Below are 229,735 nucleotides of genomic sequence, written 5' to 3'. Positions count from 1 at the left end.
CGACTTTCTCCCTGCCGGCCTCAAACTGGGGCTTGATAAGAGCCACGATCTGCCCTTTCTCTGTCAGATAGTCCCGGATAGGGCCGAGCACCTTTGTGAGGGAGATGAAGGATACATCTATGGAGGAGAAGTCGATGGGCTCCCCCAAATCCTCCGGCTTTACGTAGCGGATGTTTGTCTTTTCCATACAGACCACCCGGTCATCCTGGCGCAGCTTCCAGTCAAGCTGTCCCCGTCCCACATCTATGGCAAACACCTTGACCGCGCCGTTTTGCAGCATGCAGTCTGTGAACCCGCCTGTGGAGGATCCCACATCTGTGCAGACCTTTCCCTCCACGGACACGTCAAAGCACTTCAGAGCCTTCTCCAGCTTCAGTCCCCCTCTGCTGACATAGGGAAGGGTGTGCCCTCTGACCTCAATCTGTACATCCTCCGGGAAGGTTGTGCCGGCCTTGTCCTCCTTCTGTCCGTCCACATACACAATGCCGGACATGATGATGGCCTTGGCCTTCTCTCTGGAACCGGCGAGATTTCTTTTTACAAGCAATACATCCAGACGCTCTTTCATGGCTGTTCTCCTTTCAGATATCCTTTTCTGCCCTTTTGGAGCATGCAAGTATATACGCAGTCACAATGCGCTTCATCATGGAAGGAGCATCCAGAAGGACCTCTCTTCGCAGCACATCCACGCTGCCGTGCTCGATATAGTCGTCCGGCAGGGCCAGATTCAGCACCTTTACCGGAAGTCCCTGAGCGGACACGTACTCTGTCACCTGCTCCCCAAAGCCTCCGCAGAGGACGTTCTCCTCTATGGTGACGATGAGACTGTGGCGCTTTGCCAGCTCCTCGATCATCTCGCTGTCAATGGGCTTGACAAATCTGGCGTTGACCAGACTGCAATTGTACCCGGTCTCCTTGATAAGCCTGCGGGTCTTCAGGGCCTCCTCAAACATGTGGCCCACACTCACGATGGCAATGCTCTCCTCCTCGTAGATGACCTCGCTCTTTCCGTACCGGATGGGGGAGCGGAACTCCTCGCAGCCGTCGTAGGCTGTTCCACGGGGATAGCGGAGCGCGATGGGTCCCTCATAGTCCACAGCAAAGCGCAGCATATCCGCCAGCTCCCAGCGGTTCTTGGGCGACATGACAGTCATATTGGGGATGATGCCCAGATAGGACAGGTCAAAGATCCCCTGGTGAGTCTCCCCGTCGCTGCCCACCAGTCCGGCCCTGTCCACCGCAAAGACAACCGGCAGGTTCTGCAGTCCCACATCGTGTATGATCTGGTCATACCCTCTCTGGAGGAAGGAGGAGTACACGGCAAACACTGGCTTCATCCCCCCTGCCGCCAGACCGGCCGCAAAGGTGACCGCGTGGCCCTCTGCGATGCCCACGTCGAAAAACCGTTTCGGGAAACGGCGCTGGAACTCGGAGAGGCCGGTGCCGTCCGCCATGGCGGCTGTGATGACCGCCACCCTGGGATTTCTCTTGCCGATATCGCAGATCACCTTTGAGAACACATCCGTGTATGTATCCTTCTTCTTTGTGCCAACAGGCTTTCCCGTCTCTATGTCGAAGGGACCTGTCCCATGGAAGCGGGCCGGCTCCTGCTCCGCCGGCTCGTAGCCCTTTCCCTTCTGGGTGAGGACGTGGAGAAGGACAGGCCCCTCCACCTTTTTCGCCTCCCGCAGGGCCCGGCAGAGCATGGCGATGTCATGTCCCGGTATGGGCCCCAGATAGGTGATCCCCATATCCTCAAAGAGCATGCCCGGCACTACCAGCTGCTTGATGCTGTTCTTTGTCCGGCGGATCTGCTCGATGATGGAGTCCCCTGCCACCGGAATTCTGTGGAGGGTGTTGGTGACTCCCTTTTTCAGGCCTGTATAGATGTCCGCTGTCCGCAGACGGGCCAGATAGTCGGACATGCCGCCTACATTCTCCGATATGGACATCTCATTGTCATTTAAGATAATAATAAAATTTGTCTTGATCCGCGCCGCGTTGTTCAGGGCCTCGTAGGCCATGCCGCCGGTCATGGCACCGTCCCCTATAACAGAGAGAACACTGTAGTCCTGCCCCAGAAGATCACGGGCCTGCACGTACCCCAGCCCCGCGGAGATGGAGGTGGAGCTGTGCCCCGTATCAAAGGCGTCGCAGGCGCTCTCCTTCCGCTTCGGGAAGCCGCTCATGCCCCCGTATTTGCGCAGGTCGTCAAAGCCCGCTCTGCGCCCCGTCAGGATCTTATGGGTGTAGGACTGATGCCCCACATCCCAGATCATCTTGTCCTCCGGGAGCTGGAACACTCTGTGCATGGCGATAGTGAGCTCCACCACACCCAGATTGGAGGCCAGATGGCCTCCTGTCATACTGATCTTTTCGATCAGGAACTGCCTGATCTCCGCCGCCAGCTCCTCCAGCTCCTCGGCCCTAAGTTTTTTTACATCATTTTCTCTCTCGATCCGATCTAACAACATACCTGTCGCTCCTTATTTCTCCCGGTGGATCAGCTTCTCGATGAGCCATGCCAGGTAGCCGTTTTCCCCGGGAAGCTCTCCCAGAAGACGGACAGCCTCCATGGACGCTGTCTCCACCAGCCTTCCCGCCTCCTTGAGTCCGACCAGAGTCACGTAGGTGCTCTTCTCATTCTTCTCATCGCTGTGGACCGGCTTTCCCAGCACCTCGCTGGTGCTGGTCACATCCAGGATGTCATCCTGCACCTGGAAGGCAAAGCCCACATTGGAGGCAATCTTCTCCACCTTCTTCACATCTCCATCCGAGGCGCCGGCGAGGATGGCGCCGATCATCATGGAGCTCTCGATAAGCGCCCCTGTCTTCAGCTCATAGATAAAATCCAGCACCTCTCTTGAGACAGCGTGTCCCGTCTCCTTCACATCCACCACCTGGCCGCCGATCATGCCGTGGATGCCCGCCTTTGCGGACAGGACACGGAGGGCTTTTCCTATGAGAAGGGCTTTATCCGGATACTGCTCAAAAGCCGAGGAGGCCGTCTCAAAGGCATAGTTTAAAAGAGCATCACCTGCCAGGATCCCCATGTCCTCCCCGTAGACCACATGGGTGGTCTTCCGCCCTCTCCGGTACTCGTCATTGTCCATAGCCGGCAGGTCGTCGTGGACAAGGGAGTAGGTGTGGATCATCTCCATAGCCGCCATAAAGGGCTCCACCAGCTCTCCCTCTCCGCCAAAGAGACGGTAGGTCTCCTGCATCAGCATGGGCCGGAGCCGCTTGCCGCCCGCCATGAGGCTGTACTCCATGGCCTCCATGATGATCTTCTGCAATCCCTCCTTTGAGGGCAGATACTTTGTGAGCAGGGCCTCTATCTCCTCAACCTTCTGCTCCCGCTCTCGCTCATACTCCATCCTACTGCAACTCATGGGTCTCTCCTTTTTCATCCAGAACCTGTATCTGTTTTTCCACTCTGTCTATCCTGTCGCTGCACGCCTTCAGCATGTCCATTCCCCTGTGGTAGAGCTGAAAGGACTTCTCAAGGGAGGACTCCTCCTCCAGCGCTCCTGTCAACGCCTCCAGCTCCGCAAAGAGCTGCTCCAGCGTCTGCTCTCCTTCCGCGGGCACTGTCTGCTCCTCTATTCTCTCTTCCATGGTGTCCCTCCTTCATCCTGCACATCCTCCGCTCTGGCCCGGATCACACCGTCCGAGACGTAGATGCGCAGCTCCATATCTTTTTCCACCTGGCGGATGCTCTTAACCGCCTCACGTCTGCCGCCGGACTCCCTCTCCACGTAAGAGTAGCCCTGATTCAGCTTTCCGGCGGGGGAGAGCCCCCGCATCTTCTCAATGTAAATGGCAAGCTGGTGTCTCGCCCTCTGCACCTTCTGCTCCATGCTCCGCCTCATGGCATCCTCCAGCTCCACCAGCATCTGCCGTCTCTCCCGCAGCTTGTTGCCGGGGTGGAGATACTGGAGCCTGGCCTCGTATTTCTGAAGCCGCAGGCGGCTCACCTGGAGCACTCTGTCCATCTGCCTGTTCATCTGCAGGGCCGTCTCCTGCAGGCGCTGGTCAAAGAGCCGGATATCCCACACTGCCAGCTCGGCCGCAGCCGAGGGCGTGGGAGCCCGCAGGTCCGCCACATAGTCAGCGATGGTGGTGTCGGTCTCGTGTCCAACCGCGGAGATCACCGGCACAGAGCAGTCAAAGATGGCTCTGGCCACTATCTCCTCGTTGAAGGCCCAGAGATCCTCGATTGAACCGCCGCCTCTGCCAACGATCATCACATCCACACCGGCCTGCTCCAGCATGCGTATTCCTTTTACAATGCTCTCCTTTGCCCCCTCACCCTGCACCTGGGCCGGGTAGAGAATGAGCTGCACGTAGGGATTCCGGCGCCTGCTGATATTCATGATATCCCGCACAGCCGCCCCGGTGGATGCCGTCACTACGCCCACCCGCATGGCAAAGGGCGGGATGGGTTTTTTGTACTCGGGGGCAAACATGCCCATCTCCTCCAGCTCCTTTTTCAGGGCCTGGAATTTCTCGTATAGAACGCCCTCACCGTCCAGCCGGATCTGCCTCGCGTAGAGCTGGTATGTACCTCCACGCTCATACACGCTGACCGAGCCAAAGACGATCACCTGCTGTCCCTCCGTCATACGAAAAGAGAGCCCTCCACGCTGCCCTGCAAACATGACACAGGCAATCGTTCCGGACTCATCCTTCAATGAAAAATATATATGACCCGACGTGTGGTACTTACAGTTTGACACTTCGCCTTTAACGTAAATACGGTTCAGCATGAAATCCTGGGTGAACATATTCCGGATATAGGCATTTACCTGTTTTACTGTATAAACATTTCCCGCCATGATCTGTCAATGCACCTCTCGTCTCAGTCTGCGATCCTGGCCAGAACGCCGTTTATGAAAGAGGGGCTCTCGTCCCCGCCAAACCGCTTGGCAAGCTCCACTGCCTCGTTGATCGCCACAGACACAGGCACGTCATCGTCCCACTTCATCTCATAGACAGCCAGGCGCAGGATCGTAAGATCCACCTTGTTCATCCTGGTGGTCTTCCAGCCTGTCGTGTGCTCACCGATCAGCTTGTCGATCTCCTCCTTGTGCTCAGCGACAGCCTGGGCTTTCTTCTGGATATATTCCCTGTCCTTCTCCTTCGCCTCCTCAAGCTGGTCAAAATACAGCTCCAGCTGCTGGGGCATCTCCTCTTCGGCGTTGAACTCCAGTCCAAACACCAGCTTAAATATATGTTCCCTAGACTCTGATCTCTTCACTTACGCTTCCTCCGGAACATCCACGCCTGCGATGCGGATATTCACGTCCGCAACAGTAAGGCCTGTCATATTTTCGATGGCTGCCTTCACCTTCTCCTGCACCTTCTGGCAGATGTCCATGACATTGTAGCCATACTTCAGGTTCAGCTTCAGGGACACTGTGACAATCCCCTCCAGCACGTCCACCTTCACGCCCTTTGACAGGGACTTCATGCCCAGCTTGCTGATCAGCTCTCTCGTGGCATTGCCGGACATGGACGCCACTCCGTCCACCTCCATGGCCGCAAGGCCGGCGATGATGGCCACCACCTCGTCAGCGATCTTCACCTCGCCGAGATTTTCATCCTCTTTTATTGTATAGGTACTTCTCTCGTCTTTTCCCATAAAAATGCCCTCCATATATGTGTTACAAATTCACATTACATTATTAATATACATTATAACAAATTTATATGCAAATGCCAACACTTTCTCCTGCGAACGAACTCCGTGTCCTATGAGCGGCCGAATTCCGAGAGGACAAGTCCCTCGTTCCGGTCCAGAGTCATGCGGATACTCCATTCGTTGATAAAGAGGAGCAGCGGACGGTCCTTGAGATCCTTGATTTTCTTCATGTCCGAAGTGCCTACAAGGTGATCCAGATCCAGGTCTTCGTTCTCGATCCAGCGGATGTGCTCGTAGGGCAGCGTATCCAGGCGGATTTCCACCTTGTACTCGTTCTCCAGACGGTACTTGAGCACGTCGAATTGCAGGACGCCCACAACGCCCACGATAATCTCCTCCATACCGGTATTGTACTCCTGGAAGATCTGGATGGCTCCCTCCTGGGCAATCTGGCTGATACCCTTGATGAACTGCTTTCTCTTCATGGTGTCCACCTGGCGGACTCTTGCAAAGTGCTCCGGGGCAAAGGTGGGGATGCCCTCAAAGGCAAATTTCTCCGGGGAGGCGGTCAGCGTATCTCCGATGGAGAAAATGCCCGGGTCAAAGACGCCGATGATATCTCCCGCATAGGCGTTCTCAATGATCTTTCTCTCGCTGGCCATCATCTGCTGGGGCTGGGAGAGCCGCACCTTCTTGCCCCCCTGGATGTGATGGACCTCCATGCCGGCGTCAAATTTGCCGGAGCAGATGCGCATGAAGGCGATCCTGTCCCTGTGGGCCTTGTTCATGTTGGCCTGTATCTTGAACACAAAGGCCGAGAAATCCGGCTCCTCCATGGGATCGATGTCCCCCTTGTCAGATTTTCTCGGGAGAGGGGATGAGGTCATATCAAGGAAGTGCTGCAGGAAGGTCTCCACGCCGAAGTTGGTCAGTGCGGAGCCGAAAAATACCGGCGACAGCTCTCCACGGCTGACCAGTTCCTGGTCAAACTCGGCTCCTGCTCCGTCCTGGAGCTCGATCTCCTCCTCCAGCTGTAGTCTCTGGTTGTCATCGATGAGCCAGGTGATCTCCGGGTCATCGATCTTCACCTTTTTGACCTCTCCCTGGGTCGTTCCCTTCTTTGTGTCGGAGAAGAGCTCCACCTCTCTCTCCTTCCTGTCATACACGCCCTTAAAGCTCTTGCCCGAGCCGATGGGCCAGTTGATGGGGCAGGTCGCAATTCCCAGCTCATTCTCGATGTCGTCCAGCAGCTCAAAGGTATCCATGGCCTCCCGGTCCATCTTGTTGATAAAGGTAAAGATGGGGATGTGGCGCATGGTACAGACCTTGAACAGCTTTCTCGTCTGGGCCTCCACACCCTTGGACGCGTCAATCACCATGACGGCGGAGTCCGCCGCCATCAGAGTCCGGTAGGTATCCTCCGAGAAGTCCTGGTGACCCGGTGTATCCAGAATATTGATGCAGTACCCGTCGTACTCAAACTGCAGGACAGAGGATGTGACGGAGATACCTCTCTCCTTCTCGATCTCCATCCAGTCCGACACAGCGTGCTTTGCGGTAGCCTTTCCCTTCACGCTTCCCGCCTGGTTGATGGCTCCCCCGTAGAGCAGGAACTTCTCTGTCAGAGTCGTCTTTCCCGCGTCCGGGTGGGAAATGATGGCAAAGGTGCGGCGCCTTTTGATTTCATCTTTCATCTGTTTTGTCAATTCCGGCATGATATAAGCTCTCCTCTATATTCTAATTTACATCAGATAGTCGTTTTACTCCGAATATACAGTTTACCACAGGTCGTGCCGTCTGTGCAATCGTTATTCATTTTTTCTGCTCTGTAAAAATCACAAGGTTTTAACATCTGCCTCTTTGATCCAATTTTTCCCTTATCACCTTGCTAAAGCTATATGAAAAGGGCGTCCCTCAGTCATTCTCTGACTTTCAGGACGCCCTCCCGTTATCTTCGCATATTAATTTTTACTGTTTCTGCTCAATCGGAATCACCGCATTTTCCGGTTCAACCGGATCACCTACAGTGAGACCCTCGATCTCTTCGTCCGGGCAAACCTCTGTCCAAGCCATATCCATGATTTCATCCACAGTCAGATCCTGATTTTCAATAATTCCAAGTCTCAGGTAATCCTCTGCGATCTCTCTCAGAGACTGCTCTGTAAATGCGTCAGACAGTCCAAAATGAAGGGAATCCCAGAACTTCTGTTGTACTTCCTGATCTCCTGTCATCATGTCCGTGTCATACATGAGCTGTACTGCATCCTCAGAGTTTAAGCGCGCATACTGTCCGGCACGTTTAATAGCCTTTACAATATATTTTGCATGAACCGGATTTTTCTCAAGGAAATCATTGTTCATCGCTGTCACGCAACAAGCCTCATCCTGGAATTCCGGGCTGTATGTAATAGAGCAGATCATACGCATATCATCCGGATAGTTGGCCATCACAAAATAATCAGAAAAAATTGTAGCATCCACTTCGCCATTTTCCATGCTGGCAACAGTTGCTGCATTGTCCTCGACATTCAGGAACTCTACTTCTGTAGTCGGATCTACCCCATACTCATCAAGAAGACGGTAGCAGATATTCTGGTCAGAATTTCCAATTCCATCGTGGATTGCGATCGTTTTGCCTTTCAGATCCTCTACGGACTGAATATCGCTGTCAGCCGGAACATAGATGGACTTGCATCCGATATGTGCGCCGCACACGAATGTCATATTCACTCCATTTGTTACAGGAACAAGCATTGTGGCAATATGGTCAGTTCCCCACATACACTGGCCCGTTCCAACAGTCTCCACTACAGAACTACCCTGCACATAGGTAGCATTGATACCATACTCCTCATAATACCCCAGCTCTTCCGCAAGGTATTTTGCTGATACGCATGCTCCTCCATTAAACAGGTACTTCAGCTCTGTTCCAAAAGCCGGCTCTTTCTGCATTGCTTCCCAGTCTTCCTCTGAAACTGCCTCCGGTCGTTCTGTACTTGCATCCTTTCCACTGCCTTCACTCTTATCAGCGCTGCTCTGTCCGCAGGCTGCAAGTGAAAAAACCATCATTCCGGCAAGTAAAGATGCTGCGATTCTTTTCAATTTCATACTTTCTCTCCTTCTTGTATATTTTATTCTAAAAACCGATCCGGAAATTTCCTTCTCAGTTAAAAGAATCTTGTTTTAAATCCGCTAACTGCGGATCCCCCCATAATGGAGTTTATTTAAGATTTCATTTCTATACTCTACAAACATGGCTGACGATCTGTCTCTGGGATATTTTTCTTTTATAGTTATGTCTGATACAACTCTGCCCGGATTTGAATCCATAACAATCACTCTGCTTCCCATATAGACTGCCTCATCCACATCATGTGTCACCATAATAGCCAGCTGCTCCTTTTCCTGCCATATCCGCAGGATTTCGTCCTGCATATTCATACGCGTGAACGCATCAAGCGCTCCAAGAGGCTCATCCAGAAGCAGAATGTCCGGCTCATTGATCAGGGAGCGGACAAGCGCCACTCTTTGGGCCATTCCACCAGAGAGCTGTCCCGGATAATCATCCCTGAACGACCCTAGTCCGATGACATCGATCATCTTTTCAACTTTGTCTTCATTTCCTTTCAGCTTTCCCTGCATTTTAAGACTGAAAGCTATGTTATCTTTTACGGTAAGCCACGGAAAAAGAGTTGGTTTTTGGAATACCATCCCCCTCTCCGGAGAAGGGCCCTGTATCTCATTGTCATCTACAGTCAGTTTCCCTGTTGTCGGCATGATCAGCCCGGCCACCAGACGCAGTATAGTTGATTTTCCACAGCCTGATGGTCCTACCAGACTAATAAACTCCCCGCTTTTCATTGTCAGATCGATCTCGTTCAGCGCATGAGTTACTTCATCTGTCTCAATTTTCGCGAAACTTTTTGAAACATGATCCAGTTTTAATGTTACTTTTTTTTCTACCATTATTTAACAACTCCATTCTGCCAGCGTAAGACACGACGTTTGATCAAATCAAGAACCTTCGTAACAACTGTAAATATAAAGCAGATCACGAACAATGCCGCAAACATCTTGTCATAGCTTGACCAGGATTTTGCCCAGGTCATATACCATCCAAGACCCGCCTTTACTCCCATCATCTCCGCGATCATGATAGCCGTACAAGCAGAGCTCATCGCCTGTGTCATTCCCTGAAGAATAGATGGCATTGCATGAGGGATCGCCACCCGGAAGACCAGCTGTCTCTCGTTGGCCCCCAGCGTTCTCGCCGCTTCAAAAAAGTCCTTGTCCACATTTGAAATTCCTGTCATAGAAGCGACGGTTACCGCAAACCATGACCCGAGAGCGATAATAAACACAGCTCCGCCGAAAAGGGAAGTCGCTACAACCATGACGATCGGGATCCACGTAGAAGTAGGAATTGGTCCAAGAAATTTAATAACCGGATCAATCCAGTAGCGTACTTTTTTGGAATAGCCGCAGGTAATTCCTGTGATAAGTCCAAGAACCACACCGATAAAATAGCCCAGGAACAGAAGCCGCAGGGTATGTAGGGTTGACTCGATCAAATATCCTTTATCGTTCCACGCCGCATTCAAGATAGAGTTCATACACGGTACAAAAGGCTGTGTCAGAATTCCTGTCTTCAACGTCAGGTAATCATATGCGAGCAGCAGCAAAAAAAGTGCTGAATAAAGCGGTGCCTTGTAACGGACTCTTTCTATGATTGTCTTATCTCCTCGAAGCCTCCGAATCACTCCCACGGCTCCATAGAGAACATACGCAGCAATCAGTACAATGAGAAGTCCAAGATATGTTTTGGGATCATTATTGCTGCTTCCATCCGGAATCAGCTGATATTCCAGAATAGCTGCAATACCGCATATGATTGGCAAAAGACTGATCACAACATCCAGTATCTTCTGCACAAAAGACTTTTCTTTCTCCTCCAGTTCTTTTAACTGTTGCCTGGTCAGATTCTCAAGATGATCCGAATTCGTATTCTTCTTTGAATCCGCTTTCTGGTTTAACGCCATAACGAACACTCCTTATCCCTGCGTTATCTGTTTTGTTATTTTTCTAACACTCAAACGGCTTCATTTTATCATATACATTTCCAAAAATAAAATTGTTAATTTTTATAATTATTTTCATCTATCGACACATTCTATACTAATACAATTTTCCAATAAAAAAGCGCTGATCTGTATTCCAGATCAACGCAATACTTATTTTTTATCCCTCTTCTCCGTCCGCTGCCCCGTAGGAGCTGTGGGGCTCGTAGAGGTTTTCATACTCCGGCGCCACCCTGCCGTCCCAGTAGAAGGTCCGCAGCCCTTTTCCGCTTCTTCCACTCTCCCCTCTTGCCGCCTCTCCATTGACTACAGACGTGCTGGCGGAGACGAGATACTGGCAGCTGCTCCCCTCTGTGGAAACCATATCTACAAGGTTCGCTCCCCCGTAGAGCTTCAGTGTGACTGTGGGCTGGTCGTCGATCACAAGATCCTGCCACATCCTGTTAAAGCTCTCTATCTGGTAAGCTCTATCTTCCTGCACATTGCCTGCGCCGCACACGAGATAGTAGCCGTGGGCCGGTATGGATCCGGCCAGCCCGACTGTCCTCTCTGTCCGCACGCCGTCGCTGTCCACGGTGGAGCCGGCCTCGTCCTCCACGGCCCCCGAGCTGTAGCCCAGTATGTAATCGTCCAGACGAACGGCCTCGTCTCCAGGGTTGTAGAGCTCTACAAAGTCGTTGGAGAAGACTCCCTCCCCGCCTCCGGCTCCGTAGAACTGGGAAATGATCACCTTCCCCTGCTGTCCTGTCTGTTGTCCTGGCTCTGTTTTTTCCACAGCTTCTGCCTCTGCCTGGAAAGCCGTCCTGTTCGCCGGAGCCTGCACAGCTCCCGCTCTCATGCCGTACATGCCGGCCAGACCGGCGGCCACCACTGCGGCGGACAAAAGCTTGATAAACGCATCCCGAAGCGCCCTCTTCTCTCTCCCTGTCATCCTCTCATTCCCTTTCTGCCCCTGGTATCTTTCTTCGTTCTTATCTTAACAGCTCCAGTTCAAATCCATCTTTGCTTTCCGTTAAATCTTTGTAAAGCTACTCCGCTGTGTTGATGGGTGTGATGACGATATTCTGGGCGGCAATCCCGGTTTTTCTTGTAATAATATCCTCGATCTGCGCCCGGTTAGCGTCCGACAGCTCCGAGGCACTGACCACCACGTCCGCGCTGTCCGCCGTCAGGCTGACTACCGCGTCAGTAAATCCCTTGGAGGCCAGCAGGGTTTCGGACGCCGCCTCCTTTTCCGCAAGATCAGTCATCTGGACCATCTGGTTGACAGCGTCCTGCTTCTGCTCATCGCTCAGATTTTGGTTGTCAATGATGGAGAGGAGATCCTCCTTGTTCTTTGCCCGCACCTGCTCTCTTGTCACCTTCGCCTCTGCCACCACCGCGCTGGCATCCCCGCTTGTCAGCACAGCCTCGCCGGGTGTGCCGTCCACACCTCCGTCGTCTGTCTCCCCGTCCGTCCCGGCAGCGTCCCCGTCTACATCCTGGCTCTCAATGTCGTCCGAGCTGGCAGACACGTCCTCCTCGGATATGTCCAGAAGCTCCTGGCTGGCCAGATCCCCGCTCGTCTGAGCCGCGTCGTCCTTCTCCCCGAAGAGCCGCCCCGAGTAGTTCAGATACCCCGCCGCAGCGATCATGACCGCAAGAGCCGCAATGATGATCTGGTTTTTCCTGAATATTTTTTTCACTCTGCTACCTCCTTAATTTTCATTCAGCTTCATCACCTTAATTTTATGCGTGTCTACATTAAATAATGCCTGCACCGCCTCCGTTATGTTCTGCACGGTGACGGGCTGGTCCCCGCCCTGGGCGATCACCACCACCCCCTCCACGGAAGGGGTCAGCTCCTTTGTCACGTAGGGCTCCTGCCCGGCGGAGGTGCCGCTGCCAGGCTCACCGTATACAGTGGTACCGCTGGAGCTGCTCCTTGCTGTGGTGCGTGTTCCCCCCTGGCTGTCCTGCTCTGTCACCGTCTCGCTCTCCTGCTCCTCATCCTTCTCCACTACCTTCTCGGAGGTGGAACGGAGGGTCACCATGACCTTCACCTTCCCCACGCCGGACACCTCTGACAGGGCCTCCTCCAGTCTTTTCTCCATGTACTGCGCATAGTCCTCACCTCCGGAAAGCCCGGTGCCCGCCTCCTGCCCGCCCTGGGACAGGGAGGAGTCCTCCTCCCCGCTTTTGTCTGAGACGGGGAGGGTGATCACCAGCAGCAGCACACCCGCCAGGAGAAGGATCAGCAGCCGATCCTTCCGAAGCCAGGTCCTGGCGCCTCCTGCCGTCAGCTTTCCAAGCCATTCTTTGATTTTTTTACTGTCCAATCCTGATCTCCTCCACACTGATCCTGTTGCCCCCTGTCTCCTCTGCCTCCGACTCTTTAGTATCCGGCTCTTCGGGGCCCGGCTCCGCGCTGTCCGGCTTTCCGCCATTCGCTGGCAGGCCCTCCCCTGACCCGATATCCTCCAGGTAGGCCCCCGCCTCCTGGATCTGCCGCAGCTCCTCCGCGTAGGCAGTGCCCTGGTAGATGGCAGAGAACTCCTGCCCCATGCCCAGCAGCTTCATGACCGGCGTCAGGAGGAGGATGACGAGCAGCAGGCCGGTGAAAAAGCGGATATATTTTTTGTAGGCCTGGCCGGGGATCACATGGCTGAGCACAGCGGAGAACACCATAAAATAAGCGAGGCTCCTGATCCACCCATAGAGCTGCTCCAGCATATCGCACCTCCTTTTCTCACGATTATTACCTGCCTGCTCTCTATCCGCTGTTCGTGGTAGCAGCCACAATGGCCACGGTCAGGAGAAAGAGCATGCCGGCGGTAAAGATGAGCCGCATCAGGAGCTGGCAGGCGTCCGCCATTCCACCGATGCAGCCGATGAGCCGTTTGTCCGACACAGGCTGCAGGACCGCAGCGGCCAGCTTATACATGAGCACCATGAGACCGGCCTGCACAAGGGGCACCATGCAAAGCGCAAAGCAGATGATCACCCCGGCTATGCCAATGCCGTTTTTGACCACCACCGCCGTCCCGAGGATGAGCTCCGCCGTGCCGCCGATGGCGTCTCCCACGCCTGGTATGGCCTCCACGCCCCGGGTCAGCACACTGCGCTTTACGCTGTCTACAGCCGGGGCGATAAGCCCCTGTATAGTGTTCAGTCCGATGACAAGTGCCAGCAGAGTCTTTAGAGTCCAGGACACGATGGTCTCGATCAGCTCGATAAATCTGGACAGATACTCCTCCTGGGACAGATAGTTCAGCACCTTGATCATCATGTACACGTGAAGGGCAGGCAGCAGAAGCTTCACCATAAACACCTCCACCAGCAGGATGACAAAAAGCGCCAGATTGTAGAACGCCGCGGCTGTCATGCTCCCCTTTGCCAGGGAGACAGCGATAAAGTAGACCGGACAGAGGGCCTTCATAAATTCTGTCAGAAGCCCGATCCCGTCCTCCACCCAGGCCGCTGCGCTCTGGAAGGCTCCCAGACAGAGAGCGATCATAAGCATGTAGAGTACATAGAAGCTGATCTCTGATATCTGGCGCGCCTGAAAGACCTCCGCAAAATTGGCAAACACAGCCGCGATCACCGCGATGAGGACCATGTGGATCAGACTCTCCCGGTTTACCTCCAGGGCGTGAAAGAGCTGATCCGATATGAGCCGCCCAAGGAGATCCACCGAGACGGACAGGTCTCCTGTGATGACAGCCCTGACCGTCTCTCCAAAGTCCAGCTTTTCATCCGGGAAGATCTCCTCCAGCGTCTCATTGATCTGATCCAGTTCCAGCTCTTCCTCCAGTATCTCCTCTGCCCGGTCTGTTGTCTGCGTCTGCTCCTTCTCTTCTGTATCCGCCGCCAGGCTCCTGGCCGGAGCAAGGAGACAGCAGGCGAGGAGGCAGCAGACAAGGACAGGCAGAAGGAGGCACAGACGCCGTAATGGCAGGCGGCTTCCCTTTCTTCTGTGGCTCATGACAGAAACTCCCCTATCAGCTCCAGCAGCGAGAACACCACCGGCAGGCCCAGCACGAGAACCGCCAGCTTGGCAAACACTTCGATCTGCTGGGCAATGGTCTGATAGCCTGCATCCCTGCACAGGGCCGAGGAAAATTCAGCCACAAAAGTGATCCCCAGCATTTTCAGCAGCATCTCTATGTAGGCCGGAGCCAGATCAATGTAGGCTGTGATCTCGTCCAGGCGGGCCACCACCGCCGCGATCCTGTCAAGGACAGCAAAAAAGATGAGAAGGCTGATGCCGGCGCAGATATATATCCCGTATTCTGTTTTTCCACCCTTGAACTGGATGGCCAGGAGCGTTCCCGCCACCCCCAGCAGGGCAATCTGTAAAATGTCCATCTTCCATCACCTTGTCTTCCCTCGGCGTCCGCCACGCTGTCAGAGCAGAGGGCTCTACAGCGAAAACAGGCCCTGTATGGCTGCAAACAGATCATAAATGTAGGGCACGATCCAGAACAGTACAAGGAGGAGTCCCGCCAGGCTTGTGAGAAAGGCCTGCTCTTCCCTGCCGCTGTGCTTCAGCACCTGGCTCAGCACAGAGACAAGGATGCCAACTGCCGCAATTTTAAATATCAGATCTACTTCCATCTTCTCCTCCTATATGAGCAGGATTGCCAGCAGGATACCGCCGGACATGCCGAGGACCCTGTAAAGCTTTTTCTGTGTCTGCATGGTCTGCTGCATTTCCTCCATCCGCGTCTCCAGGTGCTCCGCGTACATCTGCAGGTGGGAGATCTGCATCTTCACATCCGCTGTCCCCAGGTAACGCCCCAGGGCGTACAGCCTCCTCTTCTCCCCCTCCTTCAGTGCCAGCCTGGCAAGGTGCTCTCTGGCTGTCTCCTCCCAGATACAGGGCAAAGAGCCCTCCTCCCGCAGGTCCATTTTCTCCTGCATACTGAGGAGCCAGGACCGGTAAGGCTCCTCCTGGTTTGCCGCGATGGCAAGGAAGGCCTCCGATAGAAAGGATCTGGCGTACCGGATCTCCCCCTGGAGCATGTACACGATCCTGCGGATGTCCTGCATCTGCCGGTACTCCTCCTCAAGCGTGTCCGCTGCCCGAAAGCCGAACAGAGAAGCTGTGCCGATGACAAGAAATCCGCCGGCCAGCCGGATCATCCCTCCCTCCTCACGGGCCGCCCGTACTCGTCGTATATGCCCTCTATCTGTCCTCTTCCCTCCAGGACGATGTACCGCTCAAAGCGCTTCTCGTCAATCATTTTTCTGGATACCGGCTTCTTCCTCAGCTCTTCAATGGAGGCGCCGTGCATGGTGGCGATCAGCTTACAGCCGCAGTGCATGGCGTACTCTATAGCGTGCACATCCTCCTGGGCACCTATCTCATCCACAGCGATCACCTGGGGCGCCATGGAGCGGATCAGCATGATCATGCCCTCCGCCTTGGGGCATCCGTCCAGCACGTCTGTGCGTATGCCCAGATGATTTTGGGCCACTCCCCTCCAGCAGCCCGCGATCTCTGACCGCTCGTCCACCACACCCACTGTCATGCCCTTCACAAGCTGGTTCCCGTCGGAAATCTGCCGGACCATGTCCCGCAGAAGGGTCGTCTTTCCGCATCCCGGCGGCGAGAGGATCAGGGTGTGCGCCACCCTGCCGCCCCGGACCACATAGGGCATGATCTTGTCCGCGCACCCTTCTATCTCATGGGAAATGCGGATGTTGACCGAGGAGATATACTTCAGATTTTTCACATGCCCTCCGTCCAGTATGACCTGCCCTGTCATGCCCACTCTGTGTCCTCCCTCTATCGTAATAAATCCCTGCCTCATCTCATCCTCATAGGCGTAGAGGGAGAAGTTGCTCGTGTAATCCACGGCCTCCCTCACATCTCTTGCCGTCACCACATAGGGGTGGCCCCTGCCGGGGATCCTCTCCTCCCCGCGGCACCTGATCAGCAACGGCTGACCGGTACGGAGCTTGATCTCCTGAAGCTCGTCATAATTTGTAACCTCTTTATCCAGCACCTGCCGCACCCTCTCCGGGAGGATGCTCCACACTCTTTCTTTCTGCATCTTTGTCCACCTCTTTAACCCATATATATGTTGTGGACAATCATTTATTCCTGTCAGCTTTCAAAACCCACAATAAAAAGGCATGCCTCAGAGCCCATAAAAGGGAATGAAGCATGCCTTTTTTGCATTGATAGCTTTCTGTATTCTTCTATATCCTGCGCGGTCTGTCTCTACTGCGCCACGTCCTTCATACTGAAGGAGAAGCGTCCCATCTTGTCCTTTCCGAGGCATACGACCTTCACCACATCGCCCAGGGTGAGCACGTCCTCCACCTGCTTGATGTGCTGCTTGGAGATCTTGGAAATGTGTACCATTCCCTCTTTTCCAGGAGCAAACTCAAGGAAAGCGCCAAATTCTTTGATGCTGACAACCTTTCCTTCCAGCACCTGTCCGGCCTCAAAGTCTGTGACGATGATCTCGATAAGGCGTCTCGCCCTCTCCATGGACTCGCTCTCTGTTCCGCAGATGGATACAGAGCCGTCGTCCTCAATATCGATCTTCACGCCGGTCTCCTCGATGATGGCATTGATGGTCTTTCCTCTCTGGCCAACCACATCACCGATCTTCTGGGGATCGATCTGCATCTGGATGATCTTCGGCGCATAGGGGCCCACCTCCGGTCTTGGCTCAGCGATAGTCTTTGCCATCACCTCGTCCAGGATGTAGGTTCTTGCCTTCTTTGTGGCTGCAATGGCCTCCTCGATGATGGGCCTTGTCAGTCCGTGGATCTTAATATCCATCTGGATGGCTGTGATACCCTTGTGTGTACCTGCCACCTTGAAGTCCATATCCCCGAAGAAGTCCTCCAGTCCCTGAATGTCTGTCAGCACCAGGTAATCGTCATCTGTCTCCCCTGTCACCAGGCCTGCGGAGATACCCGCAACTGCGGATTTGATGGGCACGCCCGCCGCCATCAGCGACATGGAGGAGGCGCACACGCTGGCCTGGGATGTGGAACCGTTGGACTCAAATGTCTCGGACACTGTACGGATAGCATAAGGGAACTCGCTCTCGCTGGGAAGTACAGGTATAAGCGCTCTCTCAGCCAGAGCTCCGTGACCGATCTCGCGGCGTCCCGGTCCTCTGGAAGGTCTTGTCTCACCTACAGAGTAGGACGGGAAATTGTAGTGGTGCATATAGCGCTTGGATGTCTCACGCTCGTCCAGCCCGTCCAGGCGCTGCGCCTCAGACAGAGGCGCCAGTGTAGTCACTGTGCAGATCTGTGTCTGTCCTCTCGTAAACATGGCGGAGCCGTGCACTCTCGGGATCAGATCCACCTCTGCGGAGAGGGGACGGATCTGGTCGATGGCCCTTCCGTCCGGGCGCTTGTGATCCTTCAGGATCATCTTGCGCACCGTCTTTTTCTGATACTGGTACACTGCCTCAGACAGCTTCTCCAGATACTCCTCGTTGTCTGCAAAAGCCTCCTCCAGCTTCTCTGTCACCTGGCGGATATTCTCCTCTCTTGTCTGCTTGTCGTCCGTGAAGACTGCCTCCTCCATCTCCTGGGGCGGAACCACCTTCTGGATGTCGTCAAACAGCTCCTGGGGAACGGCAAAGCTCTCATAGGAGTGCTTCGGCTTTCCGCACTCAGCAACGATGGTCTCAATGAAGGCGATGACCTTCTGGTTCAGCTCATGGGCCGCAAAGATGGCCTCGATCATCTTGTCCTCCGGAACCTCGTTTGCTCCGGCCTCGATCATGATCACCTTCTCCTTTGTGGATGCCACGGTGAGGGCCAGGTCGGAAGCCTCTCTCTGGTCTGCGGTTGGGTTGAACACGAACTCGCCGTCCACCAGACCCACCTGCGTGGTGGAGATAGGGCCGTCAAAGGGGATGTCGGAAATACATGTGGCGATGGCAGCTCCCAGCATGGCCGTCAGCTCAGGCGCACAGTCCTGATCCACAGACAGCACCAGGTTCTCCAGCGTTACATCGTTTCTGTAGTCCTTGGGGAAAAGGGGGCGCATAGGCCGGTCGATGACGCGATCTGTGAGGATGGCGTTCTCGGAAGCCTTTCCCTCACGCTTGTTAAATCCGCCCGGAATCTTTCCGACAGCGTACATTCTCTCATTGTACTCAACGCTCAGCGGGAAGAAATCAATGCCCTCCCGGGGTTTCTCAGATGCGGTTGCCGTACAAAGAACCGTCGTGTCGCCATAGTGCATGAGCACAGCGCCGTTGGCCTGCTTGGCCACTCTGTCCACATCGACACGGAGTGTTCTTCCGGCTAATTCCATTTCATACTTCTTATACATGTCATTCTCCTTTTAAAAATAGTATTCAGCCGGGGCAGGCAAAACCGAAACTACTGAAAAACATATTTGCCGGGGCAACTGTGCTTTTCAGTGGTCTCGGAATTTATCCCTGCCCACAATCTAAGTTATTATATCATAGAAATGACTGACAGGCAAGAAAAAGGGACGCCCATTTTGGGTGTCCCTCTGTATCTTGCGATCCGATTATTTTCTCAGACCAAGTCTCTCGATCAGTGCACGGTATCTCTCGATATCTTTCTTTTTCAGATAAGCGAGAAGGCCTCTTCTCTGACCAACCATCTTCAGAAGTCCTCTTCTTGAGTGGTGATCCTTCGGGTTTGCCTTGAAGTGGTCTGTCAGGTCGTTGATCCTGGCTGTCAGGATAGCGATCTGTACCTCCGGAGAACCTGTGTCTCCCTCTCCTCTTCCATACTCAGCGATGATCTGTGCTTTCTGCTCTTTTGAAATCATGTTTCATTTCCTCCTTTTTCTGATACTTGGCCAGGCATTAAGTAATGGTCGGAGTCTTCCTTTTACCGAACGCCGGCTGTTTTTTTACCACTTGCGTAGTATAGCATATGCAGATGGGAAAGTAAACACTTTTTTACTTTAAGTTTCTACTTTGAGCCGGCGAAAAACTCTCTCCCGCAGGCAATATCCATGTCCACATGGCGCTTCATCTCCTCCACGTCCCGAAACCTCTGCTCCGGACGGCGAAAGGCCCTGAGCCTGATCTTCACGCGCTTCCCGTAGGCGTTGCCGCTGTAGTCAAGGAGAAAGCTCTCCACAAGCATCCTGCCGCTGTCCGTCACCGTGGGCTTGACGCCCAGGTTGCCGATGGCGTTGTACCAGCTTCCATCCACCTCCACCTGCTCCAGATAGACGCCGTTAGGAGGGAGGAGCTTCTCCTTTGGCGGCTCCACATTGAAGGTGGGAAAGCCCAGGGTGCGGCCCAGCTGTTTTCCGTGCTCCACCGTCCCCTCCAGCTCGTAGGGATAGCCCAGGAGTGTCTCGGCCAGAGCCATGTCCCCCGCCGCCAGCGCCTCCTTCACAAAGGTGCTGCTGATCTCCCGGTCCTCGTATCGCTCCTTGTCCACCACCTCAAGCTGATAGTCGTAGATATGCTGATAGGCAGCCAGCATGTGCACGTCCCCTCTCTTCTGATAGCCGAAATGAAAATCCGTGCCCACCACCACGTAGGCTGCCTGGAAAAGTCCGGCGATCACATCCCGGATAAAATCCTCCGCGCTCATCTGGCTGAAGCTCTCGGTAAAGGGGCAGCTAACCAGATAGTCCACCTGTCCCTCCAGATGCCTCTTTCTTTCCTCCTGTGTCATCAGCACCTGGTAAGGGCGGTTCAGACGCCGGCACAGGGGCTCCATGTCAAAGGCACATACAATGCTGTTCAGCCCGTCTGCCCTGCCGTATTCTGTTACTTTCTCCACAAGCTTCTGATGTCCCTTGTGCAGGCCGTCAAATTTCCCCAGCGTCACAGCGCTCCTGCCTGCCGCGCTGAAGGTCTCCAGTCCATTTATATACTGCATTGCGATCCCTTCTTTGTCCTCTGTCCTGTCCTGCCTCTATGGGCTGAAGAACATCTTTTCATTTTTGTAAATATGCTTTTTCTGCTGATAGCGGTACAGCGCAATGAACCGGCCCCGGCTGTCGTACACGCGCACCAGCTGACCGTCCTCCCCCTCCAGAAGGCGGAGAGGATTGCCGTTGTATAAAAGAGGCTCCAGGCGCTCTGGCACGTCCAGCCTGGGACAGTCCGCGAACACGCTGTCCACAGGTATGAGATGCTCCTCAAGCGTGCCCTCCTCCCTGTACCTCTCAAGCTCCGAGAGCCTTACGCTGTCCTCTATCCTGAAATGTCCCACTCTGGTGCGCAGAAGCTCCTCCATGCATCCCCCCACGCCCAGCAGCTCCCCGATGTCATCGCAGAGGGTGCGGATGTAGGTTCCCTTGGAGCACTCCACCTCGATCCAGACCCGGGGCAGATCCATCTTCCTGATCTCTATCCTGTGAATCTGTACCTTCCGGGCTTTGCGCTCCACCGTCTTTCCCTCCCGGGCCAGTTCGTAGAGCTTTTTTCCATCTACCTTTAAGGCGGAGTACATGGGAGGCGTCTGCATATAGTCCCCCAGGAAGCTCTCCACCGCTCTTCTGACAGTCTCCTTTGCAAGTCCCGAAGTATCTCTCTCCTCCAGGCAGGCCCCGGATATATCCTGGGTGTCTGTTCTCCGTCCCAGCAGCAGTACTGCCTGATAGGTCTTGCTTTTGTCTGTCAGCACGTCGCACACCTTGGTGGCCTTTCCCAGACAGACGGGAAGGACGCCCTCCGCATCCGGATCCAGCGTCCCTGTATGCCCGACTTTTTTCTGCCCGGCAATGCCTCTCAGCCTTGCCACCACATCGTGGGATGTGTAGCCTTTCTCTTTATAAACATTGAAAATGCCGTCCAACATGCGTTATGCCTCTTCTGTCTTCGTTTCTTCCGGTTCAAGCTGGAGGGCGATCTGCCCTGCCAGGTTGTTGATCACATCGTGGACTGTGCCGGGCATGGTGCAGCCGGCCGCCTTCACGTGGCCGCCGCCTCCAAAGTAGACAGCCACCCTGCTGACATCCACCTTCTCCTTTGACCGGAGGCTGACCTTGTAGACATTTGGCTCCTGCTCATAGAGGAAAATGGCCACCTCCACGCCCTTCGTGATCCGAAGCTGGCTGACGATTCCATCCAGCTCCTTGGGTGTCACACCGTAAAATTTCATCACCGCCTGGGAGACTGAGGAGAAAATGCACTGTCCATGCATAAAGACAATGCTCTCAAGAAGCGCCCGTCCCAGGATCTGGTTCTGGGCATAGCTCTTTTCACAATAGGTCCTCTCTATGATGGATGGCGCATCCACTCCCTTCTCCAGCAGGTCCGCCGCTATGCGGAAGGTCTCCGGCCCTGCGCAGGAATACTGGAACACGCCGGTGTCGTGCACGATCCCTATGTAGAGGGCCTCCGCGATCTCCTTTGTTATCTTTTCTCTGTCCAGGAGATGGAAGACCAGCTCCGAGGTGGAGCTTGCGTCCGGCACGATATAGTTTTCATCCGCAAAGGCCTGGTTGCTGATATGGTGATCCACACAGAAGGTCTGCACCGCGCTCTCGAAGAGAGGGCCGGAGAAGCCCAGCCTCTCCGCATCTCCGCAGTCCAGACAGATAAACAGGTCGTAGGTTTTTCCCGGCTGCACCTGATGGCGGATATCCCCGGTCCCCTTCACAAAGGAGAAATGGGAGGGGATCTCCTCCAGGTACACGTCTGTCTCTATGTCTTTATAGTTGTTTCTCAAATACTGGTAAAGCCCCATGCAGGCGCCGACGCAGTCGCCGTCGGGCCGCACGTGTCCGCCTATTGCAACAGAGGTCTTTCCCTCCAGAAGTTCTGCCAGTTTATTCTGCATCCTCCGCATCTCCTTTTTGATCCATGCCTTTGGTTACGTCTGCTATCTTTTTGGACATATTGACGCCGTACTCAATGGACTGATCCAGAATGAACCGGATCTCCGGCGTGTTTCTCATGTTCAGTGTATGTGCCAGCTCCCTCCGGATATAGCCCTCCGCGCTTTTCAGGCCGGCAATGGTATCAGCCTGGGCCTTCTCGTCTCCCAGCACGCTGATGTAGGCCTTGCAGGTCTTTAAATCCGGGGCCACCTCCACAGCGACGACAGAGGTCCACGGCGCGATCCGCGGATCCTTGATGCCGCCCCTGAGGATGTTGGAGAGTTCCCTTAGCACTTCCGTGTTGACTCTTGTATTCTTAATGCTGTTCTTTCTCATAGATCTCTCTCCTTACTGCGGCAGCCAGACGGGAAGCCTATCTCGGAATCTCAACCATCTTGTAGGCCTCCACCTGGTCTCCCTCTTTAATATCATTGTAATTCTCAAAGACAAAGCCGCACTCGTATCCGGATCTCACCTCTTTGACATCGTCCTTAAATCTCTTTAAGGACGCAAGCTTGCCGTCGTAGATGACAACGCCGTCACGAATGATCCTCGCCTGACAGTCTCTCTCAAATGTTCCGTCCATCACATAGGCTCCGCCGATGGTTCCCACGCCGGATGCCTTGAAGGTCTGACGAATCTCCGCATGTCCCAGCACCTTCTCCTCGAAGACGGGATCCAGCATACCCTTCATGGCTGCCTCCACATCCTCGATGGCATTATAGATCACGCGGTACAGGCGGATATCCACTCCTTCTCTCTCAGCCGTCTCCTTGGCCACAGCATCCGGACGCACGTTAAATCCGATAATGATGGCGTTGGAGGCAGAGGCAAGGCTGACATCCGACTCGTTGATGGCTCCCACTCCTTCGTGGATGACCTTCACAACCACCTCGTCGTTGGACAGCTTCAGGAGGCTCTGCTTCAGGGCCTCCACAGAGCCCTGTACATCAGCCTTCACGACGATGCCCAGCTCTTTCAGATTGCCCTCCTTGATCTGGGTAAACAGATCGTCAAGAGACAGCTTGGATTTTGTCTCCTCCAGAAGCTTCGCCTTGTTCTGTGAAATAAAGGTGTCCGCAAAGCTGCGGGCCTCCTTCTCGTTCTTGCAGCCCACAAGGACCTCCCCCGCGTTGGGGACGTCGTTGAGACCCAGGATCTCCACCGGCATGGAAGGACCGGCCTCCTTGACCCGTCTTCCCTTGTCGTCCATCATGGCTCTCACCTTTCCGAATGAGCTGCCGGCCGCAACCGGATCGCCTACCCGGAGAGTTCCCTTCTGCACGAGTACAGTGGCAACCGGGCCTCTTCCCTTATCCAGCTGCGCCTCGATCACAAGTCCCCTTGCCCGGCGGTTGGGGTTCGCCTTCAGCTCCATCATCTCCGCAGTCAGGATGATCATCTCCATGAGGTCAGAGAGTCCCTCGCCTGTCTTGGCGGACACAGGTACGAACACTGTGCTTCCGCCCCAGTCCTCGGGGATCAGCTCGTGCTCTGCCAGCTCCTGCTTCACCCGGTCAATGTTGGCGCTGGGCTTGTCGATCTTGTTGATGGCAACGATGATCTCGACTCCCGCGGCCTTGGCATGGTTGATGGCCTCCACTGTCTGGGGCATCACGCCGTCGTCCGCAGCCACCACCAGGATGGCGATATCTGTGGAGTTGGCGCCGCGCATACGCATGGCGGTAAACGCCTCATGTCCCGGTGTATCCAGGAATGTGATCTTCTCCCCGTTTACCTCCACCACGTAGGCTCCGATGTGCTGGGTGATACCGCCGGCCTCTCTGTCTGTCACGTTCGTGTGGCGGATGGCATCCAGAAGGGAGGTCTTGCCGTGGTCTACATGACCCATGACGCAGACTACCGGAGGACGCTTCTTCATCTTCTTCTCGTCCTCCTCCTCTTCCTTGAGGAGCTCCTCGATCACGTCCACTACCTCTTCCTTCTCGCAGAGGATGTCAAACTCAAGGGCAATCTCCTCCGCTGTGTCGTAGTCGATCTCCTGGTTTACTGTGACGATCTTGCCCTGCATAAACAGCTTCTTTATGATAACAGACGGAACGACCTTCATCTTGTCTGCCAGTTCCTGGATGGTCAGCACCTCAGGGATGACGATGGACTTGATCTGCTCTTCCTGCTTCTGCTCCTTATGCTGCGGCTTCTGAAGCTGGTTCTTGGACTCCTGCTTCTTGCCCTTGCCCTTTGTCATTCTGTCGTCCTCGTCGCCGCGGTAATCCTTCTTCCTGTAATCGTCCTTGCCCTTTCCCTTTGCTCTCTGGGGCTTCTGTCCCTCCAGGGCAGGCGCGGGGATAGAGGAATTCTTTCTGGGCTGGCGGTCCTTGTTGTCGCCAAAGCGTCCGCCTCTGCTGTCACGGCTGCCCTGTCTGTCGTCTCTTCTCTCTCCCTCAAAGCCTCTGCCGGAGCGCTGTCCCGGCCTTCTGTCGCCTCTCTCGCCGCCGTCACGCCGGTCGTCTCTTCTGTCCTGAGAGGGTCTTCCCTGGGGGCGTCCGTCTCTTCTGTCGCCGCCTCTTGTCCCCTGAGGTCTGTCTGAACGTCCTGCCGGGCGCGCGCCGCCCTGGCTTCTCTCAGCTCCTCCTGCCGGACGTGTTCCTCCCTGGGCTCTCTCCGGTCTGTCGCCCTGTGGACGTCCTTCTGCCCTCTGTCTGTCGCTGTGAGCCCGCTCTGTCTGCGGCCTCTCCGGGCGTCCTGCCGGGCGCGCCCCTCCCTGGGCTCTCTCCGGTCTGTCGCCCTGTGGTCTTGCCCCCGGACGTCCTGCCTGCGGTCTCTCCCCGGGTGCTGCCGGACGCGCGCCGGCTCCCTTCTGTCCCTGAGCCCTTCCCTGGCGCATCAGGTTCTTTCCGTCGCGGCTGTTCTGAGGACGGAAGACATGGACAATGTTCCTCTTCCTGGGAGCCTCTTCCTTCTTTGGAGCCTCCTCCTTCTTCTTTCCAAATGCCTTTCTCAGCATCTGAGTCTCCTCTTCCTCCAGGGAGCTCATATTGCTTTTTACTGTTATATTTTTCTCTGCCAGAAACTCCATCAGCTCCTTGCTGGATCTGTCGAGCTCCTTGGCAAGCTCATACACTCTAATTTTCGACATGCAAATACCTCCTCTATGCAGCATCATTATCTTTCCGTATCCAGATGTTTCATGATCCCTTTTGCAAACCCGGCGTCCAGGACTGCCAGAGATGCCCGGAATTCTTTTCCCATGGCGTGGCCAAGCGTATCCTTATCCGCATAAAAACAGATGGGCACCTTGTAATACTCGCACATATTCCGGAATTTTTTCTTTGTATTATCCGACGCATCCCCGGCGACGATCACAAGCGCGGCTCTTCCTGTCTTTACTTCTTTCTCCGTACAGAACTCTCCGCTTGCCGTCTTTCCCGCCTTGGTCGCCAGTCCGATCATGGACAGGGCTTTACTTTGACTCAATCTCTCTCATCTCCCTTTCCAGCATCTCGTAGACATCCTGCGGGATTGCCTGCTTGAATGACCGCTCCAGCCCCTTCTGCCTGATGGCCTTTGAGAGGCACTCAGAGGAAGGGCAGATATAGGCTCCCCTGCCGTTCTTCTTTCCGGTGGCATCCAGCAGGAACTCTCCTTCCTGGGTCCTGATAATGCGCAGCATCTCTTTTTTACTCTTCATTTCCTGGCACCCCACGCATTTGCGCATGGGAACTTTTTTATTATTGCTCAAATAATCACCTATTCTTCTGTCTCGTGGAATTCTATGTCATCCTGGCCTTCGCTGTACGGCTCATCCTCCTGGTCATAGCCGTCGCCGTACTCCTCATCCTCTTCGCCGTAGCCGTCCTCTTCATAGCCGTAGTCATCGTAGTTCTCACCATAGCTGTCATCGTAAGCCTCATCGTAGCCGTCCTCGTATACTTCCTCCTCGTATACGCCTTCGCCCAGCTCCATGTAGTTCTCCGGGAGCTCGCCGGACTCGATGGCCTGTGTCTCGCTCTTGATATCGATCTTGTAGCCTGTCAGTCGTGCTGCCAGCCTTGCGTTCTGTCCCTCTTTGCCGATGGCCAGGGAGAGCTGATAATCCGGCACGATGACGCTTGCTGTCTTCTCATCGGGATCAGCCATAACAGAGATAACCTTTGCCGGGCTCAGGGCATTCTCGATCAGGATACCCGGGTTTTCATCCCAGTTGATGATGTCGATCTTCTCACCTCTCAGCTCATTGACAATAGCGTTTACTCTGGCTCCGTTCATGCCGACGCAGGCGCCCACCGGATCCACATCCGGATCATTGGACCAGACAGCGATCTTTGTACGGCTTCCCGCCTCACGTGCGATGCTCTTGATCTCCACGATGCCGTCCTTCACCTCGGTAACTTCAGCCTCAAAGAGACGCTTCACCAGCTCAGGATGGGTACGGGACACCAGGATCTTCGGTCCTTTCGTCGTATTCTTAACCTCCACAACGTACAGCTTGATACGCTCTGTGGGCTTGAACACCTCGCCTTTTACCTGCTCGTTCTCTGTCAGCATAGCATCCGCCTTGCCCAGGTTGATGCTGATGTTCTTTCCGACATAGCGCTGCACGATACCGGTCACGATATCTTTCTCTTTTTCAAAATACTGGTCGTAGATCACCTTTCTCTCTTCCTCGCGGATCTTCTGGAGGATCAGGTTCTTGGCGTTCTGCGTTGCGATACGGCAAAAAGATTTGGACTCTACCGGGATCTGGACCACATCGCCCAGCTCATATTTGCTGTCAATATTCTTTGCGTCCTCAAGGCTGATCTCTTCTACCTTGTCTTCCACTTCCTCAACAACCGTCTTCTCCTGGAGAAGTTTGTAATCACAGGTCTCTCTGTCCATGATGACCTTGATGTTGTCTGCCTTTCCAAAATGGTTCTTGCAGGCATTGATGAGAGAATTCTCAATGGCATCCATCAGCGTATCTTTGCTGATATCCTTCTCCTTTTCCAAAATATTCAACGCTTCCAGTAATTCTGTGTTCATGTGTCTTTCCTCCTAAATTAAAAATCGAATGACAGACGAATAAGCGCGATATCGCCTTTCTCAAATGTTTTTAAGCTTCCATCTTCCATTTCTATCGTTACAGTGTCCTTATCATAATCCTTCAGGATCCCGGTGAATTCTTTCCTCTTATCCACCATCCGGTACGTGCGGACATCCACCTCCTGGCCAAGGCTCCTCTTGAAATCCTTCTCCTTTTTCAGCGGGCGTCCAAGTCCCGGCGAGCTGACCTCCAGGATGTAGGCCTCGTCAATAAAGTCCTTCTCGTCCAGTATATCTGACAGCTCTCTGCTGACCATCTCACAGTCATCCACATTGATACCGCCCGGCTTGTCGATATAGGCCCTCAAGTACCAGTTGCCGCCCTCCTTGACATACTCTACGTCCACCAGTTCAAATCCGTTCCTCTCCATAATAGGAAGAAGGATTTCCTCGGTCTTCTGTTCATACGCTTCTCTCTTCGCCAATGTAAAACCTCCTATCGTACCTGTGCGCCTCCCCGGCGCTGATAAAGACATAGATCCAGCGGAAAATATATGAAAAATGGAAAAGCTCCCTATCATATAAAGAAGAGTGAACTTTCGTCCACTCTTCTGCCGCATGCTTATGTAACTGGCATATAGTATAGCACTCCTTTTTCGGGAAATCAAGGGGTTTTACACAGATTTTTCCTAATCATCCCCGGTTTTTCACTCCCTGGGTGTCTCTCTTCCCGATCCGCAGCCGGTTCAGGGCCACTTCCTTCTCCCTGTAGATGGCCTTCGGGTCCTCCCCGTCCTCAAAGAGATAGGCGGCCTCCAGCTCGTCGTTCTTCCGAAGCTTGATGCCCCGGACGCCGACGGCGCCCTTCTTCTTCTCGGAGACCTCCTCCGCGTGGAAACGCAGGAAATAGCCGTCCTTTGTCTGCAGCACCACGTACTGGTTGTCGTTGATCACAGCCACAGCGACAAGGGCATCTCCCTCCTGCAGCTTGGTGGCGGCTATGGTCCGCTTGGACACCTGGAACTCGGTTCCGGCCACCTTCTTGACCATTCCCTGCCTTGTGGCAAAGAAAAGCAAGGCAAAGCGCATCTGCTCCGCGTCGCACATGTAGACGATCTCCTCGGCGGTGCTGTCAAAGTTGCTCATATTGTCTATGGGCTGGCCCTTATCCCGGAATTTTCCGTAGGGCACATCCAGCACCTTCACCTGGTGCATTTTTCCCGTATCTGTAAAGATACAGATTTTTCCTGTGTTGAGGCAGGTCAGGACAAACTTGTTCTCGCTGTCCGCTGCCTCCCGGTTTCTCTCATAAGTGGAGGTGTCCACGCATCTGGCGTAGCCAAAGCGGTCCATAAGGAAGACTACCTCCTGCTCCTCGATCTTCTTCTCCTCAAAGACTGCCTCTTCCCCGTTTTCCACGACGGTTCTGCGGGGCACGGCAAACTCCTTTTTGAAGGCGTCCAGCTCCTGGATGATCACGTCCGCCATGGAGTCGTAATTGTTCAGAATGTCCTCATACCGGGCAATGTTGGCAAGCGTCTCCTCGTGCTCCTTCATAAGGGCATCGATCTCCAGTCCGATGAGCCGGTACAGGCGCATCTGCAAAATAGCGTCCGCCTGCCGCTCCGTAAACCGGAGCATGGAGGCCATCTTTTTCGAGATCTTTGACTTGAACGTGATGTTCTCCGTGATCCCCTGGGTGAGGCAGGCCTTGGCGTCCTGGACATTCCGGCTGCCCCGGAGGATCTCGATGATCAGGTCAATAACATCGCAGGCTTTTATGAGACCTTCCTGGATCTCTTTTTTCTCCAGCTCTTTTGCCAGGAGAGTCTTATATTTTCTGGTGGCCAGCTCAAACTGGAAATCCACGTGGTGTTCGATGATCTTCTTAAGGCCCATGGTCTCCGGGCGCCCGTCCGCCACAGCCAGCATGTTGACGCCGAAGGTGTCTTCCAGTCTGGTCTTCTTGTAGAGCATGTTGGTCAGGTTTTTGACATCCGCGCCCTTCTTCAGCTCAATAACAATGCGGATACCTTCCTTGGAAGACTGGTTGGAGATGTCCACAATATCCCCCGTCTTCTTCGTCTCCACAAGGGCGCACACATCATTGAGGAACTTTCCGATGCCGGCGCCGATCATGGTGTAGGGGATCTCTGTGATGACAAGGCGCTGCTTGCCGCCTTTCATGTCCTCCACTTCCACTTTGCCCCGGATCTTGATCTTGCCCACACCGGTCTCGTAGATATTCAGAAGGTCGTCTTTGTTTACCACGATGCCCCCTGTGGGGAAATCCGGACCTTTCACATATTTCATCAGCTGTCTTGTGCTGATATCATCGTTTTTCATATAGGCTTTCACCGCATCGATGACCTCGCCCAGATTGTGGGGGGGGATGCTGGTAGCCATGCCGACGGCAATTCCCTCCGCCCCATTGACCAGAAGGTTGGGAACACGCACCGGCAGCACTTCCGGCTCTTTCTCCGTCTCATCAAAGTTGGGGACAAAATTGATAACGTCCTTGTCCAGATCCTGGAGGAACGCCATCTGGGTAAATTTGGCAAGTCTTGCCTCAGTGTACCTCATGGCAGCCGCCCCGTCTCCTTCTATGGAGCCAAAGTTGCCGTGGCCGTCCACAAGCACCATGCCCTTCTTGAAGTCCTGGGCCATGACCACCAGGGCCTCGTAGATGGAGCTGTCCCCGTGAGGGTGGTATTTACCCATGGTATCTCCCACGATACGGGCGCATTTTCTGTAGGGCCTGTCCCATCGGATGCCCAGCTCATGCATATCGTAGAGAGTACGTCTCTGGACAGGCTTCAGCCCGTCCCGCACATCCGGGAGAGCCCTGGCAATGATCACGCTCATGGCGTAGTCGATATATGATTTTTTCATCAGATCAGAGTATTCTGTCCGTATGATCTGTTCTTCCGGCATATCTCTTTACTCCCTTCTATATGTCAAGTTCAGCCTCTGTGGCATTGTCGTAGATAAACGCACGCCTCGGCGGAACCTCGTTGCCCATGAGCATCTCTGTCACACTGGAAGCCATGCGGGCGTCCTCGATCTCCACAAGCTTCAGGATGCGGGTCTTAGGGTTCAGCGTTGTCTCCCAGAGCTGCTCCGCGTCCATCTCTCCCAGTCCCTTGTACCTCTGCAAAGTAAAGGGGCCGTCGTGGGTCTTTCTGTATCGCTCCAGCGCCTTGTCATCGTAGAGGTACTCCTCCTCCCCCTTTTTGGGCATAGCCTTGTAGAGGGGCGGCATGGCGATATACACATGTCCCTCGTAGATGAGCTCCGGCATGAAGCGGTAAAAGAGCGTCAGAAGCAGGGTGGAGATATGCGCTCCGTCCACATCCGCATCGGCCATAATAATGATCTTGTCGTATCTCAGCTTGGAAATGTCAAAATCGTTTCCGTACCCTTCCGAAAATCCGCAGCCAAAGGCATTGATCATGGTCTTGATCTCCGCGTTGGCCAGGATCTTGTCAATGCTGGCCTTCTCCACATTCAGGATCTTTCCCCGGATGGGAAGAATGGCCTGGAACATTCTGTCTCTGGCCGTCTTCGCCGAGCCCCCGGCAGAGTCCCCCTCCACGATAAAGATCTCGCATTTGGAGGCGTCCCTGCTCTCACAGTTGGCCAGCTTTCCGTTGCTGTCAAAGGAATATTTCTGCTTTGTGAGAAGGTTCGTCTTTGCCCTCTCCTCCGTCTTCCTGATCTTGGCCGCCTTCTCCGCGCAGGAAAGGACCTTTTTCAGGTTGTCCAGATTTCTGTCAAAATACCGGACGATCTCGTCGCCTGTCACCTTGCTGACTGCCTTGGCGGCATCCGGATTGTCCAGCTTAGTCTTTGTCTGTCCCTCAAATCTTGGATCCGGGTGCTTGATGGAAATGATGGCAGTCATGCCGTTGCGGATATCCGCCCCGGTAAAGTTGGCGTCCTTCTCCTTCAGAATACCCAGCTCTCTGGCATACTGGTTCATAACTGTGGTGAAGGTTGTCTTAAAGCCGGTCAGGTGGGTTCCCCCCTCTGCATTGTAGATGTTATTACAAAATCCCAGCACATTCTCGTGAAATTCATTGACGTACTGGAAGGCCGCCTCCACCTCGATTCCGTCAGCCTCTCCTTTAAAGTAGACCGGCTCGTGGACCGCCTCCTTCTTCTCGTTCAGCTCCCGGATAAATCCAAGGATGCCGTCCGGCTCGTGGTAGGTGATCTTCTCCGGCTCAGCCCCCCGCTTGTCTTCATATATAATAGTAAGGGATGGATTGAGGTAGGCGGTCTCGTGCATACGGCTCTTGACCTCCTCCCCCCGGAATCTGGTCTTCTCAAAGATGGTGTCATCCGGGAGGAAATTCACCTTAGTCCCTGTCCTTTTCGTTTTTCCAATTTTGGGAAGAAGGCCGTCCTCCAGCTCCACCACCGGAATTCCTCTCTCGTAGCGGTCATGGTGGATATAGCCGTCCCTGCTGATCTCCACATCCATATAGGCAGAGAGGGCGTTGACTACCGATGAGCCCACGCCGTGTAGACCGCCGCTTGTCTTGTAGGCGGAGTCGTCAAATTTTCCACCGGCATGGAGAGTCGTGTAGACAAGTCTCGCTGCCGGGACGCCTTTCGCGTGCATACCCACAGGGACGCCGCGCCCGTTGTCGCTGACCGTACAGGATCCGTCCTTCTCCAGTGTGACCCGGATTTCACTGCAGTAGCCGGCCAGATGTTCGTCCACTGAGTTGTCCACGATCTCGTAGATCAGGTGGTTCAGCCCCTTTGTGGAGACGCTTCCTATATACATGCCCGGGCGCTTCCGGACCGCCTCCAGTCCCTCCAGCACAGCAATGCTGTCTGCATCATACGTGTTTTTGTTCGCCATGTTGCTCCTAATCCTTCCTCTCCAATTTCTGGTATTTTTCTACGCACTGTTTCAATATTAGCACAAAATGTAGGGGCTTGCAAACAGAAAAAGGGCGCTTACCCCACCAGCACTGTGTGCAGCAGGTCCGCCAGCACCTCCATGGCGTTTCTCATCTCCTCCACCGTGTTGGTCTGGGCCCCCGCCTCCACAAGGAGGCTCTTGGGCTTAAAGTGCATGTTATAGCGGTATCCTCTCAGGTAGATCCGCCTGGTAAATCCCGGGTACTCATTGTTGGCTGCCACCTGCATCTGCAGAGAGAAAGCCAGGTTATCCTGTATGTACGGATTGGCCAGATAGTCGATCTCCCCGTTGGCTCTGGTCTTACTCAGCCCGTTAAAAAACATGATCTGAGCAGTGGGTTTCCCGTTCACCTCTGTCACCAGATGGGTTCCCTCGTTCACCCCATCTCTGTGCAGGTCGATCACAACCTCAATGCTCGGGTTTTCATCCAATATCTTCTGAAGATCCGGCTTTGCCAGGTCATAGGCAAGGCTCCTGTCCAGCTTCCCGTCTATCAGGTCGTAGACAGCTGTATGGTGCATGGTGGGAATGTGATACGTGTCGTTTAGGAGCGCAGTCAGATAATCCCCGATCCCCACGATGGAGGTGGACGCATCCCCCTCCACCGAATCGGCGAACATCTCCTGGGAGTGCGTGTGGTAGATCAGGATCTTCGGCCCCTCCGTGCTCTGGTCTATCTTCATATTTTTGCTCAGGAGCTCTGCCCCGTTCAGCTCATCCGGCCGGATCATAGTGGTGCTGTCCACTGTGTAAAAATTGCCGATCAGATAGTCAAAGCTGCTCATCTTTTCTATGGAAGTATCAATCGGTGTCCCCGAGGTATGTATGGTCGTCTGGTCAGAGTCGTCTGTGCCGCTGACCAGAGTGCCGTCGGCGCCCACCTCATTTTCATCACTGGCCTGCTGGGACAGGATCATCTGGTAGGTTGCCGCATCCTCCACATCGGTCTCCTCACTCTCCTGCCCATCCACGTAGGTGCCGATGGGGGCCAGAAGACTGATGCCCTTCGCCAGCAGATCCGCTGCGGAGAGCTCCGCCCCGTTCTCTATGTAAAAGGCTCCCGGCAAAAACATTTTCTCCGAGTTCCCCAGAAGGGCCTCCGCCAGATGTCCTCCCACGCTGCCCACAGGACGAAATCCTGCCTGTACTGACCCGTAGGCGGTCAGCAGAAGCAGGATCACCCCGATTCCTATTCTGTTTAATCTCCATCTCTTTCTCAACAGCTCTTCCACCTGCTCGTCTCATATTCTCCGGTCCATTCTGCCGCTTTTACACTATATGAGATTTCCGCCTGCATTATGCGAAAAGCCGGTTCAGTGCCTCTGATATAGTGAAGCTGATCCGCTTGACTGTCTCGTCCACATCCTTCGGCGTCACAAACATGCCGTTCAGGTGCGGGGCAATCAGCTCCTTGACAAGCTCATACTTTTCGGCCGCATTGTACCCCTGGAGAACAACCCCCACGCCCTTCATAGTCTCCGAGCGCTCCATCTGGGCGATCAGGTTTTCCATGGCGTCGCCTACGATCGTGGCGGCGTCCACCACTGTGGGTACACCGATAGCGACGACCGGGACTCCTACCGTCTCCTCTGTGATAGCGCTTCTCTGATTCCCGATCCCTGAGCCCGGACTGATCCCTGTGTCTGAGATCTGCACGGTCCGGTTCAGCCTCCTGGAATTCCTGGCCGCCAGCGCATCGATGGCGATGACCGCGTCCGGCTTTGTCTCTCTCACCACGCCCCTTATGATCTCCACAGTCTCCATCCCGGTCTGTCCCATGACCCCGGGCACAATGGCGCTCAGAAGCCGCACCTGGTCCTTCCCCATGGCATATTTGCCGTACTCCTTCACGATGTGCCTGGTAATGTTCAGATTGTCCGCCACATAAGGCCCCAGCGCATCCGGCGTCACCTGTCGGTTTCCAAGGCCGACCACAAGGACAGAGTAATCCTCTTTCCCCATATCAAGAAGCCGCCTGAGAAAGCGGAGGATCTCCTCCGAGACCTCCCTGTGGTATCCCTCGTCCGGCACTGCCAGCTCCGGGGCCTCCAGGGTAATGTAGGTCCCTACCGGCTTTCCCATCGTCCTGGCTCCGTTTTCCGTCTCGATCCTGACAGTCGTGACTTTGATGTCCCTCTCCTCATCATACTTTTCCTCCAGCACCACCCCGGAAATTTCCACATTGTCCGCCTCAAAGCGCTCCTTCTGTTCCAGGGCCAGGTCTGTTCGGATACTGTACTTCTCGATCATGTCTGATAACCTCACTTCAGTCTTTTGGTTTACCGATAGTTTTTGCAATATTTTCAGAAATATGTATTGACATCCGGGAAACCTTGGCATAAAATACAATAGTATGTTTCGTTAGAACGTCCGTGTCCGGCTCTAACGAACGGTCATCGATTAATTCGAAATAGTTTTAATGGAGGTGGACAAGTTGGCTAACATCAAATCTGCTAAAAAAAGAATTTTAGTAAACGAAACAAAGGCTGCTAGAAATAAGGCAATCAAATCTAAAGTTAAGACCTGCGTAAAGAAAGTTGAGACAGCCGTTGCGCACAAGGATGCCGCTGCTGCTGCAGAAGCTCTGAGAGTTGCTACAATCGAGATCAACAAAGCAGGAAGCAAGGGTGTTTATCACAAGAACACTTGCGCAAGAAAGATTTCCCGTTTAGCAAAAGCTGTTAACGGAATTGCTTAATAATAAAGTGAAGACAAAAAAGACAACCATACCGTCAGTGGTTGTCTTTTTTTGTCCTCAAAAATCTCTCTGAAACCGCTTAGAGAGCCGAGTATCCGTAGCTGTTTACAAAGGCGTCTACCTTCTTCCCAGCCGCACACATGGGGCAGTCGCCGTCAGAGTACTTCTCGTACCCCAGCACTTCTTTCTGGGTAAACACCGCGTTGATGTCCATCCCCGCCACCTTGGAGACAAGGCTGAAAGCGGCGCAGATGCCGTTTACTATCCCGCCATAGTAGAGAACGCTCTCTATGGACTGCATCATAGTTTTTCCCGTTGTGATAAGACCTGCAACGATCAGGATCCTCTGGCCGTCGATCATGCGCTTCGTGTTGTCCCGAAAGATCATCTGGCCGGCCCTGTCTGTCTCCGGTGTGACAACGGAAATATTTTTTCCTGTGTTGATGGAGACGGTTCCGGGCCTGGACAGAATGTCCGCAATAAATGTTCCCACCACTTCCATGCCGTCCAGACACACGATCGTGTCGATCTCGGTGGATGCCAGATAGGGCTCAGCCATCACCTTGGCAGTCTCTCTGGCATTGTTGCACCTGGACTTCATGGTGGACAGGTCAATATATGTATTGACGTGTGAATGTGTGGTAACAAAATGCCCCTTCATGATTTTTACGCGCGCCTTCGGATTTTTCCATGAGCGCAGATCCTCAAAATTCGTATCCATTACACAATTCCTCCCTTCTGCCGCGGGCAGTTTTTTCTTTTTTTCTGCTAGTTCATATTTTAGCACAAATTAGCAAAAAATGGAATGTTGTCAGATATATTTTTGTATAGATTTTGTTCGGTACTCTTTAGTGAAAAAGGCTATCTAAATATACATCCCTGGGAACCGCCAGAAAACGGACAAATAAATCCGTCTCATACCAGGGCGGGAGCAGGAAACGGCCAAAGAGAACAAACAGAAGGACAACAGCCGCCGCAATATACCCGGCCTTCCCTTCCTTCTTCTCTTCTGCCTCTCCCGAAAATTCATAGTATCTGTACTGGTCCGGCGTATATTTTTTCAGCATAGCGCGCAGCCTGTCAAATTGTTCCGGGTCGTTGCCTTTTTCATATGTAAAAACGCGTCCCACCCTCAGTTTCTCTTCTGTCTCGATGACAGGCCCGATATTGTCATACGGATAAAAAATGCCAGTCATCTGATCACAAATCCCCTCTTTGCCAAGACGGTATTCCTTTGCGGCATATTCATCCCGCTTTCTAATTGCCTCATAGAACGAAGGTATGCCGCACAGCCGGAGGAAGGCCCACATCAGACCACGCAGCGCCTGGCTATATCCAGTCAGAGCCAGACCTAACAGAGTGGCAAAGACAGCTAAAATGTGGGAAAAGTCTCCGCTTTCAAAGTAAGAAATCACGACTCCCATCGCGGTTATGGCCACTCCCCCTGCTATGAATGTCTGATCTTCCTTTATCTCCATTTCCCTTGTGAACCGGGCTGTATAGGCCCGAACCGCTTTCTTTGCCTCATCTGTGCGCAGCTTTCCACGGATCTTTGTCCACGTATCGCTGGAAATGGCCGGGATAGAGACTGAGATCTCCTCCACTTTTTCTTCTCCCTCCCGCACATATCTGTCCGGGCAATAGATTTTCGATAGTGTCTCCAGCTTTTCCATGCTCTCAAAGTCCAGATATTTTTTCAGAAATGTCTTTTCTCCCCTGTCCAACAGAATATGAAAAGCATCCCTCTCTTCGAGTATCTCCTTCACACCTTCATACGGGATATCTTTTGCTTCTCCTGTTTTCTTGGAGAAAAGACATATCCCTTCTTCTGAAAATGTCAGTATGCAGTCCTCCTGCTGTGCGCGTTCCATGCATCGGCATATCTTCTCCTGCCTCTTTCTCGCCTTCCGCCTGGCATATAAAAAGCCGACAAGGACGGGGAGAAGAGAAAGGATGAGCGAAAACACAAAATATCTCGCTTTGTAAAAGTAAAGATCTTCTCTGGGTATCTCAAGCCACTGGTCCACGCTCAAAAGAAATGGAACTACCGGGAAAAAAATCATATGGGCAATGTCGACAGGCTTCTTTAAATTTTCACTCTGCTCCCTCAGATTGTCCGGTATCTCACTGTAAATAATTTTGTTCTCCATATAATATATCCCCCTCTTTTTCTCTATGATATAATCAAACCATGAGAAACTCAATACTAGATTTTTTATAAAATATGAGGGGTCAATATGAACAGACAGAAAACACAAAGACATTTAAAGAGGCGCGTCCTCCCCGCCCTGCTCGCCGCTCTTCTCTCCTCCCTGCTCCTCGCCTCCTGTACCACCATTGACAGCGATGTGTCCGGCGAGGAGGAGGTGCTGGACTACGTCCGCTCCGTCTGCCCGGACGAGGAGTTTGAGCTGGTCTCATCAGAGCAGGTGGAGGACCGTCCCAAAAATGTAGAGTACACCTTCCGCTCCAGGGAGCGGGATCTCACATTCACAGCCAACAGCTATCTGAAAAACGTCACGATTGACGGGAGCAGCACAATTCTTTACTCAAAGGAAATCTCCTGCACCTACGTGTCGGAGATCCATGACCTCTATTACGACAGGGCCGTCCGTATCCTGGAGGAGCTTCCCACCTACGACGACGGGTGGATCGGGCTTCTCTCCTTTGACGATCTCGGGCAGGTCGCTGAAGTCATGGCCCGCGCGGGGGATGTTTACCGGGAGGAGCTGGCCTACAATGACGAGGACTTTCTCTGGAACAATCCCCTGACAAGCGTGCACCTGGCCTGGTACCCTTCGCAGGAGGATATGGAAGCCCACCAGAGCTGGATCAACATGGCGGACTTTGGGATCAACGGACTCAGCTCTCAGGAGGAGCTGTACCAGCGGCTTGCCGATGAGTATGCACAGATGTGCGTGGACAACCAGTTGGACGAGTTAGCCGCTATCCCCGAGGAATACACCCGCGGTAAGCACATGACCAGACTGGACTCGATTTATCTGGACGGTAAAAAAATGACCTACAACAGCCAGGAGGACTCCGTCAACCAGTGGTCCCTGATCACGGATCGTTTCTGCTACTGCTGGTACAGCCAGGAGACCGGCTCCTACATGCTTCCATGCGATATCGGATATGTCACCGACTCCGCCAGCGTGCCTCTGATCGTGCGGGAGTATGTCAGTGCCCTGGGCGGCAGCTACTGCCTGGAGCCGGAGGAGGGACTGTGGCTGTCATCCTGGAAGATCGGAGACGACACCTGGCAGATGGAGAGCCAGTTCTCCGATAATGAGATCACGGAATTCAACGTGATGAAAAATGGAGAGCCTCTAAACCTTCCCTTTGTCACCGCAGACGAGGACACGGAGGTGGGTGCCCGCTTCTGCGTCGGCCTGAAGGTCGAGGATTTCGCCGGGCTCTTTGACCTGGACTATCGCATAGACGAAAGCACCAAGCGGATCGACTTCTATTCGTAGGCGCATAACGCATCTAGTCAAGACCACCGGCTTAGCCGGTGGCTTGCTTTGACCCTATAAGGGTCTTTTACCGGCACTGGAGTCTAAAGACTCATCGATTTGGTTCGCCAATCGCAACATCATTTTCTTACTTGAGCCCTAAAGGGCTCTTCTTATCTGTTTTGCTTTACTGGCTCACCCGTGAACGGGTCTATATACTCTTTCAGTGTCATTTGATCATATTCCAGATCTTCCTGTAGCTGATTGGCTATATATTCCTCTATTTTCTTCGCATTTTTCCCTACCGTATCTACGTAGTATCCTCTGCACCAGAAATGTCGGTTCCCATATTTATATTTCAAATTGGCATGCCGCTCGAATATCATTAGTGTACTTTTCCCTTTCAGATACCCTACAAAATACGATACACTCGTGCTTGGCGGAATTTCTACCAGCATATGGACGTGATCTGGACATATCTCTGCTTCTATAATTTTTACGCCTTTCCTCTTGCATAACATACTTAGGATATTGGCTATATCCTGTTTTATTTTTCCATATGCTACTTTTCTTCTATACTTCGGTGCAAAAACTATATGATACTTACAATTCCATCTGGTATGTGATAGACTATTACTATCCATATGGATACCTCCTTTGTTTTTAATGCGGTTGGCGAACCTGCATTAATTATAACATTGGAGGTTTTTCTGTAAGCTGAAGCATCCTTATCCACTTGCATAGCAAGTGGTTTTTTGGTTTTCTAACCCTCCGTTTTTCGGAACCCGAAAAACTCCGGGCCAGAAAACAGGCCCTTGGCCTAACAAAAAAAGGCATCCTCCGGAGCTTCCGCTCCGTAAGATGCCTTTTCTTCATCTCTTTTATATATGTAGGATTTCTGATTAGTTGTTGATCAGCTTGTCCTCGCCGTTCCAGCTGTAAAGCTTTCTGATCTCTTCTCCGACCTTCTCTGACGGATGCTCTGCAGCCAGCTTTCTCATGGCCTTGAAGTGAACCTGACGTCCGGCGTCTGACATATCCAGCAGGAACTCTTTTGCGAAGGAGCCGTCCTGGATATCGGAGAGGATCTTCTTCATAGCCTTCTTTGTATCCTCTGTGATGATCTTCGGTCCTGTGATGTAATCACCGTACTCTGCTGTGTTGGAGATGGAGTATCTCATTCCGGCAAAGCCGCTCTGGTAGATCAGGTCTACGATCAGCTTCATCTCGTGGATACACTCAAAGTATGCGTTTCTCGGATCATATCCTGCCTCGCACAGTGTCTCAAATCCAGCCTGCATCAGAGCGCATACGCCGCCGCAAAGAACAGCCTGCTCACCGAAGAGGTCTGTCTCTGTCTCAACACGGAAGGTTGTCTCCAGAAGTCCGGCTCTTGCTCCGCCGATAGCCAGTCCGTAAGCCAGTGCACGGTCCCAGGCCTTTCCTGTTGCGTCCTGCTCAACAGCGATCAGGCAGGGAGTTCCTTTTCCAGCCTGGTACTCGCTTCTTACTGTGTGGCCCGGAGCCTTCGGAGCGATCATAGTAACATCCACGTTCTTCGGCGGCTTGATGCATCCGAAATGGATGTTGAAGCCGTGTGCGAACATCAGCATGTTGCCCTCTTCCAGGTTCGGCTCGATGTCCTTCTTGTACATATCAGCCTGCTTCTCATCGTTGATCAGGATCATGATCACGTCAGCCTGCTTTGCGGCCTCTGCTGCTGTGTATACCTTAAATCCCTGTGCCTCAGCCTTGGCCCAGGACTTGCTTCCCTCGTAAAGTCCTACGATGACATCGCATCCGGACTCTTTCAGGTTCAGCGCGTGGGCATGTCCCTGGCTTCCGTATCCGATGATTGCGATCTTCTGTCCTTCCAGTGCTGATAAATTACAGTCTTCCTGGTAAAAAATTCTTGCTGCCATTTTTACATTCCTCCTAAAATATAATCTTTATATTGTTAAAGGCTTTAGTCCTTTAGCATGCACATTTTACTTGGCGCCGTCGTCCGGGTTCCATGTCCTCTTCTGTCCGTTCTCGTCAATCACAGTGATGTTCTTGACTCCTCTGGACAGTCCGGTAATTCCGGTTCTCGCCAGCTCCAGTATCTCATAGCCGTCAAGGAGATTTAAGAAAGCCTCCAGCTTGGACTGATTTCCTGTCAGCTCCAGCATCAGGGACTCCTTCTCCACATCCACCACCTTGGCCCGGAAAATATCTGCCACGGAGATGATCTCCGCCCTCTGGGCCGCGTTAGCTCTCACCTTCACCATGATCAGCTCGCGGTAAACGGACTCGCCCTCTTTCAGCACCTTGATCTCAATGACATCCTCCAGCTTGCGTACCTGCTTCTCGATCTGAGAGAGGATCAGCTCGTCGCCACTTGACACGATCGTAATTCTTGTAAAGCGGGGATCAGCGGTCACACCTGCGGTAATGCTGTCAATACTGTAGCCCCGCCGGCTGAAAAGTCCTGAAATTCGACTCAGCACACCCGGCGTGTTGTCAACCAGCAGTGAAAATACCCTATTCATATCTGCACCTCTTTTCATTTGATTTTTTCAAAAACAGAGTGCGTTCTGTTTTTTTATAATAGCAATTCTATATAGTTTTGTCAAGCAGTTTCCAGAAACTTTTATTTTCAGGAAATTTTGCTTCCGTAAATCCTACTTCTGCCCCTCTATTTTCTCGGCCAGCTCTGTCAGATAGACCCACCGTTCCATCTTCTCGTCCAGCTCTGCCTGCGCCTGCTCCTTTTTCTCCATCAGCTCCCCAAGCTTTGCCGAGTTGGTAGCGTTGGCCATAATCTCCCCGTCCAGCTCCTCCAGCTTCTCCTCCAGGGCCGCTATGTCCTCATCAATGGTCTCGTACTCTCTCTGTTCTTTGTAGGAGAATTTGAGCTTTGCGTTCCTGTGCTGCTTCCAGTCCTTCGCCCCGCTTTTATCCTGTGCTTCTGCCTCGCTCTTCTTTCCCGGAGCCTGACTGTGGATCCCGGCGGAAATCTCCTCCCGCCCCTTTGTCTCGATGTAGTCCGTATAGCCTCCCTCATACTGTCTGAGAGCTCCTCCTCCGCAGAACTCAAAGATCCGGTCCGCCACATTGTCCAGGAAATACCGATCATGAGAGACAGTCACTACGATCCCTGTAAAGGCGGACAGGTAGTCCTCCAGGATCGTCATGGTGGGGATGTCCAGGTCGTTGGTGCACTCGTCAAGGACGAGGAAATTGGGGTTTGACTGCAGGATCCCAAGCAGATAAAGGCGCTTCTTCTCTCCGCCGGACAGCTTTCCGACCGGAGAATACTGCATTTCCGGCGTAAAGAGAAAGCGCTCCAGCATCTGGGAGGCGCTTATCCTGCCCTCCTTTGTCTGCACATACTCGCCTATATCCTTCACATAGTCGATGACTCTCTGCTCTGTGTCCATCTGGGGCAGCTCCTGGGAGAAATAAGCTATCCGCACAGTCTCCCCCACTTCCACCTGTCCGCCATCCGGCTCCACCTCCCCGGCAATGATCTTCAGCAGGGTGGATTTTCCGCAGCCGTTGGGCCCCACGATCCCCACCTTCTGATTTTTCAGGAAAATGTAGTCAAAATCCCGGATAATCACATTTTCGCCATAGCTCTTGCTGATGTGGTGCAGCTCCACCGTCTTCCTGCCCATCCTCGTCTCCACCGAATCGATCTGGGCCGTCTCCTTAGCCACAGGGGCCGCCTGGCTCTTGAGCGCCTCCAGCCTCTCCAGCCGCGCTCTCTGCTTGGTGGATCTGGCGCGGCATCCCCTCCTGGCCCACTCCAGTTCCATCCGAAGGACGCTCTTTCTCTTTCTCTCCGAGGCAAGCTCACTCTCCTCCCTGGCCGCCTTCAGCTCAAGGAACTGTGAATAATTCGCCTCGTATCCGTAAATCTTTCCCCAGTCAATTTCCAGAATTCTGTCTGTCACCTTGTCCAGAAAATACCGGTCGTGAGTCACCATCAGAACAGTGCCCCGGAAGGATTTCAGATAGTCCTCCAGCCAGCTGATCATCTCCTGATCCAGGTGGTTGGTGGGCTCGTCCAGAAGCAGCACATCAAAGGAGTCCGCCAGCAGCCTGGCCATGGCGGTCCGCTTCTTCTGCCCGCCGGACAGGGTATCGATGGGGGCTTCCCAGTCCGTGATGCCCAGCTCATTGAGATTGCTCTGCACCTTCCAGTCCATATCCGGATCCCCGCTGAAGGCCCAGGAGGAGACCGTGGCCCCGTCCTCAAACTGAGGCGTCTGTGAGAGGTAGGCCATGCGGATGCCGCTGCGGGTCACGATCTGCCCCTCATCCGGTGTCTCCAGCCCTGCCACAAGGCGCAGGAGGGTGGTCTTTCCAGTCCCGTTGATGCCGATGATCCCCACCTTGTCCCCCTCCTGCACGCCGTAGGAGGCGTCCTCAAAAATCGTCTTGCCGCCAAAAACCTTGCTGATATGTTCAATGTTGATGATATTCATAAGTAAAACCTCTTTTCATTTTCCTTTGCCGCTGGCGAAAACACTTGCGGCAAACCACTGCACATGACGCTATTTTATAGGATTTCTTTTCTCCCGGCAAGTCCATAGGAGCAAAAATGGCCTCTGCAAATGCTGCGAGCAAACTATATGCCTGAATTCTATTGACTGTTCCCCGGGGGCACATGCCATCTCTTGTCATGGTCATCCTGCCCTTTACCTCCGCCATGCGCAGCCGGGCAGAGTTTACCACCTGGAGGCAGCCCACAGACCTGCAGCCACGCCGGCAAGACAGCCCAGGACACTGAGCAGCATATAAGTCACGGCAAGGCCCGGATGCCCCTTCTCCAGGAGCTGCCAGGCCTCCAGTGAGAAGGTGGAAAAGGTCGTAAAACCGCCGCACACTCCCGTCTTCAGGAAGAGCACCAGCCCCTCCGGGGCCTGCCTCCTGGCCGCCATACCGGCGATCACGCCGATGGCCAGGGCCCCCAGCAGATTGGTCGCAAGGGTCAGCACAGGGAAGGTACCCTTGTAGGGCAGAAGGCTGACAGCGTACCGGAGCATGGCTCCCACAGCCCCGCCCAGTCCCACAAAAACAAAGCTCGCAAGCTGCATCTCATTCACCTCTCTCAAAATCATTTCTCTTGTAAAATCATTTTCCGGCAAAGATCATTTCTTCGGGAAACTAAATTTTATCGCGCAGACAAAGGGCAGGACCGTCAAGGCCCTGCCCCTCTCTATGCAAAGTGTATATGGTTCTGTTACATTATGCGTTCTGCGCCTTGCGTGCCGCGCGCTTTTTGCCGTACCAGATAATGAGTGCGACATAAACGGCTGCCGCAATGACACCGATCACATAGGATGCGCCCCACGGTACATTGAAGCCGATCTTGGCGTTTACAATGTATGTAATTGTGACAAAGGCATACCATGCGCCCGGGATCAGAGGCATCCAGACAAATTTTGCTTTTCCGTTCTCAAACATCCATACAGAGATGGCGATGAAGGCGAACAGCGACAGCGTCTGGTTTGACCATGCGAAGTAACGCCACAGGATGTTGAATCCTTCCGCATTGCTCTTTGCAAATACAAGGATGACAGCAACCAGGATGAAGATAACAGCTGCCAGGCCCAGACGTTTTTTCACATTTTTCTGATCAAGGTGAAGGGCATCAGAGATGGCCATACGCAGGGAGCGAAGGGCTGTATCTCCGGATGTGATGGGAAGTACGATGACGCCCAGAAGAGCGATCACGCCGCCCACAGGTCCAAGGATATCCTTGCAGACAACACCGATGGTAGCTGTGGCAAGTGAAGCATCCGCAGCCTGCAGTCCCAGGTTGTAAACGCCCATGGCGCCTGCAGCCCAAACCATAGCGATGAATCCCTCCAGAACCATCATGTTGTAGAATGTCATGCGGCCCTGGCGCTCGCTCTTCATTGTACGGGAGATGATGGCTGTCTGTGTGGAGTGGAATCCAGACAGAATACCACATGCCACCGTGATGAAGAAGATCGGGATAAAGTGGTTTGCACTGAAATAGTCACCGTAGGATACAAGAGCGCCGTTCCAGTTGTCCCAGATGTTGATCAGCGGGTAGCCCTTTGCAAAAAGGCCGACAAATACGCCGAGTGCGGAGAACAGAAGGATTGCTCCGAAGATCGGGTAGATACGTCCGATGATCTTGTCGATGGGGAATACAGTAGCGACCAGGTAGTAAACAAAGATCACACCGTAGATCACCCATGTGGAAACGGAGGTTGCCTTTCCGTCAAAGCCGAACACCTGTGTCGCGGCAATGTCGCCAGGTGTGTAGATAAATACAGCGCCTACCAGAAGAAGCAGCAGACTGCAGAAAATCTGGTAAACAGTGTACACGCCTTTGTTGCTGTATCTGCGGATCATATCCGGCATCTGTGTACCTCCGTCACGCAGACAGATCATACCGGAAAAGTAATCGTGCATAGCGCCGCCGATAATATTTCCGATAGGGATCGTGATAAATGCGATAGGCCCGAAAAGAATTCCCTGGATAGGTCCAAGGATCGGGCCTGTACCTGCAATATTCAGCAGGTTGATCAGACTGTTCTTCCACTCTCTCATGGGAACATAGTCCAGACCGTCCTGTTTTGTGTAGGCAGGAGTCTTCCTGTCATCAGGCCCAAATACATGCTCGCAGAATTTGCCGTACAGCGCAGCGCCGACGAACAGGATCACGAGACCGATAATAAAAGTTGCCATATGTTTCCCTCCTTTTTCTCATTCCATAAACTACACTTTTACGCACTAATTTAGTATAACAGTGCGAATTTTAAAAGTAAAGAAACTTTTTTAATCAATATCTCTTGATCTATTTTAATATTTTTTTCAGTATTCCGACTATTCTTCTCATTTTTTTACCAAAGTGATATAATACACCTGTCAATTTATGAGGAAGCGAGGGATCATTGTGCTGAAATTTTTAGAGGAAGAACAGATCGATCCACAGGTGATCAATGGGATAAAGGAATTCAGGAAAGCCTATGCGCTGGAGACGGAGGCTGCGGAAACGCCCCGCTATTTTTATTATGGAAGGAACGTGTGGGAACAGGCTGCCCAGGCTCTTCTGGCCGGCGAAAACCTGCTCCTGGCGGGGGCCAAAGCCACCGGGAAAAACGTGCTGGCGGAAAATCTGGCTGCCGCCTTCGGGCGGCCGGTATACAACGTCTCCCTCCACATCAATGCCGACGCGGCGTCCATGCTGGGGACAGACACATTTAAAAACGGGGAGGTCACCTTCCGCCCCGGCCCGGTCAGCGAGGCTGCCGCAGGGGGAGGCTTCTGTGTGCTGGATGAGATCAATATGGCCAGGAATGAGGCTCTGGCAGTCCTCCACTCAGTCCTGGACTTCCGCCGCTTTGTCCAGATCCCCGGATATAAAAAAATCCGGATCCACGGCGCCACCCGGTTCATCGCCACTATGAACTACGGCTATGCCGGGACGCGGGAACTGAACGAGGCGCTCTCCTCCCGCTTTATGATCCTTATCATGCCGGAAATCGCAAAGGAGGATCTCTCCCGTCTGCTCACCAGAGAGTTTCCCGCCATGAAGCCTGACTATGTCCGGCAGTTCACCTCTCTTTTCATTGATATAAGGGATAAATGCAGGAGCGGTGAGCTGACGGAAAAGGTACTGGATCTGCGGGGACTCACCGGTGCTCTGCGGATGATGCAGGGAGGGCTGGCCCCTTGTCAGGCTCTGGACATGGGCCTGACAAACAAGACCCCGGACGAGTACGAGCAGTCCCTTGTTCGGGATATCATCGCATCCAGGATTTCCAAAAAGACAGACGCACAGGCCATCTTCCGGCCGTAGCAGAGAGGCGGTATACCAGAACATGCAGGAAAAGAAGCTTCCCCGCCCTCAGAGGCGGGCTCTAAATATCATATGGACTGCCGCCGGCGACTACTCCTTCACCCCTTCCTTCACCGCCTTCTGGCAGGACGGGGAGCCGGACTTTTACATGAACTCCATCATCGGATATGTACACAAGTGGTATGACCCGGACATCATGGGGGAGCTCTTTGACCAGATCAACCGCTCTTTCCTCCGGGAAACGCTGGACGGCCTTCTCTGGGTCGCCCTGGAAAGCTGCGCCTATGAGAGGGAATCAGCCCAGCGGCCTGTGCTGTCCGAAATGCGCCTGCGCCATGCAGAAACATTCTTCGCCCAGGAGCTGTCCCGATCCCGGCAGCAGTGGATGGCCCAGAACAGTCTTGTCTACGCTCTCCAGGCAGCCCGGTGCCGTCTGGTCCTGGGAAAGGAGGCGGGCCTTGTGAACCCCTGGGAGAGGCGACTCTTTGCAGACCTCCAGTACGATGGGGCCATGACAGCGCAGGAGATCAGAGAGCGGACCCTTCAGGTCTTCCGCAGATATTTCCCGATCCTCTCCTCCCCCGGACGTCCCTCTGTCCTGGCCGGCCTTCGCCAAAAGCTCCGCCGCTTCCTTCTTCGCAGACTCCCCTCCCGCCTGGTCCGCACGGACACGCTCCTCATGACCGGCGTCATCCCCGGGGAGGGCCGGGTCGCCGAAGGACGCAGAGGCCTGGATGTGGGCCGCCAGAACCCGGCTGTCCAGAAGGCGGATCTCCTCTATATAGAGGGCTGCTTTGGAAAGCCTCTGTACACGGAGGAGGAATGGCGGCGGATCGAGGATGAGCTGTGCCGGGACGCCCATGCCAGATGCCATCTCTATTTTACAGACGGCCAGCAGGGAGCCGCCCCCTCCCCGGACACCGCGGTGCAGAAGGTTCGGCGGGACGCCGCCGCCCAGATGTACAGGAATAAAGCACATTTCCAGGGCAGATACAGGCTCTACAGGGCCAGCATCACCCGGCTCTCGGAACAGATACGAAGCAGTCTTCTGGTCTATCCCCAGCCCATCCGGGTCCGCAGCCGGTCCGGCGTCCTCTTCCCCTCCCAGATCTGGAGGGGACTCTACCTGGACGATCCACGGGTCTTCATGGACACGCTGGATGAGTCGGAGGCAGACTTCTCTGTGGATCTGATGCTGGACGCCTCCGCCTCACGGCTTCAGAGCCAGGAGATCATCGCGGCCCAGGGCTATGTCATCGCCCGAAGCCTGCAGCTTTGCCGCATACCGGTACAGGTCTTCTCCTTTCTCAGCGTCCGGGGCTACACGGTCCTACAGAGGTTTGTGGACTACAGCCAGACAGATCCGGGACAGGCGGAGCACATCTTCCGGTATTTCGCGGCCGGATGGAACAGGGACGGCCTGGCCCTCCGGGGCGCCGGGCACCTGATGGAGGACTCTCCTGCAAGGAATCGCCTTCTCATCGTCCTCACCGACGCCAGCCCTAACGACGACCGGCGGATCCCCGCCACCCCAGCCGGTTCCTCCAGGAGGCTTGTGAGCCAGGACTACTCCGGTCAGGCCGGCGTGAAGGACACTGCCGCTGAGGTCCGGGCCCTGCGGAAAAAGGATGTATACGTGTGCGGCATCCTGACCGGCGCCGACGGGGACACCAGCGCCGCCCGGGAGATCTTTGGCAATGATTTTGTCCGCATAGAGAAAATGGAGCGCTTCAGCGAGGCCGCCGGGGTGCTCATACAGCAGCAGATACAAAAGCTGACCCTGCGCTAGAGGCCTTTGTCGCCTCGGCAGGGTCAGCTTTTTGCCGTCTGTCTCACTTTATAATCATTGTGTCCTCTATTTCACTTCGATCAGCTCATACTCCCTTGTGCCGATGCCGATCTTCTCCGCATGGGCCAGACAGGTCTCCCACTCGCTCTCCGGCGTGGTGTTGACAAAGTGGTCGTGGTGATCGCAGAAATCGCGCTCGTGCATCCGGTCGTCCAGAAGGCTTCCCGGTATGGGCTGCTGCGCGTTGCAGGCATCCGCGCAGGCCTGGTCCAGGGCCACCGGATCAAAGCTGGCGAACATGCCCACATCCGGCAGGATGGGAAGATCGTTCTCCGCATGGCAGTCACAGTAGGGCGATACATCGATGACCAGGTTGATGTGGAAATTCGGTCTGCCGTCCAGCACCGCCTTGGAGTACTCCGCGATCTTCATATCCAGATCCTTCACCGCGGAGCTGTTCTCGTTGTAGATGGCGTCAAAGTTGCAGGCTCCCAGGCACCGTCCGCAGCCCACGCATTTGTCGTGGTCAATGCTGGCCTTCTTCTCCGGGAAGGAAATAGCGCCGTGGGCGCAGTTCTTTGAACAGACGCGGCAGCCCACACAGTGCTCCCTGTCCACAGTCGGCTTGCCGCTATTGTGCTGCTCCATCTTGCCGGCTCTGCTCCCGCAGCCCATGCCAATGTTCTTGAGGGCTCCGCCGAATCCGGTGGCCTCATGCCCTTTAAAATGGTTGAGGCTGATAAAGATGTCCGCGTCCATAATGGCCCGGCCGATCTTCGCCTCCTTGACCAGCTCTCCTCCCCGCACCGGCACATAGGCCTCATCTGTCCCCTTCAGGCCGTCGGCAATAATAATATGGCAGCCTGTGGATAGGATGTTAAACCCGTTCTCATAGGCTGCGGAAAGGTGCTCCAGCGCATCCTTTCTTCTGCCCACATAGAGTGTGTTGCAGTCTGTCAGGAAGGGACGTCCTCCCAGCTCCTTGATCACGTCTGCCACCGCCTTGGCATAGTTTGGCCGAAGGAAAGACAGATTGCCCGGCTCTCCGAAATGGATCTTGATGGCCGTCATCTTCTTCTCAAAATCAATCTCCCCGATGCCCGCCTTTTTGATCAGCTTCTGCAGCTTCCGGGGAAGGTTGGTTCCAGGCAGAGCCCGGAGGTCAGTAAAATACACTTTTGATTTTTCCATTGCTTTCTCCTCTTTATTCTTTATATTTTTTCTGGATTTCTCTGTATCTTTCCATTACCTGTCTTTTTTCAGTCCCGGCAGAGATAAAAGGAGCACCGCAGCCAGAATGCACAGGATGCCAGCCACATCTATCCCCGCAAACACAACATGCATGATAAGGGCCGATGCCACAGTGGCTGTGACAGGCTCCACAGAGGCCAGCAGGCTGGCCTTTGCCGCCCCGATCATACGCACTCCCTCCATATAGAAGGAGAAGGACAGCACTGTTCCCACAACGATGACCACCGCCAGAGCTCCCACCGCCTCCAGATCCCAGTGCCCGGCCACATGCCAGGGGCGGGTAAAGGCGGACAGCACAATGCCGCCCACCAGCATACCCCAGCCGATGACACAGAAGGTGCCGTACTTTTTCATAAGCTTTGTGGGGAGCAGATTATACACAGCCATCATGACCGCGGACAAAAGCCCCCAGGCCAGAGCCTCCCCGGAAAGGGCCATGGTTCGGACATTTCCGTGGGTGGCCAGAAGAAACGTCCCTCCCAGCGCCAGGATCAGGGCTGCAATCTCAAAGCCCTTCGGGCACCTCCTCATGCGGACAGACTCATACCCCAGGATCAGCACCGGCGCTGTGTACTGCAGCACCGTGGCTGTCCCCGCGTTGGAGAGCTCCACCGCCGTGTAGTAGGAGAGCTGGCAGCCAGCCATCCCGAAGATGGCAAAGAGGACAAGGATAAGAGCGTCCCTTTTGTCTGTCCAGATCTTCCAGAAGGTATTCCTCTGCTTGACAAGCACTGTGGACAGGAGCAGGATGCCCGCGATCACAAGCCGGACGCTGACAAGCCACCTGGCGTTTGTCCCCTTATACTCAAATAAGAACTGTCCAAAGACGCCTGCCAGTCCCCAGAATATCCCTCCAATGAGGGCGATGGACATCCCTCTCATCGCCTCTCTTCTTTCCATATTTGTCATAATACTGAATGCCTCTTCCTATGTTTTTTAGCTGCCTTTGCATTTAAGCAGAAAAAAATCCCATATCCGTCTTTTCTTTCCGGACTGATATGGGATACTCTCAGGATCTGTACCGCATGCCATCTCTAGTGCGCCGCCGTGTAGGGCTTTCTCTTAAACACTTCCCTTGCCTTGGCGTCCACCTTTGATTCCATGCTGTAGTAGGATCTCATCAGATCGGCTTTAATCCTTTTGCGGCTTCTTCTCTCTTTTCTCATCTTCCACATCCTCACTGTCCTAAAATGTTGATATAGAAAGATTAACATACAATTGTCACAAAAGGATTAAGCCTTTGTCAAATCCAGGTAAAGCCTCTGCTATCGTACCCTTACTGTACTGTTTTCCCGTAAAAGATCAGTCCCACCACACCGGGGCCCGCGTGGGTGCCGATGCTTGGGCTCACATCATTGATCACGATATTGTCAAAGCCCAGCTCCGCCACCTGCTCCTTCACAGCCCTGGCGTCCTCCAGGCAGTCTCCGTGCACGATGGCTACAGGCCTGTCCTTGCCGAAGCGCTCCGTGTCAAGGGACTGCTCCATCTTTGTCACCAGAGTCTTCAGGGCTTTCTTCCTGCCCCGCACCGTACCGTCAGACTTCAGCTCCCCGGAGGCCGTCACCGTAAGAAGGGGCTTGATGTTGATCATGCTGCCCACCACAGCCGTCGTCTTGGAGACCCGTCCGCCTCTCTGGAGATGGTGAAGATCGTCCACCGTGAAATACACATTTATATGGTCTCTCTCCTCTGTCAGCGTATCATAGATCTCCTCCATGGATCGCCCTTCCTCTTTGAGCTGCGCCGCCCGCATGACGGATACCCCTTCGCCCAGGGAGGCGTTGAGGGAGTCAAATACAAGGATCCTTCTGCCCGGGAAGTCCTCCATCAGGTCCCTGGCCGCCACCTGCACGTTCTGGCAGCTGCCGCTGAGGGCGCTGGAAAAAGCGATGTGAAGAATATCCTTTCTCTGTTTTAATATAGCCGTAAACTTTTCACGGATCACCTCCGGATTGTTTGCCATGGATTTGGGAAGCTCTCCCTTCCTCATGGTCTCATAAAATTCTGACGGCTCCATCTTGATCTCATCCCCGTATACAGTGTCCCCGAACATGTAGTACTGGGGGATAACGGGAATTTTGTACTGCTCCAGAAATTCTTCCGGGACATCCGAGTTGGAGTCTGTTGTGATCACAAAATCTGCCATGCCAAAAACCTCCTTGTAAAATACCGCTTTGCCCATTATATCGCATTGCGGAGGAATTTACCAGTGATTTGATTTTCTTCTTTGCAATTCGCCCGTTTAGTGATAAAGTAGTATGGTAGTTTGCTGTGCGGCCTGCCCGCGCAGTGGAAAAAGGTAAATCTATATAGTACATAGGAGGAAATTATGTCTGGTTCAAATTCATCTGTCAAGAAAACACACGCGTCTGTTTTTGAACTGAACGGTGTGCCGTCCTTCGGGCAGGCTCTGCCCCTGGCTCTGCAGCATGTAGTCGCCATGATCGTGGGATGCGTCACGCCGTCCATCATTGTTGCAGGTGTGGCCGGGATCAACGACAGCGACAGGGTCATTCTCATACAGGCCGCTCTGTTCTGCTCCGCTATCAGCACACTGCTCCAGCTTTTCCCGTTTATTAAATTTGGAAATTTCCAGCTCGGAAGCGCCCTGCCTGTCATCATGGGCATCAGCTTTGCCTACGTGCCCAGCATGCAGGCTATTGCAGGCACCTACGACATCGCCACCATTCTGGGCGCACAGGTGGTAGGCGGCGTTGTCGCCATCATTGTGGGCTTCTGCATAAGGAAGATCCGCATCCTGTTCCCGCCCCTTGTGACAGGGACCGTCGTCTTCACTATCGGCCTTTCTCTGTACCCCACTGCTGTCAACTATATGGCGGGCGGTACCTCCAGCGATGCCTACGGCTCCTGGCAGAACTGGCTTGTAGCCTTTTTTACGCTGGCTGTTGTGACAGGCCTCAATCACTTTGCCAAAGGCTTCCTTAAGCTGGCCTCCATCCTGATCGGTATTGTGGCCGGCTATATTCTGGCTATCCCCTTTGGCCTTGTGGATCTGTCCGGTGTCCAGTCCGCCGGGCTCTTCCAGCTTCCGCAGCCGCTGCACTTTTCCATGAGCTTTGAGCCCTCCGCCTGCATAGCCATCGGACTTCTGTTCGCCATCAACTCCATTCAGGCCATCGGAGACTTCTCCGCCACAACATCCGGCAGCATGAACCGGATGCCTGAGAACAAGGAGCTGCAGGGAGGCATTGTCATGTACGGCATCAGCAACATCCTCTGCGCCTTCCTGGGAGGACTTCCCACAGCCACCTACAGCCAGAACGTGGGTATTGTGACCACTACAAAGGTCATCAACCGCTGCGTGCTGGGACTGGCCGCCATCATCCTGATGATCGCCGGCTTTGTGCCCAAGTTCTCCGGTCTTCTGACCACCATTCCCCAGTGTGTGCTGGGCGGCGCCACCATATCTGTGTTCGCCTCCATCGCCATGACCGGCATCAAGCTCATCTTCCAGCAGGAGATGAACTTCCGGAACACCTCCATTGTGGGACTTTCCGTGGCTCTCGGCATGGGAATTACCCAGGCCTCCGGCTCACTGGCCGCCTTCCCCGAGTGGGTGACTACCGTATTTGGAAGCTCACCGGTTGTTGTTGCCACACTGATGGCCATTCTTCTGAACGTCATACTCCCAAAGGAGGAGAAAAAAGAAGAAGGGACAAAATAAGAAAAAATCCGAGTGAACTGTAAGAAGGAGAATGCCTTGTGGCATCCTCCTTTTTTATTCTTGACTTTTCCTTTCCATATAATTATAATTCTAACTATTTGAATTCTAATATTTTATCCATAGTATCCGCCTGCAGTGCGATGCTGCCTGTGCGTACAGCATGGACGCTGCCGGCGATGCACAAAAGGAGGAACATTCCCATGTATGCTCAGAAGCTTTCTTTCCACTATCTCAGCATGTCCGTCCACGCCATGTTTCACAGGCGTCTCCTGGACAGCCTGAAGTGCCGTCAGCTCACAGCCGGCCAGCCCAAGGTACTGGACTATCTCCAGGACCACAACGGGGCCACCCAGAAAGAAATCGCGGCGGCCTGCCACATAGAGCCCGGATCTCTGACCGCCGTTCTGAACCGGATGGAACAGAAAAATATGATCCAGCGCAGGATGCTTGACGGCAACCGGCGTTCTCTCCATGTCTTTTTAACCCCCTCCGGCCGAAGAGACCAGGAGGCAGTCAGGGACGCCTTTCTGCGCCTGGAGGAACAGGCTTTTCAGGGCATAGCAGAAGAGGATCGGGAGGTATTCATGAGAATTTTCCAGAGAATCTACGATAATCTTTCAGAAGGAGGCAGATAAAATTTGGAAAAATTAAAACGCTATATCTTATTTTTTATCGGACTTTTTATCAATGCATTCGGGGTGAGCCTGATCACAAAGGCGGATCTTGGCACCTCTCCTATTTCTTCCATCCCCTATGTGCTTAGTCTGCACTTCCCCATGACACTGGGAACCTTCACTGTCATATTCAGCCTGTTTCTCATTGCGCTGCAGCTTATATCATGTCACGAGAGGGACTGACTGAGGAGAAGGCACGCCAGAAAATCCGTCAGACAGACCAGCACCGGGCGGAGTACTATCACTACTACACCCGGCGTCCCTGGGGATCTGCCCCCAACTACCACCTCTGTCTGGACACCCGGATGGGAGAGGCTTTCATCCAGGATACTGTCATAAAGGCGGCCCACACGCTTGGCCAGAGCTGAGAGCGCCGGCTGCCCTCAAACAGGAGCACATTTAATCTGCTATTCTTACTCGATATTTTCATCGTCCAGTCTGTGGAAGTCACGGTTGTTCCCAAATACGTGAATCAGGGGAATGACCTTGATAAAGCAGTCGTAGCTTCCCTCCTTGATAAACTCCCGGAGCTGCACGTACTCCCTGGAATTGCACACGCAGCTCATCTGGACCTTGGACTCCTTTGAGTAGCCTCCCATGGCGTCGTGGTAGATGGTCACACTTTTGTGTATAGTGTTGATGACGAAATCCTCGATCTTCTCCATATTCTTCCCGATCATCTGCACGTCGTACAGCTTTGGTCCCAGGTTAAACACCACATAGTTCATACTGTTCACATAGATGAGCTGTCCCGCAAAGGCGTAGGCCAGCTGATCCAGGCTGAAGGCCAGGGTCATGAAAAGAAGGATGATGACCTCCTCAAAGGAGTAGATCTTCTTCAGCTCCGTGGACTTCCAGATGGTCTTCTTCAATATCTTTGCCACCGTGTCATCCCCGCCATAGGAAAATCCGATCCGGTAGGGAATACCGATCCCCACGCCGTAGAGGACTCCAAACGCCGCCAGGGCGATGAGCTTCTCCTCAAAGATGATCTGCACATCCACAAAGCTCAGCACCCACAGAACCATGGGGTAAAGGATAGAGAGGATGACGATATTGGACGCATCCTTTCTCCCCAGCGTTAGCCATGTGATGATCAAAATGACAATGGTGATGGCATAGTAGATCAGCGCGTAATTGATCCCTGTGAAATGCTCAATGGTCATGGAAATACCTGTGATTCCCGGCGCTGCCAGACCGTTGGGAATCATGATCCAGTTGGTCGCGATGCTGCAGCACAGACAGCCAAGGATCAGAAGAAACGCTTTAAAAACCGGTGATTTTTTCATAGTGCTCTGTGCAGGACCCCCGCATCCCGCTTTCCTCCTCATCCGTAATGATATACCTTTCTTCCATGTTATTCTGAACGTCCCTCTTTGTCAAGATGAGCTCTTTTCCATTTCTTGATCTTTTCCAGTCTGTCTCTCACCTGGCTCTCCTGCCCCTCCCCTGTGGGCTGGTAGTAGACGGTTCCCCTCATGGACTCGGGGAAACACTCCATGGCGGTCAGCTTCTCCTCACTGTCATGGGCGTACTCGTAGCCCTTTCCGTAATCCAGCTCCCTCATAAGAGCTGTGGGCGCGTTGCGAAGCTGCAGAGGAACCGGCTCAGCCTTTCCTGTCCGCACATCTCTTTTGCAGGCCTCGCAGGCCGTGTAGAGAGCGTTGGACTTGGGGGCCATAGCCAGATAGACCACTGCGTGAGTCAGATGCACATCGCACTCCGGCATTCCCAGAAAATGGCAGGCCTGGTAGGCGGCCACCGCCACCTGAAGAGCCTGGCTGTCCGCCATCCCCACATCCTCGCTGGCAAAGCGGATCAGTCTCCTCGCAATGTACAGAGGATTTTCCCCTCCCTCCAGCATCCGGCACATCCAGTAGATGGCCGCGTCCGGGTCGCTGTTCCGCATGGACTTGTGGAGAGCTGAGATCATGTTGTAGTGCTCCTCCCCTGTCTTGTCGTAGAGAAGGGACTTTCTGCTGATGCACTGCTCCATCCCCTCCCGGGTGACCAGGATGCCGTCCTCCTTTATCTCCCCGTTGAGAACCGCCATCTCCAGGGTGTTCAGCGCCGTCCTTGCATCGCCTCCGGCGAAGGCGGCGATGGCCTGGAGCTGCTCTTTTGTGATCTGCACGTTCTGTCCCCCAAAGCCTCTGGGATTTGTCAGGGCATTCTCGAGGAGGCGGAGCAGATCCCTCTCCTCCAGCGCTTTCAGGACAAAGACACGACATCTGGACAGGAGCGCGGCATTGATCTCAAAGGAAGGATTTTCCGTGGTAGCCCCAATGAGGATGATGCTGCCCTTCTCTACATAGGGCAGGAAGGCGTCCTGCTGGGCCTTGTTGAACCTGTGGATCTCGTCCACAAAGAGCAGGGTTCTTCTGCCCGCCCTGCGGCTCATCTCCGCCGCCTCCATCACCGAGCGTATCTCCCTGATCCCGCTGGTGACCGCGCTGAAATTGATAAACTCCGCATTGGTCCGCCCGGCGATGATACTGGCCAGGGTCGTCTTTCCCACACCCGGAGGTCCCCAGAAGATCATGGAGGAGATCTGATCCCTCTCTATGATCTGCCGGAGCATCTTCCCTTGTCCCAGCAGATGCTCCTGCCCCACAAAATCATCCAGCGTGTCCGGCCGCAGCCGGTTGGCCAGAGGAGTCATCTCCTCCCTCTGGTCAAACAATGTCATCTGTTCCATATGATAAATCGTCACCTCGTTTGTCTCTCATCTGCTATCTCGATACTCCACCATGTCTATCATAGCAAACATGTGTTCGCTTTGCAACTGCCTTTTTCTCCTCTCCTTCCGATGTGGCATTTTCCGGCAGGCAGCATAGGATAAAGTAACAACTCTCTGTCTTCTCAAGGTGAGCTTATCATGAACAGTACGCCATCCTATACATTTCCCTCCTCCCAGTCAGGCTCCCTGGCGGATCTTGCTCCGGGAATGGAAGGACGCATCCTGGGCTTCCGGGAGGGCTGCCGTCTGCGCCTTCGCCTGCTGGATCTGGGCTTTGTGCCCGGAACCCTGGTAAAATGCACGGGCAAAAGTCCTCTGGGAGACCCCTGCGCCTACCTGGTCCGCCGGACGGTCATTGCCCTGCGCAAAGCGGACGCCTCCCAGGTGAACATAGCATGGGAAGCTCCGTCCTCTGTCTCTGAAACCAGCAATGATCAACAAGGGGGAAACAGCAATTGAATCAGGAAAAGAAATGGACGATAAAGACAATCGCTCTTGCAGGAAATCCCAATGTGGGGAAAAGCACGCTCTTTAACGCTCTGACCGGCCTGCGCCAGCACACGGGCAACTGGCCCGGAAAGACGGTAGAGCTGGCCCGGGGCACAGTTCGCCACAAAGGCGTCCTCTATCAGATCACTGACCTTCCCGGATGCTATTCTCTTTTGTCCCACTCCCAGGAGGAGGAGATCGCGCGGGACTTTCTTCTCAGCCAGACCCCCGACCTGGTTGTGGCGGTCTGCGACGCCTGCTGCCTGGAGCGAGGCCTTCTCCTCGCCCTGCAGCTTTTGTCTCTGTCTGACCATGTGATCCTCTGCGTCAACCTCATGGACGAGGCCGCAAGGAGAGGGATACATATCCGGACTGATATTCTATCCACCCTTCTCGGCATCCCGGTGGCCGCCTGCTCTGCCAGAAGCCGTGGAGGGACAGCTCCTCTTCTCCGGGCTCTGGAGCAGTCATCCCAAAGCCCCGGCGGTAAGAGCAATCTTTCCGCCGCCCAAAAGCCTCCGGCACAGTCCGCCGACCTTGTCCGCCGCGCGGAAGAGATCTGCCGCCAGGCCGTGACCTTCGACAGTGCTGCCTGCGACAGAAGGGACCGGAAGCTGGACGCTCTGTTCACCGGGAGGATCACCGGATTTCCCATCCTCTTCCTCCTCCTTCTGTTCCTTTTCTGGATCACTGTCAGCGGCGCCTCCGTCCCCTCTGCCCTGCTGTCCGGCTGCCTTTCCTCCCTGGAGGGCAGACTCCTGTCAGCGGCGCAGAGCCTGGGGATTCCCTCCGCCCTGTACGAGCCGGCCATCTGCGGCGTCTACAGGGTCTCCTCCTGGGTGGTCTCCGTGATGCTGCCTCCCATGGCCATCTTTTTCCCCCTCTTCACCCTGCTGGAGGACAGCGGCTACCTGCCCAGGATCGCCTTCAACCTGGATCGGTGCTTTCAGAAATGCCGCACCTGCGGGAAGCAGGCTCTGACCATGTGCATGAGTCTTGGCTGTAGCGCGGTGGGCGTCACAGGCTGCCGCATTATCGACTCTCCGAGGGAGAAGCTGATCGCAGTCCTGACCTCCTGCCTGATCCCCTGCAACGGAAAGTTTCCCGCCCTCCTGACACTGATCACCCTGTTCGCCGCAGGCGGGCGCAGAGGCCCTGCCGCCTCCCTTCTGACCGCCTTCTGTCTGGCCGGCACTCTTTTGTTCTGCACAGGGGCAGCCCTCTTTGCCTCCTTTCTTCTGTCCAGGACGCTCCTTAGAGGCATGCCCTCCTCCTTCACTCTGGAGCTTCCGCCCTACCGGAGGCCTAAAGTCGGTCAGGTGATCCTTCGCTCCATGCTCGACAGAACCCTCTTTGTACTTGGCCGGGCTCTCACCGTAGCGGCTCCGGCCGGACTCCTCATCTGGGCTCTGGCAAATGTGCGGACGGGGGATGTCTCCCTCCTGGCCCGCCTGGTCGCCCTCCTGGATCCCCTGGCCCGGATTTTTGGACTGGATGGGACAATTCTCACAGCCTTTATCCTGAGTCTTCCGGCAAACGAGATCCTGATCCCCCTCATGCTCATGATCTATATGGGAAACAGCTCCCTGCTGGACATCGCAGACCCTCAGATCATTTTCTCCGTATTTGCCGAAAACGGCTGGACTTGGCAGACCGCTCTTTGCACGGCCCTCTTCCTCCTCATGCACTGGCCCTGCGCCGCCACCTGCCTGACCATACACAAAGAGACAGGCAGCCTGAAATGGACGCTGGCGGCCGTCCTTCTGCCTACCGGGATGGGGCTTCTGGCCTGCCTTCTGTGCCGCCTGCTCTTTGACTGCCTGCCATATCCTATATGATCCGGAACTCCTTCCGCCTTCCCCGACAGAACCTGTGCCGGCAAAAGGAAGCCCGGGAAGGGCGCTCTCCAAAGATGCGCTCCTCTCCCGGGCATTTTCTGTTCCTATACTGTTCTCCCTGCTATGCTGCCGCAGGAAATCTATTACCGCACAAAATTAGTGAACTGGCTGGCTTCCTTCTCCGGCAGGCCGTACTCCTTTTTGCCGAGGGCGATGCTCTTCATGAGGAAGGACATGTTCCTGGCCAGAGTGCGCATAGTCTGCAGCCCCTCCGGATCCTGGGCTGCCTCACCGGGCACCTGCCCGTGGACGCTGTTCCAGTACTGGCTGGAGGCCACCGGCATGCCGCAGATAGTGAAATACTTGTTCAGCTCGTCAAAGGTGGCTGACAGGCCGCCTCTTCTTGCCACTACCACACTGGCTCCCACCTTCATGGTCTTGTCAAAGTGGGTGCTGTAGAACAGGCGGTCCAGAAAGGCGACAAGCGTGGCGTTGGCTGACGCGTAATACACGGGGCTTCCCACCACGAGGCCGTCACATTCCTCAAATTTGGATGCCGCCGCATTGACTTCATCGTCAAAGACACACTTGCCCTTGTCGCCGCAGGAGCCGCAGGCAATGCAGCCCCTGATATCTTTATTCCCGATATGGAGGATCTCTGTCCCGATGCCCTCCCCGTCAAAAATCTTCTTCATCTCCTCCAGGGCCGCAGCCGTATTTCCCTTTGCGTGGGGGCTGCCGTTGATCAATAAAACCTTCATGTCTCATTTTCCTCCTCTGTCTTAATCTGCGTTGCTGGCCGCAATCTTTACCCGGCTCCACAGATCGCTGATAATCTTCTTTGTGTGCTCATTGTAGACAAACACCTCATCATTTTCATTGTCCGTCCTGGGGATGTAGGCGTTGATGCCCTCAAAATCCCCGCCCTCGCCGGACAGCACATCCATGACCTCCTGGTTGGCGGATGTGTACCCAACATAGCTGGAGTTGTCGTAGGCGCCGTCATAGTCGCTGGCAAAATTGATGAAAGCGTGGGCCAGCTCCGGGTTCTTGGCGTTCTTCGGGATGACCATGGCGTCGGACCAGAGGTTCGTGCCGCTCTCCGGCATGAAATACCCCATATCCTCATTCTCCGCCATGACGTAGGTGGCGTCCCCCGAGTAGATCAGTCCCAGCGCCTTGCGCCCCTGAGCCATATTGTCGATGATCTCGTCTGTGACGATCTCTGTATCCATGGTCTCCACACACCGCACAAGCCAGTCGTAGGCCTCCTGCAGCTCTGATTCGTTCTCCGTGTTCATGGAGTAGCCCAGAGCCTTGAGGGCCATCATAAAGGAGTCCCTCTCGGAATCATACAGGTACACATCTCCCTTGTATTTCTCGTCCAGGAAAATGTTGTATCCCTCTTGTTCCAGATCTTCGATGTCTACCTTTGTCTTGTCGTACACGATCCCCACCGTGCCCCAGAAATAGGGGACAGAGTAGTCGTTGTTCGGGTCGTAGGGCAGTCCCAGAACCGCGTCGGAGAGCTTGTCGAAGCAGTCCAGCTTGGATTTGTCCAGCTTCTGCAGATATCCTTCCTGGATCAGGCGCTGGATCATATAGTCGCTGGGCACCAGCAGATCGTAGGACTCTCCGTTTGCCACCTTGATGTACATCTGCTCGTTGGAGTCAAAGTTCTCCATGACAACTGTGGCTCCGGTCTCCTCCTCAAAGTCGCCGATGATGTTCTCACCGGTGTACTCTCCCCAGTTGTAGATGTGCAGTGTCTGCCCCTCAAAGGGCCGGTCTGTCCCGGCTCCCCCTCCTGCCCGGAAGGCAAAGAGGCCGATGACAAGAGCGCAGCATACAGCCACAGCGGGCACAAACCTCCTGCGCCTTCCCATCTCCGCCTTCCTGCTCCTTTTGGCCGCCAGGACAGGAGCTACATTGATGACCACGAGCACGATGGTGATGATCACCACCACCAGGGTGGACACGGCGTTGATGCTGGGGTTGACTCGCTTGCTCATGGTGTAGACCACGATACTTAAGTTCTTCACGCCCCGCCCTGTCACAAAATAGGAAATGATAAAATCATCCACCGACATGGTGAAGGCGATGAGCGCTCCCGATACAATACCGGGCGTGATCTGGGGCACGATCACCTTTGTCAGCGCCCGGAAGGGGGTGGCCCCCAGATCCATGGCCGCGTCCGCCAGGTTGGGATCCAGGGACCGGATCTTCGGCATGACGGACAGCATGACGTAGGGGATACAGAAGGCGATGTGTGCCAGCAGCATGGTCATATAGCCCTTCTCCACGTTAAAGGTGATGAAGAGGAGCATAAAGCCGATGGCTGTCACGATCTCCGGGTTCATCATGGGCAGATTGTTTACCTGCTCCATGATATTCCGCACGATCTTCTTTGAGCTGGAAAGTCCGATGGCTGCCACTGTTCCCACCACTGTGGAGATCAGCGTGGCAATGATGGCAACGCTGAAGGTGGTATAGAGGGCTGTCATCATATCGCTGGACTCCAGCATGTGCTGATACCAGCGCAGGGAAAAGCCTGTAAAGCTGGTCAGCGATTTTCCCTCATTGAAGGAAAAAACAATCATATAGAGAATGGGGAGATAGAAAAACGCGATCATCACGATCATCAGGATCTTCCCAAAGGGGCGTCGGTTCTTTTTCATGCTCTCTCCCCCTTTCCTCCCTGGTTGTGGAGCTCAATCTTGCGCACCGCCATCATAAGCAGCATCATGATCACCGCCATGATCATGGAGATGGCGCTTCCGAAGTTCCACTCACCGACTGTGATAAACTGGTTCTCGATCATATTTCCGATGAGGAAATACTGCCCGCCGCCCAGCAGCTTCGGGATAAAGAAGGAGCTGACCGCCGGCAGGAACACCAGTGTGATGCCGTTGATGACGCCCGGCAGGGACAGCGGCAGCGTCACCCGCCCGAAGGTCTGCACCGGGCTGGCTCCCAGGTCCGCGCTGGCCTCCAGGAGGGAGTGATCCATCTTGGACAGGGAGGTCTGGATCTGCAGGATCATAAAGGGCAGGAAATTGTAGACCATGCCCAGCAGAACAGACCCTTCTGTATAGAGGAGCTCCACGTCCCCGAGACCGAACAGGCCGAGTATTCTCTGGATGATGCCCCCCTCGCTGAGAAGTCCGATCCAGGCGTAGGTCCTCACCAGCATGTTGATCCACATGGGAATGGTAATGCACAGGATCAGTATATTCTGCACCTTCTCCCGGCTCCTGGCGATAAAGTACGCCACAGGGTAGCCCAGGATCAGGCAGATGATGGTGGTCTTCACAGCGATCACAAGGGAGCGCCACAGGATCAGCAGGAAATCCGGATCCGTGAAGAACTTCACATAGTGTTCCAGTGTAAAGGAAAAGGATATGATGCTGTTTCCCGGCTCCATAAAGGAGTACATGGCGATCAGCGCCATGGGGAGCACCAGCATCAGCGCGGCCCACACGATGTAGGGCACTGCCAGTGTTGAAAATCTTTTCATCTAAAATACCTCCCTGGACATGACATGGATATCCTCCGGGAAGAAGGTGAGTCCCACCTGCTGTCCCTCCTGGGTGTAGTCTGTGGTGTGGATCTTGAACTCCCGGCCTGTGGTGGAGAAGGTGATCCGGTAGACGCCCTCCTTCACGTTTTCCGGCTCGAAATCGTAATCTACGCCAAGATCCACAGACTCGTCCTCGTTGCTCAGCTTCCATCCCTGGGCGCCGGCCCATGTCTTCAGATCCGTGTCCAGAGCCTGGGACTCTGTGATCTCATCCACAGTCTTGAAGAAATTGAAGGCCATAACGCCCTCATTTGCCTTCTCGTTCTTGACAAAGGGCTGGTCCACCACATAGATGGTCTTCTCGATACTGGTGCCGCCTGATGTGGTAAAGGTGACGGGATATTTCCCTTCCTCCTTTTCCAGGCTGTACTCCACCTTCGCGATGGAGATGTACTCATCTGTCTCGGGATCCCAGGCCTGGGCGTTGGACAGGGCGATAATCTCCTTGTCGTCCAGCTCCTCCACATCGTCGATATCCACATAGAAATCGTTGGCGCTGATCATCTCTTTTCCGTCCTCGCTCTTCACATCCTGGTTCCTTATGACGCGCATGTTGACCGTCACGCTTGTGCCGGGCACAGTCTCCACCATGATCTCATAGTGAACGCCCTTAAAGAGCACGCTTAAGACCTCCCCGGTCATCTTGCCGTCCTTCACATCCACTATGTCGATATCCTCCGGCCGGATGACCACGTCCACAGGCTCATTTTCCTTAAATCCAAAATCCACACAGTCAAAGGTGATGTCGTCAAACCGCACCCTGTAATCCTCCACCATAACCGCCGGGATGATGTTGCTCTCCCCGATAAAATTGGCCACATACCGGTTGGCGGGCTCATTGTAGATATCCTGGGGACTTCCCACCTGCTGGATCTCGCCGTTCTTCATGACCACGATCTTGTCGGACATGGTCAGCGCCTCCTCCTGGTCGTGGGTGACAAAGATGAAAGTGATCCCTACCTCCTGCTGGATCCTCTTCAGCTCGTACTGCATTTCCTTTCGAAGCTTTAAGTCCAGGGCGGCCAGAGGCTCATCCAGAAGGAGCACCTTTGGCTCGTTGACGAGAGCCCTTGCAATGGCTACCCTCTGCTGCTGCCCGCCGGACAGGAGGGTGGTATTCTTGTCCTCAAAGCCCTCCAGGCCGATAAGCTTTAACATCTTCATCACCTTCTGATCAATGACGTCCTTGCTCATCTTCTTGATCTTCAGCCCGAAAGCGATATTTTCGTACACGCTCAGGTGGGGAAAAAGAGCGTATTTCTGGAACACTGTGTTCAGCTCCCGCTCATAGGGCGGCTTCTTGCTGATTTCCTCCCCGTCGAAGATGACAGACCCCTCGTCCGCGTCCAGAAATCCTCCCAGGATTCGCAGCAGGGTGGTCTTTCCGCAGCCGCTTGGTCCGAGCAGAGTGACAAACTCATTTTCATATATATCCAGATTGATCCCCTTCAGTACGATCTGCCCGTCGAAATTTTTCACAATGCCTCGGAACTCTATCAGTTTTTTCTCTTCCATCTCACTTCTCCTTCCTGTAAGAACATGCTAGAACATGGGCGGCGTCGTGATCCAGAGCACTCTGGCATCACTGCTGCCGTGGTTGTACAGATAGTGGCTTGTGGTCCCGTCTAGGTAAAAGGTCTCCTTTGCCTTCACCTTGTACTTCTTGCTCCCCTGTACAATGGTCACGCTTCCCTTGAGCACATATCCGAATTCCTGGCCCTGGTATGCGGACATGATCTGGCTCTTTTTGCGCGGGTGCAGCGTCAGGATGATCGGTTCCATCTGGTTCTTCTGGGCATTGGGGACGATCCACTCGATGGTGCAGTCCTCCCGCTCGTCCACAAAGAAATCCTCCACGGGAAAGACGATCTGCTTTTCCTCCTCCTCCCGGAAAAATTCAGACAGACTGCTGCCCAGGGCTTCCAGGATGTCCTCCAGCGTCGCAATACTGGGGGTTGTCAGGTTCCTCTCCACCTGAGACAAAAAGCCCTTTGTCAGCTCGCTCCTGGAGGCCAGATCCCCCAGAGTCAGGTCGTTCTGCAGCCGCAGCTCCTTTAGCTTCTTTCCGATATCCACACCGCACCTCCTGTTTTCTAATACTATACTTTTCGTTAAAAATTAATGAACCTCCTCTATTATACATAGCTATGGCAGAAATGCAATAGCTTTTGACAAATTTTTATCTTTTCTGCCTGCCGTCCTTCTTGTCCGCTTGACGCCCCTGCCTCACAGAGCTAGAATAAAAGGGCAGCCAGACCGCGGAATCCACGCTTATCGCGCGGATCCTGAGCGGTCTTTGACACAGACAAGGAAAGGAAGAAACGACCATGAAAGCCTTTGAAAGACTCTTAAAATATGTAGTCATCCCCACACCAAGCGATGAGGGCAGCGGCACATCCCCCTCAAGCGCCTGCCAGTTTGACCTGGCAAACATCCTGACAGAGGAGATGACGGCCCTTGGCATCCAGGACGTGCGCCTGGATGAGCACTGCTACGTATACGGCCGCATCCCCGCCACACCGGGATATGAGAGCTGCCCGAAGCTTGGGTTCATCGCCCACATGGACACGGTCAGCGACTACTGCAGCGCTCCCATCCGTCCCGTCCTCCACGAGAACTACGATGGGAGGGATCTGCCCCTGGGCACAAGCGGACGCACGCTTACTGTAAAAAATTTCCCTCACCTGCCGGACCTGGCGGGGCGCACTCTCATCACCTCGGACGGAAATACGGTGCTGGGTGTGGACGACAAGGCCGGGATCGCTGAAATCCTCACCATGGCAGAGCGTCTGCGGGATGAAAGCATCCCCCACGGCTCCATCTCTATCGCTTTCACCCCTGATGAGGAGATCGGCACGGGAGCCTCCCATTTTGACGTGGAAGGCTTTGGGGCGGACTACGCCTACACTCTGGACGGGGACACAGAAGGGGAGATCCAGTACGAGAACTTTAACGCCTGCAAAGCCGACTTTGAGATCACCGGATTTGCGGTCCACCCCGGCTCCTCCAAGGACACCATGATCAACGCCTCCCTGGTGGCCATGGAGATCAACCAGCTTCTGCCCGGCATGGAGACTCCCAGGGGCACGGAGGATTACGAGGGCTTCTACCACCTCACGGGCATGTCCGGGGACGTGGCCTCCGCCCGGCTCCACTACATTGTCCGGGATCACGACGAGCACCTCTTCGAGGCGAAAAAGCAAACCCTCCGGCTGATTGAAAAAGACCTGAACGAGAAGTGGGGTCCGGGCACAGTCAGGCTCACCATCACGGACCAGTACAAGAACATGGCAGGCGTCATCGCGGACTGTATGCACCTCATTGAGAACGCCAGGAAGGCCTGCCAGCTTGCGGGAGTCACGCCCCGGATCCTGCCCATCCGGGGCGGCACGGACGGGTGCCAGCTCAGCTTCATGGGGCTGCCCTGCCCCAACCTGGGAACCGGCGGCCACGCCTACCACGGTCCCTACGAGCACACCACCGTGGAGGGCATGGACCAGGCCGTGGCCGTACTCACGGAGCTGGTGAAGCTGTATGGGCAGATGCGGTAGCTTTGAGAGTGTAAAGTCAAACGTCACATATATATACTCTTCCACACGCAAAACGAAAACCCCGGAGGTGTGCTAGACCTCCGGGGTTTTCCTGGCTCATTATTAATCATTTCCTACAATCTGCAGGTCTTTTGGATATTTGGTCAACACTTCGCATCCATCCTCTGTCACGATGACAAGATCCTCTATCCTTACACCAACATCATCCTTTAAGTAGATACCTGGCTCAATAGAGAAGCACATTCCCGGCTCAGCGATGAGATCGCATGAAGCGCTTGCTTCCGGCGGCTCATGGACGGTCATGCCAACGCCATGACCTGTACGCGTGAGGAATTTATCTCCATATCCGGCATCAGATATGACTTTCCTGGCAGCCGCATCAATGTCAGACATTTTCACACCCGGCTTTACAAAATCTATTGCAGCCTGCTGGGCCTTCTTGACAATTTCGTATACCTTCCTGTGTTCTTCTGTGACAGATTTATAAAATACGGTTCTTGTCATATCGCACCAGTAATTATTGATCGGAGCCCACAGATCAAACAGAACGGCATCGCCTTCCTTTAACGTTTCTCCTGCCACTGCTCCGTGATGCGGCTCAGCCGCATTTTTCCCGTAGCATACATATTGAAGCTGCATGTCCTGCACAGCACCATGCTCTTCAAAGAACTCCTCGATCATGTCGGAAAGCTGTTTTTCATCTAAGGCGGGATCAATATGGTTGATGGCAAACTCAACAGCCATATCATTTACATGAGCGGCCTGCCTCAGAAGCTCTCTCTCCTTCTCGTCCTTCCTGGCCTTGCACCAGTCTACACAATCTGACCCAATTACAGGGATGAGGTCGTCTCTTTCCTGCAGAACAGAAATCGTATGTTTCGAGGCCCAGTTTTTATCAAATCCAACCTTTCCCGGCTCCAGTTCCTTCGCTATAAGCGCATACGGATTTTCCCCGTCCGCATAGTAATGCATTGTCATTCCGTCCATCGGATCAAAGCAGAACAGGTTATTCATAAAAGCATGGATTTCCCCATTGTCCTTGATCAAAATGGCTCCGCATCTTTCCATAGGATTTACGAAGCGCCCGGTCAGATAGAAAATAGACGGATCATCACCCACCAGGATCTGTTTTAATCCTACTGTTTTCATGTTGCTGATTACGTTCTGTACTCTCTGTTGATCTAACATTTTTCTTTCCTCCAATCCTTTCCAGATACAAGACGTTCAAAAGTTACTTATTTTTGTCTTCTTTTCTCAGCCGTGCAAGCTCAGCTCTACGCTCCTTTGTACATGCTCTGAAAATGAGACAGGCGATAAATCCAATAGCGAGAAGTACCAAAAAGCCGCCAAACATGTAACGGTATCCAAGCACACCGTCAAATGTAGAAAGGCACCATCCATTAAACAGAGGCATCACACTTTCAGCGCCATAGCCAAGCGGCGTTATGATAAATGTTGCCGCGCCCATCGTCTCAACCGGATAGCTTCCTTCCTCCATAACGGCATAATGCAGAGCCTGAGCTGAATACATGGACATACACAAAATGGCAATAAACAAAATCAGCAGCCACATAAAATTCATGGACTGGGGCATCAGCATCAGACCGGCCACACCAACCATCATCAGTGCTATATCTGCCAGCATCATGGCGGACAATCCTTTTCGGTCCGCTATCTGGCCGCCAATCCAACAGCCCGCAAATCGAAATCCATTTGCCGCATATCCCATAATACCTGCCAAAGCTGCTGACATACCGAAGGCCGCTGTACAGTAAGGCACAACATATGTATAGCTTATAATAACACCGTATGTAGCAAACATGATGATGACCAGCATCCAGGTTGTAGGCATTTTAAGCGCATGAAGCACTTCCCGTCCAAAGTTGGATTTTTTCTCGCCTTTCTCCTTTGTAAAGTCAGGCAGTCTGTTCCTGAGTGCGAAATAGCAGATAATACCTACGATAATAGCCTCTAAATCATAAAATATGATAAGTCCGGTCATACCTGCATGATCACCTACCACGCGGCAGGCCGCAGTAAAAGCTGCCATGATCACAATACCGGATGCAAAGTTTAAAATACCACGCCCCATGTCAAACAGAGCATATCCCCTTGCCTGCTCTTCCGGCCGGCTTAAGCTTCGCAGAACCTTCATAAGGGGATTCCAGAAGGTCAGTATTGTCGTGATTCCCCATATTGCGTAAACAGCTACATGTACAGGAAATGGCGGTTTTAAAAGAAGAATTAATCCAGCTACTCCTGTTACGATCAGAGATCCAGGGACAACAATCTTCAGCGGAGCCCGGTCTGCCACCCAGCCTCCTAAACAGTATCCCACGATTGCCAATGCTCCATATGCGCTTCCCAGCATACCCATCTGCATATCATTAATACCAAAGTATGCTAAATATGCGTCATAATAGTAGCTGCGAAAATATGGCAAAAGATAAACACTCATTCCTGCCAGAGCAATCAACAGAATGATAATTCTGTTTTTCTTATATCCTGCCTGGGTGTTCTGCTCCATATCACATTCCTCCTTCTCTCGTATCTTGCTTTCCTTTTCTGTGTTGCGATTCCTCTTTACATATCTGCAGGTATACTTTTTAAAAGGATGTTTTAAAGATCTTTGTTATATTATAAACAAACTTTTATCCCTTTTCTATTCATCAGAATTCTCCTCAAAATCCACTTTATTTATTATTTTTTTCTCTAAACGAAATTTTTTATTGTTTTTGTCTATTAAAATTTAAAATAAACCTATTTTTTAATTATTTTCACTTTCATAAGCATTTTAAATCAATCTTTGTTGTGTTTTTATCAATTAACAGATAAAATAATAAAAACACATCAATGTTCCAGCAAAACCAGATATTATTGTTGAAAAGGGGGATTTTTGTGTTAGTAAGTCAGAAAATTGGAGAAAGAATTAAATTTTTCCGCAGGCAGCGTCATCTTTCGTTAGAAGAATTTTCCAAGCTTATATTAAAAAGTCCTTCCACATTATCCAAATATGAATCCGGAAAAATTGTATTAGATATAGAAACTCTTTTTGAAATAGCAGACGCTTTGAACATAACAGTAAACCAGCTTGTGGATTTCGACAGGTCAGCAGCTCCGACGAATACCAATTTTCTTTCAGCAGGCAATTTCTTTCAGCAGTCGGATCTCTTTTATATGTATTCCTATTTCGGAGTGGACAAAAAATTTTATGTATGTGCTCTGAAAATTGTAAAGGACAAATATGAAACAGAAAAAACCAGTGACAAAATCATTTTATATTACGATATTGAAAGCACAAAAAACTATTCGAAATCAGCTTTCATTTACTATGGCAGTATAAACTATTATGATTCACATGTCACAATGCGACTGGATAATCCCCACAATGTTTCGGATCAGATCTATATTTATGCGAAATCTCCCTTTCATACCCATGGGACATCCAATGGACTTTTATTGGGACTTTCCGAGTCGCTCCGCAGTCCCACCTCTTTTAAGGTTATCTTTTCCTTAAGTCCCTTAAAAGAAGATTCCAAGCTGAAAAGTGAACTGACCATCTCCACCAAAGACATTCTTTCAGAAATCCGGCGCACCAATTGTCTGCTGATATATTGATCGAATATGGTTGAGGTATGCTGAAAGAGGAAATAATAAAATGGGCGGCTGACAAATGAACCCCCGGCAACTATCCGGGGGTTCTCTCCAATCATTTTCTTCCTTAAGCCTCCAGGGCGCTCTTCCGCCCGGCCGCCTTCTCTCCTGTCAGGGTCTTCGCTCTAACAGGCTCGCCGTTCTCCCCCTCAAAATCTCTGCCCCATCCTGTGATGACAGAAAAAAGAAGGACGAGAAACAGCATCATGCTGTAGAACATGCTGCCTCCCACCTGTGTGACGGTGAGGGGCGCCGCTATGTCGTAGCCCTCTGTCAGGGAGGTGCCTATGAAGACAAACACGCTCAGGAAGGGCACATTCAGCACAATGGCATTGGCAAAGCCGTCCAGCAGGTTGGCCCGGCGGTATGGATGAAGCCCGGCCCGCTTGCCGATCTCATTCTGGATCTTTCCAAAGGTCGCCATGGATGCGCTGGTCACCCCGCCGAAGATCAGAGTGGTGACGGAGATGCCAAGCATCATGGCCACCTCCGCACCTCTTGCGCTCTTTCCGAGGCGGCTCGACAGGATTGTCTCCGCGATCCGGTCCAGGACGCCTGCCGCTGTGAGCACACCCATGATGCCGTACACGGAGAGCACCAGAACTACCGTAGCCATCATACCGCTGATGCCGTCTGTCAGAAATCCTGCCGGGGCCCCGTCCTGAATGGAGATCACGTCACCAAAGGTGAGAAGTCTGAATGCCAGGCCGATCACTGTGCCCAGAAGGATGCCGGCTGTGATGGCCTTGTAAATGTTTCTCGTCTTCACCGCGAGCACCAGCATCACCGCCACAGGTATGAGCATGATCAGGGTGGACGGGTTCATATTTCCGGCCAATATCTCCTCCCCTCCTGTCCCTGCTGTTCCGCCTCCGCCAAAGGCCCAGAACAGAGCGAAGGACAGAGTGGCTGCCACAAGGGAATATTTCAGGCGGGTGGACACGCATCCTCCCACATCCGCGGTTCCCGGCCGGTTCCTGTACTCCTGGGTTCCGGCTGAGATGATGGTGGTATCCGAGATAGGCGCCAGATTATCGCCGAAGATGGCGCCGCCCACAATGGCTCCGGCCAGCACTGGTGCATTGCTTCCCAGCAGGATGCCTGCCGGGTAAAAGATAGGGAAGCAGGTAAACATGGTTCCCAGGGAGGATCCTGTGGCCGTGGCTATGACACAGACGGCAAAAAAGGTAAATGCCGTAAAGAGCCCGCCGCTAACATGAAAGTAGTCTGCCAGCCATACAAAGCCGGAAGAAATATCAGCGGCCTTGATCATAGAAGCGAACATGCCGATGATCAGAAGAAGGATGCCGATGGACACCGCCTCCTTCGCTCCCTCGTAGACCGCCTCCCAGAAACGGTCATACTGTCCTTTCTTAACAAACACAGCGCCCACGAGAAGCCCCACAAAGGCTCCCATGGCAAGCGCGTACATCTCAAACGCCTTAAAGACGACAAAGTACAGGATACAGAAAAAGAGGAAGATCGCCACCGGCAGAAAAGCCATGCCCCATCCGCCGCGAAATTCCAGTCTTTCCCTTGTCTGCGTGTTTCTCTGCTGCTCCATGATAATACCTCCTGTTCCTATGATCTGTATGTCTGTGTGTATCTCTCTCCTACTCTTCCTCGCTTAAGTTCATCCACATGATGCTCCTGTACTTGGAGCCCACGGTCCTCTCCTGCTGGAAGGGCTCCCCCTCTACTGTAGGGTACTGCTCAAGGAAGCTCCGGATCCTCTGTATATCTTCCCCGGAGAGTTCAAAAGAAAAGATCCGCATATTGTCTTCCACGTGGCGGCTGTTCCTGACGCCAATGATGGCTGCTCCCACACCCTCCTGGCTCAAAATGTACCGGGACGCCACCTGGGATATGCCTACACCGTATTTCTCCGCGATATCCTTCAGTATGAGAAGAAGCTGCTGGTAGCCGTCCCAGCCAAGGGAGTCCTCGATGACCTGCATATATTTCACCTGGGACCTTGTCTCCGGCTCCTCCATCTTCTTCCCGATCCATCTCTCTGCCAGGAATCCGCCGGACAGGGTTCCGTAGCAGAGCATAGGAATGTGATGCTGCTTCAGGTAATCCAGATATCCCTTCTCCGGCCTTCTGTCAAACACGGAGTATTGGGTCTGGCTTGTAACTACCGGAATTCCCGCGTCCACCAGCTCTGCCAGGTGGGCTGTATCGAAATTGGTGACGCTGATATTGCGGATCTTTCCCTTCTCCTTCAGCCTGCACAGATACCCGGCTGTCTCCACGCATCCCGGCACATCGTAATCCCACCAGTGGAACTGCACCATGTCCAGCACGTCCCGGTTCAGTCTTCTAAGGCTCCTGTCAATGATCTTCTCCGTGTACTGGAAATCCACTTTGTCCAGCATATCCAGATCCGGTACGTATTTTGTGTGGATCTGGATGTCTGCCGGGGAGACGCCTCTGCCATTTTTCAGCTCCAGCACGAATTTTCCCAGGAACTCCTCCACCCCTGTGTAGATATCGCCGCAGTCAAAGGTAGTAAATCCTCTCTCCGCCAGCATGTGGAAGGCCCGCATCACGTCGTCAAAATCCAGATCATTCTTGATGCTGTGTCCCTCCGACAGCTGCCAGCACCCGTTGATCACTCTGCTTATCTTATAGCCTTCTGTAAGTTCGATCTTCTCTGTCATAGTCTGTCTTCTCCTTTTTCTGTCTTTTCATTTTCTTCCCTGTAGAGAGGTTCCACTGTACACGCGCCGTGGCTGAATTTCCGTTTCCCGATACGGGTAATCTTAAATCTTGCCCCGCAGTTCGGGTCCGGACAGGCGATGACGCTGTCCGAGAGCATCCAGTCATTCTGATCCAGCACCCGCTGCTTTGCGGGAAGCAGGGGGAGCAGCGCGCTCAGGGCGTACATGGAAAAGGAATTGTTTTCCGGAAAGACAAGATTTTCTCCGATCACCAGAAAATAGTCTCCCTCCCTGTGGCTGCACACCATGGGCTTCTCCGACCCGACCACTTCCACCTTCAGGTCATAAAGCATAAAGCTGTCATCCATTTTCTCACCTCCAGACTGTCTTTCCCTGCATCCGGCTGACAGATTTCCTGCAAAAGTAAAGCCCGAAGGACTTTCCTGTAAAATAAAAAAACCTGTCCCTGAAAATACTTCAAGGACAGGTAAAAACCTGCGGTACCACCCTGTTTGACATATCCCATAGATATGCCCACTCTGCCGGAATGCCATCACATCCCTGGCCCTCTAACGCTGGCCTTGCGTCTCGGCTACTCGGAAGCTCTTCCTTTCACATCGCCCTCCGGGGCCCACTTACTGCCACTGACATCTCTTCGGCTTCCACCATCCCGAATTCGCTGCAGACCGTTTGGCAATACAACTTCCCCGTCTCCGGTTTATGGTAGTTAGTATAGCACCGGACACACTTGTCTGTCAATTTATTTTTTTATCAACTGTTTTTCATCAGCTTTACCAGCCTGCTTGTGCCCAGCCGGTCAGCCCCCAGCTCCAGGAACCTCTCCGCATCCTCAAAGGAGCGGATGCCCCCGGCCGCCTTGACCTTCACTCCTTCTCCCACATGCTTTCTCAGGAGCTCCACGTCCGCAAAGGTGGCTCCGCCGCTGGAAAATCCGGTGGATGTCTTGATGTACTCCGCACCGGCTCTTGTGACGATGTCACACATGGCGATCTTCTCCTCCTCTGTGAGGAGGCAGGTCTCGATAATGACCTTCAGGATCCTTCCCTGGCATGCCTCGTGCACCCTGCGGATCTCCTCCTCGATCTCATCGTATCTCTTATCTTTGAGGGCCCCCACATGGATCACCATATCGATCTCCGACGCTCCGTTGGCGACAGCGTCCCGGGCCTCATAAGCCTTGGCCTGCGCGGTGCTGTATCCGTTGGGGAAGCCGATCACCGTACAGATGGGAAGCCTCCCTTCCACATAATCTGCCGCCCGCTTTACATAGGCCGCCGGGATACAGGCGGAGGCGGTCCTGTAGGCGACCGCGTCGTCCAGTATCTGCCGTATATCCTCCCAGGCAGCGTCCTGGGCCAGCAGCGTGTGGTCTACATGGCTTAATATTTCCATCCTGTCCATTCTCTTTTTCGTCCTCTCTTTCTACTAATCCTTCTTCTCCAGATTGCCTGGCCCAAAGCCCCGGGGCAGCAGATCCTTCAGCTTATACACCTGATAGTCCTCCGCTCCCCTGGCCAGTATGATCTCAAATTCCTCCGGGGAGCAGAACTCCATCATGACCTGCCTGCACACCCCGCAGGGAGCCGTGTAGTCTGTCGGCACGCCGTCCATGCCTCCCACAATGCAGATAGCCCGGAAGTGGCGCTCTCCCTCGCTGACTGCCTTGAAAAAAGCGGTTCTCTCCCCGCAGTTGGTGGGGGTGTAGGCGGCGTTTTCAATGTTGCATCCTGTGTAGATCCTTCCCTCCTTGGTTAGAAGAGCCGCCCCCACTTTAAAGTGAGAGTAGGGTGCGTAGGCCTTCTCAAGCTGAACCATAGCCGCGCTGATCAGCTCCTGTATCTGTCCTTTATCCATTTGCTTTTTATCCACCTGTCCTCTTTCTGTCACTTTTTCTCCTCCCTGCCGGCCTGTCGCCCGGCCCGGATCATCCTGCGCAGAGCCTCCACAGCAGTCCGTACAGCTGTGTCTGTGTCGTGGACCACCGGATTTTCCAGCCCGGCCTTTGCCCGCTCCTGGTTAGCCATGACAAGAAAGCAGGAGCCCACCCTGACGCGGAGCGCGCTGGCCACCACAAAGAGAGCCGCCGACTCCATCTCCGAGGCCAGGCAGCCCAGGCGCTTCCAGGCCTCCCACTTGTTCAGAAGCTCATAGCTGACCGGCTTTGTCTCCGGCGCGTGCTGGCCGAAAAAGGAGTCCTTGCACTGCACCACGCCCACATGGCAGGGATACCCAAGCTCCTCCGCCGACTCTATAAGCGCGTTGGTGATCCCTATGTCCGCCACCGCCGGGAACTCAATGGGAGCGTACTCTCTGCTGGTTCCCTCCATCCGGATGGCGCCGCTGGCGATCACAATGTCCCCGCTCTTCACATCAAGCTGCATGCCGCCGCAGGTGCCCACTCTGATAAATGTGTCCGCCCCTGCCATAACCAGCTCCTCCATGGCGATAGACGCCGACGGGCCGCCGATGCCGGTGGAGGTAACGCTCACCTTCTCCCCCTCCAGATAACCGGTGTAGGTCACATACTCCCTGCTGTCCGCGATCAGCTTCGGACTGTCAAAATATTTCGCGATCTTTTCGCACCGCTTGGGATCCCCGGGGAGGATCACATATCGTCCCACATCCCCCTCTCCCACCTGGGTGTGATACTGCTTCTGTGCGTTTTCCGAGTAATTAATCATTGCTTTCACCTCTTTCTGTGTTATAATTTTACATCATAGGTCGAGGTGCTGTCAGTATCTTTTTGAAAGAGTTGAAGCCTGATATCCATTTTCCCCAGGGAGGCGGTGTAAATGAAAGCAAAGAAAAAACGACTGCTGTGTCTTTTGGCTGTGGTCATCCTGCTGTTTCTGCTTATTTTCTGGTTAAACCCAACTGTATTTGCCAGGGACGGCCTGCTGACACGGCTTCCTGTGGACGACTATCTGGTCCAGTGGGACGCGGGCTCCACCAGGCGCCATGACGCTGATATTGACACTCTCTGGCTCTTCTGCATCAGCTCCGGGGATGTGTCCGTTCAAAGAGAAGAAATGTATGAGGGATACGATGTGGAGGTAGAACAGGTCATGCCCTTCCTGTACAGGTGGAAGCGCACGTTCAATGACACTGTCTTCCGGGTCACTGTGGGAGACCGGAAATACTATTTTACCATCGTCTCTGCCTAACAAAAAAACTCTGTGCAGATCCGATGTTTTTCATCTGCACAGAGTTTTCTTTCCAGCTGCCGCCCGCTCTATGACGGCTCGATCCCTTCCACTTCAAATCTGGTAAGCCACGGGTACTCTATGTAATTCACGGCTATTTCCTCCGAGGTCTTCACCCCTTCCGCGGGGTAATACACATTACCGACCTCGCTCTCTGCGGCCACATAGCCCTTCGCCTCCATGGCCTCCCTGTCCTCTCGGGTAAAACTTACCACGATCTCCTTATACGGAGGCGCGCATCAGCTGGTGTACTCCTCCACGCCAAGCACAAGGTCGCTCCAGCCCAGCCTTTCCATATATGCCCTGGCCTGGTCATTCAGCTTTACCATCATTCCGGATCACGCTCCCTTTTTAATAGTATGAGCCAAAGCCCGAACCGAAGCCTGAGCCAAGGCCGCTCATAGCGCTTCCAATCATAGAAGTCAGCATGTCAGCTGCCATCAGGTAGAAAATGACATACAGAACAAGCGCTGAGATCACCTTCACGATAAAAAACGCGTACACTCTTCTGTCATCGTCCCCCTGCGCAACCGACCGGTAAGCCCCGTACTGGACATAGGGCAGGATCAGACCGCCGAACGCAAGGACAAAGGCGGAGCCGGTGAGGAAAAACGGAGCCAGCAGGCCTGCCACGATGGCGATAATCCCGTCGTAGAGCGCCCGGCTTCCCACCACGCAGAACATGGCGTTTATGTTGGTGCTGCCCTTAAACATGCCGGCGAACGCATTCAGGAGCACAGCCTCCAAGGCGTCAATTCCCACGGTTAAAAGGAGAGTGAGTATGATCAGCTTAAAATAAGGCATCTGTATCATACCGTTAGAGATTCCGGAAATCCTGGATGCCGCGATCAGGACAATGATCAGGATGATCAGCGCCTTCAGGCCGATCAGCTCCAGACCCACCAGCGGGGAGTTGCCCGCGGCTATCCTTCTTGTCTCTGTCACTGGGCGCTTCAGGATGGGAAGAACCTCCCGGAACATGTTCCTGGCTCCCGCCATGGCCTGGGCTCCCATCTGCTTCATCTGCTGGCTGTTCATGCCCGCCCACTGGGACTGCTGGCCGCCGTTCATGCCCTGTCCGTACTGCTGATTACTGTTCATGCCCTGGTTATACTGCTGGTAATTCGCTCCCTGGTATTGCTGCTGCCCGCCTGCCGCCTGATTTTGCTGCTGGCCGCCCTGATAATTTGTGTAGGGTGCGCTCTGCTGGCCGCCGTTCATGCCCTGATTATACTGCTGACTGCCGCTCTGCTGCTGGCTCCCTGCTCCGGGAGCAGCCGTGCTCTGGCTCTGTGCAGTATTCTGGTTCTGCTGCGTGCAGTTGCAGACCTCGCCTTCTTCCAGTCTTCTTCCGCATTGTGTACAAAATCTTGCCATTTCTTCGTCCCCTTCCTTCTCATTTCTGATAGTTTTATTGTAGTAAGATTGTCGGATCTTGTCAATCTTCGGCCTAAAAGTATTCAGTCACAGAAGACGTACCTGGCCAGGCGCTCAAAGGCCTCCTGCACTCTGGAAAAAGGCAGCGCCAGATTGATACGGACATGGCAAGGGCCATGGAACATGCGGCCGTCCTGAAGCCCTACGCCCACATCCCAGGCCGCCCGCTCCACATCCTCGATCGTTTTCCCGTGCTCCCGGCACCACTTTGTACAGTCCACAAAAAGCATGTAGGTGCCTTCCGGGCGGCTGACCTCCAGGCCCTCCAGCCGGTCCTTGATAAACCGGCAGGCATAGTCCACATTTCCGGTGATGACCTGGCGCAGCTCATCCACCCACTCGCGGCCTTCCTGCCTGTAAGCGCCGATGAGGGCGTGCATGGACAGTACGTTCATACTGTTGTAGTGACTGAGGGAAGACTCCTTTGCGATCCGGTCTCTGATATATGGATTATAAATAATGTGATAGCTCCCGATCAGGCCGGCCAGATTAAAGGTCTTGGACGGCGCGTAAAAGGCGGCGGTGCGCATCTTCGCATCCTCCGACACGCTCTGTGTGGGAATGTGCCTGTGTCCCTCCAGGATAATGTCTGACCAGATCTCATCCGAGACGACCATGACGTCGTATTTCCTGTAGAGCTCCATGGCCTTCTCGATCTCCCAGCGCTCCCACACGCGGCCGCATGGATTGTGGGGAGAGCAGAAAATGGCCGCGTGGATTTTATGTTCCGAAAGCTTTCTCTCCATGTCCTCAAAATCCATCCGCCAGACATTCTTCTCGTCCTTAACCAGCGGGGAAAGGACTATGTTGTAGCCATTGTCTGTCAGGCAGCCGGTAAAGCCAATGTAGGTGGGAGAATGGAGGAGTACATTGTCTCCCCTGGAGCAGAACGCGTTTATGGCGCTGACCACGCCGCCAAGCACGCCGTTTTCATAGCCGATACAGGCAGGCACAAGATCCGTGACACCGTTTCTGTCTCTGTGCCACCGGATCACTGAGTCATAGTAGGCGTCACTGGGGGCAAAATACCCGAAGGCCGGATGCTTCGCCCGCTCTGTAATCGCCTCCACAACAGTGGGGACAGTCGCGAAATTCATATCCGCCACCCACATAGGGATAAAGTCGAATCCCTCCTTCGGCGGCGTGGGGGCCATGGGATTGGCACCCAGGGCATCGACGGCCAGGGCGTCCTTCCCCGACCGGTCCATGATGGAAGTAAAATCGTATTTCATAAATCTTCTCCTTTGCTGCGTCAGTTTTTCTGTGTATCTATTCTGCCTGCGGTATCAGGTGATCTTCCGTCCAAGCTTCGTCCTTCGCAGCAGCCAGACGCACAGGAAGGATACGGCTGTGATACTCGCCACAAGCGCCGGCACCGCGATCCAGGCGGACAGATCGTAGGGCTCCATATGCTTTTTGTAATTGTCCAGGAACAGGATATGGATGAGATAGATCCCAAAGGAGCACCCGCAGAAGAGATCTATGACCCTTTTTGCCCTCTCACCGGGCCGCAGGCTTCCACCTCTCAGCCTGAGCATAACGAGGAAAAACATGGCAGAGGCCAGCACGATAAAGGGCATGCCATAGGTAAGGGCTCCCTCGTAGTGATCCCCCTGTACCACCGTCGCGGCCAGCGTGATGCCAAAGGAGGCGGCAAGACTCGCAGCGCATACCGCTGCTGCCGCCCTCTGGCTGAGGCGAATGCGGGCCCTGTACTTATAGAGATAGTAGCCCGCGTACAGGTAATAGACATAGACCCGGTCCCCGATCAGAGGCGGGTCGTAGTAAAATTCGCCGTGCATCAGCCAAAGCAGGTAATTGGCAATGACCGTCCCTGTAGTCACTACAAAAAAGGCTTTCTCCAGCTTTACGCTGAAGTTCCTGCACATCACCTGCAGGAACGGGAGGACCAGGTAAATGGGTATCATGGCATACAGATACCACAGATGCGCCTCCACAGGCTCATAGAGGATCGTCCGCAGGTCAAAATCTGACTTCATGTAAAAGGTATTCCACAGATAGTAGACCAGACTCCACACCACCAGCACGGTAAAAAACCGGATCAGTCTCTTCACATGCTTCTCAAGAGGCTCATCCCTCCCCATGAGCAGCGCCCCGGTGATCATGAAAAAGCAGGGCACGCTCACTCTGGCCGCCGTGTCCACCACAAGCGAAAAGAGGTATTCACTGTCCGGGATCTCCCCGTAGCCGCGGCAGAAATAATTGCTCACATGTATGGCGATCACCAGGACAAAGGACACCATGCGTATCAGTTCCAGGTTATAATTCTTTTCTCTCATCAGGTTCCCTTTCTATGACCGGTCAGTCAAGAATTTTCGTCAGGTCAGTGGCTGGCTTCCGGTAAGTGGCGGGATCAGTTTCCTCAAACTGTTCCAGAAATCCAATGACCTGGTTTGTCAGATAGGTGGGGGTGGACGCCCCCGAGGAGACAGCGGCCTTTCTCTTCCCTCTCAAAAGCTCCACATCCAGATCCTCCAGGCTCTCTATCATGTAGACCTCCCGTTTCTCCCGGGCGATGGCGGCCAGCTTCTGGGTGTTATTGGAGTGGGGATCCCCCACGATAAACACGATATCCACATCCTCGTCCATATTTTTGATGGCCTCCTGCCGGATCTTGGTGGCTGTACATGTCTCCTTCTCGACGAGTACGTAAGGCAGCAGCTTTTCCGCATATTCGCATAGCTCCTGCACATCGTACAGGGACATGGTAGTCTGGTTTGTGATGACGTAGGACCTGCCCGGATCTATGCCATCAAGGTCAGATTTGCTGGTAATAAGGTGGACCCTTTCCGCGTCGATAGAGACAGCCCCCTCCGCCTCCGGGTGCCCTGCCTTTCCAAAATATAATACCTCAAAGCCCTCTTGCAGCCTCGTCTTGATCACATTATGGGTCTTGATCACATCCAGGCAGGAGGCGTCGATGACGTGGAGTCCCTTGCCGCGAGCTTTTTCAAACACCTGATCGCTGGCCCCGTGGGCCGTGATGATCACAGTCCCCTCATCAATCTCATCCAGAAGCTCCAGACGTGTCTTCCCCGGATGATCAATGGTCTCAATGCCCATCTCCTTCAGGGCATCCACAATGTACTGGTTATGGACGATCATGCCCAGGATGACGATGGGCTTCTTTTCGTCCTTTGCCTTTTTTGCCATCTCTATTGCACGCACAACGCCCTTGCAGTATCCCCTGGGGGTTATCGCTTTGACCTGCATCTTTCTTCTCTCCTGTTCACTCTCATAAATTCTTCTGATATTTTGCCGGATTTTATGCCGACGCTTACAGTGTATCATACTCCGGCGCAAGTTCATACAGTTTTCTTATAACCAGATAAATATGCAGACATAAAAAGCTCCCCACATGGCAGCTCCGGATTTTCCGGTGTCCGCCATATGGGGAGCAATTCATTTCAAAGGCTGATTAGAATTTGCCAGCCTTCTTTGCCTCTTCGATGGAAACGGCAACTGCGACAGTCATACCAACCATCGGGTTGTTTCCTGCGCCGATGAGACCCATCATCTCTACGTGAGCCGGTACGGATGAGGATCCTGCGAACTGAGCGTCAGAGTGCATACGTCCCATTGTGTCTGTCATACCGTAGGAAGCCGGTCCTGCAGCCATGTTGTCCGGGTGGAGTGTACGTCCTGTACCGCCGCCGGATGCAACGGAGAAGTATTTCTTTCCTGCCTCAACACACTCTTTCTTGTAGGTTCCTGCAACCGGATGCTGGAAACGTGTCGGGTTTGTGGAGTTACCTGTGATGGAAACGTCTACGCCCTCTTTCCACATGATGGCAACACCCTCGCGCACATCGTTTGCGCCGTAGCAGTTAACCTTGGAGCGAAGTCCGTCAGAGTAGGCAATCCTCTGCACTTCCTTCAGCTCGCCTGTGAAGTAGTCGTACTCTGTCTGTACGTATGTGAAACCGTTAATTCTGGAAATGATCTTTGCAGCGTCCTTTCCAAGTCCGTTCAGGATAACGCGGAGCGGTTTCTTGCGGACTTTGTTCGCTTTCTCAGCGATACCGATGGCTCCCTCTGCTGCTGCGAAGGACTCGTGTCCTGCCAGGAAGCAGAAGCAGTCTGTTGTCTCCTCAAGGAGCATCTTGCCAAGGTTGCCGTGTCCAAGACCTACTTTACGCTGGTCAGCAACAGATCCCGGAATACAGAAAGCCTGCAGGCCCTCTCCGATTGCCGCGGCAGCGTCTGCAGCTGTCTCGCACCCCTTCTTGATAGCGATGGCTGCACCTGTGATGTAAGCCCAGCATGCATTTTCAAAGCAGATCGGCTGAATGCCTTTGATCTGGTTGTATACGTCCAGTCCGGCATCTTTTGTGATCTTCTCAGCTTCTTCCAGTGAAGCAATGCCGTAGCTGTTTAACACTTCATTGATTTTATCAATTCTTCTTTCATATGATTCAAATAAAGCCATTTATGTATCCTCCTGAATTATTACCTTTATTCTTTGCGATAACCTGCGATTACTCTTTGCGGGGATCGATGATCTTCACAGCGTCATCTACCCGGCCGTACTGACCTTTGGCTTTCTCCCAGGCGTCGTTCGGTGTATCGCCGTTTTTGATAAAGTCTGTCAGCTTTCCAAGGTTTACGAACTGGTATCCGATGATCTCATCGTTCTCGTCAAGAGCGATACCTGTTACATATCCCTCAGCCATCTCAAGGTAACGGGGACCTTTGGCTAATGTACCATACATGGTTCCAACCTGTGAACGGAGTCCTTTTCCGAGGTCTTCCAGACCAGCGCCGATGGCAAGTCCGTTCTCGGAGAACGCGCTCTGTGTTCTTCCGTAAACGATCTGAAGGAAGAGCTCTCTCATGGCTGTGTTGATAGCGTCACAGACAAGGTCTGTATTCAGAGCCTCGAGGATTGTCTTTCCCGGCAGGATCTCGGAAGCCATAGCTGCGGAGTGCGTCATTCCGGAGCATCCCAGTGTCTCTACGAGAGCCTCCTGGATGATACCGTCCTTTACGTTCAGAGTCAGCTTACATGCTCCCTGCTGAGGTGCGCACCAGCCTACGCCGTGTGTAAAACCGGAGATGTCCTTGATCTCTTTAGCCTGTACCCATTTTGCTTCTTCCGGGATCGGAGCCGGTCCGTGATTTGCACCCTGAGCTACCGGACACATCATTTCTACTTCATGTGAATAAATCATTTTAAAACTCCTTTCGATATGCGTACATGCCCTTGGCTGCATGTACGGAATTTTTGCAGGGTCGTTAGATATTTAACCCATACCTAAAATTATTCTCTCATAATTTTCGACATTCGTCAATCTGGTTTCAGTATTTTTTCTGCCGGTCCATCTACTGATCCAGCTTGATGCCCGCGAGGGCGTCCGCAAAGGCCGTGTTGACAGGCTCGTTCTTCTGCCTGTCCAGATATTTCCGGACATCCCGCTTGCTGACGCCTGCCCCCTCCTTCTTCCTTCGCTCCTTGAAGGCGGACAGCTTTTCCTTGTAGCCGCAGGAGCAGACAAACACCTGCCCCTCCCCCTGGCCCTTCAGCATCATCTTCTTGTGGCAAACCGGGCACCGGGCGTTGGAGGTGCGGGCGATGGTCTCCCGGTGGCCGCACTCTCTGTCCTGGCACACCAGCAGCTCCGCGTTCTTCCCCTTCACCCGCAGCATCCGCTTGCCGCAGACCGGGCACTTCGTGTTGGTCAGGTTATCGTGGCGGAAGGTGCCGGTGCCGGTCCAGATCTCCTCCGTGACAGCCTGGGCGTAATCCCGGATATCCCGCATGAAGGCGCTTCTCTTCAGCTTTCCATCAGCGATGCGTGAAAGCTTCATCTCCCAGTCAGCAGTCAGCTCCGGTTTTTTCAGGTCTGCGGGAACCAGCTCCAGGAGCTGCTTTGCCTTGGAGGTGAGATAGATCTCATTTCCTCTCTTCTCAAGGAGGAAGCTTCCAAAGAGCTTGTCCATGATATCCGCCCGGGTAGCCACAGTCCCAAGCCCGCCGGTCTCTCCCAGTGTCTTTGCCGCCTGCTTGTCGTGGCTCTCCATGTAGGCTGCCGGGTTCTCCATGGCCGACAGGAGGGTTCCCTCGTTAAATCGGGCAGGGGGCTTTGTCTTTCCCTCTGTGACGGCAAGATGAACGCCTTCGATCCTATCCCCCTTCTCCAGTCTGGGGAGGGACTGGCTCTTTACGTCCTCGTCCTCCTCCCTCTCCTCTTCCTCGTCCGCGCCGTAGACCTCTCTCCAGCCTTCCTTCAGCATACGCCTTCCCTTTGCGTAGAAACTCTCCTCTCCCAGGGCTGCTGTCAGCTGGATCTCCTCGTACTCCGCCGGCGGATAGAGGACAGACAGGAAGCGTCTCACCACCAGGTCGTAGATCTTTCTCTCCTCGTTTGTCATGTGGGTCAGCTCCACATACTGCTCTGTGGGGATGATGGCGTGGTGATCCGACACCTTTTTGTCATTGACAAAGGCGGCCTTCGGGCTCACTGCCGTGCGCATCACCTTTGCCGCCAGCTTCCGGTAGGGGCCCACAGCGCAGGCCTCCAGCCGATCCTTTATAGTGGGGACGATATCGCTGCTGATATACCGTGAGTCGGTCCTTGGGTAGGTCAGCACCTTGTGGTTCTCGTAGAGCCGCTGCATGATATTCAGTGTCTCCTTGGGCGAAAAGCCGAACCGTTTGTAGGCGTCCTTCTGGAGCTCTGTCAGGTCGTAGAGAAGGGGCGCGCAGGTCTTTTTCCGGGCGGCCTTCACCTCCCGCACTTCCGCCTCCCGGCCCTCCAGGGCTCTCCTGAGTCCCTGGATCCTTTCTCTGTCAAAGGTTCTTGTACTCCCCGATTTCCCATCCTTCCATATAAGGGTAATGCCCTTTGCGGACGCCCGCAGCCCATAGTAGGTCCGGGGGACAAAGCCGCGTATCTGTTCCTCCCTCTTGGCCACAATGGCCAGTGTGGGGGTCTGTACCCTGCCGCAGGAGAGCTGGGCGTTGTACCTGCAGGTCAGTGCTCTCGTGGCGTTGATGCCCACAAGCCAGTCCGCCTCCGCCCGGCAGAGGGCCGCGTCGTAGAGGGGATCGTAGTCGTGCCCGTTCCTCAAGCGGGCAAAGCCCTCCCGGATAGCTTTGTCCGTGACGGAAGAGATCCAGAGCCTCTTGATGGGCTTTTTGTTTCCCGCCTTGACAAGGATCAGCCGGGCCACCAGCTCCCCCTCCCGTCCGGCGTCTGTGGCTATGATGATCTCACCTACGTCCTTCCTGTGTATCTGGGCCTTCACAGCCTGATACTGCTTCTGGCTCTGGCGGATCACCTCCAGCTTGAACTCCTTTGGCATCAGGGGAAGATCCTCCAGCTTCCACGCCTTGTATTTGGGGTCATAGTCCTCCGGATCCGCCAGGGTCACAAGGTGCCCCAGCCCCCAGGTGACGATATACTGTCCGCCCTCGATGGCACCGGAAATATTTTTCCCGCACTTCAGGACTCTGGCTATGTCCCGGGCCACCGACGGCTTTTCTGCGATAACCAATGCTTTCATCTGTCAGTCCTCTCCTTTACTGAACAAGCGCCCAGAAGCCGCTGTCAGAGGCAAAGGGCCCTATCTCGTCAAAGTCAAAGGGTGCTGTCACCCAGGCATACCCTCTGTCGTCCTGGCTGTCCGCCGGATAGCGGAAGGAAAGGCCGATCTCCAGCCCGTCCTCATCCACGAAGAATTCCGGTGTGTAGACGCCGTCCTTTGTGTCTCCGCCGAGGACAGCCTTCATGTCCTCCGCGCTCAGCTCCGAGAGGAAGGTGTCGTCGTCCGCCTCGTCCCGCATAACCTGCGCCCACTGGCCGACAAAGCTGTCGTCCAGATTGACAATATCCTTCACCTCATAGAGGGTTCCATCCTGGAGGTTCACGTTCACGCACCGGAGGGCCACGTGATAGTCGTTCTCACTGCCCTCGTAGCTGTAATCCTGGAATACCACGCTTAAGAGCGACCGGCTCTGGTAGGTGACCTTGTACTCCACAAAGCTTGCCAGCACCGGATACTCCTCCCCCAGCACCTTCTCTTTCATCTCGTCAGAGGGAGACAGGTACAGCTTATCCACAGAGTCCAGGGCGCAGTCCTGGAGAGCGGTGTTCACCTTCTCCTGTACCTCCGCGTCCAGGCCGTCCACCTGGGGATAGTAGACCTCAAACTGAATGGTAGTGCTGCCCGTATTGTCCGCTGTGTAAATGTAGTTGTCCTCCGTCACATCGTAGCCACAGTCCTCATCCACATACTCCGGGATGGCGTCAATGCCGGACTCCTCCTGACCGTCCTCAGCCTGTCCGTAGCCGCCCTGTCCGTAGCCGCCGTAGAATTCATCATACCAGTCCTCAATGGAGGAGCCGTCATCTCCCCACTGGCTACCGTCCTGCATATACTCGTCCACGCCGTTCTCGGCCACGTAGCGCAGCTCCCTCGAGATGGCAGCTCCCGCCACCACAGCGAGAACAAGGCAGGCTGCGCCCACGCCTGCGGCAATGTAGACTCCCTTTCCCCTCTTTTTCTTCAGGGGAACAGAGGCTGCCCACATCTCCATGGGGATATAGCGCATCCCGCCTGCGTTCTGCTCCGGCGCTGTGTCATGCATACCCATGTGGCGGTAGGCGTCCACCGCTCCCGGGGAAGCATTGACCGTAAACTTCGACACCCGGTAAGTCTGAACCGCAAAGGAGCACATCTCCAGCAGGATAGCCTTCCCGATCCCGCTGTGCTGGTACTCCCGCCTCACAAAGAGGAGGGCGATATGTCCGGTGGGCAGAATCCCTCCCACGCCCAGCAGCTGGCTTCCCTCAAAGGCGCCAAAGAGGGCAAGCCCCTCTGTCTGCATCTTCCTCTCTATATTCGGATATCTGATAAAGTCCTGAAAAGAAGCCACTCCCTCCGGTGTGTACAGAGGCGCCACATCCTGGGCAAACACGTCCCACACAAGGTGGAGGGCATCCAGCATCTCCTGTCTCTCCAGTCTGCGTATATTCATAGGATCTTCCTCCTTTTTCTATGGTATCTATGCCTTGTCCTCTGTCCTGAGCAGTTCCTCCCGGAGCAGGGTCAGCGCTCTGACAACAGCATAGTCTCTGTTCTTGCTGCGGTTCCCGGTAAAGCGGAATTCCTCCACCCGGGTCTTTCCCCTGACACAGCACCCGACATACACAAGGCCCACCGGTTTCCCCGGCGTTCCCCCGTCCGGTCCGGCAATGCCGGTGACAGAGAGAGCCGCGTCCGCGCCTGCCTGGCGGGCCGCTCCCCGGGCCATCTGCTCCGCTGTCTCAGGGCTTACCGCCCCCACGCTCTCCAGAGTGCTGTGTTCCACGCCAAGGAGCTTTTCCTTGGCCTCATTGGAGTAGGTGATATATCCCTCTTTGTACACATTGGAGGCCCCTGGCACGTTCATGATCCTGCCTGCCAGCAGGCCCCCGGTACAGGACTCGGCTGTTGTGACTGTCATCTGTCTCTCCCGGAGCATGCCTACAACTGCCTCCTCCAAAGTAACCTCCTCGTCCATGGTGTAGATGTAGTCTCCGAACCGCTTCTCAAGCTCCGCCAGCATGGGCTCCATCAGCCTCCTGGCGGACTCCTCGTCCGCCGCCTTGGCAGTCACCCGGAAATGCACCTCCCCGGTCTTGGCGTAGGGTGCAAGGGTGGGGTTGCTCTGCTCATCCATCAGATCCGCCACCATGGTCTCCGCCTGGCTCTCTCCGATGGAGCAGATCTTCACCATCTTCGAATAAATGCCCTCCGGCTGCAGCCTGTTCAGATAGGGGGCGATATCCCTCTCAAACATGGGTTTGATCTCACCCGGAGGTCCCGGCAGAAGGATGGCCGTCTTTCCCTTTTCCTTATCCTCCAGGATGATGCCCGGGGCTGTGCCGTTGTGGTTGTCCACCACGATGGCTCCCTCCGGGACGAGGGCCTGCTTCCAGTTGTTGGCCGTAATCTCCCGGCCCTGGGCCCTCCGCTTGTCAAAGTAGGCCTGGATGCGCTCTTTGGAGTGGGCGTCCTCATAGAGTTCCCTTCCAAATACCTTTGCTGTCACTTCCTTAGTCAGGTCATCCTTGGTGGGGCCAAGGCCGCCGCTTAAGATGACGATGTCGGACCTTGAGAGGGCCAGCCGGATGGCGTCCTCCAGCCGCTCCTCATTATCCCCCACCACGCTCTGGTGGTAGCAGGAAAGCCCCAGCAGGGCAATTTTCTCCGCCAGGTAGGCGGCGTTTGTGTTCACGATGTTTCCGAGAAGTATTTCCGTACCGACAGAAATCAGCTCCACTGTCATCCTACATTCCTCCCTTTGTCAGCACTTCTACATTTTTCGCAATATAATCGATCAGTGATACCACTGTCAGTATCAGGGCGATCCAGATAAGCACAGTACCCACTGTATCAAATACGCCGCCCAGGTCAGCGATCAGCACGATCACCATGAACATCTGGGACACGGTCTTGAATTTTCCCCAGTAGCTGGCCGCGATAACGATGCCGCTGTCGGCCGCCACCAGCCGGAACCCGCTGATGATGAACTCCCGCGCGATGATGACGATGACCACCCAGGCCGGCAGCTTGCCCGCCGGAATGAGACAGATCATGGCAGAGCACACAAGCAGCTTATCCGCCAAAGGGTCCATAAATTTACCGAAGTTAGTCACCAGGTTCCGGGCTCTGGCAATCTTGCCGTCCAGCATGTCTGTCAGGCTTGCCAGGCAGAAAAGGACGAGGGCGATCCATTTGCCGGCGTCCCCCGCGAAATCCGTGAGCATGAAAAACACAAAAAATGGTACCATGATTACCCGCAGTACGGTCAGTTTATTTGGCAAATTCATCTTACATTAACTCTCCTATCAAATCGTATTCTGCTGCCCCTGTGACTTTCACTCTGGCAAAATCGCCGGACATCAGTTCCTCATCTGTATTTACGAAAATGAGACCGTCCACATTCGGGGCGTCCTTGTAGGTCCTGCCCACGTAGGCGTTCTCGTCGGCCACCTTTCCCTCGATCATGACCAGCACCTCCCGGCCGATCATATCCTCAGCCAGGTCAAAGGCGATCTCCTGCTGGAGCTCCATCAGCTCCGCCTGCCGGTCCTCCTTTACTTCCTCCGGGATCTGATCCTCCATCTCGGCCGCCGGTGTCCCCTCCTCCGGGGAGTAGGTGAAGACGCCCAGCCTGTCGAATTCCATCTGGTCCACAAAGTCCATCAGCTCCTCGTGCTGCTCCTTTGTCTCCCCGGGAAATCCGGTGATTAGAGTGGTGCGGATGGCAATATCCGGTATCTCCCGTCTCAGCTTCCCGATGATCTCCTCTAAGTCCTCTCTCGATGTGCGCCGTCCCATTCTGCCAAGGATCTCCGTGCTGGCGTGCTGGATAGGCAGATCCAGGTAGTGACAGATCTTGGGCTCCTCCTTCATGACCTGGATAAGGTTATCATCAATCTCCTCCGGGTAGCAGTAGAGGATGCGGATCCACCGTATGCCGCTGATCTTACACAGCTCCCTGAGCAGCCGGTGAAGGGATTTCTCCCCGTACAGGTCCACCCCGTAGATGGTGGTCTCCTGGGCCACCAGGATCAACTCCTTCACGCCGTCCTCCGCCAGGGCCTGCGCCTCCTTCACAAGGCGCTCCATAGGCACGCTGCGGTAATTGCCCCGTATCTTCGGGATAATGCAGTAGGTGCAGTGCTTGTCGCATCCTTCCGCGATCTTCAGGTAGGCGAAATGTCCGCCTGTGGTCACAAGACGTTTCGTCTCAGGCAGGGGCAGGGCGTCGATATCCCCTATCCTGACGCCGCTTTTTCCCTCCAGGGCCTCCTGGATGGCGTCCACTATTTTGTCGTAGGATGTGGTGCCCAGCACCTCGTCCACCTCGGGTATCTCCTCCAGGATCTCATTTTGGTATCTCTGGGCCAGACAGCCGGTGACGATGAGGGCCTTTAAGGTCCCGGTCTTCTTGTACTCCGCCATTTCCAGGATAGTCTGGATGCTCTCCTCCTTGGCGTCATGGATAAAGCAGCAGGTGTTGATAACGATGACGTCTGCCTGTGTCTCATCGTCCGTCATCTGGTAGCCCCTGTCCGCCAGCAGGCCGATCATGACCTCCGAGTCCACCAGGTTCTTGTCGCACCCCAGCGATATAAAAAGCACATTCATAGCTTTATCTCCTTTCAGTCAGAAAGGCAGATACCTTGTAAAAGCATCTGCCTTATCATTTTCGTCCGCTTATTCTTCAGAGTCCTCTGCGATGATCGTGATCTTGCCGCTGTTCAGTTCATCGATGGCAATGGAGAGCGGCTTCTCGCCGTCCTTTGTCTTTACCAGAGGCACATCGCCGTCAATGAGCTGTCTGGCTCTCTTGGCTGTCGCCATGACGATGGAATACCGGCTGTTGACGACCTTTGTCTCGCCCTCCTCCACGTCTTTGTTCACTACTTTCATCAGATCCGTGTATGATGGATGCAGCATATTCCTATTCTCCTTTCAAATCCTCTTTCATATGTTCAATAAATGCCTGACTGCGCGTACTTCTTGCGTGCTCCGCTGAAATGACGCCGTGGACCTTATCCACACACTCCTCCAGCCGGTCCCTCTCGTTGAGAATGATGTAGTCGTAGGCTTCCATGAAGCCGGACTCCCTGGCCGCTGTCCTCATTCTCTCCTCAACCACCTCAGGAGCTTCCGTCCCTCTGTCCGTGAGCCTTCTCTTCAGCTCACCCGCGCTGGGCGGTGTGATGAAAATAAGGAGGGCATCCGGGAACCTTTCCTTGATCTTCAGGGCCCCCTGAACCTCGATCTCCAGGATCACATCCTTTCCCTGGGAGAGCTGCTCCTGCACGTACGCCTTAGGCGTGCCATAGTAATTATTCACGTACATAGCATACTCTATCAGTTCGTCTTTCGCAATCATTTTTTCAAATTCTTCCCTTGTTTTGAAAAAATATTCCCTGCCGTTCTCCTCCCCCTCTCTGGGAGCTCTCGTGGTGGCTGAGATGGAAAGGGCGTAATTGTCGTACTTTGTCAGAAGCCTTTTCAGCACAGTTCCCTTTCCCGCCCCGGAGAAACCGGATATGACGGTCAGAATTCCTTTTTGCTCGTTCATGCTCATGTCCCCGCTCTTCTATCTTTTTTCTATATTTATATTTCTACTCTATGTTCTGTATCTGCTCTCTTACCTTCTCGATCTCTGTCTTCAGGTCAATGCCCCTGTTGGAGACCTCCAGGTCGTTCGCCTTGGAGAGGATGGTGTTCGCCTCCCTGTTCATCTCCTGGGCGATAAAGTCCAGCTTTCTTCCTATACCGGCCTCATCGGACAGAAGCACGTCCTTCATGTGGCTGATGTGGCTTTTCAGCCTCACCACTTCCTCGTCCGTGCAGATCTTGTCCGCAAAGATGACTACCTCCGCGGCGATGCGGCTGTCGTCAATCTGGGTGTCGGCAAGGAGCTCCCTCACCTTCTCCTCCAGCTTTTCCCTGTACTCGGCAATGATCTTAGGAGATCTCACTTCGATAAATTCCACCAGCTCCGCCATGCCGTCCAGCTTGTCAATGATATCTCTGCGGAGATTTTCGCCCTCCAGGGTCCGGGTCTCCACAAACTGGGAGATAGCGCCCTCCATAGCCTTCTTCAGGCAGTTCCATATCTCCTCCTCGTCCAGCGCCTGCTCCTCCATGGTAAGGACCTCCGGATACCGGGAGAGAGTGGATACACGGACATCATTTTCCAGACCAAACTGCTCCTCCATCTCCCTGAGGCTCTCCATGTACTCTTTTGCCAGTGAGGCGTTGTATTTCAGCACCGCCTGCCCCTCGGACAGATCCTCATAGGTAATGAAAATATCCACCTTGCCCCTGGATACGGACTGCTTCAAAAGACTGCGGATGGATGTCTCAAAAAAATTCAGCTTCTTCGGCATGCGGATGTTGACATCCAGATAGCGGTGGTTCACACCCTTCATCTCCACTGTGAATTTCCGCTCTCCGTCTGAGAGCTCACATCTGCCGAAGCCTGTCATACTCTTTATCATTTTGGCAACCTCGTTTTCGCTTTTTCATACTGCATTATTATAATTCATTTCCCCTCCCCCGTCAACTTTCCAAAACTCCCTTTCTGTGGTATACTGTGAACACTTGGCACTGTGAACACTTGAGACAGAAAGGACTGTAATCTATATGGCTTTTGACGGAATTACCATAGCAGCTGTGACGAAAGAATTGAAGGAGACCCTGGAGGGCGGGCGCATCAGCAAGATCGCCCAGCCCGAGGCGGACGAGCTGCTCCTGACGGTCAAGACTGCGGCCGGTCAGAGGCGGCTGTGCATCTGTGCCAGCGCCTCCCTTCCTCTTATATATCTCACTGATGAAAACAAGACGAGCCCCATGCAGGCCCCGGGCTTTTGCATGCTGCTGCGCAAGCACATCGGCAGCGGGCGCATCATATCCATCAGCCAGCCGAAGATGGAGCGCATCATCCGCTTCGAGATCGAGCACTTGGACGAGATGGGGGACCTGTGCAGCAAGACTCTCATTGTGGAACTGATGGGGAAGCACAGCAACATCATCTTCTGCGATGACAGCGACCGCATCATCGACAGCATTAAGCATATATCCGCCCAGACAAGCTCTGTCCGGGAGGTGCTGCCGGGCCGGGACTACTTCATCCCGGACACCATGCACAAGCTGGATCCCCTGACCGTGGCCCAGGAGGACTTCATCACCGCTCTCAGGACAAAGGGCGGCCCCCTCTCCAAGGCCCTGTACACCAGCTTCACCGGCATCAGCCCGGTGGTGGCTGAGGAGATCTGTTATCTGGCAGCCCTGGAGTCCCGAATGACGGCCGAGGATCTCTCCGGGGACATGCTGGTCCATCTGTACCGGCAATTCAGCTACTACATTGAGCAGGTGAGCCTGGGCGACTTCTCCCCGGCCATCTACTATGAGGGCAGGGAGCCAAAGGAGTTTTCCGCGCTGCCCTTAAGCCATTTCTCCAACTACAGGAGAGAGGAATTCCCCTCTATCTCCCAGGTGATCCGCACCTACTACTCCTCCCGGGAGTCCCTGACCCGCATCCGGCAGAAGTCCGCGGACCTGCGGCACGTAGTCCAGACTGCTCTGGAGAGGAACCGGAAGAAATACGACCTGCAGTCCAGACAGTTAAGGGACACAGAAGGCCGGGACAAATTCAAGGTCTACGGGGAGCTGATCAACACCTACGGCTACGGACTGGAGCCGGGCGCGAAGCAGCTTGCCGCCCTCAACTACTACACCAACGAGGAGGTCACCATCCCTCTGGATGAGCACATGACTCCCGCCGAGAACGCCCAGCGCTATTTTGCAAAATACAACAAGCAGAAGCGCACCTTTGAGGCATTAAGCCAGCTCATCGAGGAGACCCGGGAGGACATCGAGTACCTGGAGTCCATCAGCAATGCCCTGGACATCGCCCGGGCCGAGGAGGACCTGGTCCAGATCAAGGAGGAGCTGACCCAGACAGGCTACATCCGCCGCCGGAGTACCAAACAGAAGGTGCGCATCACAAGCCGCCCCTTCCACTACATCTCCAGCGATGGCTACCATATCTATGTAGGGAAGAACAATCTCCAGAACGAGGAGCTGACCTTCCACTTCGCCTCGGGAAATGACTGGTGGTTCCACGCCAAGAAGGTGCCCGGCTCCCACGTCATCGTGAAATCCGGCGGGGAGGAGCTGCCGGACCGCACCTTTGAGGAGGCCGGTCGGCTGGCCGCCTACTACTCAAAGAGCCGGGGAGGCGACAAGGTGGAGGTGGATTATATAGAGAAGAAGCACGTGAAAAAGCCCGGCGGCGGAAAGCCCGGCTTTGTCATCTACCACACCAACTACTCTCTTGTCATCGACTCGGATATCAGCGGAATTGAAGAAGTAAAATAGCGACAGAATAAAAAGAGGAAGAACCGATAAGGCTCCTCCTCTTTTCTGCTTTCTGTCTATTCCGTTTGTCTACTCCATCCCAAGCAGGTAGTCGATAAACTGCTGAGCTGTCCGGCCGGACATGCCGCCGTGGTTCAGCTCCCAGCGGTTGGCTTCCAGAAGAAGCTGCTCCTCGTCCATCTCGATGCCGTTTCTCTTTGCCAGCTGACGGACGATCTCCTGGAACTCCTTCTTGGCCGGCTTTCCAAAGTAGATGGTGACGCCAAATCTTGCCACCAGAGATAGCTTCTCCTGCACCGTGTCGTTTGTGTGCAGCTCCTCGTCCATCTCTTCCTTATCCCGGAAGGTCTCCCGGATGAGATGCCGGCGGTTGGAGGTAGCGTAGATGAGTACGTTGTCCGGCTTTTTCTCCAGCCCGCCCTCGATGACTGCCTTCAGATATTTATACTCGATCTCGAACTCCTCAAAGGAGAGGTCGTCCATGTAAATGATAAACTTGTAGTTCCGGTTCTTGATCTGGGCGATGACGTCATTGAGGTCCTGGAACTGGTGCTTGTACACCTCGATCATCCGCAGTCCCTGGTCGTAGTATTTGTTGAGGATAGCCTTGATGGAGGAGGATTTCCCGGTTCCCGCATCCCCGAAGAGGAGGCAGTTGTTGGCCCGGCGGCCCTTCACAAAGGCCTCCGTATTGTCGATCAGCTTTTTCTTGGCGCTCTCATAGCCCACCAGCTCGTCCAGCTGCACGTGGGCGATCTTTGTAATGGGTACAATGTGCACGCCCTCCTCGTCGTGAGCTACCCGGAAGGCCTTGTGAAGCCCCAGCTTGCCCACGCCGAACTCCTTGTAGAACTGGGTCACAGAGGCCTTGAACTCCTCCGCCCCCTGCGTCTGTCCCAGACTCCTTGCCAGGGCGCAGATCCGGTCACGGATGCGGCCGTTGAACACGCTGCCGTGGGTGCCTGACCCGGTGTAAGTGAGGATCATGGAGACGCAGTCCACGCCGAGGCCTGCCTCCATGGCTGAGAAGTCGTAGTCAAACAGCTCCTTGAAGATTTCAAAATCGTGGAGCGCCACCTTGTTGATGCTTCCGCCTGTCTCCCCCACGATCTCGCAGGAGGTGCTGTAGGCGTTCTCGTCGTTTGCCAGAAGGAAGGTCAGGTAGTCGTGCCAGAGATTTCCCTCAAAGCCGTGATCCACGCACAGCTCCAGTATGCTTCCCGTACACTCAAAGAGAAGGCTTTTGAGGTCCTCCTGGTTGTAGTACTCATTGTCGTAGTTTTCCATCAGGAACGTCATGTCGTTCAGGATCTGCTCCTGCTCCAGATTTTTATAGATGATCAGCTCGTGTATTCTCATATCGTTTCTCCCTCCGCATCAATAATTTCCGAGTATCTTCAGGCTCTTGGACTCCTCCCGCAGGCCCCGGATGGCGTTCTTCACCGCGCCCTCTCCCATGTTTCCCTCAAAGTCCACAAAGAACCGGTACTCCCATGTCCGTCCCTCCACCGGGCGGGACTCGATCTTGGACATGTTCAGGTTGTTGTAGGTAAAATGTGCCAGCAGATGGTAGAGGGAACCGCTGGAGTGATCCACCTCAAAGCAGATGCTGATCTTTTTGGCATCCTTTAAGAAAATCTTCTGGTTGGTCACAATGATGAACCGGGTGGAGTTGTTGTCATTGTAGTTGATCTTCCGGTCCAGTATCTTCAGCCCGTAAATCTGAGCCGCATGCTCACTGCAGATGGCCGCCTGGGTGATATCTCCGTCCTCCAGCACTTTTTTCGCCGCCACTGCCGTGTTGGGGGCGCTGATCCTCTGCCACCCAGGCTGGTCGTCCAGGTATTTGGAGCTCTGCATCAGCGCCTGAGGGTGCGAGTAGACCGTCTTGATCGTGTCGAGAGTCGCCCCCTCCACGCTGGCCAGGGCGTGGTCGATGGGAAGGATGATCTCCCCTACGATGTAGTTTTCAAATTCCACCAGCAGGTCGTAGACCTCGCTCACCACTCCGGCGGAAGAATTCTCAATGGGAAGAACCGCAAAGTCCGCCGAGCCCTCCTCGATGGCCTCCATGGCATCCCGGAAGGTCTGCACGTGGAAGCTGTTCACATCCTTTCCAAAGTAGGCGAACATGGCGGCCTGGGAGTAGGCTCCGTCCGTCCCCTGGAAGACGATCCTGGAGTGTTCATAGTCCAGCTTGTCCACGCCGATAAAGGGCAGTCTCCCCAGGGCTCCCTTCTTTGTCAGCATCTGGTACTGCATCTTGCGGCTCTGGGACATGAGCTGCTCAAAGAGCTCTGTCAGTCCCAGCCGCAGGAATTCATCGTCCACATTCCGGGTGATCCTGGCAAGCTGATCCTTCTCCCTCTTCTTGTCAAACACTTTTTTTCCCGCATCTATCTTGATATCGCCGATCTTCTCGCACACCTGCACCCGGCTTTTATACAGCTCCGCGATCTGGCTGTCGATCTGCGCCAGATGCTCTCTTAATTCCTCTAATTCTGCCATTTTTCTGTCTCCTTTTGTACACATACTAAAAGGTATTATAATACAACTCCCCGCCAAAATCCATGTCAGACATTGAAAATCTTTGGTATTTATTATATGATGTAGGTACGGTTGATTGATCTAAAAAGGAGGACGAACAGTATGAACACCATGGATTGTATTTTCAGCAGAAGAAGTATCCGCAAATTCAAGCCGGATCCTGTAGGACATGAGCTTCTGGAGTCAGTGATCCAGGCGGCATCCTATTCTCCTTCCTGGAAAAACAGTCAGATTACACGCTATATCGCTATCGAATACACTTCTATTCTCACGAAAATTGCCGATGATTTCACCCCGTCATTCAACAGTCATATTATCCGCCAGGCACCGCTTCTCCTTGCCGTCACCTTTGTGAAGGGACGCAGCGGCTTTGAACGTGACGGCTCCTTCTCCACAAAGAAGGAAGACCGCTGGCAGATGTTCGATGTGGGAGCTGCCTGCCAGACTCTCTGTCTGGCCGCCCATGAGAAGGGCCTTGGCACAGTGATCATGGGCATTTTTGACGAGGACGGCATAGGAGAGCTTCTCGGCATCCCCGCTGACCGTGAGCTTGGGGCACTGATCGCGGTAGGGTATCCGGACGTCGAGCCCGAGGCGCCGAAGCGAAAGAGCGTGGACGAGCTGCTGACTTACCGTTAATTTTCACAGTGCCTGCAAGAGAAGGCACACGAACACGAAGGAGGTTTTTATGAGACATTTAATGAGTCCACTTGATTTTTCAGTGGAAGAGCTGGATAAATTGCTGGACCTGGCAGAGGATATTGAGGCAAACCCGAAAAAGTACGCCCACGCCTGCGAGGGGAAAAAGCTGGCCACACTGTTCTACGAGCCAAGCACGAGAACGCGTTTAAGCCACGAGGCTGCCATGCTGAACTTAGGAGGCAGCATCATGGGATTTTCCTCCGCTGACTCCAGCTCCGCCGCAAAGGGCGAGAGCGTGTCAGACACTATCCGCACCATCTCCTGCTACGCGGACATCTGCGCTATGCGCCATCCCAAGGAGGGCGCTCCCATGGTAGCCTGCCAGCACTCCTCCATCCCGGTCATCAACGCCGGAGACGGAGGACATCAGCACCCCACCCAGACCCTGACAGACCTGATGACCATCCGGTCTTTAAAGGGACACTTAGGCAATATGACTATCGGCCTGTGCGGAGACCTGAAATTCGGCCGCACGGTCCACTCGCTGATCCACGCGCTGGTGCGCTATCCGGGCATGAAGTTTGTGCTGATCTCACCGGAGGAGCTGAGACTTCCCGGCTACATCCGCCACGATGTGCTGGAGAAAAATCAGGTTCCCTACGAGGAGGTCGTCCGCCTGGAGGAGGCTCTTCCAAATCTGGATCTTCTCTACATGACCCGCGTGCAGAAGGAGCGCTTCTTCAACGAGGAGGACTATGTGCGCATGAAGGATTTCTACATCCTGGACGCAAAGAAAATGAAGCTGGCAAAGGATGACATGTACGTGCTCCATCCGCTGCCCCGTGTCAACGAGATCTCCACGGAGGTGGACGACGACCCGAGAGCCGCCTATTTCAAGCAGATGCAGTACGGCGTGTACGTGCGCATGGCTCTCATTTTGACACTGCTGGAAATTGAAGTGTAGGAGGAGGAAGCATGGTTAAGAATACATTGAATGTTGGACGCATTTCCGAGGGCTTTGTTCTGGACCACATACAGGCCGGCCGCAGCATGGATATCTACAAATATCTCCACCTGGACCAGCTGGACTGCTGCGTGGCCATCATCAAGAACGCCAAGAGCAGCAAGATGGGGAAAAAGGACATCATGAAGATCGAGTGCCCCATCGACTTTATGAATCTGGATATTCTCGGCTTTATTGACCACAACATCACTATCAACATCATCAAGGATGAGCAGATCATCGAGAAGAAAGCTCTCCATCTGCCCAAGAAGATCAAAAATGTCATCAAGTGCAAGAACCCCAGGTGCATCACCTCCATCGAGCAGGAGCTGGATCACGTATTCGTCCTGACCGACCCGGAGAATGAGATCTACCGGTGCATGTACTGTGAAGAAAAATATGAGAGAAGGCCCAAATAGGAAAGCCTTCAGACAGCCCTGGACAAAACAGGGACAGATATGGCACAAGCCGCATCTGTCCCTGTTTTTCTCTTCCTATTTTCCTGCGTCTTCAGGAATTGCTTTTCCCTCTGAAGTGCTCCATCATGACGGGAAAATACTCCTTGCTGTACTCTCCCAGCGAGTAGTCCCCCTTCCCAAGGCACCACTCGGTCACAAGCGCTCTCTCGCACATGGCGTAGTATTTCACGACTGTGCGGATAGGCACATCCGCGCGGATTTCTCCCTTCTTCTGTCCCTCCTCCACGATCCCGGAGATCAGCTTGTAGTATTTCCGGTTCTCATTTAAAAGCTGGCTTTCCCCCTGTGCCACCAGCTGGGTGGAATAGAGAGAGGCCAGAAGCTCCATGCTGATGTTTTCCTCCATCATGGCATGGACCTCCCTGTTCAGATACAGGAGCTTCTCAAAGCAGTCTGTCCCGGGCTCCAGCTTCCTTTCCAGATCCCCGTAGTAGTCGTCCAGCATTTCCGCCAGCGTGTTCAGCAGCTCGTCCTTTGCGCTGAAATAGTAGTAAAAGGAGCCCTTGGATGTCCCGGATTTCTCAATAATGTCATCTACAGTCGTCCGGCCAAAGCCCTTGTCGCGGAACAGCTCCCAGGCAGCCGAGATGATCCTGCTCTTCACACTTCTCTTTTCTTCTGTCTTCTCCATAGCTTTGTCACCTATTTCATTCATTATTATATACTTTTCTATTTTAGCACAAAAAAAGGCGGAGGAAAACGAAAACCTCCGCCCTGCTGCCGTGAGCTTCCACAGACACTGCTCTTACAGACTTTTAGATATCTCCTCACATTTTTTCATAGCCTCGATGATGGCGCTCCTAAAGCCCTTCTCCTCCAACACGCGGACCGCCTCGATGGTCGTCCCGGCCGGTGAGCACACCATATCCTTCAGCTCACCCGGATGCTTGCCAGTCTCGAGCACCATCTTCGCGCTTCCCAGCACAGCCTGCGCCGCGAATTTGTAAGCCTGGCTTCTGGGAATTCCGCCGGATACGGCCGCGTCCGCCATGGCCTCGATCATCACGAACACATAGGCCGGTGAACTTCCGCTGACCGCCACGACGGCGTCCATCATTTGCTCTGGGATCAGCTCCGCCTTGCCAAATCCGTTCAGGATGGAGAGTGCCTTCTCCATATCCTCATCTGTCACATAGGCGTTTTTGCAGGCTCCTGTCATGCCCTCTCCCACCATGGCCGGCGTGTTCGGCATGGTGCGCACGATCTTCACCGGCTTCTGGAACTGATCCGCCAGCCAGGACAGCGTCTTTCCGGGCGCAATGGTGATGATCAGGTGGCTGTCCGTCACATCGTCTCTGATCCCCGCGATCACGTCCGCATAAAACTGGGGCTTTACAGAGAGAATAACGACCTCGGCGTTTTTCACGACCTCATTGTTGTCCGCAGTCACCCGGATACCGTATTTCTCTTTTACTCTCTCACGCCCTGGCGCAAATGGATCCGCGCCGATGATCTCCTCCGGGGAAGCGATGTGATTTTCAATAATCCCTCCCATCATAGCGGTAGCCATATTTCCTGTCCCGATAAATCCAAGTTTCATCCTTATATCCTCCTCTTGTTTGTATACATTATTTAAATTTGTATACAATTTTGTTTATAATATACCATCCCCTATTCCCTCTGTCAAGGAAAAGAGCTATTGCCTGTCGCTTTTTTTCACGTTATAATTTGTATACAAATGATCTTAATACAAGGAGTTGGATTTTCATGCCGCAGAAAGAAAAGAGTGTCTCTCTTGCCGACCAGGCCTATGAGACGATCAAGACGAATATACTGAATATGACCTACCCGCCGGGCATGACTCTGACGGAGAGCCGGCTGGCCCGGGATCTGGGCATGAGCCGCAGTCCCGTCCGCACAGCCATCCGGATGCTGCAGACAGAGGGGCTCATCGTCACAGACTACTATAAATCCATGACAGTAAAAGAAATCACAGAAAAAGACATCCGGGAGATCTACCAGCTCCGGGAGCTTCTGGAGGGAGCCGCCTTCCGGCTCATCTTTACCTCCGGCAGAAATGAGGAGTACTCCTTCCGCATCGAGGAAAAGGTGGTGCGCATGTGTGCCGCCGCCTCCGACATCTACGCCTGGGAGGTGGCCGACACAGCCATGCATATGGAAATCGTCAGCGTGCTGGAAAACAGCCGGGTTGACAGGATATACGAGAACAATCTGTCAGAGCTGATCCGCATGGGCCAGTTCTCTGTCAGGAACGGCATGGACATTGACCGCACCAATGAAAACCTGAAAAAGATGGTGGAGCTTATGCGCGCCGGCGATTATGAAAATGCCTACGCCATCCTCAGGGACGACCACTTTACTACCGGCATGGACTGCGCGCTGATGAAGCAGGATACCGCAGAGCCCGGAGAATAGATTTCCCTAGTTCATGACCGCTTCTATGTCCTCTGTCGTCCTTGGAATGTCACGGGACAGATTTTCACATCCATCCTCTGTCACCAGGCAGTTGTCCTCCAGTCGGAAGCCGATGCCCCACTCCTCGTGATAGATGCCCACGTCAATGCAGAATACCATTCCGGGCGCAACCTCATCCGGCTGCTTCACTACATCGTGGACATCAAACCCGATATGGTGGGCTCCTCCGTGCCACATGTAGGTTCCTATCCTTGTACTCTTTCTTCTCCCGGATCTCTCCGAAGGCAAACGTCCCGGTCAGCGTTACCTCTCTGTTGCCCATCCCGGGCAGAGGTCTGGTCACCTTCCCTGAACTGGTGAGAAATCTCTCCTCCCCGGAGCTCCATCGGATATCCGATCCCTGCGCTCCCTTATCCGGCAGCGTCAGGTCAGACTCCACAGTCTTTAAGTTTCCCAGGTATAAGGTCTCCATATCCTTTTCCACAATCTGTCTGTCCCGGCTCATCTCTCTCAACTGCATCCTTCTCCTGTAGCCGGCCATTTCAGGCCGTTATCCTTAGCGCAAGGCCACCGCTATTGTGGCGCAATTTCCAGCGTGTTCAAGCGATTATCTCAAAAATACACGCCGACTTTTTTATAAAACAAAAAAGGCAAGTTGGTCTGATTTATTTCAGACTTCCTTGCCTTAGTTTGATAATATAGCAGAATATCAAATTTTGTCAATGTCAATTCGACTCTTAATTAAAGGACTGCTCCGTGCGGTTGATGATCTCGTCCTGCAGAGGCTTATCCAGATTGCGGAAGAAATCGCTGTATCCCGCCACCCGGACGATCAGGTCTTTATAGTCCTCCGGATGCTTCTGGGCATTGATGAGGGTCTGGCGGTCCACCACGTTAAACTGGATGTGATGTCCGTCCATGGCGAAGTAGGACCGGATCAGGCTGGCCATATTGTTCAGGCCCTCCTCGCCGGCCACCACGTCAGGCGTAAACTTCTGGTTCAGAAGCGTGCCCGCGGTCGCCAGATGATCCATCTTGGAGCAGGATTTGATCACAGCTGTGGGGCCGTTGGTGTCTGCGGATTTCTCCGGAGAAATGCCCTCTGATACAGGCTTGTGGGCCTTTCTGCCATTGGGTGTTGCCAGGATCACATCCCCAAAGTACACATGGCAGGTTGTGGGCAGCATATCTACGCCGTACTTTCCGCCCTTCATGTTCGGGCGGCCTGTGATGGTGCTCCTGTAGAGCTCAAACACATCCTGCATGATGCTGTCCGCGTAGTCGTCATCATTGCCGTATTTCGGAGTCCTGTCATGAACCATGCGGTAAATGGCGTCATAGCCCTCATAGTCGTGCTCCATGGCCTCAATGAGCTCCTCCATGGTAAAGTTTTTCTTGTCGTAGACATTGTATTTTACAGCTGCGATACAGTCGGTGACTGTGCCGATTCCCACGCCCTGGATGTAGTTTGTGTTGTATCTGGCGCCGCCTGCATTGTAGTCCTTCGCGTTGGAGATGCAGTCGTTTGTCACAACAGACAGACAGGGGGCCGGCATCTCCTTGGCGTACAGCTCCTCAATCACATTGTTGCCTCGTATCTTTACGTCCACGATATACTCCAGCTGCTTCTTGAAGGCATCCCAGAGCTCGTCGTAGGTCTTGAAATCCCTGGCATAGCCCAGCTTCAGACCGATCTGCTTTCCGCTGTACTGGTCAAAGCCGTTGAACAGCGTGAGCTGGAACACCTTGGGAATATTCAGGTATCCGGTCAGGATGTAGGCTTCGCTTCCCCAGGCACCTGTCTCCACGCACCCCGAGGAGCCGCCCCTTCTGGCGTCCTCCAGCTTCTTGCCGGCATTGACAAGCTCCATAATCTGGGCCTCCGTGTTGTAGAAGGCGGGCTGTCCCCAGCCCTTCCTTGAAATCTCGCAGGCTCTCTTCAGGAATTTGGCGGGCGTCTTCTTGCTGATAGTCACATTGGAGTTGGGCTGCACCAGCTTCATCTCGTCCATGCAGTCCAGGATCAGATAGCTGACATTATTGACTCCATTGCGGCCGTCAGGCGTCACGCCGCCAGTGTTGATATTGGCAAAATCCGTGTAGGTAGCGCTCTCCTTCAGCGTGATACCCACCTTTACAGGCGCCGGCTGGTTGTAGAATTTCACCCACAGGCACTCCAGAAGCTCGAGGGCCTTCTCATCGTCCAGGATGCCTGCCTCCACGTCCCTCTCATAGTACGGGTACAGGTGCTGATCCAGTCTTCCAGGGCTGAAAGCGTCCCATGGATTCAGCTCTGTTGTGACCGCGAGGTGCGTGAACCAGTAGAGCTGGATTGCCTGCCAGTAGGTCTGGGGCCTGTGGGCAGGAACTACCTCCAGGTTGGCAGCGATCTGGAGCAGCTCAGCCTTCCTGGTCTCATCCTCCTCCTTCTGCGCCATCTCAAGAGCCAGGCTGTGGTAGCGCTCACCCAGGATGATGACAGCGTCGCAGGCAATGTCCATGGCCTTGAGCTCCTCACATTTGTCGACAGCGTCCGGATCGTTCATGTAGTCCAGGGCATCCATGGTCTTTTTAATCTTCTCTTTGTACTCCATATAGCCGGTGGTGAACACCTGCTCTCCGCCGCAGGTATGTCCCGGGCCTCTCTGCTCCATAAATTCCGTGAACATGCCAGCCTCGTAGCAGTCATGCCACTCCGGGGTCATCCTGGAGAGGAGCTTTTCTCTCATGCTGCGCCCTGTCCAGTAGGGGATGATCTCCTCTCGCTGGAGCTTGCGGTCCTCCTCTGTCGTCTTGAAGGACACGAGCTCCCTCTCGCTCATGACGATCATATCCTCCTCGCTGTGGCAGCACAGCTCCGGAAATGTGGGGGATGCCTGGGGATCCTTTCCCTTTTCCCCGACGATCAGCTCCCCGTCTCCAAGGTACAGCGTCTTTTTGGAGAAATACTCCTTCAGCGTCATGGCTCGCATAACCGGAATGGAATATTTCCCGTCATTTTCCTTGTAGAAATCTGTCTCGATCTTCGCCCTCTCAAGATCGATGTGAACCGGTGTGTTCACGCTGATCTCCCTGAGCTTCTGGATCCTTTCGTTCATGCCACGCAATTTTGCCATCCTTTTACCCTCCTATTTTGGTGTTTTTAAAACCTGCGTCTGCAAAGAGCGCTGCCAGCGCTTCCATCTCTTCTCTGTCTGGCGCGTGCAGATCTGTGCCTTTATATTCCATATCCAGCTTTCTGTACTTTCCGCTTCCCGTATCGTGGTAGGGCAGCAGATTGATCTGTGCCGGATGGATATCGTGTTCCTGGAGAAACGCAATGGTCTCCTTCATATTCCGCTCGTTCCCATTGACCTCCTTCACCGTGGGAATTCGTATGTAAATCCTCGCCCCGTCCCGCGCAAGGCGGACCAGGTTGTCAAGAATCAGCCTGTTGTCAGTTCCGATATATTTTTTATGGAGCTCCGGATCCATCACCTTCACATCGTAGAGGAAGGTGTCCACATAGGGGAGGATTTCCTGAAATCTCTCGTAGGGCACATAGCCGCAGGTATCTATGGTGAGGGACACATCCTGCTTCTTCAGCTCTTTTGCCGCCGCAAGGATAAAGTCCATATCCATGGCCATGACCTCTCCGCCGGAAAAGGTCACCCCGCCGCCGGACTCCTCGTAAAACATCTGATCCTTCATCAGCTCTCCTACCAGATCTTTGACTGAATACTCCTGCCCCACGATCTCCCGGATCCCTGCCGGGCAGAAATTCACACATTTCCCGCAGAGTGTACAGGCTTCCGCTTCCAGGACAGGCTGCCCTTCCTCCATATGTACCGCACCTGCCGGACAGACGGCCTGACAGGTGCCGCACCCTGTGCATTTTTCCCTGTCTACCTGCATTTCCTTTTCAAATCTCTGGGTCTCCGGGTTATGGCACCACTCGCATTTCAGCGGACACCCCTTGAAAAAAACTGTCGTCCGTATCCCGTCGCCGTCGTGGATGGAAAACTTCTGTATGTTTGTTATATTTTTCATCGCACTCTCCTGTACATGTTTCTGCTGTATAAACCATCGTTTGAACTTTAGTCTAATCGTTGTTATAACTATATCTCATCGTTATAATTTTGTCAATCGTCATCTTTACTATAATCCGCCCCCGATTTTTGTGAAATTTGTATCATAATATATTGTGTGTTATCAACAAAAAAAGACTGCAAACGCAGTCTTTTTTCTCATAGTCGTACACATTTATACACCAGTTATATGAATTCCAGACGTAATACTTTTTAAAAGTGTTACGTCTGGAATTAACAATTGTCGTAATTGTGTAAAACCAGGCATAACGATAAGCCGGGTTATGTCGTTGGGTGATCATCTATCTAGGCCTGCCGTCACCGGCAGGCTCAAGCGACCAACCTGAGACGCGGCGGGCCGCCGCATTGTCTCGTTCCGGTCTTGCTTCGGATGGGGTTTACATGTGCCCCTCCTGTTACCAGGAGGGCGGTAGTCTCTTACACTGCCCTTCCACCCTTACCGGGAAGATCCCGGCGGTACATTTCTGTTGCACTGGCCTTGGAGTTGCCTCCACCGGACGTTATCCGGCATCCTGCCCTGTGAAGCCCGGACTTTCCTCACCTGCTGCCTTTCGGCATATGCAGCCGCGATCACCTGTTATACCTGGTCTCACGAATTTCGATTTTATCACAATTATGAATTTCTGGCAAGCCCCGTATCCTCGATCAGGTCCTTCCCGTCCGCCGCTGTAGTGGCCAGGGTATCGCACCTCTCGTTCTGGGGATGGCCGTCGTGGCCCTTCACCCAGATGAACCGGACCTGGTGAGGCTCTTTTGCCTTCAAAAGCCGCTGCCAGAGGTCCACATTCTTCACCGGCTCATTCTTGCCCCTCTTCCAGCCCTTTTTCAGCCAGCCGCCGATCCAGTTCTGATTAAAGGCATCCACCACATACTTGGAGTCTGAGTAGAGCTCCACACTGCAGGGCCTGTTCAGCGCCTCCAGCGCGGCGATCACCGCCATCAGCTCCATCCGGTTGTTGGTGGTCTTCTTGTATCCCTGGGACAGCTCCCTCGTGTGGAGCTGCCCCTTTGTGTCCACATATTCAAGGACGGCCCCATAGCCTCCCGGTCCGTCCGGATTGCCCCTTGCCGCCCCGTCTGTGTATATCCTTACCTGCATAAATTTTTAAGCTCCCGTGTCAGATTTTGTCAAATGTAAAGACCTGGCCCTCCCCTGTGATGTGGGCCACTCTGTCTCTGTAGCCGACTGACGTTTTCTCCTCCATCAGCCGTTCGTACAGACCGTACTGTCCCTGCATGTGCATAGGGAACACGATATCTGTATCCGTATGGCGCATAAACCAGTCCAGTCCCCAGTAATACTCCTTCCCAAGCCTTGGGTCCAGGGGGACAAAGGCGGCGTCAATGTGCAGCCCCTCCAGCTTTCCGATCTCCTTCTGATAGGCCTTCTTCATAAGCTGGTTGTACCTGTCGGTCTCCTCCTCCCAGTGCCACCAGTTCAGATCCCCCGCGTGATAGATAGTCCGTCCCTCAGTCTCCACCACAAAGGCCACGCCCTCATCTGTAGACCGCAGGGTCTCCACAAGAAATGTGCCCTCTCCGTCTCCAATCCGCAGCCTCTCTCCTGATCCCACGAAATGTATCTTCTCCTTTGGAGCGGAGGACGGCACTGCCTCCTTCACATCACCGGACAGGATGTAGGTGATGCGGGGAAACTCTTTCGCCCACTGGAAAATGGATCTCTGAAAGTGATCGTAATGCCTGTGGCTTACGAAGACGTACACATCCCTGTCACTTTCAAAAGAGGGAAGCTCTCCCTTGTAGTAATCAAAAATCAGAACCTTGTCCGCCAGCTCCACCGCGAACCCGCTGTGCTGGATGTATGTGATCTTCATCATATACGCTCTACTCCCTGGGCGCCTTCTGGATCACTTCCACCGCATGGGTGATCTCCGGCAGAAGATATTCCAGGCACTGCTTGACTGCTCCCGCCTTTCCAGGAAGATTGACAATAAGAACGTCCCCTCTGATGCCGGCGGCGCTCCTGTTGAGCATGGATCTTTTTGTCAGCTTCATGGTGTACGCCCGCATGGCCTCGGGTATGCCAAGGACCGGTCTCTCCACCACGTCCATGGTGGCCTCCGGCGTGCAGTCTCCGGCATTGCAGCCTGCCCCGCCTGTCGTAAGGATCAGGTCTGTCAGATGTCCGTCAGCCATTCTCTGCATGACAGTGGAGAGGACCGTCCTGTCACAGGGCAGAGCCTTCTGGAACACGATGGTGTGTCCAGCCTGCTCAATCAGCTTTCTGATCACTTTTCCTGCAGTGTCTTCCTCTTTTTCTCTGTAAACTGCCGTATTTGCTGTTATAATCGCAACTCTCATCTTGTACCTCCATAAAACCATTCTTTCGTACACAGGCTTCCCTTGATACGGCGAAAGCCCTGCCTGTATCTTCCTATTTGATGCGCTCGCCGATGCCGGCTGTCACCCGGTATACTCTGTCAGCCATGTCCGCCAGATAGCAGCCGACCCGGCCAACCTGCTCTCGCAGGATCCGATCCTCCGCCTTCTCCGGCACCATGCCGCAGCCCATTTCACTCATAATAATAACAACTTCCGGGTTCATTTGCAACATGGCCTCCGTCTGTTCCACAGGATCCTTTCCCTCCTTCACGTATTTCTCCACAGAAAACTGATAGGCAGGCATAAGGATCCGCTCCGGAAACTGTTCCTTCGCAAAGGCCACCTTCCCCTGACAGCTTCCTCCTGTAATAAAGATCACGTCTTACCACCACCCCTTCTTTTCATCATTCTGCTTTCTCCAGATAGGGATGCCGTAGACAACCTCCACAAAGAGATCCGCCTCCTTTGCCAGCGTCAGGTTGATCTGGCCGAGACATTCCATAAATTTCCTCTGCTCATCTGTCCCCGGCACGTCGGAAAACACCTGATTTGTCACAACGATCAGATTGTCCGTCTGCTCTCCCAGCGCGTGTATCTCAGAGAGGATCTCCTCCACGATCTGCTGCTGGGGAAGAACCTCCCCCTGGTATGTCCTGATCTTTTCCGTCAGAGTCTCCGCCACGCAGTCCAGCACGATGGTGGACTGCCCCTTATCCATTTTCCCCGCAAATTCCTGCGCGATCCAGGACTTTCCGCTTGCGCTTCCGCCTGTGATCAGCAAAAACATACTACTCCACCTCTTTTATTCACTCTGATTTACCGCTTCTTAACAACCTCTCCCTGCTTTTTGTAAATGCTCCCCGCCGGGACAAAGCCTCTCACAGAGGACAGGGGATAGATGTTGCTGTGGCTTCCCACCACGCTGCCCGGGTTGAGGACAGTGCCGCAGCCGACCTCCACCTCATCGCCCAGCATGGCGCCAAATTTCTTGAGGCCAGTCTCGATGTTCCCCTCCGGGGTCTTCACCACCACCAGCTTCTTGTCGGATTTTACATTGGAGGTGATGGAGCCAGCTCCCATGTGGGCCTTGTATCCGAGGATGGAGTCTCCCACATAATTGTAGTGGGGCACCTGCACCTTATTGAAAAGGATCACATTCTTGAGCTCTGTGGAATTCCCCACAACAGCCCCCTCGCCCACGATGGCATTGCCGCGGATAAAGGCGCAGTGGCGCACCTCGGCGTTCTTGCCGATGATGGCCGGCCCGTGGATGTAGGCAGACTCAAACACCACCGCAGACTTTGCGATCCACACGTCCTCGCCCACCTTGTCATACTCGTCCTCAGGCAGACTCCTTCCAAGCTCCAGGATAAAGTCCTTGATCCTTGGCAGCACCTCCCAGGGGTAGGTAGCTCCCTCGAAAATATCCTTTGCGATTGTCTCATCCAGTGTGTAAAGCTCTTTGATGGTCAGTTCTTTCATTTCTTCTTCGCTCCATTTCCGCCTTCCGGCTTTTTATTTTTTGTTTTATAATATGCGGCTGCCTTGTCGTAGCAGCTCCTCAGCTGATATTGGTTGCCCAGCCCAAGGACTCCGTCTGTCCTTGTGCGGATAAAATGCTCCAGCTTCTCCATGTACTCATCTGACGTGATCTCGCCCTCCGCCACATAGTTCAGCCCCTTCTCCCAGCTGGCTGTCAGCTCAGGGTTGAGAAGGGAGCGGATGGAGTGGTCCACCACATCGTAGATCATCTCCCCCTGGAGGGTAGGCGTCACGATCTGGGTCTTCTTGTTCAGGGCCAGGTACTTATTGTTAAACAGCTTTTTCAGTATCTCGCCCCTGGTGGCGCTGGTGCCGATGCCGCAGCTCTTGATCTGCTCCCGCAGCTCCTCGTCCTCGATGAGCTGTCCGGCGTTTTCCATGGCCAGGATAAGGGATCCGGAATTGTACCTCTTGGGCGGGGAGGTCTTCCCCTCCTTGATATCCAGTGATGAGACCTGGAGTGTCATGCCCTTTTTCAGGCCCTTCACCACCTCAAAGAGAGCGGCCGGATCCTCCTTCCCGGAGTCAGCGCCGGCTGGCGCCTCACCGTCTGTCTCCTCCTGCTTTCCCTTTGTCTGTCCCGCTTTCTGCCCTGGAATTCCCGTCACCTTCAGGTAGCCCTCCTCGGCCAGCACACGGAAGCTGGAAAAAAACTGCTCCTCCTTCATGCCTGTGACAATGGACACCTTCTGGTACACAGCCGCGGGATAGAAAATGCTTAAAAATCTGCGCACAATTATATCATACACCGATTTCGCTGTATGCGCCACACCATTCAGCGCCGAGAGCCCCTGCCCGGTGGGAATGATGGCGTAGTGATCCGTGATCTGCTTGTCATTGACATACCTTGTCTTTGCCAGCCCCTTGTGGGATCCCATGGCCGCAATCTCATTTAAAAAGGGCACCGCCGGACCGTATTTCATCAGCCCGTTGAGATTTTTGCTGATCTCCTTTGCCACGGCTGTAGAGAGCACCCTGGCGTCTGTCCTGGGGTAGGTGACCAGCTTCTTCTCGTACAGCTCCTGGACGATACGAAGCGTCTCGTCCGGGCTGATCTTGAACCTTTTGGAGCACTCGTTCTGCAGCTCCGCCAGATTGTAGAGGAGGGGCGGGTTCTTTTTCTCCTTTTTCTTCTCAATGGACAGGATTTTGCAGCTCTGTCCGCCGCCCTCGCTGCCAAGATAGTCGATCAGCTCCTGTGCCTTCTCCTTCTCTTTAAAGCCGTTCTCCTTGTAGAGACAGGGGGAGGCGAAATACCGGGATCCCTCCGCTGCGCGCCACTCTCCCTCAAAAGAGGCCGCCCCGCTCTTCTCCTTGTCCGTCGGAGCGTCCTTCTCCCCAAAGCTGTCTGCCTGGATCGTGCTGACCACCCGGTAGAAGGGGGTCTCCACAAACTCCCGGATCTCCCGCTCCCGGCGCACCACCATGCCCTGGACGCAGGTCATGACCCGCCCGACGGATATGACAGTATATTTTGTCTTTAGATAATTGGAAATACTGTTTCCATACTTTAGTGTAAGGAGCCGGGAAAAATTGATCCCCATCAGGTAGTCCTCCTTGGCCCGCAGGTAGGCGGAGGAGGAAAGGTTGTCGTAAGCGGACAGATCCTTCGCCTCCCGGATCCCCCGCAGGATCTCCTCCTCGGTCTGGGAGTCGATCCACACTCTGCGGCGCTTTTTCCCCTTCACGCCGGCCATCTGCTCCACAAGTCGGTAGATGTACTCTCCCTCACGTCCGGAGTCGGTGCACACGTAAATGGTATCCACGTCCTCCCGGTTCAGAAGGGAGGAAACGATGCGGTACTGCTTTGCCACCCCGGGAATGACCTCGTACTTGAACTCCTCCGGTAAAAACGGCAGAGTCGCCAGACTCCACCGCTTATATTTTTCATCATAGGCCTCCGGATAGCTCATAGTCACCAGATGCCCCACACACCAGGTCACTACCGCGTCATCTGACTCCAGATAACCGTCATGCCTTCCGGTGCGGAGGTGAAGCGCCCTGGCAAACTCCTGGGCAACACTCGGTTTTTCCGCAATATATAATGATTTTCCCATAAATGCTGTCTTATCTCCTGTCCTGTTTCTTAAAAAGTCCGGCAAACCTCTCCCGCAGCCCTCTCCTTTTCCGGGGAGTGCCGGCGCTCCTGGCAGCGTGCACAGCCTCCTTCATAAAGCGCTCCTGAGAGTTCACCGCATGCTCTGTGATGGCTTTTTTCTTGTAGGTTCCGTCGCTCTGCAGCACCCGGGCCTTCACATTGTCCTCCAGCATCACATCCACATAGTAGCTGATCTGGCGCCGCACCGTATCGTCCAGCACGGGGCAGGCCACCTCCACCCTCTTCTCCGTGTTGCGGGTCATCATGTCGGCGGAGCCTATGTATATCTTCTGATCCGCCCCTGTTCCAAAGCAGAAGATCCTGGGATGCTCCAGATATCTTCCCACAATGCTTGTCACCGTCAGATTGTCTGTGTAGCCTGGAACTCCCGCAAGGATGCAGCAGATTCCCCGGACGATAAGATCGATCCTCACTCCGGCCTGGGACGCCTCGGCTACCTTGGCGATAAAATCTACATCTGTCAGGGAGTTCATCTTCATGATGATGCGCCCCCTGGCGCCTTTCCTGATCTCCCCGTCCATGAGCTGCAGAACCTTTGGCTTGAGAGAGGTGGGGGACACGATCAGATGCCGGTACATGCCATCCAGATTGCCAATGGACATATTCTGGAAGAAGAGGGCCGCGTCCTCTCCGATCTCACGGTTGGCTGTCATCAGTGACAGGTCCGTGTACATGGCGGCCGTCTTTTCATTGTAATTTCCCGTTCCGATCTGGGTGATATACTGGATCTCATTTCTGTGCCGGTAGGTGATCAGGCAGATCTTGGAGTGTACCTTGTAGCCTTCAAAGCCGTAGAGAACACGGCACCCCGCCTCCTCCAGACGCTCGGACCAGTCGATGTTGTTCTGCTCGTCAAACCGGGCCCGCAGCTCAATGAGCACAGTTACCTCCTTGCCGTTCTCAGCGGCGGCACACAGGTACTCCACCAGTCTCGCCTTCTTCGCGAGCCGGTAAATGGTGATCTTGACAGTCATGACAGAGGGGTCGTAGGCCGCCTCCTTGATGAGCTGCAGGAAGGGCTCCATACTCTCATAGGGGTAAAAAAGCAGGATATCATGCTTTCGGATCTGCCGCATCATGCTCCCCTCCTCCACCTGCCGCCCCGGCTGCGGGGAGAAGGGAGGATAGATCAGGGATCGCTTCATGGAGTCCGGCAGATTGCCGCTGATGGCAAACATGTAGTCCAGCTTCATGGGCATCTTTGTGCGAAAAATCTGTTTTTTAGTGATATTGAATTTCTCGCAGAAATATTTTTCCATATCAGGCTGCAGCTTTTCCGCAATCTCCAGACGGACTACAGCCATACGGCGGCGCTTGTGGAGAGTCTGCCTCATCAGATAGCGAAGGTCGTCCGTGACCTCCAGGGACTCGTCATCCGGCGCGATATCCGCGTTTCTTGTGACGCAGATATAGTTTCTCTCGGACACTTCATAGCGGCCAAACACCAGCTCCAGGTGCTCCATGATGACCTTCTCCATCCGGATATAGCGGATGTCATGTCCCGGCAGATAGAGGATGTCAGACACAAAGTTTGGCACCGGCACAATCCCCATCATGCCGCGGCCGTCCTTCTTCAGCATGGCCGTCACGTAGAGCTCCTTGTTGAGAAGATGGGGGAAAGGATGGCCCGCATCCACGATCTGGGGCGAGAGGATGGGGAGCACCTGCTCCTTAAAATATTTTTTTACATATTTCTTCTCACTCTGCTCCAGCTCCTTGTAGTCCAGCCCGCACACACCGTAAGGATGGAGCTGCTTTTTGATCTCCGCATAGGTCTTATCCCGCTCCTTGTAGAGAGGGGCCACCGCCTCGTAGATCTTATCCAGCTGCTGTGCCGGCGTCATGCCGGATCTGGCATCCACTGTCCTCGGATCCGTGGCAGCCATATCGAACAGGCTTCCCACCCGGATCATGAAAAACTCGTCCAGATTGCTGGTAAAGATGGCCACGAACTTCATTCTCTCCAGCAGCGGGACAGACGGATCCTGTGCCTCCTCCAGCACCCGCTGATTGAACTTCAGCCAGGACAGCTCCCTGTTCTGGGTATATTTTAAAATATCCTTCTTCATCTTTTCCCCGCTTCTCCTTTCCGGTCACCGGATCTCTTTTTATAAAGATTATACATGTAAAACGGAAATATATCCAGTATTCTTTTTCGCTGCCCGGCCCACCCGGTTCCTCCTGTCAGTCCCCGGTCCTGTCCGCCTCACACCCCGCAGCCAGGAGCCGGAAATGATTTTTTCTGTAATCCAGTATCCCCTCCCGCTTCATTTTCCCCAGCTCCCTGGACAGCGCGCTTCTGTCAACAGAGAGAAAATCGGCCAGCTCCTGCCTGTTAAATGGAATGTCGAACTGGCTGCCCCCTGCCCGACGGGCCTGGGCTGAGAGATAGGCCTCCACCTTCTCCCGGATCCCTCTCCCGGACAGATACTCTGTCTTGTGGGACATAAACCAGGTCTTCTCCGCCAGAATATGGACCAGATTGACTGCCAGCCTTGCGTAGATCCCTCTCATCGCCTCATCCCCCCTGGCTTTCCCGTTCAGTCTTCTTCCTTCCGGTCTTCTTTCCAGCACCGGCTCCAGATCCAGGAGAAGCACCTTTGTATTTGTCTGAGCCGTCACATTGATATTGAGGGTCCGGTCCTTCCGGCAGGCGTAGACCTCCCCGAATACCTCCCCGGCTTCCACCACGGCCAGGATGCTCCTGTTGCCCCAAAAATCCTCTCTCTCCAGGGAAAGACTGCCCTCCAGCACAATCCCCATGCGGTTCAGCCGATCCCCCTGGCGGTAAAGAACCTGCCCTTTTTCAAAGCGCTCCTCCACCGCGGCCAGAGACTGGAGTAGCACTCCCATCTCCTTTGGACAGATGCCGGCAAAAAAAGGCAGATTTACCAGCATACTTATATATTTTTCCATTTCTCCTCATTTCTGTTGCATTTGCAACTGACTATTTTATTCCATTATACTATACTGCTTGTGTAAAGCAAGAGTACAGACCACACATGCAAGGAGGATTATACATGATACGAAGAATCATACACATTGATGAAGAAAAATGCAACGGCTGCGGACTCTGCGCCAGGGCCTGCCACGAGGGGGCCATTGAGATGGTAGACGGAAAAGCGCGGCTCATGAGGGACGACTACTGCGATGGCCTCGGAGACTGCCTGCCGGCCTGTCCCACAGGTGCCATCTCCTTCACTGAGCGTGAGGCGGCGGCCTATGATGAGGCTGCTGTGAAAAAGCATCTCGCAAAGCGGGGTGAAAATCCGGATCCAGCGCACAGCGGGCCTCACGGCAGTCCCGGGGCTGGCTGTCCGGGCAGCATGTCCCGCAGGCTGCACCCCAAAGAGAGCGCTCCCACCCCCTCTGGCACAGCGAATGCTCAGCCAGGTGCCGCGTCTCAGCCCTCCCAGCTTCGCCAGTGGCCGGTGCAGATCAAGCTGGCTCCTGTCAGCGCCCCCTATTTCAACGGCGCCCGGCTTCTCATCGCCGCCGACTGCACTGCCTACGCCTACGCCGGCTTCCATCAGGATTTTATCCGTGGCAGGATCACCCTGATCGGCTGTCCCAAGCTGGACGGAGTGGACTACACGGAGAAGCTGACCGAGATCATCTCCAAAAACGATATCCGGGATCTGACCATTGTCCGCATGGAGGTGCCCTGCTGCGGAGGCATTGAGCACGCGGCGACAGAAGCGCTGAAGGCCAGCGGGAAATTCATTCCCTGGCAGGTGGTCACCATCTCCACGGACGGAAGGATACTGGAATAGAGAACATCCAGGAAGCAGACAAATTCATTGACCACATCCCCCAGACAAAATGCCCTCCCTGCGGTATGGCTCATACCTGCCGCAGGAGGGCATTTTTTGTTTTTTCTATTCTCTTCTACTTTTATCCTCTTTTATTTTGCCTGGATATATCCCTTAGCCGTCAGGGCCTCGGCGCAGAGCACAGCTCCTCCCGCCGCTCCCCGGACTGTGTTGTGAGACAGGCCGATGAATTTGTAGTCGTAGATGCTGTCCTCTCTCAGACGGCCAATGGAGACACCCATACCATTCTCGTAGTTTACATCCAGAGTTACCTGGGGACGGTTCTCCTCCTCCAGATACTGGATAAACTGCTTCGGCGCGCTGGGAAGCTCCGCCTCCTGTGGGAATCCCTTAAATGTCACCAGCTTCTCGATCAGCTCCTCCTTGGAGGGCTTTTTCTCAAAATTGATGAACACAGCCGCTGTGTGGCCGTTGAGAACCGGCACGCGCACACACTGGCAGGTGATCTTCGGGGAATCTGCCATAACGATCTGGCCGTTCTCCACCTTGCCGAGAACACGCAGGGGCTCCTTCTCGCTCTTCTCCTCCTCGCCGCCGATGTAGGGGATGATATTGCCCTCCATCTCCGGCCAGTCCTTAAAGGTCTTTCCAGCTCCGGAGATAGCCTGGTATGTAGTCACCACCAGCTCCTTGGGTCCGAATTCCTTCCAGGCAGCCAGGCAGGGGGCATAGCTCTGGATGGAGCAGTTCGGCTTCACAGCGATGAAGCCTCTCTGCGTTCCAAGACGCTTTTTCTGATCTTTGATGACCCCAAAATGCTCCGCATTGATCTCCGGCACGACCATGGGCACGTCCGGCGTCCAGCGGTGGGCGCTGTTGTTGGAGACAACCGGGGTCTCTGTCTTTGCGTAGGCCTCCTCGATGGCCTTGATCTCCTCCTTTGTCATGTCCACTGCGCTGAACACGAAATCCACTGTGGAGGCCACCTTCTCCACCTCGTTTACGTTGAGGACTACCAGCTTTTTCACTGCCTCCGGCATGGGAGTATCCATCTTCCAGCGGCCTCCCACCGCCTCCTCGTAGGTCTTGCCCGCTGACCTGGGGCTTGCCGCCACTGTCACTACCTCAAACCAGGGATGGTTCTCCAGAAGAGCGATAAAACGCTGTCCCACCATGCCTGTCGCACCTAAAATACCAACTCTCAGTTTTTTCTCCATTTTTCTGTTCTCCTTTTTCCTTTTATGATTATGAGTACTCCCGCATATATTTCTTATATATGCCGATCACTTCTTCCATAGCCTTCTTACCTGGGGCTCCAGTAGTCACCCGCTTGTTGACACAGGTGTCAATGCTGATGGCGTCGTAGATGTCCTCCTGGAACACAGGGGAGATCTCCCTGTACTCCTCCAGCGTCATGTCGTCCAGGGCAATGCCCTTGTCGATACAGTAGAGCACCAGCTGTCCCACAATACCGTGGGCATCCCGGAAGGGCACTCCCTTGCCCACCAGATAGTCTGCCGCGTCTGTGGCATTAGTAAATCCGTGCCGTGCGCTGGCCTCCATACGGTCCTTGTTGAACCGGATGGTCCGAAGCATGCCTGTGAAAAGAGAGATACACCCCTTTGCTGTGTCGATGGCGTCGAAGGCCGGCTCCTTGTCCTCCTGCATATCTTTGTTGTACGCCAGCGGAATTCCCTTCATGGACGTAAGAAGGGACATGAGAGCGCCGTATACCCGCCCTGTCTTGCCCCGGACAAGCTCCGCAATGTCCGGATTTTTCTTCTGAGGCATAATACTGCTGCCCGTACTGTAGGCGTCGTCCAGCTCCACAAACTGATATTCATTGGAGTTCCAGATGATGATCTCCTCGGAGAAACGGCTCAGGTGCATCATCACCGTAGCCAGGGCTGCCAGCAGCTCAATAAGGTAATCCCGGTCTGACACGCCGTCCATGCTGTTCAGCGTGGGGCCGTCAAATCCAAGGAGCTTTGCCGTGTAATCCCGGTCCAGGGGATAGGTTGTCCCGGCCAGGGCGCCTGATCCCAGAGGGCAGGTGTTCATCCTGTGGTAAATGTCATGCATTCTCTCATGGTCCCTTTTGAACATCTCAAAGTAGGCCCCCATGTGATGGGCCAGAGTGATGGGCTGTGCCTTCTGCAGATGGGTAAATCCGGGCATGATAGTCTCCGTGTGCTCCTCCATGATATTCAGGATGGCAAACAGTAGCTCCTTTAAAAGATTGTCGATGAGGTGCACCTCATCTCTCGTGTAGAGCTTCATGTCCAGCGCCACCTGGTCATTCCTGCTCCTGCCAGTGTGCAGCTTCTTTCCCGGCTCTCCGATCCTCTCTGTGAGCACCGCCTCCACAAAGCTGTGAATGTCCTCATATTTATCCGAGATTTCCAGTCTTCCCTTCTCTATGTCATCCAGGATACCCTCCAGACCTTCCACGATCTTCTCCTTGTCCGCGTCTGTCAGTATTCCCTGCTTTGCAAGCATCATTACATGAGCAATGCTTCCTCTTATATCCTGGGCGTACAGCCTTTTGTCAAAGGAAATAGAGGCATTGAAATTATATACGAGCTGATCCGTCTCCTTGGTGAAGCGTCCGCCCCATAACTGTGCCATTTTCGATCCCCTTTCTTTCGTATAAATTTGTATAAATATTTATAAAATGTTATATATACGCTATAGTTTAGCATACTTCTACCGAAAAACACAACTAAATCTGTTGGTTTCTGCGTTTTTGGGCCTCTCTTAGGGAAAATTCGCACCCGCAGTAATCCTGTCTGTACAGTCCGTATTCCTTCGAGAGCTCTGTAGAGCGCTTGTACCCGTTCTTTTTCTTGAAGTCCGAGAGGAGATATTTCACTCCATACTCCTCCCCCAGACGCTCTCCGATCTCATTCAGCTTTGCCGCGTTTTTCATGGGGCTGATGCTGAGGGTGGTGGTGAAATAGTCAAAGCCTCCCTCCCTGGCCATCCGGGCCGACTCCCGAAGCCGCAGCTCATAGCACCGCATGCACCGTTCGCCACCCTCTTTTACATGCTCCAGTCCTCTGGCCATCTCGTAAAACTTTTCTTTATCGTAGCATCCCGCCAGGAAGGCCACCGGATGCTCTGTCTCCATCTCGCTGATCAGCGTCTGCTGTTCCAGTATCCGCTTCGTATACTCACTCTCAGGGAAAATATTGGGATTGTAGTAGAACACAGTGATCTCAAAATATCTGCTCAGATACTCCAGCACATAGCTGCTGCAGGGAGCGCAGCAGCTGTGGAGAAGAAGGGCAGGCACCCGCTTCTCCTCCTGGAGCCTTCCAAGGAGCTGGTCCAGCTCTCTCTGATAATTGACAGCCATCCCGCTACCTCACTTCCGCAGCTCTGTCCAGGAAGGAGCGGATCACACCACAGGACTGGTGAAATCTTTCCGCCTCATCCGCTGTAAGCTCCACTTTCACTATCTCCTCCACGCCGTTCTTTCCGATCACGCAGGGGACGCCTGCCGCCACATTTTCCTCGCCGTACTCCCCTTCCAGGGCCACGGAAACCGGCCAGATCAGCTTCTGGTCATGGAAAATGGCTTTCACCAGCTTGGAGGCCACGGCCGCTATGCCAAACTCTGTGCAGCCCTTACCTTCCACCTCAGCAAAGCCCTCCCATTTGATATCCTTTTCCATCTGCTCCAGATCGATCTTCCCGATGGTGTCCGGCCTCTCCTCTCTCAGCTCGAAAAAGGATTTCCCGTTCAGCGTCACCCTTGAGTACACAGGCACATGGGAGTCCCCGTGCTCGCCCATGCAGAAGCCCTGGATGGACTGGGTGCTGTAGCCTGTGGCCTGGGAAATATATTTATAGAGTCGGAATGTATCCAGACTGGTCCCTGTGGAGAAGGCCCTGGTCCTGTCAAATCCAACAGCCCTTCTTATATATTCGCAGATCACATCCGCCGGGTTGGAGATGCTGATAAAAAATCCGTGAAAGCCGCTCTTCTTAATACCTGGGATGATATCCTGTATCATGCGGACAGAGTCGTCCAGCATGTCCAGTCTTGTCTCTCCCGGACGGCGGCTGCGCCCGGCGGCCATAATCATGACATCCGCGTCTGCCGCGTCCGCATAGTCTCCCGCATAGACCTTTACCGCATTTCCAAGCCCAGCGGCCGCGTCGCTGATATCCTTGGCCTGGCCCTCTGCCTTGGCCCTGTCTATATCAATAAGAACAATCTCATCCGCCTCCCCTGTATATACCAGGCTGAGCGCGCAGTGGGAGCCCACATGTCCCGCTCCGATGATTACGATCTTTTTCCCTTTTTGCACATTATCTGTATGCATGCTGTCTGCCTCCTCATCTTACGAATTCATCTATTGCCGGTAACTAGTATATGGCATTTTCACACCATATGCAAGCACCCTTTAAGATACGGGGCATAAACTAATATATACTCACTGTGCTTCAGGAATTTATATCGGGAGGTTCTCATGGAAGAAATTTTAGAGCTGAAACATATTTACTATTCCTATCATACTATGGATGGAGAGACCTCTGCACTCTCAGATATCTCATTTGGAATGAAGGAGGGAGAATTTGTTGCCATCGTAGGTCCCTCCGGCTGCGGCAAATCCACCCTGCTGTCACTCATCTGCGGGCTGCTCACACCGGAGAAGGGACGGATTCGGGTGCGCGGAAAGGAACTCAGGGAGAGCACCACCAATATCGGCTACATGCTGCAGCACGACCAGCTCTTTGAGTGGCGGACAATCTACAATAATGTCATCCTGGGCCTGGAGGTACAGCACATGCTGACCACCAAGTCCCGGCAGAAGGCCCACGAGCTCCTGGACACCTACGGCCTGTCCCAGTTCGAGAACGCCAGGCCCTCCCAGCTCTCCGGCGGCATGCGCCAACGGGCGGCTCTTGTCCGGACCTTGGTGCTGGAGCCGGATATTCTGCTCCTCGACGAGCCCTTCTCTGCTCTCGACTACCAGACAAGGCTCCGGGTCAGCGATGACATAGGACAGATCATCCGCAAAGAAAAAAAGACAGCCATCCTGGTGACTCACGACCTGTCTGAGGCCGTGTCGCTGGCTGACCGGGTCATCATCCTGAGCCCGAGACCCGCCACCATCCGGCAGACGCTGCCTCTTATCTTTGACCTTGAAAACGATACACCCCTGAACCGCCGGGCCGCCCCGGAGTTCAAGACCTATTTCAATCTAATCTGGAAGGAACTGAACAGCAATGAATGAACTATCTGCAGCTCAGCTGCACTATCTGAACCGTCAAAAAAAGCACCGCCTGACCGTAATCCTGTCCAGGCTCGCGATCCTCATCGGCTTCTTCTGCCTGTGGGAGCTCTGCGCAGACAAAGGGGTCATTGACTCCTTCATCTTCAGCAGCCCTTCAAAGATCGCCGTCTGCTTTCTGGAAATGGCACGGGACGGCAGTATCTTCCTCCACATCGGGGTGACTCTGTACGAGACTATCGTCAGCTTTCTTCTGGTCATTGCCATCAGTGTTCTGATGGCAGTTGCCCTGTGGCTATGCCCGAAGCTCTCGGAGATACTGGACCCCTACATGGTGGTGCTGAACAGCCTGCCAAAATCCGCCCTGGCCCCTCTCCTCATTGTCTGGCTGGGAGCCACCACTACTACCATCATTGTGGCCGGCATGTCCGTGGCCATCTTCGGCAGCATCCTGAACCTGTACACAGCCTTCCGCACCGTGGAGCCGGAGAAGATCAAACTGATCTATACCCTCCGCGGCACCCGGCTCCAGGCCCTCACAAAGGCGGTCATCCCCAGTTCCATCCCCGCTCTCATCAGCACAATGAAGGTGAACATCGGGCTCTGCCTGGTAGGGGTCATCATCGGGGAATTCCTGGCTGCAAGGCAGGGACTTGGGTATCTCATCATCTACGCCAGCCAGACGTTCAAGCTCGACTGGCTCCTGATGTCCATCGTGCTCCTGTGCCTCATGGCCATGCTCCTCTACGCTGTCATCAATCTTCTCGAGCGGCTCTACCGCAGGCGGATGTTTGACGGCAGTTCCCGGCGGGAGTAGACAGCAAAAAAGCAGCCGCGTCCGAAAACGCAGGCTGCCTTACATATCCATTATTTCCTCTGATCTCTATTCTGCTGTGGGCAGCTTGTTCAGCTGCTCTACGATGGCGTCCAGCCCCTCATCGCTGAAGGGATACCTGTAGGTGGTCTTCTCCTCCTTCGTGGCGTCATAGCAGAAGGGCCCCTTCCAGACTGTCAGGAGGAATTCATCCTTTTCATCTCCGAACACCTTCTCGATCCGGTAGTTCAGCTTTCCCTTGCTGCCGTTGAATTTGGACTTTTTATAAAAGGCAAGAGGAAAGATCATCTGTCTTGTAACCGGCATAGCCGTCCCTCCCTTTCCTTATATCTTCCTAGATCTCAAAGGTCTCCATATCGTCCGGCACGTACAGGCTGCCGTGGTAAAATTCTTTTCCCTCGTTTGTGTAGAGCTCTTTTCTCCTGGCAATATTCTTGTCCTCTGTGTGGTAGAGGATCAGGTTCGGAATCTGAAGCTCCTCAGCTGTCTGACAGGCCTCCTTCACTGTGCTGTGGTGCTTTTCATAGGGGCCGAACTCGTCCGCCTCGCTGTACAGGCAGAAGGCCTCGTGCATGAGCCAGTCGCTGCCCTTCACAAACTCGTAGTCCTTCTCATTGTAGGGCTCGTCTCCCGCACAGGTAAACTTCACGCCGCCCGGCAGCATGATCGTAAACCCATACTGCTTCGCCTTTGTGGAGTAGATGTCGAAAAATGTCACCGGACAGCCTATGATCTCCCTCGTCTCACCATGCTCCACGGGGATGAGCTGGATGCGCTCCCCGATGTGCTTTGTCACCTTTTTCTGGATGGTGAGGTCTGTGATGGTCTTGATCACCGGGATCAGATCAGCATGACAGTAAATCCGCAGATCTCCCTCGTATTTTCCCTTGTTCATATTCTGTCCGATCATACGCACAAGCCAGATCAGCCCAAGAAGATGGTCAATATGCTCGTGTGTGATAAAGATGTCGTGAATGTCCTTCAGTGGGATCCCCGCATCCTTCAGTCTCTTTAAAATCTGGTTTCCGCCGCCTGCGTCCACCAGGAAATGTCTGTCTCCGTCTGAAAATGCAAAGCATGTGTTGTAGACTTCCGTAACTGCCGCATTTCCGGTTCCAAGTATCGTAAGTTTCATATTCCTTTTCTCCTTCCTGAAATCCTGCCCTACTATTCTAACATATTCTTCCTTATTTTTTCATTAATTTCATTGACTTTTTTCATTTTGAAAGCTATATAGAAAGTAAGAGCAGAAAAATGCCCATATAAAAAGAAAGTGAGTGAGTGCCGATGGACATTAAGGTTACGGAGGATATTTCCTCAGAGTATGTGGAGATCGTCAGAGATATTCTGGAGGACGAGGAGTTTCGAAAGCTGTCGGGATATATCCAGCACCTGAAGACGACACGGCTGATCCACAGCCTGAACGTATCTTACATTTCCTGGAAAATGGCCAGGAGGCTTGGATGTGACGAGCGGGTGGCCGCAAGGGCCGGTCTCCTCCATGATTTCTTTCTCTATAAATTCAGCGATCCCAAACCGGTCAAGGAATTCCAGGCATTTTACCACCCGAAGGTGGCCGCAAGAAACAGCCAGGAACGGTTTGAGATCTCTGAGAAGGAACGTCTGGCGATCCTGTCACACATGTTCCCGCTGGGCCCCCTTCCCACGAGCAGGGAGGCGTGGATCATTAGCTGCGCAGACAAATTCTGCGCCACTGCCGAGCTGTGCTGTCTTCCTGTAGGGTTTGCCAGGGAGGGCCGCATTGTAGTGGGTCCGGCATAAAAAGCAAAATATAAAACGAAAAGGAGGAGCCCAAAAGGTTCCTCCTTCTCTATAAAAGCCGGAAATCAGACTCGAACTGACGACCCCTTCATTACGAGTGAAGTGCTCTACCGACTGAGCTATTCCGGCTTAGCAGCTTTTTGCGAAAGCCACAACTAATATTATATCGTATTTCCGCCGAAATGCAAGAAGTTTTTTCACTATTTTCCGCACAAATTCCCCGCTCTTTTCCGCGGTTCCTCTACTCCCCCTCAAAACGGATATCCACCACGCAGATCTCCGCCTTTGTCCCCACCCGCATATTGGGGCCAAAGAGCCCCGCGCCGGAGGTGACGATGCTGTGCATCTGATCCTTCTTCAGATAGCCGCAGGGATTTTCCCACAGAAACTTCATGACAATGTTGCCGGGAAACATCTGTCCATCGTGGGTGTGCCCGCCCAGATCCACATCAACACCTGCGTCCGCCAGCTCCTGGAGCTCCTTTGGCTCGTGATCCAGCACAAGGACGGGCTTAGTCAGATCCATGTCAGCCGTGATCTCCTCCGGCGTCTTCCGGACTGTGATCCCTCTCCCCGGCTTCCCAGCGTCCGCCCTGCCAAAGAGATAGAAGCTGTCGTCGATGAGCACGCCCTCATCCTGGAGAAGAGTGATACCCGCCTTCTCAAGAAAATCATCCATCCTGGGATCGCTCTCTTTTTTCCCGCCCTTGCCGCCAAAGGTAAAGCCGGCCAGTATCTTCTCCTGTATATCGTGGTTCCCGTAGCAGGCGTAGACGCCGTACCTGGAGGAGATGCCGCCGAGGATCTCCTCCAGCCTGTCCGGGTCATCCAGGGCCTCGTACTCATTGTCAAAGATATCCCCTGCAATGACCACCAGGTCGGGATTTTCCCGGTTGATCTTCTCCACCATGTCCTCCATCTGCCTGCAGCCGATATTGTAGCCCAGATGCAGGTCCGCTGTCAGCACCACCTTCAGCTCCTCCAGCTCTCCTGCCCTCTTGTCCACAGACACCTGGTAGTCCGTGGTGTGGATGATCCTGGCGTTCACTGCGCCCCACACAGACAGGGCCGCAATGAGGAGAAGGGCCGCGCCTCCCGCGGCCGACCGCCTTCCCCGGTCCGGGGCCGGGGCCGAGACATGCGCTTTTCCTTCCATATTCTCTTCCGCCGGCTGCTTTCCTCTCCTCCGGCGGCGCCCCGCAAGCCAGGCAAAGAGACGGATCAGCTCCACTGCGGCCAGCACAAGGACTGTGTACAAAAGCACGCCCAGCCAGTAGTTGCCCACGGACTTAAAGAACCGCTGGGCACCTCCTGCCGGCAGGAGAAATCCCACCAGCAGGGAGGTGGCAAAGAACAGATACACAATACCTGCGCCAATGCGCGCCGGCAGCCTTTTAAAGCCGCCGCAGCACGCTGTGAGCCACTGTATCAGCCTCCAGAAAATATAAGCATTTACAAGTATGTATAGGGGGGATAAATATACTGCGAGCACGCTGCTTTCTCCTCATAATCTGTAATTCCTTTTCCGCTGTTTGGATACTGAGCCGAGTAGATATTGTCTACCGCAAACCCTGTCAGAAGCATCAGGCACAGGGGGATCAGGATCCAGGAGCGTATGCGCTGGATCTGGTTGTCAAGCAGAGGCGCCAGCATGTATACGATAGCTATGCCTCCTATGCCGAACACGAGCAGTCCCTCCGCGCAGATCCTCCCGTTCAGGTTCAGAAAATATCCACTGTAATCCCACCATCTCTCCCCGTCGTGAAGAATCTCGAGGACGAGGGAGGTCGTATACTCCACACAGCCACAGAGGACGACAATGCCGACGAACTCCAGCACCGGGCGTTTTCTCAGCCTGTTGAGCAGCATCAAAATCAGCACGCCGCCGGCTCCGTAGATGGGAAGCCAGGGCCCGTGTAGCACACCTCTGTTGACAAATTCGCCGTCCGTCACCAGATGGAGGCTGACCTCCCAGGTCCACCCGATCACGGAGAAGATAAAGAATAGAAGGATAATGGACCAGATGGAATAATGCCTGAGATAATGGATCGTCTCGATCCTCTTTCTCTTCTCCACCTCCGGGACTGCGGAAAGCCTGCTGGGATACGCCTTCCTGTCCACGGCATCCTTCAAAAGCTCCATCTTTACCAGACGGGCCTGCATCTGCTCGTACTCTTTTTCCTTCTTTGAGTTGGTGAGCAGCACGCCCAGGTAATCCGCGAAAAATTTCCTCACGCCGGACAGCTTCAGGACATCCTTTGGCCCCCGGATCAGTGCGGAGATGACATCCTCGTAGGCAAGATAGATCAGCTCATCTTCCGGCATCTCATACAGATAGGTGTCATTCAGAAGCTCACTGCCCTTCATATGAGCCTTCTTTGCCTCTGCCCGAATGTCGGCGTAGTACTCACTGAAGGCAGCAGCCCTGTAGGGATTGGAATACAGCACCTCTGTAAGTCCCAGTGTAACAACGCCCAAAAGAAGCCAGGGGAAAAAGGACACTTCAAACACAAAGCACTCCCACTTGCGCCCCTTCATCAGCCTGCGGGACAGATTGATGGCCTCTCTGGGAGAGATATCCGGATTTTCCGCAGCGATGTAGGGGACGAGATAATAGGAAAAATATTTGATGACTCCTCCCACGATGGTCAGGCTCCAGAGCATCTGGTACAGAGAGACAAGGAACATGGTACAGCTCACCTTGGTCCATTTCTTCACCCGCAGAAGAAACAGCATCCGCTGAAAAGGAACCTTCTCGTAAATACGCCCCTCCAGAAATACTCTCCTTGAGATCACCTTGAATATATTTACAAAGAAAAACCACATGGAGAAAAGGACGGCCGTCCCCAGAAGGATAAGGATCAATATGGCAAGATTTTCTGAGCCTGTCAGGGAGTGGAGAGCTGCCAGCATACTGACCACGATAGAGCCCGACGTCACATTGTTCACAAGGCCGGCGAGTACACCTCTTGTTCTCCCCAAGGCCGGGTTTCCGCTTTTAGACTCTTCAATCTCCTCCGCCTTGATCTCCTCGGACAAGGTCCTGCCATCCTCCTCGTCCCCCTCCAGAAGATCGAACATCACGTCCGCAAAGCCCTCGTTAATCCCTGACGGGCTCTCCAGACGGGTCTCTGTCTCGTAATAGCCCGCAGACGGCGTTACGTCCAGCGCATCCAGGGAGGAGGCAAACTCCGATCCTGTATAGGCTGCGATCAGGCAAATCGCCACATACATGATATAATGTCTTTTCAGGGCTCTTCTGGCCCTTCGCTTCATCTCTTTTCTCGTTGGCATCTTCTTCCCCCTCTTCTTTTGCGGCCTCTTCGTCAGCGATTTTCAGCGGCCATCTCCTTTACTCTTTTCCGGCGCTGTGCACAGTGATCTGGGTGTAGGGGATATTGATTCCCTCCTCGTCAAAGGTCAGCTTAATGTCCTCCAGCAGCTTCCACCTTACAGGCCAGTAATCTTCCATTCTGGTCCAGGCCCGGATCCCAAGGACCACGCTGCTCGTGCCAAGGGAGTCCACAAAGACGGATGTCTCCATGTCCCTCAGTATACCGGGCGTACTTTTCAGCATGTCCTCCAGTATCCCCTTTGCTTTCCGCAGATCTGACTCATAGGAAATGTCGATCCGCAGGTCAAGCTGCCGCTCATCCTTGGCGGTCACGTTGGTGAGACTGTTGTTGGTCAGCATCCCGTTGGGGATCACAATGGTCTTGTTGTCCACCGTGGTCAGTTTTGTGTGGAACAGCTGGATCTCCTTGACAGTCCCCTCATTTTTATTGTTGTCCTCTATAATATAGTCACCCACAGCAAAGGGCTTCAGTGTCAGGATCAGAACCCCGCCCGCAAAGTTGGAGATCACATCCTGCAGCGCCAGGCTGACGGCTACACCGGCGGCTGCCAGGATCGCCGTGATGGAGGAAAGGTTGACTCCAAAGCTGGTCACCACAAGGATGACCAGCACTGTATACAGGCCGTACTTGATGATGGAGTCCGTAAACTGACTCACTCCCGTGTCCGCGTTGGAGCGGGCAAAGGCCTTTGCCGTCAGCCTGCGGACAGCCCCTATGATATATTTCCCGACAATGAGCAAAATGACCGCAAAGAGGATCTTGAACCCAAATCCGATCATATCCGGGATATGGTCCTCTATAAACTGAAGCAGCAAATTGACATTCTCCACTGTCTCCTGGGTTGTCTCAGCTATCTCGTCTGTATTCACAGATATTTTCCTCCTTATGATGTAAACAGGTCTACTTCTTCAGATCTATTCCTTCAGAGCCAGAAACGCGCTCAGGTTTCCTCTGTTCCAGCCGGTCACTCTGTGGGAAAACAGAAGACCGGGATTACAGCAGGTGCAGAGGTTGGTCACGGCAATGTGCTCCGGCAGAAGGCCTGCCCTCAGAAGATTGAGCTCATTGGCCCTCCAGAGGTCAAGCTGGTATTTGCCCTTCTTCCTCTGCTCCTCCTTCTGGTAAAACAGCTCTTCCCACTCCTCTGCTGGATAACTCTCCCTGAACTGGCTGACCACATCCTCGCTGACCTCGTAGCAGTCCTGACAGATGGAGGGGCCTACGGCGGCAATGATATCCTCCGGCCGGCTCCCGAACACCTCCCCCATCATTCCCACGGTCACGCCGGCCATGTCGCCGACAGTCCCTCTCCAGCCGGAGTGGGAAAGCCCCACGGCTTTTCTGACCGGATCCACAAAATAGAGGGGGACACAGTCCGCATAGAAGGTGACCAGGCACAGCCCCGGTGTCCGGGTGATCATGCCGTCCGTCTCCGGCAGGCTTTTCCCCGCATCCTCCCCGGTAACAAGAGCCGCATTGGTTGTGTGGGTCTGGCAGGTGTAGACCATCTTCTCCGGGTCCACACCGACGGCGGAGGCGATCCTCCTTCGGTTCTCCTCCACAGCCGCCGGGGCGTCTCCTCTGTGGGTGCTGATATTCATGGAAGCGCAGCCGCCCTGGCTGACTCCCCCCAGCCTGGTGGAAAATCCCTGGTTCACGATCCCCGTCTGCTCCAGAAGAGGAAAGGAGAGATAGGGGACACCGTCCTTTTCCCTCTCGTCAAATATGTGCCTCTCATCTTTGTATTTTAACCCAATTCCCATGTCTTCACTCCTCATAGTCAAAGGCGCCCTTGATCAGCGTAATCCTCTCCGACGCGCCGTCAATGCCCACCACATCAAAGCGGCAGGAGGCGCCTGTCAGATGATGCTCCATCAGATAAAAGAGGGCGCACCTTGAGATGGTCCTCTGCTTTCCGGGCGTCACGGCCTCGACAGCCCAGCCCTTGCCTGCTGTCTTCCTGTATTTCACCTCGCAGAAGACAAGAAAAGAGCCGTCCCGGGCCACGATGTCGATCTCTCCCGCCCGGCATCTGTAATTGTACTGCAGGATCTCATAGCCCTGCCTTTCCAGATAGGCTCCCGCCTTCCTCTCATAGACCGCTCCGGTCTGCCTTCTGTTGTCCTGCTTCTGTCCTGATATCTGTCCTGTCATCCGCCTTCTGCCGGCATGCCTGCTCCCATATTGTCCTCACGTCAGCCTGTCGTCTCCGTCACTGCACAAAGTGCTGGATAAATGTCCTCCTGTGTATGGGTGTGGGGCCGAGAGCCTTCAGCGCCTCAATGTGGCTCTTCGTGCCATACCCCTTGTTGGAGGCAAAGTCGTACTCCGGAAAAACCTGGTCGTACTCCCGCATCAGCCTGTCCCTGGTGACCTTGGCGATGATGCTGGCCGCCGCGATGGAGACGCTCTTGGCATCTCCCTTGACGATAGGCACCTGCTGAATGTCTATTCCCGGTATGGTGACTGCGTCGTTCAACAGAATATCCGGCCGCATCTCCAGCTGTCCCACTGCCAGGCGCATGGCCTCGTAGGTTGCCTGGAGGATATTGATCTCATCGATCTGCTCCGGTCCCACAATCCCCACGCCCACGGCCAGGGCCCGCTCCGTGATCTCATCGTAGAGTAGCTCACGCTTTTTCTCCGACAGCTTCTTGGAGTCATTTACATACAAAATCTGCTCATCCTTCGGAAGGATGACAGCTCCCGCCACCACCGGACCTGCCAGAGGGCCACGGCCGGCCTCGTCGATGCCGCAGATGGCGCCGCAGGCAGCATACTCCCTCTCGTACACGCTCATGGCCTCCAGCCGGGCCAGCTCCTTTTTCAGCCTCTCTTCCTGTCTTCTCTTCTTTTCTTCTTCCCGTTTATTCATGCCTGATAAATCCTATCTTGTCAAATGGATAGATGCGCACCCAGGCCCGGCCCAGAAGGTCGCTCCTTTTGAGCACCCCAACGCTGGGATCACGGCTGTCAGAGCTGTGGTTCCGGTTATCTCCCAGCACAAAGTACTCGTCATCTCCCAGGGTGATGGGCTGATCCGCAAGCTGTCCGCTCTCCATAGGCTCCGCCCCGTAGATATCGCTCTCCAGCAGCTCCCCGTTGATATAGACATAGCCGCCGATGACCTGGATCGTCTCGCCGGGCATGCCGATGATCCTCTTGATATAGTAGGTATCCTCCTCGTATTTATACGGGAATACAATGATATCGTATCTCTGAGGATCCCGGAACCGGTAGGAGATCTTATCCACGATCAGATTGTCGCCGTTGCTCAGGGTGGGCTCCATGGACTGTCCGCTGACCATGGTCCTCTGTCCCACATAGGTGATGATCAGATAGCTCAGCCCTATAATGATCAGTATATATACAAGCCATCCCAGGAGCTCCCGGAATATGCCGTGTTCTTTCTCTCGTCTGCGTCTTGCCATTTTCTATTCATCCTGCCTTCTTTTTACTATCAAATAAAATTCTATCATATCTGATCCGGATATTCCAGTGTCAGCCTGCCCAGCCTGCCGTCCCGAAAATCATCCAGGAGCAGGGCGGACGCCTTCTCCAGATCCAGCTCGTTCCCCCGCACAAGGCAGTGGCGGCTCCTTGCTATCCCCTCCAGGACAGCATAGGCCTCCCCCTCCTCGCTGGTCTCGTACTTCTCCGCCAGGACGCCGGGGTAATGCCGCTGCATGAACTTCACAAACTCCGCGGCAAGCTCTGTTCTCTGCAGGAGCTCATCCTTGATAGAACCGATAAAGGCCAGCTTCATTCCCACAGACTGATCCTCGAACTTCGGCCAGAGGATACCCGGGGTATCCAGAAGCTCCACATTCCTGTTGAGCCGTATCCACTGCTTTCCCTTTGTCACGCCGGGCTTGTTTCCCGTCTTGGCGCAGGCCTTCCCGGCCAGGGCGTTGATAAAGGTGGATTTGCCCACATTGGGAATGCCCACCACCATGGCGCGCACCGGCCTGTTCAGGATTCCTCTCTTCCGGTCTCTCTCGATCTTCTCCTTGCAGGCCTCCTGGATGACAGCATGGATGCTCTTTACCCCGCCTCCCTTTTTGGAGTTGACCTTGACACAGGAAAAGCCCTTTGCCTGGAAATACTCCATCCAGGCGTCATTCCACTTTTCCTCCGCCAGGTCCGCCTTGTTCAGAAGGATCAGTCTGGCTTTGTTCTTCCCCAGATCGTCGATATCCGGGTTCCGGCTGCTCACCGGGATCCGGGCGTCTGTCAGCTCGATCACCAGATCGATCAGCTTTATATTTTCCTGCATCATCCGCTTGGCCTTTGTCATATGGCCGGGATACCACTGAAAATGCATGTGTTTCCTCCTTATTAATTAAAAACAATGATTGAAAACGTGTGCTCTGAAAAATTGTGTCCTCAGGAGCGCACAAACCCAAAGTTCTCCCAGGGCGAGATGACAAACCAGGCCTTCCCATATATATAGGAACGCTTCACATTGCCCACATCCGCCATGCGGCTGTCCTCGCTGTTCTCCCGGTCGTCTCCCAGTACAAAGAACTCATTTCCCTCCAGCTCGATCTCCTCCGCCGCAATGCCGGGATCCGTGATCTCGCTGACTCCGTAGTCCTCCTCAAGCTTCTCTCCGTCAATGTAGATCTCGCCCTCCAGGATCTGCACCTTCTCGCCGGGGAGCCCAATGATCCGCTTGATATAGTAGTGGGAATTCTCATTTCCCTTTGGCTTAAAGACAATAATGTCTCCCCTTTTGGGCGCTGTGGCATCATATACGATCCGGTTTACAAGCGCTATGTCCCCGTTGTTCAGGATCGGGTTCATGGAATCTCCCACCACGGCCACTCTCTGCCCGAAATACCACACGAAGACAAAGGCAAACAGGCACACAATGGCAATCTTGCCCGCCCACACAGCCACCGGCCTGAGCATCTCTATGCGAAATTTATTTCTTCTGCGCCGTCTTCTTCTGAATTTTAATCCTCTCATAATTCTTTTCCTGTCAGAATTCCCTGTATAGCATAAAAGGGACAAGATACTGTATGTATTTGTCCCTTCCTCTTTGTTTTCTTATTTTACTAATTCTTTTACCTTGGCTGCTTTTCCTACGCGGTCTCTTAAGTAGTTCAGTTTTGCGCGTCTCACTTTACCTCTGCGGACAACCTCAACCTTCTCTACGTTAGGAGAATGGAGCGGCCATGTCTTCTCAACACCTACTCCGTTGGAATTCTTTCTCACAGTAAATGTTGCTCTTGTGCTTCCACCCTGTTTTTTCAGGACTGTTCCCTCAAAAACCTGGATTCTTTCACGGTTTCCCTCTTTGATCTTTCCGTAAACCTTTACGGTGTCGCCTACTCTGAACTCAGGCGCGTTCTCTTTGAGCTGCTCAGCTTCAATGTTCTTAATGATATCGTTCATTGTGTGACCTCCTTGTTATTCGGACGTTCTTAATACATTTCTCTATTCCCGCCTCAGCGCGGAAGCGTATCAGAGGACCATCTCTATCTTCTCACAACGCATTTTATCATAGCATATGCACAGAAGAATTGCAAGGAAAATTTCCGCTGTTTCACACTCTTTTACTCAGAACGGGCCGTAGCCGATACCGTAAGCGATCATGATCAGGATAAAGGCGCTCACAATAAACGACAGATAAATCTTCCAGCAGAACCTGATCCAGGAGCCGTAGTCCACGCCGCACATGGACAGCTGGACAAGGGAGCTCCCCGGCCAGAAGCTGTTGGTGATGCCATCGCCGTACTGGTAGGTGAGCACAAGCACCTGCTGGTTGATGTGCAGGATCTTTCCAAGGGGCTGAAGGATCGGCATGATGATGACCGCCTTTCCGCTTCCCGATACGACCAGGAAGTTAAACAGGGTCACAAACACAAATACGATCAGCAGCGCCAGGATCGCGCTCTTGTTCTGCAGGAATTCCGCCATGGCGTGCACGATGGTGTCCATAATGCAGGCCTGGTTCATGAGCACGACTACAGACTGGGCCAGGCCCACGGCGAAGGCCGCCGCGAAGACTCTGGTAGCTCCTTTGCAGAAGAGCTGGCAGGCCTCGCTTGGGCTGAACCGGAAGATGGCAGTCAGCACAATGCCGAACATCACATACAGGGCCGCAATCTGGGCAAAGGACCATCCCAGCCTGATGCAGCCGTAGCCCTGAATGACAATGACAATAAGAAATGCCAGAAGTCCAAGCACTCTCCTGCCCGTCATCTCCTCTGTGTGGGCCACCTGCTCTTCCGCCTTCTGATTCATGTACTCTTCACTCACAATGCTTTTTGCCGGATCCTTCCGTATTTTCCGGCAGTAATTGTAGAGTCCCACAAGGCCGATCAGATAAAATACCGCCAGGCCCACCGCCCGGTAGCCGATTCCGGAAAACATGGGAAGTCCTACGATCTGCTGGGAGACACCGGTGGTAAACATGTTCATGAGCCCGGAGGTAAATCCCACTGTGCTCCCCACGATGGCCAGCCCGGTGCCTACGATCCTGTCATATCCCAGGGCAAACCCGATGCTCACTGCCAGCGGGTAAAAGGGGTAGGCGGCCTCCCCGTAGCCCAGGACGCCGAAAATGACAAAGATCGTGTAGAAAATCCATACAACAGAGAATTCCCTGCCCTTTGTCCGTTTCAGGATAGCGCCGATCCCGGCTCCGAAGGCTCCGCTGACCTCCAGAAGATAGATCACGCCGGAGCTGATGAACAGAGTACCCATGATAGTGGCTCCGTTGACAAAGCCGTTGTACACCGCCTCAAAATAGTTCATAAATGTGATGGGATTTTCATTTTCCACGTACTGGAATGTGTCCGGATCCACCACTGATATGCCCGTTGCCTCGTCTGTGATCCGCTCGTAGCTTCCGCTTGGGATGATGTAGGACAGCGCCACCACGAACAACATGATGAGCAGCAGGATGATAAATACATGGGGCATATGGAACCCTTTGCTCCTGGATGTTTTCTTGTCCATTTTCTTCACTCTCTTTCTCTTTATGATGATACTTCTCTATGATGATATTCGCTTTTTACGCCCTGGAGGCCGGCTTTCTACCCCTGCAGGTCCAGCCATGAGATGGCTGTGTAGGCGTGAAGGGCAGCTCCCAGAGGGAGCACATCCTCGTCCAGCACCATGTGGGGATTGTGTAGGGGCGCGTTTCCCGGCTGTCCGGCCCCGATAAAGGCGAACATGCCCGGCACCTCCTTTGTAATGTATCCAAAGTCCTCCGTCCCGGTCATGGGCGGGATCTGACTGACATTCTCTCTTCCAAGGATCTCCTCCGCGAAGGGGACAAGCTCCCTGCACAGCTTCTCGTCGCTGTAGGTGCAGGGCGTATGGAACACAGTCATGTCATAGTCCCCTCTCCAGGCCTTCACATAGTGATCAATGAGCTCCGGGATGCGCTTTGTCAGATGCTCTGCCGCCTGTACATCCAGGGTCCGCACGCCGATGTGAAGCTCTGCCTCGTCGGGGATGATGTTGACGGCTGTTCCTCCCTTCGCCACGCCGCAGGTCAGGGCCACTGTAGCCGCCGGATCTGCCTCCCTTGTGGCCAGTAGATTGACAGCCTGGTAGATCTGGTTCATGATCATCAGCGGGTCAATACACAGCTGTGGCTGGGAGCTGTGTCCGCCGCTGCCCTTGATCTTCACGATAAAGGTGTCCAGGGAAGCGGAGTTGACGCCCACCGCATACCCCAGCTCTCCGGTCTTAGTGACAGACTGGACGTGAATGCCAAAGGCGGCGTCGACCTTCGGATTTTCCAGAAGGCCGTTCTCCACCAGGACTCTTGCCCCGGCTCCTGTCTCCTCGCCGGGCTGGAATACCAGCTTGACCGTGCCTTTTAAAGAGTCCTCCCTCTCCTTCAGGATCTGGGCCGCCCCCAGGAGCATGGCAACGTGGCTGTCGTGGCCGCACATGTGCCCCCAGCCGTTCTCAGACTTAAAATCCAGATCATTGTCCTCCCGTATGGGGAGGGCATCCATGTCCGCCCGCAGCAGAATACAGGGGCTTCCGTGTCCGATGACAGCTGTGATCCCCACTGCTCTCTCCATCCGGGGAAATCCCGCCTCCACAAAATCCTTTGTCACCTTCTCCGGGAGATCCCCGCCGCAGTTCTTCCACGGTATTCCCATCTCATCCAGGCGTCTCCTGATGTAGTCCGCTGTCCCTGGCAGATCCATCCCGATCTCCGGTATCTGATGGAGATGCCTCCTGTCTGCTGTGATCTGCCCGCGAAGCTCCTCTGCTCTCTTTTTAATCTCGGCCGCTGTTGTGCCCATGATCCTCTCTCACCCGTCTTTCCTGAGATCAATGACGTAAGCGTAACAGCGCCGGATGTCCACAAAAAAAGAAAAGAGTCCCTCTGACGGAACTCTTCGAACCGACAACTGCCCATAACACTCCATTGCGCATTGTCTCAATATGATGTAATAGTTGTTTATATTATATAATTGCAATTATAATAGCATTTTCCACTGCCTTTCGCAACTATTTTTCGGAATTTTCCCGCAATTGCTTAGATTTTCCTCAAGTGTTCCCTTAAGCTCTCTCATCTCCAGAAATCTCTTTCTTCTCCAGGATCCCCTCCGCCAGCCGTCTCTCCGCTTCCGTCAGCTCCGCCTTCGCAAGGAGATCCGGACGCCTCATAGCCGTGCGGATGACAGACTGCTCCCGCCGCCACTTCTCGATATTGGCGTGGTGTCCGGACAGAAGGATGGGAGGCACCTGCTTGTCATGCCACACCTCCGGGCGGGAATACTGGGGATACTCCAGAAGATTGTCCTGGAAGCTCTCGAATTCCGCGGACACGTCATTGTGGAGGACTCCCGGCACAAGGCGGGAGATAGTGTCCACCATGACCATGGCGGGCAGCTCCCCGCCGGTGAGCACGTAATCCCCGATGGAGACGTAGTCTGTCACGATCTCCTCCAGCACCCTCTCATCGATGCCCTCATAGTGGCCGCAGAGGAGCACCAGGTCCTCCTCCCGGGCCAGCTCCTGGGCCATCTCCTGATTGAAGGTCTGCCCCTGGGGGGAGAGATAAATGACCCTTGTCTTTGCGCCGCCCTGCGCAGCGCAGGGCCGGCCGTCCTGGCCTCCTTCGCTTTCCGCCCTGCGCCTCTCGATCTGTTCCTCAATGGCCCTGTAGGCCAGGTACACCGGCTCCGCCTGCATCAGCATGCCGGCGCCTCCGCCGTAGGGATAGTCGTCCACGCTGTTGTGTTTGTTGAAGGCATAGTCCCGGATGTTGACAGCCTCTATGGAGAGAAGGCCGTTTGCGATGGCCCGGCCTGTAATGCTGGTGCCAAGGCCGGACATCACCATGTCCGGGAAAAGCGTCATAATATGAAAGTGCATCATGGCAGAAGTCCCTCCATCAGATGAATGTACATTTCATTTTTTTCTGTGTCAACGCTGAGGATGCACTGGCGGATAGCCGGGATGAGAACCTCCCCGTGGCGGTCAGAGTCGATGATGTACACGTCGTTGGCCCCGGTCTCCAGCACGTCCTTAAGAACGCCGAAGTGCTCCGCCGGCTCGTCGGTGTAGACGTCCATGCCGATCATATCGCCGATATAGTACTCGTCCTCCCCCAGGGGAGAGGCGTCCTCCCTGTCGATCATGAGACTTTTTCCCTTGTATTTTTCTATGTCGTTTATGTTATCGATCCCCTTGAATTTCAGGATGGCGAACTGTTTGAAAAATTTCACATGTTCGATCTCCAGAGGGATCTGTTCCTTTCCTGTGTCAAGATATACTTTTTTCAGCTCTCTGAAATACTGTGCGTCGTCTGTGGTGGGGAACACCTTCACCTCGCCCCGGATACCGTGGGTGGAGGTGATGACACCTGCCTGCAGTTGTTTTTCCATTTTCCTTCTCCTGTTTTTTCCTCTCGTCGATAGCTAAAATTATAAGTTAAATCAAAGCGGGTTCAGGAAGGTCCCGACAAACTGTCTTTTTCGTCCCTTCCCGGACCCGCTTGTTTTCTTAGCCAGCGATATCTACTACCACTTTCTTATCTTCTTTTGAGGCTGCTGCTTTCACGACAGCGCGGATTGCCTTGGCGATACGCCCCTGCTTGCCGATGACCTTTCCCATATCTGAGTCAGCCACCTTCACTTCCACAACGGTTGTACGGCCTTCTTCCTTCTCTGTCACAACAACGCTCTCGGGATCATCTACAAGTGCCTTGACGATGACTTCCACTAGTTCCTTCATACTGCGCACCTCCCGGAATTATTTTTCAATGCCTGCTGCCTTGAAAATCTTTCCTACTACCTCTGTAGGCTGTGCGCCATTGTTCAGCCATCTCTTTGCGGCCTCCTCGTCTACCTTGAAGACGCTGGGATCCTGATTCGGATCGTAAGTGCCGATTTCCTCGATGAACCTGCCATCTCTTGGGGATCTGGAGTCAGCTACAACAATTCTATAGAAAGGAGCCTTCTTCTGTCCCATTCTCTTTAATCTGATCTTTACTGCCATTTTGTTTCACCTCCACATATTTATTAATCTATATGGCACATGCGCTGTCCGCGCACATGCTGGTTAAAAAGGTAATCTGAATTTTCCCTTTTTACCACCTTTTCCAATCATCTTCATCATCTTCTTCATCTCGTTAAACTGCTTGACCATGCGGTTCACCTCGCTGATGTCCACACCCGCGCCTTTTGCGATGCGGTGCTTCCTTGAAGGATTCAGAAGATCCGGATCCCGGCGCTCCTGGGGAGTCATGGAATAGATCATGGCCTCCATCCGCGCCATCTTTTTCTCGGCCTCCTCGGCCTGGCTGTCATCTAACTGCATGCCCTTTTTCCCTCCAAGGCCGCCCATGGCGCCCATGCCGGGAAGCATGCTCATGATACCGGAGAGCCCGCCCATCTTTTTCATCTGCTTCGTGCTCTCCAGGAAGTCGTCGAAATCGAACTGGTTCTTTTTCATCTTGCGGGTCATCTCTTTGGCCTTCTCCTCGTCGATCTCAGCGCCCGCCTTCTCGATGAGGGTCAGCACGTCACCCATGCCAAGGATACGGGAGGCCATGCGGTCCGGATAGAACTGCTCCAGATCTGACAGCTTCTCTCCCATACCTACGTAGAGGATCGGCTTGCCGGTCACTGCCTTGACGGACAGGGCCGCACCGCCTCTCGTGTCGCCGTCCAGCTTTGTGACGATGACACCGTCGATGCCGATCTTCTGGTTGAATTCCTCCGCCACATTCACCGCGTCCTGTCCGGTCATGGCGTCAATCACCAGGATCGTCTGGTGTACCTCCACAGTTTCCTTAATCTCCTGGAGCTCTGCCATCATGTCCTCATCAATGTGAAGACGGCCCGCCGTATCCAGGATCACAAGATTGTTGCCATTCTTGCGGGCGTGCTCCAAAGCCGCCCGGGCGATATCCGCCGGTCTGTGGCTGTCACCCATGGAAAAAACTTCCACTCCCTGCTTCTCCCCGTTCACCTGGAGCTGTTTGATCGCTGCCGGGCGGTATACGTCACAGGCCACAAGAAGGGGCTTTTTCCCTTTTAATTTATATTTTCCCGCCAGCTTTGCGGTGGTGGTTGTCTTACCTGCACCCTGAAGGCCTGCCATCATAATGACTGTGATGGCACTTCCGGGCTGGAGCTTGATCTCTGTGGTCTCAGATCCCATGAGAGCGATGAGCTCCTCGTTGACAATCTTGATGACCATCTGCCCCGGGTTCAGTCCGTTCATCACATCCTGCCCGATAGCTCTCTCCTGCACGTTCTTAATGAAGCCTTTCACGACCTTGAAGTTGACATCAGCGGCCAGGAGAGCCCGCTTGATCTCCTTCATCGCCTCTTTGACATCGTCCTCTGTCAGCCGTCCCTTGCTCCGCAGGTTCCTGAACACATTCTGAAGTTTTTCTGTCAGACTGTCAAAAGCCATTCTCCAACTCCTCTTTGCTGCTCTATTACAAACTACAATTCGTCTATGATCTCTCTTGCTATCTCTCTGATCTCCCGGGCCAGCTGGCTGTTGTCCTCCGGATCATACCGGTCAAGCACCTGGCCTATCCGGTGTACCTTCTCCCTGACGGCAAGGAATTTCTCCACCAGATGAAGCTTGTCTTCATACCCCTGGAGCGTCCTGTCGCAGCGCTTTACCAGATCGTGGACTCCCTGTCTGCTGATCCCCGCCGCCTGGGCGATCTCGCCAAGGGACAGATCCTCCAGCACGGACTGCTCGTAGATCTCTTTCTGGTGACTGGTCAGAAGCTCTCCGTAAAAATCATATAGCAATGTCTGCTTAAAAAAATCATCCATCTCAAATCACCTGTGTTATCATATACCAAAGCTTTTCCGCTGTCAAGCATTTTTTCTTGACACTCTCTAAAATTTCTTTTTTCTGAAGTGAAAAGTTTATTTCCACTTTGAAGGAGGTAAAGTGGATTTTAGTCTTTCACTCATTTCCACTTCCCCAAACATGGCATTTAGTCTTACACTTTTCATGTTAGGCAGTCGCCGGAAAGGCTGGTGTCTATTATGAAGACTCAAAACTCTTTTTCTCATTTAACTTTAGAGGAACGGCGGATCATTCTCGCCGGCATTACGAACGGCTCCACAAAAACCGCCATCGCCCAGACCATCGGCAAGGATAAGTCTACTGTTGGCAAAGAGATCAAACTTCACAGAACTCTTACCCACAAGTGTAAGATGCCTTTGGAATGCAATCATTATAAAAAGTGTGTTTATGGCCGCCAGTGTACCCCTGACTGCCCAGACTACTTTCCTTTCCATTGCTCAAGACGCGACCGCTCCCCTGGCGCCTGCAACGGCTGCTCCAACTGGTCCCGCTGCCGTTTTGATAAATACCAGTACCGTCCGGAGGAGGCACATATGGATTACCGCACCACCCTGGTCGACTCCCGGGAAGGTGTTGACCTTACAGTACAGGAGGCAAAACAGATGGCCGCTGTTATTGCTCCGCTCCTGAAACAGGGGCACTCCCCCTATCAGATCGTTACCAACCATCCGGAACTCGGTATTTCCGAAAAAACGCTTTACAACTATATCGAAAACGATGTTTTCCACGAAATTGCCGGCATCACCGCCCTGGATCTGCGGCGGCAGGTGTCTCGCAGGCTGCTGAAGAAAAAGGCAAAAACTTATAAAAAACGCGTCGACAGAAAGTATCTTGAAGGCAGGACCTACAAAGAGTATCAATCCTATCTCTCCGAGCATCCCGAGGTCTTTGTCACCCAAATGGACACGGTCTACAATGACGAGACAAGCGGGCCTTTCCTTCAGACATTTAAATTTGTGAGGGCCGGTATCCTTCTCGCTTTATACCGTGACGAGAAAACCGCTACTTCCATGAAAGAAGGCATTGACATACTGGAATCCATTCTTGGCGCGGAGCTGTTCCGCAAATATGTCCATGTCCTGCTGACCGATCGCGGAACGGAGTTTTCTGCCGCCGAAGCTATGGAGACATCCTCCGACAGCACAAGACGGACAAGGGTATTTTACTGCGATCCTATGCAGTCTGGGCAAAAAGGAACACTGGAGAATAAACATATAGAACTCCGTTACATCCTTCCAAAAGGAACGGATCTGAGGGAACTCGGGCTGACCGGCCAGTCCAATCTGAATTTGGTACTCAGCCACATAAACTCCTCCCCTTGCGAGCTGCTTGGCAATAAAAGTCCGTTGGAACTGACAGAATTTATGTATCAGGATCTGTATGAAAAACTGCTGGCTTTCGGCATCCATCCGATTGAAAAGGATCAGATCATTTTAAAGCCATACTTGCTCAAGCAGAGAAACAAGTAAGGAAAACTATCTAATCAAAAAACAACAGGCGGCTGTCAAAGAAAGTAAATACCATCCACAGCAAGTGGAATTTAGTCCTACAGCCTTAAAAACACCGACTAAAGTCCGCTTTTTTGTCATGTCCAAAAATCCCTTTCTTTTCCAAGCAACCTGTTGTTTGCTTTATTTAGTGTAACACTTATTCCTACTTAATAAAACAGAAAAAGCAGCAATCACTCATTTTTGTAAGAGTAATTGCCACTTTTCTTTTCCCGTTTTTCAAAGTGGAAATAAACTTTTCACTTCAGTAAAATTTCTTTTTCACACATCCCGGAGCAAAGCATATGATGTACTGTAAACAAAATATGTTGGAGGCAATCAAATGAGCGATTTATCATCGAACTGCGGATGCGGATGTGACTCCGGTGTACGTTCCGGCTGTGGATGCGGAAGTGGATTTGGAGGAAACAGCTGTCTGTGGATCATCCTTCTTCTGTGCTGCTGCGGCGGCTTCGGACGGGGCGGCGGCGACTACGGATGTGGCTGCGGAAACGACAGCTGCCTGTGGATCATCCTTCTCCTGTGCTGCTGCGGCGGTTTCGGAGGAAACGGCTGCTGCTAACAGCAAATGATACGGCTGCGTCCGATGGATATGTGCGTCTGTCGGGCGCAGCCTCCTTTTGCGCTGTCATATTTATCCCTTTTCATCCATATATATAGTTACAACGCTTCAGACAGGTGGGCTGTATGGATAAACGGACGCCTCTTCCCATGACTCCCTTTGACACTCTCACATCCTCCGGGGAACTGCAGATGCTGAAGCTCCTGCTGCCCTATACCCCTCCTGCCGCGCAGAGGATGCTCGCCTTTTTCATCCGGTTCACAGAGCTTCAGAATACGATCCGCTACTTCGGCATTTTCTCCCGGGGTCCGGAGCGGAAGGAGTTCCAGAGCACGCCTCCCTCCTTCACGGAGATGCTGGAGGAGCTGAAGCCCTATATGGGGGAAAATGAAGGAGCCGTGGACAGTATCCTCTCCGCCATGAGTATGATGGAGATGATGAAGGACATGGATCTGTCCGGCATGGGTTTCCCGGACATGTCAGGGGCGGATCCGGGGGGCACGGGAGATATCCTGAATATGATGAACCTTTTCCAGGGCACGCCCCGGGAGGACGATGTCCGGGAGGATGGCGGACGGGAAGACAGATGCCGCGAGGGCACAGAAGAGGGCAGCGATGATAACAGAAAAGGAGTGAACGACAATGGCACAGGATTGGATGAATCACCCGGCGATGGAACATATTGACCCTGTCAAGCTGGAGCTCATCAAAACAGCGGCGGCGCAGACCTCCGGAAAGAGCGGAAACACGCTGGCGGCCGCCATGATGGCACTCATCTCCTCCGCAAACAGGAAGGGGATCCGCTTCTCCCCCGAGGAGACCTCCCTCATTCTTGAAATTTTAAAGGAGGGCCGCTCCGACGAGGAGAAGAAACAGATCGACAGCATGGTCACTCTTGTCATGTCTCAGATAAACCGCCGAAAAAAATAAGGCCGGCGTCTGAGAGGTTTTGCCCCTCTGCCGGCACAGACATATAAATATAAATGATCAATATGGGACGGGAATGTGGGTTACAGCCTATAGTGCTTCCGCATCTCCCGCCTTTTTTCCGCGTTCTTCCACTCTTCCTTCTCTTCCTCTGTCTCCAGCTCCAGGCGGGGCACTCTGGTCGGATGGTCATTTTCGTCCAGAGCCACCATGGTGAAATAGGCTCTGTTGATCAGCGTCCTGTTCCGGTCCAGATCCTCCACGCAGGAATCCACCTTCACCTCCATGGATGTATTTCCCACGTAGGTCACCTTGCCGGTGATCACGATCACATCCTTCTGGTAGGCGCCCCGCAGAAAGCTTAAATTGTCCACGGAGGCAGTGATCACATTTTTCCTTGTGTGGCGCTTGGCCACAAGGCCTGCCAGCTCGTCCATCCACTGCATGAGCACGCCTCCGAAGAGACGCCCCGCCGCATTCAGATGGTTGGGCCGCACCATGTGCACTGTCTCTGAGATAGACTCTGATACTTTTCTGCTCTCTGTCATTTTGCAATCTCTCCTGTCTGTCATTTGTTTGTTCACTGGACAGTATATCAGATAATCTGCTATACTAAAACTGGTTTTAAATGTTTTTTGTGATTTCAGGTTATATGAGGAGGAAGACCATGCGCAATATCAAGCTTACTATAGAATATGACGGCAGCCGCTACCAGGGCTGGGTCCGTCTCGGAAAAAACGAGTCCACAAACACCATCTCCAACAAGATCCTGGAGGTCATCCGGAAGATGACAGGTGAGGATGTGGAGCTCTTCTGCGGAGCCCGCACGGAGGTAGGCGTCCACGCCTACGGCCAGACAGCCAGCTTCAAGACGAACACGGACATGAAGGACTATGAGATCCAGCACTATCTGAACCGGTATCTGCCCATGGATATCGCCATCATATCCGTGGAGGACATGCCCGAGCGCTTCCACGCCCAGCTGAACGCAAAGTCAAAGATCTTCATCTACCGGGCTACCATCAGCGATGTGCCCAGCGTGTTTGATTTCAAGTACACCTTCCACTGCTTCCGCCGGCCGGATATGGACGCCATGAAGGAGGCCGCGCAGCTTCTCCTCGGGAGGCACGACTTTAAAAATTTCTCCACCGTAAAGCACAACAAGTCCACGGAGAGGGAGATGTACCGGATCGACATCTACGACGACGGGGAGGAGATGCAGATTTCCATGCACGCCGACGATTTCCTGCACAACATGCAGCGGGCCATCGTGGGCACTCTCCTGGACATCGGACTTGGCACGAGAAAGCCGGAGGTCATCACCGCCATCTTTGCCGGAGAGCAGGCCGCCAGCGCCCCCTGCGATCCCAAGGGAATGTACCTGCAGGAGGTTCTCTACGAGTAAAAGAAGAAGACATCAGGAAAGGGAAGCCCCACGGCTTCCCTCTTTCTTTTCCTCACGTCTGGTTTTTCAGTATATAAGATTCGCAAACAGCACGATAAACGGTATGGCGATCAGCGTCCTCTCGAGGAAGATGGCAAAAAGCTTCCAGAAGCCCAGGGGCACCTCGCTCTTGATGACCACGGTTCCCACCTCGGTCAGGTAAATGATCTGCACAAGGGACAGGACGCCGATGATAAATTTTGTCTTTACCGCCACCTCGGTTCCCGCAATGAGCAGAGCCGGAATAAACATATCCGTGAAGCCCACCAGCGTTGCCGGCGCCACAGCAAAGGCATCCTCCACTCCAAAGAGCTGCAGATACAGGCCCATAGGATAGGAAATCCAGTCAAAGAAGGGCGTGTAGGTGGCGATAGCCAGGGCGATGACACCCCAGGAGGCCACAATAGGGATCAGATCGAACAGCGTTCCCATCATAACCTCCAGCCCGCTTGTCAGCACAGTGTCCAGATGGAATTCTCCCGCTCTCTTGCAGCTTGACTCCAGGGCAAATCTCCATATTCCCTTCTCCTCCGGCCGATCCTCGGCCACCTGCCGTCCCGTCACCTCCCGATAGGTGTCCGGTATGGTGCGGATAGGCGGGATGCGCACGATGATCACTGCCAGGATGATGCCGATGAGGCAGATACACAGATAAAAGACGGGAAAAATGGAATCCAGCCCGATGGTATTTGCCACCATAAGGCAGAAGGGAACGGACACAAGGGAGAAGTTGGTCATGATATAGCCGGCTTCTCTTTTTGTGTAAAATCCCTTCATGTACTGCTCCCTCGTCAGGATGACAGCCGCATTGGCTGCCCCGAACCAGGAGGCGATCAGGTCCACGGACGCCCGCCCCGGCACATGGAACAGGGGGCGCACCACAGGCCGGGCGATCACCCCGAGGAACTCCATGATCCCGCAGTCTGTGAGGAAGGGGAGCACAAAGCTGAAGGCGATCAGGATGCAGAACAAGGTCCCGCAGAGGTCTATGATGGTTCCGCCCGTGTCTGCTGAGACCACGATTTCCGGCCCCATTCCCGTCAGCACCATAACTCCAGCCACAGCCCCGATGATCTTGGACACCAGATAGAGGGGCGTGGTACAGAAGGCTTTGCTCAGATACCGGTTCTTCCGGATAAAATCCGGCTTTGCGAAAAAGTCATAGGTACTGAGCACCGCCGACACCACGAGGAGAGTCACCACGATATAGATGAGACTTCCCCCAAAGAGGGCCTGAAGCCACATTTTCACAAAGTCCAGGAGGGTGGTAAAGGAGGTCTCGTAGGGGATGGGCACCAGGAACATGAGCACGCCGAAGGCTGACCCAAAAATAAATTTTAACAGGTTTTTCTTATTAATATAGGTACTTTCCACTGTTTTTTCTACCGCGTTCTCCATTATCCTTCCAGCTCCTCCACTTCTCTCATAGCCTCAAAAATCATATCCTCCGTCACCGGGTAGGGAATGTGCTCCATGTCCGGGCCGGTCACTGTCTCCCTGAGGACATCCCGCAGATACTCTCTGTCCAGGGGCACCTCCATCTCCCGCAGGGTGGAGGGGATCCCCAGCTCTTTCATAAAGCCTTTCACCTCTCTCATTCTATCCCAGTCCTTGTCCACCGCAAGCTGCACAAGGACACCGTAGGCCACTACATCGCCGTGGAGGTACTTCTCCTCAAAGCCTGGAAGGAGCACGAGTCCGTAGTATACGGAGTGGGCGATGGCGCAGTTGTAGTCGTCCAGCACCATCAGGGACACCATCCCTGTGCTGACAATATTGGCCAGAACCGCCTGCTGCAGGGCAAAGGAGGGCTCATGCCGCCTGCAGTCCACCAAAGCCTGCACGCCATGCTCCAGAAGGGGGCCGTAGCACAGGTTGCTGATCTCCCGGCCCAGAGCGGAGCTGTGATCCAGATGGTCGCCCCTTGCCGCAAAGTGACATTCAAAGAATTTTCCCATGGTGTCGCCCATGCCAGCCCGCAGATACTCGCAAGGGGCATCCGCGATCACCCGGGTATTGATAAAGCAATGTCTTGCAGGCTTGTCGTAAAAGTAAAAGCTGTCAAAATTTCCGTCCTCCCGGTACACAACGGACAGGGCTGTGGTGGCCGCACAGGTGGCTGCAATCGTCGGGAAGGTGAAGACAGGAAGGCCCGCCCTCTCTGCGGCGCCCTTGGCCGTGTCCAGCGCCTTTCCTCCGCCCATGCCAAAGATCATATCAGCCCCCAGCTCCTTCGCCCGCTGTGCCCAGCGGTCAATGGTCCGGTAGGTACAGTCCGCCCCGAACTCCACAGACTCCAGAACGACAAGTCCGCTCCCCTCCAGGGCCTTGCCGAGAAGCCCTTCCGCGGCGTCCATGGCCCTCCTGCCGCCGATCAGGAAAATCCTCTTTCCAAAAGGGAGACACACCTGGGGCACCTGTCCGTAGGCGTCCTCACCGATCGTATAATTTGCAAAAAATACTGAATAAGCTTTCATCATAACAACTCCTGTAATTTACTGAGACGGTTAATGGCTTCGTCTATGGTTTCTTTTTCCCTGGCAAAATGCAGCCGGATCAGATGGTTCACTTCCTCCTTGAAGAAGCTGGAGCCAGGCACAGCCGCCACACCGATATGTTTTATCATCCACTCGCAGAACTCCAGATCCGTATAGCCCGCAAATTTGGGCAGGTCCAGGAATTTCTGTATGTCGATCAGGACAAAATAGGTTCCCTGGGGGACATTGTGGGACAGGCCGATCCTGTCCAGCCCGGCCAGGAAATAATCCCTCTTCTGGGTGTAGAGCTCTTTCAGCTCCTCATAGTAGGAATCCGGGAAGTTCAGCCCCACCACAGCTGCCTCCTGGAGGGGAGCCGCCGCTCCCACGGTAAGGAAGTCGTGAACCTTCTTGGCCGCCTCCACCACCTCCGCAGGCCCGATGAGATAGCCCAGGCGCCATCCGGTGATGGAGTAGGTCTTGGACAGGGAGTTGCAGGTGATGGTGTGATCGTACATGCCCGGCAGGGAGGCCATGCAGGTGTGGCGGTATGGCTCATATACCATGTGCTCGTACACCTCGTCCGTCACCACAAAGGCGTCGTACTTTACGGCCAGCTCGCCGATGGCCGTCAGCTCTTCCCTGGAGAACACTTTCCCGCAGGGATTGGAGGGATTGCAGACAATGATGGCCTTTGCCCCCTCCTGAAAGCCCTTCTCCACGAGGGCAATGTCGAAGGTGTACTCCGGCGGCACCAGAGGGATGTAGATGGGATCTGCCCCTGATAAAATAGCGTCCGCCCCATAATTTTCATAGAAAGGCGAGAACACCATGACCTTGTCCCCCGGATTGCAGATGGTCATCATGGCGCACATCATAGCCTCCGTCCCCCCGCAGGTCACCACGATCTCCGTCTCCGGGTCAATGGTCCGGCCGATGGCCTTCCCCTGCTTTCTGGCCAGGGCCTGACGGAAATTCTCCGCCCCGAAGGTGATGGAATACTGATGGGGGCCTGCATAGGCCGCCCTGGCCAGGGCGTCCATGATCTCCTTTGGCGGATCGAAATCTGGAAATCCCTGGGATAAATTAATAGCTCCGTACTCATCGCTGATCCGGGTCATCCTGCGGATCACCGAATCGGTAAATGTGCCCACTCTCTCGCTTAATTTTGGCATAATGCATCTTCTCCTCATCTATTTTAAATTGACTGACTTGTCTATCCCGCTTATAATAAAGTATAACGTTACGGTATAGTCAAGGAGAATGTGTATAATTATGCAAAAATTAGATATTCCATGCATAAAAACCGGTGAATTCGCCGCCCTGTGCGGCACCAACAAGCGGACCCTCTTTCACTACGACGAGATCGGCCTTTTCTCTCCCGCTCTCACAGATGAAAAAGGATACCGCTATTACAGCGAAAACCAGTGCGATGTCTTTTTCACCATCACCTGCCTGAAAGAGCTGGGCATGCCTCTTAAGAAGATCAAGGACTACATAGACAACCGCAGCCCGGACAGCTTAGAAAGACTTCTGCTCACACAGCAGGAAAAGGTGGAGGCAGAGTTGGCTCAGCTCCGGCGCATCCGCACCGTCATTGAGACAAAGCTCTCCCTTGTCAGACAGGCCAGAGACTTTCAGGATGTACAATGTCTCTCCCCTGTTCTCCTGGAAGAGCAGACAAAAAAAGAACTGCTGGTACTCAGCAGTCCTCTGTATACATCTGACCATGACAAAATCTTCTCCGTGCTCTGCAGCCACATCGGCCTGTGCAGCCGTGAACATCTCAACTGCGGCCACCCCTACGGCGCCATGCTCCCCACCCCGGCTCTGCAGGAGGGAGACTATGAGACTTATGCATATTTTTTCACCAAGACTTCTTTCTCCGTGGACGCACTCCCGCCGGACACACAGGTACACATCAAGCCGGCCGGCAGCTATGCCGCCATCTACCTGCGGGGCGACTACTACCGTTCCGAGGAAGCCTGCCGCCGGCTTCTTGCCTTTGCAGGGGAAAATGGCCTGTCTCCTGGCAGTTTTGTCTACAAGGAAGCCGTGCTGGATGAGCTCTCGGCAGATGAGGAACACTATCTCACAAGAATTTCTCTATTCTGCGGCAAGAAAGGCAGTAAAAAACCGCTGTGAGGGCAGATCTGTCTCTGCCGCACAGCGGTTCACTCTTTACACATATATCAGCCGTACATCCGACTTTTCTGCTTTTTTCCGGTCTTCTGCGCTCAGCCTGCCTGTAGTGATCACAGCCGTATAATCCGCCAGATGGTTGACTTTTGTCACGGCCTGTTTTCCGAATTTGGATTCATCCACTACCAGATACGCCTTCCGGCATCTCTGGAGAGCTTTCCTCTTCAGGAAAGCCTTATCCACTGTAGGAGTGAAGACCTCCAGCTCCTCGTTGATGGACGCGGCTCCGAAAAAGCCTATGTCAAACCGGAAATCCTCCAGCATCTGAGTCGCATAATATCCAAGCATGCTTCCGGTACTTTTCTGTACCATTCCGCCGCACAGCAGCAGCTCAGCCTGGCTGTTTTTCAGAAGCCCGGCAATCTCCAGGTCATTTGTCATGACCATGATGTCCGGCACGTTCTGGATCGCCTTGGCAATCTCGTAGGTAGTAGTCCCGGCGTCCAGATAGATGTTATCCCCCGCCGAGACAAGGGGCACGCACCTGGCTGCCAGCTTTACCTTCTCATGCTTGTGGCTGGTACTTTTGTCTGCATAGGTCACCTCCTGCTTTGCCACCGCACCTCCATGGCATCGCTCAAGTATATTGTCCTCCTGCAGTTTTTCCAGATCTCTTCTTATTGTCATAGTGCTGACCTGCAGATCATGCGCCAGATCATCCACCTGGACGCTTCCCTGCTCCCTGATCAGCTCCACGATCCTTGCCTGCCTCTCTGCTGCCAGCATACAAATCACCTCTTACGGATTATTGTACACGATTACATGAAAATACTCAATATGAGAACTTCAACAATACCAATGGCCCACGCGATGGTGGATGTCACTGACCACACCTGCAGCTGGTCCTTTGCCTCCTTCACACCCAGCGTTCTGTTTACAACCCAGAAATAGCTGTCGTTGAAGTAGCTGAAGAACAGAGAGCCCACGCAGCATGCGATAGCGCCCAGAGTGGGGTTCACGCCTGATGCGATGATGATGGGCGCGGAGATACTCGCGGCTGTTGTCATGGCCACTGTTCCGGAGCCCTGGATGAAACGCATCAGGGTGGCGATGATCAGAGGAAGCACGATGATCGGGATGGCTGTCTGGGCAAGGCCCTCTGCCATGTATGTGCCAAGTCCGGAGTCCTTGATGATCTGGCCGAGAGCTCCGCCTCCACCTGTTACAAGCATGATGATACCGGCCGACTCCATACCCTTTTCCATCTCTGTCAGAGCTGTATGTCTGTCAAGCCCTCTTCCAAGGGTGAAGATGGACAGGAGCAGTCCCAGGCCTACCGCGATGATGGGCTGGCCAAGGAAGATCAGCACTTCCATGATACCTGTTGTCTGTCCCACAGCTGTAGCTACTGTGTTGATGAGAATGAGGATGATGGGCAGGAACAGAGGAGCAAAGGACTCAAATGTTCCCGGCATCTTCTCGTCTCCCATGTGGAAAGCGTTCTCATAATCCGGCTCCTGGTAGGGCATTTCGACTACTTCACCGTCCTCGTTGGGGATGCGGTAGAATTTCTTTGCCAGAACCTTCTTTGCATAAACCACACAGCCGATTGCCATTGGAATGGCAAGAACCAGTGTCAGCAGAATAAATGTACCTACGTCGATCCCGAAGATACCGCACACACCCAGAGGTCCGGGTGTAGGCGGAACAAGGGAGTGGGTGATGACAAGTCCGGCGGCCAGAGCAGCTCCCAGACCGATCACAGATTTCTTTGTTGCTCTGGAAATAGCCTTGGCGATCGGTGAAAGAACCACAAATCCAGAGTCGCAGAAAATAGGGATGGATACAAGGAAACCAGTCAGGCACAGGGCCTCCTCCTCTCTCTTCTTTCCAAAGAGCTTTAAGAAGGTGTAGGCCATCCGCTTGGCCGCACCGGTCACCTCAAAGATCTGTCCCATCATAACGCCGAAACCGATGATGATACCGATACTTCCAAGAGTGCTTCCAAAGCCTCCCGTGATAGAATTGACAATCCCCAGCGTGGTCCCGTCCTCCAGTGTGATATTGGACAGGGGCATCCCCCCTACAACGCCCACGATAACGGTACATACGATCAGCGCCAGAAACGCCTGAACCTTTGTCTTCAGTACAAGAAAAATAAGAACAATAATACCTACAGCAAGACCAAGCAACATTCTGTTGCCGTCCAGTCCTCCTATCATACAAATCCCTCCTTTAGATTATACATCTTGTTATTTTGTAAAATGAGGTGCGTATTTCGCGGCCAGCCGAATGGCTTCGATCATGCTCACAGCACTCACCTTTCCGGTGCCCGCTATATCAAATGCAGTGCCGTGGTCCACAGATGTCCTGAGGATAGGCATCCCATTTGTAATCGCAATGGTTTTCTCAAAATCCAGCGTCTTTGTGGCAATATGTCCCTGGTCGTGATACAGGGAGAGGACACTGTTGTACTTTCCAATGGCCGCCTGGTGGAATACGGAGTCAGCGCCGATGGGTCCTGCCACATCGTATCCCATCTTCTTCAGCTCCTCGATGGCGGGGATAATCTCCTCCACCTCCTCCCAGCCGAAGAGACCGTGCTCCCCGCTGTGAGGATTCAGGCCCGCAATGGCCATGGTTCCCTCCTTCACCCCGAGACGTTTCAGGGCCTCCGTGCATCTGACTACATAGTCCACGATTCGATCCTTCTTGATCATGTCCAGCATCTGGCGAAGAGACACATGCCTTGTCAGGAAGAATACCCGCATGCCGTTTGTCTCGAACATAGTCAGAGGATCCTCTGTACCTGTAAGGGCTCCAAAGATCTCCGTGTGTCCGATAAAATGGATATCACCCGCCTTCAGGGCCTCCTTGTTGATAGGTGTGGTGGATACCGCGTCCACTTCCCCGGCGTTCGCCAGCTCAATACTCTTTGCAATGTAGTCATAGGCAGCCTTCCCACACATGCCGCTGACCTTGCCGAACTCGAAGACATCCATATTCACATTGTCCAGGTCGATCAGGTTCATGATCCCCTTCTCATACTGCCCCTCCGAGGGCTTCTGAATGACGCGGATCTCCAGGTCCGCGCCCACGATGCGGATGGCGTTCTCCATGCATTTTTTGTCTCCCACAATGACGCAGTCCGCCACCTCTGTGACCGCCTCGGATGCCAGCGATTTCGCCACGATCTCCGGCCCAACGCCGGCCGGATCGCCCATGGTCACTGCAATAAGTGGTTTACTCATAATCTCATCCTCCCTTTTTCTTTCTACTGTGTATCTGAATAATAGTGTGTTTTGTATTATGTATTTTTAGATATACAGCTTCTCTTTCAGGTACGTGATGCATCTGTTGATAGCATCGTTCTGTCCCTGGCTGCCGCCCTTTGTGATAATATGAACTCCCTCGAACTCGCCCTTTAAGAACTGTCCGTAGGCGGCAAGAGGAAGCACCTCGTCCATCAGGCTTAAGCCCGCCGTGTCAAACCGCGCGCACACAGCCACTGTGATGTCCCCTCCGCTTGTGTACAGTCCTCTGAACTCAGGCTCTGCCTTAAAGATCCGGTAAGTGATCTCCGCGAAGCCGGAATTGATGCGGCCGGTCACCTCGTCCATGGAGCAGTTGTACTTCTCCATGTAGGGCTTAAAATCAATGCGGTTTTCCGGATAGATGCCGTCGCCGGTCACTGTAGAAACCACATTCAGCTTACATTCCCTAAGGATTTCCTCCGTCACCCGGCTGATCTCCTTCTCCCGCCTCTCATCGTCCTCGAGAAGCTCCTTTGTGTTCACAAACACATTGTGGGTCCTCTGGGAGAGCCACAGCTCCTCCATCTGGTTTCTCGTGTTTGGATGCACGCTTCCAACCACCGCAAGGATACGGCTCTTTTCCTTCTTCTCAGAGGGGGTGATCAGCTTTCTGGCAAGAGTAGCTGTGAAGACGCCCGGGTCAACGGCCACTACCTTCATTTTGCTTGTGATCACCGCGTCCGCGATGAGATCCAGATCTTCCTGGGTCACGCAGTCAACGGTAAGGATCCTGCATCCTTCCGCCACATGCTTTTTCATCAGGTCTGCCAGATAATGCTTACCGTGCATCAGATCCTTCATCAGGATGGAAGCCACCTTGTACTTGCTCTGCTGTTCAAAGAGCACCGCGTCCTCCGATATAGTGACCGGCGTCTTCGGGTCGATGGCGATGTCCGTTTTATGCAGCGGCAGTCCGTTCACAAGCATATAGCCTCCGATCACAATACGCCCCGATGAGGGAAAGCAGGGAGCCACAACCGCCACGTAATCCTCACCCAGGCAGTCCAGCATGGCATCTGTCTCGCTTCCCAGATTTCCCCGCAGGGTGCTGTCAATCCTCTTGGAGTAGACCTTGACATCATCGTTTTTCAGCAGAGTGCAGACATTGTGCACACGGTTGTAGGCGATTTCCGGGTCAACCCCACGGCTGTCCGTGGGATAGAGAACACAGTCACAATCCTTCAGGGTACTGAGCTCAATCCGCTCCGTATTCATGACCGTGTAGGCCGTGTAATTCATCTTCTTCAGAAGTACACCCGTGGCGTTCGCCCCTGTCAGGTCGTCTGCGATTACTACACATTGAGGCATATCTCATTCCTCCTTCACGCTCCATTGTGTTCGTTTATGTTTGTATTGTACTTCTTATGTTTGTTTTTGTCAATTTAATCTAATTTTTATCAATCTTTTTGTATATCATGTATAAAATGCATGTTTATTTTTGTTTATTTTTACGTTTGTTTTCGTTGTATTTCTCGCACAATGAAAAGGCCGGCCTAAAGGCCGGTCCTTTCCACTGTTTTCTGTGTTATTTATTTGTCAGATCATCTTCCCCTTATCAGGATCTCCGCCGCCTCTCTGAGGGTATCCGCCTCCCCCACATTGCCAGGAAAAATCACATAGGGAATACCGGGAAATCTGCTCTCCTCCCCTGTCTGCCACACAGGGATACCGGGACAGATCTGTCCCAGCACATTAGCCCGCTTTACCGCCAGCGCCTTTGTACCCACATCACTGGAGGTGATGCCGCCCTTGGCAATGACAAAGGCCGGAGTCACAGACAGCCTTCCCACCAGAGACTGGACCGCATCAGAGATCCGCACAGAGAGCCGCAGCTCATCCTCCCTGTCCCCTGTGTCCGCTGTGATGAGGGCTCTTGTAGTGTAGCAGCACACGGTCCTGCCGCTTTTTATGCACGCCTCTTCTTTCTCAAGGCAGCGCTGCACCTCCGCTTCAAAGGCCGCGGCATCCTTCACCAAGGTGGCGTCAAGCTCAATGAACTCAATCTCCTTCAGCTCTTTTAGCGCCTCCAGCTGACGGGTAGTCTTTTCCGTATGGGAGCCCACCACAATGATACCGCCGTTTTCCGTCTCCTTCACCACCATCTGCTCTCTCGTGAGAAGAGGCTGGCTTGTGACGCCTCCCATGACCTTGACAATGGCTGCCGCTGTGCGCAGCATGAAGACCTTCCCCTTTCTCATAGCCCGGTAGAGAGCCACGCAAAATACCTTTACATCCGCATAGTCCACCGCATTGACAACGATCTTGTTAAAATCCTTTACAGCGAGCAGCTGCCCTTCTATCTTATCTATATCCATATTATGGATATCTTCCAGAGAAATACAGGTTACATCCTCTTTCCTGTAGGCGCCCTTTGTCTTTTCCTCTACATACTCCGGCATTGTAGCCGCCGTGTACCCAAAGGTTTTATCCTTCGCAAACTCCGTCTCGTTGGCCGGCACCAGCTCATCGCCGTATTTCACATAGTGCACATTGCCAATGGTAAACCTTCCCCCCTCCTTAAAGAAAGGACAGAGCACCTCCCCGTCGATCACCTTGCCGGTATTCTTTTCATAATCCGCCTTTAAAAGCTCCGTCTCCAGAGGATAGTGTCCCCGCAGGGTGCTGTCGCTGCGGCTAATAAATATGTATTCCTTCCCCGTCTCCTTGGCCACCTCGTCTACCACTGCCGCAATCTCATGGTGAGCCTTCGTCGTCTGCTCTTCCGTAAAGCCCCGGGAGTTGGTAAGCACGTAAAAGAGATTGTTCCTCTCCTCAAATCCCGCCCGGATACTGTCTCTGTCCCATCCTGTATAGACAGAAATGTCGTGGACAGTCTGTACTCCGGTGGGATCATCGTCCAGAACCACGAGCTTTTTATTGCTGGCCGCGATCTCCTCCCCCAGAAGTCTGTCTATATACTCTTCATCTATTTTTTTGTAAGAAGTCAAAATATCAGCGCTGATGGACATACTGTTCCCCTCCTAATCTACTTTTTTCACTTCCACGTCAGCCAGCTTCTCAAAATACTGTACAATACCGCAGTGGTCGTCCTCCATGTGGCCATGAATCTTCAGGGTCTGCAGGATCTCGTAGAGCTGGGCCGTATAGGGGATGGGAACGTCGATGGCGTGGGCTGTGTTGACCACATTCTTGATGTCCTTGTGGTTGATACGAATAGGTCCTCCTGGTTTAAAATTGCGCTCCACGATCATGGGAATCTTGGCGTCAAGCACCGCACTGCCTGCCAGGCCGCCCCGGATGGCCTCGTAGACCTTCACCGGATCCGCCCCGGCCTTGACGGCCATGACAAAGGCCTCGGACACGACAGCGATAGTATTATTTACAATGATCTGATTGGCCAGCTTTGTGACGCTGCCGCTTCCCGCCTCGCCAATATGAAGAGCAGATGAGCCCATAATATCAAAATAAGGCTTCAGGGCCTCAAAGTCCTTCTCCTCACCTCCTGCCATGATAGCCAGTGTCCCGGCCACAGCCCCCGGCTCTCCTCCGGACACAGGGGCGTCTACAAAGCCTACCCCCTTGCTCTTCAGTCTCTCATAGCACTCCTTTGACTCTACAGGTGTGACAGAGCTCATGTCACACACGATGCTCCCCTCTTTGATGGTGGAGGCCACGCCGCCCTCATCGAAGAGGATAGACTTTGTGATGTCCCCATTTGGCACGATGATGAATACGGTACCGCACTCTTCTCCGATCTGGGCATAGCTGGCCGCCTTTGCCCCGGCCGCGACCACATCTGCCACAGCCTCCTGGTTGAGGTCTGTCACCAACAGCTCCACGCCCGCCTTCAGAAGATTCTTTGCCATAGGTCTTCCCATAATTCCAAGTCCGATAAATCCTGCTTTCATACTTCATTCTCTCCTTTGCGTTTGTTTTTGACTGTTTTGCACAAATAATCCTGTTTTATATGTGCTTACTTGTTGTTTTTTGTTCTTTCTAACTACACTTTACTACATACCGGTATACCGGTCAATCCCTAAAATTTCTTTCTCCGTTTATGCCAATTTTCCCCTTTCAAATTTGGGCAGAATTCCCATAAACACTGGATTTTTACGTTATTTTATTAACGCTCTGCTCCGCCCGCTTCACTCATACAAAAAGTGGATTTTTCACAGGTTTCTATTGGATTTTATACAGGAAACAGTGTACAATAGAACTAGATTTTTTTAGAATTTTTATCTATCTTTGACAAAACACAGACAAATATAAAAGGAGCCCCGCGCCATGATGACATTAAACGAACAGGCCTATGAGCATTTAAAGAAAATGATCACAGAGGATCAGCTCTCCTACCAGGAGATCTACTCCGAGACCAAGCTCTCCCGGGAGCTGGGCATCTCCCGCACCCCCTTTCGGGACGCCATCCACAGGCTGGTGCAGGAGGGCTACATTGACATCATCCCCAGCAAGGGATTCCGCCTCCACCAGCTCACAAAGAAGGACGTGGTGGAGACCTTCCAGGTGCGCTCCGCCCTGGAGACCTACTGTGCCATGGAGATCACCCGGGCCTACACATCCAGAAGGGCAAAGCGGCTCTTCCGGGAGCTTCATTTCAATATGGAGGAAATGAAAGAAATCCTGGAGACCACGCAGTCTATCCAGGATTTCTGTACCTATGATTTTCAGTTTCATGTAGAGATCGTCCGCTATCTGGAAAACAGACAGTTTTCCGACATCTTTGACACCTTCATGTACCGGATGCAGCGGCTGGCCCTGATGTCCCTCTCCCACCCGGGCCGGATGGAGGACACCTACCGGGAGCATCTCGCCATCCTTGAGACCATGGAGGCCGGGGACACGGCCCACATCTACGACATCACGCTGCGCCACATGGATGTGCCAAGAGGCATCAATCTGGAGGACCTCTAGTCCTCCTCCTTCTCCATCAGAGTCTCCCTCCTGTGAGATCTTCTTTCAATTTCTCTGTCCTCATCTTCTTCACCGAGTCCTGGTTCACCCGCTCCCTCAGCGCCGCCATCCAGGGGATGTCCCTTGTCTCCTTCTCCCCGTAGGTGAGCTGCAGCTCATACTCCAGGGGCAGCCAGGTTGAGAGGTCCGCCTCGTTGTGCTGGATCAGGGCCTCCAGCTTGTCCATGGCGTTCACAAGCCGGGCCTCTGGCGTCTTCTTCTCGCGAACCTCCCGGAATATGTCCCTCATCTCCTCCTGCCGGGGCCGGGGCAGAAGGCGGGCGATCTCCTCCTGCGCCTCTTCTTCTGTCTTTTCATCCTCTCCTGTCTTTTCAAAGGCGGGAATATCTCCTGTGACCGCCTCTCCCATATCGTGGAAGAGAGCCAGCTCCATGACCCGGTTCATATCAAGCCCCGGGAACTCATCCCTCACAAGCCAGGCAAATACCAGCAGGCGGTACACATGCTCCGCCACGCTCTCATGGCGCCCGCTGCTTGTCCAGGAATGTCGGGTATTGCATTTCAGCTTCTCCGCCACCCCCAGAAAGGTAAGTAATGTATCGTGATCCATCATTTCATCCTGTCCTTTTACTCTAGCCCTCCAGTATCTTTACGTAGAAGGTCCTGTTTCTTGGTCCGTCAAAGTCGCAGAAATAGAGATCCTGCCAGATTCCCAGGATCAGCTCTCCGCCGCTTAGGATCATGGTCTGGGAAGGGCCAAAGAGGGTCGTCTTCATGTGGGCGTGGGAGTTGCCCTCCGCGTGGCGGTAGTAATCCGCCTTCGTGGGAAAGGCCTTCTCAAAGCCCTGGAGCATGTCCCGGACTACATCCGGATCCGCGTTTTCGTTGATGGTAAACCCGGCTGTCGTATGGGGCGAGAAGACTACCACGATGCCGTCCTTTGCGCCGCTCCTTTCAATGTCCTCCCTCACCATGTCCGTCACCTTGGTCATCTGCTGGGCGCCCCTTGTGGAAATGTGATGTTCAAACAAATGCATACCTTTTGTCCTCCTTCTATTTTTCCAGAAATCTCATGAGCTCGTCGTACTCTTTTCTCATCAGTCTGTAGCCATGCTCATAGAAATGCATCAGTGTGTCATAGTCCTTCTCCAGCCTGGATACCGTTGGGATGAGCGGCCGCAGGACAAAGATCTTCCCCTCTGACTCAAGCTGTTCTATGCGCTTCATGGTCCTGTTGTACACAATGCTCCTGTTCACAATGCTGCGGATCAGGTTCGGGTACTTTTTGTAGGCTCTCCTGTAGAGCTGTACTGTAGCCCTTGAGGGCATCTTTTTGCGGTAGCCTGGATTTCTCGTCAGCACGACGATGGATTTGCCGTTTCCAATCTCCATGGCCCTCTCTATGGGAATGGAATCCGCAAGTCCGCCGTCCAGATAGGGAATCCCATCCACATTGACCATGGGGCAGATCAGAGGCATGCTGCAGGACGCCCGGCAGATCTTCATGAGCCGCTGCCTGTCCGAGTCCTCAGTCATGTACTCCGCCCTGCCTGTCACACAGTTGGTCGTGACGATCTCGCACTCTATATCTGAAGAAAAATACGTGTCGTAGTCAAAGGGGAAAATTTCATTGGGATACCGGTCAAAGACCATGTCCATATCCATCAGGCTTTTCTCTTTGATAAATTTTCGGAAGCCGTAGTAATAATTATATTCCTTCTCCTTGTGAATCATGCAGTCTCTCGTCCTTCCGGGCTGCTTTGACACATAATCCACCGCGTTGCAGCATCCCGCAGAGACGCCGATGACATAGGATGTATAGAAATCCTTTTCCATCAGATAGTCCAGAGCCCCCGAGGTAAACACGCCTCTGGTCGCTCCGCCTTCCAGTACCAGTGTTGCTTTAACCATATCGTCTGCCTCCTTTTCAACCTATATTATAAACGCATTTTCCACAGATGAAAACCCTCCTTTTCTCCTTGCCATTTCCTCCTTTTTTTGCTAAGATAGGCTTTGTATGCAATGAAACCTTGAAAAGAGATTGATAGGAGAAAGATTACTATGATCAGTACAAGTAATGTGACACTGCGTGTCGGCAAAAAGGCTTTGTTTGAAGATGTAAATATCAAATTCACAGAGGGGAACTGCTACGGCCTAATCGGGGCCAACGGGGCGGGAAAATCCACCTTCCTTAAGATCCTCTCCGGACAGCTTGAGCCCACCAGCGGCGAGGTCATCATCACCCCCGGGGAGCGGCTCTCCTTCCTGCAGCAGGATCATTTCAAATATGACGAGTTTCCTGTCCTTGATACCGTCATCATGGGAAACGCAAGACTCTATGAGATCATGAAGGAAAAGGAGGTTCTCTACGCAAAGGAGGATTTCACGGACGAGGATGGCATCAAGGCCAGTGAGCTGGAGGCTGAGTTCGCCACGATGAACGGCTGGGAGGCTGAGTCCGACGCCGCCTCTCTCTTAAACGGCCTCGGCATTGACACAGACATGCACTACAGGATGATGAAGGATTTAAACGGTCCCGAGAAGGTGAAGGTCCTTCTGGCTCAGGCCCTCTTCGGGAACCCGGACATCCTGCTCCTGGACGAGCCCACCAACCACCTGGATCTGGACGCCATTGCCTGGCTGGAGGAGTTCCTCATCGGCTTTGACAACACAGTCATCGTGGTGTCCCACGACCGCTACTTCCTCAACAAGGTCTGCACTCAGATCGCGGACATTGACTACGGAAAGATCAAGCTCTACGCCGGAAACTATGACTTCTGGTATGAGTCCAGCCAGCTTCTCATCCGCCAGATGAAGGAGGCCAACAAGAAGAAGGAGGAGAAGATCAAGGAGCTGCAGGAGTTCATCTCCCGCTTCAGCGCCAACGCCTCCAAGTCCAAGCAGGCCACCTCAAGAAAGAGAGCCCTGGAGAAGATCCAGCTGGACGACATCCAGCCCTCCAGCAGGAAGTATCCCTACATTGATTTCCGCCCCAACCGGGAAATCGGAAATGAGGTGCTCACTGTGGATGGCCTCTCCAAGACCATCGACGGAGAAAAAGTGCTGGACAACATCTCCTTCACACTGAACAGGGAGGACAAGGTGGCATTTGTGGGCGGCAACGAGCTGGCAAAGACCACCCTCTTCCAGATTCTCATGGGCGAGATGGAGCCGGACGAGGGCACTTACAAATGGGGCGTCACCACTACACAGGCCTATTTCCCCCTGGACTACGGCAGTGAATTTGACAATGACTACACCATCGTGGAGTGGCTCACCCAGTACTCCGAGGAGAAGGATGCCACCTACGTGCGGGGCTTCCTGGGCCGCATGCTCTTCTCCGGGGACGACGGTGTCAAGCGGGTGAAGGTGCTCTCCGGAGGCGAGAAGGTGCGCTGCCTTCTCTCCAAGATGATGATCTCCGGTGCAAATGTTCTTCTCATGAACGAGCCCACCAACCACCTGGACATGGAATCCATCACAGCCCTCAACAACGGAATGATCAAGTTCCCGGGCGTGATCCTTTTCTCATCCAGGGACCATCAGATCGTGCAGACAACGGCAAACCGCATCATGGAGATCGTTCCCGGCGGAAAGCTGATCGACAAGATCACCACCTACGACGAGTATCTGGAGAGCGACGAGATGGCCAGAAAGCGCCAGACCTACACGGTCGCGGAGGGCGAGGACAACTAGAGCATACAGACTGGATAAAGTATATACACTATACAGACCATACGTATCCGCAAAATGTACGGACGAAAAAGAGAAGGCACATCCGCCTTCTCTTTTTTTCTGTCTTTTCCTATTTACTAAAATTTCCTATTTATTAAAATCCGTGTAGGTCTCCCCGGCCTTCATGTTGATGCCTCTGGCCTGGGCCATCTCGGAGACCGTCACAAGCTGGTACCCCTCATCCACCAGTCTGGGGATCAGCTGCAGGGCCGCATCCACTGTGGTGCTGTGTATGTCGTGCATAAGCACAATGTCCCCGTCGTCCGCGTTCTGGAGCACAGAGTTGATGACGGTCTGTGTATCCCCCTTCCAGTCCAGGGTATCCACATTCCAGAGAATCATGGGCATGCCCACGTTCTTCTTCACCGAGTCGTTGACAGCTCCGTAGGGCGGCCTCACCAGGGTCGCGCCCTCTCCGCAGGCTCCCTTGATCAGATCGTTTGTATCACCGATCTGCTTTCGGATGTCCGCTTCGCTGATCTTGGTCAGCTCCGGATGGTTGTAGGAGTGGTTGCCCAGCTCACAGTCCGCCTCCAGTATCCTCTTGACCGTGTCCTCACGTCCCGGAATATTGACTCCCTGCAGGAAAAAGGTAGCGTGGGCATCGTATTTCTCCAGAAACTCCAAAAGCTCTCCGGTCCGCTCCCCCGGCCCGTCGTCAAAGGTGAGGGCCATCATGGGCTTGTCAGGATCGATACTGCTCTTCCGGGACTTCAGCTTCCCATCATCCCCGAAAACGCAGTCCAGTGTGCCGATCCTCTTTTTCCCTGTGACCATCTCCCCCTCCTGGGTGAAATAGTAGGTGGCTCCGTCCAGGTCAAACCAGCCGGCCGCCGCCTTCCCGTCCGACTGCAGATAGGCGCGGCTCTCCCCCTTGTCCAGCCACCTGTCGGTCTGCATGACTCCATCCTTGTCAAAATGGTAGTAGGTGACACCGATCTCCTGCCATCCGGTCACCTTCACGCCGTCCTCTCCGAAATAGTAGGTCTTTCCCTTCACATTCACGAAATCATTCTGGACATAGGTGTCGTCCCACCTTTTGAATTTGTCTCCGTCCCACTGTCCCACCTGGTTGAGGACAGTAAAGCTGCCGTCCTCCGTAAGGATAGAGATCTTCTTTTTCCACTCTCCCTTATCCCCCAGCTTCTTTGCCAGCTCCTTGTCCAGCTCTATATGGACAGGGTATTTTCCCTCTGTCGCGCCATCGCTGTCGCAGAGCAGCTGGTAATGCTGTCCCGACCTCAGCTCCTCCACCAGATTCCAGGCCGTGTAGCCGGTCTCTTTGTCCAGCACTTTTTTCTTCAGCTTTTCCTCTTTCTTATCACAGGCCACCTTCGCCTGGAGATCCGGCATCTGCTCCCCCTGCTTGATGGACGCGGATTGCACCTCTATTGTAATGTCCGTCCTCGACACCCTGGCCGCCGCCGCGGCAGTCACTGCTCCTGCGGCCAGGATAAGGAGGATAGTCAGGGCTCCGATCATTCTCCTTCTCCTGAGCCTGTGGACGAGCCATCTCTTCCTGGCGTTCATGGAACGGATATTTCTGCTTCTCTTTGACATATGTACCTCTTCTCCGGCATGTTTCTCTTTTGTTGTTATTTGCCGAAAAATATATAAAATTACTATATATTGTAGAGGATAACACCATATAGGGTACACTGCAATAAAAGTGACAAAGATGTAATATTAATTATCTTTCATGTAACAGTTTGTTAATAAAAAGGGGGTTCTGAATTAATTCAGAACCCTTACTCTTAAAACGCCCTCTATATTCCGCAGATCGTTTTCCACATTTGCGGGAATATCTGAGTCAATATCAATCATCGTATAGGCGTAGGCACCCTTGCTCTTATTGGAAAGATCGGCGATATTCATGTTGTCGGCCGCCAGAATCTTCGTAAACTGTCCCAGCATGTTGGGCTTATTGTAGTGCAGGAGCACAATGCGCCTGTTGTCCCCCGGCATGCCCATGTCGCAGTCCGGATAATTGACAGAGTTTTTGATATTCCCGTACTCCAGATAATCCATCAGCTGGCGCACAGCCATCTTCGCACAGTTGTCCTCCGACTCCTCTGTGGAAGCCCCCAGATGAGGAATCACGATGGCTCCCTTCACCCCGGCGATCACCGGTGTCGGGAAGTCAGACACATAGTGTTTCACCTGGCCGCTCTCCAGAGCGTCGATCATGTCCTCCTCGTTGACCAGCACATCCCGGGCGAAATTCAGAACAACCACGCCCTTTTTCATAAGTCCGATGGCGTTCTTGTCGATCATTCCTTTGTTGTTCGCTGTGGCGGGCACATGGACTGTAATGTAGTCGCAGTTCTTGTAGAGCTCATCCACTGTCTTGGCGTGATGGATGTTTCTGGACAGCCTCCAGGCCGCGTCCACGGAGACATAGGGATCAAAGCCAAAGACCTCCATGCCCAGATGGATGCCCGCGTTGGCCACCAGACCGCCGATGGCTCCCAGGCCGATGACGCCCAGCTTCTTGCCCTCCAGCTCACAGCCGGCGAAGGCCTTCTTTGCCTTCTCTGTGTCCTTGGCAATATTGCCGTCCTCCTCGTTTTCCTGGACCCAGTTGATGCCCCCTATGATATCTCTGGATGCCAGGAGCATGCCGGCGATGACCAGCTCCTTCACGCCGTTGGCATTGGCTCCCGGTGTGTTGAACACAACAATGCCCTCCTCCGCGCACCGCTCCAGAGGGATATTGTTGACACCCGCACCAGCCCGGGCGATAGCCTTCAGCTCCTGAGAAAACTCCATTTCGTGCATGCCGGCGCTGCGGACAAGCAGTGCGTCTGCTTTTTTAGGATCACTAACAGGTACGTATTTTTCAGTCATAGCGTCTATTCCCACCTGGGAAATAGGATTGAGGCAGTAATAATGATACATGATTATAAGTTCTCCTTTTCAAATTGTGCCATAAAGTCTACCAGTGCCTGCACGCCTTCATAGGGCATTGCGTTGTAAATGCTTGCTCTCATGCCGCCCACAGTGCGGTGTCCCTTCAGGTTCTCAAGCCCCGCCTTCTTCGCCTCAGCGACGAATTTCGCGTCAAGCTCTTCATCCCCTGTCACAAAGGGCACATTCATGAGGGAGCGGTCCTCTTTGCGGACAGTTCCCTTGAACAGACGGCTCTGATCCAGAAAATCATAGAGAAGAGCAGCCTTCTTTTCGTTCCTCTCCTTCATCGCCGCAAGGCCGCCCTGGGCCTTCAGCCACTTGAACACCTTGCCGCAAATGTAGATGCCGTAGGCGGGCGGCGTATTGTAGAGAGACCCTGCATCCGCATGGGTCTTGTACTTCAGCATGGTGGGTGTGCCGGGGAGCACATCGTCTGTGATGAGATCCTCCCGGATGATGACGATGACCACGCCGGCAGGCCCGATGTTCTTCTGCACGCCGCCGTAGATAACGCCGTACTTTGTCACATCCACAGGCTCGGAGAGGAAGCAGGAGGATACATCAGCCACCAGCGTCTTCCCCTTTGTGTTTGGGAGCGTCTTGAACTTCGTGCCGTAAATGGTGTTGTTCTCACATATGTACACATAGTCCGCATCCGGGGAGACGGGCAGATCCGAGCAGTCCGGGATATAGGAAAATGTCTTGTCTTCCGACGAGGCGATCTTGTTCACCTTCCCGTATTTCTGCGCCTCCTGGTACGCCTTTTTTGCCCACTGGCCGGTGACAATGTAGTCCGCCACCCTGTTTTTCATCAAATTCATGGGGATCATGGCAAACTGCTGGGACGCTCCCCCCTGCAGGAAGAGAACTTTGTAATTGTCCGGTATCTGCATCAGCTCCCGGATGTCGGCTTCCGCTTCCTCAATAATCCCGGCAAATGCCTTTGAGCGGTGACTCATTTCCATCACGGACATGCCCGTTCCCCTGTAATCTAACATCTCGTCTGCTGCTTCTCTGAGGACTTCTTCCGGCAGCACGGCCGGTCCTGCTGAAAAATTGTACACTCTGCTCATTGTTGATCCCTCCGATTTCTTTTTTATTTTCTAATTCCAGTTTCCTGATTCTAGTCAGCTTTTTTCATATCGGCCTCGTCAAAGGCGTCCCGGAGCGCCGCGCCGGGAGCCACCATAGGCCATACCTTCTCATCCTTGTCGATCTGGCAGTCAATGAGCACCGGTCTTCCAAGAGTCAGAGCCTCGGCAAACGCCTTCTGGAACTCTTCTCTCGTCTGCGCCCTGTAGCCCACAGCTCCCATGGCCTCCGCCAGCTTGACAAAATCCACCGCGTCGTTTAAGACGGTCTGGGAATATCTCTGCCCGTAGAACAGATCCTGCCACTGGCGCACCATGCCGAGCACATGGTTGTTGATGACCACCTCGATAACAGGCACGCTGTTTCTGGCTGCCGTGGCAATCTCATTCATATTCATACGCAGGCAGCCGTCCCCGGCAATATTGACCACCGTCTTGTCCGGGCGCCCCATCTTTGCTCCGATGGACGCTCCCAGGCCGTAGCCCATAGTCCCCAGGCCTCCGGATGTCAGGAAGGTGCGGGGCTCTGTGAACTGATAGAACTGAGCTGCCCACATCTGGTGCTGTCCCACCTCTGTCACTATGATAGCGTCGCCCTTTGTCTGGCGGTAGATCTCCTCCACCACCCAGGGACCGGACAGACCCTCCTCCGGATAGACGAGAGGATATTTCTCTTTATAGCTCTGGATCTTCTCCTTCCACTGGCTGTGATCCTGCTGCTCAAGCTGACTGTTGATCTTCTCAAGGATCACCTTCAGGTCGCCGATCACACCCTCTGTGATAAGCACATTTTTGTTCATCTCCGCCGCGTCAATGTCAAACTGAAGGATTTCCGCATTTTTCGCGAATTCGTTTACATTGCCGGTAACCCGGTCGCTGAAGCGGGCGCCGGCCACGATCAGCAAGTCACACTCGTCCACGCCGTAGTCTGACGCCTTTGTGCCGTGCATGCCCACCATACCCGTGTAGAGCTCATCCGTCTCCGGAAATGCGCCGTGTCCCATCAGGGTGTCCGCCACCGGGGCGTCCACCTTCCTGGCAAACTTATATAATTCCTCTGACGCATCCGACAGGATAGCTCCGCCGCCCACACAGATAAAGGGACGTTTTGATCTGCGGATCATGGCAAGTGCCGTCTCCAGATCCTTCTCGTCTATATCCTGGGAGGGCACTACCTCTGCGGCCGGCTTGGGCGTGTACTCTGTCACTGCCCCTGTGATATCCTTGGGGATATCGATGAGCACCGGACCGGGACGGCCCTTCTTCGCGATGACAAAGGACTTGCGGATGGTGTCCGCCAGCTGGGTAATATCCTTTACAATATAGTTGTGTTTCGTGATGGGCATGGTGATGCCCGCTATATCGATCTCCTGGAAGCTGTCCTTCCCCAGGAGAGACACGCCCACATTGCAGGTGATGGCCACGATCGGGATAGAATCCATGTAGGCTGTGGCGATCCCTGTCACCAGGTTAGTTGCCCCCGGGCCGCTTGTGGCAAAGCAGACGCCCACCTTGCCTGTGGCCCTGGCATATCCGTCCGCCGCGTGAGCGGCTCCCTGCTCGTGGGAGGTAAGGATATGCCTGATTTCATTACTATGCTTATACAGCTCATCATATACGTTGAGGATGGCGCCGCCCGGGTATCCGAACACAGTGTCCACGCCCTGCTCCTTCAAACATTCCACTACAATCTCTGCACCTGTTAACTGCATAAATCTATCTTCCTCTTTCTTCTGATTTCCTCTGATTGTTCCATCCTTTTGGCTGTCCGCTTACTGCTGGCTGTTCTTCGGAACCTCCAGGACAGCTCCCCTGTTGCCGGATGTGACCATGGCAGCGTATCTCGCAAGATAGCCTGTGGTGATCCTGGGCTCTCTGGGCTGCCAGTTGGCCTTTCTCTGGGCCAGCACATCGTCCGGCACGTCCAGCTCAATGGTCAGCGCCGGGATGTTGATCTTGATGATGTCTCCCTCTTCCACGAGAGCGATGGGACCGCCCACTGCCGCCTCCGGTGACACATGACCGATGGATGCGCCCCTGGAAGCTCCGCTGAAGCGTCCGTCTGTTATGAGGGCCACGCTGGAGCCAAGTCCCATGCCCGCAATGGCGGAGGTGGGGTTAAGCATCTCCGGCATGCCGGGGCCGCCTTTTGGTCCCACGTAGCGGATGACAACAACGTCTCCCTCCTTGATGTCGCCGCCCTTGATGGCCGCGATAGCGTCCTCCTCACAGTCGAACACTCTGGCAGGTCCCTCGTGCACCAGCATCTCGTCCACTACCGCGGAGCGCTTTACTACGCTGCCGTCGGGCGCCAGGTTGCCCTTGAGCACAGCCAGGCCGCCTGTCTGGCTGTAGGGATTGTCGATGGGGCGGATAACCTCCGGATTTTTGTTCACTGCGCCTGCGATATTCTCTCCCAGCGTCTTTCCTGTGACGGTCAGACAGTCGGTGTGGAGAAGGTTCTTCTTGTTCAGCTCAGCCATGACAGCGTACACGCCGCCCGCCTCGTTGAGATCCTCTATGTAGGTGGGGCCTGCCGGCGCCAGGTGGCACAGGTTAGGAGTGCGCTCGCTGATGCCGTTGGCGAAATCAATCTCAAAGTCCATGCCGATCTCGTGGGCAATGGCCGGAAGATGCAGCATGCTGTTGGTGGAGCATCCCAGAGCCATGTCAACAGTCAGGGCATTTAAGATGGCATCCTTAGTGATGATGTCCCTCGGACAGATGTTCTTGCGCACAAGCTCCATGACCTGCATGCCGGCATGCTTTGCCAGACGGATACGCTCAGAGTACACCGCCGGAATGGTGCCGTTTCCGCGAAGTCCCATGCCAAGCACCTCGGTCAGACAGTTCATGCTGTTGGCCGTGTACATACCGGAGCAGGAACCGCAGGTGGGGCAGGTCTTGTTTTCATACTCCAGAAGGCCCTCGTCGTCCAGAAGGCCCGCCGCGTTGGCTCCAACAGCCTCAAACATGCTGGAGAGACTGGTCTTTTTGCCCTGTACCCGGCCTGCCATCATAGGGCCTCCGCTGACAAAGATGGTGGGGATGTTGATTCTTGCGGCAGCCATCAGAAGTCCCGGCACGTTCTTGTCACAGTTTGGCACCATGACCAGTCCGTCGAACTGATGGGCCATGGCCATGGCCTCGGTGGAGTCCGCGATCAGATCCCTTGTCACCAGGGAGTATTTCATGCCGATATGGCCCATGGCAATGCCGTCACAGACCGCAATGGCCGGAAATACGATGGGCGTTCCGCCTGCCATGGCAACTCCCATTTTTACAGCCTCCACAATCTTGTCCAGGTTCATATGCCCCGGCACGATTTCATTGTGGGAGCTGACGATACCGATCAGCGGACGATCCAGCTCCTCCTTTGTCAGTCCCAGCGCGTTAAATAAGGAACGGTGGGGCGCCTGCTGTGCCCCTTTCTTTACATTGTCACTTCTCATATTGTTCTACCTCCATCTGCAATTCTGTATATATTACGCGATATGCCCTGCGATCAGGTCGCCCATCTTCTCTGTGCCCACCTGATTCTTGCCCTCGGACATGATGTCAATGGTCCGCCAGCCTTCTCTCAGTACCTCGGCCACTGCCTTTTCTATGGCGTCCGCCTCCGCGTCCAGGTCAAAGCTGAACCGGAGCATCATGGCCGCCGACAGGATCGTGGCGATGGGATTGGCAATTCCCTTGCCCGCAATGTCAGGCGCGGATCCGCCGCTTGGCTCATACAGGCCGAATTTTGTCTCATTGAGACTGGCGCTGGCCAGCATACCGATGGAACCTGTCACCATGCTTGCCTCGTCAGAAAGGATATCTCCGAACATGTTCTCTGTCAGGATAACATCAAACTGCTTTGGATCCTTCACAAGCTGCATGGCACAGTTGTCAACGAGCATATGCTCCAGTGTCACCTCCGGGTAATCCCCGGCGACCTTCTCCACAACCTTTCTCCACAGTCTGGAGGAGTCCAGCACATTCGCCTTGTCCACGCTTGTCACCTTTCTGCGGCGCTTCATGGCTATGTCAAAGGCCCTCTTCGCGATCCGGCGGATCTCGTTCTCATTATACGTGAGGGAGTCGTAGGCTGTCATTACTCCATTTTCTTCCACCGTCTTCCTCTCTCCAAAATAGAGGCCGCCTGTCAGCTCACGCATGATCATCATGTCAAAGCCGCCCTCTGTGATCTCCTCCTTCAGCGGGCAGGCGCCCTTCAGCTCCTCGTAGAGAACAGCGGGTCTTAAATTTGCAAAAAGGTTTAACGCCTTCCGGATCTTCAGAAGGCCTGCCTCCGGCCTCTTGTCCGGCTCCAGCTGATACCAGGGAGAGGTCTTGGCATCCCCTCCGATGGATCCCATAAGCACTGCGTCGCAGTCCTTCGCTCTCCGGATCGTGTCGTCTGTCAGCGGTACACCGTGTACATCAATGGACGCGCCTCCCATCAGCAGCTGGTCGTAATCCATTGTATGTCCATACACTTCTCCTACTTTATCCAACACCTTCATGGCCTCTGTGACGATCTCCGGGCCAATGCCGTCCCCTTTGATAACTCCGATCTTGAGGTTCATATGCTCCATCCTTTCTATGTACAACAAATTTCGCTATTTCATAATAATATCGCATTTTTATCGGTGTTTCAACCCTTTACCCTGTAAAAGCGCAAAAAAATAGAGTGTCCTCTGTTTTTCACAGGGCAATCAAAAAGGATACCACCGCCTGAGCAGGTGATATCCTGATCTTGTAAAATCTCTACTTTCTGGTCTTTTTCAAAACCACAGCTACAGCAATGACTGCTACTGCGGCAACCGCAAGCACGATCCAGAGTATGGGAGCAGAAGTATCTCCTGTTCTCGGAGCTGCTTCTGTCTGGCTGCTGTTAGCGCCTCCCGAAGCGCTGCCACTATTCTGGCCATTCTGATCATTTATCTTCGCTGGAGCTGTATTGGTTAAAGTTGTACCGGTTGAACCTGATGTGCTTCCCGCGTCTCCTGTCGTACCGGATCCGCCAGATGTAGCTGAGGGGTCTGATGGATCCGGATCACCGGTCACCGCCGGGTCCGTCACATTCGGCTCTTCCGTAGTCCCCGGCTCATCCGTAACACCTGGTTCTTCAGAATTTTCTGGCTCGTCTGTGACTTCAGGCTCATCGCCCTCCGGCGTCTGTCCGCCGGAAGCATCGTTCCCTGCGCTTTCCTCATCCAGCGCTATGACAAACGGTGAGAGGCTGTCCACCTCCACTGTCACCGTTCCGTCCTGAGCGGTCGCTACATAACGTTCAATGTATGTAACGTCATCCGCCTTAGGATAATGAAGAATCAGAATACTTTGTCCGTTATACTGCTCATCCACAGCAAAGGTAACCTGTATCTTACTTCCATCCTTTACCGCTCCGTCCAAAGAGAGCTCATATACTCCGAGGATCGTCTTTCCGGCCGCTTCCTTTACAAGGGCCTGGTATTCCTCCGAATCACTGCCAATGGGTGTGACTGTAAGACTGGTGTTCTCAGCAAACTCGCCATTTACACCGATGCCTGACGTTTCATCCTTCAGATCCGCAGATGCATATTCCTCACTGCCTCCGGCTCCATCCGGCGCCGACGGCTCCTCGCTCTCTTTTGGCACAACAGTGACTGCGGCCTGGCCGATCTGAGAGCCATCCGCAGCTGACTGGGCCTTTACGGTAAGCTGCCCGGCCGTCTCGTCCTCTCCCACAGTCAGCCTGCCGTTCTCGTCGATGACCGTCTGGCCGCTGGAGGCTCCCTCTACGGACCATGTCACAGACTGGGACGGATCTCCTGTTCCCTGCACAGACACGCCAAAGGTCTTTGCGTCTCCAGGATACAGACTGATCTCAGAGGGATTGATCAGCACGCCTGTCACGGTCACTTTTGCGTTTACCTGTATGGACTGGGAAACAGTCCTGGTCACATCGCCGCTTGTGTAGGAGATCTCCACGGCTGTCACATCGGTTGTGAGGGGATCTGTCCGATAGCTGACTTCACCGGTCACATCGGTAACAGAGCCGTCACTCCAGTTTGCCTGCACTGTCATCCCTGTGGGGTCAAAGGTCTCTCCCTCCGTGTAGACTGTCTTCTGCGGTGCCGCCGCGATAGATATGGAGTCCAGCGTCGCGGGCACTGGTTCGGGTTCAGGTTCTGGCTGTGGCTCGGGTTCCGGCTCTGATACCGCCGTTCCCTGATTTACGATCTGCACATAGTCCGAGGAAATGTAGGCGTACATCGCGTCAAAGCTGTAGGCCCCGCTTCCCCTCACGACAGAGGTTCTGCCGCTGTCCAGCACCCCATCGCTCTGGATCCTGTAAAATCCGTTTTCCAGCGTACTGTCTTTGATCAGGACAGAGTAATTCGAGGCCGAGCCCGTACTGTAGAGGACTGTAGATGATGTGCTGCTTGCATTTCTCACATTCACAGTCTGGTGGCTGGAGGCCAGCGTATCCTTCACACCTATAGTGTACTGGCCGTAATCCTGACTGCCCTGGGCCGCGTCAAGGGCGTAGGCCACATTGGCCGCCTTCTCACCCCAGTAGGGATCTGAGGCGTATTTCACATTGATGCCGCTGGCCTTGTTTCCAAGGAAGCCGCCGTTATACCTGCCGTCCTTTGGATAGAGATATCCTCTGGACATCCATCCGTTCGCGAAGTCGTTGATGCATGCCTCCGCGCTCGCAAAGGTATTCGCGCTTGTCCCCGGAGAGCTGTCAATAGCATTCAGGCCAAAAAGATTGTTCTTGCTCAGGGCAATACTGCTTTTCCCCCATGCGCTCTCGTTGGCCGCAACCCCAGTCATGAGGAGGGCATTTACACCGTATGTATTCTGACTGTCAATAAAGGCGCTTCCCTTATTCGCCATCAGTGATCCTGCCCCTGCTTTGCTGTTGATCATGGCGCTCAGGGTATCCGCGCTGTAGGATGTGGCGCTCCTGAGAGGCAGATACTGATAATAGTTGTAATACGGATCACTGGGATTAACAGAATTTGCACGGGTATTATTCTGGTAATCAGTGATCATCACTGCATAGTCTGTGTAAAAATAATGTCCGTCGTAGCTGTAGTATTTGGTCCCCGCACTCAGATAGGACGGGGCAGGACCATTATCCAGCTTTGTCCTGTAGCCGGGTGTGGCCATAGTGTACACAATGCCGTGGAGAAGCCTTCCATTTTCCACCTCATAGCCGCTCACCACAGCGGCCTGGGACAAGTCAATGACCTCCACCTCCGATGCGTTGACCCAGCCGATCACGCCGGACATCATAAACTTCACTTTTCCTCCGCTGGTCCCAAGATACGCGGCGTCAGCGCCGTAGTCTCCGTTTGTGTAGCCGAGGGCTCCTGTGCCGTCCTCCGTATACTCTGTGACCGCATTGTCCTTTGTGTTAAAGTTCACCACCTTGACTGATGACACTGCCATCCGGGCTGACCTTGCATATGTAGAAATGCTGGCTGAAGACGTCTCATCTCCATCTGTCATGCTCCCGTCAGAGTCACCCACCTCAGTGATATTTCCATTTTCATCCATAGCCGTGACACTTTCTGTACGATATGGATTCTCATCCTGCAATTCCGGATACGTTTCCCCTCCCTGCGTATCCTCTTCTGCCTTGCTCTCCATGGCTGGAAGCCCCGTGAGCACCATGCACATGAAAAGCAATAGTATCAGCAATTTGATTTTTTTCATTAGTTTGATTTCCTCCTTCCCCTTGATTAATTATTTATATTAACTGATACAGACTAACCGTAACACAAATTTCTCTTTTCTGCAAGTTTTAACCTTTTTTTACATTTTTTCGCAAATAAAAAAGAGCCGGTCACAGAAACCAGCTCTCCTGAAATCATATGATTCTCTTACTCCGCATCCGCCTTCTCTACCTGCGCGATAGCTGCCTTCTGCATGGGAATACGGCAGTTCTTGTTGCTTCCAAACTCCACGATCACGTCATCGTCTGTGATGTCGATGATCACTCCGTAGAAACCGCTTGTCGTGAGCACTGTATCGCCCACCTCCATGTCGGCGATCATGGCTGCCACTCTCTTCTGCTCCTTCTTCTGAGGACGCATCAAAATGAACCAGAAAGCGCCGATAATCACAGCATATAAAAGGATCAGTCCGATAGGACTGTTCAAAAAGCTGCCTGCTGCCAAAGTATACATAAACATTTCCTCCTAAATTACTCACTTTTTGACACTATTGTTATCATACACAATATCCGGGGTTTCATCAAGAGTTTTTTTCCGGTATATTGCTTTTTTATCACGATTTTCCGCCCTGCAGGCCCTCTAATGTCTTCTTTTTGTACTCCTTAAAGCGGCCCTCCTCGATGGCCTGGCGGATCTCCTCCATCAGATGATTGTAAAAGTACAGGTTGTGGAGCACACAGAGCCTCATCCCGAGCATCTCCTTTGCCTTCAGGAGGTGGCGGATATAGGCCCGGGAATACCTACGGCACGCCGGACACTGGCACCCCTCCTCGATGGGGCGCTCATCCAGCTCATATTTCGCATTGAAGAGATTTCTCTTTCCCTGCTTTGTGTATACGTGTCCGTGGCGCCCGTTCCTGCTGGGGTAAACACAGTCGAAAAAGTCCACGCCCCGGTCTACCGCCTCCAGAATGTTGGCAGGCGTTCCCACACCCATAAGATAGATGGGCTTTTCCTGGGGAAGATGGGGCACAACCGCGTCCAGTATGCGGTACATCTCCTCGTGGGATTCGCCCACGGCGAGGCCGCCCACAGCGTAGCCGTCCAGATCCATGTCAGCAATCTCCTTTGCGTGGCTGATGCGGATATCCTCGTAAACGCCCCCCTGATTGATGCCAAAGAGCATTTGGTGACGGTTGATGGTGTCGGTCAGACTGTTCAGCCTGTCCATTTCCCTCTTACAGCGCTCCAGCCATCTGGTGGTACGGGCCACGGATCTCTCCATGTACTCCCTGTCCGCCACGCTGGAGGGACACTCATCAAAGGCCATGGCAATGGTGGAAGCAAGATTGGACTGGATCTGCATGCTCTCCTCAGGCCCCATGAAAATCTTTTTCCCATCTATGTGAGAGTTGAAATACACTCCCTCCTCCTTGATCCTGCGCAGGCCCGCCAGGGAAAACACCTGGAAGCCGCCCGAGTCTGTGAGAATGGGCTTCTCCCAGGACATGAATTTGTGCAGTCCGCCCAGTTTCCTGATGATCTGGTCTCCCGGTCTCACATGCAGGTGATAGGTGTTGGACAGCTCCACCTGTGTGCCAATCCGCTCCAGATCCTCTGTGGACACGGCTCCCTTGATCGCTGCCGCCGTTCCTACATTCATAAATACAGGGGTCTCTATGACCCCATGTACTGTGTGGAGCCGGCCTCTCCGGGCCGCCCCGTCTCTTTTTAAAAGCTCATACATTCCGAAAATTCCTTATCTATCCTTAATAATGGCATACAACCGGGGTTCCGGCCTGGATGTTGTCATATACCGTTCCGGCCACTGACGGGGGAAGGTTCACACATCCGTGGGATCCACCGCCCTGGTAAATGCTCCCTCCAAAGGAGGAACGCCAGTTGGCGTCATGGAGTCCGATTCCGCCGTTAAATGGCATCCAGTATGTGACAGGTGACTCCCACTCATATGTCCCGTCCGCCTTCTTCGGCCCTCTCAGAGTCGTGTTCATCTGCTTGTAGGCGATAGAGTAGACTCCCTGGGGTGTGCCGTTGCCCTCAGCCGGGTTGCCTGTAACGCAGTCCGTCTCCACCACGCACTGTCCATTCACATAAACCCACACGTGCTGGTTGGTCAGATCGATCTCCACGTAGCTGCTTCCGTAATCATTTCCCTCGTGGGAGGCGGCCCGCCTTGCGTACTGGGGCTCTCGCGTCACAGTCTCCGCGTTCTGGATATTGGCCGTAAGGGCATTGTACTCTGCCTCCTGGTCAATCTGCCAGCCGTATGTCCCGCCGGACACCTCCACTGTATTTCCCAGACTTGTGACTATTGTCCTTGTCTTCCCGTAGGTGTCGTATTTGTTCGCCAACTCCTGGATGTAGCTGCGCACCGCGTCCTGGTTAAAGGTCACATTCATACTGTCGTCCACAGTCACCCACTGGGAGATGACGGATGAATCCACCACCTCTGTGTATGGATTGAAATCATAGGTGATATTCGCTCCCAGATAGCTGTTCATGGCGTCCCTGGCAGCCGCCACCTCCGGAGAGTCAGCGGTGAAGGCGGGCATCACATAGCAGTCCTCCGCCTCCATATCCAGAGTGGACTGAAATCCGCTTATAGCTGTATTGACCGTCTCTGTAAACTTCTCTGTGTCGATCTGTGAGCCGATCACCTCGTCCTGGATCACAAACTCTGTATCCTGGAATACAGGACGGGCCGACTGGGGAGCTGTCTGCTCCTCGGGCTGCATGCACTTCAGGCCCGCGATCACTTCATTTAGCTTGTCTTTATCGTATTCCACTCCCACAGAAGCCGTAATCTCCGGATGGTTCCAGAGAGCCGTGATCCACAGAAGGGGATTTTGCTTTTTCAAAAGGGTAGTGACCTCGTCTCCCTCTACATAGGTAAGGTCTATGTCGTCCCCATCGATGCTCTCTGAACCACCGTCGATCTCCTTCAGTGTGAGCTCATAGTCCTTGACCTGCTCCTCCATATAGCTCTCCACTGCCCCGGCAGCCTGAGCGGAAAACTCTGTGCCGTTGATCCTTGTGTAGAAAAAGAAGTGTCTGGTAAAGAACAGAGCCACGCCCAGATAGGCAAGCACCAGCACACCCAGGATGACCAGAAGGACGATCAACACCTTCTTTTTTCCTCTTTTCTTTCCGTCTGTCTTTTCCTCGGGCTCCAGTTCATCCTCATCGCTCATAAACGCGTCGTCTTCGTCATCTTCTCTGTCATAAAACTCCTCATTGTCATCCAGGCGGATCACGCCGTCATCGCCGTCAAAGGGATCCTCCTCCCCCTCGCTGAGCTCCTCCTCCAGCTCCTGGAGAGAGTCTGTATCCGGCTCCTCCGACTCCTCTCCCGCCTGGACGTCCTCCGCAGCGGAGTCCTGCAGGCCATCATAGATCTCTTTCATCGTCTCTTCGAGAATTTCTTCTGAGGAGCGCTCAATATCCTCCCGGCTGTTTTCTTTCTTGCTCATACAAATCTGCTCCCTGTCTCTATATTTATACTTATAGCTACACTTTTACACAATACGTAGTAATTATAGTGTCCCGGCTTTCTCTTGTCAACAATCCGCCTCTTGTTTATAATAAATCTTAATATATCTTAACAGGATTTAACAAACAATTTACAAAATAAAGGAGCGATGCATCATGGCAGGTTCTACACTTGGAACACTTTTCACCGTCACCACCTGGGGCGAGTCCCACGGTCCGGCCCTGGGCGCCGTCGTGGACGGATGCCCGGCAGGGCTTCCACTCTGCGAGGAGGACATACAGCGCTACCTGGACCGCAGGAAGCCGGGACAGGGAAAATTTACCACAGCAAGGAGAGAGGGGGACCGGGCACAGATCCTCTCCGGCGTATTTGATGGAAAGACCACCGGCACCCCCATTTCCATCCTGATTAAAAATGAAGATCAGAGATCCCGGGATTACAGCTCTATCAAAGATTGCTGCAGGCCCGGCCACGCAGATTACACCTTTGACCGCAAATACGGCATCCGGGACTACCGGGGAGGCGGCCGCTCCTCCGGCCGGGAGACAGCCGGGCGGGTAGCCGCTGGCGCCGTGGCGGCAAAGCTGCTGGCCGAGCTTGGCATCCATTTTACGGCCTACACAAAAGCCATCGGAGATATCAGCATCCCCGATGGCGCATATGATTTCAGTCAGATCACAGAAAATCCTCTTTATATGCCCTCCCGATCCCACGCTGAGGAGGCCGCCGCTTTTCTGGAGGACTGTATCAGAAGGCAGGACTCCGCCGGCGGCGTTGTAGAGTGCAGGATCGACGGCCTGCCCGCGGGCATCGGCGAGCCTGTCTTCCACAAGCTGGACGCCGCCCTGGCTGGAGCCGTCATGTCCATCGGCGCTGTCAAGGGCGTGGAAATAGGCGACGGCTTTGGAGCGGCCCGCTCCTTTGGGAGCAGGAACAACGATCCCTTCTACGCGGACGAAAGCGGCGTACACAAGCGTACAAACCACGCAGGGGGCACTCTGGGCGGCATCAGCGACGGCAGCGCCGTCATCCTGCGGGCCGCCGTCAAGCCCACACCCTCCATCTCCCGGGAGCAGGACACCGTGGACAGGGAAGGAAACAATCTGAAGATCTCTATCCAGGGCCGACACGACCCGGTCATCGTCCCCCGGGCTGTTGTGGTGGTGGAGGCCATGGCCGCCCTCACTGTGGCTGACCTCCTCATGATCCGCATGAGCTCCCGTCTCTCTGACATAAAAGCTTTCTACAGCGGCCGCTAGAAGCGGCCCTGACTACACCCGGAAGCATCCTCCGCCGATAAACTCCCGCAGCAGGGAGTTGGCCGGCACGAGGGTGCTTTCAATTCCCACAAAATAGTCCAGGAATTTCAGCAGTCTCTTCGCCTCCAGATATTCCCGGCAGTCCCTCTCAATTCCGAAGAGCAGGGGCTCCACATACTGCTTCAGCACAGCCAGCTCATAGATCAGAGCCGAGTTGAACATGACGTCCGCCTCCTCCTGGTAGGGGAAAATGTTCTTCTCCTCCCCTCTTCTCACAGAGGGCCACATAGCTATGGTTCTCCTGGCCGAGGAGCCTCTGGTCCTGGCATCCCTGACAAGCCGGCGGATCAGGCGGCCGTCCGTGGTGGGGATCCGGTTGTGCTCATCTATGTTGAGCTGGGTCAGAGCGCTGATGTAGATCCGGAATTTATTCTCGTCGGGCAGGGAGAGGGTCAGCTTGGGATTCAGGCAGTGAATCCCCTCGATCACAAGCACATCCTCAGCTCCCAGCTTTTTCGGCTTTCCCCCGAATTCCTTGTGCCCGGTCTTGAAATTGAAGGTGGGCAGGACAACCTCCTCCCCATCCAGGAGGCGCCTCATCTGGTCGTTGAAGAGGTCTGTGTCCACCGCCTCCAGGCACTCAAAGTCAAAATCCCCGTTTTCATCCCTTGGGTTCTCCTCCCTCTCCACAAAATAGTTGTCCACAGAGATGGGATGGGGTACCATGCCGGCGGCCCGCAGCTGAATGGACAGGCGGTGGGAAAAGGTAGTCTTCCCCGATGAGGAGGGGCCGGCGATGAGGACAAATTTGGCCTCCCTCCGGCCGGCGATCTTCTCCGCGATCTGAGCGATCTTCTTCTCCTGGAGAGCCTCCTGCACCAGCACCATATCCCGCATATCGCCGCCCTTTGTGATCCGGTCGTTGAGAGAGCCCACGGTCTCGATCCCCTGCATATCCCCCCATTTTGTGGACTCCTTCATGACCTGAAAGAGCTTGCTCTTGGGGGCAAAGGGAGCCAGGCTGCGAGGCTCCCTTCTGGAGGGCATCTGGATGACAAAGCCCTCATCGTAGAGATAGAGGGCAAAATATCGCAGATAGCCGGCCGACGGCACCATATAGCCGTAATAATAGTCCTCAAACTCATTCATGCTGTAGATGTTGACCTTGGAGACGCGGCGGTACTCAAAAAGGCGCTCCTTGTCGTGCATGCCATGTCTGCGGAACAGGGCCACAGCCTCATCCGTATGTATGGTCCTTTTGCGCACCGGCATGTCCTCCTCCACCATGGAGCGCATCCTCCCCTCCACTTGGTCCAGGAAGGACCGGGTCAGGGGGAAATCCGCATCCATGGTACAGTAATATCCATCCCCCATAGAGTAGTGGATCCTCACCTTCCGTATCCCCTCGTGGTGGGCGGCGTCGTAGATGGCCTTGACCAGCATGAGACACATGCTCCTCTTGTAGGTGCTGTGTCCGATCTCGTCCCCTGTGGTCTCAAAGACAAGACTGCAGTCCCCCTGCAGTGTCTTGTGGAGCTCCTGCAGCTTCCCGTCCACAAAGACCAGCACGATATCATTCTCATGGTTCTTCTGGAAATCCCCGGCGATCACCCTGTAGGGCGTGCCCTCCGGATACTCCCTTGTCTCTCCATCCGCCTCGATCCGATACATCTTCCGCTCCATGACAAACCTCCTGTATGCTCCGTTTTACGTCAGCGCCCTGCCGTCACACGATCTGGAAGGGATGGCGCACCGGCGCGGCCTTCACCTCCACGCCCTTCAGCCTCTCTTCCAGATACGCTTTTACATCCTCTATAAAAATGTGCTCGATCCCGTAATGCCCGGCATCAATGATGGCCAGGCCCTGGGCCACCGCGTCAATACCTGTGTGGTGGTCGATATCCCCTGTGATGAGCACATCCGCCCGCTTGTCAAGCGCCGCCTTCACCATGCTTTTCCCGGATCCCGGGGAGATAGCGATCCTGGATACCATCTGTTCCATATCCCCGAACACCTTCACAGCCCCCAGGTGGAATCGGTCCTTCACAGACCAGCACACCTCACTGAGCGGCACCGGGCTGGCCAGATCCGCCACTCTGCCGATCCCCTCCGGCTGCTCCCCCTCTCTTGTCACCTCCAGCACCTCCGGATTCTTCAGCTCCATCTTCTTTCCCGACAGCTCAGCCATCCCCAGCACATCGTAGTTGGTGTGCATGGCGTAGTAGGAAATGTCGTTCCGCACCAGCTTCAGGATGCGGGCCCCGATAAAGTCCAGATTGTTGATTCTCTTCAGGCCGGAGAAGATCATGGGGTGATGGGTCACAAGCATGTCGGCCCCCCACTGCACCGCATCCTCGATGGCCGCGTCATCCGCATCCAGAGCCACATAAATGCGCTTCACTTCCTTGTCATCTCTCCCCACAAGGAGTCCCACATTGTCCCAGTCCATGGCATAGTCGGCCGGGTAGGCCTCCTCGATCACATCCATCACATCTTTGCAAAGCATTGTCTCACTGCTCCTTTCCTTCATACACGTCCAGCGCCTCCCGGATCTCCTCCAGCTCTCTGTCTACTTCTTTTTCCCGCAGAAGGGCTCCCGGCGTCCCCGCCTTCTCCAGGCGTAGGAGGATCTCCTCCCGGATACGGCGCTCCCGCAGAAGATAATCCCGCAGTACCGGGTGCCGGCGGGCAAGGAGATCTCTGCCGTAGAGAAGCTCCACCCTGGACCAGGGCCGTGTCTCCGGCCGTCCTTCCTCTGCGTGAACCGCCTTCATCATGGGATAGTACTTCCCGTCCTCCTCCACCATCTCCTCCCGGATGACTGTATAGTCATGGCTCTCCAGATAGGCCCGGACCCGCTCGATCCCGGACTGGGGCTGGAGGATAAATTCCTTCACAGAAGCGGTAACGGAAGGGCTTGCCTCCAGAATATGTATCACCAGTCCTCCGCCCATGCCCGCTGCGATGATTGTATGCACCTCTCCGGGCTTTAATGCGGAAAATCCGTCCGACAGCCGCAGCTCGATCCTGTCTGACAGCCCCTCCGCCAGGATATGCTTCCTGGCCCTCTCAAGGGGCCCCTCATTGACATCCATGGCGATCAGCCTTACAGAGGGATCTCTTTTGGCCAGCCAGATAGGAATATATCCGTGATCCGTGCCAATATCCGCGACAGAGGCGCCCTCTGTCACAAGACCTGCCACGGCAGATAGTCTCTTTGATAGTTCCATAGGCGCCTCTTTCTTAATCCAGATAATCTCTCAGTTTTCTGCTGCGGCTGGGATGCCGGAGCTTCCGGAGCGCCTTCGCCTCGATCTGGCGGATACGCTCTCTTGTTACGTCGAACTCCTTGCCCACTTCTTCCAGAGTGCGGGCACGGCCGTCGTTCATGCCAAAGCGCAGGCGGAGCACCTTCTGCTCCCTGTCTGTCAGGGTGTCCAGCACTTCGTCCAGCTGCTCCTTGAGGAGGGTAGCCGCAGCCGCCTCCGCGGGAACCGGCACATTGTCGTCCTGGATGAAGTCGCCCAGGTGGCTGTCCTCCTCCTCACCGATGGGAGTCTCCAGGGACACCGGCTCCTGGGAGATCTTCAGGATCTCACGGACTCTGTCCACAGGCATGTCCAGCTCCTCCGCAATCTCCTCCGGGGTGGGCTCACGTCCCAGCTCCTGGAGAAGCTGTCTGGAGACGCGGATCAGCTTGTTGATGGTCTCCACCATATGCACGGGGATACGGATAGTCCTGGCCTGGTCTGCGATAGCCCGGGTGATGGCCTGCCGGATCCACCATGTGGCGTAGGTACTAAACTTAAATCCCTTCTCGTAATCAAATTTCTCCACCGCCTTGATAAGGCCTAGGTTTCCCTCCTGGATCAGATCCAGGAAGAGCATGCCTCTGCCCACATAGCGCTTGGCAATGCTCACAACAAGACGCAGGTTGGCCTCTGCCAGACGTTTCTTGGCGTCCTCGTCGCCCTCCGCCATCCTCTTGGCCAGCTCCACTTCCTCCTCAGCGGACAGAAGGGGCACCTTTCCAATCTCCTTCAGGTACATGCGCACCGGATCCTCGATGCTGACGCCGTCGGGGACAGACAGGTCGATCTTCTCCATGTCCACCTCGTCCTCGTCTGTCAGCATGAGATCCGCGTCGTCCGGGCCCTCGTCGTCATCATCCATCCGGAGCACATCGATGTTGTTCGCCTCCAGATATTCAAAGACCTTGTCCATCTGGTCGGAGTTCAGCTCCATGTCAGCAAAGAAATCGTTGATCTCTGTGATCTCCAGCACATTTTTCTTCTTTCTGGCAAGGGCCTTCAGGTCATTCAGCTTCTCCGTAAATTTTACCATGTTCTCGTCCATGCAGTGTCCATCCTCTCATTGCTTGTTTTATATTTTATCCCTAATTAATAGAAATATGCAGTTTGTCCGGGGCCTGCAGCGCCCGCTTTTCCTCCATCAGCCTCTGGAGTCCGGCAATGTCTGTGGGGGCCAGCCGCCGGGCCGCCTCCTCTATGCTGTTCTCCTTCACACGGAGGATCGTCTCCCGGAGCGCCTTCTCCTGCTCCTTGACAGTGGGAAGCTCGCGGATCCTCGTGTTGAAGAGCTCCGCCACCCGCCGGTGTTCCTCCTCGTCTGTAAAGAAGTTGATGATCCGGGCCGGATTGACATCCCCCTCCTCATACTGTTCGTACAGCTTCTCCGCCACAGTGCGCAGCAGATCCTCTGTAAAGTCGGCAGGGGAGATATATTTTTTGATCTGGCGGAAGATGTCCTCCCCCTCCAGCATCCAGGTGAGGAGGATCTTCTGGGATTTCAGGTGTCGGTCCTCCTTCTCCTTTTCCCGGTCACCGCTTGTCCTGGGGCGGGCGGCTGGCTTTGCCAGTCCTCCCTCCACCGCCATGCGGGTCACCAGTTTGCGCAGATCCTGGCTGCTGACCGAGTAGGCCTTCGCCACAGCGTCTATGTAGTTTCCCCTCTCGATCTCCTCGTCAAAGGTGTTCAGCCGCCGGGCCGCCTCCTTCAGGAACTCAGTCTTTCCCTCCGGGCTTGCCATGTCGTAGTCCTTCTCCAGCATTTCCAGGTCAAACATAAAGCTGTTCCTGGCGCCCCGGATCCTCTCCTCAAAGGCCTCCGCCCCCAGGTTCTTGATAAATTCGTCTGGGTCCTTGTAGGGATCCATCCGGATCACCCTGGCGGTGATGCCCGCGGCCCGCAGGATCGGCGCGGCCCGCAGGGCTGCCTTCGTCCCCGCCTCATCGCTGTCGTAGGTGAGGTAGACCTCCTTCACATACCGCTTGATAAGGGAGGCGTGCCCCGACGTCAGGGCCGTCCCCAGGGAGGCCACCGCGTTGGTAAATCCCGCCTGATGCAGGGAGATCACATCCATATACCCCTCGCACAGGAGAAAATAGGGCTTCCTTGAAGTCCGGGCCCTGTGCAGGCCGTACAGATTGCGGCTCTTGTCAAAGACAACTGTCTCCGGAGAATTCAGATACTTGGGCTTGGCGTCGCCCATCACCCGGCCCCCAAAGCCGATAACACGGCTGTTGGCATCCATGATGGGAAACATGACCCTGTTCCAGAATTTATCATAGGGGCCATGCTTCTCGTCGATGGAGATGAGCCCCGCCTGGGACAGGATTTCGTCACTGTATCCCTTTGTCTTCAGGTACCGGTACAGGTCATCGCTGTACTTGTTGGCATAGCCCAGGCCGAAAGCCAGGATCGTCTCATCGCTGAGCTCTCTGTTTTTCAGATAGTCGTAGGCCGTCTTCCCCTGAGGGGCCTTGAGCTGGGCGTAAAAATATTTGGCCGCCAGCTTATTGATCTCCAGGATCCTGGCCCGCAGGTCCGCCTTCTGCTTTGCCGCCTTGGAGTACTCCTCCTCCGGAAGCTGGACCCCTGCCCGCTCCGCGAGGAACTTCAGTGCCTCCACAAAGGAATAGTTCTCGTACTCCATCAGGAAGGTAAACACGTTGCCTCCCACCCCGCAGCCGAAGCAATAGTACATCTGCTTATCGCGGCTCACTGAAAAAGAAGGAGATTTTTCGTTATGGAAAGGGCAGAGACCAAAATAGGAGCTGCCCTTTTTCTGTAATTTTATGTAGCTTGATATCACATCCACAATGTCATTTCTCGATCTGACTTCCTCGATCACTTCGTCCGGATAATACATCAGCTGTCGTCATCCTCTTCTCTGCTTTTTTTATGGCTTTAAAATTGCCTACATTTATAATATTCGACAAAACTTCTTCATTTCCTTTAATTTTTCCATGATTCCGGGATAAAAAATTCCTGAAACTTTTTCACCGCGTAGGAGTCTGTCATGCCTGCTATGTAATCGCACACCACCCTCTCCTTCGTGTCCCTGCCCTCATCGATCATATCCAGATACTGACGGGGGATAAACTCCATATGATCCAGATACCAGCCATACAGGCTCTGGATCATGCCGATGGCCTTTGTCTCCTCCCCCTTTGCCACCGGGTTCTGGTACACATTCTCAAAGAGGAACCTGCGCAGTCCCATGGTGGCTGTCCGGATGTGTTCCGACATGATGATCTCCGGCCGGTCCATACTGTGGGTCACCACATCGTGGATCATGGTGTTCAGCCGCATCCGGGTAGTGTGCCCCAGCACGTCCGTGAATTCCGGGGGCAGATCCTCTTCCGTCAGGATACCGCCCCGGATGGCATCGTCGATATCATGGTTGATGTAGGCGATCTTGTCTGAGAGACGGACAATCTGCCCCTCCAGCGTGTGGGGCCTGCCGCTGGACTTGTGGTTCCGGATACCGTCCACCACCTCCCAGGTGAGATTGAGCCCTCTGCCCTGCTTCTCCAGGATCTCCACCACCCGGACGCTCTGCTCATTGTGCCGGAACCCTTCCGGGCACACCTGGTCAAGAGCCCTCTCACCGGCGTGGCCGAAGGGGGTGTGCCCCAGGTCGTGGCCCAGGGCAATGGCCTCCACCAGATCCTCGTTGAGACGGAGGGCCTTGGCAATGGTCCTGGCGTTCTGGGACACCTCCAGGGTGTGGGTCAGCCTGGTACGGTAGTGATCACCCTTGGGCAGAAGAAACACCTGGGTCTTCTGTTTCAGTCTTCGAAAGGACTTGCAGTGGAGGATCCGATCCCTGTCTCTCTGGAATACAGGCCGGATGTCGCACTGGGGCTCCGGTCTCTTTCTCCCTCTGGATCTGCTGCTCAGGGTGGCGTAGGGACTTAAATTGGCTTCCTCCCTGGCCTCCATCTCCTCCCGGATGTTCATGCTCTCTTCCCTCCCGTCTTGATCCTCTCCTCAATGGCCTCCACCACCGTGCGCAGGACCTTCAGTCTGGCGTAGTATTTGTCGTTGCCCTCCACCACGATCCATGGTGCGTTGGCCGTGGAGGTGCGGATCAGCATCTCGTTGACAGCCACCTCATAATGATCCCACTTCTCCCGGTTCCGCCAGTCCTCCTCCGTGATCTTCCACTGCTTCTCCGGGTTTTCCTGCCTCTCCCTGAAGCGCCGTTCCTGCTCGTCCTTGTCGATCTGCATCCAGAATTTCAGCACAATCACGCCCTCCCTTGTCAGGGTCCTCTCCATGTCATTGATCTCCCGGTAGGCTCTGCGCCACTCACTCTTCGTGCAGAAGCCCTCGATCCTCTCCACCATGACGCGGCCGTACCAGGTCCTGTCAAAGATAGTGATGTGACCGGCCTTCGGCATATCCTTCCAGAACCGCCAGAGGTAGTGGTACTGCCTCTCCACCGCGTTGGGAGACGCGGTGGGGTGCACCACGTAACCCCGCGGATCCATCTTGGCTGTGAGTCGCTTGATAGCGCCTCCCTTTCCGCCCGCGTCCCAGCCCTCGAAGCCCAGGACAACCGGAATTCTCCGTCTGTACAGCTCCCCGTGGAGTTCCCGGATACGGTTCTGCAGTACCTTCAGCTCCCTCTCATACTCCTCCCGTCCGCAGGACAGACTGAGATCCACCTTGCCCAGGATCGACTCCATCAGCTCCTTCGTCTCCGCTGCGTCCGTGCCGGCCCTGTCGTCCGCCAGCGAGCCCTCCACCTTTTCGATCTGCCTGGCGAGCATCTCCTCCACGATGGAATAGATTTTCACAGTGGCAAATCGCCGGTCCACTGCCTCCACAATATGCCAGGGCGCCTTCTCCGTGTCCGTGCGGGCCAGCATCTCCTCGTTCATCTCCTGGTATTTGTCAAATTTCTCGTTTCTCCTCAAATCCCCTTTTGTCACCCGCCAGGCGGTGTCCCTGGAGGCAAGAAGCCTGTCAAATCTCTTCTTCTGCTCCTTTTTATCAATGGCCAGGAAAAGCTTTATGATCACCATGCCGTCCTCTGTCAGCTGATCCTCAAAGGACAGGATAGACTCATAGGCGTCCGCCAGTTCCGGCTTTTTCACCTTTTTGTCAAACCGATCCTTGAGAACCCTCGTGTACCAGCTCGTGTCATAGATGGCGATGCGTCCCTTTTCCGGCAGCTTTGTCCAGAATCGCCAGAGGAAGGGATGGAGCTTCTCCTCCTCTGTCTCACTCTTCACCGCATACACACGGAAGCCCCGCGGGTCCAGGGCCTGTATCAGCTTTCCGATCTGCAGCCCCTTACCGGCAGCTCCAAATCCCTCAAAGGCGATCATAACAGGGATATTCAGCTCCTTGCACCTGCGCTGCAGCTTGCCAAGGCTCTTCTCCAAATGCTCCATCTTCTCTTTGTACTCTTCTTTTCCCATCTTCTTCGTGAGATCCAGCTTTTCTAACATAACGCGCCTCCCTCCTATTTTTTTCAGAATATTTTCTTTTATTATACATCATTCTCCTATATTTAACAGACAAAATGCAAAAAGATTGCAAAACAAACACAAAAAGCCCGTACAGACTCTCATCTGTATGGGCAAAATATAGCTTCAGGTGTATGTCCGGGTTTTTATTTTGATTTTGTCTCTTCCCTGTCCCCTTTCTCCGCGCTCCCCGCAAGGGCGGCATAGATCTGGTCTACGTCATAGTCCGGGGCAAACCGGCGGGCCGTCTCACAGATGAGGCTGACCCTCTCCTCCTTGTCAGTATAATACAGTTTCTTCCCTCCGTGCAACTTTTACATAAATTTTTCATCATTTCCAGGTAATCCGGCAGATATGCCCGATACGTCAGATATGAATGGGAACCGCTTTTTGAATGATGCGGTTCAAGAAATGTCCCTTCAAGCTAGAAGGTATCCTAAGTTTACATCGTATTATGGCTTTTGTCAACCTTTTCCCCTGGCTGCCTGTAAAGGCCGGAAAACCATACTATCTCACTTGAAAATGCGCCCCGCGGATATCCGCAGGGCGCATTGTTATAAATTATCTGTTGTATTTTTTCTTTCGTCCATTTTACTATAAGCGGGTTGTTTTTCAATATTTTTTCAGGCCCGCTCGTACACCTTCTCGCCGTCAATATAGGTGGCCAGTATCTTGCTCTCCCGCAGCTCCTCCGGATCCGCGAGGGAAAAGAGATCCCGGTCCGGAATGATGAAGTCCGCCAGCATCCCTTCCCGGATCCTTCCCTTGAGGTCTTCCTCTCCAGAGGCGTAAGCGCCCTCCACGGTGTAGGACCGCACCGCCTCATAGACGGACATTCGCTCCTCGGGCCGGTAGGCGGGCCGCTCCTCCCCTGTCAGACCCCGGCGGGTCACAGCCGTGTAAATGTTGGGCAGAGGCTCACAGGACTCCACCGGGCAGTCCGTGCCAAAGGATACGTGGACTCCCTTGTCCGCCAGCGTCTTCCAGGCGTAGGAGGTGTCTGCCATGTCCCCGGTCCTCTGCCTCACGATGTGCATGTCGTAATCAATGAAGATGGGCTGCACAAGAGCCATGACGTCCTGCTTCCTGAAACGATCCAGAAGCTCCCCGTCCGTGATCTGCACATGGACGACCCCATCCCGGAATGACTCTTCCGGCTTTCTGTTTTTCTTATCCCTCTCCAGAGCGTCCAGCACCATCTCGATGGTTCGATCCCCAATGGCATGAACCAGCACGGGATAGCCCAGGTCGTGGGCTGTCTTCACCAGCTCATCCAGCTGTTCCTCCGTGAAGATAGTAAGGCCGCAGGTGGAGGGATCGTCTGCGTAGGGACGGCGCAGCCCCGCTGTCCTTGCTCCCAGGGAGCCGTCGCCCAGCAGCTTGATTCCTGTCACCCGCAGATGATGGTCCCCCCCGCCGTACCGGAAGCCATCCTCGTAGTACTTTCGTATCAGCTCCGGTCTCTGGCGCAGGCTCTGCTGGCAGATGCGGATCTTCAGCTCTCCCCTCTCCAGCAGATCCCGGTAGACCGAGAAGAGCAGGTGATAATCCTCATCAGGCATAAAACCGATGTCGTCCGTGTGTATGGTGGCAAGCCCGTAGGACAGGGCCTCCTCCTGCCCCTTCAGGATAATATCCTCCAGGATCTCCCGGTTCAGGATGTGAACCTGGCTTCTGATACGGTCCAGCACCTTTTCCCGGAAGATACCCAGAGGCTCTCCCGCCTCGTCTGTGAGGGCGAATTCCCCCAGCTCCTGCACCTTCTCCTTTGTCAGCCCCAGGAGCCGCATGCCGGCAGAGCTTAAGACGCCCACATGCTCACACACCCGCAGAGCGATGACCGGCCGGTCTCCCACTGCCGCATCCAGATCCTTCGCCGTAGGGAACCGCTTCTCCCCTTTGGTGAAATAGTCCTGGTTCCAGCCTGTGGCCTCCAGCCAGGCGTTTTCATCCGTCCTGGCATCCGGTCCGCAGGATCCCCGCTGGCCGATGCTGTCGCGGAGGCACTGCTGTATCATCTCTATGCTGTCACAGCCGTTTAAGTCCACATTGATGAAATGCTTGGAAAATCCCACAAAGTGCATGTGGGAGTCCTGGAAGGCAGGGAGCACGCTCCTCCCGGAAAGATCTGTGAACGTCACACTCTCCCCCTCCGACTCCAGCCGCCGGGCGTATTCCTGCGCTTCCTCCCGGCTACCCACAAAGGTGAACACCCCGTCCCGGACAGCAAATGCCTCGGCCTTCGGCCTGTCCTCATCCATGGTTGTCACAGCCGCGTTCGTAAATATCTCTGTCATTCTTTACCGCTTCCCTTCCAAAGAGACACATTGTTCGATCAGCTTCCTAAAAATACCAAGCTGCTCCTTGTTTCCGCAGGATGCCATCATCTCCGGGTGCCACTGCACGCCCATGACAAACTGGCCCTCCTCCATGTACTCCGCAGCCTCCACGATGCCGTCAGATGCCGTGGCCGTCACTGTCAGCCTGGGGGACACATCCTTGACAGCCTGGTGGTGCCAGGAGTTGACAAACGTCCCGTCCGGAAGGAGCCCGGCAAGGACACTGTCCTCCTTGATCCGGATCCTGTGGGTACCCTGGTAGCGCTCCGTATTCTGGGTATGCTTGATGCAGTGCTCCCTCTGAGAGGGGATGTCCTGGTAAAGCGTCCCGCCAAAGCAGATATTGATGATCTGCAGGCCCTTACAGATGCCAAGTACAGGCTTTTTCTCCTCCAGAGCGGCTTTAAAGAGCTCCATATCGTAGACATCGATCTCCCGCATGGAGTATCCCTGGCCCTGGATGCCCTCCTCTCCGTAGAGAATGGGATCCACATCCGCCCCTCCTGACAGGACGATCCCGTCGCAGAGCCGGGCATGAGAACGAATCACCTCCGGATCATCGCTGACCGGCAGGAGCAGGGGGATCCCCCCTGCCCGCTCCACGCTGGAGGTGTAGTCCGTGTGTATGTACTGCCGCAGGTTCCCTGTAAAGACTCCGTCATTTTCGATGGGAGTTAAATTTCCCGATATTCCGATCACCGGCCTACGCATGTTCCTTCTCCTCCTCGCCATATTTCTTTCTAAAGTAAAGATAGAAAAAGATGCCAACTACCGGGACGATCAGTCCGGTCAGGGCAGTCACCGGATCCTCCATCAGGTTGTTCACCATCAGCCCCACAAAGAGGATGACTGTGATGACAACAGATACCGGATAGAGCCATACCTTGTAGGGCCGCTCCAGATCCGGATATTTTCTCCTGTAGACAAACACCGCTGTCACCGCCAGACAGTTGAACAGCATGCCGCAGAATACCACAAGTGAGGTGAGCTGATCCAGATTCCGCAGGCATACAAGGATGATGGAAATGATCATCTGAGAGATCAGGCTGGCTGCCGGAACGCCGTTTTTGTTCAGTGTGCCCAGCTTTTTGAAGAAGATCTTCTCAGCGGACATGGCATAGTAAATACGTGAGAAAGCCAGGACCATGCCGTTTAAGCAGTTGAACATGGCCAGCAGCATACCGATAAGAACGATGATCTTTCCGGCAACACCAAAGAGTCTCTCCGCCACTGTGGTTCCCAGATACAGGCTGCCGCTCTCGATCATGCTCTTCGCCTCGTCCAGGGGGATCACCCGCAGCAGCGAGTAGTTGAACAGGGCATAGAAAATGGCAACGCCGCCGATTCCCAGGATAATGGCAAGAGGCAGGTTTCTCTTGACGTTCTTGATCTCCTCCGCCACTGCGTTCAGGTTGGTCCAGCCCTCATAAGCCCAGAGAGAGGCCACTGTGGCAAAGGCGATCATGCCAAAGACAGAGCCCGCTGTCAGCGGTGATCCGTCCGGGGCCGAGGCCGGCACCGGATTTAAGTCCGGCGTCTGGTTGCCCAGCACAAGAGCTCCAATCATGATGATAAAAATGGGGAGCAGCTTGGCCACCATGAAAAATGTCTGCAGGTTGGACGCCCCCTTTACCCCTCTCAGGTTGAAGAGCGTCAAAAGCACAATCAACGCGATGGCGATCAGCTTAATATGAAGCTGGGTAAGCCCCGGGATAAAGTCCACGAGAGCTGTCGGGATGGCCACCGCGATGGCTGCGATGGAGCCGGAGCTGGCCAGGATCCACTGGGTAAACCCGTACATAAATCCAAGTACCGGGTGGTAGGCCTTGCTCAGATATACAAGCTGCCCTCCCGCCTTCGGGTCAGAGGCTCCCAGCTCCGCAAAGCACAGGCCGCCCAGCAGGGACACAAGGCCGCCCAGCAGCCAGCAGATCAGGGCCAGTCCCAGACTGTAGTTAGAGCGCTGGAGCACATAGGATCCCAGGTAGAAAATACCGGAGCCGATCATAATGCCGCAGATGACGCTCATACCGCCGAACAGGCCGATCTCCTTCTTAAATTCTCCGTTTCCGGATTTTTTCTGTTTCATAATCTTTCATTCCTCCAATAACCAGAATTTGTATCGTACATGCAGACTGATCACGCAAACAGGGGGATCAGTTCCTTTTTCAGCACGTCCACCATTCCCAGATCGGACATTTTTACCTTGGGAATGACAGGAAGGGCCAGTGTTACAATTCGCAGGAGCGGATTCTCAAGCCCTGTAAGCCCCAGCTCCCTGTTAGCCTCCTTCATGGCCTGGCTGTCCTTTGCCAGCTCCGCGGCGTCTTTCAGGGAAATAAGCCCTGCCAGGGGCAGCTCAAGCACATGGAGCAGACGTCCGTCCTTGACCGCACTCATACCGCCTCCGCACTGGATCAGCGCCTTTGCCGCTGCCAATGCATTTGCCGCGCTGTCGTAGACAACGGTCAGGTTGTGGCTGTCATGGGACACTGTGGATGCCAGGGCGCCGCAGGTCGTCCCAAAGCCCTTCACAATACCTAAGCCGATGGTGTCATGGCCTTTATGCCTGTTTACCACAGCCACGAATTTGAGATCCTCTCCCTCCAGGCATACATACCCGTCCTTCACCGGCAGCTGGGCTGTGGTCAGCTCTGTGGAGGAGAGATGGATATCCGGGTACTCCATCACATTGACTGTCACCGTTCCGTTTTCCACCGGAGCCTTGATCCGGAAATCCTCCTCCGTCAGCTCTCTCACATACATGGTGTTAACCTTTTCCAGAGGATACTCTCTATCCTCGATGGGCACAGACATCTGTCCCATCTCGGCCACCAGCTTTCCGCCGAAAAATACATAGTCCGGCTTCAGCTCCCTTAAATCGCTCACAATGAGCATGTCCGCCACATATCCCGGGGCAATGGCTCCCAGGTTCTCAAGGTGGATCTCTCTTGCCGTGTTAAAGGTGGCGCTCTTGATGGCTGTCACCGGGTCCATGCCGCTTCGGATGGCCGTTCTGACCACATCGTTCATGTGGCCCACGTGCAGGATGTCATCCGCCTCCCTGTCGTCTGTACAGAGACAGAAATGGTCAAAGAACCGGACGCCTTTCACGCCCTCCCAGATCTCCTCCACATTTTTCGTGATAGAGGACTCTCTGGCGTCCACAAACATACCGCTGCGAAGCTTCTCCAGCGCCTCATAGCGCTCCCTGGACTCATGGCAGGTATTGGGGCCGCCGCAGAGGTAAGCTGACAGCATCCTTCCGGAGACAGAAGGGGCGTGTCCCTGCAGGTACAGTCCTTTTTTGTCCATCACGTCAATAATGTCCATCATCCGGTCTTCCCCGTGTATCACGGCCAGGAAATCCATCACCTCAGCCAGGCCGATAACCCGGTCCATGGAGGACAGCTCCTCGATCTGTCCGGCAAAAAATTCCGCTCCAGCATTCTCCAGTCCCGGCACCGCCGGCACGCAGCTGGGAATATCGATGAGCTGCCGCATAGGCAGGTCATCTCCCGCCTCGTGCATGTAGCGCACTCCCTCCATGCCGCACACATTAGCGATCTCGTGGGGGTCTGTGACAACTGTAGTCGTCCCGTGAGGGATCACCCCTTTGGCAAAATTCCTGGGAGTCATCATCGAGCTCTCAATGTGCTCGTGGGCGTCGATAAAGCCGGGAATCAGATACCTTCCTCCCCCGTCCACCACTTCTTTTGCCTTGTCCAGCTCCGTCCCGGGATTTTTGTATTCCACATGGGCGATCATCCCGTCATAGACAAATACATCCGCAGGATAAATTTCCCCTGTGATCACATTGACAAGCTGCACATTGGTGATGGCCAGATCGCTGTCGATCTCGCCAAGGGCTGCACGGAGCAGCTCCTTTTTATTTTTCGGTTGAATTTTCATCATATACCGCCTTTCTGCAGACTACCGGTCTGCCGCTCTTCCTTATGAGAGGAAATACAGGATCAGTGGGATGCACAGGACATAGAGAAATGGATGTACCTCCTTCCATCTGCCCGTCAGCAGCTTGATCACTCCGTGAGCGATAATGCCGGCAGAAATACCGCCTGCAATGGATCCTGTGAAGATCGTGAACATGATCATGACAAAGGGGCCAAATGCCTCTGTAAAATCAGAGAAGTCGATATTCTGGATGCCCTGGATCATGAGGAAGCCGACAAAGATGAGGGCCGGTCCTGTGGCCGCGTTGGGGATCATCAGCACAAGGGGTGACAGGAACACCATCAGAGCAAAAATGATAGCTGTGATCACACTGGCAAAGCCTGTGCGTCCGCCCGCCTCCACTCCGGCGCTGGACTCCACAAAGGTGGTCACTACCGTGTTACCTGTACATGCTCCCACGCAGGTTCCAATGGCATCCACGAGGAAGGGCTTCTGGATATTCGGCAGGTTTCCATTCTCATCCAGCATACCTGCCTTAGCTCCCACACCGAGAACCGTTCCCAGGGTGGAGAAGAAGTCTCCGCAGAAGGACACAAAGATCAGCGGGATAGCGGAGAAGGAGAGCACCTCCTTAAAGTCAAAGGCAAACATCAGATTGCCAAGCCCGTCAAAATCCGGCACCTTTGCCAGCGTCTCCGGAACCGTCGTCACTCCGAGAGGAATGCCCAGCACCGTGACCGCCACAATTCCGATGAGGATGGCCCCTGTTACCTTGCGTGCTGTCAGCACCGCGATCAGTATCAGACCGAAAATGGCCAGGTACACAGAGGGCTGTTTGAAATCACCCTGGCTGATGCCATCCACAAATGTGCCGATCCCACTGTTCTTAAATCCAAGATAGGCGATATAAAATCCAATGGCCGTGCTGATGGCAATCTTCAGGTTTTTGGGGATTGTCTTTACAATGAGATCCCGCACACCGAACACGGTGAGCAGCACAAAGATCGCTCCTGAAATCAGGATCAGTGACATGATGCCGCCGAAGGAAATAGCCCCCGCGATCAGCATAGCGCCGAACATGGCATTATTTCCCATCCCGGTGGAAAGGGCAAATGGCATATTGGCATAGAGCGCCATAAAAAGCGTGATGACAGCGCTGACAAGAGCGCAGGTGACAAGGATGGCCTCCTTGGTGATCATCACCCCGTTGGTGTCAATGACATAGTCGGCATCCCCCACCATAAGGCTCGGCTGTACGACCAGAATGTACGCCATCGTCATAAATGTAGTGATACCAGCTATTGTCTCCACTTTGAAGCTTGTTCCCCGCTCCTGAAAGCGAAAGAAGCTGCTGATTTTTTCTTTCATTAGTTACCTCCTCTTACTCTTCTTTTCTGTGATACTATATTTTATCCTCCCTGAGGGCCGCTCATACCGGCTCTGTCCGAAGGCTAAAACCATTTCTTTATCCCTTACAGGTATTCTTTACAGGCTGCTGTCTCCCTTATCATCTCCATGAGCACCTGGGCTCCTGCCCCGCAGTCCTCCGGCAGAGTGTACTCCTCCTTCCGGTGGGAGTATCCTCCCTGGGATGGCACAAAGATCATGCTGACAGGACAAAGTCCTCCAAAATTCATGCTGTCGTGGCCCGCGCCGCTCATGAGCCGGCACCGGGAATAGCTGTTTCTGTCACAGATCTCCTCCATCCTCTTTTTCAGCTCTTCATCGCAGACTGTTCCGGGCAGCGACTGATCCAGCACTCTTGTGATCCTGACATGCTCCTGTTCTTCCAGAGTCGCCTCAAAGCGCTCCATCTCTCCCATGACATCCCGTATATCCTCATCACGGACACTGCGGATGTCCAGGGAAAAACGAGCTTCCCCGCAGATAATGTTGCAGGTCCCGGGACGCACCTCTATGCGCCCCACTGTAGCCACGCAGTCCTTCCTCGCCCTGGCCAGCTCTGTCACCCGCAGGATCCATCTGCTCATGGCCGGGACCGGATCTGACCGCCCGCTCATGGGCGTGGCTCCCGCGTGGGCGCTGCTCCCGGCAATGGTCACTGTGTACCGCTCCAGTCCCGCAATTCCCTCCACAACGCCGATCTGGCAGTCCCCCTTTTCCAGAACCTGCCCCTGCTCGATGTGAAGCTCCAGCATGGCTTTTATCTGATCCACCCTGCAGGCATCCAGTTCTTCCGGGGAAAGCCCGTAGGATCTCATAGCGTCGCGCAGGGAGACGCCGTCCCCATCTTCAGACGCCAGCCCCTCTGGCAGTACCTTCCCGCAGATAGCCTTGCTCCCGATCATGCCGTAGCCAAACCGGTTGCCCTCCTCGTCCTTAAAGCCCACCACCCACACAGGGCAGCCTGGCACATATCCGCCTTCTCTCAGCGTCTGCACTGCCTCGATAGCTCCCAGCAGTCCCAGGCACCCGTCAAATTTTCCTCCCTGCAGAACTGTATCGTAGTGAGAGCCGGTGATCACCGGCTCTCTGCTCTCAGCCGGGGTGTCCGGCATCCATCTGCCGATCAGGTTGCCCGCCGCGTCTGTCTCCACGGAAAGCCCCGCCTCCTCCATATAGCGGCGTATCAGCTCCTCCGCGGCCCGGTCCTGAGCGGTAAAGGGAAATCTGGTGACGCTCCCGTCCCCGTTTCTCCCAATCCTGCCAAGCTCCATTATGTGGTTCCACAATCTCTGTGTATTGATCTTCATAAGCCCTCTGATAGTATGATTTAATATTATTTGAATTTTACAAACTTTTTCAAAATTAGCCACATTATACCACGATTACCCTGCCTGGTAAACCTTAAAATCCTCAAATCGGTCTCTCGGATCAATATCCCTGCTTAAAATCTTCCGCCGCATTTCGGGCAGAATGTAAAGTCTTCCTCTGTCGTATAGCCGCAGTTCGGACAGCGCTTTACCCGTCCTGACTGCCATCCTCCGGAGACCGGCTCCAGATCCTCCTGCCTGATCTCCAGCTCTTCCCCTCTTGCGATCCGCCTGCCCACCTCCGGATCCAGCCTGTACACAGTGCCGCAGCAGCTTGTCTGCACAAAGTACTGCTTGTTCCACTTAAAGCAGGGAATAAAGAACAAAGACAGGGCCGTGTATGTCATGTACACCATATATCTCCCGTATCTGCCGCACCTGCTGCAGATGACCATCTGGTTGAACTTCAGATCCTTTCGCCCACTGGTGATACCTATGATAAAAAACATGCTCTCACGTTCCTTCCTTATTATAATCAGATATAAACAAACCAGCTTTCATTATAGCGGAAAAACGCGCTTTGTACAGCTCTTTTTCCCCGTTGATGTCAAAAATGAAAAAAGGAGCTCCCGCTCTCCCCGGGAACTCCTCTCTGGAAATGAAAAAAGCCTTGAAAACTCAAGGCTTCTTACTTAATGCGGAAGATGGGACTTGAACCCACACGACACGAATGTCACAAGATCCTTAGTCTTGCTCGTCTGCCAGTTCCGACACTTCCGCATGACTGCTTTATTTCGCTGTCCGAAAAGTATAATACTACAGGCCAGCCTGAATGTCAACAGTTATTTTAAATTTTTTTCTATTTTTTATACAGTATATATATTATATACATTATATGTATTATGCGCATTTGGAAATCCTTCGAAAATTCCCGCCCCTTGTGGGCGGAAATCTCCGGATTTCACTTAAAAATCACTTCAAACACTCTGCTTTAGCGAGCGCCTTATTACGCAATGCTCTTCTTTGCAGTCTCAGCCAGGGAAGCGAAGCCTTCCTTGTCGTTTACTGCCATCTCAGCGAGCATCTTTCTGTTAATGTCAATGTTGGCAGCCTTCAGGCCGTGCATGAACTTGCTGTAGGAAAGTCCGTTCATTCTTGCAGCAGCGTTGATACGTGCGATCCAGAGCTGACGCATCTGGCGCTTGCGCTGCTTTCTTCCTGCGTATGCAGATGTGAGAGCTCTCATGACAGACTGCTTTGCAACTCTGTACTGTTTGGAGCGCGCTCCTCTGTATCCTTTCGCCAGCTTTAATGTTCTGTTATGTTTCTTCTTAGCGTTTAATCCGCCTTTAATTCTTGCCATGTCCTAATTCCTCCTTCAATCTTTTCCCAATCCTACAGATATGGTAATACTTTCTTCATATTCTTTACGTTGGTTGCGTCTGTGATTGTAGCCTGTCTGAGATTTCTTTTTCTCTTTGTAGACTTCTTGGTTAAGATATGGCTCTTATAAGCTTTGTTTCTTTTCAGCTTTCCTGTACCTGTCTTTTTGAAGCGCTTTGCAGCAGCTCTATTTGTTTTAATTTTTGGCATGATGTTTTCCTCCTTAAAGATAAATAGTATTTTTAACGTTTTTCAGTTAAAACCATGCTCATATTTCTTCCTTCGAGTTTGGCCGGCTTTTCCACAACCGCCACGTCCGCAAGCATCTGCGCCACATCGTCCAGGATGTGCTTGCTCTGCTGCACGTGAGCCATCTCTCTTCCGCGGAAACGGAGCGTAACCTTCACTTTATTTCCCTTGGTGAGGAATTTCTTTGCATTGTTCACCTTGGTGTTCAGGTCGTTGGTGTCAATATTTGGTGAAAGACGCACTTCCTTCACTTCAACCGTTTTCTGTTTTTTTCTGGCTTCCTTCTCTTTTCTTGCCAGCTCATATTTGTACTTGCCGTAGTCAATGATCTTGCATACCGGCGGCTGAGCTTTGGGAGCAATTTTGACCAGATCCAGCTGCGCCTCCTCTGCCAGCTTCATAGCTTCACGGGCAGACATAATTCCGAGCTGTTCTCCAGCCTCGCTGATCACACGTACTTCCCTGTCTCTGATCTGTTCGTTAATCATTAAATCGCTAATTGTAGTGCACCTCCATCATAAAAAAATAAGTGAATAGTCCAGACTACCCACTTAACCTATTGCACAATACACCTGACATGGTATATAATGTCTCAATATCAACCAATAGTCACCTGATCGTGCTATGGTGAGAGCGGATACTCTGCTTTGTTTTACACCTTACGCATCAATTAATTTATCACACATTCTGATCCATGTCAACACTTTTCTTTTTTCTATCCTATTTTCCTTGCTAAATATCTCTTCTTTCATTATAATAGTCCTTACATATGTCTGAGATCGTCCGGGTGCAGGTGCGCACACCGCTGTGCGCCAAAGGCAGGCGGAGATCCGGGATGCATGTGTGGACTACTGATTGAAAAATTTGAGGAGGTTTCTACAAATGAATAAGAGAAGCAGCTTTTCCGGCAAGCTGGGCTTTGTGCTGGCTGCCGCCGGATCAGCGGTGGGACTGGGAAATATCTGGCGTTTTCCCTATCTTGCCGCCCAGTACGGAGGAGGCACCTTCCTCCTGATCTACCTTGTGATCGCAGTGACCTTTGGTTTTTCCCTAATGATCGCTGAGGTGGCCATCGGAAGAAAGACAGGCCTTTCCGCCATCGGCGCGTTTAAGTCGCTGGACTCCCGTTTTGGATTCCTGGGAATCCTGGCATCCGCCGTCCCCATCATCATCCTTCCCTATTACTCTGTGATCGGGGGATGGGTCATCAAATACTTTGCGGTCTTTCTCACCGGCGGCGGCTCCGCCTCCGCGGCAGACGATTATTTTACGAATTTCGTCGGGAGTACTTTTGAACCCCTGGGCTGGTTCCTGCTCTTTCTGGGAGCAACGGCAGTCATCGTTCTTCTTGGAGTGGAGAAGGGAATTGAGAAGGTGAGCAAATTCGCCATGCCCATCCTTGTCCTCCTGGCTGTGGTCATCTCCATATACTGCCTGACCCTGGACGGCGCCATGGACGGACTTGCCTATTATGTGCAGCCCCACATGGATGACTTTTCTGTAAAGACAGTCCTCTCCGCCATGGGCCAGCTCTTCTACTCCATGTCCCTGGCCATGGGTATCATGGTGACGTACGGCTCTTACATGCGCAAGGACACCAACCTGGAGAGCTCTGTGCGCCAGATCGAGGTGTTTGACACAGTCATCGCCTTCCTGGCCGGTCTCATGATCATTCCGGCTGTGTTCGTGTTCTCCGGCGGAGACCCGAAGATCCTTCAGAGCGGACCGAGCCTTATGTTCGTGATCCTGCCTAAGGTATTTGCCAGCATGCCCATGGGCGGGGCCATCGGAGCGGCCTTTTTCCTGCTGGTGATCTTTGCGGCCCTGACATCCTCCATCTCGCTGATGGAGACTATCGTTTCCATCTTCCGGGACAAGTTCCACTGGAGCCGTAAAAATGCCTGCATCTTTGTGACTGTCCTGTCCCTGGTGATGGGAGTTCCGTCCTCCCTTGGATTTGGTCCCTTAGGCTTCATCACCTGGGCCAACATGACCATTCTGGACATCATGGACTTTGTCAGCAACAGTGTACTCATGCCCATCGTGGCCTTCTTCACCTGCATCTTCGTGGGCTTCTTTGTAGGCCCGAAGGTGATCGCTGACGAGGTAAAGATAACCAACGGAAAATTTGTGGGCGAAAAGCTGTTCACAGTCATGATCAAGTGGATCACCCCTGTTTTCCTTGTGCTGATCCTCGCCAGCTCCGTGGCCAATTCCATGGGATGGTTCAAACTTTAATATCTAATATGAGAAAGGTGATGTATAAGACATGTCGATCGAGAAGGTAAGATCCTACTTCCGCCAGTGGCCTGGCATGGAGGAACGAATTCTGGAGTTTCCCGTATCCAGCGCCACTGTGGCCGAAGCCGCCAAAGCGGTTGGCACTGAGGAGAGACGGATTGCGAAAACTCTCTCCTTTATGCTGGATGAAGGCCCCATCCTTGTGGTGGCGGCCGGAGACGCCAAGATAGACAACAAAAAATTCAAGGGCACCTTTCACAAGAAGGCTTCCATGCTGAAGGTGGACGAGCTGCCAGAGCTGGTGGGACATCCTGTGGGCGGTGTGTGCCCCTTCGGGATCCGGGAGGGAGTAAAGGTCTATCTGGATCAGTCGCTTCGGCGCTTTCCCACCGTCTTTCCCGCCTGCGGCAGCGCCAACAGCGCTATTGAGCTGACCATTCCGGAGCTGGAGACGTACTCCCGCTTTGCAGAGTGGGTGGATGTGTGCAGGATACCGGAATAAGAAATATTGGAATAAAAAGCGCTATGATAAAGATGCCAAAATAAAAGGAGCAGCCCTGCCATCAATGAGTTCAGATGGCAGGGCTGTTCCTTTGGCTTCCGTTCTATTTTGCTATTCGACAATCCAGCTCTCAACGTCCGATGCGCCCGCGTATTTCTCCAGATATTCCTTCCCGTACTCCAGCGCCTTCTCCAGATCGCCGCCAGGTGAGAAAGAGTAGATCAGGGTCAGCACCTCCTGCGCCTCCTCCGTGATCATGGCCCGCTCGGAGTCGCTTGTGGAGCTTCCGATGGCTCCCGCCTCATCCACCAGCACCGGCAGGTGTTCGATATTGACCTGATCCTTTCCGATGCCCTTGTAGGTCTCTCCCTCCCGCCCGATGCGGAAGGTGAGCTCCTCCCCGATGTGAGCTGTGTCATAGGAGCCCACGGAAAATCCGGACTGTATGGAGATCAGGTTGTTCACATCCACCACTGTGTTGACCTGGTAGAGCCCCTTCCCCTGTCCGATCCTGCGGATCAGAGCCTCGGAGGACACCCGGTAGCGGCTGGGATCCTTTCCGAAGGCCCGGTAGGCTGCCCGGGACTCCCTGATGTTCGGGATCTCCGTCACCCCATAGTCAAAGATGTCGTCCTTTGCCTTCTTAAAAATATCTTTTTTGAGATAGGCCCACAGCTCCTCGTTTTTCGCTTCCACCTTCACCTTGTACTGCAGGCAGCCCACTCTCGTGTCCGGCCACTTGTCCTTCATCTCCCCATCAATCACCAGATGCTTTCCCATGCCCTTTCGTCTCCTTTTCCTGTCTTGTACCTAGCGCTTATTTCCCATGCAGAACACAGCCACAACACCGGGGCCGGTATGGCTTCCGATGACTGTGCCGATGTTGTTGATCAGTATATTGTCGATGCCCATCTTCTCCCGCACAAGGCTGGCCACATACTCGGCGTCCTCTATGCAGTCCCCGTGTGTGATCATGATGATATCATTGTCCCAGCCTTTGGACTGCTCCACCGCCATGTCCACGATCTTGTTCAGGGATTTCTTCCTTCCCCGCTCTTTTCCGATGACCTGCAGCTTACCCTCGTTGTCCATGTGGATGATAGGCTTGATCTTCACCATAGTGCCCACCACGGCTGTAGCCTTTGAGATACGCCCGCCTCTGTGGAGATGGTTCAGGTCGTCCACCGTCACATCATGGCAGATATGCAGCTTGTTCTCCTCCACCCAGGCCGCCGTCTCCTCAATGGTCTTTCCCGCCGCCTTCTGCTGAAGTGCCTTGTAGAGGAGAAGTCCCTCGCCCAGGCACGCGCACAGAGTGTCAATGACAATAACCTTTGCCTCCGGGTACTCCTCCCGGAGTTCCTCACCCGCGATCTTCATGCTGTTGCAGGTGCCGGAGAGTCCGGATGAGAAGGCCAGGTGCAGCACGTCCTTTCCTTCCTTTAAAAAGGGCTCCAGAGCCGCCTTCGCCTCCTCCGGGTTAACCTGGGAGGTGACAGACATTTTCCCCTCTCTCAGCTTGGCAAAAAATTCTTTGGCGGTCAGGCCGCTCATATCCTCATAGGTCTGTCCGTCCATTGTATATCTCAGAGGAACGACCGGAACATTCCTCTCCTCCAGCCATTCCTTTGGCAGATCCACTGTACTGTTCACAGTGATCACATAATCCCTCATTCTTCCATACCTCCTATACATTGGTTCTGTTGCACTAATCATACCATTTTTTATACAGTAAGGCAAAGCCTTTTGACGGCTCATGCATATTTCACCCTGTTTTGGGCAGATTAAGCTTATCAACACAATGTATCAGTACGGATATGGAGGGATCGATTTATGCCGGATACGAGAATAGTGACTGCGTCTGTGAAAGAAAATGTGGCGTACATGAACCAGATACTGCCTGTAAAGGACAGCTTTGACCTGGTGCAAAGGGATCTGGTCATCGGGGAGCGGGAGGCCTCCTTTTTCTTCATCGACGGATTTATGAAGGACGAGGTCATGTTGAAGATCATGGACTCCTTCCTCAGCGTTGCGAAGGAGGATATGCCGGGGAGCGCCACCGGCTTTGCCAGGCAGTGCCTCCCCTACGTGGAGGTGGACACCATCAGCGACTTTGACCAGGTCCTTCGGAACCTCCTCTCCGGCACCACCTGCCTTTTCATAGACGGCTACGAGGCCTGCCTTGTCATCGACTGCAGAACCTACCCCGCCAGAAGCGTGGGGGAGCCGGAGAAGGACAAGTCACTGCGAGGCTCCAGGGACGGCTTTGTGGAGACCATTGTGTTCAACACAGCTCTCATCCGCCGCCGGATCAGGGATCCCCATCTGGTCATGCAGATGATGGAGATTGGGGACATCTCAAGGACAGACGTGGCTCTGTGCTACATGTCGGACCGGGCCGATGAGTCTCTCCTTAAAAATGTGGAAAAAAGGCTCCAGTCCATCCACACCGGAGATCTGCGGATGAACCAGCAGAGCCTGGCGGAGGAGCTCTTCAAGAGAAAATGGTTCAATCCCTTTCCCAAATTCAAATTCACAGAGCGGCCGGATACGGCAGCGGCCTGCCTCCTGGAGGGGAAGGTGGTGATCCTGGTGGACAACTCCCCCTCCGCCATGATCCTGCCCACCTCCATCCTGGATATCATCGAGGAGGCCAACGACTATTATTTTCCCACCCTGACCCAGATTTACCTGAAATTTTCCAGAGGGCTCATCACCTTCCTGACCGTCTTCCTGACGCCGGTCTTTCTTCTCTTCATGCAGAACCTAAACTGGCTGCCGGAGGTTTTCCGCTTTGTGGCCATCCGGGACACGGTAAACATCCCTCTTGTGTTCCAGCTTCTCATGCTGGAGCTGGCCATTGACGGGCTGCGGCTGGCGGCCCTGAACACCCCCAGTATGCTGAGCACCCCCTTGAGCGTCATCGCCGGCATTGTCATGGGCGAATTCTCCGTCCAGTCCGGCTGGTTCAACTCGGAGGTCATGCTGTACATGGCCTTTGTGGCTGTGGCCAACTATACCCAGCCCAATTTTGAGCTGGGCTACGCGCTGAAGTTCATGAGGCTTTTGCTCCTCATCCTGACCGCCCTCTTCAACTGGGTGGGCTTTGCAGCGGGCTGCGTCATTGTCATCTGCAGCATCTGCTTTAACAAGACCCTCTCCGGCCGGAGCTACCTGAACATCAAACTAAACTGACCTGCAAAACCAAACAGGCCCGGGACAGACTGAACTGCCCCGGGCCGCCGGCCTTTAATTGGTACTTCCAAAGCCTCCGTTGCGGATGCCCTCCGCCTCGTCGTCCACTGTGATACCGTACTCCACAAAGATCCCCTGCATAAAACCTGTGCCCGCAGGGATCTCCACTGTCTTCCCCTCGTTGGTGTCGTTGGTGAGCTTGGCAAAAATGTGCCCCTCATTGTCAGAGTAGTAGTAATCGCTGTCAATGATGCCCACCGTATTATTGAGCTGAAGGCGGTACTTGAAGCCAAGCCCGCTCCTGGGATAGCATTTGAGCACCCACTCCTCCTCCATCTTTGCCCGGACGCCGGTGGGGATCTTCACCGTCTCCCCCGGCCCGAGGGTAACGTCCGCGGGGGCGAAGAAATCATAACCGGCAGAGCCCTTTGTGGCCCTTCTCGGCAGACGGATACTCTCGTAGATTTCCCGGAGCTTCTCCTTTGAAGTCTCGCCGAAGGTGTCTGTCCACCCCTCCTCAAACTGTGTAATGCTTACCTTCTCAAATTTCGCAATCCTCTTAGCCATGTAATACAACCTCTCCTGTCTTTAATGTCTTCTGCACATCGATCACCTGCTGGTTGGTGCTTCCCTTCCAGTGCAGCGTGCTGTCCTTCTCATCCTCACGGAAGGGCCCGTCCACCAGCACGTCCACATACCGGATCACCTCCAGATCCCGCACCTCGTCCCAGGTGCTGCCTGTGTAGAGCCAGATGGTCTTGTCCGGGAAATCACTCCTGATCTGTCGGGCCAGCTCCGTCACCCCCTGCATGTTGGCAGGGTGGAGAGGATCGCCGCCGGAGAAGGTGATGCCGCTCACATAGTCCTTCTCAAGCTCCTCATAGATCTCCTGCCGGGCCGCCTCGTCAAAGGGCAGTCCCCCTTCCGGGTCCCAAGTCACCGGGTTGTGGCACCCGGGGCAGGCGTGGGCGCATCCTGCCACCCACAGGACCACCCGCAGGCCGTCTCCGTTGAGCATATCATCCTTTGTTATGTTGTGGTATCTCATGTCTTACATGCTCTTCCTTTCCGCGATCTCCGCCATCTTGGCCTCGTTGAGGCGGGTGTCCCCCTTGACCCTGGAGTAGGACAGATACCCGTTCATGCGGTCAATCTTTGTCAGATTTTTGCTGCCGCACACAGGGCACACATCCATGGACAGCTCCTCGTGTCCGCAGTCATCACAGTAGGCCAGGGACAGGTTGACGCCCTCGTAGTAGCCCTTGGCCATGGCCCGGCGCACCAGGGAACGGATGGCTTCTTTATTGTAGTTGACCGGATATTTGACATACTGGATCTTGCCGCCGTTGCTCAGATCCCAGAAGCGCCCCTCCAGATCCTGCTTCTGTATGGGGGTGATGTCCTCCGTCACATGGCAGTGGAAGCTGTTGCTGACGTACTCCCGGTCTGATACATTCTCTATGATACCATATTTTTTCCGGAACTGCTGCACCTGAACGCCGCATAAATTCTCCGCCGGCGTCCCGTAAATAGCGTAAAGCCGCCCGTCCTCCTTCTTGAACTCGTTCACTCTGTCGTTGATGTACTGGAGGGTCTCCAGGGCGAACTGACCATCCTCCACAAGAGATTTCTTGTTGTGGAGCTGCTGCAGCTCGTTCAGGGCCGTGATGCCAAAGGAGGCAGTAGCGGACTTAAGAAGGGGCTTGATCTTGTCATAAAGTCCCAGATGGCCGCCGTAGAAGCCGCCCTCGCAGTACGCCAGGGGGTTGGTGGAGGCCTTCATCTCTCCCAAGTAGTCGTAGGTGCGCAGGTGGAGCTGACGGATCAGGTTCAGATAGTAGTCCAGCACCTCATGGAAATCTCTGCTCTCCTGCTTTGCCTTCGCGTAGATCATGGGGAGATGGAGGCTGATGGCTCCGATGTTAAATCTTCCCACAAATACCGGCTGGTCGTTTTCATCTGCCGGCTCCATGCCTCCCCGCTCATACCAGGGGGACAGGAAGGCCCGGCAGCCCATGGGGCTTACGACCTTTCCATATTTTTTGTACATGCTGGCCACGTAGCCGTCCCCTGTCAGGCTGAGCCAGTCCGGGTACATGGTCCTGGAGGAGCAGTCGATGCCCGCCTCGAACACGTCCTCCATCACGCCGCCCGGTCCGTGGAGCTTCTCGTCGTAGAGGAAGACGATCTTGGGAAAGAGGACCGGCTTTTTGTGCCCTTCCTTCCCCTGTCCTTTTTTGCGCACCTCCAGCATTTTCATAGTCACAAGCTTGCCGTACCTGCTGGGGACCGTGCCGGCTGTCACCGTGATAAAGGGGTAGTCCCCCCGGCTGGAGGAGACGGAGTTGAACTTGTACTCCCAGCCCTGGAAGCCCTGCTCCATCTCCTTCTCCAGATCCGCCCAGGCCACCTTCTGAACCGTCTCCTCGTCCAGACCTAAATCCCGATACTTCTGGATCAGCCTTTTGTGGGATTTCTCCGCAAAGGGCTCCAGTATGTCGTCCACGCTGGGGACGGTGAAGCCGCCGTACTGCTGGCTGGCCGCGCTAAGGACAATGTCCCCGATGACGTCAAAGGCGGTGTCCAGCGTCTTGGGCTCATTGTACCACAGGTTTCCCATCTCAAAGCCCCCAGTGAGCACAGACTTCACGTCAAAAAGACAGCAGTTCATCGTGTCCCTCCTGGCGGACATGTCGTGGATGTAGATGTAGCCGTCCCGGATGGCCTGGATCTCCTCCACAGTGAGGAAGAACTTCTTGTACAGCTCCTTGTTCAGCTCATTGAAGATGAGGCTCCTCTTGGTAGACACAAGGGCACTGTCCGTGTTGCTGTTCTCCTTGTCCCCGATGTACATGATGGACTGGCTCTTCTTGTAAACGTCATCCAGCATCTGGACAAAATCCTGCTTGTAGTTCCGGTAATCCCGGTAGCTCTTCGCGACCACAGGGTTCACCTTCTCAAGAGCTCCCTCCACCACGTTGTGCATCTGGGCGATGGGAACCTCCGTGATGTCCAGGTCGTCCACCTTCTCCTCCACAAAGCGGCAGATGAACTTCAGCTCCTCGTCTGTAAACCTGATCAGCGCCCGGTACGCGGACTTGTTGACAGCCACAACCACCTTCTGCACATTGAATGTCTCCTTTGTGCCGTCCTTTTTCACTACCTTCACGTTGTCTCTTCTCATAATATGCCTCTCCTCGTATGTCTATATTTAGTGTTTTATTTTTATCTCACTCACTATATCCTGTGAAAAATGCATTATCTATATTACCATCCCCCCTCTACCCGCGTCAATCAGAACCGCCCGAAAATATTTCACAAAAAAAGAGCCCCGCCGGGCTCTTATTTTTGTATACTTATATGAGACTCTTTTTCAGTTTCCACACTCAATACTGATCTCATTGAAGAGCTTCAAAATCTCATCCACGGAGACCTTCTCCTTCTCCTTCTCCTCCCTCTTTTTGTCCAGGACAATCCCTCCCTGGTGCATCATGAGGAGCCGGTCCCCGTACTCTATGGCGTACCGCAGATTGTGGGTGACCATGATGGTAGTCAGCTTTTTCTCCTTCACGATCCTGTCGGTCAGCTCCATGATCAGCTCCGCCGTCTTCGGATCCAGAGCCGCCGTGTGCTCATCCAGGATCAGGAATTCAATGGGCGTCATGGTGGACATGAGAAGAGCCATGGCCTGGCGCTGCCCTCCCGAGAGGGATCCCACCTTGATATCCAGCTTATCCTCAAGACCGAGGCCCAGCTGGGCGAGAAGCTCTCTGTAATAGGAAATCCGCCCCCTGTTGGTCCCCCTTCCGAAGCCGTAGACCTTGCCCTTGTTGTCCGCCAGGGACATATTTTCCAGAATGGTCATGGAGGGACAGGTACCCATGGCCGGGTTCTGGTAGACCCGCCCGATCCGGCGGTTCCGGCGGAATTCCTTCTCCTTCGTGATATCTGTTCCGTTGATGTAGATCCGCCCCGCCTCCACCGGGATGCTGCCGCAGATAATGTTCAGCATGGAGGTCTTCCCGGAGCCGTTGCTGCCCACCACAGAGACGAACTCCCCGTCCTCCACGGTCAGATCAAAATTCTGAAACAGGCACATCTCATTGACAGTGCCGGGGTTATAGTATTTATGAATTCCTTTGAGTTCCAGCATCTGTCTTCACCTTCTTTCTTCTCTCCATGCTGATGATCAAAATGACGAGGAACAGCACCGCCGTGATCAGCTTCATAGCCTGGGGCTGGAAATTGCGGATGGCCACAGCCACACAGGCCTTGTAGATCACGGAGCCGATGAGCACCGTCGTGGTGGCCTGCATGATGGTGATCCTCCTGAAAAGGCTTGTGCCGATGATCACGCTGGCAAGTCCGATGACGATGGCGCCGGTTCCCATGGATATTTCAAACACTCTCTCCTCCTGACAGAACGCGCTGCCCGCCAGGGACACAAGGCCGTTGGCGATGGCCAGGCCCACGATCTTCACATTCCCCTGATCCTTGGCAAGGGAGGTGACCAGCACCGGATTGTCCCCCACTGCCCGCAGAAGGTAGCCGGATTTTGTCTTCAGGTACAGATCCAGCAGCACCTTGGCGATGACTGTCAGAATGAAAATGATAATAAGAGTCGTATAGCTCCTGAGGGCCTCCGGTACGATCCTGTCAAGCCACTCATTTTTAAAGATGCTCTCCTGGGAAAAGAGGGGCACGTTGGCCGTGCCCGCTATATAGAGGTTGATAGTCCACAGGGCAGTCATCATGATGATACCTGACAGCAGGTCTCTCACCTTCCCCTTCACGTGGATCAAGCCCGTGCAGATCCCGGCCAGAGCCCCCGCGGCAAAGGATGCCAGCAGGCTCAGGTAGGGATTGACGCCGTTTGTGATGAGGAGGGCCGTCACCGCCCCACCCAGGGGAAAGCTGCCGTCCACCGTCAGATCCGGGAAATCCAGGATTTTGTATGTGATGTATACGCCCAGGGCCAGGATCCCGTAGATCAGCCCCTGCTCCAGTATTGTTACGATAAAGTCCATGAAAACTGCCTCACCTTCTGATTTACATTTTCTTCAGCTCAAAGCTGCCGGACGGATCACTCGGCAGATGAGTCTGAGATCTCGTCAAAGCTCTCCACCGCGCTCTGCGTCAGCTCATCCGGCACTGTGATGCCGAGATTTTCCGCCACCTTCATGTTTACATAGAAACCGGGCTCTGAGATGGTCTCATAAGGCATCTCGGGGGCCTGCGCCTCTCCCTTGAGGATCTTCGCGGCCATCTCGCCGGTCTGCTCCCCTAACGCCACATAGTCAAGTCCCTCCGCTGCCAGGCATCCGATCCGCACCTGCTCGATCTCGCTTCCGAATACCGGGATGCCCTTCTCATTTGCCTTCTCCAGGATCGTCGGAAGGGAAGCCACCACCGTATTGTCCGTCAGGTTGGTGATACAGTCCACCTTGCTGATCAGATCGTCAGCTGCCAGGGAGATGTCCGCCGTTGTGCTGATGCCGCTCTCCACGATCTCAAAACCGTAGTCGCCCGCCAGCTCTTTGTAGGTCTCAAGGGCAGAGATGGAGTTGGCCTCGCTGGTGGTGTACATGATGCCCACTTTCTCAGCGTCCGGAAGGATCTGGCGGATCATCTCCAGCTGCTCCTTGATGGGAAGCTCGTCAGAGGTCCCGGTCACATTGCCCACCGGATTGCCGTCCTCGTCCGCCAGCTCTGCCGCCACCGGATCGGTCACCGCCGTATAGACCACCGGGATGTCTGTATCCATAGCCGCGTTGTAGGCGCTCTGGGCAGTAGGTGTGGCGATGGCGCAGATCAGATCCACCTTGTCAGACACGAAGGCGTCTGAGATCTGGCTGGCCGTTCCCATGTCGGCCGCCGCGTTCTGGTACTCCACTGTCAGATTTTCTCCCTCGACAATGCCCTCGTTCTCCAATCCCTGGAGGAAGCCCTCCCTGCAGTTGTCCAGGGAGCCGTGCTCCGCGAACTGGGAAATACCGATGGTGTAGCTGTCCTCCCCTGACCCTGAGGAGTCGGAGGAGCCTGAGGAGCCTGAGCACCCTGCTGCCATCGCTGTTGTCATTGCCGCTGTCAATAATACTGCCATCACTTTTCTTTTCATCATTGTTCTGTTCTCCTTTACTCTTGTTCTTTTTTGCTGCTGTACAGGAGAGAAAATCCGTGGAGCGGGTATCCCGCTGTAAAAGTCTTTACTGCGCCGGTCTGTCCGGTGTAATAAAAAACCGTCCCAAACCCAAAGGCTTGAGACGGTAATAAAATCTACTTTATTATCGCGGTACCACTCAAATTGACAAATGTCCACTTTCTCATGTACTAACATACACTCCTGATTGATAACGGGTTCGGTTCCCGACAAGCCATACTCGCCATTTCCGGTTTTCAAGCCGCCCTCGAAAGTCCATTCAACTATCCGCTCCGTATGGCAATTCCACCGCCTGCCACTCTCTTTGACATCGCTGTGATAATCTACTCCTCTTTCTCATCGGTTTATGGATTATTTATTTCATGCTCATTACTTTACTCTGACAAAGCAGATTTGTCAAGAGATTTTTTTAATTTTATGAAAATATGCCGCTGTTCCGCATCAGTCGTCAATAACCGGCACCGGCTCGTCGGACCAGGCGTCCAGATCGTTTATGTACTTCTTCGTCTCCTTTGCGATCACATTGGACAGAAGGAGAACTGCGATCAGGTTGGGCACGGCCATCAGCGCGTTCAGGATGTCGGCAAGAGCCCACACAACGTCCAGAGCCACGATAGGCGCGATGGCTGCCACTACCACGTAGAGAATACGGTAGCCGATCAGCACCTTCCTGCCTGCGAAGTACTCAACCGCGCGCTCACCGTAGTAAGCCCAGCCAAGAACTGTGGAGTAGGCGAAGCAGATGATGCCCAGGGTCAGGATCACAGGTCCCAGGTAGGGGATCTGCTGGAAGGCCAGTGTTGTCAGAACGCCGCCGTCAGAGATCTCATCCGCATTGATGCTTGGGTTTTTCATAACAGTCGTCACGATCACGAGACCGGACATGAGACATACGACAACTGTATCCCAGAATGTACCTGTGGAGGATACAAGCGCCTGGCGCACCGGGTTTCTCGTCTGAGCCGCCGCTGCCGCGATCGGTGCGGAGCCCATACCGGACTCATTGGAGAAAAGACCTCTCGCAATACCAAATCTCATAGCTGCCATGATACCGGTTCCCACAAGTCCGCCTGCCGCCGCGCCGGGTGTGAAGGCCAGGGTGCAGATGGTCTTGATAGCCGGAATGATGAAATCATGGTTGATGCCAAGGATGATGAGACATCCAAGCACATAGAAGATGGCCATGAAGGGCACCAGCTTCTCACACACGTTGGCGATGGACTTGATGCCGCCGAAGATAACGATGGCTGTCAGCACTGCGATCACGATACCCACGATCCAGCCGGGAACTCCCACGTTCTCCTCCACAATGTTGGCAATGGCGTTCACCTGTGTGGCGCAGCCGATACCAAAGGAGGCAAAGCCTGCGAAAACGGCGAATATCATTCCCAGGATCTTGCCCAGGGGCTGCCATTTCAGTCCTCTGGAGAGGGCGTACATGGCGCCGCCCTGCATACGGCCGTCCTTTGTCTTCACGCGGTATTTCACAGCGATCAGTGACTCGGAGTACTTTGTGGCAATTCCGAACACGCCGGAGAGCCAGCACCAGAGCACGGCTCCGGGGCCTCCCAGGGCGATAGCCGTTCCCACACCTACGATATTACCGGTTCCGATAGTCGCCGCCAGGGCGGTGGTCAGAGCGCCAAAGCTGGACACCTCCCCTTCCGCGTCCGGATCCTTGGTGACTGAAAGCTTGATACCCTTGCTGATAGATTTCCACTGGATAAATCCTGTGCGGAATGTGAGGAAAATGTGTGTTCCAAAGAGCAGGATGATCAGCCACCAGCCCCAGATCACGTCGTCGATCGCATAGATTGCATTACTGATTGTTTCTAACATAAAATGCCCCCTTTTCCTTTCTTCTCTGTGATTTTCCTTTAGTAAACAGTAGCATAACAATACACAAAGAACCTTGCTCCTCTTCATGTTCGTTTATAACAGTCTATCAGAATTTTCTGATAATTGCAAGACCTGTTATAAATATAACACATAAATCAAAACACTTATAGGAGTAATATATATTCTTCTGGTCATATACATCCTGTTTAACTAAAAAAGGGCATGGGCAAAGACTTTTTTAGACATCTTTGCCCAAACCCTTTTATGCATGGGTGAATTATACGCCGGAAAGCAGAGCTCTGTCAAGAGACAAGCCCAAACAATTTTCAGACTTTGGTCACATTTCCTACACATTCTCACTCTAAAATGGGGAAGAAAATCGTAATCTAAAGGAGGTATCGCTTTGATCGAAGTCAGAAATCTGGTGAAGTACTACGGCTCGCATATGGCTGTAGACCATCTGAATTTCACCATCCAGAAAGGACAGATCTACGGATTTCTGGGGCCAAACGGCGCCGGAAAATCCACCACTATGAACATTATGACGGGCTATCTGGGGGCCACGGAGGGGCAGGTGCTCATCAACGGACATGATATCCTCACAGAGCCCTACAAGGCAAAGCGGGATATCGGCTATCTGCCGGAGCAGCCGCCTCTCTACGTGGATATGACCGTTCTGGAGTACCTGAAATTTGTAGCTACCCTGAAGCTTATCGACAAAAGCATAAAAAGCGCCCAGCTGGACCAGGTCATCAGTCTGGTCCGCCTTGGTCCTGTCAAAAACAGACTCATCAAAAACCTCTCCAAGGGCTACCGGCAGAGAGTGGGACTGGCAGGCGCTCTCATCGGCTTTCCGGAGATCATCATCCTGGATGAGCCCACCGTTGGCCTGGATCCCCAGCAGATCATCGAGATCCGCCAGCTTATCCGGAATCTGTCCAAGGAGCACACGGTCATCTTGAGCTCCCATATCCTGTCCGAGGTGCGGGAGGTCTGCGACCACATCATGATCATCTACCAGGGAAAGCTGGTGGCCAGCGACACGCCGGAAAATCTGGAGCAGAAGATGCAGGGAAACGAGACCATAGAGCTCCTCGTCAAGGGAAGTCCGGAGGAGACAGAGGCTGTCATCCGCTCTCTTCCCTCCCTCCTCTCCTCAGAGGTGGAACAGTCTGAGGAGGCGGGCTGCACAAAGGCTCTTCTCACAGTGAAGGGCCGCGCCGATATCCGGGAGGATATTTTCTGGGCGTTCAGCCGGAATAAGCTTCCCCTGCTGCGCCTGGCCAACACACGGACCACACTGGAGGACATTTTCCTGGAGCTCACCTCTGAGAGTAAAGAACATATGACAGATGAGGGAAAGGAGGCTCTGAAAGATGAGAGCAATTTATAAAAGAGAGCTGGACTCCTATTTCCACTCTATGATCGGTTACGTGTTTATCGCCTTTTTCCTGGCCTTTACGGGAGTGTATTTTATGGCCTACAACCTGAATTACGGGTATCCCATTTTTTCCTACGTGCTCAGCTCCCTGGTGTTTATCCTGCTGATCGCCATCCCGGTGCTCACCATGAAGAGCTTCTCCGAGGACAGAAAGAGCAGGACCGATCAGCTGCTTCTGACGGCTCCGGTCTCACTGGGACAGATTGTCATGGGAAAATATCTGGCCATGGTGACAGTCTACCTCATCCCGAACCTGGTATTCTGTCTCTATCCCCTTGTGATCAAGCTGCAGGGAAACGCCTATCTGCTGACAGACTACTGCGGCATACTGGTGTTCTTCCTGATGGGGTGCGTCTACATATCCATCGGCATGTTCCTCTCTTCTCTCACTGAGAGCCAGATCATCGCCGCCATCTCATCCTTCGGCGTGCTCCTGATCCTCTACCTGTGGGACGGGATTTTGGGCTTTCTGCCCTCCTCTGCCCTGCTGAACCTTGTTATCCTGCTGGTGCTCCTCACCCTTGTCAGCGTTCTTGTCTGGCATATAACGGGGAACCCTGTCATGGCCGGCATCCTGGAGGTCGTTTTCCTTGCCGCCGGCATCATCGTCTACGCGGTAAATTCCAGCGTGTACGAGAGCCTGCTGTCAGACGTGCTGGGGCGGCTGGACCTGACGGCTCCTCTGACGGACGTGGTGTCCAGCAGCCTGCTGGATACGGGCAGTATCATCTTATACCTTTCTGTCATCGGACTGTTCATCTTCCTGACTATGCAGTCTATACAGAAAAGGCGCTGGAGTTAGGAGGGACATAGGCATGACAGATAAGATCAGAAATTCATTTAAAAGCATCGCATCAAAGCAGGGAAGCTACAGCGTTGGCCTGACAGCCCTTGTCATCGCCATCGTGGTGGTCATCAACCTCATTGTGGGACAGCTTCCCAGCCAGATCCAGCAGATCGACATCAGCACAAACAACATATACGAGATTACAGACACGAGCCGGGAGCTGCTGGACGGCCTGGACAAGGACGTCACCTTTACTGTGCTGGCCGACAAGAGCAGCACAGACGAGCGCATCAGGAATTTTATCGACAGATACAGCGCCCTCTCCAGCCACATCACTGTGGAGTGGATCGATCCGGTGCTGCACCCCGCGGCCCTCTCCACCTATGAGGCGGACTCAGACACCATCGTGGTCTCCTGTGCTGACACAGGCCGCAGCACCACCGTGGCCTTCACCGACATCATCACCTACGATCAGATGTCCTACTACACCACCGGAAGCGCCACAGAGTCGGAGTTTGACGGGGAGGGACAGCTCTCCAGCGCCGTCAACTACGTGACAACAGACGTGACGAAGAAGGTGTACTACACCTCCGGCCACGGGGAGAGCTCCCTGTCCTCCTCCATCACGGACCTGATGAGCAAGTCCTCCCTCACCCTGACCGAGCTGAACCTGATGATGGCCTCCTCCATCCCGGAGGACTGCGACCTTCTCCTCATGGACGCGCCGGTCAATGACCTGTCAGAGGATGAGATCACCATGCTCAGCGACTATATGGAGGGCGGCGGCCATCTCTTTGTCATCCTGGGCAGCGATGTCAGCGAGACGCCCGCCCTGGCCTCCTTCCTGGAGACCTACGGGCTCACCTCAGCCGGCGGCTACATTGCGGACACCCAGAGGAGCTACCAGGGGAACTACTACTACATCTTCCCGGAGCTCTCCGTGTGCGGCGACATGGCAAATGAGCTCCAGTCAAAGATGGTTCTTCTCATCAACGCCAATGGGCTGGTAGAGGGGACTCCGGCGCGGGATACCATCACCCTGACCCCCTTCATGACCACCTCCTCCAGCGGCTACGCGGTGACAGAGGATGGCCAGTCCACCCAGGGAACCTACGTGCTGGGAGCCACAGCCACGGAGAACGACAGCCGGCTCACGGTCATCAGCTCAGAGTCCATGATCGACGAGACCATCACGAGCCAGTTTACGAACATCGAGAACCTGACTCTGTTCATGAACGCGGTGACTGCAAACTTTGACGACATTGAGAACCTGTCCATTGAGCCCAAGAGCCTGCAGATCGAGTACAACACCATGCAGTACACAGGGCTCATCGGCCTGGCGGCCATCATCGGCATCCCCGTCATCTTCCTGCTGTACGGCCTGCGCCAGTGGATGAAACGTCGGAAAGCGTAAGGAGGGATATTGGATATGGATATAAAAAAACACCGCACACTGTTTTTGCTTGGAGGTATTTTCATCGTGCTTGTCCTGATCTACCTGGCTCTCTCCTCCCACCAGCGGGGCGCAGACGAATCGGACGCCGGGGAGGGCTCCCAGATCCAGGTCTGCGACCTGGGGGATCTGTCCTCCTTCCAGTTCACGGACCAGTCCACCGGCACAGGCATGAGCTTTGTGAAGGAGGACGGCACCTGGTACGTGGCTGATGACCGGGATATTCCTCTGGCCCAGACCTACATCGACGCCATGGAAAACACCTACGCGTCTCTGACTGCCACCAGACAGATCGACGACCCGGACTCCCTGTCTGACTACGGCCTTGAGAGCCCGTCCTACACAGTCCAGGCCACAGATACAGAAGGGAACACCACCACCTTTTCCATCGGGGACGCGGCAAAGGAGGACTACTATCTGACTGTGGACGGCGCCCAGTCGCCTGTGTACACAGTCAGCAGCTCGGCTGTATCCGTCCTCCAGTACGACATGGACACTCTGGTGAAAAAGGACACCATGCCCTCCATCGGAAGCGGCAACCTTCTGACAGCGGAGATCACGGAGAACGGGCAGACCACCACCTACTCCTCTGACGACGAGGAGCAGAGCGACACCATCTCCACTATCGCCGGCGGATACGGGGCCATGGCCCTCACCGACCTGGCCAGCTATCACGCCACCGCGGAGGAGCTGACTTCCTTCGGTCTGGACGAGGCGTCCCGGACCACGGTGAAGCTGACCTACCAGGAGTCCTCCGGCAGCTCCGACTCTGACTCTGGCGACGACTCCGGGGACAGCGACAGCCTGACCTACACCCTCTACCTGGGCAGCGACTCGGGAGACGGCACCAGGTACGTGCAGGTACAGGACTCTGACCTGGTGTACCTGGTGAGCAGCGATGTGCTGAACAACCTGCTTGGCACAGGGAACAGCACAGAGGAGTAATTTCTCACCCGCCGCGGGCTGAAGCCACAAATTCCAACATTTTGCATTTGCAAAGAGCGGGCCGTATCCGGGAGCTTTTCCCGGGCGCGGCCCGCTCTTTTTTGCTGTCTTTTGTTCCTGCCTGTTTTCTATTTTTTCAGGATGAGGGCCACAAAGACCAGGTCCTCTGTCCCTGTGTTCTTCACCCCATGGCCGTCCCCGTCCTTGCAGAAGGTCACGTCTCCCGCCTCGATGGGAACCGCCTTGCCGTTGTCATCGTACATGCCGCTGCCGCTGATCACGTAGTAGGTCTCTGTCTCCCCGTGGTGCTCGTGGTGGCCCAGCTCACAGCCCGGCTTTATGGTCACGCGGCTGAACATCTTGCAGTGCTCTCCCAGCTCCTCCCCTGTGATGAGAGCCTCCTTCATGATAAATCCCGCGCCGCCGTTGACGTGCTCTACTTTGACAGTCTCTCTCTCTGATGCTTTTGTCATAGTGACATTCCTCCTTTGATCTGATCTGCCACTATTTTATCACACTGTCTCACTCATTGACAATCTTATAATATTCTCTGGCCGTGACGGCAAAGACAGCCACATAGAAGAGGGCGAACACCAGCACCGTGGCCGCCGTGCAGGCCAGGAACAGGGGCGTGTTGACAAGGCCCAGCATGGCCAACAGCTTGTCGATGACATTGAAGGCCACCGCAATGTGAACCACAGCCATCACAAGGGGCAGGAAGAACACCATCAGCACCTGGCTGCGTATGGAACGCCTGACCTCCCGTTTTCCCATGCCCACCTTCTGCATGATCTGGTACCGCTCCCTGTCGTCGTAGCCCTCGGAAATCTGCTTGTAGTAGATGATGAGCACTGTGGCCACCAGGAACATGATGCCCAGGTAGAGACCGATGAAGAAGAGGCTTCCGTACAGGGCAAAGAAATTTTCCCGGCTCAGCTCCCTGTTCTCGCACACCGCCCCGGGCACCTCCTGTCCGATCCGGTCCGCAATGCTCTGCACCGCCGCCAGGCAGTCATCCTGGCTTCCGCCCATGTCAAAGTAGGTGGAGTACTGGAGAGCGCCGTTCACCACGCCCATGTCCAGTATGGACTGTTCATCCGGCATGATCAGATACCAGCCGGTGACCACCCGGGCCACGCTCTTGTCCTCCAGCCGGAAATCCTTCAGCTCCTTCACCACCTTCAGCTCTTTCCCGTTGACTGTGATGGTGTCCCGGCCGTAGCTGCCCTCGTCGGTGACGAAGAGGATGACCTCGTCCGGGGCGAGCTCCGTGGGGTCTCCCTGGACCTTCTGGTAGTCCTCCAGAGGGATAAAATACATCTCCTGTATATCCTCCACCGTGTAGTCCACAGTCTGGCTGTTGGTAAAGGCTGTGTCGCTCTGCCGGAGCACGGCGGTGGCGCCGTACCTGTAGGACATGCCGTCCTCCTTCTCCACATGGCGGGCAGAGAGCTCCTCCTCCACGATCCGGTCTATGGACGAAATGGTCGCCGGATCGGAGGCGTCCGCCGTGGTGATGCAGTAATCGTAGGGGAACCGCTGGTCCAGTATGTCCTCCATCCCCGCGTAAAGGCTCACCGTGCTGGAGATGAGCACCAGCACGATGGTGCTCAGGATGCAGATATTGGCAAGCCCCGCCGCGTTCTGCTTCATCCGGTAGATCATGCCCGACACCGCTGTGAAATGATTTGCCTTGTAGTAGAAATTTTTCTTTTTCCTGAGCGCCTTCAGGACAGCGATGCTGCCCGCGATGAAGAGACAGTAGGTGCCTATGATAACAAGGACGACTGCCACGATAAAGGTGTCGATGGCGTCAATGGGCCGCTCCGTAGTGATCGCCAGATAGTATCCCACTCCCATTGCCAGCACGCCGACAAGAGCAAGGAGCCACTTGGTCCTGGGCTCCCTCTCCCCCACATTGCCGCCCCGCAGGAGTTCCACCGGATTGGCCAGCTTTACCTGAAAAAGGTTGTAGAGCCATGTCAGGAAAAAGATAAAGGTAAAGAGGACCGCCGTGTAGAGGATGGAGGGCAGGGAGATATGGAAGCGTATGCCCACATCATACTGCAGGATGCGCAGGAGGAGAAGATGCATCAGCTTCCCGAAGACCATGCCTCCCAGTATCCCCAGCACCAGGCTGACAGCCCATATGATCAGCGTCTCTACGGTAAGCATCCTGCCGATGTGTCCCTTCCCCATGCCCAGGATATTGTAGACCGCGATCTCCTTCTTCCTCCTCCTGATGAGAAAGCTGTTTGTGTAGAAGAGGAAAATGAGGGAGAACAGGGCCATCACCGGTATGGTGAGGGTGAGGACCGTCGTCACATTCCTGTTGCCGATGCTGTCGTTCCTGGCCAGAGTATCCATCATGTAGTACATCATGACCGTGAGCACGGCCGTCAGCATGAAGGGAACATAGGTCTTCCCGTTGTTCTTTATATTGGTAACCGCCAGCTTTGCGTAGATCCTGCTGCTCACCTCTTCTCACCTCCCGTAGCCAGAACGGTCAGTGTGTCCGAAATCTTCTGGTAGAGCTGCTCGTTTGTCAGGCTGCCTCTGTAGAGCTGGTGGAACACCTCCCCATCCTTGATGAACAGGACCCGCCCCGCCGTGCTGGCCGCTTTCACACTGTGGGTCACCATGAGGATAGTCTGGCCGTCCCTGTTGATCTGCATGAACATTCCCAGCAGCTCGTCTGCAGACCGGGAATCCAGGGCGCCGGTGGGCTCATCTGCCAGGATAAGCTGGGGCTTTGTGATGAGTGCTCTTGCCACCGCGGCCCTCTGCTTCTGTCCTCCCGACACCTCGTAGGGAAATTTGCCAAGGATTTCCCGGATACCCAGCTTTTGCGCTATGGGCTGGAGGCGGCGGTCCATCTCCTCATACTTCTTTCCCGACAGGACCAGGGGCAGGAAAATGTTGTCCCTCAGGGAAAAGGTATCCAGCAGATTGAAGTCCTGAAAGACAAAACCCAGGTTCTGCCTGCGGAAGGCCGCCATCTCCTTTTCCTTCACCTTTCCGATATCATTTCCCTTCAGATAGACTCTCCCGGCGGTCGGCTGGTCCAGCGCCGCCAGGATGTTGAGGAGGGTGGTCTTGCCTGAGCCGGACTCACCCATGATCGCCACATACTCGCCGGGTTCAACAGAGAAGCTCACATTTCGCAGCGCCTCCACCTGGCTGCCGCCAAACCGGGTCGTATATATTTTCTTTACATTTTTCACTTCCAGTAATGCCATGAAAATAACCTGCCTTTCTCTTCGTATGTTCTGTAGACATTATACCGAAGGAAAGGCAGGCTATCCATTTTTTCATATTACATTTCCGGGTCTGTACCTTACATTTTTGTCACACAGCGGCTGTCTCCCTAAAGCCGGCTCACTCCCTCCAGAGCCACCACTGTCTCCATGATGAGGAAGAGGAGCATCCAGAAAGTGGTGAAAGCCCACAGCCAGTACCTCCTGGGCGGGCGGTTCCGCCGCCACCAGGAGACGATCTTCTCTCTCTCCTTCACAAGGATGACGCAGGCCGCCAGGAAGAAAAATCCCGGCACGCCGTACTCCAGCACCGCCCCGGCCGTCTTCGGGAGAGCCCCCGCCAGCCGCCCCAGGAGGTCGCTGAACACCAGATTGTTGAGAACATGGATCAGGATGGACCACCCTATGGAGTACTCCACCGCCACATATCCGAAGACTAGCCCCGCTCCCACCGCGAAGGTGCCCTGCAGGAAATTCCCGTGCATGGCGCCAAAGAGGACAGCGGACAGGACGATTGCAAACCCTTTGCCCCCTCCCAGCAGCCTTCTCAATACAAATCCCCTGAATACAAGCTCCTCCGCCACAGGCCCTATCAGGGAGGCGTAGAGGAACATGGGCAGGTCGCCGCTCACTGCCGATGCACTCTCAGCCGCGTTCTTAAGAGTCAGTCCAAAGGGATTGAGGACCAGTTCTGCCAGGAGAGCTGCCACAGTAAAGATTGTCTGGCAGGCCATAAAAACGCAAAATATCCGGATAAAATTTCCGGCCTCCATCTTTCGGCTGCTCCGGAATGCCTCCCTCACAAGACCTGTCCTGCGGCTGGCTATGGCCAGGAAGAGAAGTCCTCCGCACACGCCCGCGATGCTCAGTATCCCCAGGAAAGAGCCCATGTTCTGCCCAAAGGCCCCCACCGCCCGGTCTGCCGCCTGCTCTGACCCGGCTCCGGCCATGATGGCGATGGTCCTGATAGCGACAGCTCCGAACATGACGGCTACCATGATCAGATTGTAGAAAAAAATATAGCCCGCTGTGCGGTTTGTCATTTTCCGTACCTGTTTTTTCATCTCTCTTTGTTACCTCCTTGTACCCCTACTATAGCCCCCAGACAAAAAGAGCACACATCCTCTGTTGCGAATGGTGCTCTTTTTGTTGTGAAAGGTGTAAAGGAGCTGCGGGCCCGTCAGTCCCTCTGTCAGTCCTTCTGTCCTTTTATCTTTCTCATATGCTCCTTGATCTGCCTCTCATATCCCATGTCCCCGGGCTCATAGAACCGGGTGCCCTGTATCTCGTCAGGCAGGTACTGCTGCTCCACATAATGGTCCGGGTAATCGTGGGCGTACTTGTAGCCTGTGCCGCGGCCCAGGTCCTTCGCCCCCCTGTAGTGGGCGTCCTGAAGATGCGCAGGCACGGTGGTCTTGCAGCGCCCCACATTCTCCATGGCGGCAAAAATGGCGTTCACCGCCGAGTTGCTCTTGGGGGCCGTGGCCACGTAGAGCGCTGCCTGGGACAGGATGATCTGGGCCTCCGGCATCCCCACCCGCTCCACCGCCTGGGCGGCGGAGACCGCCACGGTGAGAGCCATAGGGTCCGCGTTTCCCACATCCTCCGAAGCGCATATCATGATCCTGCGGGCGATAAACTTGATATCCTCCCCCGCGTAGAGCATTTTGGCCAGATAGTACACGGCCGCATCCGGGTCCGACCCTCTCATGCTCTTGATAAAGGCGGAGATGGTGTCGTAGTGATTGTCCCCGGTCTTGTCGTAGCGGACCACCCGCTTCTGGATGCACTCGGAGGCCACCTCCAGAGTCAGGTGGATCTTTCCGTCAGCGGACCGCTCTGTGGTCAGCACGCCCAGCTCCACCGCGTTCAGGGCGTTCCTTGCGTCCCCGCCCGCCACGTCCGCCAGGAATTCCAGAGCGTCCTCATCGATCACCGCGTCATAGCTGCCCATCCCCTTCTCTTTGTCGTAGACCGCCCGGTTGATGAGGGTCTTCACATCCTCCTTGCTCAGGGGATAGAGTTCAAAGATGCTGGACCTGGAGATGAGAGCCCCGTTTACCTCGAAATAGGGGTTCTCCGTGGTGGCCCCGATGAGGGTGATGGTTCCGTCCTCCACAAAAGGAAGGAGATAGTCCTGCTGCCCCTTGTTGAACCTGTGTATCTCATCCACAAAGAGGATGGTCCGGCGGCCGTACATTCCGCGGCGCTCCTTCGCCTGGCGGACCACCTCCTCCATGTCTTTCTTTCCCGCCACTGTGGCGTTGATCTGGGTGAACTCCGCCTTCGTGGTGTGGGCGATGACCTTGGCAAGGGTAGTCTTCCCGGTTCCCGGCGGGCCGTAGAAAATGAGGGAGCCCAGCTTGTCCGCCTTGATGGCCCGGTAGAGGAGCTTGTCCTTCCCGATGATGTGCTGCTGGCCCACCACCTCCTCCAGCGTCTCCGGCCGCAGCCTGGAGGCCAGGGGAGACTCCCTGTCCATATTCTGTTCTCTTGCGTACTCAAATAGATCCATATCTGTTCTGCCACCTTTCCAGCCTAAAGTCCTGCTATATCCCGCACCACTTCCCCCGCGATGAGAAGGCCTGCCACAGGGGGCGTAAAGGAGATGCTTCCCGGCAGGCTCCTCCTTTGTCCCTTGTCCTCCCCCGTGTCCCGTCCTGATACGTCCACAGGCTTTTCTTTGGAGTAGAGCACCTTCACATGCTCGATCCCCCGCTTTTTCAGCTCTCTTCGCATCACCTTGCAGAGGGGGCACACGGAGGTCCGGCTTATATCTTCAATCTCAAAGAGCTCCGGGTGGAGCTTGTTTCCTGTCCCCATGCAGCTGATGACGGGGATCCGCTCCCTGTCCGCCCTCTCGATCACCGCCAGCTTTGCCGTCACCGTGTCAATGGCGTCCACGATGTAGTCCGGCCTCTCCGCAAAAAGCGGGTCTGTATTGTCCGCCAGGACAAAGGTCTCAAAGGTCTGTACCTCCGTCTCAGGGCAGATATCCTGTATCCGCTCCCGCATCACCTCCGTCTTGTACCGGCCCACCGTGCTGTGGCAGGCGATGGACTGGCGGTTGATGTTGGTCATGGACACCCTGTCATTGTCCACCAGGATGAGGCGCCCCACCCCGGCCCTTGCCAGAGCCTCGATGCAGTGGGAGCCCACGCCTCCCACCCCCAGCACCATGACCGAGGAGCTTCGTATTTTCTGCAGCTTCTCCTCCCCTATGAGGAGCGCTGTCCTTGCAAATTCATCTGCTGTATATTCCTGTTCTCTGAATTCTGTCATCCTCTTTGCCTTTTCTTTCTGCTTTTTTCCCTGCTTTTCAGCGCTGCCTTCACTGAAACGCCGATTTTCATATCGCCGCGCATTCCTGCGGTCCATGCCTCACGCCCTGCAGCGGCGCGCCCCTCAGGGCAGCACCAGCTCATCTGCCGTCACGAACGCAAATCCTTCGTCCCGGAGGATATCCACGATGCGCAGCGCCGCCTCCACGGAAGACTCGTAGCAGTCGTGCAGTAAAATGATATCACCATCCTCCGCCTCCGTCACTACCTTTTCTACGATCTGGTCCGTATTTTCCGTGGTCCAGTCCAGCGGATCCACCGTCCACAGGACCGGCAGTACCTGCAGCTCCTCCTCCAGCCTCTCGTCCCAGACGCCAAAGGGCGGGCGCACATAGTCTGTGTGCTTTCCCGTGATAAGGTAGATGACTTTGTCTGTATCCCCTATTTCCCGGCGCAGATGCTCCTCATCCTCCAGATCCAGCTGGACGTGGTGATAGGTGTGGTTCCCGATGAGATGTCCCTCCCGGTCCATCCGCTCCACGATTTCCGGGTACTGCACCGCGTACATGCCAATAAGGAAAAAGGTGGCCCGCACATTCCGCTCCTTCAGTCCGTCCAGCAGCTTTGGCGTCCAGTCGGGGCTGGGGCCGTCGTCAAAGGTGAGCGCCACCTGCCGGGACTTTTCGTCCTCCTGCGCCTCAGCCTTGCTGCCCGCATCGGTCTCCGCCGTCCTGCCTCCTGCACCGGTCTCCACTGTCCCGCCGCCTGTGCCGGTCTCCCGGACCGGCGCCTCTGTCTTCGCTGTCATTTTGCCGGCCCCGGCCTGCTCTCTGAAGGAGCCGGCCAGGACCGGCAGGAGCAGGGCGCAGGCATACAGAAGGAACACGGCCCTCTTCCCTGGAAGCTTCATCTTTCCTCTCCCCCTGGGGCTTTTCTTCATATATATGAGAGAGGCACCCGGGACATTCGGAGGCAGCAACCTTTTACGCCCTGTTTTCCGCCGGAAGGAAGAGGAGGATTTCCAGGCGGTAGATCCGCTCCCCCTGCCCGCCATCCGGCGGCTCCAGGATTTCCCGCCGGAGAGTGCCCTGGTATTTCCTTGCCGCCCACTCCATATTGAGAAGGCCGAAGCCGTGCTCCTCCCCGTCTTCTTTTTCCGTATGCCCCAGGGGTATGTCCGCCCTGGCATTTCCTGCCGGATTTTCAAACACAAGGCTGAGCATCTGCCCCTGCTGCCGGATGCGGACCCGGACCCACCCGCCGTGAGGCTGGGCCTCCAGGGCATTGTCCAGTGCATTGGCAAAGAGGGCGCAGATGTCCGCGGCGTCTACCGGCAAGGGGGACGGCAGCCGGCCGTCCAGCCGTATCTCTATGCCTCTTTGGACTGCCAGCATATTTTTTTCATTCAGGATGGCATCCCCGATATCGTTTCCGCAGTGGAGGGAGGTGTCCGCCATCTCCAGGCGCCCCTCCAGCTCCCCGATATAGCCGGAGAGACCGCTGTAGTTCCCCCTGTCGGCCAGCTCCCGGATGCACAGCAGGTGATTGCGGATATCGTGGCGGAACATGCGGAGCCTTGTGTCACTCTCCCTGCGCGCCTGGAAATGCTTCAGCTCCGCCCTCAGGTAGGACCGGTTCAGGTCTGCCATGTACTGGTAGTAGGACCGCCTGTTTCCCTGCTGTACGAGTGCGGTCACAGACACCTCCAGGAGCACGGCCGCCACGCTGGCAAGGAGGGTAAAGCCCCTGGCCGCCTCCTCTGAGACTGGCAGCTCCTCTCCCCCCGCGATCATCACTCCAATGGCCAGGAGAAAAAGGCCTGTGCCGTGGAGGAGGTTCCGCTCCCACCTTCCCAGCCTTCTGTGGGCTGCCTCCGCCCGAAAGCGGCGCCGGGCTTCTCTGCTCTTCCAGAGAGCCAGAAGCAGGAGCCCCCAGATGAGAAGATCTAAAAGCAGCTCCGAATTTCCCATATCGCTCACCCTGACCCCGGTCAGCACGTAGGGGATACCGAAGAGGAGGGAAGCCGGCGCGATGAGAAATCCCGTCACCGGGAGAAAGAGGAAAAATCCCCTGAGCCTGTGCCTGTCCCTCACCGCCGATGTGTAGCCCCCGAAGACAGCGAGGGGCCAGAAGACCGCCAGGTCCCCGTCTGTCCCCACTGTCAGGAAGAGCGCTGTCTGGCCGAAAAGGAAAATGCCCCAGAAGAGAGCCCATTTTCTCCTGGTGTTAAAGACCGGCTCCAGATAAATATAGCGGGAAATCAGGATGAGAACTATGAGGATCTCCGCCGCTCCCGCCAGGCTGTATAAGATTTTTCCTGTTTCTGCTGCCATCTTCCTACTCCTTTTCAGATATATACCGGGAGAGAGCCTGGACAAAAGCAGCCCGCTTCCCCCGGCTCACCGGCAGCCGGGTCCCATCTGACAGGGTCACCTCCCGCCCGTCAAAGGCGGACACATGCCGCAGTCCCACCAGGTAGCTCCTGTGGATCTGGAAAAAATCCAGGGGCGGCAGTCCTTCCGCCTGTTCCTTAAGCTTCTTCCGGAGCAGGCAGTGTCTCCCGCCTGTCATGTACAGGGTGAGATACACGTTCTCACTTCGGAAATACAGGATTTCTACAAGAGGGATAAAAAGCTCTCTCCCGTCCGCCTTCACCTGTATCCTCCTGTTCCGCCTTTCCCTCTCCTCCACAGCCCGCAGCGCCCCAAAGAGGGACGATTCCTCCACTGGCTTGGCAAGAAAACGGAAGGCCTCCACCTCGTACCCTTTCATGGCGTACTCTGTGTGGCTGGTGAGGAGGATGACAGGGATGGCGTCATTTACGTCTCTCACCGCCCGGGCCGCCTCCAGCCCGTCCATCCCCGGCATCTCGATATCCAGGAAGACCAGGGACCAGCAGAAGGGCTCTCTCTCCACAGCCCGCACAAGGGCCTCCCCGGAGGAAAAGGCGTCGATCCGCAGGTCCAGGCTGCGGTAGTATCTCTCCAGCTTCTCCCGGAGCATCTCCAGGAAAAGAGGCTCGTCGTCACATACTGATATCCGCATCTTTTTCCTCCTCCATATCCTGAAGCAATTCTCCGGTATCCGGAAGCGCTTTCCCCGTATCCAGGACCACTTCCCCGCTGTGGATGGCCCGCAGCTGCTCCCCCATGATATCCTTCATCACGTCAAAGGCCCTCTGTCCCGTGCAGTGGCCTGTGAAGCAGAGAATACCCGTCTCCTTAAGAAGCCGGGCCGTCTCCCTGATATGTTCCAGATCCGCCTCCTCATACCTGTCCTTCTTCATGTGGAAACCGCTGACCAGCACATCCGGCCACTCTCCAAAAATCTCCCGGTATCTGTCCAGTATGTTCAGCACCCCGCTGTGGGCGCAGCCCGAGAGCAGCACGTGAAAATCTCCCTCACTTACCACAAGGCACTGTTCGTGGCAAAAATCGTCCTGGACATACACCGCCCCGGCCTTCCGCTTCAGCGCCCGGTTGCCCTCCGGCCACATCCTGCGTCCCTCTATGCCGGAAAAGAGGAACAGCTCCCCGTCGATCCGGTGGTCTCCCTGGAGGAACACGCACTGGGGCAGCCCCAGGATGCAGGGCTCCAGCCCGATGTACTTTTCACCCTCCGGCTTCAGGTGGTAAAAGCTCCCTCCCGCGCTTTGCTGCATATAAATCCTTGTCCCCGGATATTTCTTTGCGAAAGCGGGTATCCCGCCGCCGTGGTCATAGTGGCCGTGACTTAAGATCACCGCGTCCACCCCTCCCAGGTCAATTCCCAGAAGGTCGGCATTTGCAAGAAATCCATCACTTGCCCCTGTGTCCATGAGCACCTTATGTCTCTCCGTCTCTATGTAAAAGCTCAGTCCGTGCTCACAGCGGCAGCCGGGCTGGCCTTCTGTGTTCTCTATCAGGTTTACGATCCTCATCTGTCCTCTTCCTTTTATATATCTGTTTTCCTGTCCTTGTCCGGGCTTGACTCAGCGGGGAAGACACAGCCGTATCCCCTTCGCCGCTCCGCCGCGTCCGTTGGATGGAAGGATGATATCCGCCTTCTCCCTCAGCTCCGGCACGGCGTTCCCCATGGCCATCTTAAGGCCTGCCGCCCGGAACATGGGCAGGTCGTTCTCCCCGTCGCCTATGCAGGCCGTCTCTTCTTTCTTTATCCCCAGCCTTTCCGCCAGGGCGGCCAGAGCCATCCCCTTGGACGTCTTCTCGGAGAACACCTCCACGTATATGGACGTGCTGGCCCAGGTCAGACCCCGGGTCCTCTTAAGCAGCTTTTCAAGCCGTTCCCGCACGCCGGGACGCAGAAAATAAAACTGGATCTCCTCCACCCCGTACCTGGATCTTGCAATGGTCCTCTCCAAGCTCTTTACACGGTACACGCCCCTGGCGTCCTTCCCGTATATCAGCCTGCCCAGAAGGACAAGAAGCCGCCCCTGTATCAGGTATTCATGGTGGAGGTGGGCCGTGATGCCGGCTCCTGTCCTCCGGCAGTCCCGGAGAAGTCCCAGGGCCGTCTCCTTTGGGATCATAGACCGGAACAGGTCCTTTCCGGTCCGGCAGTCTGTCACTACGGCCCCGTTGGAGCTGATGACATACCGGTAAATGTCTCTCTCCCCCGCCAGCCGGTGAGGTAGGCAGTGAAGGTTCCTGCCTGTCGTGGGCACCACAGTGATACCCGCCCGGGCCGCTTCCCGCAAGGCTTCCACTGTCTCCCGGGACATGCGGCTCCTTCCATCCAGGCAGGTGCCGTCCATGTCCACAGCCAGGAGTTTGATCCTGTGTCTTTTCTCTTGTGTCTTATCCATCTTATCACTCTCCTTGCCGTATGGATGAAAAAGGCTTTACCTCAGGCTGCTCTTCCCGATGCTCTCCTATATTTTTTGCCATCCACACCATGTGGTACCACCTGTGGAATTTGTAACCGCAGCTCGGGAATCGCCCCACAGTCCGAAATCCCATGCGCTGATGGAACAGGATACTGTCCCCGTTCAGGTACGGGTCTTCCCCCTCCGGGCAGGCGATGCAGGCGTAGAGATCCGTAATGCCCTGCATCCGCAGGATTTCCTCCAGGGCCTCGTACAGCTTCCTCCCAAGCCCCTGTCTCCTTCTGTCCCTCCGCAGATAAATGGACGTCTCCGCCGCCCAGTCGTAGGCCCGCCTCTCGTGAAAGGGAGAGGCGTAGGCATAGCCCAGGATTTCTCCTTCTGACTCTGCAAGCAGGTACGGATACCGCTCCCTTATGCGGCGGATGCGCTCTTCGAACTCCTCCACAGAGGGCACCTCATACTCAAAACTGACAGCTGTGTGCTCCACATAGGGCGCGTAGATATCCAGCAGCGCCTCCGCGTCCTCCTCACAGGCAGTGCGAAGGCGGATAGGTTCCGTGTGTTCTATTGACATGCTCTATTTCCTCCATCTGTAAATAAGCAGGGAAGCAAGGATCAGCACAGCCCCCGCCGCCGAGACAGCAACCGGCAGCATTGGCTCCACCCTCCAGGCCACAAAGACTGCCGGGGGCCCGTCCGCCCCTGCAATGATCTTCAGGGCGCTCTGCTGGGAAGTCCACCAGAGGATACCCCAAATGAGCATGGCAGCGCCGATCAGCATCACGATGGCCAGCAGGATAACGCGCCGGACTGCCTGGCGTCTCTGCACGGCCGCCAGCCTGACTGTCTCCGCCACTGTCTGTTCTGTCTCCTCTCCCGTCATTTTGTCCGGGAAGGTCTTCTCTCCTCTCAGAATGTCCAGGACTGTGACCCCAAGCTGCCCGGCCAGCGGCTCAAGAAGCGTGATGTCCGGGTAGCCCACGCCCCGCTCCCAGCGGCTGACAGCCTTGTCCGTCACCTGGAGCTTTGCTGCCAGCTCCGCCTGGGTCATATTTTTCCCCTTCCGCATTTCCGCGATAAAGCTTCCTGTCCTTTTTACGTCCATTTCATCCCCTCCTTCTAAAGAGAGTATATTCTAAGAGAATGGCTTTGTCAGCCTGTGTATGATCTATTTTCCGGATACACAGCCCGACGGTTCGTTTACCTGCTTTTCCCCGGTCCCTCTCCTCCCTCTCTCTGCGAGGGCAGCATAGATTTCGTCCACATCATAGTCCGGGGCAAACCGGCGGGCTGTCTCGCAGATGAGGCTTACCTTCTCCTCCGGCTCTCCCAGTTCCCCGAAATCTTCTATGATAGCAGAAATGGGCTTATCCTTTTTTAGTTTCGCACAGATCCAGGAGATAAGCTTTGTCTCCTCTCCCTGCTCCTTCGACTCCTGCAGCTCGTCTGCAAACAGCTCTCTCAATGCCTCGCACATTTCCTTCTCCTCCTTCATCCTGTCCCAGTTGGCTCGCACGATCAGATCCATGGCCGCCTGGTACCACTTTGAATGTCTGTGCCGCTCATATCTCTCCATCAGGTCCTGCAGCTCGCGGCCCTCCTTCAGGTTCCCCCTCAGGTGCTGCAGCCAGTAATTGTCTCTCTCCGACAGCTCCCTTGTCACCAGGAGCTGCATCGCAAGGGCGTCTCCCTCAAGATAGTAAATCCCGTCACCCTGCCTGCTGACCTTCATCCCTCTTGCCTTCTTCAGATGCCCCAGCAGCTTCCTGGGGTAGCGCATGCACACGAATGTCAGGGTGATCTCCTCCGGGTCCACCTCCATCACCCGGTCCGTGTCCGACTGATACAGGCAGGCGTAGGCGTACACCTTGTAGAAATCATTGATGCTCAGATAGTCCTCCGGGGATTTGTACTCAATGATATTGTAGCTCTTGAATATCCTTCCGATATTCTTCTCCAGCCGGATGCCAGGACAGTCTTCTCTTCTCCTGCTCCATCCCTCTCCTCCTTGTCAGTATAATACAGTTTCTTCCCCACGCGCAACTTTTACATAAATTTTTCATCATTTCCGGGTGATCCGGCAGATATGCCCGATACGTCAGATATGAATGGGAACCGCTTTTTGAATGATGCGGTTCAAGAAATGTCTTCTCAAAAAAGAAGGTACTCCAAGTTTACATCAGCTTATATCTTCTGTCAACCAGGAGTACCCTTTGATCTATTATTTATTTCCTACACGATAATTCCCACCATGAGGCAGGCGAGCAGCATGTCATCCACAGAGCTCATGTACCTGATCATCCTCCCCATTTCGAGGCTTTGAGGGTCCTTCTTCTGCTCCTTTAATCTGGCTTTCAGGTCCTTTCTCTCGAATTTGGAGAAATACTGGTCCAGGTTCTTCGAGCTCTTCAAGATCCACAGGAGGGCTCCGTCCTCAGGGGACATATCACCGCCGTCCCTGGCCGCCTCCCGCAGCCTCTCTGCCAGCGCGGTCCTGGCGCTCTTCTGCGGGATGTACACCGTCCTATTGCCCAGCATGCCGCCCTTTTCTTCCCTTACGGACTGATCCCCCAAAAGGGACGCCCCTGTGTCTGCTATGAACTGCCCCATCCTGCTGATATCATAGGTAAGAAAATCGCTTATCATTTTCAGAGCAGTGCGGGGCTTCTTCTTCAGATACTCGTACAGGACTGTCAGATGCTCAAGGCTGTCCGGCAGCTCCCGCTCCACCTTGATGGTCTTCCCGTCCATGCTCACCACCTCATTCATGAGGAGGTCCATAAATCCTGCAGCCACAAGAGCGGCGTTGCCCTCCTCCCTGTGCATGGCCGGCATGCAGCCAATGTCTGTCACCGCCAGAATGTAGTACTCCTGTGCAATTCCTCTTCTTTCCATCTCATTTTCCTCCGAAATATTTCTTGCTGACCAATCAATCAAATATATCTTCGGAGTCATACACCCAGGAGCCATATGAAAAACAGGCTGACAGCCAGGGCAAGGACACCTGTCCCAACCGCCAGAAGGATCTTCTGGTAGATACGCTTCCCCTCTTCCTTCGCCTTCTCGATCTCGTCCAGGGTGGTCCCCTCCACAAAAGCTACGATTTCCTTGTAGCTCTGGATATCGTACCGGGCCTTTCTCTTTTCCACCTGGGCCGCCGCATAGATGCCCGCCAGCAGGATGACGATCCATATTCCCATTCCCACATAGGACAGAAAGTGGACAAGAGGAATAGGGGTGACGCCGATGAGAAGGAGGAGGAAACCAAAAATGTTTCCAAGGCGATTAAATTCTTTCCTCTCATCGTCGCTCATGTTCATCCTCTGCTTCATCGTCTCCACGTCTCCTTTGACTAATTGATCCAGAGAGATTTCAAATGTGTCGCAGAGGAGCATCAGACTGTTTATATCCGGATAGCTCTTGTCATTCTCCCAGTTTGAGATGGTCTGCCTCGAGACATAGACCTTCTCCGCCAGGGCATCCTGTGACAGGGACCGTTCCTTCCGGTATTTTTTAATCTGATTTCCAAGCTCCATTTTTTCTCCCTGCGCTTTCACTATAGTCAAAAAGAGAGGATCTGTCTGTCAAAAGTCTTTGACATGCCCTGTTTTACGGGGATTTCCCGCTGTCAAAGCCCTTTTGCGGCCGACAGTTCCTTCATTTGCTCTCCCATTATAGCAAACCTGGTATCCTGTGAAAAGCGATATCTTATCTTTTCTCCCTGACAGCAAAGAACGCGATCAGCAGAAGCACTGCCGCTCCCACTGCCATCCAGAAAAAGGACATGTTCATGCCGTGCATCATGGCGTTGTCCCCGTAGCTTTCCGCTGAGGACGCCGCCACCATGGTCATGATCCCCACAAAGACCGCCGAGCCGATAGAGCCCGCGATGGTCCGAAGGGAGGTGAGAAGGGAGGAGGCGTCCGCCATCTTTGTGGGGTGCACGTTGCTGGTCCCCCAGGTGAGGAGGGGCATCATCAGGCTTCCGATGGAAATGTTGCGGATCACATTCAGCGCTGCAGCGATCCACAGAGGCGTTTCCATAGAAAGGAAAAACATGCCCATGTTGCTGATGACAAGAGCGGCGGCCCCTGCCACAAAAATCTTCTTTATCCCAATCTCATCGTACAGCTTCCCGGCAAAGGGGCTGACAAGGGCCGTGGCCAGGGAGCCGGGAAGGGTCACAAGACCGGACACCACCGCCGAGTAGCCCATGACGCTCTGGACATAGAGGGGCATCATAACGGAGGAGCCCATCATCACAAGGTAGAGGACCATGCTGGAGATGACGCTTACTGCGTAATTCCGGTTGACCAGTATCTTCACATCCAGGAAAGGCTTCTCCAGCCTGCACTGGCGGGTCACAAAGAAGACGCAGACCACGGCTCCGAGAAGAAGCGGAACCCCTACCTCTATGCTGAGAATGCCAAAGGTGCTCAGGTTCCCGATACCCAGGGTCACGCCGCCAAAGGCCACGATGCTCTCCACAAAGGAGACCACGTCAAATTTCTTGTCCTGCAGCTCCAGGACATCCTCAAACACGATACAGGATATGATAAAGGACAGTATCATGATGACCAGCGACACGTAGAAGATGGACTTCCACCCAAAGGCATCGATCATAAGCCCCGCGATGGTGGGCGCCACGACAGGAGCGGCCGTGGTGGCCAGCCCGTATGTCCCCATCATGGTCCCCCGCTTCTTTATGGGATAAATGGTCATGATGACCACCTGGGCGGCTGTCATCAGCACGCCGTTGCCGCAGGCCTGCAGGACACGCCCCACCATCATCAGGGCAAAATCCCCCGCAAATATGCTGACCAGAAGTCCTGCGATAAATGCGCCTATTCCCGTCAGATACAGCCTTTTTGTCGGGAAACGGGTGATGAGGAAGGCAGTCAGGGGCATGATCATACCCATGACCAGGGAGTAGCTGCTGGTGATCCACTGGCCCACCGATGTGCTGATCCCGAAATACTCCACCACGCCCGGCAGAGCGGTTGTCATTGCCGTGGAGAGGACAGAGGAGGAAATGCCTGATACCACCAGGCACAGAAAGATCATTGCCCTCTGTCCATCCTTTATTTCTCGTTTTTTATGTTCATTTTCCATGATGTACCTCCATTCTATGCCATACCTTCTGATTGATGTTGTCGGACATGTGCCGCAGCGCCTGCTCTACAGCCTCCAGCTCCTCCGGGGCCATCCCCTGGCTGACAGTCTCGTAGAAATCCTGATGGATCTGACGGATCCTTCTGGCCGCCGGGACCGCCTTGTCGGTGAGATACAGATGCTTCACCCGGCGGTCCTGCTCATCGCCGCTGACTCTTATATATCCAACCTCCGTCAGCTTCTTGATGATCTTGGTCAGGGTCGCCTTGTCCACCCGGAACCGCTCTGCCATCTCCTGGGACGTGGCCCCGGGATGCTCCCGGAGATATTCCACATAGAACTGCTGGCCCCAGCCTATCTCATACCCGGACAGCCCCCGGTCATAGTACATCTTCATCAGCCTGTCGAAGATGGACACCCAGCGGCCTATTTCCGGGAAATCTCTCTCTTTCATAGGAAAGCCTCCTTGTCTTGCTTGTTCTGCTCCGATGAAGGACTATATCACATTTTAGTAGCGTACGCAACTATTTTTTT

The 229,735-nt window shown here is 54.2% G+C and carries 222 protein-coding genes, 2 tRNA genes, 1 other RNA gene and 1 pseudogene (1 of these 226 cut by a window edge); 38 read left to right on the top strand and 188 right to left on the bottom strand.

Annotated elements, in window-relative coordinates:
- From NI21_RS0107180 to gpr, 35 genes are all read right to left on the bottom strand, one after another.
- Positions 1-568: the 5' portion of a TlyA family RNA methyltransferase gene (locus NI21_RS0107180; RefSeq protein WP_033125542.1), read on the bottom strand. It extends 242 nt beyond the left edge of the window; only the first 568 of its 810 coding nucleotides appear in the window; its start codon is at positions 566-568; its stop codon lies beyond the left edge, outside the window.
- 13 nt (positions 569-581) lie between these two features.
- Positions 582-2,474, bottom strand: a complete 1,893-nt coding sequence (gene dxs / locus NI21_RS0107175; protein WP_033125541.1) for a 1-deoxy-D-xylulose-5-phosphate synthase — start codon at positions 2,472-2,474, stop codon at positions 582-584.
- A gap of 12 nt (positions 2,475-2,486) precedes the next feature.
- Positions 2,487-3,377 (bottom strand): polyprenyl synthetase family protein, encoded by an 891-nt coding sequence (locus tag NI21_RS0107170; RefSeq protein ID WP_033125540.1) that lies wholly within the window; start codon positions 3,375-3,377, stop codon positions 2,487-2,489.
- 1 nt (position 3,378) lies between these two features.
- Positions 3,379-3,618, bottom strand: a complete 240-nt coding sequence (gene xseB, locus NI21_RS0107165) for an exodeoxyribonuclease VII small subunit (RefSeq protein ID WP_033125539.1) — start codon at positions 3,616-3,618, stop codon at positions 3,379-3,381.
- Positions 3,603-4,838: an exodeoxyribonuclease VII large subunit gene (gene xseA / locus NI21_RS0107160; RefSeq protein WP_033125538.1), complete on the bottom strand. Its 1,236-nt coding sequence runs from the start codon at positions 4,836-4,838 to the stop codon at positions 3,603-3,605. The genes xseB and xseA overlap by 16 nt, the downstream gene beginning before the upstream one ends.
- A 23-nt stretch (positions 4,839-4,861) precedes the next feature.
- A complete protein-coding gene (gene nusB / locus NI21_RS0107155; protein ID WP_033125537.1) occupies positions 4,862-5,260 on the bottom strand; it encodes a transcription antitermination factor NusB in 399 nt (132 codons plus the stop codon).
- Positions 5,261-5,644: an Asp23/Gls24 family envelope stress response protein gene (locus NI21_RS0107150; protein ID WP_033125536.1), complete on the bottom strand. Its 384-nt coding sequence runs from the start codon at positions 5,642-5,644 to the stop codon at positions 5,261-5,263.
- Positions 5,645-5,754: 110 nt separating this feature from the next.
- A complete protein-coding gene (locus NI21_RS0107145) occupies positions 5,755-7,359 on the bottom strand; it encodes a peptide chain release factor 3 (protein WP_033125535.1) in 1,605 nt (534 codons plus the stop codon).
- A 253-nt stretch (positions 7,360-7,612) separates the two neighbouring features.
- The gene (locus NI21_RS0107140) at positions 7,613-8,752 is read right to left on the bottom strand and encodes an ABC transporter substrate-binding protein (RefSeq protein ID WP_033125534.1); all 1,140 of its coding nucleotides are present in this window, start codon (positions 8,750-8,752) and stop codon (positions 7,613-7,615) included.
- 84 nt (positions 8,753-8,836) lie between these two features.
- On the bottom strand, positions 8,837-9,610 hold the full coding sequence (locus NI21_RS0107135) for an ABC transporter ATP-binding protein (RefSeq protein WP_033125533.1): 774 nt from the start codon (positions 9,608-9,610) through the stop codon (positions 8,837-8,839).
- A complete protein-coding gene (locus NI21_RS0107130; RefSeq protein ID WP_052083995.1) occupies positions 9,610-10,683 on the bottom strand; it encodes an ABC transporter permease in 1,074 nt (357 codons plus the stop codon). The genes NI21_RS0107135 and NI21_RS0107130 overlap by 1 nt, the downstream gene beginning before the upstream one ends.
- 199 nt (positions 10,684-10,882) lie before the next feature.
- A complete protein-coding gene (locus NI21_RS0107125; protein WP_033125532.1) occupies positions 10,883-11,653 on the bottom strand; it encodes a lamin tail domain-containing protein in 771 nt (256 codons plus the stop codon).
- Between the two features lie 97 nt (positions 11,654-11,750).
- Positions 11,751-12,407, bottom strand: coding sequence for a SpoIIIAH-like family protein (locus tag NI21_RS0107120; RefSeq protein ID WP_033125531.1), 657 nt, complete (start codon positions 12,405-12,407; stop codon positions 11,751-11,753).
- Between the two features lie 12 nt (positions 12,408-12,419).
- Positions 12,420-13,040 carry a stage III sporulation protein AG gene (locus tag NI21_RS0107115; protein WP_242842822.1) on the bottom strand — a complete coding sequence of 207 codons (621 nt, stop codon included), beginning with the start codon at positions 13,038-13,040 and terminating at the stop codon, positions 12,420-12,422.
- Positions 13,030-13,434: a stage III sporulation protein AF gene (locus NI21_RS0107110; RefSeq protein WP_033125530.1), complete on the bottom strand. Its 405-nt coding sequence runs from the start codon at positions 13,432-13,434 to the stop codon at positions 13,030-13,032. The genes NI21_RS0107115 and NI21_RS0107110 overlap by 11 nt, the downstream gene beginning before the upstream one ends.
- A 40-nt stretch (positions 13,435-13,474) precedes the next feature.
- Positions 13,475-14,686 (bottom strand): stage III sporulation protein AE, encoded by a 1,212-nt coding sequence (locus NI21_RS0107105; protein WP_033125529.1) that lies wholly within the window; start codon positions 14,684-14,686, stop codon positions 13,475-13,477.
- The gene (locus tag NI21_RS0107100; protein ID WP_033125528.1) at positions 14,683-15,069 is read right to left on the bottom strand and encodes a SpoIIIAC/SpoIIIAD family protein; all 387 of its coding nucleotides are present in this window, start codon (positions 15,067-15,069) and stop codon (positions 14,683-14,685) included. The genes NI21_RS0107105 and NI21_RS0107100 overlap by 4 nt, the downstream gene beginning before the upstream one ends.
- 54 nt (positions 15,070-15,123) lie before the next feature.
- Positions 15,124-15,318 (bottom strand): stage III sporulation protein AC, encoded by a 195-nt coding sequence (gene spoIIIAC / locus NI21_RS0107095; RefSeq protein WP_033125527.1) that lies wholly within the window; start codon positions 15,316-15,318, stop codon positions 15,124-15,126.
- A gap of 9 nt (positions 15,319-15,327) precedes the next feature.
- Entirely contained in the window at positions 15,328-15,846 is a 519-nt protein-coding gene (locus tag NI21_RS0107090) for a stage III sporulation protein AB (protein WP_033125526.1), read from the bottom strand.
- On the bottom strand, positions 15,843-16,760 hold the full coding sequence (gene spoIIIAA, locus NI21_RS0107085) for a stage III sporulation protein AA (RefSeq protein WP_033125525.1): 918 nt from the start codon (positions 16,758-16,760) through the stop codon (positions 15,843-15,845). Before spoIIIAA ends, NI21_RS0107090 begins: the two co-directional genes overlap by 4 nt.
- A 170-nt stretch (positions 16,761-16,930) precedes the next feature.
- Positions 16,931-19,018 (bottom strand): polyribonucleotide nucleotidyltransferase, encoded by a 2,088-nt coding sequence (locus tag NI21_RS0107080; RefSeq protein ID WP_033125524.1) that lies wholly within the window; start codon positions 19,016-19,018, stop codon positions 16,931-16,933.
- A gap of 204 nt (positions 19,019-19,222) precedes the next feature.
- Positions 19,223-19,489, bottom strand: a complete 267-nt coding sequence (gene rpsO, locus NI21_RS0107075) for a 30S ribosomal protein S15 (RefSeq protein WP_033125523.1) — start codon at positions 19,487-19,489, stop codon at positions 19,223-19,225.
- 146 nt (positions 19,490-19,635) lie between these two features.
- Positions 19,636-20,562 (bottom strand): bifunctional riboflavin kinase/FAD synthetase, encoded by a 927-nt coding sequence (locus NI21_RS0107070; RefSeq protein ID WP_033125522.1) that lies wholly within the window; start codon positions 20,560-20,562, stop codon positions 19,636-19,638.
- A 36-nt stretch (positions 20,563-20,598) separates the two neighbouring features.
- On the bottom strand, positions 20,599-21,486 hold the full coding sequence (truB, locus tag NI21_RS0107065; protein WP_033125521.1) for a tRNA pseudouridine(55) synthase TruB: 888 nt from the start codon (positions 21,484-21,486) through the stop codon (positions 20,599-20,601).
- A gap of 3 nt (positions 21,487-21,489) precedes the next feature.
- Entirely contained in the window at positions 21,490-22,470 is a 981-nt protein-coding gene (locus tag NI21_RS0107060; RefSeq protein ID WP_033125520.1) for a bifunctional oligoribonuclease/PAP phosphatase NrnA, read from the bottom strand.
- Entirely contained in the window at positions 22,460-22,846 is a 387-nt protein-coding gene (gene rbfA, locus NI21_RS0107055) for a 30S ribosome-binding factor RbfA (RefSeq protein ID WP_033125519.1), read from the bottom strand. The genes NI21_RS0107060 and rbfA overlap by 11 nt, the downstream gene beginning before the upstream one ends.
- A 37-nt stretch (positions 22,847-22,883) precedes the next feature.
- Positions 22,884-25,610, bottom strand: a complete 2,727-nt coding sequence (gene infB / locus NI21_RS0107050; protein WP_081958004.1) for a translation initiation factor IF-2 — start codon at positions 25,608-25,610, stop codon at positions 22,884-22,886.
- 26 nt (positions 25,611-25,636) lie between these two features.
- Complete coding sequence (locus NI21_RS0107045; protein WP_033125518.1) at positions 25,637-25,948, bottom strand: ribosomal L7Ae/L30e/S12e/Gadd45 family protein; 312 nt, start codon at positions 25,946-25,948, stop codon at positions 25,637-25,639.
- Positions 25,935-26,189, bottom strand: a complete 255-nt coding sequence (gene rnpM / locus NI21_RS0107040; protein WP_033125517.1) for an RNase P modulator RnpM — start codon at positions 26,187-26,189, stop codon at positions 25,935-25,937. The genes NI21_RS0107045 and rnpM overlap by 14 nt, the downstream gene beginning before the upstream one ends.
- A 32-nt stretch (positions 26,190-26,221) precedes the next feature.
- Complete coding sequence (gene nusA / locus NI21_RS0107035) at positions 26,222-27,496, bottom strand: transcription termination factor NusA (protein WP_033125516.1); 1,275 nt, start codon at positions 27,494-27,496, stop codon at positions 26,222-26,224.
- 17 nt (positions 27,497-27,513) lie between these two features.
- Complete coding sequence (rimP, locus tag NI21_RS0107030) at positions 27,514-27,981, bottom strand: ribosome maturation factor RimP (RefSeq protein ID WP_033125515.1); 468 nt, start codon at positions 27,979-27,981, stop codon at positions 27,514-27,516.
- Between the two features lie 208 nt (positions 27,982-28,189).
- Positions 28,190-30,430 (bottom strand): DNA topoisomerase (ATP-hydrolyzing) subunit A, encoded by a 2,241-nt coding sequence (locus tag NI21_RS0107025; RefSeq protein WP_033125514.1) that lies wholly within the window; start codon positions 30,428-30,430, stop codon positions 28,190-28,192.
- A gap of 16 nt (positions 30,431-30,446) precedes the next feature.
- Positions 30,447-32,369 (bottom strand): type IIA DNA topoisomerase subunit B, encoded by a 1,923-nt coding sequence (locus tag NI21_RS0107020; protein ID WP_033125513.1) that lies wholly within the window; start codon positions 32,367-32,369, stop codon positions 30,447-30,449.
- 98 nt (positions 32,370-32,467) lie between these two features.
- Positions 32,468-33,652 carry a stage II sporulation protein P gene (locus NI21_RS0107015; RefSeq protein ID WP_330635865.1) on the bottom strand — a complete coding sequence of 395 codons (1,185 nt, stop codon included), beginning with the start codon at positions 33,650-33,652 and terminating at the stop codon, positions 32,468-32,470.
- Between the two features lie 76 nt (positions 33,653-33,728).
- Positions 33,729-34,682, bottom strand: a complete 954-nt coding sequence (gene gpr, locus NI21_RS0107010; RefSeq protein WP_033125512.1) for a GPR endopeptidase — start codon at positions 34,680-34,682, stop codon at positions 33,729-33,731.
- Positions 34,683-34,866: 184 nt separating this feature from the next.
- Here gpr and rpsT point away from each other — a divergent pair, with 184 nt between their 5' ends.
- Positions 34,867-35,130 (top strand): 30S ribosomal protein S20, encoded by a 264-nt coding sequence (rpsT, locus tag NI21_RS0107005; RefSeq protein ID WP_033125511.1) that lies wholly within the window; start codon positions 34,867-34,869, stop codon positions 35,128-35,130.
- A gap of 79 nt (positions 35,131-35,209) precedes the next feature.
- Here the strand turns inward: rpsT and NI21_RS0107000 are convergent, their stop codons facing one another.
- Positions 35,210-35,851 (bottom strand): orotate phosphoribosyltransferase, encoded by a 642-nt coding sequence (locus tag NI21_RS0107000; protein WP_033125510.1) that lies wholly within the window; start codon positions 35,849-35,851, stop codon positions 35,210-35,212.
- Positions 35,852-35,978: 127 nt separating this feature from the next.
- The gene (locus NI21_RS0106995) at positions 35,979-37,280 is read right to left on the bottom strand and encodes a hypothetical protein (RefSeq protein WP_033125509.1); all 1,302 of its coding nucleotides are present in this window, start codon (positions 37,278-37,280) and stop codon (positions 35,979-35,981) included.
- An 87-nt stretch (positions 37,281-37,367) separates the two neighbouring features.
- Here NI21_RS0106995 and NI21_RS0106985 point away from each other — a divergent pair, with 87 nt between their 5' ends.
- Complete coding sequence (locus tag NI21_RS0106985; protein ID WP_052083994.1) at positions 37,368-38,606, top strand: hypothetical protein; 1,239 nt, start codon at positions 37,368-37,370, stop codon at positions 38,604-38,606.
- A gap of 152 nt (positions 38,607-38,758) precedes the next feature.
- On the opposite strand, the gene tnpA is transcribed toward NI21_RS0106985, so the two are convergent.
- The 6 genes from tnpA to NI21_RS0106955 all read right to left on the bottom strand — a co-directional run bounded on the left by tnpA (position 38,759) and on the right by NI21_RS0106955 (position 45,296).
- Positions 38,759-39,229 (bottom strand): IS200/IS605-like element ISEnfa200 family transposase, encoded by a 471-nt coding sequence (gene tnpA, locus NI21_RS0106980; RefSeq protein ID WP_033125506.1) that lies wholly within the window; start codon positions 39,227-39,229, stop codon positions 38,759-38,761.
- Positions 39,230-39,487: 258 nt separating this feature from the next.
- Positions 39,488-40,507, bottom strand: a complete 1,020-nt coding sequence (gene ilvC / locus NI21_RS0106975) for a ketol-acid reductoisomerase (RefSeq protein ID WP_033125505.1) — start codon at positions 40,505-40,507, stop codon at positions 39,488-39,490.
- A gap of 66 nt (positions 40,508-40,573) precedes the next feature.
- Positions 40,574-41,116 (bottom strand): acetolactate synthase small subunit, encoded by a 543-nt coding sequence (ilvN, locus tag NI21_RS0106970; protein ID WP_052083993.1) that lies wholly within the window; start codon positions 41,114-41,116, stop codon positions 40,574-40,576.
- Positions 41,117-41,248: 132 nt separating this feature from the next.
- Positions 41,249-43,057: an ABC-F family ATP-binding cassette domain-containing protein gene (locus tag NI21_RS0106965; protein ID WP_033125504.1), complete on the bottom strand. Its 1,809-nt coding sequence runs from the start codon at positions 43,055-43,057 to the stop codon at positions 41,249-41,251.
- Positions 43,058-43,300: 243 nt separating this feature from the next.
- Positions 43,301-43,678 carry a fluoride efflux transporter CrcB gene (gene crcB / locus NI21_RS0106960; RefSeq protein WP_330635874.1) on the bottom strand — a complete coding sequence of 126 codons (378 nt, stop codon included), beginning with the start codon at positions 43,676-43,678 and terminating at the stop codon, positions 43,301-43,303.
- A 142-nt stretch (positions 43,679-43,820) separates the two neighbouring features.
- Positions 43,821-45,296 carry a carbon starvation protein A gene (locus tag NI21_RS0106955; RefSeq protein WP_033125503.1) on the bottom strand — a complete coding sequence of 492 codons (1,476 nt, stop codon included), beginning with the start codon at positions 45,294-45,296 and terminating at the stop codon, positions 43,821-43,823.
- Positions 45,297-45,504: 208 nt separating this feature from the next.
- Between NI21_RS0106955 and NI21_RS0106950 the strand changes: the two genes are divergently transcribed.
- Positions 45,505-46,410, top strand: coding sequence for a MoxR family ATPase (locus NI21_RS0106950; protein WP_347562482.1), 906 nt, complete (start codon positions 45,505-45,507; stop codon positions 46,408-46,410).
- 22 nt (positions 46,411-46,432) lie between these two features.
- Complete coding sequence (locus NI21_RS0106945; RefSeq protein ID WP_033125502.1) at positions 46,433-48,199, top strand: hypothetical protein; 1,767 nt, start codon at positions 46,433-46,435, stop codon at positions 48,197-48,199.
- 66 nt (positions 48,200-48,265) lie between these two features.
- Here NI21_RS0106945 and NI21_RS0106940 read toward each other — a convergent pair whose 3' ends face one another.
- The 4 genes from NI21_RS0106940 to NI21_RS0106930 form a co-directional block, all read right to left on the bottom strand.
- A complete protein-coding gene (locus NI21_RS0106940) occupies positions 48,266-49,390 on the bottom strand; it encodes a DUF362 domain-containing protein (RefSeq protein ID WP_033125501.1) in 1,125 nt (374 codons plus the stop codon).
- A 54-nt stretch (positions 49,391-49,444) separates the two neighbouring features.
- Positions 49,445-50,359 (bottom strand): DMT family transporter, encoded by a 915-nt coding sequence (locus NI21_RS0106935; protein WP_033125500.1) that lies wholly within the window; start codon positions 50,357-50,359, stop codon positions 49,445-49,447.
- A 125-nt stretch (positions 50,360-50,484) separates the two neighbouring features.
- Complete coding sequence (locus NI21_RS17170) at positions 50,485-50,616, bottom strand: hypothetical protein (protein ID WP_255349846.1); 132 nt, start codon at positions 50,614-50,616, stop codon at positions 50,485-50,487.
- A gap of 110 nt (positions 50,617-50,726) precedes the next feature.
- Positions 50,727-51,599 carry a DegV family protein gene (locus tag NI21_RS0106930; RefSeq protein WP_033125499.1) on the bottom strand — a complete coding sequence of 291 codons (873 nt, stop codon included), beginning with the start codon at positions 51,597-51,599 and terminating at the stop codon, positions 50,727-50,729.
- Between the two features lie 183 nt (positions 51,600-51,782).
- Here NI21_RS0106930 and NI21_RS0106925 point away from each other — a divergent pair, with 183 nt between their 5' ends.
- The 4 genes from NI21_RS0106925 to NI21_RS0106910 all read left to right on the top strand — a co-directional run bounded on the left by NI21_RS0106925 (position 51,783) and on the right by NI21_RS0106910 (position 54,180).
- A complete protein-coding gene (locus NI21_RS0106925; protein WP_033125498.1) occupies positions 51,783-53,138 on the top strand; it encodes a uracil-xanthine permease family protein in 1,356 nt (451 codons plus the stop codon).
- Between the two features lie 200 nt (positions 53,139-53,338).
- Positions 53,339-53,773 carry a MarR family winged helix-turn-helix transcriptional regulator gene (locus NI21_RS0106920; protein WP_033125497.1) on the top strand — a complete coding sequence of 145 codons (435 nt, stop codon included), beginning with the start codon at positions 53,339-53,341 and terminating at the stop codon, positions 53,771-53,773.
- Between the two features lie 3 nt (positions 53,774-53,776).
- On the top strand, positions 53,777-53,995 hold the full coding sequence (locus NI21_RS0106915) for a DUF6198 family protein (RefSeq protein ID WP_033125496.1): 219 nt from the start codon (positions 53,777-53,779) through the stop codon (positions 53,993-53,995).
- Entirely contained in the window at positions 53,977-54,180 is a 204-nt protein-coding gene (locus NI21_RS0106910) for a cytidylate kinase family protein (protein WP_033125495.1), read from the top strand. Before NI21_RS0106915 ends, NI21_RS0106910 begins: the two co-directional genes overlap by 19 nt.
- Positions 54,181-54,225: 45 nt before the next feature.
- Here the strand turns inward: NI21_RS0106910 and NI21_RS0106905 are convergent, their stop codons facing one another.
- Both NI21_RS0106905 and NI21_RS0106900 read right to left on the bottom strand, forming a co-directional pair.
- Positions 54,226-55,101, bottom strand: coding sequence for a YitT family protein (locus tag NI21_RS0106905; RefSeq protein WP_033125494.1), 876 nt, complete (start codon positions 55,099-55,101; stop codon positions 54,226-54,228).
- Positions 55,102-55,169: 68 nt separating this feature from the next.
- A complete protein-coding gene (locus tag NI21_RS0106900) occupies positions 55,170-56,510 on the bottom strand; it encodes a replication-associated recombination protein A (protein ID WP_033125493.1) in 1,341 nt (446 codons plus the stop codon).
- A 180-nt stretch (positions 56,511-56,690) separates the two neighbouring features.
- Between NI21_RS0106900 and NI21_RS0106895 the strand changes: the two genes are divergently transcribed.
- Complete coding sequence (locus tag NI21_RS0106895) at positions 56,691-57,011, top strand: FeoA family protein (protein WP_081958001.1); 321 nt, start codon at positions 56,691-56,693, stop codon at positions 57,009-57,011.
- Positions 57,008-58,879 (top strand): ferrous iron transporter B, encoded by a 1,872-nt coding sequence (locus NI21_RS0106890; RefSeq protein ID WP_081958000.1) that lies wholly within the window; start codon positions 57,008-57,010, stop codon positions 58,877-58,879. Before NI21_RS0106895 ends, NI21_RS0106890 begins: the two co-directional genes overlap by 4 nt.
- A gap of 143 nt (positions 58,880-59,022) precedes the next feature.
- Here NI21_RS0106890 and NI21_RS0106885 read toward each other — a convergent pair whose 3' ends face one another.
- The 5 genes and pseudogenes from NI21_RS0106885 to NI21_RS0106865 form a co-directional block, all read right to left on the bottom strand.
- The gene (locus NI21_RS0106885; protein WP_033125492.1) at positions 59,023-59,640 is read right to left on the bottom strand and encodes a flavodoxin family protein; all 618 of its coding nucleotides are present in this window, start codon (positions 59,638-59,640) and stop codon (positions 59,023-59,025) included.
- A gap of 21 nt (positions 59,641-59,661) precedes the next feature.
- Positions 59,662-61,557, bottom strand: a complete 1,896-nt coding sequence (locus NI21_RS0106880; RefSeq protein WP_033125491.1) for an extracellular solute-binding protein — start codon at positions 61,555-61,557, stop codon at positions 59,662-59,664.
- The gene (locus tag NI21_RS0106875; RefSeq protein ID WP_033125490.1) at positions 61,554-62,396 is read right to left on the bottom strand and encodes an ABC transporter permease; all 843 of its coding nucleotides are present in this window, start codon (positions 62,394-62,396) and stop codon (positions 61,554-61,556) included. The genes NI21_RS0106880 and NI21_RS0106875 overlap by 4 nt, the downstream gene beginning before the upstream one ends.
- A gap of 591 nt (positions 62,397-62,987) precedes the next feature.
- Positions 62,988-63,974: pseudogene (locus tag NI21_RS0106870) on the bottom strand (ABC transporter ATP-binding protein); the annotation flags it as partial.
- A gap of 27 nt (positions 63,975-64,001) precedes the next feature.
- Complete coding sequence (locus NI21_RS0106865) at positions 64,002-64,535, bottom strand: helix-turn-helix domain-containing protein (protein ID WP_033125488.1); 534 nt, start codon at positions 64,533-64,535, stop codon at positions 64,002-64,004.
- Between the two features lie 251 nt (positions 64,536-64,786).
- On the opposite strand from NI21_RS0106865, the gene pepT reads away from it, so the two are divergent.
- The gene (pepT, locus tag NI21_RS0106860) at positions 64,787-66,010 is read left to right on the top strand and encodes a peptidase T (protein ID WP_033125487.1); all 1,224 of its coding nucleotides are present in this window, start codon (positions 64,787-64,789) and stop codon (positions 66,008-66,010) included.
- A gap of 102 nt (positions 66,011-66,112) precedes the next feature.
- Here the strand turns inward: pepT and NI21_RS0106855 are convergent, their stop codons facing one another.
- Both NI21_RS0106855 and NI21_RS0106850 read right to left on the bottom strand, forming a co-directional pair.
- Positions 66,113-67,213, bottom strand: a complete 1,101-nt coding sequence (locus tag NI21_RS0106855; protein WP_147581172.1) for a Xaa-Pro peptidase family protein — start codon at positions 67,211-67,213, stop codon at positions 66,113-66,115.
- A gap of 28 nt (positions 67,214-67,241) precedes the next feature.
- A complete protein-coding gene (locus tag NI21_RS0106850; protein ID WP_052083992.1) occupies positions 67,242-68,537 on the bottom strand; it encodes a nitrate/nitrite transporter in 1,296 nt (431 codons plus the stop codon).
- 371 nt (positions 68,538-68,908) lie between these two features.
- On the opposite strand from NI21_RS0106850, the gene NI21_RS0106845 reads away from it, so the two are divergent.
- Positions 68,909-69,628: a helix-turn-helix domain-containing protein gene (locus tag NI21_RS0106845; protein WP_197052610.1), complete on the top strand. Its 720-nt coding sequence runs from the start codon at positions 68,909-68,911 to the stop codon at positions 69,626-69,628.
- Between the two features lie 103 nt (positions 69,629-69,731).
- On the opposite strand, the gene NI21_RS0106840 is transcribed toward NI21_RS0106845, so the two are convergent.
- From NI21_RS0106840 to udp, 6 genes are all read right to left on the bottom strand, one after another.
- The gene (locus tag NI21_RS0106840; protein ID WP_033125484.1) at positions 69,732-71,228 is read right to left on the bottom strand and encodes a Na+/H+ antiporter NhaC family protein; all 1,497 of its coding nucleotides are present in this window, start codon (positions 71,226-71,228) and stop codon (positions 69,732-69,734) included.
- Positions 71,229-71,277: 49 nt separating this feature from the next.
- Complete coding sequence (locus tag NI21_RS0106835) at positions 71,278-72,327, bottom strand: aldo/keto reductase (protein WP_033125483.1); 1,050 nt, start codon at positions 72,325-72,327, stop codon at positions 71,278-71,280.
- Entirely contained in the window at positions 72,324-72,695 is a 372-nt protein-coding gene (locus NI21_RS0106830) for a TIGR04076 family protein (protein WP_033125482.1), read from the bottom strand. The genes NI21_RS0106835 and NI21_RS0106830 overlap by 4 nt, the downstream gene beginning before the upstream one ends.
- Before the next feature lie 403 nt (positions 72,696-73,098).
- Complete coding sequence (gene deoC / locus NI21_RS0106825; protein WP_033125481.1) at positions 73,099-73,749, bottom strand: deoxyribose-phosphate aldolase; 651 nt, start codon at positions 73,747-73,749, stop codon at positions 73,099-73,101.
- A 24-nt stretch (positions 73,750-73,773) separates the two neighbouring features.
- On the bottom strand, positions 73,774-74,202 hold the full coding sequence (locus NI21_RS0106820) for a cytidine deaminase (protein ID WP_033125586.1): 429 nt from the start codon (positions 74,200-74,202) through the stop codon (positions 73,774-73,776).
- 29 nt (positions 74,203-74,231) lie between these two features.
- A complete protein-coding gene (gene udp / locus NI21_RS0106815; protein ID WP_033125480.1) occupies positions 74,232-75,029 on the bottom strand; it encodes a uridine phosphorylase in 798 nt (265 codons plus the stop codon).
- Between the two features lie 111 nt (positions 75,030-75,140).
- Between udp and NI21_RS0106810 the strand changes: the two genes are divergently transcribed.
- Positions 75,141-75,512: a hypothetical protein gene (locus NI21_RS0106810; RefSeq protein WP_033125479.1), complete on the top strand. Its 372-nt coding sequence runs from the start codon at positions 75,141-75,143 to the stop codon at positions 75,510-75,512.
- Positions 75,513-75,580: 68 nt separating this feature from the next.
- Here NI21_RS0106810 and NI21_RS0106805 read toward each other — a convergent pair whose 3' ends face one another.
- From NI21_RS0106805 to NI21_RS0106735, 15 genes are all read right to left on the bottom strand, one after another.
- Positions 75,581-75,766, bottom strand: coding sequence for a hypothetical protein (locus NI21_RS0106805; protein ID WP_033125478.1), 186 nt, complete (start codon positions 75,764-75,766; stop codon positions 75,581-75,583).
- A 136-nt stretch (positions 75,767-75,902) separates the two neighbouring features.
- Positions 75,903-76,928: a hypothetical protein gene (locus tag NI21_RS0106800; RefSeq protein ID WP_033125477.1), complete on the bottom strand. Its 1,026-nt coding sequence runs from the start codon at positions 76,926-76,928 to the stop codon at positions 75,903-75,905.
- 83 nt (positions 76,929-77,011) lie between these two features.
- The gene (locus NI21_RS0106795) at positions 77,012-78,220 is read right to left on the bottom strand and encodes a MalY/PatB family protein (protein ID WP_033125476.1); all 1,209 of its coding nucleotides are present in this window, start codon (positions 78,218-78,220) and stop codon (positions 77,012-77,014) included.
- A 54-nt stretch (positions 78,221-78,274) separates the two neighbouring features.
- Positions 78,275-79,288, bottom strand: a complete 1,014-nt coding sequence (locus NI21_RS0106790; protein WP_033125475.1) for an acyltransferase — start codon at positions 79,286-79,288, stop codon at positions 78,275-78,277.
- 22 nt (positions 79,289-79,310) lie between these two features.
- Positions 79,311-80,222, bottom strand: a complete 912-nt coding sequence (locus NI21_RS0106785) for a 4-hydroxy-3-methylbut-2-enyl diphosphate reductase (RefSeq protein ID WP_033125474.1) — start codon at positions 80,220-80,222, stop codon at positions 79,311-79,313.
- 205 nt (positions 80,223-80,427) lie between these two features.
- Positions 80,428-81,438 carry a GGGtGRT protein gene (locus NI21_RS0106780; RefSeq protein WP_033125473.1) on the bottom strand — a complete coding sequence of 337 codons (1,011 nt, stop codon included), beginning with the start codon at positions 81,436-81,438 and terminating at the stop codon, positions 80,428-80,430.
- Between the two features lie 49 nt (positions 81,439-81,487).
- On the bottom strand, positions 81,488-82,180 hold the full coding sequence (locus NI21_RS0106775) for an iron-sulfur cluster assembly scaffold protein (protein ID WP_033125472.1): 693 nt from the start codon (positions 82,178-82,180) through the stop codon (positions 81,488-81,490).
- A 151-nt stretch (positions 82,181-82,331) separates the two neighbouring features.
- Positions 82,332-84,515 (bottom strand): DNA topoisomerase III, encoded by a 2,184-nt coding sequence (locus NI21_RS0106770; protein ID WP_033125471.1) that lies wholly within the window; start codon positions 84,513-84,515, stop codon positions 82,332-82,334.
- A gap of 16 nt (positions 84,516-84,531) precedes the next feature.
- A complete protein-coding gene (locus tag NI21_RS0106765; RefSeq protein ID WP_033125470.1) occupies positions 84,532-85,989 on the bottom strand; it encodes a GNAT family N-acetyltransferase in 1,458 nt (485 codons plus the stop codon).
- A 27-nt stretch (positions 85,990-86,016) separates the two neighbouring features.
- Positions 86,017-87,282, bottom strand: a complete 1,266-nt coding sequence (locus NI21_RS0106760) for a competence/damage-inducible protein A (RefSeq protein WP_033125469.1) — start codon at positions 87,280-87,282, stop codon at positions 86,017-86,019.
- 1 nt (position 87,283) lies between these two features.
- Positions 87,284-87,826, bottom strand: coding sequence for a CDP-diacylglycerol--glycerol-3-phosphate 3-phosphatidyltransferase (gene pgsA, locus NI21_RS0106755; protein ID WP_033125468.1), 543 nt, complete (start codon positions 87,824-87,826; stop codon positions 87,284-87,286).
- Between the two features lies 1 nt (position 87,827).
- The gene (gene rimO / locus NI21_RS0106750) at positions 87,828-89,150 is read right to left on the bottom strand and encodes a 30S ribosomal protein S12 methylthiotransferase RimO (protein ID WP_033125467.1); all 1,323 of its coding nucleotides are present in this window, start codon (positions 89,148-89,150) and stop codon (positions 87,828-87,830) included.
- Between the two features lie 69 nt (positions 89,151-89,219).
- The gene (rpoZ, locus tag NI21_RS0106745) at positions 89,220-89,462 is read right to left on the bottom strand and encodes a DNA-directed RNA polymerase subunit omega (RefSeq protein ID WP_033125466.1); all 243 of its coding nucleotides are present in this window, start codon (positions 89,460-89,462) and stop codon (positions 89,220-89,222) included.
- Positions 89,463-89,466: 4 nt separating this feature from the next.
- Complete coding sequence (gmk, locus tag NI21_RS0106740; protein WP_330635862.1) at positions 89,467-90,102, bottom strand: guanylate kinase; 636 nt, start codon at positions 90,100-90,102, stop codon at positions 89,467-89,469.
- 37 nt (positions 90,103-90,139) lie between these two features.
- Positions 90,140-91,021 carry a YicC/YloC family endoribonuclease gene (locus NI21_RS0106735; RefSeq protein WP_033125465.1) on the bottom strand — a complete coding sequence of 294 codons (882 nt, stop codon included), beginning with the start codon at positions 91,019-91,021 and terminating at the stop codon, positions 90,140-90,142.
- A gap of 145 nt (positions 91,022-91,166) precedes the next feature.
- Here NI21_RS0106735 and NI21_RS0106730 point away from each other — a divergent pair, with 145 nt between their 5' ends.
- Entirely contained in the window at positions 91,167-92,903 is a 1,737-nt protein-coding gene (locus tag NI21_RS0106730; RefSeq protein WP_033125464.1) for an NFACT family protein, read from the top strand.
- A 69-nt stretch (positions 92,904-92,972) separates the two neighbouring features.
- Here NI21_RS0106730 and NI21_RS0106725 read toward each other — a convergent pair whose 3' ends face one another.
- Positions 92,973-94,262 (bottom strand): ATP-binding protein, encoded by a 1,290-nt coding sequence (locus NI21_RS0106725; protein WP_033125463.1) that lies wholly within the window; start codon positions 94,260-94,262, stop codon positions 92,973-92,975.
- Between the two features lie 18 nt (positions 94,263-94,280).
- Positions 94,281-95,411, bottom strand: coding sequence for a prephenate dehydratase (gene pheA, locus NI21_RS0106720; RefSeq protein WP_033125462.1), 1,131 nt, complete (start codon positions 95,409-95,411; stop codon positions 94,281-94,283).
- A gap of 141 nt (positions 95,412-95,552) precedes the next feature.
- Between pheA and NI21_RS0106715 the strand changes: the two genes are divergently transcribed.
- Genes NI21_RS0106715 through NI21_RS0106705 form a run of 3 tightly spaced genes read left to right on the top strand, consistent with a single transcriptional unit; the run spans position 95,553 to position 97,514 of the window.
- Positions 95,553-96,089 (top strand): nitroreductase family protein, encoded by a 537-nt coding sequence (locus tag NI21_RS0106715; RefSeq protein ID WP_033125461.1) that lies wholly within the window; start codon positions 95,553-95,555, stop codon positions 96,087-96,089.
- A 49-nt stretch (positions 96,090-96,138) separates the two neighbouring features.
- A complete protein-coding gene (gene pyrB, locus NI21_RS0106710; protein WP_033125460.1) occupies positions 96,139-97,056 on the top strand; it encodes an aspartate carbamoyltransferase in 918 nt (305 codons plus the stop codon).
- A gap of 11 nt (positions 97,057-97,067) precedes the next feature.
- A complete protein-coding gene (locus NI21_RS0106705; RefSeq protein ID WP_033125459.1) occupies positions 97,068-97,514 on the top strand; it encodes an aspartate carbamoyltransferase regulatory subunit in 447 nt (148 codons plus the stop codon).
- A gap of 91 nt (positions 97,515-97,605) precedes the next feature.
- On the opposite strand, the gene NI21_RS0106700 is transcribed toward NI21_RS0106705, so the two are convergent.
- Entirely contained in the window at positions 97,606-98,205 is a 600-nt protein-coding gene (locus NI21_RS0106700; RefSeq protein WP_033125458.1) for a TetR/AcrR family transcriptional regulator, read from the bottom strand.
- Between the two features lie 114 nt (positions 98,206-98,319).
- Entirely contained in the window at positions 98,320-99,114 is a 795-nt protein-coding gene (gene proC / locus NI21_RS0106695) for a pyrroline-5-carboxylate reductase (protein WP_033125457.1), read from the bottom strand.
- Between the two features lie 167 nt (positions 99,115-99,281).
- Between proC and NI21_RS0106690 the strand changes: the two genes are divergently transcribed.
- Positions 99,282-99,950, top strand: a complete 669-nt coding sequence (locus tag NI21_RS0106690) for a GntR family transcriptional regulator (RefSeq protein ID WP_033125456.1) — start codon at positions 99,282-99,284, stop codon at positions 99,948-99,950.
- Between the two features lie 6 nt (positions 99,951-99,956).
- Here NI21_RS0106690 and NI21_RS0106685 read toward each other — a convergent pair whose 3' ends face one another.
- The 14 genes from NI21_RS0106685 to NI21_RS0106625 form a co-directional block, all read right to left on the bottom strand.
- The gene (locus NI21_RS0106685) at positions 99,957-100,187 is read right to left on the bottom strand and encodes a Xaa-Pro peptidase family protein (protein ID WP_033125455.1); all 231 of its coding nucleotides are present in this window, start codon (positions 100,185-100,187) and stop codon (positions 99,957-99,959) included.
- On the bottom strand, positions 100,153-100,470 hold the full coding sequence (locus NI21_RS0106680) for an immunoglobulin-like domain-containing protein (RefSeq protein WP_147581171.1): 318 nt from the start codon (positions 100,468-100,470) through the stop codon (positions 100,153-100,155). The genes NI21_RS0106685 and NI21_RS0106680 overlap by 35 nt, the downstream gene beginning before the upstream one ends.
- A 217-nt stretch (positions 100,471-100,687) precedes the next feature.
- The gene (hypD, locus tag NI21_RS0106675) at positions 100,688-103,066 is read right to left on the bottom strand and encodes a trans-4-hydroxy-L-proline dehydratase (protein WP_033125453.1); all 2,379 of its coding nucleotides are present in this window, start codon (positions 103,064-103,066) and stop codon (positions 100,688-100,690) included.
- A 4-nt stretch (positions 103,067-103,070) separates the two neighbouring features.
- The gene (locus tag NI21_RS0106670) at positions 103,071-103,979 is read right to left on the bottom strand and encodes a trans-4-hydroxy-L-proline dehydratase activase (RefSeq protein ID WP_033125452.1); all 909 of its coding nucleotides are present in this window, start codon (positions 103,977-103,979) and stop codon (positions 103,071-103,073) included.
- A gap of 295 nt (positions 103,980-104,274) precedes the next feature.
- Positions 104,275-104,624: RNase P RNA component class A (gene rnpB, locus NI21_RS16090), an RNA gene on the bottom strand.
- A gap of 27 nt (positions 104,625-104,651) precedes the next feature.
- Complete coding sequence (gene rnhA / locus NI21_RS0106665) at positions 104,652-105,137, bottom strand: ribonuclease HI (RefSeq protein WP_033125451.1); 486 nt, start codon at positions 105,135-105,137, stop codon at positions 104,652-104,654.
- A gap of 19 nt (positions 105,138-105,156) precedes the next feature.
- The gene (locus NI21_RS0106660; protein ID WP_033125450.1) at positions 105,157-105,876 is read right to left on the bottom strand and encodes an MBL fold metallo-hydrolase; all 720 of its coding nucleotides are present in this window, start codon (positions 105,874-105,876) and stop codon (positions 105,157-105,159) included.
- Between the two features lie 7 nt (positions 105,877-105,883).
- Positions 105,884-106,360 carry a molybdenum cofactor biosynthesis protein B gene (locus tag NI21_RS0106655; RefSeq protein WP_033125449.1) on the bottom strand — a complete coding sequence of 159 codons (477 nt, stop codon included), beginning with the start codon at positions 106,358-106,360 and terminating at the stop codon, positions 105,884-105,886.
- Positions 106,361-106,433: 73 nt separating this feature from the next.
- On the bottom strand, positions 106,434-106,760 hold the full coding sequence (locus NI21_RS0106650) for a bifunctional adenosylcobinamide kinase/adenosylcobinamide-phosphate guanylyltransferase (protein ID WP_052083991.1): 327 nt from the start codon (positions 106,758-106,760) through the stop codon (positions 106,434-106,436).
- Between the two features lie 3 nt (positions 106,761-106,763).
- Positions 106,764-107,168: a bifunctional adenosylcobinamide kinase/adenosylcobinamide-phosphate guanylyltransferase gene (locus NI21_RS0106645; protein WP_033125448.1), complete on the bottom strand. Its 405-nt coding sequence runs from the start codon at positions 107,166-107,168 to the stop codon at positions 106,764-106,766.
- A 29-nt stretch (positions 107,169-107,197) separates the two neighbouring features.
- Complete coding sequence (locus NI21_RS0106640) at positions 107,198-107,863, bottom strand: UDP-N-acetylglucosamine pyrophosphorylase (RefSeq protein WP_033125447.1); 666 nt, start codon at positions 107,861-107,863, stop codon at positions 107,198-107,200.
- Entirely contained in the window at positions 107,860-109,980 is a 2,121-nt protein-coding gene (locus NI21_RS0106635; RefSeq protein WP_033125583.1) for a DNA topoisomerase, read from the bottom strand. Before NI21_RS0106635 ends, NI21_RS0106640 begins: the two co-directional genes overlap by 4 nt.
- Before the next feature lie 10 nt (positions 109,981-109,990).
- The gene (gene ppk1, locus NI21_RS0106630) at positions 109,991-112,111 is read right to left on the bottom strand and encodes a polyphosphate kinase 1 (protein ID WP_033125446.1); all 2,121 of its coding nucleotides are present in this window, start codon (positions 112,109-112,111) and stop codon (positions 109,991-109,993) included.
- Between the two features lie 115 nt (positions 112,112-112,226).
- Positions 112,227-112,958 (bottom strand): Crp/Fnr family transcriptional regulator, encoded by a 732-nt coding sequence (locus tag NI21_RS0106625; RefSeq protein ID WP_052083990.1) that lies wholly within the window; start codon positions 112,956-112,958, stop codon positions 112,227-112,229.
- A gap of 104 nt (positions 112,959-113,062) precedes the next feature.
- Here NI21_RS0106625 and NI21_RS0106620 point away from each other — a divergent pair, with 104 nt between their 5' ends.
- A complete protein-coding gene (locus NI21_RS0106620; protein ID WP_033125445.1) occupies positions 113,063-113,815 on the top strand; it encodes an ATP-binding protein in 753 nt (250 codons plus the stop codon).
- Between the two features lie 131 nt (positions 113,816-113,946).
- On the opposite strand, the gene asd is transcribed toward NI21_RS0106620, so the two are convergent.
- The 4 genes from asd to NI21_RS0106600 all read right to left on the bottom strand — a co-directional run bounded on the left by asd (position 113,947) and on the right by NI21_RS0106600 (position 118,146).
- The gene (asd, locus tag NI21_RS0106615) at positions 113,947-115,032 is read right to left on the bottom strand and encodes an aspartate-semialdehyde dehydrogenase (RefSeq protein WP_033125444.1); all 1,086 of its coding nucleotides are present in this window, start codon (positions 115,030-115,032) and stop codon (positions 113,947-113,949) included.
- A gap of 28 nt (positions 115,033-115,060) precedes the next feature.
- Positions 115,061-116,443, bottom strand: a complete 1,383-nt coding sequence (gene argH / locus NI21_RS0106610; RefSeq protein ID WP_033125443.1) for an argininosuccinate lyase — start codon at positions 116,441-116,443, stop codon at positions 115,061-115,063.
- A 94-nt stretch (positions 116,444-116,537) separates the two neighbouring features.
- Positions 116,538-117,173: an epoxyqueuosine reductase QueH gene (locus NI21_RS0106605; protein WP_033125442.1), complete on the bottom strand. Its 636-nt coding sequence runs from the start codon at positions 117,171-117,173 to the stop codon at positions 116,538-116,540.
- Positions 117,174-117,177: 4 nt separating this feature from the next.
- Positions 117,178-118,146, bottom strand: a complete 969-nt coding sequence (locus tag NI21_RS0106600) for an L-lactate dehydrogenase (protein ID WP_033125441.1) — start codon at positions 118,144-118,146, stop codon at positions 117,178-117,180.
- A 147-nt stretch (positions 118,147-118,293) separates the two neighbouring features.
- Between NI21_RS0106600 and NI21_RS0106595 the strand changes: the two genes are divergently transcribed.
- Both NI21_RS0106595 and NI21_RS0106590 read left to right on the top strand, forming a co-directional pair.
- Entirely contained in the window at positions 118,294-119,061 is a 768-nt protein-coding gene (locus tag NI21_RS0106595) for an ABC transporter ATP-binding protein (RefSeq protein ID WP_033125440.1), read from the top strand.
- A complete protein-coding gene (locus NI21_RS0106590) occupies positions 119,054-119,875 on the top strand; it encodes an ABC transporter permease (RefSeq protein ID WP_033125439.1) in 822 nt (273 codons plus the stop codon). Before NI21_RS0106595 ends, NI21_RS0106590 begins: the two co-directional genes overlap by 8 nt.
- Before the next feature lie 66 nt (positions 119,876-119,941).
- Here the strand turns inward: NI21_RS0106590 and NI21_RS0106585 are convergent, their stop codons facing one another.
- Positions 119,942-120,199: a hypothetical protein gene (locus NI21_RS0106585; RefSeq protein ID WP_033125438.1), complete on the bottom strand. Its 258-nt coding sequence runs from the start codon at positions 120,197-120,199 to the stop codon at positions 119,942-119,944.
- Between the two features lie 28 nt (positions 120,200-120,227).
- Positions 120,228-121,028, bottom strand: a complete 801-nt coding sequence (locus NI21_RS0106580; protein ID WP_033125437.1) for an MBL fold metallo-hydrolase — start codon at positions 121,026-121,028, stop codon at positions 120,228-120,230.
- 152 nt (positions 121,029-121,180) lie between these two features.
- On the opposite strand from NI21_RS0106580, the gene NI21_RS0106575 reads away from it, so the two are divergent.
- The gene (locus NI21_RS0106575) at positions 121,181-121,675 is read left to right on the top strand and encodes an HD domain-containing protein (RefSeq protein ID WP_033125436.1); all 495 of its coding nucleotides are present in this window, start codon (positions 121,181-121,183) and stop codon (positions 121,673-121,675) included.
- 56 nt (positions 121,676-121,731) lie between these two features.
- On the opposite strand, the gene NI21_RS0106570 is transcribed toward NI21_RS0106575, so the two are convergent.
- The 19 genes from NI21_RS0106570 to ylxM form a co-directional block, all read right to left on the bottom strand.
- A tRNA-Thr gene (locus NI21_RS0106570) sits at positions 121,732-121,804 on the bottom strand.
- 112 nt (positions 121,805-121,916) lie between these two features.
- The gene (locus NI21_RS0106565) at positions 121,917-123,167 is read right to left on the bottom strand and encodes a metallophosphoesterase (protein ID WP_033125435.1); all 1,251 of its coding nucleotides are present in this window, start codon (positions 123,165-123,167) and stop codon (positions 121,917-121,919) included.
- A complete protein-coding gene (locus NI21_RS0106560; protein ID WP_033125434.1) occupies positions 123,128-124,969 on the bottom strand; it encodes a DUF975 family protein in 1,842 nt (613 codons plus the stop codon). Before NI21_RS0106560 ends, NI21_RS0106565 begins: the two co-directional genes overlap by 40 nt.
- A gap of 58 nt (positions 124,970-125,027) precedes the next feature.
- A complete protein-coding gene (locus NI21_RS0106555) occupies positions 125,028-125,900 on the bottom strand; it encodes a mechanosensitive ion channel family protein (protein ID WP_052083989.1) in 873 nt (290 codons plus the stop codon).
- 45 nt (positions 125,901-125,945) lie between these two features.
- Positions 125,946-126,794 carry a peptidoglycan editing factor PgeF gene (gene pgeF / locus NI21_RS0106550; RefSeq protein ID WP_033125432.1) on the bottom strand — a complete coding sequence of 283 codons (849 nt, stop codon included), beginning with the start codon at positions 126,792-126,794 and terminating at the stop codon, positions 125,946-125,948.
- A gap of 4 nt (positions 126,795-126,798) precedes the next feature.
- Positions 126,799-127,185 carry a YraN family protein gene (locus NI21_RS0106545; RefSeq protein WP_033125431.1) on the bottom strand — a complete coding sequence of 129 codons (387 nt, stop codon included), beginning with the start codon at positions 127,183-127,185 and terminating at the stop codon, positions 126,799-126,801.
- 58 nt (positions 127,186-127,243) lie between these two features.
- Positions 127,244-127,906, bottom strand: coding sequence for a ribonuclease HII (locus tag NI21_RS0106540; RefSeq protein ID WP_033125430.1), 663 nt, complete (start codon positions 127,904-127,906; stop codon positions 127,244-127,246).
- Complete coding sequence (gene lepB / locus NI21_RS0106535) at positions 127,899-128,462, bottom strand: signal peptidase I (protein ID WP_033125429.1); 564 nt, start codon at positions 128,460-128,462, stop codon at positions 127,899-127,901. Before lepB (NI21_RS0106535) ends, NI21_RS0106540 begins: the two co-directional genes overlap by 8 nt.
- 44 nt (positions 128,463-128,506) lie before the next feature.
- The gene (gene ylqF / locus NI21_RS0106530) at positions 128,507-129,355 is read right to left on the bottom strand and encodes a ribosome biogenesis GTPase YlqF (protein ID WP_033125428.1); all 849 of its coding nucleotides are present in this window, start codon (positions 129,353-129,355) and stop codon (positions 128,507-128,509) included.
- A 62-nt stretch (positions 129,356-129,417) separates the two neighbouring features.
- The gene (gene lepB / locus NI21_RS0106525; protein WP_033125427.1) at positions 129,418-130,002 is read right to left on the bottom strand and encodes a signal peptidase I; all 585 of its coding nucleotides are present in this window, start codon (positions 130,000-130,002) and stop codon (positions 129,418-129,420) included.
- A gap of 81 nt (positions 130,003-130,083) precedes the next feature.
- A complete protein-coding gene (gene rplS, locus NI21_RS0106520; RefSeq protein ID WP_033125426.1) occupies positions 130,084-130,431 on the bottom strand; it encodes a 50S ribosomal protein L19 in 348 nt (115 codons plus the stop codon).
- A 165-nt stretch (positions 130,432-130,596) separates the two neighbouring features.
- Positions 130,597-132,000, bottom strand: a complete 1,404-nt coding sequence (locus NI21_RS0106515) for a YfcC family protein (protein ID WP_033125425.1) — start codon at positions 131,998-132,000, stop codon at positions 130,597-130,599.
- Between the two features lie 77 nt (positions 132,001-132,077).
- Positions 132,078-133,310 carry a M20 family metallopeptidase gene (locus NI21_RS0106510; protein ID WP_033125424.1) on the bottom strand — a complete coding sequence of 411 codons (1,233 nt, stop codon included), beginning with the start codon at positions 133,308-133,310 and terminating at the stop codon, positions 132,078-132,080.
- 259 nt (positions 133,311-133,569) lie between these two features.
- The gene (gene trmD, locus NI21_RS0106505) at positions 133,570-134,388 is read right to left on the bottom strand and encodes a tRNA (guanosine(37)-N1)-methyltransferase TrmD (protein ID WP_033125581.1); all 819 of its coding nucleotides are present in this window, start codon (positions 134,386-134,388) and stop codon (positions 133,570-133,572) included.
- Positions 134,388-134,900, bottom strand: coding sequence for a ribosome maturation factor RimM (gene rimM / locus NI21_RS0106500; RefSeq protein ID WP_033125423.1), 513 nt, complete (start codon positions 134,898-134,900; stop codon positions 134,388-134,390). The genes trmD and rimM overlap by 1 nt, the downstream gene beginning before the upstream one ends.
- A gap of 118 nt (positions 134,901-135,018) precedes the next feature.
- Positions 135,019-135,249: a KH domain-containing protein gene (locus NI21_RS0106495; RefSeq protein ID WP_033125422.1), complete on the bottom strand. Its 231-nt coding sequence runs from the start codon at positions 135,247-135,249 to the stop codon at positions 135,019-135,021.
- Positions 135,250-135,267: 18 nt separating this feature from the next.
- Positions 135,268-135,513: a 30S ribosomal protein S16 gene (rpsP, locus tag NI21_RS0106490; protein ID WP_033125421.1), complete on the bottom strand. Its 246-nt coding sequence runs from the start codon at positions 135,511-135,513 to the stop codon at positions 135,268-135,270.
- A gap of 63 nt (positions 135,514-135,576) precedes the next feature.
- Positions 135,577-136,938 carry a signal recognition particle protein gene (ffh, locus tag NI21_RS0106485; protein WP_033125420.1) on the bottom strand — a complete coding sequence of 454 codons (1,362 nt, stop codon included), beginning with the start codon at positions 136,936-136,938 and terminating at the stop codon, positions 135,577-135,579.
- A gap of 32 nt (positions 136,939-136,970) precedes the next feature.
- Positions 136,971-137,315, bottom strand: coding sequence for a YlxM family DNA-binding protein (gene ylxM / locus NI21_RS0106480; RefSeq protein WP_033125419.1), 345 nt, complete (start codon positions 137,313-137,315; stop codon positions 136,971-136,973).
- A gap of 219 nt (positions 137,316-137,534) precedes the next feature.
- On the opposite strand from ylxM, the gene NI21_RS0106475 reads away from it, so the two are divergent.
- The 4 genes from NI21_RS0106475 to NI21_RS0106460 all read left to right on the top strand — a co-directional run bounded on the left by NI21_RS0106475 (position 137,535) and on the right by NI21_RS0106460 (position 140,355).
- Positions 137,535-138,824 (top strand): IS30 family transposase, encoded by a 1,290-nt coding sequence (locus NI21_RS0106475; protein ID WP_081957999.1) that lies wholly within the window; start codon positions 137,535-137,537, stop codon positions 138,822-138,824.
- A gap of 361 nt (positions 138,825-139,185) precedes the next feature.
- A complete protein-coding gene (locus tag NI21_RS0106470; protein WP_033125417.1) occupies positions 139,186-139,425 on the top strand; it encodes a hypothetical protein in 240 nt (79 codons plus the stop codon).
- Between the two features lie 125 nt (positions 139,426-139,550).
- Entirely contained in the window at positions 139,551-140,111 is a 561-nt protein-coding gene (locus NI21_RS16080) for a hypothetical protein (protein WP_052083986.1), read from the top strand.
- A complete protein-coding gene (locus NI21_RS0106460) occupies positions 140,068-140,355 on the top strand; it encodes a hypothetical protein (protein WP_033125416.1) in 288 nt (95 codons plus the stop codon). The genes NI21_RS16080 and NI21_RS0106460 overlap by 44 nt, the downstream gene beginning before the upstream one ends.
- Positions 140,356-140,435: 80 nt before the next feature.
- Here the strand turns inward: NI21_RS0106460 and NI21_RS0106455 are convergent, their stop codons facing one another.
- Positions 140,436-140,900, bottom strand: a complete 465-nt coding sequence (locus NI21_RS0106455; protein ID WP_033125415.1) for an acyl-CoA thioesterase — start codon at positions 140,898-140,900, stop codon at positions 140,436-140,438.
- Positions 140,901-141,019: 119 nt separating this feature from the next.
- Between NI21_RS0106455 and truA the strand changes: the two genes are divergently transcribed.
- Complete coding sequence (gene truA / locus NI21_RS0106450; protein WP_033125414.1) at positions 141,020-141,757, top strand: tRNA pseudouridine(38-40) synthase TruA; 738 nt, start codon at positions 141,020-141,022, stop codon at positions 141,755-141,757.
- Positions 141,758-141,823: 66 nt separating this feature from the next.
- Here truA and NI21_RS0106445 read toward each other — a convergent pair whose 3' ends face one another.
- Genes NI21_RS0106445 through NI21_RS0106435 form a run of 3 tightly spaced genes read right to left on the bottom strand, consistent with a single transcriptional unit; the run spans position 141,824 to position 145,448 of the window.
- Entirely contained in the window at positions 141,824-143,194 is a 1,371-nt protein-coding gene (locus NI21_RS0106445) for a YjiH family protein (protein ID WP_033125413.1), read from the bottom strand.
- Positions 143,194-144,276 carry an iron-containing alcohol dehydrogenase family protein gene (locus NI21_RS0106440; RefSeq protein ID WP_242842820.1) on the bottom strand — a complete coding sequence of 361 codons (1,083 nt, stop codon included), beginning with the start codon at positions 144,274-144,276 and terminating at the stop codon, positions 143,194-143,196. Before NI21_RS0106440 ends, NI21_RS0106445 begins: the two co-directional genes overlap by 1 nt.
- On the bottom strand, positions 144,273-145,448 hold the full coding sequence (locus NI21_RS0106435; RefSeq protein ID WP_033125411.1) for a pyridoxal phosphate-dependent aminotransferase: 1,176 nt from the start codon (positions 145,446-145,448) through the stop codon (positions 144,273-144,275). Before NI21_RS0106435 ends, NI21_RS0106440 begins: the two co-directional genes overlap by 4 nt.
- Positions 145,449-145,548: 100 nt before the next feature.
- Between NI21_RS0106435 and NI21_RS0106430 the strand changes: the two genes are divergently transcribed.
- Positions 145,549-146,418, top strand: coding sequence for a MerR family transcriptional regulator (locus NI21_RS0106430; protein WP_033125410.1), 870 nt, complete (start codon positions 145,549-145,551; stop codon positions 146,416-146,418).
- Between the two features lie 36 nt (positions 146,419-146,454).
- On the opposite strand, the gene NI21_RS0106425 is transcribed toward NI21_RS0106430, so the two are convergent.
- From NI21_RS0106425 to garR, 6 genes are all read right to left on the bottom strand, one after another.
- A complete protein-coding gene (locus NI21_RS0106425) occupies positions 146,455-147,201 on the bottom strand; it encodes a DeoR/GlpR family DNA-binding transcription regulator (RefSeq protein ID WP_033125409.1) in 747 nt (248 codons plus the stop codon).
- A 32-nt stretch (positions 147,202-147,233) separates the two neighbouring features.
- Positions 147,234-148,637, bottom strand: a complete 1,404-nt coding sequence (locus tag NI21_RS0106420; RefSeq protein WP_033125408.1) for a GntP family permease — start codon at positions 148,635-148,637, stop codon at positions 147,234-147,236.
- Between the two features lie 30 nt (positions 148,638-148,667).
- The gene (pdxA, locus tag NI21_RS0106415) at positions 148,668-149,666 is read right to left on the bottom strand and encodes a 4-hydroxythreonine-4-phosphate dehydrogenase PdxA (RefSeq protein WP_033125407.1); all 999 of its coding nucleotides are present in this window, start codon (positions 149,664-149,666) and stop codon (positions 148,668-148,670) included.
- Positions 149,667-149,732: 66 nt separating this feature from the next.
- Entirely contained in the window at positions 149,733-151,037 is a 1,305-nt protein-coding gene (locus NI21_RS0106410) for a four-carbon acid sugar kinase family protein (protein ID WP_033125406.1), read from the bottom strand.
- A 233-nt stretch (positions 151,038-151,270) separates the two neighbouring features.
- On the bottom strand, positions 151,271-152,698 hold the full coding sequence (locus NI21_RS0106405) for a four-carbon acid sugar kinase family protein (RefSeq protein WP_033125405.1): 1,428 nt from the start codon (positions 152,696-152,698) through the stop codon (positions 151,271-151,273).
- 12 nt (positions 152,699-152,710) lie between these two features.
- Complete coding sequence (gene garR, locus NI21_RS0106400; RefSeq protein WP_033125404.1) at positions 152,711-153,598, bottom strand: 2-hydroxy-3-oxopropionate reductase; 888 nt, start codon at positions 153,596-153,598, stop codon at positions 152,711-152,713.
- Between the two features lie 376 nt (positions 153,599-153,974).
- Here garR and NI21_RS0106395 point away from each other — a divergent pair, with 376 nt between their 5' ends.
- Entirely contained in the window at positions 153,975-154,619 is a 645-nt protein-coding gene (locus NI21_RS0106395; RefSeq protein ID WP_033125403.1) for a GntR family transcriptional regulator, read from the top strand.
- Between the two features lie 16 nt (positions 154,620-154,635).
- Here NI21_RS0106395 and NI21_RS0106390 read toward each other — a convergent pair whose 3' ends face one another.
- From NI21_RS0106390 to NI21_RS0106380, 3 genes are read right to left on the bottom strand one after another with little or no spacing between them, the layout of a single operon-like run.
- Positions 154,636-155,232 carry an HD domain-containing protein gene (locus tag NI21_RS0106390; RefSeq protein ID WP_369792776.1) on the bottom strand — a complete coding sequence of 199 codons (597 nt, stop codon included), beginning with the start codon at positions 155,230-155,232 and terminating at the stop codon, positions 154,636-154,638.
- A 19-nt stretch (positions 155,233-155,251) separates the two neighbouring features.
- The gene (locus NI21_RS0106385) at positions 155,252-155,656 is read right to left on the bottom strand and encodes a secondary thiamine-phosphate synthase enzyme YjbQ (RefSeq protein ID WP_033125402.1); all 405 of its coding nucleotides are present in this window, start codon (positions 155,654-155,656) and stop codon (positions 155,252-155,254) included.
- Between the two features lie 16 nt (positions 155,657-155,672).
- Positions 155,673-156,530 carry a patatin family protein gene (locus tag NI21_RS0106380; protein WP_033125401.1) on the bottom strand — a complete coding sequence of 286 codons (858 nt, stop codon included), beginning with the start codon at positions 156,528-156,530 and terminating at the stop codon, positions 155,673-155,675.
- A gap of 150 nt (positions 156,531-156,680) precedes the next feature.
- Between NI21_RS0106380 and NI21_RS0106375 the strand changes: the two genes are divergently transcribed.
- Positions 156,681-158,315, top strand: coding sequence for an ABC-F family ATP-binding cassette domain-containing protein (locus tag NI21_RS0106375; protein WP_033125400.1), 1,635 nt, complete (start codon positions 156,681-156,683; stop codon positions 158,313-158,315).
- A 126-nt stretch (positions 158,316-158,441) separates the two neighbouring features.
- On the opposite strand, the gene NI21_RS0106370 is transcribed toward NI21_RS0106375, so the two are convergent.
- From NI21_RS0106370 to NI21_RS0106325, 10 genes are all read right to left on the bottom strand, one after another.
- Entirely contained in the window at positions 158,442-159,914 is a 1,473-nt protein-coding gene (locus NI21_RS0106370) for a polysaccharide deacetylase family protein (RefSeq protein ID WP_033125399.1), read from the bottom strand.
- 174 nt (positions 159,915-160,088) lie between these two features.
- On the bottom strand, positions 160,089-161,252 hold the full coding sequence (locus NI21_RS0106365; RefSeq protein WP_033125398.1) for a phosphoglycerate dehydrogenase: 1,164 nt from the start codon (positions 161,250-161,252) through the stop codon (positions 160,089-160,091).
- A 2-nt stretch (positions 161,253-161,254) separates the two neighbouring features.
- Positions 161,255-162,337 carry a 3-phosphoserine/phosphohydroxythreonine transaminase gene (serC, locus tag NI21_RS0106360; protein WP_033125397.1) on the bottom strand — a complete coding sequence of 361 codons (1,083 nt, stop codon included), beginning with the start codon at positions 162,335-162,337 and terminating at the stop codon, positions 161,255-161,257.
- 50 nt (positions 162,338-162,387) lie between these two features.
- Entirely contained in the window at positions 162,388-164,067 is a 1,680-nt protein-coding gene (ilvB, locus tag NI21_RS0106355; protein WP_033125396.1) for a biosynthetic-type acetolactate synthase large subunit, read from the bottom strand.
- A gap of 60 nt (positions 164,068-164,127) precedes the next feature.
- On the bottom strand, positions 164,128-165,807 hold the full coding sequence (gene ilvD, locus NI21_RS0106350; protein ID WP_033125395.1) for a dihydroxy-acid dehydratase: 1,680 nt from the start codon (positions 165,805-165,807) through the stop codon (positions 164,128-164,130).
- A 33-nt stretch (positions 165,808-165,840) separates the two neighbouring features.
- Positions 165,841-166,926, bottom strand: coding sequence for a 3-isopropylmalate dehydrogenase (leuB, locus tag NI21_RS0106345; protein WP_033125394.1), 1,086 nt, complete (start codon positions 166,924-166,926; stop codon positions 165,841-165,843).
- Between the two features lie 181 nt (positions 166,927-167,107).
- Positions 167,108-170,053, bottom strand: coding sequence for an N-acetylglucosaminidase (locus NI21_RS16075; RefSeq protein ID WP_052083985.1), 2,946 nt, complete (start codon positions 170,051-170,053; stop codon positions 167,108-167,110).
- A gap of 167 nt (positions 170,054-170,220) precedes the next feature.
- On the bottom strand, positions 170,221-170,526 hold the full coding sequence (gene yajC / locus NI21_RS0106335) for a preprotein translocase subunit YajC (RefSeq protein WP_033125393.1): 306 nt from the start codon (positions 170,524-170,526) through the stop codon (positions 170,221-170,223).
- Between the two features lie 100 nt (positions 170,527-170,626).
- On the bottom strand, positions 170,627-171,760 hold the full coding sequence (gene tgt / locus NI21_RS0106330; RefSeq protein ID WP_033125392.1) for a tRNA guanosine(34) transglycosylase Tgt: 1,134 nt from the start codon (positions 171,758-171,760) through the stop codon (positions 170,627-170,629).
- Between the two features lie 22 nt (positions 171,761-171,782).
- Positions 171,783-173,504, bottom strand: coding sequence for a peptidoglycan binding domain-containing protein (locus NI21_RS0106325; protein ID WP_052083984.1), 1,722 nt, complete (start codon positions 173,502-173,504; stop codon positions 171,783-171,785).
- A 175-nt stretch (positions 173,505-173,679) separates the two neighbouring features.
- Here NI21_RS0106325 and aroC point away from each other — a divergent pair, with 175 nt between their 5' ends.
- The gene (aroC, locus tag NI21_RS0106320) at positions 173,680-174,783 is read left to right on the top strand and encodes a chorismate synthase (protein ID WP_033125391.1); all 1,104 of its coding nucleotides are present in this window, start codon (positions 173,680-173,682) and stop codon (positions 174,781-174,783) included.
- A 12-nt stretch (positions 174,784-174,795) separates the two neighbouring features.
- On the opposite strand, the gene NI21_RS0106315 is transcribed toward aroC, so the two are convergent.
- The 18 genes from NI21_RS0106315 to infC form a co-directional block, all read right to left on the bottom strand.
- Complete coding sequence (locus NI21_RS0106315) at positions 174,796-176,466, bottom strand: nucleoside kinase (protein ID WP_033125390.1); 1,671 nt, start codon at positions 176,464-176,466, stop codon at positions 174,796-174,798.
- A 43-nt stretch (positions 176,467-176,509) separates the two neighbouring features.
- Entirely contained in the window at positions 176,510-177,289 is a 780-nt protein-coding gene (locus NI21_RS0106310; RefSeq protein ID WP_033125576.1) for a Nif3-like dinuclear metal center hexameric protein, read from the bottom strand.
- 4 nt (positions 177,290-177,293) lie between these two features.
- Positions 177,294-178,013 (bottom strand): class I SAM-dependent methyltransferase, encoded by a 720-nt coding sequence (locus NI21_RS0106305; protein ID WP_033125389.1) that lies wholly within the window; start codon positions 178,011-178,013, stop codon positions 177,294-177,296.
- A 13-nt stretch (positions 178,014-178,026) separates the two neighbouring features.
- A complete protein-coding gene (gene rpoD, locus NI21_RS0106300; RefSeq protein WP_033125388.1) occupies positions 178,027-179,139 on the bottom strand; it encodes an RNA polymerase sigma factor RpoD in 1,113 nt (370 codons plus the stop codon).
- A 40-nt stretch (positions 179,140-179,179) separates the two neighbouring features.
- Positions 179,180-180,955, bottom strand: a complete 1,776-nt coding sequence (gene dnaG, locus NI21_RS0106295; protein ID WP_033125387.1) for a DNA primase — start codon at positions 180,953-180,955, stop codon at positions 179,180-179,182.
- Between the two features lie 86 nt (positions 180,956-181,041).
- A complete protein-coding gene (locus tag NI21_RS0106290) occupies positions 181,042-182,049 on the bottom strand; it encodes a deoxyguanosinetriphosphate triphosphohydrolase (RefSeq protein ID WP_033125386.1) in 1,008 nt (335 codons plus the stop codon).
- Complete coding sequence (locus NI21_RS0106285) at positions 182,046-183,548, bottom strand: phosphate--AMP phosphotransferase (RefSeq protein ID WP_033125385.1); 1,503 nt, start codon at positions 183,546-183,548, stop codon at positions 182,046-182,048. The genes NI21_RS0106290 and NI21_RS0106285 overlap by 4 nt, the downstream gene beginning before the upstream one ends.
- A 641-nt stretch (positions 183,549-184,189) precedes the next feature.
- The gene (locus tag NI21_RS0106280) at positions 184,190-185,863 is read right to left on the bottom strand and encodes an amidohydrolase (protein ID WP_033125384.1); all 1,674 of its coding nucleotides are present in this window, start codon (positions 185,861-185,863) and stop codon (positions 184,190-184,192) included.
- A gap of 3 nt (positions 185,864-185,866) precedes the next feature.
- On the bottom strand, positions 185,867-186,616 hold the full coding sequence (locus tag NI21_RS0106275; protein ID WP_033125383.1) for a gamma-glutamyl-gamma-aminobutyrate hydrolase family protein: 750 nt from the start codon (positions 186,614-186,616) through the stop codon (positions 185,867-185,869).
- Positions 186,609-187,994, bottom strand: a complete 1,386-nt coding sequence (locus tag NI21_RS0106270) for an APC family permease (protein WP_033125382.1) — start codon at positions 187,992-187,994, stop codon at positions 186,609-186,611. Before NI21_RS0106270 ends, NI21_RS0106275 begins: the two co-directional genes overlap by 8 nt.
- A gap of 50 nt (positions 187,995-188,044) precedes the next feature.
- Entirely contained in the window at positions 188,045-189,820 is a 1,776-nt protein-coding gene (gene ade / locus NI21_RS0106265; protein ID WP_033125381.1) for an adenine deaminase, read from the bottom strand.
- A gap of 39 nt (positions 189,821-189,859) precedes the next feature.
- Positions 189,860-191,185 carry an NCS2 family permease gene (locus tag NI21_RS0106260; protein ID WP_033125380.1) on the bottom strand — a complete coding sequence of 442 codons (1,326 nt, stop codon included), beginning with the start codon at positions 191,183-191,185 and terminating at the stop codon, positions 189,860-189,862.
- Positions 191,186-191,289: 104 nt separating this feature from the next.
- Positions 191,290-192,531, bottom strand: coding sequence for a Zn-dependent hydrolase (locus NI21_RS0106255; protein WP_033125379.1), 1,242 nt, complete (start codon positions 192,529-192,531; stop codon positions 191,290-191,292).
- Positions 192,532-192,665: 134 nt separating this feature from the next.
- Positions 192,666-193,040, bottom strand: a complete 375-nt coding sequence (locus tag NI21_RS0106250; RefSeq protein WP_033125378.1) for a zinc ribbon domain-containing protein — start codon at positions 193,038-193,040, stop codon at positions 192,666-192,668.
- A gap of 187 nt (positions 193,041-193,227) precedes the next feature.
- Positions 193,228-193,311: transfer RNA gene (locus tag NI21_RS0106245), tRNA-Leu, on the bottom strand.
- Between the two features lie 226 nt (positions 193,312-193,537).
- On the bottom strand, positions 193,538-193,894 hold the full coding sequence (gene rplT / locus NI21_RS0106240; protein ID WP_033125377.1) for a 50S ribosomal protein L20: 357 nt from the start codon (positions 193,892-193,894) through the stop codon (positions 193,538-193,540).
- Between the two features lie 32 nt (positions 193,895-193,926).
- On the bottom strand, positions 193,927-194,124 hold the full coding sequence (gene rpmI, locus NI21_RS0106235; RefSeq protein WP_004840820.1) for a 50S ribosomal protein L35: 198 nt from the start codon (positions 194,122-194,124) through the stop codon (positions 193,927-193,929).
- Positions 194,125-194,156: 32 nt separating this feature from the next.
- The gene (gene infC, locus NI21_RS0106230; protein ID WP_033125376.1) at positions 194,157-194,651 is read right to left on the bottom strand and encodes a translation initiation factor IF-3; all 495 of its coding nucleotides are present in this window, start codon (positions 194,649-194,651) and stop codon (positions 194,157-194,159) included.
- A gap of 394 nt (positions 194,652-195,045) precedes the next feature.
- Here infC and NI21_RS0106225 point away from each other — a divergent pair, with 394 nt between their 5' ends.
- Positions 195,046-196,401 carry a sodium-dependent transporter gene (locus NI21_RS0106225; protein ID WP_033125375.1) on the top strand — a complete coding sequence of 452 codons (1,356 nt, stop codon included), beginning with the start codon at positions 195,046-195,048 and terminating at the stop codon, positions 196,399-196,401.
- A gap of 31 nt (positions 196,402-196,432) precedes the next feature.
- Positions 196,433-196,906: a YbaK/EbsC family protein gene (locus NI21_RS0106220; protein ID WP_033125374.1), complete on the top strand. Its 474-nt coding sequence runs from the start codon at positions 196,433-196,435 to the stop codon at positions 196,904-196,906.
- Between the two features lie 111 nt (positions 196,907-197,017).
- Here NI21_RS0106220 and NI21_RS0106215 read toward each other — a convergent pair whose 3' ends face one another.
- On the bottom strand, positions 197,018-197,686 hold the full coding sequence (locus NI21_RS0106215; RefSeq protein ID WP_033125373.1) for a B3/4 domain-containing protein: 669 nt from the start codon (positions 197,684-197,686) through the stop codon (positions 197,018-197,020).
- A 30-nt stretch (positions 197,687-197,716) separates the two neighbouring features.
- Positions 197,717-198,580: a DegV family protein gene (locus tag NI21_RS0106210; protein WP_033125372.1), complete on the bottom strand. Its 864-nt coding sequence runs from the start codon at positions 198,578-198,580 to the stop codon at positions 197,717-197,719.
- Between the two features lie 159 nt (positions 198,581-198,739).
- Between NI21_RS0106210 and NI21_RS0106205 the strand changes: the two genes are divergently transcribed.
- Positions 198,740-200,101: a spore germination protein gene (locus NI21_RS0106205; protein WP_033125371.1), complete on the top strand. Its 1,362-nt coding sequence runs from the start codon at positions 198,740-198,742 to the stop codon at positions 200,099-200,101.
- A 54-nt stretch (positions 200,102-200,155) separates the two neighbouring features.
- Here NI21_RS0106205 and NI21_RS0106200 read toward each other — a convergent pair whose 3' ends face one another.
- From NI21_RS0106200 to NI21_RS0106170, 7 genes are all read right to left on the bottom strand, one after another.
- The gene (locus NI21_RS0106200) at positions 200,156-200,668 is read right to left on the bottom strand and encodes a deoxyuridine 5'-triphosphate nucleotidohydrolase (RefSeq protein ID WP_033125370.1); all 513 of its coding nucleotides are present in this window, start codon (positions 200,666-200,668) and stop codon (positions 200,156-200,158) included.
- A complete protein-coding gene (gene nrdG / locus NI21_RS0106195) occupies positions 200,661-201,149 on the bottom strand; it encodes an anaerobic ribonucleoside-triphosphate reductase activating protein (RefSeq protein WP_033125369.1) in 489 nt (162 codons plus the stop codon). The genes NI21_RS0106200 and nrdG overlap by 8 nt, the downstream gene beginning before the upstream one ends.
- Positions 201,150-201,152: 3 nt before the next feature.
- Positions 201,153-203,285, bottom strand: a complete 2,133-nt coding sequence (gene nrdD, locus NI21_RS0106190; protein WP_033125368.1) for an anaerobic ribonucleoside-triphosphate reductase — start codon at positions 203,283-203,285, stop codon at positions 201,153-201,155.
- Between the two features lie 189 nt (positions 203,286-203,474).
- Positions 203,475-204,254 (bottom strand): ABC transporter ATP-binding protein, encoded by a 780-nt coding sequence (locus NI21_RS0106185; protein WP_033125367.1) that lies wholly within the window; start codon positions 204,252-204,254, stop codon positions 203,475-203,477.
- Positions 204,229-205,128 carry an ABC transporter permease gene (locus NI21_RS0106180; RefSeq protein WP_033125366.1) on the bottom strand — a complete coding sequence of 300 codons (900 nt, stop codon included), beginning with the start codon at positions 205,126-205,128 and terminating at the stop codon, positions 204,229-204,231. Before NI21_RS0106180 ends, NI21_RS0106185 begins: the two co-directional genes overlap by 26 nt.
- 56 nt (positions 205,129-205,184) lie before the next feature.
- Positions 205,185-206,219 (bottom strand): ABC transporter substrate-binding protein, encoded by a 1,035-nt coding sequence (locus NI21_RS0106175; protein WP_033125575.1) that lies wholly within the window; start codon positions 206,217-206,219, stop codon positions 205,185-205,187.
- A gap of 483 nt (positions 206,220-206,702) precedes the next feature.
- Positions 206,703-208,100 (bottom strand): sodium:alanine symporter family protein, encoded by a 1,398-nt coding sequence (locus NI21_RS0106170; RefSeq protein ID WP_033125365.1) that lies wholly within the window; start codon positions 208,098-208,100, stop codon positions 206,703-206,705.
- Positions 208,101-208,503: 403 nt separating this feature from the next.
- Between NI21_RS0106170 and NI21_RS0106165 the strand changes: the two genes are divergently transcribed.
- The 4 genes from NI21_RS0106165 to NI21_RS0106150 are packed head-to-tail and all read left to right on the top strand — an operon-like array spanning position 208,504 to position 212,726.
- The gene (locus tag NI21_RS0106165; protein ID WP_033125364.1) at positions 208,504-209,493 is read left to right on the top strand and encodes an ABC transporter ATP-binding protein; all 990 of its coding nucleotides are present in this window, start codon (positions 208,504-208,506) and stop codon (positions 209,491-209,493) included.
- Positions 209,477-210,343: an ABC transporter permease gene (locus NI21_RS0106160; RefSeq protein WP_033125363.1), complete on the top strand. Its 867-nt coding sequence runs from the start codon at positions 209,477-209,479 to the stop codon at positions 210,341-210,343. The genes NI21_RS0106165 and NI21_RS0106160 overlap by 17 nt, the downstream gene beginning before the upstream one ends.
- A gap of 13 nt (positions 210,344-210,356) precedes the next feature.
- Entirely contained in the window at positions 210,357-211,742 is a 1,386-nt protein-coding gene (locus tag NI21_RS0106155; RefSeq protein ID WP_033125362.1) for a GldG family protein, read from the top strand.
- Between the two features lie 15 nt (positions 211,743-211,757).
- The gene (locus tag NI21_RS0106150; protein WP_033125361.1) at positions 211,758-212,726 is read left to right on the top strand and encodes a DUF4340 domain-containing protein; all 969 of its coding nucleotides are present in this window, start codon (positions 211,758-211,760) and stop codon (positions 212,724-212,726) included.
- A gap of 128 nt (positions 212,727-212,854) precedes the next feature.
- Here the strand turns inward: NI21_RS0106150 and NI21_RS0106145 are convergent, their stop codons facing one another.
- From NI21_RS0106145 to NI21_RS0106060, 18 genes are all read right to left on the bottom strand, one after another.
- On the bottom strand, positions 212,855-213,199 hold the full coding sequence (locus NI21_RS0106145) for a cupin domain-containing protein (RefSeq protein ID WP_033125360.1): 345 nt from the start codon (positions 213,197-213,199) through the stop codon (positions 212,855-212,857).
- 49 nt (positions 213,200-213,248) lie between these two features.
- Positions 213,249-215,204: an ABC transporter permease gene (locus NI21_RS0106140; RefSeq protein ID WP_033125359.1), complete on the bottom strand. Its 1,956-nt coding sequence runs from the start codon at positions 215,202-215,204 to the stop codon at positions 213,249-213,251.
- A complete protein-coding gene (locus NI21_RS0106135) occupies positions 215,201-215,965 on the bottom strand; it encodes an ABC transporter ATP-binding protein (RefSeq protein ID WP_033125358.1) in 765 nt (254 codons plus the stop codon). Before NI21_RS0106135 ends, NI21_RS0106140 begins: the two co-directional genes overlap by 4 nt.
- A gap of 128 nt (positions 215,966-216,093) precedes the next feature.
- Positions 216,094-217,047, bottom strand: coding sequence for a CPBP family intramembrane glutamic endopeptidase (locus tag NI21_RS0106130; RefSeq protein ID WP_052083983.1), 954 nt, complete (start codon positions 217,045-217,047; stop codon positions 216,094-216,096).
- Positions 217,048-217,175: 128 nt separating this feature from the next.
- Positions 217,176-218,498, bottom strand: coding sequence for a replication-associated recombination protein A (locus NI21_RS0106125; protein ID WP_033125357.1), 1,323 nt, complete (start codon positions 218,496-218,498; stop codon positions 217,176-217,178).
- Between the two features lie 23 nt (positions 218,499-218,521).
- Complete coding sequence (locus NI21_RS0106120) at positions 218,522-219,265, bottom strand: ThiF family adenylyltransferase (RefSeq protein ID WP_033125573.1); 744 nt, start codon at positions 219,263-219,265, stop codon at positions 218,522-218,524.
- A gap of 123 nt (positions 219,266-219,388) precedes the next feature.
- On the bottom strand, positions 219,389-220,174 hold the full coding sequence (locus NI21_RS0106115; RefSeq protein WP_081958005.1) for a polysaccharide deacetylase family protein: 786 nt from the start codon (positions 220,172-220,174) through the stop codon (positions 219,389-219,391).
- 73 nt (positions 220,175-220,247) lie between these two features.
- On the bottom strand, positions 220,248-221,597 hold the full coding sequence (locus NI21_RS0106110) for a sensor histidine kinase (protein WP_033125356.1): 1,350 nt from the start codon (positions 221,595-221,597) through the stop codon (positions 220,248-220,250).
- 4 nt (positions 221,598-221,601) lie between these two features.
- Positions 221,602-222,309 carry a LytTR family DNA-binding domain-containing protein gene (locus NI21_RS0106105; RefSeq protein WP_033125355.1) on the bottom strand — a complete coding sequence of 236 codons (708 nt, stop codon included), beginning with the start codon at positions 222,307-222,309 and terminating at the stop codon, positions 221,602-221,604.
- The gene (locus NI21_RS0106100) at positions 222,290-223,183 is read right to left on the bottom strand and encodes an MBL fold metallo-hydrolase (RefSeq protein ID WP_081957996.1); all 894 of its coding nucleotides are present in this window, start codon (positions 223,181-223,183) and stop codon (positions 222,290-222,292) included. The genes NI21_RS0106105 and NI21_RS0106100 overlap by 20 nt, the downstream gene beginning before the upstream one ends.
- Positions 223,184-223,234: 51 nt before the next feature.
- Positions 223,235-224,068, bottom strand: a complete 834-nt coding sequence (locus NI21_RS0106095) for an HAD family hydrolase (protein ID WP_033125354.1) — start codon at positions 224,066-224,068, stop codon at positions 223,235-223,237.
- 4 nt (positions 224,069-224,072) lie between these two features.
- Entirely contained in the window at positions 224,073-224,663 is a 591-nt protein-coding gene (locus NI21_RS0106090; protein ID WP_033125353.1) for a GNAT family N-acetyltransferase, read from the bottom strand.
- A gap of 3 nt (positions 224,664-224,666) precedes the next feature.
- Entirely contained in the window at positions 224,667-225,194 is a 528-nt protein-coding gene (locus tag NI21_RS0106085) for a helix-turn-helix domain-containing protein (RefSeq protein WP_052083982.1), read from the bottom strand.
- Positions 225,195-225,257: 63 nt separating this feature from the next.
- Entirely contained in the window at positions 225,258-225,956 is a 699-nt protein-coding gene (locus tag NI21_RS16070) for a hypothetical protein (RefSeq protein WP_052083981.1), read from the bottom strand.
- Positions 225,957-226,321: 365 nt separating this feature from the next.
- Positions 226,322-226,984, bottom strand: coding sequence for a GPP34 family phosphoprotein (locus tag NI21_RS0106075; RefSeq protein WP_033125352.1), 663 nt, complete (start codon positions 226,982-226,984; stop codon positions 226,322-226,324).
- Positions 226,985-227,040: 56 nt separating this feature from the next.
- Positions 227,041-227,625, bottom strand: coding sequence for a helix-turn-helix transcriptional regulator (locus NI21_RS0106070; RefSeq protein WP_033125351.1), 585 nt, complete (start codon positions 227,623-227,625; stop codon positions 227,041-227,043).
- Between the two features lie 172 nt (positions 227,626-227,797).
- Entirely contained in the window at positions 227,798-229,201 is a 1,404-nt protein-coding gene (locus tag NI21_RS0106065; RefSeq protein WP_033125350.1) for an MDR family MFS transporter, read from the bottom strand.
- Positions 229,191-229,655, bottom strand: coding sequence for a MarR family winged helix-turn-helix transcriptional regulator (locus tag NI21_RS0106060; protein ID WP_052083980.1), 465 nt, complete (start codon positions 229,653-229,655; stop codon positions 229,191-229,193). The genes NI21_RS0106065 and NI21_RS0106060 overlap by 11 nt, the downstream gene beginning before the upstream one ends.
- Positions 229,656-229,735 lie beyond the last annotated feature (80 nt).

This window comes from Eubacterium sp. ER2, from assembly GCF_000765215.1.
Lineage (GTDB): Bacteria > Bacillota > Clostridia > Lachnospirales > Lachnospiraceae > Claveliimonas > Claveliimonas intestinigallinarum.
Note: the sequence above shows the minus strand (reverse complement) of the source record. Positions and strands in the feature narration are given on the sequence as shown.

Bases quoted from the DNA above. Each gene is read 5' to 3' on its own strand.
- dxs (WP_033125541.1), bottom strand. From the start codon at position 2,474: ATGTTGTTAGATCGGATCGAGAGAGAAAATGATGTAAAAAAACTTAGG.
- NI21_RS0107170 (WP_033125540.1), bottom strand. From the start codon at position 3,377: ATGGAGTATGAGCGAGAGCGGGAGCAGAAGGTTGAGGAGATAGAGGCC.
- xseB (WP_033125539.1), bottom strand. From the start codon at position 3,618: ATGGAAGAGAGAATAGAGGAGCAGACAGTGCCCGCGGAAGGAGAGCAG.
- xseA (WP_033125538.1), bottom strand. From the start codon at position 4,838: ATGGCGGGAAATGTTTATACAGTAAAACAGGTAAATGCCTATATCCGG.
- NI21_RS0107150 (WP_033125536.1), bottom strand. From the start codon at position 5,644: ATGGGAAAAGACGAGAGAAGTACCTATACAATAAAAGAGGATGAAAAT.
- NI21_RS0107145 (WP_033125535.1), bottom strand. From the start codon at position 7,359: ATGCCGGAATTGACAAAACAGATGAAAGATGAAATCAAAAGGCGCCGC.
- NI21_RS0107140 (WP_033125534.1), bottom strand. From the start codon at position 8,752: ATGAAATTGAAAAGAATCGCAGCATCTTTACTTGCCGGAATGATGGTT.
- NI21_RS0107135 (WP_033125533.1), bottom strand. From the start codon at position 9,610: ATGGTAGAAAAAAAAGTAACATTAAAACTGGATCATGTTTCAAAAAGT.
- NI21_RS0107130 (WP_052083995.1), bottom strand. From the start codon at position 10,683: ATGGCGTTAAACCAGAAAGCGGATTCAAAGAAGAATACGAATTCGGAT.
- NI21_RS0107125 (WP_033125532.1), bottom strand. From the start codon at position 11,653: ATGACAGGGAGAGAGAAGAGGGCGCTTCGGGATGCGTTTATCAAGCTT.
- NI21_RS0107110 (WP_033125530.1), bottom strand. From the start codon at position 13,434: ATGCTGGAGCAGCTCTATGGGTGGATCAGGAGCCTCGCTTATTTTATG.
- NI21_RS0107105 (WP_033125529.1), bottom strand. From the start codon at position 14,686: ATGAGCCACAGAAGAAAGGGAAGCCGCCTGCCATTACGGCGTCTGTGC.
- NI21_RS0107100 (WP_033125528.1), bottom strand. From the start codon at position 15,069: ATGGACATTTTACAGATTGCCCTGCTGGGGGTGGCGGGAACGCTCCTG.
- spoIIIAC (WP_033125527.1), bottom strand. From the start codon at position 15,318: ATGGAAGTAGATCTGATATTTAAAATTGCGGCAGTTGGCATCCTTGTC.
- NI21_RS0107090 (WP_033125526.1), bottom strand. From the start codon at position 15,846: ATGATCCGGCTGGCCGGCGGATTTCTTGTCATCGGCACAGCTTCTCTG.
- spoIIIAA (WP_033125525.1), bottom strand. From the start codon at position 16,760: ATGCAGAAAGAAAGAGTGTGGAGCATCCTCCCGGAGAGGGTGCGGCAG.
- NI21_RS0107080 (WP_033125524.1), bottom strand. From the start codon at position 19,018: ATGTATAAGAAGTATGAAATGGAATTAGCCGGAAGAACACTCCGTGTC.
- rpsO (WP_033125523.1), bottom strand. From the start codon at position 19,489: ATGATTTCAAAAGAGCAGAAAGCACAGATCATCGCTGAGTATGGAAGA.
- NI21_RS0107070 (WP_033125522.1), bottom strand. From the start codon at position 20,562: ATGCAGTATATAAATGGACTGGAGACCTTCAGCGCGGCAGGCAGGAGC.
- truB (WP_033125521.1), bottom strand. From the start codon at position 21,486: ATGTTGGACGGCATTTTCAATGTTTATAAAGAGAAAGGCTACACATCC.
- NI21_RS0107060 (WP_033125520.1), bottom strand. From the start codon at position 22,470: ATGCAGAATAAACTGGCAGAACTTCTGGAGGGAAAGACCTCTGTTGCA.
- rbfA (WP_033125519.1), bottom strand. From the start codon at position 22,846: ATGAGAAAGAACAGCATTAAGAATACAAGAGTCAACACGGAAGTGCTA.
- infB (WP_081958004.1), bottom strand. From the start codon at position 25,610: ATGTCGAAAATTAGAGTGTATGAGCTTGCCAAGGAGCTCGACAGATCC.
- rnpM (WP_033125517.1), bottom strand. From the start codon at position 26,189: ATGCGCAAATGCGTGGGGTGCCAGGAAATGAAGAGTAAAAAAGAGATG.
- nusA (WP_033125516.1), bottom strand. From the start codon at position 27,496: ATGAACACAGAATTACTGGAAGCGTTGAATATTTTGGAAAAGGAGAAG.
- NI21_RS0107025 (WP_033125514.1), bottom strand. From the start codon at position 30,430: ATGCCGGAAGAACAGATCATACGGACAGAATACTCTGATCTGATGAAA.
- NI21_RS0107020 (WP_033125513.1), bottom strand. From the start codon at position 32,369: ATGGCGAACAAAAACACGTATGATGCAGACAGCATTGCTGTGCTGGAG.
- gpr (WP_033125512.1), bottom strand. From the start codon at position 34,682: ATGATCGAGAAGTACAGTATCCGAACAGACCTGGCCCTGGAACAGAAG.
- NI21_RS0107000 (WP_033125510.1), bottom strand. From the start codon at position 35,851: ATGGATACGAATTTTGAGGATCTGCGCTCATGGAAAAATCCGAAGGCG.
- NI21_RS0106995 (WP_033125509.1), bottom strand. From the start codon at position 37,280: ATGGAGAACAAAATTATTTACAGTGAGATACCGGACAATCTGAGGGAG.
- NI21_RS0106985 (WP_052083994.1), top strand. From the start codon at position 37,368: ATGAACAGACAGAAAACACAAAGACATTTAAAGAGGCGCGTCCTCCCC.
- tnpA (WP_033125506.1), bottom strand. From the start codon at position 39,229: ATGGATAGTAATAGTCTATCACATACCAGATGGAATTGTAAGTATCAT.
- ilvC (WP_033125505.1), bottom strand. From the start codon at position 40,507: ATGGCAGCAAGAATTTTTTACCAGGAAGACTGTAATTTATCAGCACTG.
- ilvN (WP_052083993.1), bottom strand. From the start codon at position 41,116: ATGAATAGGGTATTTTCACTGCTGGTTGACAACACGCCGGGTGTGCTG.
- NI21_RS0106965 (WP_033125504.1), bottom strand. From the start codon at position 43,057: ATGAATATCATCAACATTGAACATATCAGCAAGGTTTTTGGCGGCAAG.
- NI21_RS0106955 (WP_033125503.1), bottom strand. From the start codon at position 45,296: ATGGCAACTTTTATTATCGGTCTCGTGATCCTGTTCGTCGGCGCTGCG.
- NI21_RS0106945 (WP_033125502.1), top strand. From the start codon at position 46,433: ATGCAGGAAAAGAAGCTTCCCCGCCCTCAGAGGCGGGCTCTAAATATC.
- NI21_RS0106940 (WP_033125501.1), bottom strand. From the start codon at position 49,390: ATGGAAAAATCAAAAGTGTATTTTACTGACCTCCGGGCTCTGCCTGGA.
- NI21_RS0106935 (WP_033125500.1), bottom strand. From the start codon at position 50,359: ATGACAAATATGGAAAGAAGAGAGGCGATGAGAGGGATGTCCATCGCC.
- NI21_RS17170 (WP_255349846.1), bottom strand. From the start codon at position 50,616: ATGAGAAAAGAGAGAAGAAGCCGCAAAAGGATTAAAGCCGATCTGATG.
- NI21_RS0106930 (WP_033125499.1), bottom strand. From the start codon at position 51,599: ATGGCAGATTTTGTGATCACAACAGACTCCAACTCGGATGTCCCGGAA.
- NI21_RS0106925 (WP_033125498.1), top strand. From the start codon at position 51,783: ATGTCTGGTTCAAATTCATCTGTCAAGAAAACACACGCGTCTGTTTTT.
- NI21_RS0106920 (WP_033125497.1), top strand. From the start codon at position 53,339: ATGTATGCTCAGAAGCTTTCTTTCCACTATCTCAGCATGTCCGTCCAC.
- NI21_RS0106910 (WP_033125495.1), top strand. From the start codon at position 53,977: ATGTCACGAGAGGGACTGACTGAGGAGAAGGCACGCCAGAAAATCCGT.
- NI21_RS0106905 (WP_033125494.1), bottom strand. From the start codon at position 55,101: ATGAAAAAATCACCGGTTTTTAAAGCGTTTCTTCTGATCCTTGGCTGT.
- NI21_RS0106900 (WP_033125493.1), bottom strand. From the start codon at position 56,510: ATGGAACAGATGACATTGTTTGACCAGAGGGAGGAGATGACTCCTCTG.
- NI21_RS0106895 (WP_081958001.1), top strand. From the start codon at position 56,691: ATGAACAGTACGCCATCCTATACATTTCCCTCCTCCCAGTCAGGCTCC.
- NI21_RS0106885 (WP_033125492.1), bottom strand. From the start codon at position 59,640: ATGAAGGTTTTATTGATCAACGGCAGCCCCCACGCAAAGGGAAATACG.
- NI21_RS0106880 (WP_033125491.1), bottom strand. From the start codon at position 61,557: ATGAAAAAGAACCGACGCCCCTTTGGGAAGATCCTGATGATCGTGATG.
- NI21_RS0106875 (WP_033125490.1), bottom strand. From the start codon at position 62,396: ATGAAAAGATTTTCAACACTGGCAGTGCCCTACATCGTGTGGGCCGCG.
- pepT (WP_033125487.1), top strand. From the start codon at position 64,787: ATGAAAGCCTTTGAAAGACTCTTAAAATATGTAGTCATCCCCACACCA.
- NI21_RS0106850 (WP_052083992.1), bottom strand. From the start codon at position 68,537: ATGGAGCAGAACACCCAGGCAGGATATAAGAAAAACAGAATTATCATT.
- NI21_RS0106840 (WP_033125484.1), bottom strand. From the start codon at position 71,228: ATGGAGCAGCAGAGAAACACGCAGACAAGGGAAAGACTGGAATTTCGC.
- NI21_RS0106835 (WP_033125483.1), bottom strand. From the start codon at position 72,327: ATGACAGAGAAGATCGAACTTACAGAAGGCTATAAGATAAGCAGAGTG.
- NI21_RS0106830 (WP_033125482.1), bottom strand. From the start codon at position 72,695: ATGGATGACAGCTTTATGCTTTATGACCTGAAGGTGGAAGTGGTCGGG.
- deoC (WP_033125481.1), bottom strand. From the start codon at position 73,749: ATGGACAGGATGGAAATATTAAGCCATGTAGACCACACGCTGCTGGCC.
- NI21_RS0106820 (WP_033125586.1), bottom strand. From the start codon at position 74,202: ATGGATAAAGGACAGATACAGGAGCTGATCAGCGCGGCTATGGTTCAG.
- udp (WP_033125480.1), bottom strand. From the start codon at position 75,029: ATGATTAATTACTCGGAAAACGCACAGAAGCAGTATCACACCCAGGTG.
- NI21_RS0106810 (WP_033125479.1), top strand. From the start codon at position 75,141: ATGAAAGCAAAGAAAAAACGACTGCTGTGTCTTTTGGCTGTGGTCATC.
- NI21_RS0106800 (WP_033125477.1), bottom strand. From the start codon at position 76,928: ATGGCAAGATTTTGTACACAATGCGGAAGAAGACTGGAAGAAGGCGAG.
- NI21_RS0106795 (WP_033125476.1), bottom strand. From the start codon at position 78,220: ATGAAATACGATTTTACTTCCATCATGGACCGGTCGGGGAAGGACGCC.
- NI21_RS0106790 (WP_033125475.1), bottom strand. From the start codon at position 79,288: ATGAGAGAAAAGAATTATAACCTGGAACTGATACGCATGGTGTCCTTT.
- NI21_RS0106785 (WP_033125474.1), bottom strand. From the start codon at position 80,222: ATGCAGGTCAAAGCGATAACCCCCAGGGGATACTGCAAGGGCGTTGTG.
- NI21_RS0106780 (WP_033125473.1), bottom strand. From the start codon at position 81,438: ATGGCTTTATTTGAATCATATGAAAGAAGAATTGATAAAATCAATGAA.
- NI21_RS0106775 (WP_033125472.1), bottom strand. From the start codon at position 82,180: ATGATTTATTCACATGAAGTAGAAATGATGTGTCCGGTAGCTCAGGGT.
- NI21_RS0106770 (WP_033125471.1), bottom strand. From the start codon at position 84,515: ATGAAAGCATTGGTTATCGCAGAAAAGCCGTCGGTGGCCCGGGACATA.
- NI21_RS0106765 (WP_033125470.1), bottom strand. From the start codon at position 85,989: ATGAATATACGCAGACTGGAGAGACAGGAGATGCTGGATGCCCTCCAC.
- NI21_RS0106760 (WP_033125469.1), bottom strand. From the start codon at position 87,282: ATGACAGTGGAGCTGATTTCTGTCGGTACGGAAATACTTCTCGGAAAC.
- pgsA (WP_033125468.1), bottom strand. From the start codon at position 87,826: ATGAATTTGCCAAATAAACTGACCGTACTGCGGGTAATCATGGTACCA.
- rimO (WP_033125467.1), bottom strand. From the start codon at position 89,150: ATGAATGTGCTTTTTATATCGCTGGGGTGCGACAAGAACCTGGTGGAC.
- rpoZ (WP_033125466.1), bottom strand. From the start codon at position 89,462: ATGCTGCATCCATCATACACGGATCTGATGAAAGTAGTGAACAAAGAC.
- gmk (WP_330635862.1), bottom strand. From the start codon at position 90,102: ATGAGCATGAACGAGCAAAAAGGAATTCTGACCGTCATATCCGGTTTC.
- NI21_RS0106735 (WP_033125465.1), bottom strand. From the start codon at position 91,021: ATGATAAAGAGTATGACAGGCTTCGGCAGATGTGAGCTCTCAGACGGA.
- NI21_RS0106730 (WP_033125464.1), top strand. From the start codon at position 91,167: ATGGCTTTTGACGGAATTACCATAGCAGCTGTGACGAAAGAATTGAAG.
- NI21_RS0106725 (WP_033125463.1), bottom strand. From the start codon at position 94,262: ATGAGAATACACGAGCTGATCATCTATAAAAATCTGGAGCAGGAGCAG.
- pheA (WP_033125462.1), bottom strand. From the start codon at position 95,411: ATGGCAGAATTAGAGGAATTAAGAGAGCATCTGGCGCAGATCGACAGC.
- NI21_RS0106715 (WP_033125461.1), top strand. From the start codon at position 95,553: ATGAACACCATGGATTGTATTTTCAGCAGAAGAAGTATCCGCAAATTC.
- pyrB (WP_033125460.1), top strand. From the start codon at position 96,139: ATGAGACATTTAATGAGTCCACTTGATTTTTCAGTGGAAGAGCTGGAT.
- NI21_RS0106705 (WP_033125459.1), top strand. From the start codon at position 97,068: ATGGTTAAGAATACATTGAATGTTGGACGCATTTCCGAGGGCTTTGTT.
- NI21_RS0106700 (WP_033125458.1), bottom strand. From the start codon at position 98,205: ATGGAGAAGACAGAAGAAAAGAGAAGTGTGAAGAGCAGGATCATCTCG.
- proC (WP_033125457.1), bottom strand. From the start codon at position 99,114: ATGAAACTTGGATTTATCGGGACAGGAAATATGGCTACCGCTATGATG.
- NI21_RS0106690 (WP_033125456.1), top strand. From the start codon at position 99,282: ATGCCGCAGAAAGAAAAGAGTGTCTCTCTTGCCGACCAGGCCTATGAG.
- NI21_RS0106685 (WP_033125455.1), bottom strand. From the start codon at position 100,187: ATGTGGCACGGAGGAGCCCACCATATCGGGTTTGATGTCCACGATGTA.
- NI21_RS0106680 (WP_147581171.1), bottom strand. From the start codon at position 100,470: ATGCAGTTGAGAGAGATGAGCCGGGACAGACAGATTGTGGAAAAGGAT.
- hypD (WP_033125453.1), bottom strand. From the start codon at position 103,066: ATGGCAAAATTGCGTGGCATGAACGAAAGGATCCAGAAGCTCAGGGAG.
- NI21_RS0106670 (WP_033125452.1), bottom strand. From the start codon at position 103,979: ATGAAAAATATAACAAACATACAGAAGTTTTCCATCCACGACGGCGAC.
- rnhA (WP_033125451.1), bottom strand. From the start codon at position 105,137: ATGCAGGTAAGGATATACACAGACGGGGCGGCAAGGGGCAATCCGGAC.
- NI21_RS0106660 (WP_033125450.1), bottom strand. From the start codon at position 105,876: ATGATGAAGATCACATACATCCAGCACAGCGGGTTCGCGGTGGAGCTG.
- NI21_RS0106655 (WP_033125449.1), bottom strand. From the start codon at position 106,360: ATGAGAGTTGCGATTATAACAGCAAATACGGCAGTTTACAGAGAAAAA.
- NI21_RS0106645 (WP_033125448.1), bottom strand. From the start codon at position 107,168: ATGTTTTTGCTGATCACAGGCGGAAGCGCAAGCGGAAAGTCCTGGATC.
- NI21_RS0106640 (WP_033125447.1), bottom strand. From the start codon at position 107,863: ATGAAAGAACTGACCATCAAAGAGCTTTACACACTGGATGAGACAATC.
- NI21_RS0106635 (WP_033125583.1), bottom strand. From the start codon at position 109,980: ATGGGAAAATCATTATATATTGCGGAAAAACCGAGTGTTGCCCAGGAG.
- ppk1 (WP_033125446.1), bottom strand. From the start codon at position 112,111: ATGAAGAAGGATATTTTAAAATATACCCAGAACAGGGAGCTGTCCTGG.
- NI21_RS0106625 (WP_052083990.1), bottom strand. From the start codon at position 112,958: ATGGAAAAATATATAAGTATGCTGGTAAATCTGCCTTTTTTTGCCGGC.
- NI21_RS0106620 (WP_033125445.1), top strand. From the start codon at position 113,063: ATGATACGAAGAATCATACACATTGATGAAGAAAAATGCAACGGCTGC.
- asd (WP_033125444.1), bottom strand. From the start codon at position 115,032: ATGGAGAAAAAACTGAGAGTTGGTATTTTAGGTGCGACAGGCATGGTG.
- argH (WP_033125443.1), bottom strand. From the start codon at position 116,443: ATGGCACAGTTATGGGGCGGACGCTTCACCAAGGAGACGGATCAGCTC.
- NI21_RS0106605 (WP_033125442.1), bottom strand. From the start codon at position 117,173: ATGGCTGTCAATTATCAGAGAGAGCTGGACCAGCTCCTTGGAAGGCTC.
- NI21_RS0106600 (WP_033125441.1), bottom strand. From the start codon at position 118,146: ATGCATACAGATAATGTGCAAAAAGGGAAAAAGATCGTAATCATCGGA.
- NI21_RS0106595 (WP_033125440.1), top strand. From the start codon at position 118,294: ATGGAAGAAATTTTAGAGCTGAAACATATTTACTATTCCTATCATACT.
- NI21_RS0106590 (WP_033125439.1), top strand. From the start codon at position 119,054: ATGAATGAACTATCTGCAGCTCAGCTGCACTATCTGAACCGTCAAAAA.
- NI21_RS0106585 (WP_033125438.1), bottom strand. From the start codon at position 120,199: ATGCCGGTTACAAGACAGATGATCTTTCCTCTTGCCTTTTATAAAAAG.
- NI21_RS0106580 (WP_033125437.1), bottom strand. From the start codon at position 121,028: ATGAAACTTACGATACTTGGAACCGGAAATGCGGCAGTTACGGAAGTC.
- NI21_RS0106575 (WP_033125436.1), top strand. From the start codon at position 121,181: ATGGACATTAAGGTTACGGAGGATATTTCCTCAGAGTATGTGGAGATC.
- NI21_RS0106560 (WP_033125434.1), bottom strand. From the start codon at position 124,969: ATGCCAACGAGAAAAGAGATGAAGCGAAGGGCCAGAAGAGCCCTGAAA.
- pgeF (WP_033125432.1), bottom strand. From the start codon at position 126,794: ATGGGAATTGGGTTAAAATACAAAGATGAGAGGCACATATTTGACGAG.
- NI21_RS0106545 (WP_033125431.1), bottom strand. From the start codon at position 127,185: ATGACAGGACAGATATCAGGACAGAAGCAGGACAACAGAAGGCAGACC.
- NI21_RS0106540 (WP_033125430.1), bottom strand. From the start codon at position 127,906: ATGAATAAACGGGAAGAAGAAAAGAAGAGAAGACAGGAAGAGAGGCTG.
- lepB (WP_033125429.1), bottom strand. From the start codon at position 128,462: ATGGCAAGACGCAGACGAGAGAAAGAACACGGCATATTCCGGGAGCTC.
- ylqF (WP_033125428.1), bottom strand. From the start codon at position 129,355: ATGCATTTTCAGTGGTATCCCGGCCATATGACAAAGGCCAAGCGGATG.
- lepB (WP_033125427.1), bottom strand. From the start codon at position 130,002: ATGAGAGGATTAAAATTCAGAAGAAGACGGCGCAGAAGAAATAAATTT.
- rplS (WP_033125426.1), bottom strand. From the start codon at position 130,431: ATGAACGATATCATTAAGAACATTGAAGCTGAGCAGCTCAAAGAGAAC.
- NI21_RS0106515 (WP_033125425.1), bottom strand. From the start codon at position 132,000: ATGGACAAGAAAACATCCAGGAGCAAAGGGTTCCATATGCCCCATGTA.
- NI21_RS0106510 (WP_033125424.1), bottom strand. From the start codon at position 133,310: ATGGGCACAACAGCGGCCGAGATTAAAAAGAGAGCAGAGGAGCTTCGC.
- trmD (WP_033125581.1), bottom strand. From the start codon at position 134,388: ATGCACTTTCATATTATGACGCTTTTCCCGGACATGGTGATGTCCGGC.
- rimM (WP_033125423.1), bottom strand. From the start codon at position 134,900: ATGGAAAAACAACTGCAGGCAGGTGTCATCACCTCCACCCACGGTATC.
- NI21_RS0106495 (WP_033125422.1), bottom strand. From the start codon at position 135,249: ATGAAGGAACTAGTGGAAGTCATCGTCAAGGCACTTGTAGATGATCCC.
- rpsP (WP_033125421.1), bottom strand. From the start codon at position 135,513: ATGGCAGTAAAGATCAGATTAAAGAGAATGGGACAGAAGAAGGCTCCT.
- ffh (WP_033125420.1), bottom strand. From the start codon at position 136,938: ATGGCTTTTGACAGTCTGACAGAAAAACTTCAGAATGTGTTCAGGAAC.
- ylxM (WP_033125419.1), bottom strand. From the start codon at position 137,315: ATGGATGATTTTTTTAAGCAGACATTGCTATATGATTTTTACGGAGAG.
- NI21_RS0106475 (WP_081957999.1), top strand. From the start codon at position 137,535: ATGAAGACTCAAAACTCTTTTTCTCATTTAACTTTAGAGGAACGGCGG.
- NI21_RS0106470 (WP_033125417.1), top strand. From the start codon at position 139,186: ATGAGCGATTTATCATCGAACTGCGGATGCGGATGTGACTCCGGTGTA.
- NI21_RS16080 (WP_052083986.1), top strand. From the start codon at position 139,551: ATGGATAAACGGACGCCTCTTCCCATGACTCCCTTTGACACTCTCACA.
- NI21_RS0106460 (WP_033125416.1), top strand. From the start codon at position 140,068: ATGGCACAGGATTGGATGAATCACCCGGCGATGGAACATATTGACCCT.
- NI21_RS0106455 (WP_033125415.1), bottom strand. From the start codon at position 140,900: ATGACAGAGAGCAGAAAAGTATCAGAGTCTATCTCAGAGACAGTGCAC.
- truA (WP_033125414.1), top strand. From the start codon at position 141,020: ATGCGCAATATCAAGCTTACTATAGAATATGACGGCAGCCGCTACCAG.
- NI21_RS0106445 (WP_033125413.1), bottom strand. From the start codon at position 143,194: ATGGAGAACGCGGTAGAAAAAACAGTGGAAAGTACCTATATTAATAAG.
- NI21_RS0106440 (WP_242842820.1), bottom strand. From the start codon at position 144,276: ATGATGAAAGCTTATTCAGTATTTTTTGCAAATTATACGATCGGTGAG.
- NI21_RS0106435 (WP_033125411.1), bottom strand. From the start codon at position 145,448: ATGCCAAAATTAAGCGAGAGAGTGGGCACATTTACCGATTCGGTGATC.
- NI21_RS0106430 (WP_033125410.1), top strand. From the start codon at position 145,549: ATGCAAAAATTAGATATTCCATGCATAAAAACCGGTGAATTCGCCGCC.
- NI21_RS0106425 (WP_033125409.1), bottom strand. From the start codon at position 147,201: ATGCTGGCAGCAGAGAGGCAGGCAAGGATCGTGGAGCTGATCAGGGAG.
- NI21_RS0106420 (WP_033125408.1), bottom strand. From the start codon at position 148,637: ATGATAGGAGGACTGGACGGCAACAGAATGTTGCTTGGTCTTGCTGTA.
- pdxA (WP_033125407.1), bottom strand. From the start codon at position 149,666: ATGAGTAAACCACTTATTGCAGTGACCATGGGCGATCCGGCCGGCGTT.
- NI21_RS0106410 (WP_033125406.1), bottom strand. From the start codon at position 151,037: ATGCCTCAATGTGTAGTAATCGCAGACGACCTGACAGGGGCGAACGCC.
- NI21_RS0106405 (WP_033125405.1), bottom strand. From the start codon at position 152,698: ATGTCCATCAGCGCTGATATTTTGACTTCTTACAAAAAAATAGATGAA.
- garR (WP_033125404.1), bottom strand. From the start codon at position 153,598: ATGAAAGCAGGATTTATCGGACTTGGAATTATGGGAAGACCTATGGCA.
- NI21_RS0106395 (WP_033125403.1), top strand. From the start codon at position 153,975: ATGATGACATTAAACGAACAGGCCTATGAGCATTTAAAGAAAATGATC.
- NI21_RS0106390 (WP_369792776.1), bottom strand. From the start codon at position 155,232: ATGATGGATCACGATACATTACTTACCTTTCTGGGGGTGGCGGAGAAG.
- NI21_RS0106385 (WP_033125402.1), bottom strand. From the start codon at position 155,656: ATGCATTTGTTTGAACATCACATTTCCACAAGGGGCGCCCAGCAGATG.
- NI21_RS0106380 (WP_033125401.1), bottom strand. From the start codon at position 156,530: ATGGTTAAAGCAACACTGGTACTGGAAGGCGGAGCGACCAGAGGCGTG.
- NI21_RS0106375 (WP_033125400.1), top strand. From the start codon at position 156,681: ATGATCAGTACAAGTAATGTGACACTGCGTGTCGGCAAAAAGGCTTTG.
- NI21_RS0106370 (WP_033125399.1), bottom strand. From the start codon at position 159,914: ATGTCAAAGAGAAGCAGAAATATCCGTTCCATGAACGCCAGGAAGAGA.
- NI21_RS0106365 (WP_033125398.1), bottom strand. From the start codon at position 161,252: ATGTATCATTATTACTGCCTCAATCCTATTTCCCAGGTGGGAATAGAC.
- serC (WP_033125397.1), bottom strand. From the start codon at position 162,337: ATGAGCAGAGTGTACAATTTTTCAGCAGGACCGGCCGTGCTGCCGGAA.
- ilvB (WP_033125396.1), bottom strand. From the start codon at position 164,067: ATGCAGTTAACAGGTGCAGAGATTGTAGTGGAATGTTTGAAGGAGCAG.
- ilvD (WP_033125395.1), bottom strand. From the start codon at position 165,807: ATGAGAAGTGACAATGTAAAGAAAGGGGCACAGCAGGCGCCCCACCGT.
- leuB (WP_033125394.1), bottom strand. From the start codon at position 166,926: ATGAACCTCAAGATCGGAGTTATCAAAGGGGACGGCATTGGCCCGGAG.
- NI21_RS16075 (WP_052083985.1), bottom strand. From the start codon at position 170,053: ATGAAAAAAATCAAATTGCTGATACTATTGCTTTTCATGTGCATGGTG.
- yajC (WP_033125393.1), bottom strand. From the start codon at position 170,526: ATGTATACTTTGGCAGCAGGCAGCTTTTTGAACAGTCCTATCGGACTG.
- tgt (WP_033125392.1), bottom strand. From the start codon at position 171,760: ATGTATGAGCTTTTAAAAAGAGACGGGGCGGCCCGGAGAGGCCGGCTC.
- NI21_RS0106325 (WP_052083984.1), bottom strand. From the start codon at position 173,504: ATGAGCAAGAAAGAAAACAGCCGGGAGGATATTGAGCGCTCCTCAGAA.
- aroC (WP_033125391.1), top strand. From the start codon at position 173,680: ATGGCAGGTTCTACACTTGGAACACTTTTCACCGTCACCACCTGGGGC.
- NI21_RS0106315 (WP_033125390.1), bottom strand. From the start codon at position 176,466: ATGGAGCGGAAGATGTATCGGATCGAGGCGGATGGAGAGACAAGGGAG.
- NI21_RS0106310 (WP_033125576.1), bottom strand. From the start codon at position 177,289: ATGCTTTGCAAAGATGTGATGGATGTGATCGAGGAGGCCTACCCGGCC.
- NI21_RS0106305 (WP_033125389.1), bottom strand. From the start codon at position 178,013: ATGGAACTATCAAAGAGACTATCTGCCGTGGCAGGTCTTGTGACAGAG.
- rpoD (WP_033125388.1), bottom strand. From the start codon at position 179,139: ATGGACGAGAACATGGTAAAATTTACGGAGAAGCTGAATGACCTGAAG.
- dnaG (WP_033125387.1), bottom strand. From the start codon at position 180,955: ATGTATTATCCGGACGAAGTGATCGAGGAAGTCAGATCGAGAAATGAC.
- NI21_RS0106290 (WP_033125386.1), bottom strand. From the start codon at position 182,049: ATGAACATCCGGGAGGAGATGGAGGCCAGGGAGGAAGCCAATTTAAGT.
- NI21_RS0106285 (WP_033125385.1), bottom strand. From the start codon at position 183,548: ATGTTAGAAAAGCTGGATCTCACGAAGAAGATGGGAAAAGAAGAGTAC.
- NI21_RS0106280 (WP_033125384.1), bottom strand. From the start codon at position 185,863: ATGACAGAGATATTTACGAACGCGGCTGTGACAACCATGGATGAGGAC.
- NI21_RS0106275 (WP_033125383.1), bottom strand. From the start codon at position 186,616: ATGCGTAGGCCGGTGATCGGAATATCGGGAAATTTAACTCCCATCGAA.
- NI21_RS0106270 (WP_033125382.1), bottom strand. From the start codon at position 187,994: ATGAAACAGAAAAAATCCGGAAACGGAGAATTTAAGAAGGAGATCGGC.
- ade (WP_033125381.1), bottom strand. From the start codon at position 189,820: ATGATGAAAATTCAACCGAAAAATAAAAAGGAGCTGCTCCGTGCAGCC.
- NI21_RS0106260 (WP_033125380.1), bottom strand. From the start codon at position 191,185: ATGAAAGAAAAAATCAGCAGCTTCTTTCGCTTTCAGGAGCGGGGAACA.
- NI21_RS0106255 (WP_033125379.1), bottom strand. From the start codon at position 192,531: ATGAAGATCAATACACAGAGATTGTGGAACCACATAATGGAGCTTGGC.
- NI21_RS0106250 (WP_033125378.1), bottom strand. From the start codon at position 193,040: ATGTTTTTTATCATAGGTATCACCAGTGGGCGAAAGGATCTGAAGTTC.
- rplT (WP_033125377.1), bottom strand. From the start codon at position 193,894: ATGGCAAGAATTAAAGGCGGATTAAACGCTAAGAAGAAACATAACAGA.
- rpmI (WP_004840820.1), bottom strand. From the start codon at position 194,124: ATGCCAAAAATTAAAACAAATAGAGCTGCTGCAAAGCGCTTCAAAAAG.
- infC (WP_033125376.1), bottom strand. From the start codon at position 194,651: ATGATTAACGAACAGATCAGAGACAGGGAAGTACGTGTGATCAGCGAG.
- NI21_RS0106225 (WP_033125375.1), top strand. From the start codon at position 195,046: ATGAATAAGAGAAGCAGCTTTTCCGGCAAGCTGGGCTTTGTGCTGGCT.
- NI21_RS0106220 (WP_033125374.1), top strand. From the start codon at position 196,433: ATGTCGATCGAGAAGGTAAGATCCTACTTCCGCCAGTGGCCTGGCATG.
- NI21_RS0106215 (WP_033125373.1), bottom strand. From the start codon at position 197,686: ATGGGAAAGCATCTGGTGATTGATGGGGAGATGAAGGACAAGTGGCCG.
- NI21_RS0106210 (WP_033125372.1), bottom strand. From the start codon at position 198,580: ATGAGGGATTATGTGATCACTGTGAACAGTACAGTGGATCTGCCAAAG.
- NI21_RS0106205 (WP_033125371.1), top strand. From the start codon at position 198,740: ATGCCGGATACGAGAATAGTGACTGCGTCTGTGAAAGAAAATGTGGCG.
- NI21_RS0106200 (WP_033125370.1), bottom strand. From the start codon at position 200,668: ATGGCTAAGAGGATTGCGAAATTTGAGAAGGTAAGCATTACACAGTTT.
- nrdG (WP_033125369.1), bottom strand. From the start codon at position 201,149: ATGAGATACCACAACATAACAAAGGATGATATGCTCAACGGAGACGGC.
- nrdD (WP_033125368.1), bottom strand. From the start codon at position 203,285: ATGAGAAGAGACAACGTGAAGGTAGTGAAAAAGGACGGCACAAAGGAG.
- NI21_RS0106185 (WP_033125367.1), bottom strand. From the start codon at position 204,254: ATGCTGGAACTCAAAGGAATTCATAAATACTATAACCCCGGCACTGTC.
- NI21_RS0106180 (WP_033125366.1), bottom strand. From the start codon at position 205,128: ATGGACTTTATCGTAACAATACTGGAGCAGGGGCTGATCTACGGGATC.
- NI21_RS0106175 (WP_033125575.1), bottom strand. From the start codon at position 206,219: ATGAAAAGAAAAGTGATGGCAGTATTATTGACAGCGGCAATGACAACA.
- NI21_RS0106170 (WP_033125365.1), bottom strand. From the start codon at position 208,100: ATGTTAGAAACAATCAGTAATGCAATCTATGCGATCGACGACGTGATC.
- NI21_RS0106160 (WP_033125363.1), top strand. From the start codon at position 209,477: ATGAGAGCAATTTATAAAAGAGAGCTGGACTCCTATTTCCACTCTATG.
- NI21_RS0106155 (WP_033125362.1), top strand. From the start codon at position 210,357: ATGACAGATAAGATCAGAAATTCATTTAAAAGCATCGCATCAAAGCAG.
- NI21_RS0106150 (WP_033125361.1), top strand. From the start codon at position 211,758: ATGGATATAAAAAAACACCGCACACTGTTTTTGCTTGGAGGTATTTTC.
- NI21_RS0106145 (WP_033125360.1), bottom strand. From the start codon at position 213,199: ATGACAAAAGCATCAGAGAGAGAGACTGTCAAAGTAGAGCACGTCAAC.
- NI21_RS0106135 (WP_033125358.1), bottom strand. From the start codon at position 215,965: ATGGCATTACTGGAAGTGAAAAATGTAAAGAAAATATATACGACCCGG.
- NI21_RS0106130 (WP_052083983.1), bottom strand. From the start codon at position 217,047: ATGAAAAAACAGGTACGGAAAATGACAAACCGCACAGCGGGCTATATT.
- NI21_RS0106125 (WP_033125357.1), bottom strand. From the start codon at position 218,498: ATGGATCTATTTGAGTACGCAAGAGAACAGAATATGGACAGGGAGTCT.
- NI21_RS0106120 (WP_033125573.1), bottom strand. From the start codon at position 219,265: ATGACAGAATTCAGAGAACAGGAATATACAGCAGATGAATTTGCAAGG.
- NI21_RS0106115 (WP_081958005.1), bottom strand. From the start codon at position 220,174: ATGAAGCTTCCAGGGAAGAGGGCCGTGTTCCTTCTGTATGCCTGCGCC.
- NI21_RS0106110 (WP_033125356.1), bottom strand. From the start codon at position 221,597: ATGGCAGCAGAAACAGGAAAAATCTTATACAGCCTGGCGGGAGCGGCG.
- NI21_RS0106105 (WP_033125355.1), bottom strand. From the start codon at position 222,309: ATGCGGATATCAGTATGTGACGACGAGCCTCTTTTCCTGGAGATGCTC.
- NI21_RS0106100 (WP_081957996.1), bottom strand. From the start codon at position 223,183: ATGAGGATCGTAAACCTGATAGAGAACACAGAAGGCCAGCCCGGCTGC.
- NI21_RS0106095 (WP_033125354.1), bottom strand. From the start codon at position 224,068: ATGGATAAGACACAAGAGAAAAGACACAGGATCAAACTCCTGGCTGTG.
- NI21_RS0106090 (WP_033125353.1), bottom strand. From the start codon at position 224,663: ATGTCAATAGAACACACGGAACCTATCCGCCTTCGCACTGCCTGTGAG.
- NI21_RS0106085 (WP_052083982.1), bottom strand. From the start codon at position 225,194: ATGGACGTAAAAAGGACAGGAAGCTTTATCGCGGAAATGCGGAAGGGG.
- NI21_RS0106075 (WP_033125352.1), bottom strand. From the start codon at position 226,984: ATGGAAAGAAGAGGAATTGCACAGGAGTACTACATTCTGGCGGTGACA.
- NI21_RS0106070 (WP_033125351.1), bottom strand. From the start codon at position 227,625: ATGGAGCTTGGAAATCAGATTAAAAAATACCGGAAGGAACGGTCCCTG.
- NI21_RS0106065 (WP_033125350.1), bottom strand. From the start codon at position 229,201: ATGGAAAATGAACATAAAAAACGAGAAATAAAGGATGGACAGAGGGCA.
- NI21_RS0106060 (WP_052083980.1), bottom strand. From the start codon at position 229,655: ATGAAAGAGAGAGATTTCCCGGAAATAGGCCGCTGGGTGTCCATCTTC.